Here is a 230,686-nt window from a genome sequence, read left to right on the forward strand (position 1 = left end):
CATCGTCGCCTTGGTGAGCCGTTACCTCACCAACTAGCTAATGCGCCGCAGGCCCATCCCCAAGTGACAGATTGCTCCGTCTTTCCAGTTCTCTTCAGGCGAAGAAAACAACTATTCGGTATTAGCTACCGTTTCCGGTAGTTGTCCCAAACTTGAGGGCAGGTTGCCTACGTGTTACTCACCCGTCCGCCGCTAACCATCAGAGAAGCAAGCTTCTCTTCAAGTCCGCTCGACTTGCATGTATTAGGCATGCCGCCAGCGTTCGTCCTGAGCCAGGATCAAACTCTCCAATAAAGTATTGAAAAGAGCGATAAGCTCATTTTGAATCTGACGATTCATTGTGAATCAAAAGTTACTATCCATTTGTTCAGTTTTCAAGGAACTTGTATGTCCGTTTATGTTGATGTTTGTCAACCGGACAAGGAATTTATCATATCATGTTAACCAACTTACTGTCAACAATTTGTTTTCGTCATCTTTCAAATGATTATGACAATCATTCGTTTGAGGCGACAAGAAATAATATATCACGTTGTGATTTATTTAGCAAGCATTTTTAATCAACCTTATGAAATCTTAAAAATCTTTATTAGTGGTGTGTTGTCTCCAACCTGTATTCGACAGATTAACACATTCTCTGAACCAATGATGGGCTACCCTTAAAGTGTATTACATATAATAGAAATAAATCTTTTCTATAATACTGCCTTCTATAGCCATAAGGAATTAAGGATCTAGATAAGGTTTAGCTAGAGTCCCGATCAGGATAACGATCCTTACCCTCCTCTTCGTTTGATGAAAGTGATCCAAAAACTCTATAATAAGGTATATAGCTATAGGGAAGGGATCAGCAATCGGATGTCTTCTTCATATGGTAAGACTATGAACAACCGTTAACCATCTCGTATGAACCTTTACTTCGCTAACACGCACTCCAATCACAGTTGGCTATTACATATCAAAGATTAGAATTAACTCATTATTCCTACTTGGGGTGATCGCGCTTGAAAGAATGGTTAAAGAATGTACGCAAAGGTTACGGCAAAAAATTGGTTTCCATCCACGCTTGGAATGCCTGGATCGTTGTGATCCTTGCAATCACGGGGCTTATGCTGGTTGGTGGCTTTTGGCGCGAGATACTCGGAATTGGACGTGTCTGGCTAAAATGGCTACATATCGTCGTTGGGCTAGCTATGCTTGCTCCCGTAATATATTACTTGATTTTGGCCGGAAAGCACTGGAAACAACTTCGTAACAGACCATGGCAGAGGGTAAATACTATAGTCGTTCTCGCCCTGTTGGTGGGATGGCTCCTCTCGGGTATTGTATTATGGCAGTTCAAGCTGGCTGGACCACGTTGGTCAAATGCTGCACTTCTGATCCATGACCTGCTAACTTGGGTAGGCTTGCCTTATATTATTTACCACTCCATCACTCGAACCAAATGGTTAAAGGATACTGCACGTCGTGCAGTGAAAACCAATACAACTTCAACACGAGCTCAAAATCAAGCCGATCCATCTGTCTCAACATCGGAAGAAAGCGAAACTACCGCTGCTATAACTTCTTCCCAGTTTGATCGCAATTCCGAGAGAGATTCCCTCAAACCAGAAGAGCGACCTCAACCGGTGTATACACGACGAGCTTTCATCCGCTCTGCTGTGGGGGTTGGTCTCGCCGTGACTCTTGGCCCTACTTTTATATCCTGGGTAGGACGAAATCTCAAAATCGATAATAGTATTGATAGCATGCTGGAGAACGATCCTAACCGTATGGTTCCTCTGCCACAACCGCTGTCTGCCTCTTCACCTCCCATCGGAGGCGGGGCTGAAGGTCATTTCCGCGTATATACAGTTACGCCTATACCATCCTTCTCCAATGCTAATTGGCTTTTCCGAATCGATGGGCTGGTTGAACGGGCACAGGTATGGAACTGGGAACAATTTGTGAAGCTGGCGCGTACCGTACAGGTTAGTGATTTCCACTGTGTTACGGGATGGTCTGTGTATAAAAATACGTGGGAGGGCATTTCTCTTGCACAGCTTTTGAAACATGCCGGAGTAAAGCCGGAAGCTCATAGTGTAAAATTTTATTCCGGTGATGGTGTGTATACGGATGCCATTACGATGGATCAAGCGCAGATGGAGGATATTATGGTCGCTGTCATGCATGATGGCAAACCTATCCCTGCTGATCTTGGTGGTCCGGTACGGCTCGTCATTCCTCAGATGTATGCCTATAAATCGGTAAAATGGTTAAATCGCATTGAACTCATCGACAGTGAACATATCGGTTACTGGGAAGAACGTGGATATGACAAGGATGCATGGCTTACAGGCGCATCTCAGCGCATCCCTAACAACATTAGTGGATCCTGATCAGTTAAGATTGGAGACTGTGCACTCGTTTTAAAAACAATCTAGATAAATAGCAAAAGCCCCCGATCACATATCGTGTCTTCGGGGGCTTTTTTCTTTTTCCTCATTATGAACTTTCTGATTACACTTTAACCCTAGGGATTCAAAAGACGTACCAGTTCGTCCTCATCCTCAATCGTAGGAATGCCAAGATCATGGGCTTTGGTTAGTTTACTACCTGCCTTCTCTCCGGCAATAACCAAATCTGTCTTTTTCGACACACTGCCAGTCACCTTCGCTCCGAGCGCTTCCAGTCTTTGCGTCGCCTCTTCCCGCGTCAATTGATGCAGCGTTCCGGTCAAGACGACCGTTTTACCACTGAAGAAGGAATCTTCCACAACAGCAACGGCTGGTGCCTCAGGTGCCTGAGCTTTCACACCCAAGTTGAGCATTTTCTCAATCGCAGCCTGTGTAAACGGATCTGCAAAAAAGTTTACGATGCTCTCAGCCACGATACCACCCACGTCGGGTAATTCAACCAGCTCTTCCACGGTTGCATTCATAATGGCGTGCAGATCTCGATAATGATCAGCGAGCATGCGCGTGGTGGACTTACCTGTGTTCGGAATACCAAGTGAGTATAAGAAGGAAGCCAGATCACGATCCTTACTGAGTTCCAGCGCAGCGATAAGGTTGTTCGCTTTCTTTTCCCCAAACCGCTCCAGCTTCACTAGATCATCAAACTGTAACGTATACAGGTCGGCAGGCTCACGTACGTTCAATTCATCATACAACTGAATCGCCGTTTTCTCACTGAACGTCTCGATGTCCATGGCATCACGGGAAGCAAAATGGGAAATTCGTGCCACCGTTTGCGGTTTACACGCAAGTCTATTGTTACAGAATAGATGCGCTCCGCGTTGCTCCAGCGGGAATCCACATGCCGGACACTGCTCAGGGAAGACGATCTCCCCGCCATCACTCTCCTCAGTCACTTTACCCAGAATCTCAGGAATGACGTCATTGGAGCGACGGATAAAGACCCGTGTGCCCAGAGCGAACTTCAGATTTTTGCGCTCAATATCGCCGACATTGTTAAGAGTACAGTTCTGCACCGTTACCCCGGCAAGTTCAACCGGTTCTACCCGTGCCAGCGGAGTCACTTTGCCGGTACGACCTACATTCCATACTACAGCGTTAAGAACCGTCGTGGTCTCTTCTGCCTCGAATTTATATGCCACCGCCCAGCGAGGGAACTTATCGGTATAACCCAGCACCTCGCGGGTGCGCATGTCCGTAATTTTGATAACAGCACCATCGATCAGATAGTCCAGTTGACCCCGGTTCTCCTGAATGGCGGCCAGTTGCTCCATTACATCATCAAACTCATGGAAATACGTGATGGATGGATTCACTTTGAAGCGGTTCTCACGCAGGAAATCCATCATCTGCTGATGATTGGCAAACTGAATGTCATCCGAATAACCTACATTATAAAAATAAGCATTCAACCGACGTTCAGCCGTCGCCTTCGGATTCAGGTTACGAAGCGCTCCTGCTGCAGCATTACGCGCATTCTTGAGCGGCTCTGCCGCCGTCTCATTGTATCGGTCCAGAACAGACAGATTCATGATGCCTTCACCCTGTACTTCAATTGTACCGCTAGTGTAAGGAATTTTGAGCGGAACGGATCGGATCGTTCTCACCTGTGCCAAGATCCCTTCGCCCACCGTACCGTTACCACGCGTAGAGGCTTGTACCAACTCACCGTTGGTGTAGGTCAGGTTCAACGTCAATCCATCAAACTTCAACTCAATGACATAACCTGGTTCCGGTAAAGGCGTATCGGGATTTTTACTGTTATAATCATTAATCAGTTTCAGTACACGGGTATTCCAGCTCCGAAGCTGCTCAATATTCTGTGCTTTGTCCAGACTCCATAAGGAAGATAAGTGGCGATGCGGGGTAAACCCCTTGAGCAGTTCGCCACCCACACGCTGTGTTGGAGAATCAGGCAGAACCATGCCGCTTTCCTGTTCCAGCGTAACCAGTTCGTCGTACAGAAGGTCATACTCCTTATCGCTGATCTGTGGCTGATCCATCGTGTAGTACTGATAATTATGCTGATTCAGCTCGGTAACGAGTTGCTCCATCCGGTGCATCGGGTCCATACAGGGCCATCCCTCCGTTAATTTGATCATATATGTAGAACGAACACTCCTATTGCACTTGAACTCGGAGAACAGAATAACTTTCCATCGTTGGTATCACTACATAATTTCAATGAATGAATATCCACACTAACACTCCGGTAACAGAATAACTTTCCGATCGCTGTTATCCCCAGATTTCTTTTAATTCATTTTAGAAGGTAGAAATCCGTGGATAAAGGCGAACGCTTTGCTTCTTCAAGTTATTTCTGTTCTCTCTGTTATCGTGCAAAAGGAAGTTTCGTCCAAAAATTATTCTACTTTGGTAATTGGGGCAAAACCGGCAAGCAGACGTTTCACGCCAACCGGAGCTGGGAATGCAATCTGCAGCTCGGTATCATTCCCTGTACCTTTGACCGCAACAATCGTGCCTGTTCCCCATTTGCCATGCTGCACTTTATCTCCTGCCTTAAACCCTGCTTCACCATTAGAAGCTACAGGCTTGGAAGCAGATGATGGCGTAGCATATGTTGGGCGGGAGACACTTGTAGTCACACGCGAAGTTGGCGTGGATGAAGTAGCAGATGAACCGCTCTTGCTTTGGTGATCGAACAGCTTGGTGCCACCACCAAAGTTACTCCCCCCACTGGAACCCAGTCCACGTCCACCATACGAGCCGCCTCCGCTACTGCCGCGGCGGTAACGATCACGAGCCATCGAGGTGTCTTCCTTCAGCTCATCCGGAATTTCATCCAAGAAGCGGGAAGGCGGGTTCGCCGTTGTACGTCCAAACAACGTCCGCATCTGGGCACAAGACAGGAAGAGTTGCTCTTCCGCACGGGTGATCCCTACATAAGCAAGTCGGCGTTCTTCTTCCAATTCTTCATTGTCCATAAAGGCACGGCTATGCGGGAAGACCCCTTCTTCCATACCCACGATAAAGACAACCGGGAACTCCAGACCTTTGGCGCTGTGCATGGTCATCAAGGTAACAGCGTCGCTCTGATCCTCTTCATCATCGTTCATACTATCGATGTCAGCAATCAATGCAAGATCGGTTAGGAACGATACGAGCGTTTTGTCTTCATTATTTTTCTCAAATTCCATGGTTACTGACAGGAACTCATCAATGTTCTCCAGCCGTGCACGAGATTCGAGTGTGTTTTCATTTTGCATCTCAAGACGGTATTGACTCATCTCAAGAATTTTCTCGGTCAGTTCAGTCACAGACAGATACTCTACCATCTGATGCAACGCAGCGATCATGTCATAGAACTCCACCAGCGCATTCCGCGTACGGCCTGCAAATCCAAGATCGTCCACAACCTGAAGTACTCGGTAAATGGAAATCCCACGCTCTCCTGCCGCAGCCGCGAGCTTCGCTACCGTTGTATCACCGATACTACGCTTAGGAACATTAATGATCCGGGTGAGACTGATGTCATCGTCTGGATTGGATAAGAGGCGCAGATACGCCAGAATGTCCTTGATCTCTTTACGATCATAGAACTTGATGCCGCCGACAATCTGATACGGAATATCAGACTTGATCAGAATTTCCTCTATAACCCGGGACTGGGCGTTGGTACGGTACAAAATAGCATGGTTCTGATAGGATTTGCCGTTCTTCACATTTTTACTAATCTCGGAAGTAACAAAATACCCCTCATCATGTTCGGAATCCGCACGGTACACCTTGATTTTCGAACCACCCTCTTTGTCCGTCCACAGTTTCTTCGGTTTACGCCCCGTATTCAGGCCGATCACTTCATTCGCTGCATTCAGGATATTGGAAGTAGAGCGATAGTTCTGCTCCAGCAAAATCGTATTTGCTTCAGGGTAATCTTTCTCAAAGTTCAGGATATTGCTGATATCCGCCCCGCGCCAGCGATAGATCGACTGGTCGCTATCCCCTACAACGCAGATACGGTGGTGACTGTCAGCAAGCATGCGGCACAGCATGTACTGTGCACGGTTCGTATCCTGGTATTCATCAACGTGAATGTACTGGAATTTCTTTTGGTAAAAGTCGAGGACCTCAGGCACTTCCTTGAACAGTTGAATGGTCTGCATAATGAGATCATCGAAATCAAGCGAGTTGTTGGCTCTTAACCGTTTCTGGTACATCTTATATACCTTCGCCACAATACCCTCGAAATAGTCTCCCGACTGCTTCTCATATTGTTCCGGACTGATTAGTTCATTCTTCGCCGTACTCATCATGGATTGAACTGCCTTAGGTTCAAACTTCTTCGTATCAATATTCTGGTCTTTCATACAGCTGCGAATAACAGATAGTTGGTCCGATGAGTCCAAAATGCTGAAGTTGGAGGTAAAACCAATACGTTCAATGTCACGGCGCAAAATACGTACGCACATGGAGTGGAACGTGGATACCCAAATGTCGCGGCCCTGAGATCCACCTACGAGTTGGGATACCCGGTCTTGCATCTCACGGGCGGCTTTGTTCGTAAATGTAATCGCTAAAATGCCCCACGGGGGTGCCTTCCTTGTTGCGATAAGGTAGGCAATCCGGTGTGTCAGCACCCGGGTCTTGCCGGAGCCCGCTCCGGCCATAATCAGCAGCGGGCCATCCGTCGCCTCGACGGCTTGCCGTTGAGGAGTGTTAAGTCGTGCAACGGCATCATGTATATTTACAGGTTGCATGCATGCATGCTCCTTTCGTTGGTTGGTTGGTCGGTATAACTGATCTATCCATTACACTTGGACTTCGATTGCAGCAACATCTTCCGATCGTCGTTATCCCCAGATTTTTTGATCCCCTTTATCAAAGGGAAAATCCGGTGATAAATACGAACACTTCGTTTCTTCAGATTGCTTCTGCTCTCTCCGTTTTTGTGTAAACATAGTTCCTGTATACGAACCTCTTAGTAAAAGGTGAAAATCCGGTAATAAAGGCGAACGCTCCGCTTCTCCAGCTTATTTCTGTCCTCTTCGTTCTCGTGTAAAAATTAGTTTAGCTTATATTTAAAGGTAGTAAAAATACAAGAGAGAACACTTCGTTTCTGTGTAAACCTAACTCTTGTATACGAATTGCTTAATTAATAAGGGCAAAGTTCTATTTTAACAGATCATAAGGGGAAAATGGGGGATTGGTAAACTAAACCGATTAAACGGTTCCTTTCACGGCCAACACCGTCTCAAGTGCCTTATTCAAATCGCTGTACACAATGTTACCTACCACGACGGTATCTGCCACCTGGGCAGCTTGCGAGGCTTTCTCCGGATCATCAATTCCGCCACCATAGATAAGATGTGCCCGATCCAGTTGTCTGTGCGTCTCACCAACAAGCTCCATATCTCCGAACGTTCCACTGTACTCCATATATACAATGGGAAGATTGAGCAAGCGTTCTGCAGCCTGGGCATATGCCACGGCAGCCCCTGTCGTCAGTTCGGTATCCGCACCAGTCAACCGCGCTACCGTGGAGTTCGCATTAAGCACAATATAACCCTCGGCAATAAGCAGATCCCATGGGATGAGATAACCGTAACGCTCTATGGCCTGCTGGTGGTGTCCAATCATCCATTTGCTATCCGTTGCATTCAGGACCATCGGGATCAGATATCCGTCGAACCCGGGCACCACGGCCTCCAGATCAGATACTTCAAGCACACAGGGCAACTCATAGCGACGCACGCGGGACATCAGGTCTACCGTGTTATCATAGGTAATTCCGGAAGATCCGCCGACGATAATCGCATCGGTCCCCGACATGCAGACCAGATCGAGTTCTTCATCCGTAATTTCCCGGTCCGGGTCAAGCTTAAATACATGTCTCCACTGCTTAATCATGTCTATCAACGAACATTCCTCCAGAGGTTCTTCTGCATCCTAGAAAGCTTGTAAACTAAGTCTAAGTCAGCAGACAGTGAGTGTCAATGTTCGTATAAAAAGGGGAACAGAAAAATATGAATTTTTACGGTTTCCAAGCAAAACGTGTATTCATCGCATCCAACTCCTGCTCCGTCAGCACGTCTGAGTATACCCCGTACACGCCCCACTTCTCATAGTTAGCCACTTGTTCAGTGTCATTAATGGTATGCACGTAGGTGACTGAGCCCGCACTATTCAGCTTGGCTACGAAATTCTGGTTTACTTTATATTCCGGCATGGTTACGGCATCAATATCATTTTTTTGCACAAAATCAACAACCTGAGCTTCTGTATCCTGTGTTGCATATAACGTATAGATAATGGAAGGGAATGCATAGACTTCTTTTACCGTATCAAGCATCGGTTCGTTATAGATCTGTACCACCACCCGATCCAGCACGGAGGGATCATGTTCTTTGGCTGCATCCACCAGGGACTGTAACACCTTCTGAATGTCCTCGTCCTTCTGTTCCTTGGTGTCGGTTACGATATACATATCCGGGTACTGAGCCAGTACATCTATAATGCCATCGGCATCCATAGGCTGATACATGCCCAAGATTGGCGTATCCATGAATTCATCATGTGTCAGCGCCCCGGCCTGTTTATCCTCCGGAAGCTCTTCGTCTTGTCCTAGCATTTTGCTCATATTAGCAGTCCATTCATGTCTGGCTACGGCTTTGCGATCCGAGGTCAGCATAAAGTCAATTTCAAATACACGTGTGCCTTTCTCATAATTGGCAATCATCGCTTCATAGGCGTTGGTATATGGTTGATCACGAATGCTGCCCATTGCATGGGCTATTAATCTATAAGCGGTAAATCCGTCCCGTTGTTCTTCACTCTGGCTTTCATAGGCAAAAAAGAGTGTACCTACGGTAACGATTAATAATGTTAAAGCGGCGGCAATGCGTTTCATATAGCATTCACATCCTCAGTACCTTTTTGATAGCTAACTACCCGAATTGAGGAGGTGCAAAACAAAATAGCCGCCCGGAGGCGGCTGTTAAATGGTGGGATGAAAGATTGTAAATCAATACCGTCAGGTAATCCTAATATGCATTCTTGAGACCATTTCGAATGGTTTCCCATATGATTTTGATATCGAATAATAAAGACCAGTTTTCAATATAAAAGATATCTTGTTCAATTCGATCCTCGATTGAGGTATCTCCTCGTAATCCCTTGCTCTGTGCCAATCCTGTGATTCCTGGGCGGACATGGTGTTTGATCATATATTTCGGTATTTCATCTCGGAATTGATTCACGTAGTAAGGACGTTCTGGCCTAGGGCCAACTACACTCATATGACCAAGTAAAACGTTGAAAAATTGAGGTAACTCATCTAGACTTGTGCGTCTAATAAAAGTGCCAAAAGCCGTTCGTCGCGGATCATTCTTGGTGGACCACCCTGTGTCCATTGTGCCCTCAGGAATGACTTTCATCGAGCGGAATTTGAACATCATGAAGTTGCGTCGGTTAAGTCCTACTCGCTCTTGTTTGAAGATGACAGGCCCAGAAGAAGTAAGTCGTACTCCTACCGCGACAACGAGCATTACCGGAGAAGTTAAGAGGATCGCAGTGAGAGAGAAAAGAATATCGAAAGTTCTCTTCATCAATCGGTTCACCGCAATATCCAGTGGAATGTCGCGAACGTTAATCATGGGCATACCCGCAAAGTTATCGAAATGTGGCCGTGCTGGCAAGTAATCAAAGAAATCAGGAATGATTAGAGTTCGAACTCCTGCCTTCTCACACACATTGATAATATGCGAATACTTATCGTGAGCATCCAGAGGTAATGCCAGAATGACTTCATCTACAAGGTGCGTAGACAAGAACTCTTCCAGTTCGTCGATTCGTCCAAGGATAGGTTTGTATCTTTTCTGTTCACTCTGATCCCAGTGGCGATAATCATCCAGGAATCCAGTCACTTCATATCCAAGTTCAGGATAATTTCTAAGGTTGTCATAGAAACGCTTGCCCAGTGATCCAGCACCAAGGATGAGCACAAACTGACGGTTGAAGCCTTTTTTGCGCAAGCGTTTCAGTTGCACTTTCACTATATAACGATAAAACAGTGTGAAAGATACATTGCCAATCATATACATGGCGAGATATGCACGTGAGATATTTACTTCCTTGAAAAAAAACATCAGGCTCAGCAGCATGAAGAAGGCTATGCCATGAGATTGGAGGATTCTCCAAAGTTCGTCTACAAATCGTTTTTTTCGCTTGGCTATATACAGAGAGGACATCAGTCCTGTAATGATAGCAAGAGCTGCGTAAACCAAGCTCCACATCATATATTTCTCTATAGGTAGTGGATTTTGGTTCGTTAACAGGTCACTCTCAAATTTCAGCCACCAGGCCAACAAAAATGAAAGCTGGATTACGCCAAAATCAGCCGCAATATACAATTGGGTTAGAAATCGTTGATTACGCCGAATCATGGGTTCACCTCGGAAGATGCTTCATTCTCCGCTCTCATGCGGGTTGCAGTCTGCCCTTGTCGAGAAGGAAGGGACAATTTGCTGCGCAGCAGGGACAAAGTAAATTTGAGCGAGATGCCCACCCACACAGCTGTATTCGTGAGTAGATTGTACTTCTTCGCGTAGTGTTTGCGGTGGAACACCCACATCGCTCTATGAAACTCATACGTTATTTTCAAAGGTTTACGACGAGCACTACCACCCTTGTAGTGCACAATATATGTACGCGGATAATAAAAAATGCCCCATCCCGCCTCTTTGATGCGATAACACCAGTCAATATCTTCTCCATACATAAAGAATGTTTCATCCAATCCGCCAACCTGGTCAATCGTCTCACGCCGCACTAGGATGAACGCACCGACAAGACAGTCCACTGGATATTCATCATCCGGGCTGAGATGTCCTAATTGGTACTGATTGAACTTCGGCCGATCCGGGAACATGCGAGAAATACCAAATGCATAATAAAATGATGCCGATGGCGTAGGGAATCCCCTTTTGCACGCTTTATCAAGCGAGCCATCAGGAAGGATTACCTTGCAGCCGGATGCGCCCATCTCAGGATGGCGGTCCATGAACGCGACCATGGTATGAAGGGTATCCGGCTGTACGACCGTGTCCGAATTGAGCAGCAAAATATAGCGCGCTTTGGTTGCCTTCATGCCTTGATTGTTCGCTTTAGCAAACCCTGTATTGTTACTGTTAGCAATAAGTTGGACTTGAGGATATGCCTCCCGGATCGCTTGCACAGAATCGTCTCGTGAAGCGTTATCTATTACAATAACTTCATAGCTGTAAGACGTAATGGAAGCATAGACAGATTCCAGGCAATCCAGCGTCAGCTGACGAGTATTATAGTTAACAATGATGATGCTGGCGTCGACCATTTGAGATGATTCTGTTGATTGTAAACCGTCCGTCTGGGCGGCTTCTGATACTTGGGTCATTTGTAAGACTCCTGACTTGTCGTGCTTTATAGGATAAATTCAGCCTGAATGAATAAAATGTATTTGATGTAATAAACTCAGCATACCATTTGGCGTGGGACATGGCTTCAACTATCTATCGTGAGTATAGCATATTCTGTCTGGCTGAGTGGGACGCGTAAGCAAGAATGAGCATAAAGAATTATTCGTGAGGATTACTCTTCAGACGGATCATATTCCTTTTATGTCGAAGTTCTCTTCTTTCGCTCCACAACGTCTTCCATGCACCTAATACCCTTGGCTCTCTCAATAAAAAATATGCATGACTTGCAAGTTCATAGGGAATCATCTTAAAAAAGCTTTTACAGATACCTTGAATAGAATCATTCTTAATGATCATTTTGTATCTGTTAATGTACGAAGCCCTCCGAATAAACAGCGGCTGCTGACTCCTTCCTCCTTTTTTCCAGCCACGTTCATGATAGGCTATTGCATCAGAATCATAGTGAGCTTTCCACCCCAACAACTGCCCCCTCCAAGCCACATCCACATCTTCTTTATAGGCAAAAAAACTGCTATCAAAAAACTCCTCTTCGATACTGATATGGTTAATGAATTTACGAGAATACAAAGCAGCCGCTCCGGAAACACCAAATACCTCACCCGAATTTCGCCATAACTCCGCTGGCTCTCCAGCACCACGATCGAATGCTCTTCTGGATGCGTTCAAAACAAGCCCCGTACTGTCACAGATCTTTGGGTCAGATTTTAACAATAGCTTTCCAGTAGCACTTCCGATACTATTCTTAGATTCCATCGTGAGTATAATCTGCTTAATGTAATTGGGGTCTAAAGTTACATCTGGATTTAATATCAGTGCGTAATTGCTCGTCGTATGTTGGATAGCAAGATTATGTGCTGGTGCGAATCCTATATTTTGTTCTTGAGTAATCAACTTAATGGGGACAGGAGATGTTTCCTGAAAACTTCTAATCTTGTCCAAAGTCCCATCGACAGATGCATTATCGACAATGACCACGGTCTCTATAGGATAGGTCTGCCTTTGAACGGCCCTCAAGCATTCTTCAATGTCCGTACTGCTGTTATATGTAACAATATGCACACTAACGGTCGGTTCATTCATCATTAATAAACTCCTTAATCCAGATCAAAATCAATTTATATATTTCATGTCATTTGGTAAGATTATTATATCGCACAATATCCTATCTTTGCTCATTATACTAAAAAATCCTCCATCCTGCGGTTCAGGATTAGAGGACTTAATAAAGTATTATAAGTTGAATCAAAACTCATTCATGTTCAGAGTGGCTCTCTACCAATTCCCTAATGAATGCACGCAGTCCTTCCCGCCAAGGCCTAAGGTCATTTAAACTATTGGTACGGATCGACGAATGCTCCATCACCGAGTTTCGTGGTCGCGGGGCAGGACGGGGAAACTGATCTGTAGCACAAGGATCAACTTCAGCTTGAATATGGAAACCGGGGAATAACCGAGACTCTTCAAAGATCGCTTGAGTGAATTCATACCATGTACATGCCCCACTGTTGGAAGCGTGGTAGATACCGTATTTTTCAGTACTCATTAATTCAAGCAAAAAATGGGCCAAATCAACCGTATACGTAGGCGATCCCTTCTGGTCGTGTACAACTTGAAGCTTGGGTTTCTCCTGACCAAGTTTCAACATGGTTTTGACAAAATTATTACCGTAAACGCCATACACCCACGAAGTACGGACAATAAACCATCGGGAGGATAATGATTGTACCAGCACCTCTCCCGCACGCTTGGACTTTCCGTAGACGCTCTGGGGGTTGGTGTTATCATATTCCTGGTAAGGTACGTCGGAGGTACCGTCGAATACATAATCCGTACTGATATAGATGAGCTTTGCTCCAGTCTGCTCAGCAGCTACCGCAATATTTCGGGTCCCTGTGGCATTGACTTGATATGCTCCGGCTACATCCGTCTCGGCGGCATCCACCGCGGTATAAGCCGCACAATGGATGACCACCTCTGGATGATATGTCGATACAACATTATTGCATTCAAGCTGATTCGTAATGTCCAATTCATCGCGGGCACAAGCCAGAACGGAATGCCCCTCTTTTTCCAAAAGAAGCACCACATCGCATCCCAGCTGTCCGTTGGCTCCAGTCACAAGGACCTTCATGCCTTGGTGTCTCCCAAACGAGAACCGTATTGCTTCTCATAGTAATCCTGATAGGCGCCCGATTGGATACGCGTCCACCATTCCTTATTATCGAGATACCACTGGATTGTTTCCTTGATTCCTGTTTCAAAGTTATGCTTGGGCTTCCAGCCGAGTTCTTTCATCGTTTTGGTTGGGTCGATACCATATCTGCGATCATGTCCAGGTCGATCCTGCACATACGTGATCAAAGAATCCGGCTTGGCGAGTTGCTCCAGAATGGTTCTCACGATGTGCACGTTAGTTCGCTCGTTATTGCCACCAATATTGTACACCTCGCCATTGCGTCCCTGATGAATAACAAGATCGATGGCACTGCAGTGATCCTCTACATACAGCCAATCCCGAATATTCAGCCCGTCTCCGTACACAGGCAGAGCCTCATCCGCCAGAGCACGCGAGATCATTAGTGGAATGAGTTTCTCCGGGAACTGGAAAGGTCCGTAGTTGTTGGAACAGCGCGTAATATTTACAGGAAGACCAAAGGTCTCGTGATAAGCACGTACCAATAAATCTCCTCCTGCCTTGGAGGCAGAGTACGGGCTATTAGGCTGAAGTGGCGTCTCTTCCGTAAATAACCCTATAGGTCCGAGAGAACCGTACACCTCATCAGTTGAGATTTGGACAAACTTAGTGATATTGTGTTTTTTGGCAGCATCCAGTAATACCTGAGTGCCATTGACGTTCGTTCTCACAAACACATCCGGTTCCAGGATACTCCGATCCACATGAGATTCTGCTGCAAAGTTAACTACCACATCCACACCTTGACCGATCAGGTGATCCATCTCCTTGGTATCAGTGATATCTGCTTTGACGAAGGTATGCCGCTTGTTGCCTACAAGTGATTTCAAATTTTCCAGATTACCCGCATATGTGAGTGCATCCACGTTGATGATCTCATAGTCCGGGTATTGCTCAAGCATATACATGACAAAGTTACTTCCAATAAATCCGGCGCCGCCGGTAACAAGCAGTTTCATATCGTCGGAACCTCCTAATTACTTCACTTCGAAATTGAAGTTAATCTCCGCATCTTGAAGCAAAGGATGCTTCTGATCTTTATCTGACAAGATCGGATTAGATGTAGGCCAATCAATTCCAAGTGCCGGGTCACTCCATAATATGCCACGGTCGTTCTCCGGGGAATAGTATTCGTCCACTTTGTACAAGACCTGGGTGTTTGGTACCAGCGTACAAAACCCATGAGCAAATCCTCTGGGGACCAGTAACTGACGGTGGTTATGTTCACTCAAGATAAAGCCCTCCCACTGTCCGAAGGTTGGTGAGCCTTGACGAATGTCCAAGATGACATCGTAGATTACGCCGGAAATAACACGGATCAACTTGGTCTGAGCTTTGGGATTAAGTTGATAGTGCAACCCGCGCAACACGCCGGGCTGGGCAGATAAGGATTGGTTATCTTGATTAAACTTGTAGTTTATTCCTTGTTGATTCATGAGTTGCTCGTTGTAACTTTCCATAAAAAAACCCCGAGGATCTCCATGAATTACCGGCTCGAGTAAACAGGCATCCTTCAGCTGTAAAGGAGTAATTATCATGTAATTGTCATCCTTTCCCCTCTATAACTTGAGCTGTCCAAATTCCCTGTCGAACAAAATCTCCCTGCTTAACTCATTGGCACGAGCCAACGAAGCATGAGTACCCGCATCTGTCCACCAGCCCTCAAGGATATCGTAAGTCAGCACTCCTTGTTTAATATATGCATTATTTACATCCGTGATTTCCAATTCGCCTCGATCTGACGGTCTCAAAGTTCTAATAATATCAAAAACATGATGATCGAACATATATATGCCTGTAACAGCGTAACTGCTCTTAGGGTGTTGTGGCTTTTCTTCAATGGAAATAATCTTTTCCCCTTCTAATTCGGGAACTCCAAAGCGTGAAGGATCAGGAACATACTGAATCAGAATTTTGGCGCCCGCCTGTTGTTCGCGGAAATTGTCTACAAAAGCTGTAATGTCATCGGCAAACACGTTGTCTCCCAAAATGACAACGAGCTGATCATCACCAACAAATTGCTCAGCTAATCCAAGAGCTTGAGCAATTCCACCAGCTTCATCTTGAACACGGTATGTGAATGAAACGCCCATCTCATTTCCACTCCCAAGCAGATTAACTACTTCGCCCATATGCTCCTTTCCTGTTATCACCATGATGTCAGTGAGACCAGCTAGCTTTAATTTATATATAGGATGAAAAATCATTGGATATTTGCCAACTGGAAGCAAATGTTTATTTGTTACCTTAGTTAAAGGAAAAAGGCGGGATCCTGTCCCGCCTGCAAGAATAATGCCTTTCATAAGAAAACTCCTTTATAATAAAGTACCCTTTCTAGTAGCAAAGCTATAATATAAAAATTATAAGAATGGAAGGAAATTTAGGTGGTTTCGTTTCTCTCCTTCATTTTTGATACCTATAAATAATAAAATTGAACTGCAGTTTTAAACTTTTTTCCGAATTATTTAAAATAATTCGGAAAAGGTTCTCGAATTTAAGGAAATATCATTTATCCCCTCTGCGATTGTGTAGCGAGGTTCCCAACCTAAACTTCTAATTTTATTGTTATCTAAATAACTATGGGCGACATCTCCAATTCTTAAACCGGAGTAATTTGGATATACATCCCAATTAAAATGTTCTCGTATAGCAGAAAAAAGTCCATTCACTGAAACCTCGTTACCAGTGCTAACATTGTATACTTCATTTTCTCCATTATGTAACATTAATAGGTTAGCAGTTACAATGTCTTTTATATATATGAAATCCCTTGTTTGATTTCCATCTCCATAGATCGTTGGACATTCTTTCTTGAAATACTTATCTAGAAAAATGGAAACGACCCCACCCTCGCCATTTGCATCTTGTCTATCACCATATACATTAGCATATCTTAATATTGAAAATGAAATATGTTTTTGACTACAAAAAACTCTAATATATTGTTCAGGAGTATACTTAGAAATCCCATAAAATGAAACCGGATTAATAGGATGCTCTTCATTGATAGGTAAAAATTCAGGATTCCCGTATACAGCAGCTGATGAAGGGTAAATTATTTTTTTCACGCCGGCGTTATAACAATATTCGAGTAGTTTAATAGTACCCATAATATTAGTTTCAGCATCAAAATAAGGTTCAGACATAGAATTAGCAACACTCACTTGTGCGGCATGGTGGTAGACAACATCCGGTTTAAAATTAATGATCAACTCTTCTGACTCTTTAGAACTGTAGTCCAGTTTGTAAAATTGAGCTTTATTGTTGAAATTCTTCATTTTTCCAGTGGATAAATTATCGATCACCATAACGTTATGCTCATTTTCAATTAATTTATCTACAATATGAGAGCCTATAAAACCACAACCACCGGTAACTATTATATTCAAAATGATCCACCATCTTTTTTAATGTTTTTTTCAATACGAGAAAGTAATAAGTAAAGCAAATTACTAGCAATTAAAAAGAAAACTACAATTACAAGTATATCAAAAAGAGTGTTGTTGCTATCTTCTAGTCTTTTAATATCATATTCTAAAGTATTGGAATTCTTAGTATATAAGTCTAGCACATGAACTTGCTCTCCACTATCCACTTTTACGGACCCAGACCACGCATGTTGACCAAAAATAAGAATAATATTATCTTTAAATTGGATCGAAATTTCTTGTATACTTTCTTGCTCTCCACTAAAAAACAATGCGTCGTCTTTTAGTACCCAGCCTTCATTAATATCAAGTTCTTTATTCATCATCCTCTGCCCGTCAATAATAATCTCATTAAGCCATATTTCATTTCCTCCAGATTGAGGATTACTTTTTACAGGACTTAGTACAATGTTAGAATTCTGGAACGGAGTAATCCAATGAGCTGGAATTGCTCCAAACAAGAAAATGCTCACTATCAAACATAAGGAAATCTTTATTATGAATAACTTCAGCTTATCTTTCTTTATGTTTAACAAAGTTTTACTCAACAAATAAGCATAGGCTACGAAACAAACTACAAATAAATAAACACTGATAAATAAAAGATCAATCTTATTCATATTATTAACTGGAATATATAAATTAGAATAAACATAAGCTATTATGACACTTATAAAGAGAGCTACTAGCCAAGTTATTAATTTCCCTTTCATTTCAAACCCCTTACTTAAATAGACGATTCATTTTTAATTTAAAAAACCACTTAATCATAAATCGACCTTTATTAGAATTCATCAATCTAAGTAGTTCATATTTAGTCTTATTATCTGTACTATAAGAATCCGGTGATCCGTGAGTAACATTAGGATAATCTATCGCAGGATTATTCCATAAATACCCGGGTCCATTGACATAAGTTAGATTAAATATTTCTTGTCCATATTGTTTATACAAGGATGAATGAAGATGACTTATTTTGATAAAAAGTTCATTTACAATTTCTCTATTGAACTGCCTTGACATAGAATCACTTCTGATCCGATAGAAGACCAAAGGTTCTGGAATACTAACCCCGATACATCCATTCTCTAGTAAACTTATCCATGATTCGTGATCTTCCATTCCTTTATCCATAATAGGCTTGTTTACTCCGTATTCCAGAAAATCACTTGTCCTTATAACTGGGAATGCACTGAGCATGTTAGTTAGTAAAAGTAATGGGAACTCGGCATCAAATGTAACCCATATACTGTTTTTCATTCCGAAAAATTGAACCCAGGAATAAACAAAAGAAACATTTTCGTAATTATCCAGTACTCGAATACACTTTTCATAATACAAGGGATCAACTAAATCATCCGCATCTAAAAATGAAATAAATCTCCCTTTTGCTACTCTTGCTCCAACATTTCGAGCATTAGACAGACCTTGATTTTCAATATTGATTATTGATATATCATTCATTGTATTTTTTATTAACTCTAGAGCACCTATACTTTCCTCATTGTCGCTTCCATCATTAACAATGATGATCTCAATATTACGATATGTGCTATTATTTATACTCTGAATTGTTTCTAACAGTAGGGATCCCATGTTATAAAAAGGGACTATAACCGACAAGAGATCCTCCTCTGTTACACTAGGTTCATAGTTGATCTGTTTTTGAATTTTATGGTCTGAAGGATATAAACTTTTATTCAAAGATAATTTTGTTTCCAGCCAATCCGTCATATAAGAAAAATTGATGCTATCTTCTTTTAGAAGAAGAACTTTCTGATGTTTATCAAGTAATTCATATATATTTTCATTCCAAGTTATTACTCCATGTCCAGAAATAACAGAAGATTCATTTCTTCTATAGATCCAGTAATCAGGAAATTTATAGTTAACGCCGACATGAATTGGTAAATTTTTCTCTTGGATTAAAACAATTAATACATTGCTTAAATGATCATTTTTACAAAGAGCGTTTTGAATAAGAAAATGACCAATAGCTAAGTTACCATTGTTTATCAACAAACATATCTTATTTCTCTTTTCAGTATCTAATTCACATTCTGAAATAACTCTATTTGCTAAATTCAATGCATTCGCAAAGGCATCATTTAAATTGATTCCTTCCACAGTCTCACTATTATATCTAATCACCTTAATAGTTTCCTGCCACTTCTTTAACTCCTGCATTTCAGGCAAAAAAACTTTAGTTACCTTTAACTTTAACCAATCATTGAAAATCTCTGGCAATTTAGGACTTAACTTATCTTCAACATACCACAACTCCACGTAGACACCACCAGTTTAAAATCGCTTTTTCAATTGTCTATGAAGGAGATTAAGAAGCAAGGACAAATACTTCCCCTTAACCCCTTTCATTTCATCAATTCTATGCTTTAGTTTATGATAGTTTTTTCTCATGAAGTAGTACTGCTGCTTTTGATGAACAGGCTTTGATTTTAATATGAAATCCTGTTTCAAGAGAAACGGATATAAAACATACGGATTCCACTCATATGATCCTGAATTACGATGAGTAGTAAAAATATAACTACCATCATGCACGCGAATATTAACATGCTTACCGATAGTAATATAATCTCTGGGCAATATATACCCCTTTTGTCCCAATATTTTTTTTTCTCCAAGTTCTCTGAATCTTATATCGTAAATGTCTCTAACTGTGTTCTTGTTCCCATCCATTTTAATTACAGCTCGGGTTAATACGGTATGATCCCAATAAGTATTAGGTTCCAACAGAGAATACTGATTGTAATGTTCTCTATTTGTGAACTGAGCACCTACATACTTTAATTCAGGAGTCATTGTTAAAACTTTAATTGATTCAGTTAAATATCTAGGATCAATCACATCATCTGAGTAACAAACAAGAACGAACTCTGATATCTCTAGCAAATTATCGGTAGTACCATCAATTTTACGTGCATACCTTATCTGTCCAAGAAAATGTATCGGAGTTCCAGGTGCCTCTGCAAATAAAATATAACTTTTGTTTTTGTGTATAATTGGTTCTTCAAGAAGTGTTTTGTGATTATGGTCTAGTTCTTGACCATCTGAAATGACTATTAAGGAACATAAAGAATGGCTAGTCTCTAACAATTTTGGCTGTTGAAAGCTACTTCCTTCTAATATATTATTGTTTACTATTTTAGAATAACTTTCGATAAAAATTCCGTTATCAATCACATCATAGGGATTGCTAATTTGTAATCTTAAATTTTCATTATCAAAAAGCTTCATCATTTCACTGAGCAGGCCACTGGAAGTCCCACTGTACACCAATGAATTTTTTTCATGTCTAAAATAGTCTTTAAAAGCAGGAATTTCATTACAAATGATAGGAACACCCAAATTATAAATTTCGTGAATACTATAACAAAACGACTCGACATAGTTAGGAAACACAGAAAATCTAACAGTCTTCAGTAGGCTTTCTAATTGTTCATGATCTAAATGACCCGGAAAAACAAATCGGTGTCTCAATTTTTCAGGTATTCTCTCAAGGAGTTCAGTTTTGTAAGGTAAATTATTTGAGTTCAAACCATCATAACCGACTAAATAGAAACGACTTTCTGACTCAGGCCTCAGACTCATAAAGGAAACGGCCGCATCAATAAACATATCTACGCCCTTCAATTGAAATATCCTTCCATAGAAAAGAACGTCATTTTGTTGTTCCGTTATTACATAAGATACATCATTCCATTTCTTCACTGGCGGGGGGGAAACTACAATCCTATTTCGATCAGCTCCATATCTTGTTGTGTATATATCTCCCCAAGCTTTAGATGGAACAAGTACAAAATCAGCATCCTGAATAGCCTCTTTTTCCATCTGATACATTTGCAACTTATTTATATCAAAACTATTTGGAACTTGCTCAATATCCATTAAATCAATCGTACAATGCGCTCTCACACCTAGTTGAACTTCAGAAAATTCATCTTCATACTTTTTTGCTTTTACAGTAAAGTAACCAATTCCAACATAATCAAAAAATTCCACATAGTTCAAACTTTCAAACTTGGCTAGTTTTTGAATCCCCTTATAAAACCTGTGACTTTTTTCTAAGAAAATATTAGAATAATTAATTAGCTTACAATCACTTATCCATTCTGACAGACAAATCACTCTCAAATTCCCGTGATTAGGTAGCTTGGGTTGATCCCTTTCTTTAAAAAGATCGCATTCATGATTTGGCATATCGAGTAATAAAATTACTTTATTTCTATAATTTTTAAGAATCTCTTCAATTGCATTATACAGAAAGACCCCACAGCCGCCTGCATTAATAGGATACAACTCGTAAGAAGTGAATACAAAGGTCTTTGACATGACTCATTTCCCTTCAAGAAAACTTAAAACACTTGTTTCTGAAACTAACTCATTTTCTTTTTTCCATTTGTTATAAAGTTCAATAATCAGTTTTCTATTTTCCAATGCAAGTATTGCTTTCTTAGAAATCTCTACGGGATCATCCGGTTTCATTACAACCAAAAATTCTTCCAGAGGGTTACCAGTAAAATAATGATGGTTAGGTCCCGTCAAACAAGGTACTCCTCGATTTAAACTTTCTAATGGCAGGAGAGGGGCACACTCGGAAAAAGTAACATAGAAGTTAATATCATTTGATTCAATTTTATCAAAAAGTTCTTCTCTAGAGAGTTGTTTTTCACTTCCTTCAAACTTTACTTTAAGTTGTTGGGCAAAATGTTTCATTCTGCTATTATAAGGCACCGCATTAACGGTTACTCTATCCAATAAACTCGCTGCGGCTATTTGTGTAAATGCATTTTTATTCCAAGTACTACCTGATGCATAAATACCAACTTTGATTTCATCTCCAAATTTATAAGATTTAGATACTACATTTGGAGACAAATCACCTTTCACATCGTTTTTAATAAAATAACTTGAATAACCTGCATTTTCATAGAGTATTTTCATACTTTCTTTGGCAAATCCCCATGAATCAATAATTCCATCATTACAAAGTTGGATGATCTCTTGATATCTGCTCCAGGAATAATCTTCATACATGTGAGTAGTATTACCATGCCAATAAATCTTTATAGAAATATCTGGTTCTATCTTTTTTATAACTTTAGCCAGATCAAAATATCCCACAGCGAATCCACTAAAAATAATCGCTTTGGGTTTACGGCTTGCTATAAGTTGCCCAATATTTAAGATATTACTGGGTTCATAAAGTTCCTTTAAAGGTATCACATATGAGAACAACTCTTTTGTCGAATTGGTGACCCCTAGCCATTCAGGCTGGTGTATGGCTACGCTAGATCCTTCTGGAATTTCCATTAACAAGTCGAAAAGCCATCCATTTTTTTTACTATCCTCTTTATCAAGGAAAACATTTCGAGCTTCATTATTTGAATAATCCACTTCTTTACTATTTAAATGCTTTCTATTTCGGTAAGATCGAATAGCATTAAGAATCTTTCTAGCAGGCTTAGCAAACGTATATAAATAATGCATTCCTCTTATTTTTGATATTACCCTCCACGCTAATGAAGATTCGATTTCATATATCTTAGTTTCTAAAAATATTTTATGCGACATAAGCTGATCAATTTCTTGTTGTTTAATTGCAAGAGTATTTTCTTGTAATTGACTAGCTTGAATTAGATTATGATATAAACTATTTAACTTGGAGTTTTCATACTTCTGTTCTTCTAATTGTTGGAGTCTATCCTGTATATCATTTCGTAGTCTTTCATTAATGTTTTCTTGTTCTTTTATTTGTTGCAATTTATCTATTATATTAAGTCGTAGACTTTCACTAATGCTTTCCTGTTCTTTTAATTTTTGTTCATTTATCGATTTCTCGCTCAGAAAACTAACTATTTGATCTTTCATAATTCTTTCATTTTCTATTCTTTCTGCTAATTCTTTAGTTCTCCAACCTATTTCTCCTTCAAATTCCGCAATAGTTGGTCTTACTTTGCTATCCATTAGATGGAGTCTCGAAAACATAACGCTGTTTTCAAAATCATCCTTACTCCATTCTCCAGAAATATTGGTATAATATACATCCTGCTCAGAGGCAACTTTTTCAAAAATATCGCAAGATAATCCTAGCTCTTTATAATCATTTATAATGGATTGCTGCCAACAACCGTTATGGTCCATAAATTTCAATTCAGAATGTTCCACAAAATTATTTTCGAAATGAATAATCCCATGTTTCGATACTCTGCTCAATTCTTTAAGTATATCTTTTAAGTCAGAAGGGTCTATGTGAATAAGTACAGAAACTGTGTATACAAAATCGAAAAAGCCATCTGGATAAGGTAATTTTGAACGCGGCTCAATAAGAGTGACGTTCTCGATCAACTTTGGTTTATGGGCTAATCTATCTTTCAAACTTTTTAGCATTGTGGAGCTCTGATCTACACCATAGACTTCCAATTCAGGTATATCACTCAAATACTCGATATGCCTTCCGAACCCAACACCAAATTCCATTACTTTACTTTTTTTAGGCAACTTCGAAAAAATATGAGATAGAATAACCTCCTGAATTCCATAAAGCGGCTGTAAAGATCTTCTTCGGTCCACCTCATCTCCCCAAGCCAAACCATTTTCTTGCCACCAAACCTCGTTCTCATGCACTTTATTTTCCATTGCTATCTCCTTCTAATTGTATCTTGATTGGTAGGTGCACCTTATAATGAACTGGCCGTTCGAGTTTCCTTATAACTTCAAAGGCAGCAGCTCCATCAATTTGCTCATATAAAAATACATCAGAGTAGTCAGGGTTTGTGACCTTGTTTACTGCAACCGATATTGAGTAACTTCCTTGGCGTAGCCAAACAGGAAACTTAAAATATATACTTTTCTTCACTCCTTTTCCCAACAAAACCAACGGTACCTTCTCATCAAACATGGTAGTTCCAAATAAGTCCACACCCGTAATGTCCCGTACTAAAAATGACACATTAATATTATCTAAATTTTCTTGTGAATGTATTTCACATAATAAAGTAGCCTCTTCACCAAATTCGTAAGCCTTAACTATTTTTTGTTTTGAATTGATCATTTGAACATTACTAAAAGAGACCAGACCTGAACCATACTTAAAACCTCCAGAAGTCGGTTTGCTTTCAAGCTCAGTACCTGTTTTTATTTCTTTAGATTCATAAGGAACATCTAAGGCATATTGATTCATTTCATCACGGATCATTGCCAGATAGTGATTAGTTATCAACTCCGATGTCCCCGTTGCAATTAGATTGCCCTGTGATAATAGTATTGCCGAATTACACATTGATTTGATCGCATCAACAGAGTGACTTACAAAGAGTAGACTAACACCTTTCTCTTTCAATTGACGCATCTTTGATACACACTTTGCTTGAAATGCAGCGTCCCCTACTGCTAAAATTTCATCGATAATAAGTATATCAGGTTCCATATTTATGGCTACAGAAAATGCCAGCCTAGCAAACATACCACTAGAATAGGTTTTTACCGGCTGATCAATATGTTCCCCAATATCGGCAAATTTCTCGATTTCGGAAAACTTCTTCTCAATAGATGCTCTGTTGATCCCAAACATCGATGCATTTAAATAGACATTTTCTCGCCCCGTAAATTCAGGATTAAATCCTGAACCTAGTTCAAGCAAAGCAACTACTTTCCCATAAATGTCTACATTTCCAAAGGTCGGAGTCACTGTACCGGCAATAATTTGTAGCAAAGTAGATTTACCAGAACCATTCTTGCCAACAATACCGACTGTGTCACCTTTCTTCACCTCAAGACTCACTTCTTTTAATGCTGAGAATGTTTGGTGCCTTCCTTCTGATGTGTTCTTTCTGAACAAGTCTTTCAATCGATCTGCTGGCGTAGCATACATCTTATATATTTTCGAAACACTATTTACTCTAATTGCTATGTTATCAGATGACATCTGCAAATCCCCTTCTCAAATAACGAAAAATGATGAGCCCTATTATGAAAAAAACAAACGCCCAAAAAACAGATATAAAATACTCATAAAGTGAGAACATCTGGCCATTTACAAATACATCCCTAAATTGCTCAATTATAGGGGCTATAGGGTTAAATAAGACAAAGAACTTAAAATTTTCAGGCAAATTATCTGTAGAATAAAAAATCGGTGACATATAAAAAAGAATATTCACTACCAGTCCTACGACATACACCAAATCCTTTAAGTAAATTCCAAAAGCAGAGACTAACAACGATATCCCTAGAGAAAAAAATGTAATGGGTATAATGAGTAGTGGAATTAAAACAAGTGTCCAATTAGGAGTGTCTAGAAAAAATACCTTGCCTAATGTAAGAAGGCAGACTGAAAAAAAACTATTAAAAACAGTTGAAAGCACTATACTAAAAGGTAGAATCTCAACAGGGATAACAACTTTTTTAATGTAATTAGCACTTTGATTCAGTATGCTGACAGAACGGTTTACAGATTCCGAAAATATTTGAAATGGTATTAGACCGGCAAATATCATCATAGTGTATAGCATCCTGCTATTATTAGTTTCTAGTGCCCCCCATTTTAATTTAAAAACTGCTACAAATATAAACGTATAGACTGCTAGCATCAGGAGTGGCGATAATAGTGCCCAAATAACTCCAAGTGTAGAGCCCTTATAACGTTGTTGGAAATCTCTCTTAGTAAGTTCAAGGAGTAAACCTCTACCTTTATATAAATTCAAGTAGTATTGTCTGATTTTATAATAATAATTCATAAATTAATATCGCCTTTCCTCATAAACTGTAGTTTTTCTTTTTTTTAAAAGTAAATAAATGATTTCTTTTAATTAAAGTATCTAAGTAGATGCAGCATTATAGGGTATGTTAATATATTAAAATGCATCTACAAACAAAGGAGACTCATATCTTGTCGAATCCAGTATACGGGAAACAAAAGAAGACGTCGAGTAAAGGACCTATCTACTCAGCTTCATCAATGCAATGGACCTTGACCATAGGACTTATCTTATTTTTACTCTGGTCCGCCTTTCAAGTTGCGTTATTTAACGGACAATTACTTCAATTTGAGGGACCCATTTATTGGGCAGTTACCATTACAACCCTCCTATTCATTATTTGGGCTGCTGTTTACTTCAAACAGATTAAGTTAGAAACTCAGCAAGACTGGCTAAAGATCGCAGTAACATTACTGCCACTTACCTACGTTCTATCACTTTTAAGTGCAGCATCTCATTACTTGGCAATCAACATGATCCTAATCCAGTGCATTTATGCCATGATTTTCGTCATGACTATGTACCTGCTCAAAAACAACAAAATCAATCATATCATACAATCTTCCTTAATAGGACTTGCATATGTAATTGTCGGATTTGGTTTGTTGAACTGGCTTGGGGCTTCCAATTTGGCAGGTAGGCTAGTTGGATGGTTCTCTTCAGGTGTTGTTAACGGGATATACAATCAAACGATTTGGAACGATGCCAATGGTCCACGGCTTGCATCTGTATTCCAGTACCCGAATACATACGCAGCATTCCTGATGGCATTTTTATTTATTGCTATTTTCAGCATGATCCGCTCCAAAAAAGTGTACACACAGCTATTGCATGGATTCATGCTTGTTCCCATCTTACTCTCCCTGTTGCTTACACTTTCGCGGACAGGTCTTGTGATGATGCCAATCGTTTTTGTAATAATCCTCTTGTTGCTTAAACCAGCAAAACAAATCTTATGGTTCATTTATCTTGTCATTTCAGGAATAGGAACAGTAGCTATCTTGAATCCGGTCAATACCGCCGGACTCGAATTGCAGCAACAGTTTTCCGGTGGAGTTGCAGCCAAAGGTTGGATTTATCTGAGTGCAGCATCCATCATTGTTGCAATCATCATCTGGGCTATTCAACGTTGGATCGCTCCCAAGCTGGAAACAAAGCTCCATACCTGGGGTAAACGTAAAGGTTCAAGCCTGTGGATCCCGCTCGGCTCAGCGCTGCTCGCCATTATCGCAGCAGTGTTGCTGTTAGGTACCAGCGTTCGCAACATTTTGCCTGATAGTATCAGTACGCGTCTGGAAAACATCAACTTCCAGCAGCACAGTGTTCTGGAACGAATCACCTTCTATAAAGATGCCGCAAAGGTCATTGCAGATTACCCATTGATTGGTGCAGGTGGCGGGGCTTGGACTGCGCTATACGAGAAGTATCAGAACAATCCATATGTTAGTGCACAGGCACATAACTTCTTCATGCAGTACCTGGTGGAAGTCGGATTTATCGGATTTATCATTTTCATGGCATTTATTTTGTATATTTTCTATCAATTCGTTCGAAGCTACTTGCGAAGAGACGAAAGCGAAAGAGAATCGCATTTTTTATTTTTCATATTGTCCATGACTATTCTGGTATTGAGTCTTCTCGATTTCAATATGAGTTACGTCTTCATCGGCATGCTGGTGTTTATCGGGTTTGGTGGTATGGCAGCAATGATCGAACCACGACCGGTTCAGCGCTTCAAAGTAAGCCCTTCTACATCACGAGGAATCTATATTACGATTGCAGGACTCTCTATAATACTACTCTTGATCGTATCAGTACGCTTTTTGCAAGCAAATCAATATGCGGAACTAGCCAAAGAGGTCGCTCAAAGTAGCCAAGATTTCCAAGAGATAAAAGCTCCATTAGAAAAAGATCTATCCATTCGCAGCACCCATACTGATTCATTGCTGACACTCTCTTCCTTGTATCAACAAGGCTATGAGCAAACCAAGGACGATCAGTTTTATAACACTTCTCTTGAATTACTTCAAAGAGGTAATGCAGCTGAACCTTATAACAAGAGCGTAGTAACCCAAATGGTACATCTCTATGATCTAAGAGCAGATTATGATGCAGCCTACGCTCTCCAAAAAGAGTACGCCGCTAACTACGTATGGGATATGGAATGGTATGAGCAGTTAATCACCCGTTCGTTCGATCTAGGATATCAAGCACTTGGACAAGGCGATACGGCTAAGAAGGAATCTTACTTCAATTCAGGTCTGGAGGCTTACCAGCACGTTGTTGATGGAGTGGAACATCTGAAGACTCTTCCGGAAGGACAACTTCAAGGACAGCCATTCGAGCTGACTCCAACAATGATTCTGAATGCGGGGAAAATAAAATACATGTTAAACGATTCAGCTGGAGCTGCTACTATCCTTAAGGGTGGAATTGCAGACGATCTGACCGATGCTACCAACCGTGAAATTGCTCGTTGGTACCTTGCGGCCCTAACTAAAGATGGGCAACAAGATCAAGCTATATATGATAAACTTATCGCTGTTGCACCTAATGAAGCAGACGAGATTAAACAGATAGCAGAACTGAATTTCTAACAACAAAATGCACTAGTGGTCCTCAATAATTCCACACACACAAAAAAGGTTTGCCTTCATCAAAGGGCAAACCTTTTTTGTGATCTAATTCATTAGGGATGTGTTAGTTCGATTCTGTTATCTTCTTTAAATACTTCAACAAATCCTCCCGCAGATCCGGGCGTTGCAATGCATAATGTATGGTCGTTTCAATGAAACCTAACTTCTCACCAACATCATGACGCAGTCCATCAAAGTGATATGCGAGAATCTGCCGTTGCTCATTCAACCGGGACAAGGCATCCGTAAGTTGAATTTCTCCTCCGACGCCAGCCGATTGCTGACCCAGGATCTCGAAGATATCCGGTGTAAGAATATAACGTCCCATAATGGCCAGGTTCGAGGGCGAATCTTCGGTCTTCGGTTTCTCGATTAGGCGGCGGGCGCGAAAGACACGTTTATCGGTACGGGTCAGTAACTCTCCGTCCACAATCCCGTAGCGGGACACCTCGCTCCAATCAACAGGCTGTACACCAACGATTGGAGACTGCAGCTCATCGTAGACTTCGATCATCTGCTTCAGGCAGGGATGGTCTGCTTCCACAATGTCATCCCCTAACAGGACCGCAAAAGGCTCATTACCGATAAACTTGCGTGCGCACCAGATGGCGTGACCAAGTCCCTTCGGTTCCTTTTGACGGATATAATGGATGTCTGCCATCTCGGAGGGTTTGCGGACTTCGTTCAGCAAGTCCCACTTCTGTTTATCCGCTAGATTCTGCTCCAGCTCAAATGAATAATCGAAGTGATCTTCAATGGCCCGCTTCCCTTTACCTGTCACAATAATGATATCTTCAATGCCAGAAGCTACGGCTTCTTCAATAATGTACTGGATCGTTGGCTTGTCCACGATGGGCAGCATTTCCTTAGGCATCGCCTTGGTCGCAGGCAAAAATCGGGTACCCAGCCCCGCTGCTGGAATTATCGCTTTGCGAATACGCATACGAACCCACTCCTTTTGCTAAACAAGTTGAACTAAAGATTATTTACACTGACACTACGATAACAGAACAACCTTCCAATCGCTGTTATCCCCAGATTTTTTGATTCCCTTTTCTAAAGGGGAAAATCCGGGGATAGCATATGCTTCCGATGCAGCTTTCTTTCAGAAAGCTTTTAGGCGAACGCTTCGCTTTTTCAGGTTATTTCTGTCCTCTCCGTTATCATGTAAATGATTAGTTCAACTTATATAGATACATATTTTCATATATTTAATGCTTCTGAGTGCTACGATGCTTGGACTCCATTATACCATCAACAATTCGCGGATATCCTGTTCGGACAAGGTCGTCGATCCCCCATCTCCCGGTTCGATCACTTCGGCAATCAAGTCCTTCTTCCGCTGCTGTAGCTCCAGAATCTTCTCTTCGATCGTACCTTCGGTAACCAGACGGATAACTTGCACGACTTGTTTCTGTCCCATGCGATGGGCTCGCCCAATGGCCTGTTCTTCCACCGCAGGATTCCACCACAGATCATATAATATAACGGTATCTGCACCTGTTAAGTTTAGTCCCGTTCCTCCAGCCTTCAGGGAAATCAGGAACAATTCTGCTTCGCCCTCATTAAATCTGCGGCACATCTCGACACGGCTCTGTGCAGGGGTCTGACCATCGAGGTAAAACAGGTTTCTTCCCTGTGCCGTGAGCGTCTGACGAATCAGGTTCAACATGCTCGCAAATTGGGAGAAAATAAGAATACGTTTGCCTGCGGCCAAACAATCCTCGACCGTTTCAAGCAACTGTTCCATTTTCCCAGAATCGCCTTGATAGCCTTCGACAAAGAGGGCCGGATGACAACACAACTGACGCAAGCGCGTGATGCCCGCCAGAATTTTGATACGATTCTTCTGGAATCCGTTATCCTCCATGTCCTTCGATGCTTCATCCTGAAGCTGGGAGAGGTATGCAGTGTACAATTTTTTCTGTTCAACCGTAAGCTCTGACCGCTGTACCGTTTCAATTCGATCAGGCAATTCTTCCAGCACATCCTTCTTCAGGCGGCGCAGAATAAACGGACGTACCATTCGCGAGATCCGTTCCGGGGGAAGGTCACGGAATCTTCTGTAACTTGGAAACAACCCAGGGAATACGGCTTCAAAAATGGACCACAATTCATCCAGCGAGTTCTCCACAGGTGTACCTGTGAGTGCAAAACGGCGCGGGGCTTGAATTTGTTTGACTGCCTGCGCAGTCTGGGAAGAAGCATTCTTAATCGCCTGAGCTTCATCCAGAATGAGAGTATGGAATGTTCGGCCTAGATAGGTGTCTAGATCCCGGCGCAACAAAGGATAAGACGTCACAATCACATCTGCCTCATCCATGCCTGAAAGCATGCTGGCTCGTTCTTCTTTCTGACCGGCAGCGATCAGGACTTTCAGATGCGGGGCGAACCGCGTAAACTCATTGGCCCAGTTATAGGTTAGCGAGGCAGGCGCCACGACAAGTACCGGAGGGTGAATGACCCTCGTTCGGATCGTCAGTCCATCCTGCTGCATCGTGGACCATAGGCCATCCGTATTCTCTGAGGCCATCCTATCCAATGGGAGACCAGTTTCGTGGTCGATGCCAGCAGTAGCCTCCGTTGTACCGCCCCATAGCGATCCGCTCTCCCGGTATTTATCAACGCCCGTATTGTCCATATTGTACTCGGGCTTTTCCTCAAGCACCGCTGTAATATAGGCGATGCTTTGCAATGTTTTGCCAAGTCCCATATCATCCGCCAGAATGCCGCCAAAACGATAATAGGCGAGGGTACGCAGCCACTGGTATCCACTGTTCTGATAATCCCGCAGGATGGGAGTGAGAGCTTCTGGCAATGCAAAATCCATCCGCTCGGGATCTCGGAGATCATCAAGGAAACGTTTCAGAGAACCTCCCCACTTCACATGACCTGAAACTTCATCTCTGCCTGGCAATTGTAACGCCCGAACAGCTGGCAGCCGGATATGGCTGCCTTTGATGTCATCTGCTCCAAGTCCCAGTGAATCGGCCATGTGAGCGAAACTGTCTGCACCTTCATTTTCAAGCGACAGAAAGACACCGCTCTTGAGACGGAAATACGGTTTCTTTTCCACAATGCGACGCATGAGTTCCTGAAGTTCCTGCTCGTCCACACCTTCCATCTCGAATGAGATCTCCAGCCAGTCCAGTCCTCTCCCCAAGTCTGCTCGGACTTTCGGTGGTGTCGGATAGGATTGCACCATCGCCTTCACGGCGTTCGGCATGTAGATGTCTACCTGTTTCTCAAGCTCAGGCAACAGATGATACATGACATCATAGATCGCATCTTCCCGTTCACTCGCCCAGACACTACCATCACGTTCCAGGAAAGAACGATCGAGCCGTTCAATCAGATTCCGCTCTTTGTATCGATCACGCACCAAAATAACCTTTTTCTCTTCTTCATCTATTAAATACTCTGCAAGCGGATTAATAACCATGACCTCATAGTCGAATTCCAGACGCGCTGTAATACGCTCACGATAGAAGTCGATGTAAAGCTTCGGTGAGAGTTCCGGTTCCGCGATCTGTTCACGCACCTGTGAATCAATAGACAGATGGCCGAGCGTACGCAGTTCTGGCACGACATGCTGTACGAACTCATCCACCTGCTGGGTCGAAATATCAATGCTTTCCTTGATCCCATATGAGGTAAGTGCTCCACTCAAGTCCTCCAGACTTCGCATCTGCATCGGCTCCAACATGTGCAACTGCCCTTCCACCACAGCGGCATCATAAGCAGGGAGAAGAATCAGCTCACGCAGTCCGGAAATTTCAAGCTGATATCCTTCATTCGCTCCCTGGGCGATCCGGTAGTATAAAGGAAGTACCCCCTCACCCAGTGTGAGTGGTCCATTGGCAAATCCCGTGCCCTCCATCCGGCTGTCTGCCTGTAGCAGCAATTCCAGCAATGGCTTCCATACGAGCGGAGCAATCAATATATCCCGTCCGTCCGAAGCTCCCAGATAACCGGAGATGGATTGGCGATAGGCCTCCTCACTCTGTCTCATTCGAATAAGCATCGAGAGAATGGCCTGATCCTGCGGAGTGAAAACATGCATTAATGGATCATAGTGGAACAGTTTGGTAAATGACATTGGCTCGCCCTTCTCGATGCAGTTCAGGAATTGCTTCACTTTCTGCACCACATACAGACGTTTGTTACCCACTTTCAATTCAAGAGCGAGTTTCCCACCACCCTTGTGAACCTGTGTCAGCTTACATATAAACTGAACCTGCAATTCTTCCCGCAGGGAGGAACGGCTGACAGGGGCCGTGTATTTTCGATCATTTCCATGCAGCGGTCTCCGATCCTTGGCAAACATGGACAGAATCTGATCCGCCGTACGGTATGAAGGCTTATCTGCCGAACGGCCCCAACCTGAAGCTGAGCTTGGGCGACCTGCCTTGGCAAAGTGAACGGGTAGATGTTCTGGTGCATCATTGAAGTGCTCTGGTTGTGAAGGAGACTGTGGTCGCTCCCACATGCTCTCTTCGACTAGCGTCCCAACTCTGGACTTGGAACCTGTGCTGGAGGTATTGGCTCCTTGGCCTGTAGAAGACGGAGAGGGCTTCCCAGAAGCAATAGCTGCATTGCGCTCCTGCTGCTCACCCCATTCGTGAATAGCCAAGAGGATGGCAGCCACATGTTTGCAATAGTCATAATGTCTGCCGTCACCCGGACAACTGCAGCCTGCCACAATCTCTCCCGCTCCATCCACATCCACCGTCACCTGGTAGCGTTCGGTTCCACGTACCTGTGCTTCATAATGAAGCTGATCCTCACTGACCACCAGATTAGTCACCCGGCCAGACTGGTTATAATCTTCTCCACGCTTGAATGCCGTGACTCCGCACAGCAATTTGATATCCATGATTGTGAATGGCGTCACGCTTCTTCGCCTCCTGTGCCATGATGTAAAAAAACCCCAAGAGCTCCTTAAAGCAGAGTTTGGGGTTGCTGTTTATTTCACCAATTGACCACGTGTAACGCCCAGTTGGTTCGTTGCTTTTAGGGTTTTCCACACTTGTGTGCCACTGATCTCGCCGCGCAATGCACGGTTGTACAGATCAATAACCTCACGTACCTGCTCCGGTGTCTCTTCCAGGAATTCCACACGGTAACGGGATACACCCAGATCCATAAAGTTGGTCAGATACTCGGCACCTGACTGCTCCACTGCATTGTATACCGTATTACGACAGCCTTCATCCACACGTACCGGGTGAGACATACCGATCCGGTCTTGCAATGATGCACGCTGTTCCTCACAAGGACGTCCACAGTTCGTAAAGTCTGTTCCTTCACTCATGAACGTACAGTATACACAGTGCTCGGTGTGGAACATCGGCAGATGCTGATGGATAACCACTTCGGTCTGACTTGTACGGGAGTGGCCCAGCAAATCAACCATTTGTTGAATGTTCAGGTCATAGGATGGCGTAATCCAGTCACAGCCTGCTTCCAGGAACAATTCAACTGCTTTGTGATTGGCGATATTCAATGAGAAGTCGCCGATCAGTTCAGGGTGCTTCGCATCCGGGTTTTCCATCCGGTGGCGAAGGTAGAAGTACAGTGCACCTGTATTACGTACCAATACCGCATCTGGCTTCAGACGCAGGATGTTGTTATGATATCCGTTCTCCCCAGGCATGTGAATACGCGGCGTTGCCAGCGCGATCTTGCGACCAGCGGCATGCACAGCTTCCACGGCTGCCGGGAACTGTTTGATAAACTCGAAGTCGGCATAGATCATGCCGATTCCCGCTTCAATCGCTGCCTCCACTTGTGGCAGGCTGCGGCAGAGTGCGGTCAGTTCTGCTTGACCGCGAGCGACTGGGGATGCCGGTTTAACCGAATCGCCGTACACATCTACCGCTCGTTTCACGTAGACGGGCGGTTTAGGACGCTCGCCCGCGAGTTGTTCTACCGCCTGACGGCGAATGTTATTCAACTCGCGCATCGGGATGATGACGTCACCGTGCAGGTTGACGTCCATTCCTTCCAACTGGAACACGGTGCCTCCCAGACGTCCGAACTGCTCTTCGAGCAATTCATGCGTCATTGGACGCTTCTGCGCGATGTCCAGTTCCATCTCGGAATCAATCCGGACGGTCGTGCCCTTCTGCACGTCTGTCCACCACGTGCTAAGCGGCTGCCCCGGGCTGCCGATGACTTTTACCTTCACCGGGAATACGCGGTATGGCTTCTCGGTCTCGAAGCTTTGACGCAGACGTTTGTCCAGCGCCGGGTCATTCGTTTTCCACACTTTGTCGCCAACCTTCACGCGGCGCAGATCCACGTCACTGCGGCCTGGCACGACATCAACGATCCAACCCTCTTCTGCTTCGCCTTCGAGTTTTACGCCTTTGCGACGTACATCGTATACACGTCCGCCCTCTTCCTTCTGAGTCGGGTCTCCGGCGTCAAATACAATCCCGTCTCCACGTTTCACGGGTGCGTCCAGCTTCAGAACCACACCATCGCGCAACACTTGATCTACACGACCGAGGTAGACACCACGGCTTTTCGGGAACGTTCCATCCACCAGTTCTTTGTTGTTTGTACCGCTCAAGAAACCATGCGTGAATCCACGGGAGAAGCTTTGCTGCAATTCGCGAACTTCTTCCTTGCTTGGCGGCGTGTTATCTCCATCAAAATAACGGTCAATCGCTTTGCGGTATTTGCTTACCACGTTCGCTACGTATTCCGGCGTTTTGAGACGTCCTTCAATTTTGAACGAAGTCACTCCTGCTTCGATCAGTTCCGGCATTAGGTCAATCGCTGCCAGATCCTTCGGAGACAACAGATAAGCTACATCACCCATCGGCTTGTGCACCCCATCCACCATCAGGTCGTATGGAAGACGACAAGCTTGTGCGCACTCCCCACGGTTCGCCGAACGTCCTCCCCACATTTCGGAAGTAAGACACTGCCCCGAGTAAGATACACACAGCGCACCATGAACGAATACTTCCATTGGAAGTTTCGCCTGCTCACCGATCTTCTGGATCTGCTTCAGATTGTTCTCCCGTCCCAGAACGACACGTTCCATATCAAACGGCTTCGTAAACTCGACCGCTTCCGGTGACGTAATCGTCATCTGTGTTGAACCGTGAATCGGGAAATCCGGCGAGATCTCACGGATCATCTTCACCAAACCCAAATCCTGAACAATTACAGCGTCCACACCTGCATCGACACAAGCGTCAATGAGTTCTTTGGCATCCGTCAATTCATTTTCAAAAATCAATATATTAAAGGTCAGAAACCCTTTTACGCCATAACTGTGCAAAAACGCCATAATCTCTGGCAGCTCGTCCATGCGGAAATTGTTCGCCCGTGCCCGTGCATTAAACTTTTCGACTCCGAAGAAAATTGCATCTGCGCCATTGGCTACCGCCGAACGCATACAATCCCAGTCACCAGCGGGTGCCAGAAGTTCAACGTCTTCTCTTCGTATTGTTGCTGTTTTCATGTAGATCCTCCCCATAACCGGCTATCCGCCGGATTTCATCCCTATATCCTTTAAAGCCTGAACACGTCAAGCTTAAGCCTGTACCTTATCCGGTACACCTGCATTGTCATTGAATTGCTATATCTATACATTATGTCTGTATTGCCTGAACTCCAAGCTTACAGTCATCCATATTCATCAGATCAGCAGTCATAACTCCTGAACTAGTATAGTGTACCACTTCTGCACCGACTCTTCTACGCTTTCCTGAAAAAACCGTTTACCATTTTCATTTCCTTTTAAGATTTACACTAGACACTCCGATTGCAGTACCATCTTCCGATCGCTCGATAAACGCGTAGCCTATGCTTCCGATGCAGCTTTCCTTCAGAAAGCTTGTAGCTTCGCTTCTTCAGATCGGTTCTGCACTCTTCGTACCAGTGGTAAATATTTAATTTATCTTATACATAAAACAAATAAACCGGAAGGTCCTTTGACCCTCCGGCAACAATCTCTTTTATTTAATAAAAGTAAATGAGTTCACTGCTTTTTCCAATGCCGCCGCCTGGATTTCTGTCTTATTGGCATCATTCAGACCACTTGTAATCGTATAGGTGGTACCGTCCTTTTCAAACACAATCTGACGACCCTCATACGGCACACCGTTGTCCAGTTCATGATACGTAAAGGAAAATGCAGGCACACCCGCAAACGTTAGCTCCTCACTGCCAAGCAGCTTGAAGTTCTTACGCGTTTTGGTAGCTTCGGCATAAGCCTCTCTCAGTTGACTGACTGTCATCTCGATGGACTTATCCTCGCTCGCCGCAATGGAGAACTCTCCGCCCGTGAAGGTGTACACCACAGGTGAGTATTCGAATTGATCACTATACGGCGTCCAGTACCGCGGAATATCCACACTGTAATGATAACGTTTGGACGTGCGTGTGATTGTCTTCGTTTTGTCTGTCAAATAGGGATCTTCGCCCAGCTGACCGAAGTTATCGGCAACCGTATCAAAATCAATCTCTACACTCTTCATGATCCGTTCAAACCATGCCCGATCTGCAGCCTGCTCTTCAGGGAACGTATACTCCGCATAATAGCGATACCCGTTCTTCTGCAAAAGAACATCAAACTCGGTCTGCCAGCCTCCGCCAAAGTTATAACGGAATTCATTCACCTCGGCAGTCTCTCCCGAGATATCCATCGTATATGAGCCAACCGGCTCGTAACTCTCTGGCGTAAATGTCTCACGCATCCACTTATCCAGTTGACCGCTCCAATCTTTTACCGTTGTACCGGCCTTCGCCGAAGTGATACGCCATTGCAGATACGCACCATCCTTGGCTTCATAGATCATCTGATTGTTGTCCATCGACCAGCCAGCAGGAATCTTCAATTCAATGCCATAGTCATCATTCCACGCGGAGAGCATGCCATTATCTACGGTGGACAGATCCTTAATCGTTCGATCCGACTCCGCATAGGTTGGCTGGAATGAATTGAGCAGCGCCGCACGTTTGCACAGATCTTTATAATTCAAGGCTTGATAATCAGCGAGGTATACATCATATTGACGACCTTCATTGAGATACTGGCGCATCTCCCACAACATGCCGTCTGCATCTTTTACAATAATCCGTGCATATGGCGTTTTGCCTTTCGACACCGCTTCACGATCCAGCACGGTATCTCCCGATTGTTTGGCTTCCTGCACGAGTTGTTGCAACAAATCATCCGAATCAAGAGCCACATCCTGGTCGCTGACGTACACTTCAAGATAATAACTGTTGTCCGCTGCACCAAAAGTCATCATGCGCTCCTGCTCACCGCTCTGGAAAACCATGAGATCCGCAGGATAGTTAATGGACCAGCCGTAAAAACTGTTGCCGATTCTTGTTTTTCCTTCATCCGGATGAAGGCCACCCTCATCGTCCACCGAATCATCGGTTTGCAATAGACGAATAACCATTTCACCGGAACTGCTTGGAGCAAGCGTCGCTCCGATACCAGCAGCAACCGGACGAAGTGGAACCATGAGTACGCCATTCACCATCTTGGGAGCGACACCCATCTCATGTTTCACACCATCCACCCAAGCAATCGAACTGCCAATCGTTAGAGTAACCGTGTGAGGACCTTCCTTGATTTTGACGACATCATTTTTCTCCAGCCGGATTTCACTGCCAAATGCTTTCTTGAATACGCCGACAGGCACCATCGTAACATCCTTGACCTTGTACGGTTTGGCTATGGCCTGCTTATCTCCGTTAATGTAGGCGCTCGTGCTACCTGCTTGGATTCGCAGTTCACTTGTCGTCAGATCAGATGCCCATGCAGGGATTGCCGCACCAATGGCTAGCATCCCAGTTAATACACCTGTGCTCAGCACACGTATGAAAGACTTTTTCATTCCGCTCTTTCGTCCTCTCTCCATCCGGGTTGATCGCCGGGCTTTATTGTTCTTCATCTGCAAGGAAGGCCTCTTCTTCAGCGTCCTGAATATCTGCTCGATCAGCAAGCACCAACGTACGAGTGACGATATCGCCATCCGTCTGCATCAACAGCTTTACCTTTTGCCCGGGCAGATACTTTTTGAGCAACTCATTGATATCCACGACAGAGGACACACGTGTGCCCGCCACACTATAGATGACATCGCCTTCTTTGATTTTGGCTTTTTTTGCTTCAGGAGACAGTACACCCGTGATCGTTAATGGATCATCCGTAGGCAGACCCACTATGGCAGACCAGCTTTCTTCCAGCTGTAACCCCAGACTCGCACGTTTTATTTTGCCATATTCAAAAAACTGATTGATGATATATTGAACGGTATCCACCGGAATCGAAAATCCCAAGCTTTCTATACCGACCGCAGAGAATTTCATGGAGTTAATACCAACCACCTCACCCTTCAGGTTGACCAGCGGTCCTCCGCTATTCCCTGGGTTAATGGCCGTATCGGTCTGAATCAACCGATAGGTCTCCTCTACACCACGATTCAAGCCGCTGATTACCCCTACCGTTGCCGAGTTGCGCAAGGAAAAAGAAATCGGCGTACCTATGGCAATCACCGTCTCGCCAACAGAGATGTTTGAAGCTTTGGCAAAGCTCGCAGGTTTGAGTGATTTGGCATTGATTTTGATTAGCGCGAGATCACTTAGTACATCACTGTATGTTTTCGTAATTTTGTATGTATTGCCATCCGTCGTTACGACCACCGGATCTGTTAATCCGTCAATCACGTGAGCATTCGTCACGATCCATCCATTGGACCGAATAATGACACCTGTACCATGTGCAAGATTATAACGGTCTGATGATGCACCTTCCTGCACTTCGGTAGATTTCCCAATAATACCTACGACCGAAGGAGACACCTTTTCGATCACTTTGGGAATGGCTTCATTTCCCTTGTACGAATACGTTCCGGATTTGGCATCATATTGCCCACTTCCACCAAATGCCTTAACCAGATCCTTGGTGCTCACGTAGACTTGACCATCTACCACTTTAGCTTGCATTCCCACTTTGGATTCAGCCGCACCAGCCGTTGCCACCACACTAATCGAGAGTACAGCAGCCATCAGTATGGCTATCCCCTTTTTACCCAACACACTCATATTCTCACCTGACCCTCTCTATACATCCTTCTTGCGCGACTCGACATCGGATTCATTGCTGAATCTATTCTCTTTTTCTCTCATCTGCAATTCAGGTATCCTTCAATGTATCATACAGAATCTGGATATACAATTGTTTTAAGTCCTATTTTAGTAGAGAAGATAGAATCCTATTCAATCGTTCAGTATAAATGAAAAAAACACCCTCCATGTCTCTCTGGAAAGTGTTCGTCTGTACCTCTTTTGGCTTAAATTCCATCCACTACAGCAGCATTCCTACTGAGCAAACCAACCGGTTATCATCGCATAGTCTGTCATCAGAAATACCAACAGGCTGACTATTGCAAATCCGATCGCAAACAGATTCTTCTTCGGTGCCCGAAGGAGTCGAACGACTCCGATGAAAATCAGGATCGTAAATAAGATGACAAAAATATCAAATGCATTAAAATTCGATGTACTCGCCGTGGCAGCTTCTGCAAACAGCATGGATAGACAGACCTCCTCACCATAGTTGAACAGCTAACGCATACCCTAATATCTTCCTCTATGTTATCTGTACCCTGCTAGTAATGCAAGCCCTATCATCCATAAAAATGAAAAAAATCCAATTTGGCTGGATATCCCTGCAATGCTTGCCCCTACATATATGTAAACACTTTCACGAAAACATTCTATATAAGTTGAATTAATCATTTATACCATAACGGAGAGGACAGAAAAAACCTGAAAAAGCGAAGCGTTCGCCTTTATCACCAGATTCCCCCTTGAAAAAGGGAATGAAAAAATCTGGGGATAACAGCGATTGGAAGGTTGTTCTGTCATCGTAGTGCCAGTGTGAATAACTTAAGTTCAATTTATATGGTTCTGAGGAAGCCTCTACATATCCCACAAAAATAAAACCCTTCTTTTCGCAAGCAGAGCACATCAGATCATAATCCAATGGCTCACACTTCTCGAAAAGAAGGGCTTGTTCACTATCGTTTTTCGTTCAATAATCTCTGACTACAGGGACTTAGTCCACCAATTGCAGCGCCTTACTCCGCTCGGTATCCCGCTCTAGAACTGGCTTCAAGTACTTGCCGGTATAGGAAGCTTCCACTTTAACGATATCCTCAGGTGTTCCAGTTGCAACAATGGTTCCTCCACCACTACCGCCTTCTGGACCCAGATCGACAATATAGTCAGCTGTTTTGATCACATCCAGATTATGCTCAATCACCAAGACTGATTCCCCGGAATCAACCAGACGGTGTAATACGTTCAGCAAACGGTCGATATCATCGACATGCAAACCCGTAGTCGGCTCATCGAGGATGTAGATGGTTTTCCCCGTACTCCGACGATACAGCTCGGAAGCGAGCTTCACGCGCTGGGCTTCACCACCAGACAATGTGGTTGCAGGTTGTCCCAGATTGATATAACCCAGCCCTACATCCATCAGCGTCTGCATTTTGCGATGGATTTTCGGAATGTTCTCGAAAAATTGGGTTGCATCTTCAACCGTCATTTCCAACACATCGGAAATATTTCTGTTTTTATATTTCACTTCAAGCGTTTCCCGATTATATCGTTTGCCTTTGCAGACTTCACAAGGGACATAAACGTCCGGCAAGAAGTGCATCTCGATCTTGATAATGCCGTCTCCACGGCAGGCTTCACAACGTCCGCCTTTAATGTTGAAGCTGAACCGGCCTTTCTTGTATCCACGTACTTTGGCTTCATTCGTCTGAGCGAACAGATCCCGAATATCATCAAAGACACCGGTGTACGTAGCCGGGTTGGAACGTGGTGTCCGCCCGATTGGCGATTGGTCTATATCGATGACTTTATCAATATGCTCCAGACCACGAATTTCTTTATGCTGACCCGGACGTACCCGTGCACGGTTCAGATCACGTGCCAGTGTTTTGTACAGGATCTCATTGATCAATGTGGATTTACCAGATCCAGACACGCCCGTTACCGCGGTAAATACACCTACAGGAATCTTCACATTCAGATTCTTCAGGTTATTTTCTTTGGCTCCGCGTACTTCCAACCAGCGGTCTCCTACACTTCTACGTTCTGTACGAATCGGAATGAATTTGCGCCCACTCAGATATTGTCCGGTTAATGAGTTCTCATCGTTCATGATCTCTTCCGGTGTACCCTGTGACATGATGGTACCTCCGTGGATACCTGCACCTGGGCCAATATCAATAATATAGTCGGCAGCCATCATCGTATCCTCATCATGTTCAACCACGATCAACGTGTTACCAATATCCCGCATATGCGCAAGCGTTGATATCAGACGGTCATTATCCCGTTGATGCAGACCGATACTCGGCTCATCCAGAATGTAGAGTACACCCATCAGGCTGGAACCAATCTGTGTAGCAAGTCTGATCCGCTGCGCTTCTCCACCGGATAATGTTCCGGCAGCACGGCTCAGCGTGAGGTAATCCAGACCGACATTCACCAGGAAGCCGAGACGGCTGTTGATTTCTTTCAAAATCAGTTTGGCAATCGTCTGCTCTTTCTCCGACAATTCCAATGTATCGAAGAATCGGCCAGCTTCACCAATGGACAGACTAGTCACATACGCCATGTTGTGATCATTGATCGTAACCGCGAGACTTTCCCGTTTCAGGCGCTGACCTTTACATGTACCACAAGGCTTCGCACTCATGTAACCCTCGATGAATTCACGGATTCCTTCAGATGCTGTATCCCGGTAACGACGCTCCAGATTATTCACGATACCTTCAAAGGTAACCAGTGCTTCCTTGCGTTGTCCAAAATCGTTCTCATACCGGAAACGGATTTTCTCCGTACCTGTACCCTGCAACAACTTATTCATCTGTTCAGCTGGCAGATCTTCGACAGGCACATTCTGCGGAATGTTGAAGTGTTCACATACCGACTTCAGGAACTGTGGATAATAGGTCGATGTTCCACCTGTCCATGCATCAAAAGCGCCATCTTCAATGGTCTTAGTCCGATCAGGTACGAGCAGATCCGGGTCAACGATCATTTTGACACCCAAACCATCACAATCCGGGCAAGCGCCGAAAGGACTGTTAAAAGAGAACATCCGCGGTGCAAGCTCTTCAATACTGAATCCGCACACCGGACAGGCAAAATTGGAGCTGAAACGTAGCTCTTCTTCACCCATAATGTCTACGAGGAGTTGCCCTCCGGATAGATTAAGTGCTGTTTCAATGGAGTCGGCCAGACGTGCTTGTACATCATCCTTAACGACGATCCGGTCAACGACCACTTCAATCGTATGCTTCTTGTTTTTCTCCAATTGAATATCTTCTGACAGGTCACGCAGCTCCCCGTTCACCCGTACACGGACGAAACCCTGCTTGGACACATCGGCAAATACACTCTTGTGCTCGCCCTTACGACCCGAGATAATGGGTGCCAAAATCTGCAAACGGGTACGCTCTGGGTATTGCATAATACGGTCAACCATTTGTTCTACGGTCTGAGAGCTGATCTCCACGCCGTGGTCTGGACAATGCGGATGACCCACACGTGCAAATAACAGACGCAGGTAATCATAGATTTCAGTCACTGTTCCCACTGTAGAACGCGGGTTACGACTTGTTGTTTTCTGATCTATTGAAATGGCAGGAGACAATCCTTCAATGGAATCCACATCTGGTTTCTCCATTTGACCCAGAAACTGTCTTGCATAGGCTGACAATGATTCTACATATCGCCGCTGTCCTTCGGCATAGATGGTGTCAAAAGCCAGCGAGGACTTACCTGAGCCACTCAGGCCAGTCAATACGACAAAGCGATCACGCGGGATGGTAATGTCGATGTTCTTCAGGTTATGCGCTCGTGCACCTTTAATGACAATGTTATCGCTCGCCAATAGTATTCATCCTCTCAGTGTGTTAATCCAAACCTTTTTAAAGGCTTTTCGATCCCTCCCAAACCCTCCCTTCCAAGGGAGGGCCCCAGAGGGCGCAGCCCTCTGGACACCCGAAACAAGCGGTGCAACGGTGAGGGGTCGGGTCTTGCTATGTGAAGGGTTGTCGTGTGCCCGCGGCTCCACATAAGGTTACGGCTCATTGCCGGAACCTTATGTGGCCGCTCTACTGCGAGGTGACGCTCCCGGCTTCGCCCTGGTCACGTCAGGTCGCCATTGCCTTCGGCTCGGCTCCAAGTTCAACACCGGGGACGCCCTCGGCTTCGCCCTGTTCGCGGCAAGGTCGCCATTGTCTTCGGCTCGGCTCCAAGTTCAACACCGGGGACGCTCTCGGCTTCGCCCTGGTCGCGGAGAGTCGCCATTGCCTTCGGCTCGGCTCCTAGTTCAACACCGTCGACGCTCTCGGCTTCGCCCTGGTCGCGGAGAGTCGCCATTGCCTTTGGCTGGGCTCCCAGTTCAGTACTGAGGCGTTCTGGACTCCCAGAGGGACACGACTCCCAAATGCTTTCTATAAACCTTTTAACCAATTTCAACTTTTCTATCAGTATAGACCTGATTTTAAGTTTTCAACATCTCTTATTATCGGTAGATATCAGCGATTTCCTTACTCAACAAGAGAACGGCCAATTGGCCGTTCTCTTGTTACCGATCTCTCTTTACTGGAGCATATGAATGAGCAGTGTCTTATTCAGCGCGAAGTTCCAGCAACGCATCGCGAAGCTCGGCAGCACGCTCAAACTGCAGGTTTTTGGCTGCATCTTTCATCTCTACCTCTAGGCGCTGAATAAGCGCCTGGCGATCTTTCTTCGACATCTTCTCGGCAGCGCCTGTGAGATAGTCTTTCTTGGATTCAGCAACTTTGGTTGCCTCAATAACATCACGCACTTTTTTGCGAATCGTCTGTGGTGTAATGCCATGTTTCTCGTTGTACTCGATCTGAATCGCACGACGACGTTCGGTTTCCTTTATCGCTTTATCCATCGAATCGGTCACTTTGTCACCGTATAGAATAACGCGACCCTCGCTGTTCCGTGCGGCACGGCCAATCGTTTGGATCAGTGAGCGTTCGGAACGCAGGAATCCTTCCTTATCGGCATCCAATATGGCTACCAAGGATACTTCGGGCAGATCGAGACCTTCCCGGAGCAAGTTAATGCCGATTAGGACATGGAAAACACCCAACCTTAGATCACGTAAAATTGCCATACGCTCTAGTGTCTTGATCTCGGAGTGCAGGTAACGTACCTTAATTCCAACCTCTTTCAGATAATCTGTAAGGTCCTCGGACATCTTCTTCGTTAATGTTGTAATCAACACACGCTCGTCTTTGGCAATCCGGTCGTTAATCTCACCGATCAAGTCATCGATCTGTCCCTTCGTTGGGCGCAATTCAATGATTGGATCAAGCAGACCGGTTGGACGAATAATCTGTTGTACCATCGTATCGGTATGCTCTATCTCATATGGACCTGGCGTTGCCGATACATAGATAATCTGATCCATCTTGCCTTCGAACTCTTCAAATTTGAGCGGACGATTATCCAATGCTGACGGCAGACGGAAACCATGCTCAACCAATACCGTCTTCCGCGCCTGGTCACCATTGTACATCGCACGGATCTGTGGCAGAGTCACATGAGACTCATCGACCACGATCAACATGTCATCCGGGAAGTAATCCATCAGTGTATATGGTGTATCGCCGCGTTCGCGGAAAGTCAGCGGGCCGGAATAGTTCTCAATCCCCGAACAGAAGCCGACTTCCTTCATCATCTCGATATCGTATCGTGTGCGCTGCTCCAGTCGCTGAGCCTCCAGCAACTTCCCTTGTTCACGCAACACTTCAAGACGTTCTTCCAGTTCACGCTCGATGTTCACCAGCGCAACCTTCATCGTCTCTTCTTGCGTTACGAAGTGAGACGCCGGGAAGATGGCAATATGTTCACGTTCGCCAATCAATTCACCGGTTAACACGTCAATCTCCGTAATCTTTTCGATCTCATCACCGAACAATTCAACCCGAATCGCATGTTCGCCCTTGGAGGCAGGGAAGATCTCTACGACATCCCCACGGACACGGAATGTCCCCCGTACAAAGTTAATATCATTCCGCTGATACTGAATCTCTACCAGTCGGGACAAAATCTGATTACGCGGTTTCTCCATACCTACCCGGAGTGACAGCAACATGCTGGAATACGAATGCGGTGAACCCAAACCATAAATACAGGATACACTCGCTACAATAATGACATCCCTGCGCTCAAACAACGAACTGGTCGCTGCGTGACGCAGTTTGTCGATCTCCTCATTAATACTTGAATCCTTCTCGATATACGTATCGGAGGACGGGATATATGCTTCTGGCTGAAAATAATCGTAATAACTGACGAAATACTCAACCATGTTGTTAGGAAAAAAATCTTTGAACTCACTTGCAAGCTGTGCTGCCAGCGTCTTGTTGTGCGCAATAATCAGCGTTGGCCGTTGCAGCTGAGCTATGGTCTGTGCAATGGTGAATGTCTTACCCGTACCCGTTGCACCTAGCAAAGTCTGATACCTTTTCCCCTCCTGAACACCCTTAACCAGTTCTTTAATGGCTGCAGGCTGATCACCTTGGGGAGAAAACTCTGATTCGATTTCGAACGTTTTGTCGCTCATTATAATATCGCTCATTGCCGTATCTCACCCTATCGTCTAAAATAATAGTCACTATATATTGTCGAAGTTCCCCGAATTTTCATATGGGAAAACTTATAGTAATAGGAATATTTGTTCCCGTTCAATTATACCTTGTTCGTTTTAGTGATGCAAACGTGAAATGAAGATAGGAGTGGATTAATTTATGGATATTGCGACACTTATCGGTATTATTGCCGGAATTGCCGCAGTCATCGGCGGTTTCTTGTGGGAAGGCGGTCAACCGTCCGGCCTCATGCAAGAAACGGCTGCTTTAATTGTGTTTGGTGGAACGATTGCTGCTGTGGTTGCCAGTTTCCCAGCGCACCGCCTGCGCACGATCCCGGCTGCCTTGCGTATGGCTTTTGGACGTAACAATAATGAATCCGGTATATGGGTTGAAGAGTTGGTCGAGATGTCTTCGATCGCACGCCGATCAGGTGTTCTTGCATTGGAACGCAAAGTTATGGATCATCCGCATCCATTTTTGCAAGACGGGATTCAGTTGGTTGTCGATGGTACGGATCAGGATGTGGTTCGCCAGATCCTGGAGATGGAGATCGATTCTATTGAACAAAAAAATGAGGGCTACGCCAAAATATTCGAATCTGCTGGGGGTTACGCCCCAACCATGGGCATCATCGGAACCGTGATGGGACTCATTCAGGTCCTTGGCAGTTTGACCGATCCAACCGGACTCGGACCTGCCATTGCTGTTGCTTTTACCGCAACCCTGTATGGGGTCGCCAGTGCCAACCTTATCTTTTTGCCCATTGCCTCCAAGATCAAATCCAGAGGTGCTGATGAAGTGCAGACCATGGAAATGCTTCTCGAAGGTGTACTTGCCATTCAGAACGGTGAGAATCCCCAGCTTGTACGCAAAAGACTGGAGTCCTTCACGCTCACGCATCGTCAGCATATACGCCCCTTAGCAAAGGAGGGATTGGATGAGTCGGCGCAGTAAACGGCGCGGAAAACGTGAAACTATCGATCATCGGGATCGCTGGATGATTACTTATGCCGATCTCATTACCCTGCTTTTGATCTTTTTTGTCATCATGTATGCCATGAGCAATCTGGATTCCGGTAAATATGACGTCGTTACTCAATCGTTACAGAATACATTCAACGCATCCGACTCTATACTTGAGCTTGGTGAGGGACTCGGTGAGAAGCCCGGACAGACGATTACAGAGAATCCACCATCCGGGGTGCAGGGTGAAGATCCTTCAAAAGGTGAAGGAACCCCTACCGATTCCGGGACAGCAACACCAGAAGATGAAAACAAGCCGCTCACAGAACGGGAAGAACAGTTCAGATCACAAGAGCAGGAATTGCAAAATCTGTTCAATGTGATTACCCAATATATCGAGGATAATAAACTGGAAAACCAGATTTTTGTTGCGGACAAGCCACAGGGCCTCTCCATTACCCTCAGTGACCGCTTCCTGTTTGATCAGGGGCAAGCTGCCCTCAAAGGGGATGCCGCACCCACACTGACCAAGCTGGCGAGTCTGTTTCGGGATCTGAATACCGTTGTCAGTATTGAAGGACATACGGACAATATTCCGGTCGGTGCCAACTCCACGTACAAAGACAACTGGGAACTTTCTGGTGAACGTGCACTGTCGGTATTGCGATTTTTTCTGGATACAGAAAATCTCAACCCTGACGGGTTCCAGTATGCCGGATATGCAGATACTCGCCCAACGGGTGACAACACCTCTTCAGCTGGAAGACAAAAGAACCGTAGAGTAGAAATTACTGTCTTGCGTCAATTACAGCCTTAGTATCTAGTTCGAACTGACTCGAATATTGCCTCCTAATTTAACACCAAAAAGCACGATCAGTTCATCATAACGAACGAGATCGTGCTTTTGTTTTGTTGTTCAAGAGGTTGCCTAGAAGAATGGTGATCTATAGCAAATCAAGATTCCAATCGACCTTATTATAGATGCTGCTGTAATCGATAATTAAACGACGTACAACGTTCAAATGTCTCTGGACTGTTTCCTCTTCGGATTTTCCCATCCATAATAACTTACCTGCGATAAAAGCAACGGTGTATTCCTTCCAAGAATTATATGCAGACTGAGCTTTCAGAGCGATTTTCAAAACAAGCTCATCAGACTCAGTTTCGGTTATAATACCAACATGGGCACACTTTCTGCATAAATCCGCATAACATCCCCAATCCCATGCGGCAATTCCTTCAGAGGGTAGCTTGTACATATAGGTTCTGACGATCAAATACTCGTGGTAATTCGCGTTTTTGGGATTCAGCGATTGGATAAACGCCCACTGTTCTTCATCACGCAATGGATCCAAAAAGGCCTTCATCTCTCCATATAAATAACTGCGTTGCCCACTCTTGATTCGATCGAGCCATAACATTAACGTGGCTCTATCATGAATGTCCCAATCTTCCATCAACCCGTTAAGTAGGCTTTTCCGACTTTCTTCGTCTGTCCCAAACTCATAGTCATTGTGAACACTTAAGTCATCTAGCTCATAAATGATTGCGCTCATTCCCCGAAACCAACGATCCCTGTCAGTCAACGATTGTACAACTTGGCCCAATAATTCCGTCTCCCTACCTCTCAATTTCAATGCCTCCTTATTCAAAATGCAGACTGATAGGCTCTTGGGGTACAAGATGCTGGAGTGAAACCATAGAAGGCCATTGTTCATAAGCCCTTTTTCGTCTCCCAAAGATATTACGGAATGACATCTTTCTAAGGACTACATGTGCTCCCATACCTTCAAGACGTCGCAAATAATCTGGATGTTTCGGTTGTTCCTGAATCGCCTTATTGGCATATATTAGCGCCCGCTCCATATTCCCCATATCATAATAAACCATGCTCAAATAGCTGCATGCTTCACCCTCAAGCCGTCCACGATAAGCCTTATCGAGCTCAAGCAGCGCTTGATCCAGATTACCCGTTCGATAAGCGACAATACCTGAATACAACCAAAAGCGAGGATCTATATTATCCGCTGGCTCGTCATCTAAGTAGCCTTTAACAAAAGAACGATACCGCTCCCAAGCTTGGGTCTCCACCAAATAACGCGCTACAAACAATAATAACCACGGATTAAGTAACTCCATATCAATCAATTTTTTGGCCATTACATTTAATTTGGCATCCTTCTCCTGAAACTCTAACTCCATAGTGCAAACAATGGTCATCCTCGCAAGCTCCTCCTCTCCGGGGAACTCCTCAAAACCATTTTTGTATACACTCATTGCCTGTTGAATAGATCCTTGCTCGCGGAAAATATCACCTTCAAGCAAGGGCCCTTTTGAATCATCGGGCTTTTCCCTGCGAAATTGGTGGATATATTCGAGCGCCTTGCTCGTTTTACCCAATCTTGCATATGCGATGGATAAGTAATAAGGGATTTCCAGAAGATCCTCTTCCGATTGATCATAATTTCGTGATGCTTCGAATGCCTGAATAGCTTCTTCATAACGTCCCAGTTTTAGAAGAGTAATGCTCTTTAATATCCAATCAAAAGGATAATCACCGTCACTGAGGTCCACATGTTCATAGTCAAGCAACGCTTCTTTATAAAACTCCTTATTATAATAAATATGAGCTCTTAGAGAACGATATTTATACATATCAGGGTCCAGTTCAACAGCTTTATCCGAGTATTGAATACACAACTCATTCTGCGCCTGAAGATGGCAAGCATAGGCAAGTGAATGCCAGGCTTCTGCATTGGTTTGGTTTAGCCGAATCGCTTTTTCGAGATCAGGTATGGCCTTAGCACTGTTCTCCATCTGGATATACAGTTTCCCTCGTTCGAAACATATCTCGAATTCACTATTCCCTGCTTCATTGACTGAATTTTCTGCAAGAAGAAGTAGGATCGCCATCGCTTCCTGATTTCTCTCTCTACGAATACATGCCTGTGCCCACAATACATAGAGGGTTTCGTTCAACTCATTCAAAATGTGAAGTTCGCTTATGTATTGGATAACTTGCTCGTCGCCGTAAAAATCCATATATTCCAGTGCAACCCGATGTTGGATTGTCTCCCGGACTCTTCTGTCTTCCTCAATCTCTGCTGCTTTATTCATCACTTCAGTAAGAGTTAGTCTGGATTCGATCAAAGTAATCTGTGTTTCCATATCATGAGGATAAAGAGAAACAAGCTTTTCCAGAATATGAATGGCTTCTTCTTCATTACTTTGACATTTATAGTACCGCACTAGCCCATTCAAGGCATCAGGGTGATCAGGATTGAGTTCCAGCACTCTATTGTACAAATGAAAGGCCTGTTCCAAATGTCCTCCAGCTTCAAGTAATCTGGCACTGTGGAGCCAGCCATCAATGGTTTCCGGCTCACACTCCGTAAGCCTTTCGAATAGCATGTGAGCACCCTTTTCATCCCGATTCCACAATCTGAATTTCCCAGCCAACCGGAGTAAATCGGAGTCGTCCCCGTATATCTCCATAGCCACATCGATATGAGCTCCTGCCTCAACCATACTTCCTTGTACCATCATTTGAAGCGCCTTATCCCGGATACGGATAAAACTTTCATAGTCCACATTCCGGTCGAAATCAAATAAGTCATAACGAAGTTCATGGATCCGTTCCAGCACAGTGACAGGATATCGTGCCGTTTCTTCAGGCAATAAACCTATCAACTTGTCCTGCTGCTCAGACCATGAAAAAAAATCATCCAACTGCGTCCAGATCACCTTGGGTAGGAACGGACGTTGAACGAGCATCTGAAGCAACTCCACCCCAATTTGAAATTTCACATCCAGCCGCCATAACTCTTCTGACTGTGTCCATACCTCCCACACCGCGGGGGTCGTACGTAATTTGATATCTTCCATAATACCCCGAGCTTGGGCCAGAACCAAAACCTCTTCGCTTATCTTCTTATATTCAGCATCCTCAACGATTGCTTCGATCAAAGGTTGATGATCAGATTGAAAAGTCGACTCGTTCGGTACCTGGTCCATAAAATTAGCATGGGAAGGACTAATCCAGCGATAAACGTTGGAATACGCGAGGGAATGGCCCTGCGATGACTCAGGTGCGTTCATTTGATAATCAATATCGTCAACATTCAGGCCGGAAGGCGCTATCCAGCGGTATGATTCGGAATAGGATAGAATTTCGCCCTCTACCGAGTTTGGAACTTCCTCCGTTTGCTCCATTAAAATTACAGGGTCAATCCAATGGTATGTTTCAGAATGAGGAGACAGGTCAACTGTTCCTCCTGTCCCTTCAGCGTTGATTTGTTCGCCTCTTATCTCTGTATCAGTTTGCTCGTCAACTCTGTGCCATTCAATCCAGTAGTCAGTATCTCCAGCAACCTGCAACGCTTCTTCATATGCTGCTCGCAGTCGTTGAAAGCCCTCTGGATCATCCTCCGGGTGCGTCTGACGTAGTTGCTGAGCATAGGCCTTCCTGATCATTTTTTTATCTTGCGTAGGTTCAATTAACAGTATTCTCCAAATATTCATATGCATTTCTCACCATAACCGGTGACTATTTTCAATTTGGTCCAACGTCTTTTTCAATTTTTCTGCTTCCTTCTTAATTTCACGATGGTCTTGCTGTTTTAACTTCTCTTCAAACTTCAACATGGCATTTAATATCACTGAACGGTGCTCGGCCAAAGTTTCTTCATACAAACGTTCTCCACGCGCCAAGAGATGCCGGTTCTCCATGCGTTCACGAGGATGCACTTTGATAGACTCCAACTCTTTGAACCGTTGGGCAATCTCTTCTTGGGACAGACCGCTTTCTTTCTCTTCTATGATAGCCACTTTCTTCTCACCCGTGTCCACTGAAGACACCTCCACTTCCAATATGCCGTTAATATCGTAGGTAAAGCGAACATCTATAGCCTGTTCGCCCTCCAGTGCAGATGGCACATTAATAGTCAGTTCACCAAGTTTAATATTGTTTTCAACTAGGCGACTTTCCCCTTGATAAACATCAACAGAAATTTCAGTTTGATGGTCCCTTGACGTGTAATAACGTTCAACCCTGCTTACCGGAACAATCGTATTCCGTTCAATGATTGGGTCAAAAATACCTGATTCATATCGGCCGTTGCCTAAGGATTTTAACACCGAAGTCCCCAACGTATATGGACATACATCCGTCAGAATAACCTCCTCCACGTCAGCATGGCGAGCTTTCATAGCAGCTTGAATTCCCACGCCAATAGCGATGGCTTCATCCGGATGCAAGTAATTTGCTGGTAGTCTGCTAAACAGTTTGCCCGTAAACGAATAGATTACAGGCATGCGCGTTGCTCCTCCGACAAGAATGACGGCATCCAATTCATTGAGTTGCACGACGGCATCACGCAGCGCACGTTCCACGGGCTTTTGCAACCTAGCAAGTAGCGGTTTTGCTAACTGTTCAAATTGTGCACGCTCAATGCTCATCTCTTTCACGCCATCTTCAAGTGTCAAGGTCATCATTCCTTCACGCCCTTCACTTAATGCCTGCTTGCATAATTCTGCTTGCTTCCAAAGCGCCATCTGTACCTTACGTGACAGATCATTCTGCTGAATTTGGTGATGATTCAAAAACAAGCTAGCAATCAGGCCGGTAAAATCCTCCCCTCCTAGAAAGTTATCACCGGCTACCGATTTCACTTCCATAATTCCGTCAAACAATTCCAAGATCGATACATCGAAGGTTCCTCCTCCAAGGTCAAAAATGAGGAATTTTGTCTCTGGTTTCTGCTGATGCAGGCCATACGCAATGGCTGCAGCCGTGGGTTCGCTAAGCAGTCGATCCACTTTAATTCCCGCCAGTTGTCCAGCACGTTTGGTGGACTTGCGCTGAATATCATTAAAATACGCCGGGACGCTAATGACGGCTTCCGTTACTTCAACACCTAAATAGGCTTCGGCATCAGCTTTCAAAGATTTCAAAACAAAAGCTGATAACTCTTCAGGCAAAAAACGATATGTACCCAAACTAAATGTTTTGCTTGTTCCCATGTACCTTTTAAATACGGATGCTGTCTTTCCTGGATGCGTGATCAAGCGCTCTTTGGCGACCTCACCTACTAATATTTCTCCGTTATCGTCCATACTCACCACCGAAGGTGTCAATCGATTCCCGAGAGCATTCGGGATAATAACGGATTCACCATTGACCCAGCAAGATACCAAACTATTCGTTGTCCCAAGATCTATACCAATAATTGTCATAAAGCTTTTACCTTCTTTCTGTTTAACATCTACACTTGCATAGAAGAACCTTCATGCCTTGTTATGCGCTGGATACAACTTATCAGACGTAAATCTTAACCTGTCTAGTTCAGTCCTATCCGATCAATCTATCATAGATCGCTAGCCAGAGGACATAGGTATAACTTCATAAATTCACCTAATAGCGTATACGCTTAATCCCCCTTTGCCTACTAAGCCCCTAATATTAAACAAAAAACCGAATGCACAATTGTGCATTCGGTTTTTTCAAAATTTAGCATTACCTTATGCATCTACCCCTGGCTGACTTGGACGCAGAATCGCAGAACCAACCGTCAACAAAATGATAGCCATACCAAACAAAATCAATAGCGGCAGGGTAATATCCGATAACGTACCGCCAGCGGAGATCGTTTCCACTGCCTGAATGGCCCATTTCTGCGGAACAACATTAGCGAGCTTCTGCATATAGTCCGGCATGAAACTGATCGGCCAAAAACAACCACCTATCATACATGTTGGCATAATGATAAGTGAATTTAACATATTCGCATTTTTGGAGTTCCGGATCAATCCTGCAACCGTACTTGCGATTCCCATGGAGACCAGCATGAATGCCGACAATATCATGAAATGAATTCCAAAAGGAATACCGGCATCATAATGCAGCAGCCATCTGCTGACTCCCAAAACCATCACAATCTGAATCATACCAATGACAAAGCTGCCCAGGAAATTGCCAAGCGCAATCTCATATGCGTGTACGGGTGCCGTAAATACTCTGGCCATCGTGCGTTTCCTGCGATCTTCCATAATCACAGCTACTGCACTGGTCAGCAGACCCATCATAAACATAATTGTAAATCCAGTCACATTGTTCAGGCCTGGCTTGGGATAGATCTGCAGATCGGTAACTTCACCAGCAACCTGTTGCTTGCCTATCTCCTGTAATAGCTGTTCTAACGGCTTCTGTGTGCTCTCCAGTACGTCCATCTCACTTGAGACTCGGCCTGCCGCCACCGTAACAGCTGAAGCAGATTGTTGCAGGCCGCTCGTCAAACCTTCAACTGCTGCTCGCAGTGTATAAGAACCTTCGCTTATACGCAGTTCCACCAGTTGAATTTCGGTTGCCTTACCTTGTAACAGATCCTCCGTATAATTTGCCGGAATGATGATGCCAGAACTTCCTTTTTGCTGAGCGATAGCTTCCTTCACTTCTGCTTCGTTGTTCATTGGCTTGAGCAAATATTCCTCTTTGCCAGTAAGTTCATGAATCATCCATGTCCCTGCCACCCCTGCATCTTCATTGACGTAGGGAATGACCGTGCGTGTACTCTGCTCACTTCCAAAAAGAGCTACCGCACCTGTAACCACCAGGCAAGGCAGAAGTAGAAACGTAATGAAGCCCATTTTACGGCCAAGTGTACGTTTGATCATCAACCAGGCTATGTGCAGACTATTCATATCGATATCCTGCCTTTCTATAGATCAATCCTGAGATAGCCAGTAAAACAGCGCATACCACGCCTAGCATCAGTATGTTATATACTATCTCTCCTACAGGTGCATCCAGCATCATTCTCAGAAAACTTTGGAGCGCCCAGTGATTAACTGTAAATTCGCTAAGACGTTGCACCAAATCAACCGGAATGGGCCTGAACCCACCACTGATGAATGTCATGACAATAATGATGCCTTGTAAGGTTGCACCGGCCGATGCCGTGCTTTTGCATACCAGGGATACAATAATGCCGAGGGTCATAGATGCCAAAGTGATGAGAACACAAGTTAGCACAATATACCCAGGATACGTTCCCCAATCTACACCGTAGAACCAATATGTCATAAGGATGATCGTCGTTGCCTGTAAAAAAGCGAGCAGACTATTGCCGGCAATTTTCCCGGCAAAGATCACTCCGTTACCTATCGGCGCAGCCTGAAGGCGGATCAGCGTTCGGTTATCCCGCTCTCCAAAAAGGCTGGTACTTGTTGTCATACCCGAATACAACATGAACATCGCCAGCATGGAAGCTGCATAGTATTGGGAGGCGCTGTAGGACGTACCTGTCTTTCCGGGATTAATGACAGTAATGGAAGTCGAGCTCGCTCCATTAGACTCCAAGCCAGAGGTCATGGCAGCAGTCACTTCCGGGCCTAACACTTTGCTAATCGCCATCTGTCGATTCCATTCATCCGTAAACCGTGTGAACAAGGTTTCGCCCAAGGTATTGAGCGTGCTGTCCTTTCCACGTATCCATTGCAACCTGGCCTCTTTCCCCATCATCACGTTCTGCTCAAAATCTGAAGGAATCATTACGGCAAAGTCGAGCTTGCCAGTACGCAGCGAATGGACAGCCTCTTCTTCTGTCGTAAAGTTCTGTACCTTAACCATCTCAGCTACCGCTGGAGCTTTTACAAATGAATCCAGCGCTTGACTAACCGTATCTGATCCTCCGCCTGATTCCGAATTCATATGGATTATCCCTACGCGTACTGAATCCGGAATGACATCTTCCGCCGTACCCATCGTACTGGAAAGGGCCGTACCCAATATAAAAATCAGTAACAACGGCAGGATGAACAGGTTCAATACCACAGATCGAATCTTAAGAATACGTCTTAACTCAAAGATGCAAATATGCCATATATTCATCTCTTGCTCCCCCTAGTCCCGAAGCGTACGCCCGGTCAGATTGAGGAACAATGTTTCCAGATCAGGCTCTTCAACCTTGAGTGACTGAATGGTTATTTCATGTTTGCTGCAAATAAAGAGCAGATCCTGTAGATCCTGCTGTGCCGAAGGCAGCGTAATGATCAGTGTATTATCTGAAACGTCTACCATTCGCACGCGAGGGTGAAGTTTCAGTTCTTCCACGACGTCGGGACCGATACCGGAAGTGGAGAGCACTACTTTTCCCTCCGATGCTACCCGTTCTCTCAGTTCTGCTTCAGTGCCACAGGCAATGATTCGCCCCTGATCCATAATTGCAACCCGGTGACTAATCGCAGCCACTTCCTCCATGTAATGACTTGTATATATGATCGTTGAACCCATCTTGTTAAGTGTGCGTACCGATTCAAGGATATGATTCCGAGATTGCGGATCAATGCCCACTGTCGGTTCATCCATAATAATTAGATCCGGGCGATGTGTAATCGCACATGCGATGTTTAACCTGCGTTTCATACCGCCAGAGAATGTCGAGGGGGCATCCTTTGCTTTATCTTGTAACCCTACAAATTCAAGGGACTCCTGCACTCTTTCCTTAAGCAATTTTCCACGCAGTCCATACAGTCGGGCAAAAAAGGTCACATTCTCCGCAGCAGACATGGTTTCGTATAAAGCCAGATCCTGTGGAACCAGTCCGATCTTGCGCTTCACTTCAAGCGGTCTCTCTTTGACCGATATACCATCTAATCTGATTTCACCCTGATCCATATTCAGGAGACCGGCGATCATGCTGATGGTGGTACTTTTCCCTGCTCCATTGGGACCGAGCAATCCAAAAATTTCGCCTTTGCCAACACTAAGATTCAAATGATCCACGGACAGCCTGCTGCCGTATCGTTTCACGACATGATCCACTTCAAGTATGCCCATCTCTTTTACGCCCCTTTTCCGTTTCGGCCTTCGCCGCTGGATTTCATAATTTTATTGTAACGGATCGCCGTCTATGGCGAAGGTACGAAAAGTCATGAATCGAAGGTGACTTAAGTCATCTGCTGATTCGAATGCTGCTTATGGTATAATCAAGGGCGCATTACCGAGAGATTTCTATTCCACTTTTTATATAAAGGATGTCACTTACATATGCCGATGCGGTTTCTGCAATACGGATTAATTATCGTTCCAGCAGTGCTGTACCTGTTGATGCTGCCCTTGGAAAATGAAGCCGTCTACACCCTGTATGTCATCATCGCGCTTGGACTCTCCGTGTGGAAAGATTTCAACCGTTCAAGTACACAGCAGTGGCTGTTGCTTCTGGCCGAAATACTCTGGAACTGCTGGCTGATTGCTTGCTATGGACCATTTATGGTATTCCTCTCTCTATCCGTGCTCTACGTGTATATGTACAGACTGGAGGGGAGTCCGCGGTGGTTGATGTTTGGAAGTCAGCTTGTGGCAAGCAATGTGGCATTGCATTGGCATTATTCTGACGCACAAGCATTGCAGCCAGGGTTAACCACACTGTATACAAACGCCGCTACTCTATTCTCCGCAGAGACAACAGCAATGGTTCTTGGCAACCTGCTTTTGCTCATCATAGCGGCTCTGTCCTGGCAGGGATCAAGAACGGCGAGCAGCCGCGGACAACTGGAACAAGTCTACGATGAGCTTCGCAGCAAACATTACGAGCTACAAGAAGCGCGTGCGCAGCTGCTACTATTCGCAAAGCAACTTGAAGGAGCGGCTCAGGCGGAGGAACGCACCCGTATCTCAAGTCAACTCCATGACGATATCGGGCATCGACTGATTCGCACCAAAATGATGTCGGAAGCCGCTCTGCTGACCCTCCCCCGAAATAGGGAACAAGGAACGGAAATGGTGAGACAGATTCGCGATCAATTGGCCGACAGTATGGATGATATGCGCAGCACCCTGCACAAACTGCAACCGGATTCCTATGTTTCTACTACCTACGCACTGGATCGTCTCCTTGAAGAAGTGGGCAGAGACACCGGCGTGAAGACAAATTATGAAGTTCATGGCCCATCTCATGTGCTGTATCCCAGCATACAGATTGTTTTGTACAAAAATGCCAAAGAAGCCCTGACCAATGCCCTGCGACATGGAAATGCTTCTTCGATCACTGTGGAGTTGGTATTCGGGGATCAGGAAGTGTGTATGAGTGTAAGTAATGATGGCAAAATCAATCCCCATTCTTCCAAGCGAAATGGCATAGGACAGGAAGGTATGCTTCTGCGCACACAAATGGTGGGAGGAGCTCTGGAGATTCAATCGGCTTATCCATATACGGTGATTACACGCATTCCTATAACCAACCAAATGCATATACTCTGAAAAAGGAAGTGAATGTTCTCATGCCCGAACAGAATGATGTGAACGTAAAGAATGATTCAGCCCAGCCCCCACTTATTCGGCTGATTCTCGCTGACGATGACTACTTCATTCGCGAGAGCCTTAAAGTTCTGCTCGGACTGGGCTCCGGCATTAGCGTTACAGGCACAGCCTCAAATGGACAGGAAGCGTTGGCATTGCTTGAGGCAGGTACGCCTGCGGACGTGGTCTTAATGGATATCCGGATGCCGGAATGTGACGGAGTCGAAGGTACACTTCGCATCAAGGCACGTTTTCCTGAAATCCAGGTGCTGATGCTGACTACGTTTGACGACGATGAGTATATTATTCAGGCATTGCAGAATGGCGCAAGTGGTTATCTACTCAAAAATGTGCCCCCTGAGCGCATCATTCAAGGAATCAAGACCGTACATAACGGTGATATGTTAATTCATCCAGATATTGCTCGCAAGCTCACAGGCCTTCTTCGTCCTTCTCCAACTTCCCAGACACATCGTCCAATCGAACCCTATGGACTGACACGTATGGAGCTGGCGGTTGCCGAGGCCATATCGGAAGGACTATCCAATAAAGAAATTGCAGCCAAACTGTTCCTCAGTGAAGGTACGGTCAAAAACTATGTCACGGATATTCTCGGTAAGCTGAGCTTGCGTGATCGGACCCAAATCGCCATTTTTATGTTAAGAAAATAACAAAAAGGTATTTCCCTTGCCTGCGACGGCGCTCGGAAATACCTTTTTCATTGTTTGATTTATGCAACAACTTCTCACGTATGCTTAGTTACATCTCTATGGACCCTTTATCACTGGCCACAGGGGCTGGCGGTAAAGCCAATGGAGCTTCGTCCCTTTGTGGTTTTTTCAGACGGGCAAACAACTTGAGATTAATGACATGGAACAGCGTCAGTGGACGTAAACGAATCGCCCAGACCTCGTGATTGTCCGGTGCCATAATGACCCCAAGCTGATGATGCTCCCCTTCATAGATCGCTCGTTGCATGAACTTGCTTTCTCCTTGGTGATTTCGCACCTCAAGTTTGCAAAAAGCCGGGTTCATCCGCAGAACACGATGCAACTCTTCCGGCGAATGAACCAACTTACCATTCACCTTGTACAACGTCTCTCCGGCTTCAATCCCCAAATCTGCAGCAGGACTCTCCGGAATAACAGCCAATACTTTCAACCCGTGCTGCGGATGAACAAATACCGGACTGCGATTTTGCTCTTCGAACGCGCTGTACCACACCAGAAATTCATGTCCAACAAATGCAATCAGTGCTGCAACCACCATGAGTGGAGACCACCATGCGGCAAGCAAACTGAACACGAGCAAGGTTGTCCCATATAGCATCAATCGTTTTGACGAGATCTGCACCTTCTGGCCTGGAAGCATACTCTGCGTTACCTCACCAAATCCGAGCATGATCGGCAGCGCAACCAGCATGTAACTATGTCCTGCATTCATAAGCGGATTCCATGCCAGCTCTGCGCCACCTCCTGTGACTGGAACAAGAATCAGTAGAGGAATAGCCCAGAATTGTTGTAATTGATATCCGCCAACCAGTTTCCCGCGTTTTCCCTCGAAGAGAAGCGGTGATGCCATCGATACCCCCTGCATGCGTACCAACAGGGCTTCACCCATATGTAGAAGGGCCGCCAGAACAAGCAGTGCAGGCATATCCAGGGTACGTAGCGTTTCCGTTATACTACCCAGCCAACCCGATGGTTGCCAGCCTGAAGCCAGATTCAAACCAAATTGCAGCACACCCAGTAACCCGGCCGCATAAGCAAAACACAGATACCGGATGCGGAACAAAGATAGAACTAACGTTGCAGCCCATATGCATATGAGACTTCCCAGTGTAAGATGTGCACCGAGAAATAGGGACACGATCGAGACAATGGTACCGATGAGTATGCCTCCGAGTACCGCACGAATCGTCTGTGTGATCGAGCTTTGCAAACGGACATGAAACAATTTACGCTCCTGCAGTAACTGACGATGATAGATCAGCGCAATCAGGATCACCGCAATATAATAAAACGGCTGAATAAACAACTGCAACAAAGCTTCCCCTAATGTAGTTAACCACGGCCATACCCATTCCATTGCGGCCCTTCACCCCTCTCCTTCAGCCGGTTCAGAAAAAAAGAAGGCTGAAAATCAGCCTTCTTTATGGCTTCGACACTGCGGACGAAATATCCTTTGAGACATTTTCGATCGCGCGTTTCAGCTGTGCATCATATTGAGGATTGGCAATACGTTCAATCAGAGCCGCTTCCAGTGATTCAGCGGTTTTCTCATCAATCTGGCCTGTAGCCTGAATGCCTTTTTGCTTCTGGAATGCCTTGACCGCTTCTTCTGTCTTCTGGTCGTAGTATCCGTCCACACGATCCGGTTTGAAATCGAGTCCTCTCAGCATCGTCTGCGCACTTTTCACATCCGTGCTATTGCTGTCATATTTAAGTGGTAACTTCTCTTTGTTAATCGGTGCCACCGAGAAGTAATCCGGTTGGTCTACCGCAATATCCGGTTTGATTCCTTTTTCATGAATCCAGTCCCCGTTCGGTGTGAGCCACTTGGCAATGGTAATTTTCAGCAAGCTGCCGTCACCCATTTGCTTGTCATAACTCGTCTGCACGGTTCCTTTACCAAAGGAGTTTTCACCGATCAACTTAGCGCCTGCTGACTGTTGTAATGCTCCGGCCAAAATCTCCGACGCACTCGCGCTACCTTTGTTCATCAGGACTGTGATTGGATAAGCTTTGGCTGATCCATTCGATTTACTTTGTTCCTTTTTGCCGTTCTTGTCTTCAACTTGCACAATAACCTTGCCTTTAGGAACGAACTGTTCAGCAATATCAATGACAACTTGCAATACACCGCCTGGGTCATTACGTACATCGATGACCAGACCTTTCATGTTCTGCTTCTCAAGCTTCGCCAATTCTTCCTTGAAGCGATCGCCTGTATTGAGAGAGAATTGGGTAATGGCAATAACGCCTATTCCACCGTCCTCCATGTGCGCATATACGGTCTCCAGATCAATGTCATCCCGTACAATAACAAATTCAATCAGTTCTGAAGATCCAGCACGTTTAACTTGTACCTTCGCTTCACTGCCCTTTGGACCTCTGATTTTGTTAACCGCCTTGTTCAGTTCCAAACCTTGCAGGGATTCTCCGTTCACAGACATAATCATGTCTTTCGCACGGATACCCGCTTTCTCGGCAGGTGACCCTTTGATCGGGGAAACCACAACGACGTTTCCATCCTGTGACGATACCTCTGCACCAATACCGGTAAATGAACCTTCGATCGACTCTTCAAACTGGGTAGCCGTTTCCTGCCCCATATAGTTGGAGTACGGATCACCAAGGGATTCCATCATGCCGTTGATCGCACCGTCAATCAATTTGGTCTGATCCACGTCTTTATAATAGTTGCTTGAGATCAAATCCATCGCGGTTTCAATCTTCTTCAAATCGCTCTTCTGCTGCGTATTGCCGGTTACACTGGCCAGCAAACCTTCGCCCGGTGTGGTCTGGCTCGCTATTCCCGGATAAGTCATCAATACCAGGGTTAGCAAACTACCGCCAAGGAGACCCACAATGACAAGCAGTAGCGCCGATCTTTTCTTCATCATCCGTTTGTCACCGCCTTTCGTTTTGAAGCGTGTCAGATTCCATTGTTGCCGGAATCCATTCCCTAAACATGCCAGCTTAGTATATGTCTAGCTTGTACGGAATATGTTTTTTCCATTCGGTCTGGGGACAAGGAATTTACAGATAATTCATTGGATTCACTGCTGTACCATTGTCTCGTACTTCAAAGTGCAAGTGAGGTCCTGTAGAGTTCCCTGTGTTTCCTGACTCAGCAATGGTATCACCCTTGCTCACGGTGTCCCCTTTGCTGACTTTAAATCCACCTTCGCGCAAGTGACCATATAACGTCCATAACCCGCCGCCATGGTCCACAATAACCGTATAGCCATAGCCGCTATACCATTCAGCCATAATTACAATTCCGCCAGAAGCAGCATAAACTGAGCTTCCCGTTGGAACAGCGAAATCAACACCAGCATGCATCTTACCCACTACACCCGTAATTGGATGGGTACGGGGACCGAATGGAGAAGAAATGCGTCCGCCAGATACCGGTCTTGAGAAAATACCATTACCTGATGAATACGTGACCTCACTGCTGCTATCCGAGCTGACTCTGGTTGGCGTCTTCGCTGCAGCTTTCGCCCGAGCAGCGGCTGCGGCTTTTGCTTTGGCTGCGGCGGCTGCCTGTTGTTCACGCAATTTATTTTTCTCTTGAAGAAGTGCTGAACGTTTGCTGGCAATCTGCATCAATACATCTTCCTGCTCTTGTGTCAGCTCTTCTGACTCTTCAATTTTAGCATCATATGAAGCGAGAAGCACTTGCTTTTCCGCTTCTTTTTCATTCAATTGGGACTTGCGCTGTTTCTTCTGTGCATACAGACTCTTGGCTTCTGCATATTGCACATCCAGTTCTGCCTTTTTGTCCACAACCAGTTGCTTGTCCGCTTTATGTTCATCCAGCAGATGCTGATCCTGATCCACGATCGTTTTGAGTGAATCCGCACGAGTCAGAAAGTCAGTGAAGCTGGTGGAGGACAACAATACATCCAGATACGATACAGCACCGTCCGTATACATCAAACGCACACGTGACTCCAAAAGTTTCTCCCTTGCAACAATACGTTCTTCTGCCGCTTGAAGGTCTTTCTTGGTTGTACGGAGATCTTCCTCCGTGTTCTCGATCTGCAAGGATACGCTGGCCAGTTCATCACTAACGACATTGATCTGTTCCATGACAACCTTCAGATAAGCATTGGTTTTGTTCTTGTAATGCTGAGCTTCCTTTTTGTTGGAAGCGGCTTTTTTCTGCTCCTGCTTGGCAGTAGCTGCCTTGTTCTCCAGTTGCTGAATCTGCTGGTCAATATCGCTGATGCTACTCTTGGCATATCCGTCAGAAGGTTGAAGCGTCATACCGGCCAATAACGTTAAGGCCAGCAGCGAAGCGGTTTTTTTCAAAATGATGATCCCCCATCCTATGATTTCACAAGAAAGCAACCTGCACAGGTGGTGAACAGCATGTTCTTTGCTTTCTTCAATCTTAAAAGACTCCGTCTTTCCTACATATCGTCAAACAGCGTCCATGAATGAACCTGCTTTACCATTCTTTTCGACATATTCTGCAATTCGATCGATGAAAACAAGATTAAACGTTGAGTGATTTCCGAATGGACAGTGTACTTCCCAAAATACCTACCAGCACACCGAGTCCGATCAACAGTGTTCCAAACAGCAACCAGATTTCGCCGAGCGGAATCAAGTTAAGCATCTGCATGAATACATCCTGACCAATCGTGGCCATCAACTGGCTGTATCCAACGAACAGCACCCCAACCGTAATGACCGAGCCAATAAATCCAATGAGTGCACCTTCAATAAAGAAAGGCCAACGAATAAAGGTGTTGGTTGCGCCAACCAGCTTCATAATGCCAATCTCCCGGCGACGAGCCAGAATCGTTACGCGAATCGTATTCGAGATCAGGAACATGGACATCAGACCCAGTCCCCCGACAAAAATAAATCCGATATTACGCACTAGTTTCGTAAATTTGAACAATACTTCCACCGTTTCCTTGCCGTAGTTCACTTTCATGATCGGCTTCTCCGGGTGTTTTTCGTTCAAGGCTTCGATTTTTTGCGCCACAAAAGTCACGGTTTCCGGCTCAATGACCTCTACTTCAATGGTCTCCGGCAGTGGATTGTTATCCACATCGAAACCGCTAAGCACGTTATCTGCACTCTCTCCAAGACGTTCACGGAACTCCTTAAGCCCTTCTTCCTTGGAAACAAAACGGATCTCACTTACTTCTGGCATCGCGCTGATTTCTTGCTCCAGTGTGGTACGCAGGTTCTCGTCCACATTCAGTTCGAGGAACGTACTGATCTCCACCTGGCTATCAACCTGGTTCGCCATGGAATTTACATTCAGCACCAGCAACATGAACACGCCAAGAATCAGCAGCGACACAATAATGGACATGATGGAGGCTACAGACATCCAGCCGTTGCGGAATACGTTTTTGAATCCCTCCCGCAGATGGCGCAAGAGAGTACTAAAATTCATAACCATATTCCCCTCTCATCTGATCCCGTACAATCTGTCCACGTTCAATCGCTATTACCCGTTTACGCATCGTATTCACGATATCTTTGTTGTGGGTCGCCATAACAATGGTTGTCCCCCGGAAATTAATCTCATCCAGCAGTTGCATAATGCCCCATGACGTCTCCGGATCGAGGTTCCCTGTAGGCTCATCCGCGATAATAACCGACGGGTTATTGACGATAGCCCGTGCAATGGCAATACGCTGCTGTTCTCCACCAGAGAGCTGTGAAGGTTCACGACCCGCCTTGCTGCGCAGTCCCACCAGATCAAGCACTTCCATCACTCGTTTCTTGATATGACGCTTCGGCGCTTCAATAACTTCCATCGCAAATGCTACATTCTCAAATGCTGTCATCCGTGGCAGCAGACGAAAATCCTGAAACACAACGCCGATGTTACGACGAACATAAGGAATCTTTCTTGGCTTCAACTTACCAATATTAAATCCGTTAATGGATATTTGTCCTTTGGTCGGAACTTCTTCTCTGTACATCAATTTCATAAATGTCGATTTGCCTGCGCCGGACGGACCGACGATATAGACAAATTCATTGCGGTCGATCTTCACCGACACCCCTTGTAATGCGTGGGTCCCATTGGCGTAGGTCTTCCACACGTCCTGCATTTCTATCACATCATCACTTCCTGCTCACATAGTTAGCCATTATCATTTCGACACAATCCCGGCATTTCCTTTAAAAAGACCTGAATTTCATCAGAAAAAATCCACGTCGTCCCTGTTTTGATGGTGAAGCATGGATTCATATGAAGTTTATTGTAACAAATTTGTTACCTATTGAGTACCCGAAAGTTTTCCTGCATTGGATCATATATATAGAAAGTGTTACAAAATCGGGGACAACTGAAGTATAAAGGAGCGTACGGTTATGAAAAAAATACATCTGACGGTCATTGTTCTATTCTCCATCCTCTTGATCGGCTCCGCGTCCTATGGATTGTTGTTTATGTACGTGAATCAGCCTGCCCTGCCCAAAGACGTCCATGTTGGGGGCTGGGCGGTAGAAGGGAAGAATCGTAAGGAAGTTTTGCATGCAATCGATGAACGGATCCAAAAGCTGGAGGACTGGCCTGTCACCCTTGAAGTGACTGAACCTGACCCCAAGACCATGACGCATACCGCAGCCCAGGTGGGAGTAAGCTACAACGTTAACAGCTTTGAGTCCGCAATACAGCAGCTTGAGGAAGGTAACCTGTGGGAACGCGCTTATGCACGTTATCATTTTCCGAAAGAGTTCTCACTGGATATGACCCACCACTTAGAACCACTCCAAGAACATCTCAGCCCTGCCTGGGAAAAAGAAACCTTCGGTACACCTGCGAACGCCGTTCGCCGCATTACCGCAAGTGACCAAGTCCAGTATATCCCGGAAAAGGGTGTCCGCCGGATTGATTGGGATACGCTCACAAGTCTCATTCAGACGAAGCTGCACCGGGATTTCAGTATACTGAACCCGGATGAGAAACCCGTCCCGCTGATAATCCAGGTACCACTGTATACGCTGAAACCTGAAGTAACCCTTGACTCGCTGCGCCAGGAAGGCATTGACCGGAAGATCATCCAGTTCTCCACGGGCCTTGGCAATAGCAGTGAAGGCCGGATACATAATGTTAGCGCAGCCGCGGAAGCGATTAACGGCATGATTTTGCCTCCGGATGCCGTGTTCGATTATGAGAAGGTCGTCCGTAAAGCTGAAAAGGATTATGGGTTTCGTGAGGCCCCAGTCATTGTGAACGGAAGACTGACCCCCGGGATTGGGGGTGGAATCTGCCAGGTATCCAGTACGGTGTATAACGCAGCACTGTTGACGGGTCTCGATATTATCGAGCGTCGCAATCACTCCCTGCCCGTCAAATACTTGCCGAAAGGATTGGATGCCACCTTTGCCTCGGGAGCCATCAACTTTCGCTTCAAAAACAATACAGGCAAGTCCTTGCTGATCCATGCCGAAGTCATAAACGGGAGTTTGGTCGTGAAATTTTTTGGGACATTCCCGGAAAACGTCAGCTATGCCCTTGAATCTCGTACCATTGAAACATTAAGTGTTCCTGTAAAGTACGTGTCCAGCACGGTATTGCCTGATGGTGCCCAGCAGGTGCTGCAAGACGGACAGCCTGGTTATATTGTCGAGACGGTAAGAACCAAGAGTGTAGACGGCAAAGTCGTCGAATCCAAAACGATCACACGGGATACGTACAAAGCTCAGAATCGTCTGATTGCCCGCTCTGGTCATAGCAGCCTGCCTGATCCACAAGGGCCTTCTGTGGTCGAGGACGGGGTTAGCGATACGAAACAGCCTTAGGCTCAATCCATAATTCAGGCATTCAAGGATCAGCTGATCCTACGAAAACAAAAAGACACACTTCACGTCCCTTTTGAGGATACGCCAGAAGTGTGTCTTTCCATGTTTTAAGATAGGTTTTCGAGTTGTAATAAACTACGATTAGCCGCTATACGTAACTTACCGTTTACTGCATAAAGGCTTAGTGACCGCCCGTGTATTCCCCTTGCTCTTCGCCTACGACCATCTTTTCTTTCCCCATGAAGAAGGAAGCGACCAACGCAAGTGCAGCTGGAATCACAGCCCAGGCGAATAACTGCACGATGGAAGAAGACAGAGCATGTGTGATGGTGTCAAGCACCTGAGGCGGAATCGCCTGTCTGAGTTCTGGTGACAGCAATGCATGTGGATCGGTCAGATTCACTCCCTGAGGCATACCACCCGCTGAGGCACCGCCTGCTTCTCCAGCTGAACCAGCGAGGGCATCGTTCATTTTACGCGTAAACACCTGGCTCTGTACGATACCAAAGATCGTAATGCCCATCGTCATACCGAGGGACCGCAAAAAGTTAAGTGTGGAGCTTGCTGCTCCGCGTCTTTGCGGTTCAAACGCATTCATGGCTGCATTGCTAAGTACGGAGAACGATGCACCGACACCTAGACCAACCATCACCATGTAGATACGTATCGTCCAAAGGGAAGAATTCTCATCCAGTGTAGTCAACAATCCAAGTCCAATGACTAGCAAAGCCAACGTAGGAATCATAATATTGCGATACTTGATTTTGGTCATCAACACCCCGCCCAAGGACGCCGTCAGAACGGACCCCAGCATCATGGGCAAAAGTACGAGACCGGAGTTGGTCGCTTTACCACCAAGTACTCCCTGTATGAAGATCGGAATGTACACGGATGCTGTAATGAACGCCGCACCACTGAACATACCAATGACGTTACTGGACCAGTAGACCCTGTTGCGGAACATGCCGAAGGAGATGATCGGTTCCTTGGCTCTCGTTTCTGCAAACAGGAAAAGCAGCGCTAGTGCTACGAATCCGGCAAAAAAGCCAAGAATCTGCCAGGAACCCCAGGCAAATGTTTTGCCGCCCAGTTCCAGACCGAAGATCAGGCAGACAACAGCACCGATCAGCGTTACCGCACCCAGCCAGTCGATCTGTTGGGATTGATGCTGATGGGATTCTTTATAGAAGAACGCAATAAAAACAAAAGCAATCAAGCCAAGTGGCAGGTTGATATAAAATACCCATTCCCATGTCGCATACTGGGTAATGTAAGCACCGAGCAGGGGTCCAAATACGCTGGACAGGCCGAAAACCGCTCCAAACAATCCACCCAATTTGCCGCGTGATTCTGGTGCAACAACATCGAACATAATCGTAAATGCAATCGGCACCAGGGCACCTGCACCAATACCTTGAATCGCTCTGTACATCGTCAATTCCACAATAGACGTCGCCGTTCCGCACAGTGCCGAGCCAAGCATAAACACAATAATACCAAATACAAAAAACTTCTTCCGGCCATACATATCTGATAGCTTACCGAAGATCGGCATTCCGGCCATCTCAGCCACCATGTACGCGGAGGTAACCCAGACGAACTTGTCGAGCCCACCCAGTTTCCCGACAATATCCCCCATAGCTGTTGCCACGATGGTATTATCCATCGAGGCCATTAGTATGCTGAGCAGTAACCCTGCCAGCACCAATCCAATACTGTTTTTACGTGCAACCATTGTACTCAATCTCTCCATTCACGCTCTATTCATATGACTGCATTAGTATATCCGAAAGGAAGTCTGCGTTAATCAGTCCAAAGACCGATTGCTTTGCGCTAAAACTTCCGATTGCGGATGAACTTGCAGAGATGAACGGTATTCCACTGTACCAATTCGGCAGCCTGGACCGATTTTTATTTGATCTCCACGGACAATCTCGGCCTCCGTATTCTCTAATTCAATATCATCACCTTTGATAATCTGTGCCTTAAGAATCGATTTACTCCCCGTAAACAAGTCATTCATCCGGCCACTCTTCACAGAGATGATGGAACCGCCCATTTCCTTGACCTCGGATGGCCCCATGATTTTGAGTGTCATGTGTTCAGCGCTGAGCATTCCCGCTATCGTCAATTGCCCGTTCAGCTTGATACTTTCCGCCTGACAATCGCCTGACAGATAAAGCTCACCGACCACCTTCATTTGCTCAGCTTTGGCATGCCATCAATAGATACACGGTGAAACTCCCCGCCTGCCGTTTGACTTATGCCCGCTACGTTCAGATCATTTCGCTTAATTCGCTCTACCATAGAAGACTCTCTCCTTATCCCAATTTGAGTTTTAATTCTTCCATAAATGTTCCCATGGGCTGCCTAAGAACCACCTTTACACCGTTGTCAAAATAAAACTCCGTTCCTGCTGTCACCAGCATGAATGATGGGACACCCATCTTACGGGTAAGCACCAGTTCGCTGGGTTTGCCTGTGAAACGATAATAATGTTCAGACATCACATCGATCAGCAACGCACCCTCTTGCCGTGTAATGTCCCCACTCATTAACAGCTTATCAAGGACGTAAAGCATCATGATCTGCTCCAAAGCATACAGCGGTTCTTCCCGACCTGCTTCTTGCAACAGATCCAGTGAGATTTGTGAAACAATGTTTCGCTCTAATAGTTGTGAAGCAGACATCTCCACTTCGCCCAATGTAGGTGAGAACACGTCTGCCAGCTCATCCAGTGATAATCCGTCTTTCATATTGAGAATCTTGTCAATGCGCAGTAAAATCTGTTGTTTGGGAAAAAAGGTCTCTTGTCCGGTGTAGGAAGACTTCCGAATGAACCATTCTTCCGGAATGAGATTTTTCCGCTTCCAGCGGTATAACTGGCCGTATGAGATTCCTGTCAGGTCCAACAATTCTTTCTTGGAGATCAAATCATCCGTCATATATGGTCCCCCTTTTTATTGAAACAAGTGTAACATAACATTGTTACGCTATAAACTGATCTTGTTATTGCAATGGGAGAGTAATGCGTATAACCTGTTACATATAAACATTTTGGAGGCTTATGCATCCGATTTCCATCCCATCGTCTCATGTCAGAACAGGTGGTTAATGAACTTATGAAAGGGGTTTCTTACACTTATGGCACTTATTAAATGTGATTTTTACTCGGATACGCTCGGACTGAGCACCAGCATGCATGTCATTCTGCCGCAACAAACCCACAATCAGATCGGCATGGAGAATGTGACCGGCAAAGGACTGCACCCAACCCTGTACCTGTTGCACGGTCTGTCTGATGATGATTCCATCTGGCTGCGCCGGACTTCCATCGAACGTTATGTGGCCAACCTCGGGATCGCTGTTGTTATGCCACAGGTACATCGTAGCTTCTATACAGATATGGTAGAAGGCGGACGTTACTGGAGCTTTATCAGTGAAGAACTGCCCGCACTTGCTCGTTCTTTCTTCCCGCTGTCAGATCGACGGGAGGACAATTTCGTTGCCGGATTATCCATGGGTGGCTATGGGGCGTTCAAGCTGGCCCTTCGTAAACCAGATCAATATGCTGCAGCTGCCAGTTTGTCTGGAGCACTCGATATGTCTGCACATATGGATAGAAACGCATCCTCAGCATTGCAACAGACGGAGTTACAACGGATTTTCGGACCGCAAGTGGCTGGCACTGAGAATGATCTGATTCATCTGTTAAAAGAAAGCCAAGGCCAGCGGCCTCTACTCTACCAATGTTGCGGAACGGAAGATTTCCTGTATGAGGATAATCAAACCTTCAGGCATGCCTGTGAACAAACGAACTTCGAATTGACATACGAGGAAGGGCCTGGTGAACATGAGTGGGGCTACTGGGATGCCAAGATTCAGGATGTATTGAAATGGTTGCCTTTGCCCAAGCGCGATTAGTGGAGCATTCGGAGCTACTGAGGATACAGAAGGCTGGTACTCCGATGACAGAACAACCTTCCTTCCGTTTGCGGTTGAGTTGAATATATCTAGAGCACACCACTGTAAAACACAAAAAGCAGGCCGTTGAGAACAAAGTTCTCTGGCCTGCTTCTTTGTTGTACATTTGTATCTGTAAGGGTACCTTATAGTAGCGGTGGTATTAACTGCGGTTCGTAATCCATTGCTCGGTGATCTCCAGTACCTTCTCACTGCGTCCGATGGCTTCAGCGACTTGACCAGAAGCTGTTCCGCCGTAAACATTACGAGCGTTCACTACCGCTTCCGGTTGAAGCACGTCATAGATCCGGTCATCGAACAGTGGTGAGAACTGACGGAATTCATCAATCGTCAGATCCAGCAAATACTTGCTGTTCTGGATGCAGTACAGCACTGTTTTACCAATCACTTCATGCGCCTGACGGAAAGGTAAGCCTTCGCCCACGAGGAAGTCAGCAATATCCGTAGCGTTGGAGAAATCCTGGTTGACCGCTTGACGCATCCGATCCTTGTTCACGGTCATTGTAGCGATCATTGGTGCAAATAGTTGCAGTGCACCCTCCAGCGTCGCTACTGTATCAAACATGCCTTCCTTGTCTTCCTGCATGTCTTTGTTGTATGCCAGTGGAAGAGATTTCAATACCGTCAGCAAGCCGATCAGGTTGCCGTACACACGTCCTGTTTTACCACGAACAAGTTCGGGAACGTCTGGGTTTTTCTTCTGAGGCATGATGCTGCTGCCTGTGCAGAACGCATCGTCCAGTTCAACGAAACCAAACTCCGTGCTGCTCCATAGTACCAACTCTTCGCTTAAACGGGACAAGTGAGTCATGATGAGGGAAGCGGCTGCCAGGAACTCAACGATGAAGTCACGGTCGCTTACTGCGTCCAGACTGTTCTCATACACACCATCGAAGCCCAGTTGTTCCGCCACAAAATGACGGTCAATCGGGAATGTTGTGCCCGCGAGCGCACCTGCGCCCAGTGGCAGGATATTAATGCGTTTATAGCTGTCCATCAGACGCTCCGCATCCCGTTGGAACATGGATACATAAGCCATCAGGTGATGGGCTAACAGAATGGGCTGTGCCCGTTGAAGATGCGTATAACCCGGTACAATCGTATCGAGGTTATTTTTCGCTTGTCCGATCAGTGCTTCCTGCAAGGAATGCAGCATGCCCACAAATCCAACCACGCGCTCGCGCAGGTACAAATGCATATCCGTTGCAACTTGGTCGTTCCGGCTGCGGCCTGTATGTAATTTGCCACCTACAGGGCCAATCGTCTCGATCAGGTTTTTCTCAATATTCATGTGGATGTCTTCGTCCGATACGGAGAATTCCACTTCACCCGCACGGATTTTATGCAAAACGGTGATCAGGCCTTCTTTGATGGTCTCTACATCTTCTGCCGGAAGAATGCCGCATTTGCCCAACATCGTCACATGGGCCAGACTGCCCTGAATGTCTTCCTCAGCCAAAGCTTTGTCAAAATTGATCGATGCCGTATATTCCTCAACCAAATGATTGGTTTGTTTCGTAAAACGTCCTCCCCACAACTTGCTCACGGTGAGTACTCCCCTTTCGCTCATGGACAAAGCCGTTCCTGCCAGATGTGCAAGAACGGCCTGCCTTGTCATTTATATTGATGTAGCTTTATTGTGCAGGTTGAAATTAGTTTTTGTTTTGCTCCACGCCGGAGTTTACTTTCAAACGCAGTGCATTCAGGCGGATAAAACCTGTTGCATCGCCTTGATCGTAGGCTTGCGTTGGATCAGCTTCCATCGTTGCGATGTCTGGATTATAGAGGCTGACAGGACTTTTCACACCTGCGCCAATGATGTTGCCTTTGTACAGTTTCACACGAACCGTACCTGTAACGTTCTTCTGGCTTTCGCTAACCAGCGCTTGCAATGCAAGACGCTCTGGTGCGAACCAGAAACCGTTGTATACCAGTGTGCTATAACGTGTGATCAGGCTATCACGCAGGTTCATCACTTCACGGTCCATCGTGATGGATTCCATTTTGCGATGTGCTGTGAACAAGATTGTTCCACCCGGTGTCTCGTATACGCCACGGCTCTTCATACCAACAAAACGGTTCTCGACCATATCTACACGACCGATACCATGTTTGCCACCCAACTCGTTCAGTTGCTCCATCACTTGCAGCGGGCTCAAGCGCTCACCGTTCAGCGCAACACAGTCACCTTTTTCGAATTCCAGTTCAACATATTCCGCTTGATCTGGTGCATCTTCAGGTGCACTGCTCAGCAGAAACATGTCTTTGTTCTCGTCCGCACTTGGATCGAACCAAGGATCTTCGAGCACACCGCTCTCATAGCTGATATGCAGCAGGTTACGGTCTGTCGAGTATGGTTTAGCCGCAGAAGCGGTTACCGGAATGCCATGTTTTTCAGCGTAAGCAATCATCTCGGCACGTCCCGGGAACTGGTTACGGAATTCTTCCAGACGCCAAGGTGCAATTACGTTAATGTCTGGTGTCAGTGCAGCCGCGTTCAACTCAAAGCGAACTTGGTCATTTCCTTTACCTGTAGCGCCGTGAGCGATGGCTGTAGCACCTTCTGCACGGGCGATATCCACCATGCGTTTAGCGATCAGTGGACGAGCGATACTTGTACCGAGCAGGTATTGTCCTTCATAGAGGGCGCCAGCCTGGAACATCGGATAGATAAAATCTTTTGCGAATTCATCGCGCAGATCGTCAATGTATACTTTGGAAGCGCCTGTTGCCAGTGCTTTTTCCTCCAAACCGTCCAATTCATCCTTTTGTCCAATATCCGCTGTGAATGCGATAATCTCTGCATCATACGTTTCTTTCAACCATTTCAAAATTACAGATGTGTCCAACCCGCCTGAATACGCGAGTACAATTTTTTCCTTAGCCATGTTCGATGGTCCTCCCCAAGATCAGTTGCTATAAACTTTTATCTATCATCGCGAAATCTGCGCCTAAAATCAACCCATAAAGACAAACAGCATCTATTCGCTCATTAATGCAGCCATTAAGGCTTTCTGTGCATGCAAGCGATTCTCCGCCTGATCAAAGATCAGAGAGTTTGGTCCGTCAATTACACCGGCACTCACTTCTTCGCCGCGGTGTGCTGGCAGACAGTGCAAGAACATGTAGTCCGGCTTCGCGCCTTTCATCAGTTCCTCGTCCACTTGATATGCCGCAAATGCCTGCTCACGAATCTTTTGCTCTTCCTCAAAGCCCATGCTCGCCCATACATCCGTATACACGATATCTGCATCTTTCGCAGCTTCCTGTGCACTGTACGTTACAGTCACTTCAGAACCGCTCTCCTGTGCGATAATGCGCGCCTGCTCCACAACTGCGCTATCCGGCTCATAGCCTTCTGGCGTTGCTACAGCAACATGCATACCCATCTTCGCTGCACCGAGCATCAATGAGTGCGCCATATTGTTGCCATCTCCGATGTAGGCCATTTTCAGACCTGCCAGCTTGCCTTTGTGCTCCAGCACCGTTTGGAAGTCCGCCAGCACCTGACAAGGATGCGCCGCATCGCTCAGGCCGTTAATGACCGGAACATCAGCATGCTCTGCCAGTTCAGTTACATTATGGTGTCCAAAGGTACGGATCATGATGCCGTCCAGGTAGCGTGACAATACTTTGGCTGTATCATGTGTTGTTTCCCCGCGACCCAGCTGGATATCATTTTTGCTCAGGAAAAGTGCGTGTCCACCCAATTGGAACATACCCACTTCAAAGGATACACGTGTACGTGTGGATGATTTTTCAAAAATAAGTCCGATCGTTTTGCCTTTCAATGGTTGAAAGGGCACACCGCTTTTTTGCTTGCCTTTAATCTCAATCGCGAGATCAAGCAGATAACGAATCTCCTCGGCTGTGTAGTCCGTGAATTCGATAAAATCCCGGCCTCTCAGATCAATCTTTTGAATCTTTTCCGTCTGTTGTGCTGTCATCTATAATGTCCTCCTTATTTCCGGTTCCCTGCACCCGCATGGGCAGAAGAGAGAGCAGTATTATCATCTTTTCTTAGTGCTTCTCAAGTTCACCTTCCGCAAGAACACCGCGCGGCTACAGGGATTCATCATCTCAATCTGCTTCGAGGCCGGTAATGGCCCCGAGACAGAAAGGTTCTCATTTTTATGTCAGGCTTTCGCCGCTACGTGCTCTTCGATCAATGTGGCTACCAAGGATACCGCCTCGTCGATCTCTTCTTTGCTCACATACAGGTTCGGAAGCAAACGAATCACATTCGGTCCTGCGGAGACAAACAAAATACCGCGTTTTTGCCCAGCAAGCACAATATCGCCTACCGGCTCAGCACATTCGATGCCGACCAACAATCCCAAGCCACGAACTTCCTTCACAAAGGAATTGCCCGCCAGACGATTCCGCAGGGAGCTCATCAGGTATTCACCCATCTCCGCTGCACGCTCTGGCAAACGATCTTCCAGCATCGTTTCAATTGTCGCAATGACAACGGAAGAAGCGAGCGGTGTTCCGCCAAATGTTGTCGCATGACTGCCTGGCGTGAACGCATCCCGCAAGAAGCCTTTACCCAGCATCGCTCCCACAGGGAAACCACTGCCGATACCTTTGGCAACAGTGAACACGTCTGGCTCAATGCCGTAGTGCTCGTGCGCAAACAGTTTGCCTGTACGTCCCATTCCAGTTTGTACTTCATCGACAATCAGAAGCAAACCGTGCTCGTCACACAATTTCCGTACATGTTTGACGAATTCAGGTTCGACCGGATATACACCACCCTCGGCTTGAACCATCTCCAGCATAATAGCTGCCGTATTAGGTCCAATTGCCGCTTCCAGTGCAGGAATATTGTGCAAAGGTACAGTTACAAATCCGGCTGGCAATGGCAAAAATCCTTCTTTCACCTTATCCTGTCCAGTTGCTGTCAGTGTTGCAAGCGTCCGTCCATGGAAGGATTGGGCAAAGGTAACCACTTCATAGCGATCTGTGCCTTTCACCTTCTGGTGATAACGACGTGCAACTTTGATAGCTGCTTCGTTCGCTTCAGCCCCACTGTTACAGAAAAACACCGCGTCAGCGCATGTATTGGCTGTCAACAATGCTGCTGCTTTCTCCTGGCCCGGAATCTGGAACAGGTTGGATACATGCCACAGCTCATCAATCTGAGCTTTCAGCTTGGCTCCAACTTTCTCCGGCGCATGGCCCAGGCTAGTTACAGCGAGTCCGCACATGAAATCGAGATAGCGATTGCCCTGGTCATCCCACAACCAGCTGCCTTTACCTTTAACCAGACTGATTGGATAACGCGCGTACGTTTGGAAAAGCGAGCTTTCCGTCTGTGACGCTGCACCTGTTGCTGTTGCGCCCGCTACCGCTGTGCCAGAACCTGGCTGTTCGTTGCCTTTTGCCATCACCATATCACTCCTTATTGGTTGGTGCAACGGCAATTATATAAGAGCTCTTATTTACACTAGACCACCCGATTGCAGAACTATCTTTCGAACGTATGCATACTCCACTTCGATGACAGAACAACCTTCCGATCGCTGTTATCCCTGGATTTTTTTTATTCCCCTTCAATGGGGAAAATCCTGTGATAAAGGCGCACGCTCCGCTTCTTCAGGTTATTTCTGTCCTCTCCGTTATGCATTTTTATTCTTCAGATTGGTTCTGCACCCTACGTTATTGTGAGTGTAATATTAGATTTCTTATATAAAAAAGCCGTGCACATATTTTTTTATTTAAATAAGACTATTAAGAACCTAGCGTATCGAGCAAATTATTGCATACGGATAATTCTTGTTCCGATGATTTCTCCGCCAAGTACGCGGCTCAGGATCTGAGGTTCGCTGCCGTCTACGATGACGACCTCACGGACTTGACCATGGATACATGCGATAGCTGCACGCACTTTGGGAATCATGCCGCCATAGATTTCTCCGGTCTGGATCATGTCCTCAATCTCTTGTACAGATACGGATGGCAGTACTTTTTTCTCGCCGCCTACGTTCTTCATGATGCCAGGAACATCGGTCACGACAATCATCCGACTCACGCCGAGATGAGACGCCACTGCACCCGCAGCTGTATCTGCGTTGATGTTGTAGCGCTGTCCGGTTGCATCCACACCAACTGGTGCAATAACTGGCATGTACCCCATGTTCACGATGCCTTGGATCATCTCTGCGTTCACACCAGTGACATCACCTACCCAACCGATCTCTGCGTGGTTCGATACGGGCTTCGCCTGAATCAGACCTCCATCGACGCCAGACAAGCCTAGTGCACGACCACCAACACGTTGGATCAAACGCACGATCTGCTTGTTGATGCTACCCGCCAGGACCATCTCTACTACGTCCAGCACTGGTTCAGTCGTCTTGCGTAGACCGTTAACGAATTCAGTTTCGATACCGAGCTTTGCCAGGTTATCCGAGATGGCAGGACCCCCACCATGCACGATAACTGGCTGCGTACCCTGAGACTGCAAATCACGCAGATCCGCAAAGAAAGATTCAGGCAACGCTGCGAGCGTACTTCCTCCACATTTCATGACAAACATCTGCTTCTCAGTACCCGATTCCGTTGCGGTACTATCATTTGGCAATGTTGAATTCATGAGGGCAAGCTCCTTTCATAGTAAAAATTACATTCAAAAAAATATAACACTTTTATAAGGTAACAAAGGCTGGTAGGAGTCCATTCCGAATTCGGATTGTTCTTTCGATCGCTGTTGTCTCCAGGTTTCTTGAATTATCCCTATATAGGGGAACACCCGGAGACAAAGGCGACCGCTCCGCTTCTGCAGAATCAATTCCGCCTTCTCCATTACTATCGCTATATGTCCAACACCAAACAACAAGTTTAAATTTCATTGATAATTTTTGAAACATCTCACGAAACAGCTTCACAATAGAAGATAGCTGTTTCGCAAAACCTTTATCCCAAAGGCTTATTACGTGCGGTATGCTGCGTTAATTCGGACGTAGTCATACGTCAGGTCACAGCCCCAGGCCGTTGCAGTTCCTTCGCCGTGGTGCAGATCCACCACAATGCGAACCGTATCAGTTTGTAAATACGCCAGTGCCGCTTCTTCGTCGAATACGACTGGGCGGGACTGCGCGAGTACCGAGATCTCTCCCAAACGGATATCCACGGTATCCGGGTTCACCGGCTGTCCTGCACGCCCTACGGCTGCAATAATCCGTCCCCAGTTGGCATCAGCGCCGAACATGGCGGATTTCACCAGACTGGAACCAATGACGGTTTTGGCGATCGCTTGCGCGGATTCATCACTCACTGCACCTGTAACTTCTACCTCAACCAGTTTGGTTGCTCCTTCACCATCACGAGCAATGGCTTTGGCCAACACTTGGCATACATAGGTGAATCCAGCTGCAAAAGCGTCCCAATCCGGGTGCTCCATCGTCAGCTCTTCATTGCCTGCATATCCACTGGACATGGTTACCAACATATCATTCGTACTTGTATCCCCATCTACAGTGATCATGTTGAATGTATGATTCGTTGCCTGGCGCAGCAGGCGCTGCAACGCTTCTGCACCAATGACCGCGTCAGAGGTCATGAAAGCGAGCATTGTCGCCATATTCGGATGAATCATACCCGAGCCTTTGGCGGCTCCCGCAATCGTAACCGTCTTGCCGTTAACCTTAACGGAGACACAGGCTTCCTTTTTCACCAAATCCGTTGTTAGAATCGCTTGTGAAAATTGTTCCGCCTCATTGGACTCCTTGCCCAGTTGCTCCGGAAGCGCCTTGATGCCTGAATGTACAGCATCCATCTTGAGCAATTCACCAATGACACCTGTGGAAGCCACAGCAACGTCCTCTTCTGCCACACCCAACTCACGCGCAGCGGCTGAACGCATCGCATAAGCATCTTCTTCCCCTTGTTGCCCTGTACATGCATTGGCGTTGCCGCTATTAACGATGACCGCCTGAAGGCGTCCATTGCTCAAGCTTTCGCGCGTTACTTTGAGTGGCGCCGCCTGAAACACGTTGGTCGTGTATACAGCAGCAGCTGTAGCCGGTACATCACAGCGGATCGCTCCAATGTCATTGCGAGATGTTTTTTTCAATCCGCAGTGAAGTCCACCCGCAGTGAACCCCCCAGGAGTTACAATTGTTCCGTTCTCAACCACGGTAAAAGTCTGTTGCTCCACATTCGTTCCCATATCATATCCCCCGTATGCGTTCAGCTATATGCTGATGATCGCCTGCTTAACCTGATCCGTTCTCCCTAAGTGGCCCCGAGAATGCACTTTTACAACGAATGTACTTATGCTCCTCTTGAATTCCATCTCTTATGGATATACCGGTGTCATGTTCAGCCCGAGGTTCTCCTCCCATCCCATCATCAGGTTCATATTTTGAATCGCTTGCCCGGAAGCACCCTTCACCAGGTTGTCGATGACCGAAATAATCGTCAAACGCCCTGTGCGAGGATCCACCGCAAATCCGATGTCACAATAGTTGGATCCGTACACTTCCTTGGTAGAAGGCCAGATGCCCGGTTCACGTACACGTACGAAAGGTTTATTTTCATAATATTTGCGGTACAAATCTACGATCTCCCGATCACTATGTTCCCCAATCAGGCTGGCATACATCGTACTCATGATTCCACGTGTCATTGGCACCAGATGTGTTGTAAAGGTAACCGTAACAGGCGTTCCCGTTATATTGCCGAGTACTTGCTCAATCTCAGGTATATGTTGATGTTTGTTGAGTTTATAGGCTTTGAAATTCTCGTTCATCTCTGCATAATGGTACGACAGATGGGTTCCCCGTCCTGCACCGGATACGCCCGATTTAGCATCAATGATAATGGTGGATGGATCAATCCATCCCGCTTCTACCGCAGGAATAAGTCCGAGAAGTGTAGCGGTCGGATAACAGCCTGGATTGGATATAAAATTCTGTCCCTTCACTTCTTCGCCATACACCTCAGCCATGCCATATACCGCCTGTTCCAACAAATCAGCTGGAGGCGCCGGATGTTTATACCACTCTTCGTACACTGCTCCATCTTTGAGTCTGAAATCACCAGACAGATCAATGACCTTAAGCCCTGCTGCCAGCAGGCTTGGTACGAGCTTCGCACTTACGCCGGACGGGGTCGCTGTGAATACCAGATCTGCACGACTTGCAATTTCAGCCGGATCGACGCCGTCGAGCGGCCTGTGAATCACGTCCGTCAAATGCGGAAACCCATCTGCGATGGATTCACCACTGCTCGATGATGAGATCACCGATGTGATTTCAACCAGCGGATGGTTCTGGAAAAAACGAATCAGTTCCACCCCGCCGTAGCCGGTGGAACCGACGATTGCCACTTTTAATTTGTTATTCACTCTCGCTCCCCCAATCTCGATGTATGCGCTACTTGTGCTATGCCGTCCCTTAATAAGGTCCGAATACAGCAATTCCGTCGCTTATATGCATATTTGTGTATTATTATACGACTCTAGTTATATAAATACAACACTCTATCATCAATTTCACATGGATTTCCATCCAATCCGAACATATCTTTTTTTAACATCCGGGACGAATAGGTATACATCTGTTAAAATACGTATTAGTAGGAAACATTACAATCAGGGTCTCATTCATAACTAACCTGCTAATCAAGGACATATGAATAGATTCATGATGGTCATTATGAGGACGTGGGGGACTATAGTGCATATCGAATCCATTTTACTTATTGTACTCCTGGGCCTGAATATTATTTTTGCCGCAGCAGTCGTTTTCTTCGAACGGAAGGATGCTAGCGCTTCTTGGGCTTGGCTGCTCGTCTTGAACTTTATTCCGGTGTTTGGGTTTGTACTTTATCTTCTAACCGGTCAGAACCTGACCCGATACCGGCTTTTCCAATGGAAAGAACGTAAGAAGCTCGGGCTAGAGGAACGTATTGAAGCCCAGCTCACGCAGTTGCACGATAACCGCACCCCTTTCCGCAACCATGCAACCGAGAGTAGCCAGGACATGATCTATATGAACCTGAAGCAAAACGGTGCTCTGTTAACAGAGGATAATGCGGTCGAGATCATTACGGATGGAACAGACAAATTCCAGCGGCTCTTGGACGACATCGAAGCGGCTCAGGATCACGTGCACGTACAATACTACATTTATAGAGGCGACCGGCTGGGCAAAAAAATCCGGGATGCACTTATCCGCAAAGCGCGGGAAGGCATCAAAGTCCGATTACTGTATGACGCGCTCGGATCACGGCGGGTATCCAAACGCTTTTTCAAAGAATTGCGCGAAGCAGGCGGTTTGGTTGAAGTCTTTTTCCCATCCAAATTCAGTCTGATCAACTTGCGGATGAACTACCGGAACCACCGGAAGATTGTCATCATCGATGGTAACCTTGGATACACAGGCGGGTTTAATGTCGGAGATGAGTATCTGGGCTTGAACTCGAAATTCGGTTACTGGCGTGACACACATCTGCGTATTCAAGGGAACGCCGTTCATGCGCTGCAGACCCGTTTTCTCCTGGATTGGAATGAAGCGTCTAAGCAACACGATACACCTTATGTTCCCGCGCATTTCCCTCATATCGAGGGCACAGGAAAGATTGCCATGCAGATTGTCTCCAGTGGACCGGATGCAGAGACCGAGCATATCAAGAACAGTTATCTTAAGATGATTAACGGGGCCAAACAATCGATTCTGATTCAAACGCCTTATTTTATCCCGGATGCCAGTGTATTCGAAGCTATTCGTCTCGCGTGTCTGTCCGGCATTGATGTTCGCATTATGATTCCAAATAAACCCGACCACGCCTTTGTGTATTGGGCTACGTTATCTTATATTGGTGAGTTGTTGAAGGTTGGGGCCAAAGTATTTATATACGACAATGGTTTCATTCATGCCAAAACACTTATCATTGACAGTTTGGTTGCATCTGTCGGAACCGCCAATATTGACTACCGCAGTTTCCGGTTGAACTTTGAGGTTAATGCTTTTATGTACGATGAGACGATTGCGACAGCACTTGTACATACCTTTGAGCATGACCTGCATGTATCGCGGGAGTTGACGCTTGAGGAATACAAGAAACGCAGTCTGATCATCCGCTTCAAAGAAGCGATTTCCCGTCTGCTGTCTCCGATTCTGTAATAGTAAAAAAACAGACACATCCTCTCCCGTCATTTCGGAGAAGGATGTGCCTGTTTTTTCTTGTCTTGAACTTCCAAACTAATGAGCCTACACGGCTCACTCGCTATTTTCTTACGTTGTCATACATGTTCTCCCCGCTTAAAGCCTTCGCCAAGCACTTCGTGCGCGTTACTGATAATGACAAAAGCTCCCGGGTCCACAGACCGGATCAACGCTTTGAGTCTAGGAACCTCATTTTGCCCAACCACGACCATCAGTACTGTTCGTTGATCATCGGTGTAACCACCTTTGGCTTCCAGTTTCGTCAATCCGCGATCCAAGTCATCCAGAATCACTTTGCTAATCGCTTCCGTCTTGTTGGAGATAATATATGCTACCTTGGAGAAGCCCAACCCCATCTCGACGGCATCGATTACTTTACCAGTAACGTACAACCCAATCAACGCATAGAGAGACTGTTCCAATGACAATACAAAAGCAGCCATAATAATGACAGTGGCATCCATAATGACTACACATAGAGAGTAACTGAGTCCACTGTATTTCTGCACGATTCTGGCAAGAATACTCATGCCGCCTGTTGATCCTCTACCCCGGTATACAATTCCGATCCCCAGGCCAACGCCAATTCCACCATACAGTGAACCAAGCAGCGGATTCGTTGTGGGAATGGCCCAATCCTTCGTAAGATAGACTAACAGTGGCAGGACAATACTTCCCAATACTGAGCGAACACCATACTGCTTGCCAATGAGCAGGAAACCCGCGATCAGGAGTGGAATGTTAATTGCCCATTGGGTGTATGCCGGCTCCAGATTAAGCCATTCCTTACCCAGGATCGATAACCCGGACACCCCACCCGAAGCGATCTGATTCGGTAATAAAAATAAATTAAAGGCCACTGCGATTAAAAACGAACCTACTATGATAGATACCGTATCCACCACGTTCCTCCATGGGCCATTGAGTGGAATAAGGCTAGTTATCCTCTTTTTGCGGTTATTGTGAAGTTGTGATCGTTGTTGCATGTCATCTTGCTCTCCTTTTGTCTGTAAACTCAAAAAAAGCTCCTGTACACACCAGCATACGCCTACACGTATGGGTCCATACAGGAACTTATATTAATCGGTTTCTACTTTAATCTGGCTACGCAAATAACCATCGATGAATGCATCGAGGTCGCCGTCCATTACTGCTCCTGTGTTTCCAGTCTCTACACTTGTACGGTGATCCTTTACCATACTATAGGGATGGAACACATAGGAGCGAATCTGGCTACCCCATGAAATATCCGATTGATCTCCTCGGATTTCATCCAGCTGTTGTTTTTGCTCTTCAATTTTACGCTCATACAATTTCGAACGCAGCATCGTCATCGCACGCTCACGGTTCTTGATCTGTGAACGCTCATTCTGACACGTTACAACCACACCTGTCGGAAGGTGAGTAATCCGTACGGCAGAGTCGGTGGTATTGATATGCTGTCCACCCGCGCCACTTGCCCGGTACGTGTCGATCTTGAGATCCTCTGTGCGGATGTCCAATTCAATCGTATCATCAATCTCCGGTACCACATCACAGGATACGAAGGACGTATGTCTACGGCCCGATGAGTCAAAAGGAGAGATCCTTACCAATCGGTGTACACCCTTCTCGGCTTTCAGATAGCCGTAAGCGTTATGTCCTTTGATCGACAACGTAACACTCTTGATCCCAGCCTCATCACCTGGTAGATAATCCAGTACCTCAACCTTGAATCCACGCTTCTCGGACCAACGTGTATACATCCGGAGCAGCATCTGTCCCCAGTCTTGAGACTCGGTACCACCTGCACCCGGGTGAAGCTCCAGAATCGCATTCATCTTGTCGTACGGCTGATTCAGGAGTAGTTGAAGTTCGAACTCTGCAACCTTGTTCACGATCGCTGTAATACTGTTGCCAATCTCGGATGCGAGGTCTTCGTCGCCTTCTTCGTCCGCCAGCTCAATCATCATCACCGCATCATCATAATCTTGTTGAAGTTTGGTGTATTGATCTACAGATCCCTTTACCGCGTTTAACTCAGCGATTACGGATTGTGCCTTGTCACTGTCGTCCCAGAAATCCGGGGCTGACATCTTCACTTCGAAGTTGCCGATCATCTCTTGCTTCAGATCTAAGTCAAAGAGACCCCCTAAGGTTTGTTAGTTTCTTGCCTATTTCACGCAGGTCATGCTTCACATTTGGATCGATCATGTGCAATTCCTCTTTTCATTAAGATAAGCTCCCCGCATCCAGGGCATTCCTCCAGATCAAGTATCCGATGCGCCACCTGGTGTTGAGATTACTGGTGTATCAGTATATCTCTTCTCCGTGATCATGGTCATATTATTATAACTATGCACCATTAACCGGTTTTGCATCCTTCACTTCATCCTATGGAATACCCGGCTGCGAGGAGCCGTTCATGTCATTCGTGTATAGAAAAACCTTTGACTACTCTTGACCGTGGCAGTGTTTGAACTTCTTGCCACTACCGCATGGACATGGATCGTTACGTCCGATTTGGTCAGAAACCTTCACTGGACGTTTCTCAGCAGGTTCACCGCTTGTCGAGATCTGACTTTCCTCAACAACCGCTTGACGCTCCTGATTGCTCTCGATCTGTGCTCTCATCACATATGTTGCTACTTCTTCCTGAATCGAAGCGATCATCTGATGGAACATCTCGAAGCCTTCAAACTGGTACTCACGCAGTGGATCTGTACCGCCGTAGGCACGAAGGTGGATACCTTGACGCAATTGATCCATCGCATCAATATGATCCATCCACTTGCTGTCTACTGCACGGAGCACAACCACTTTCTCGAACTCACGAACCATCTCTTCGCCAATTCGCTCTTCACGTGCATTGTACTTGTTCTGAACTTTCGTAAACAGGAACTCGATGATCTCTTCAGCTTCCTTACCCCACAGATCATCTTTTGTTATCGAACCATCATCCAGCAATTTGCTGTTCATGTAGTCGGCAACTTCCTGCAGCTCCCAGTTCTCCGGAATATCGTCACTGCAGTGTGCTTCAACGATGCGTTCAATGGATGGCTTGATCATATCCATAACGATCTGTTTGATATTCTCGGACTCCAGTACCTCGCGGCGCTGTTTATATATAATTTCACGTTGTTGGTTCATTACATCATCATATTGGAGAACGACTTTACGTACGTCAAAGTTGTTACCCTCAACACGCTTTTGCGCCGATTCTACTGCACGGGTAATCATCCGGCTCTCGATCGGTTGGTCTTCTTCAAAACCAAGGCGCTCCATCATGTTCAATACATTGTCTGCACCGAAACGTCTCATCAATTCATCACCGAGTGACAGGTAGAATTGTGTTGAGCCCGGGTCACCTTGACGTCCCGCACGACCACGCAGCTGATTATCAATCCGGCGTGATTCGTGACGCTCTGTACCGATGATATGAAGACCGCCTACTTCAGCTACACCTTCACCCAAGATAATATCCGTACCCCGTCCAGCCATGTTGGTTGCAATCGTTACTGCACCCGCTTGTCCAGCTCCTGTGATGATCTCTGCTTCTTCCGCGTGGTACTTGGCGTTCAGTACCTGGTGTTTTACACCACGGCGTTTGAGCATGTCAGACAGGCGTTCCGAGTTCTCGATAGATACTGTACCTACCAGAACCGGCTGGTTCTTACTGTGGCGTGCAACGATCTCTTCTACAACGGCATTGAACTTGCCATCGATGCTCTTGTACACAACATCTGCCATGTCATCCCGTTTGTTCGGACGGTTGGTTGGAATTTGCAGTACTTCGAGACCGTAGATTTTTTTGAACTCTTCTTCCTCGGTTTTCGCTGTACCCGTCATGCCCGCAAGTTTACGGTACATCCGGAAATAGTTCTGGAATGTAATCGTAGCAAGCGTCATGCTCTCATTTTGTACTTCAATGCCCTCTTTGGCTTCAATCGCTTGGTGCAATCCATCACTGTAACGACGTCCAGACATCAGACGACCTGTGAATTCATCGACGATCATAACTTCCTCATCACTGACAACATAATCCACGTCACGACGCATAATTACGTTGGCTTTCAAGCCCTGTACGATGTGATGGTTAAGTGTAACGTTGGCATGATCATATAAGTTCTCAATACCAAACGCTTTCTCTGCTTTTGCCACGCCCGCCTCAGTCAACGCTACGGATTTCACCTTGATGTCTACCGTAAAGTCTTCTTCAGGAATCAGACGCTTCACAAAACGATCTGCTGAATAGTACATGTCCGTCGATTTCTGAGCTTGTCCAGAGATAATGAGTGGCGTACGCGCCTCATCGACCAAGATCGAGTCCACTTCATCAATGATACAGAAGAACAATGGACGTTGTACCATTTGCTCTTTGTACAGCACCATGTTGTCACGCAGATAGTCAAAACCAAATTCGTTGTTCGTTCCGTACGTAATATCACATGCATAAGCATGTTGTTTCAAAGCATGGTCCATACCGCTCAGGTTAACCCCTACCGTCATGCCCATGAATTCGTAGATTTGTCCCATTTCCTGGCTATCCCGCTGTGCCAAATAGTCATTGACCGTAACCACGTGTACACCTTTGGACATCAATGCGTTCAGATATACCGGAAGTGTTCCTACCAGTGTTTTACCTTCACCCGTTTTCATCTCGGAAATACGGCCTTCATGCAGAGCGATACCACCCAGCATCTGTACATCGTAGTGACGTTTGCCCAGTACACGGCGTGATGCCTCACGCACGGTTGCAAATGCCTCTGGAAGAAGTTCATCTGTCGTTTCTCCCTTTTCAATACGAGCACGGTATTCGTCCGTTTTACCTTTCAGTTGTTCATCAGACAACGCCTGAAATTGTGGTTCCAGTTTATTGATCACATCGACCGTCTTCATCAGACGTTTAACATCACGTTCGTTCATGTCGCCGAAGATCTTTTTGACAAGTCCTAGCATGGTATACCCCTTTCGTGCAAAACAGAATAGACCCCCTGTTGCCGCCACGCGACACCATCGGATGGATGTTGCATCCACTTGCCCGGGGGTGACAAACAATATAATTTGAGCTTAATGAGGGTTACACTTCATCAACTCAGTTGCCAGAATGTCCTTTCGATCGCTGTTATCCCCTGATTTCTTTTAAACTCTCTTCTCAGAGGGTTAAATCCGGGGATAAAGCGTATGCTTCCGATGTAGCTTTCTTTCAGAAAGCTTTCAGGCGAACGCTTCGCTTCTACAGGTCATTTCTGCCCTCTTCGTCATCGGTGTAAAAATCAAATTCAAATCATATGCTAATAAGTAATATGATGAATCAACTTCAGGCTTGCCAAGGGTTCCTCATGAAGCTGATTCGATAATCAAACGGATTCGGTTATTAAAAACTAGCCGAAGCCCGAGCCTTGCGAATCATGTTCATGGTGCTGTGCCTGTCATTGATTATGATTAGCGATCATTCGTTGACAATTCTCCATCAGGACAATGATTCTCTTTGCATAAATTGTAACAGTTTGTAAGGGTCGCCGCAACACGCCACGGCACACTTCTTTGAACTTCTGAGACATATCAAATCGAGTTTAAGTGCAAAAAATCATAGTCGTTAGCGGAAGCCATCGATTGCCATGTTTGATTTTGCACGGTAGACCGCCCTGTCAACGAATTTTGATGGTAAATTTGGATGTAAATCTCAATATCCAGTTCTCGAATGCATGTGTACGAATATTTTCGTAACCATTTGAATCTGGTCGTATAATTGCACAGTCTGTGCTTCTTCTTACTATCTATTAGACGCAGCAGCATAGGGAATAGTTTCACCATTTTATTTCCAAAGGTCATTTCCCAGCCCCTTTATGCACAAAAGAGCCCCATCCCCTAAGGGATGGAAGCTCTTGTTAAGTCTAATCCAGGAAACTACAGTTCCTGGATTCATTATTATTAGATATTCATACGCAAGTCCGATCCAATGATCCTGTACGTTAAGATTAACCTTGTTCGATCAACCCGTACTTACCATCGTTCCGTTTGTAAACAACGCTAACTTCTTCACTGTCAATGTTGGAGAATACGAAGAAATTGTGGCCAACCATGTTCATTTGGAGGATTGCCTCTTCCACGTCCATTGGTTTCAACATAAAGCGTTTCGTCCGTACAACTTCCAGATCATCGTCATCCGTGTCCACATCCAGTTCAGCTGTAGCTACAGTGCCTGTTGGATCTTCAACGAAGAGTGTTTTCAGGCTGCCTTCCTGGCGGAACTTACGGTTAATTTTTGTTTTATGTTTGCGGATCTGACGTTCCAGCTTGTCTACCACGGAGTCAATGGATGCGTACATATCGTCGCTCTCATCCTCAGCACGGAGCACAATGCCTTTCAAAGGGATCGTCACCTCTACCGTATGCAAGCCTCTCGTCGTGCTCAATGTAACAGCACCGTCAGAGTTAAGGGGTGCATCGAAATACTTCTCGAGTCTACTCAACTTTTTGTCGACATAATCCTTCAAAGCATCAGTAACCTCGATTTGTTGACCTCGAATACTTAAATTCATAGGGCACTCCTCCTTTTTCCTTTGCCACTTCATTATAGCACGAATGTAAGCGCCATGTAAAAACTCCAGGTGACCGAATAATGACATCTGTTCAAGCCACATCTGCCAACGTAGGCATAACGCCATATTTCGCGATATTCCATCATATTCAGCCATAATCGCAAATTTACATGCTATGTCTTATTAGGCGCTTGATGATGTAATTAACCTATTTTGAGCTTGCTCAATCTATTATGTAAAATGAACTTTAATCAATCGCTTGAATCTATTAGATTCTTAAGAATAATGTTTCCTGGATGATTCTCAAATCTGCAATCTAGTAGAACAAAAAAAGACCCCGGAACGTACCGGAGTCTGATGCTAGCGATAATTCAATTTGGTAACCATCTAACCATATATGTAGGTCGGATTGTCCGGATGATTATAATTTGATTACGTTAGCTGCTTGCGGTCCACGCGCGCCTTCGACGATGTCGAATTCTACGGATTGACCTTCTTCCAAAGTTTTGAATCCTTCGGATTGAATTGCGGAGAAATGTACGAATACGTCGCCGCCGTCTTCAGTTTCAATGAAACCGTAACCTTTTTCTGCGTTGAACCATTTTACTTTACCTTGCATGCACTAACATTCCCTTCGTCATCAAATGAAGTGAAGCTTTCGGCCTTAACCTCTGCCCACAATTCAGATAATACCACCCAAAGTTATCCATTGTCAATTGGAAACGTAAATGTTTTCTTGGAATATTTTGTAGATTAATTGGGGATTATGTTGAACGCTGGGATATCTTGAATATATCAGGTAATTGGCGGGTTGGTAATTATATTTTTGATGTATTAATGATAACACGAGAAACCCCCTACTAAGTATTTGTCAGTACGGGGTTTCGTAGTAATTATAGGATAGATTGGTACTACTTTCGTTTATCCATAAGATAACTCTCGGAAGCATACTTGGATTCATATACTGTACGCTGCGTTTTCGCTGTATTTCGTTGGAGCAACCATTCCTGCGCTTCATTTTTAAGTGAAGACATACGTTGCTCAATTATCGTGTCATATGCCAAAACTTGCTTCAACGCTTCTTTTTGTAGATCACTCATCACTTGAACGTCCAAAACATCATGTAATTGCTGCACTAGAAGTTGGCGCTCTTCAACAAATTGTTCTACATGATCAGAATCTTGAAGCTCTAAATCTTTGATAAAATTCTGCGTAAGCTCATTAAGTTGGCTGAGAACAATGTTTATCAAAGTATTGTTACTACTACTCATTGAGCTGGAGCTCCCATTGCTTGTTTGCTTGCTTCAACCCAGGTTTCACGCAGTTCCTGAAAATATCCCAGAGCTTCTTCCCCATGCTCGATGTCTTTTTTGATATTAGCTTGAATCAATAAATGGTTCATGTACTCATATAGCGAGAACAAATCTTTAGAGACAGGATAAGATAGATTCAACGTAGACATTAGCTCACTGATAATCGTTTGGGCTTTGCCAAGGTTTATATTGGCTTTAGAATAATCCTTGCTTTTAATTCCTTCCAGGCCCATTTTCGTAAATCGAATTGCACCATCATACAACATAATAACCAATTGGCCTGGAGTAGATGTTTGAACTGAAGACTGCTTATACTTGTCATAAGGAGATGTAATCATGCCAAAGTATTCCCCCTTTTATTTTATTGAAAATAACCTGATAAACTGGAGGACTGAGACTGGAACTGACTCATTGCTTTTTCCATAGCGGCAAACTGTTTATAATATCGAGTTTCCCAAGTAATCATTTTTCTATCCAAGTCTGAAATCCTATTATTGTAATTTTTCAATTGTTGGCCCATACTACTTTCCGTTTTCAAAGTCATACTGGCGTCAGCATCCGACTTTGAGGTACCTACTTTTTTGACCAGCATATCCAAGGTTGAATTCAATTCTTTTCTCAACCCACTAAATATAGCAGGATTATTAGCGTCGGTAGAAGGGCCCCTAAAAGCACTTAGGATTCTATCGGGATTACTGTCCAACGCGTTTTTAAGTTTAACTTCATCAATCTGTAGCTTACCCTTTTCATAATATTGTCCTGTTGTTATTCCTGCCTCACTTAGCACTTTCAAGTTCCCTGTAATGACAGACCTCATTGAGGCAACGGCTGTGCTTAGAATAGTATCATTCCTTAAAAGCCCACTTTTGGCTCGCTCTTCCCAGTTTTTAATGTCATCTTCCTTCATATCTTTCTTTTGCTCTGCAGTCAAAGGGGCGTAATCCCGATACTTTTCTTCTGATAATCTTGTGTTCATTAATCCCAATAATTCATTGTAGGTATCAACAAAAGACTTGATCGTCTCCATTGCTTTTGTAGGATCGGACTGCGTTGAGACCTTGCTGGGTGAGCCTACGTTCGTTTCTAACAGGGTCAAATTCACACCATTGACTAACAACGTATCTCCGGTAGTTTCATATTTCCGGGTACCTGAAGAAGTGGTAATGTTTACGTCCCCTTTTTCAGCAGCATTCGCTGACAAACCTAGCATAACCGATAAGGAACTCGTTTGAGGCTGACCATTACTTCCCGTCCCCATAATTTCTTTCCCATTTTCTCTCGAGGTGATCGTCAGCTTGCCACTGATTTCATCATAACTTGCGTTAGCTGTTGGGATTTCGGAATTAATACGAGATATTACGGTAGATAAAGAATCTGTATTATTGAATTCCAACGATTTATTATTAATATGAAGTTCATATTTTTCTGGCGGTGATCCTGTTTTATCAAGCTGTTCTAAGGTAGTGCTTAGGCTTGCTTTTACACTAGGTGTTCCCGTGGTTAGTTCCGTTGCATTTTGTAAATTGGCCTTTTTGGCAAGCGTCTTCACTTCAACACTCATCGTTACAGAAATCGCATCTGCGTTCGCCTCGGCTCTAACCGCTGTTGTATTTCCACTGACCGTTGATTTTTGTGTGTTTGTTGCTGCGGACAAATCCATTTGTTGCAATTTATTACTTAACTGCACAATTTTACTGTTCAACTGTCTATAGCTATCTCTGGTCCAATCCAGAATCTGTTTCTGTTGATTTAACTTATCAAGTGGGACTCTCTTCACGCTCATAAGAGATTTGACCATACTGTCAATATCCATACCTGAGAAGCCGTTAATTCGCATGTTCATTTATAGTAACCTCCTATACCTTTTCATCAATCAGGATACCGGCAATTTCCATCATCTTAGCTACCAAATCCAATGTTTTTTCAGGTGGAATCTCGCGAATCAATTCACCGGTTTCTTTATTCAAAACCTTAACTAGGATTTGATGAGTCTTCTCATGAACGCTCATCTCCAGAGTTGTTGTAGGTCCCTGAAGAGCTTTGACAGCCTTGTCAATTGCTTTAATGAGATGCTCGTCACCAGAAGGAACGCTAACCCCTTGTCGTTCCAACTTAGACAAATCGATGCCGTTTCTCACCGCTTGAATGAGTTTTGTGTTCGGATTTACTGATGCTTCACTTAATTGACTCAAAGAACTTGAAGTACTGTTCACTGTATTCGTTGAAAGTGAGAACTGTAGATTCATCGTTCATCCCCCGATGGAATTATTTATTATATATATCGGTTAATGAGGTGTGAGATTGAATAACAGAACTGATTTAAAATTTCTCTTCCTCATAAATTATTATTACAGGCAAGCATTCCAGGTATATAATTTCCCACCTTGTTAGGATTCAAATCTACTAGACAATCAATATACTTCAACTCTGGATCAATTAAGTTCAAGAATGTTACTCCCTTAGCCCCTGCGCTCCAAATAGCAGTTTCCCAATTTCAGAATACTTTAAACCGATCTATTGCTCTACGCTTCCATTCAAATTCATTTTTTTGAAAACCCAATGCTACATGAGTCAGCATATTGTGCAATTGACCTGTTATTCAAAGCTCCATTATCTTCTGCTGGTCTTGCTTCCAACCAAATATATTGACCATTAAATATACGATCTGTACTTACAACCTCAAACCCTGCGAGCTCAAATGCCGTGAAAATCGATTTCTCATTAAACTATGAACAATGCTCGTAGAAAAAATCAAACTTAACTTTATTCTCTAAAATCCATTCAACACAAGGCGTCTCGAAAAACACTCTGGCTTGGGGAGGAGTGGACTAATGCTTCCATATAGGACAATGATTATTTTTCAATATTACTTGCCTCCAAATAGACTGGACTTCCACCACTGAACAGTTTCATATAATCCATCTTCCATTTTTGTAGAAGGACTCCAACCAGTACTTTCTCTCAGCTTAGTTATATCGGCTAGAACAATTTTAGGTTCTTCCACTGAGGTTGGAATTGCCCCTAACTGGATTAATTCTCTATGATTAAGGATATCAGCTATTGTATATATAATTTCAGACAAGCTTATCTGCTTGCCAGAACCAATATTAATGGGGCCATTACTTTCACTACTTATTAATTTCACTAATGCCTGGGCTGCATCTTTAACGTACATATAATCACGGATCTGCTGCCCATGGGAACATTTTGCTTCTTTACCATTCAGTAAAGATAAAATCACGGAAGGAACTAAACGCAATTGATGTTCACGGGGGCCATATAGATAGAAAAGCCGTGCCCATGCACTGGAAATTTCATAGTGCTGTGAATATGTCATTAGCATATGATGTAGTGAGTTTTTACTCGATCCATAGACAGTATTATAACTCAGGAGAGTTTCGGACTCTTTGCATAATCCTTGACTTAAATCATACTCTGCGCAAGATCCGACTCCTACAATTCTTTTACCTCCAGCTACACGAAACCGATCAAATAGAGAAAGACTTGCACTAACCCATTTGAAGTTTGAAGATGAGTTCCAATATTGACTCGGTGTGGTGTCCCATGCCAAATGTAGGAGATGCGTGGGGGAACCAATATTAGATAACATTTCCTCCACTTGATTATCATCAAGCAAATCAGCTTTCAGCCATTTAACATTACTAGTACTTATTTTGTGTCCAACTTTTGAGGAAATAGCATACACTTCATCCCCAGTAATACTCAATTCATCTATTACATGGCTCCCGATAAATCCATTCGCTCCCGTCACAATTATTTTTTTTTTCATTGGCGATACCCGTTATAATTCTGATCTTTTTCTGACATAATTCTCTTGTCTTCTTCAGGCCATTCTATATTAAAGACAGGGTCGTCCCACCTGATTCCACGTGCATACTCTGCTTTATAAACCTGGCTCATCTGATAAAAAACTTCTGTATGATCAGACAATGTTTGAAAACCATGTGCGAAACCTTTGGGGATGTAAAGCATTTTATAATTTTTATCCGACAATTCAAAAGAAAGCGACTGTCTATAACTGGGAGAACCCGGTCTCAGATCAACGATAACATCATAAATAGCCCCCTTCGTGCAACGAACTATTTTCACTTCTTCGTAGGGAGATGCTTGATAATGTAATCCTCGCAGAGTTCCTTTTTTCTCGTTATATGAGATATTACACTGAACAAAAGATGTCTCTAGTCCATGTAACTTAAACTCATCTTGGCACCAAGCCCTAGCAAAATGCCCCCGCACATCTGTCAGTAGCTCAACTTCTATAAGATAAGCCCCTGATAAAGCCGTTTCTATAAACCGCATCCCATATTCCTCCGTTGAATGTTCGCTAGTCAGCTATACATATTTACCTACATCCCTTTTCAGTCATTCAACAATGTGTATATCCGGTATAGGTAAAATCCATTTACCTCCCCATTCACGAATGAATGAAGTTTGTTCCATAATTTCGTCTTTTAAATTCCACGGCAAGATAAATACATAATCAGGTTGAGCCAATTTTAGTTTCTCAGGTGAGTACACTGGGATTCGTGATCCAGGCAGTAAAGTACCTTGTTTATACTCACTTCGATCCACTGTAAAATCAATAATATCGCAGTCAATACCACAGTAGTTGATCAGAGTGTTCCCTTTAGCCGGGGCACCATAACCCGCTATAACCTTCCCTTCGTCTTTCAATTCGATAAGGAACTTTGTAATTCGACGCTTTAATTGTACAATTCTCGCTTGAAACCCTCTGTACATCTCAATATTTGTCATCCCAAGCTTAACTTCATTAGCAAGCAATTCATGAACAGAGGGTTGAATAAGTAAGTCCGGATTTCCTGAATGAGTTGCGTAGATACGAATAGATCCACCATGAGTACTCAATTGCTCGACATCATAAACAGTTAGATGGTGTTGCTTAAAAAGTCGAATAACTGTGGTGAGTGAAAAATATGAATAATGCTCATGGTATATCGTATCAAATTGATTATGTTCTATAAGTTGAAGTAGATGAGGAAATTCCATTGTAATAGTGCCTTGAGGCTTTAACAGTATACTCATACCTGCAACAAAATCATTCAAATTAGGGACATGCGCAAGTACATTATTTCCCAGAAGTAAATCTGCTACCTTTCCCTCTTTCTTTAATTCTTTTGCTACTGAAGTTCCAAAAAAATTCACCGAAGTCTCGATCCCCTTGCTCACAGCGAATTTCGCTACGTTTTCTGCGGGCTCGATGCCTAGTACCGCTACCCCCTTTTCTTTAAAGTATTGGAGTAAATACCCGTCATTACTTGCAATTTCAATCACTTGTGTTTCACTTGTATATTGGAATTTATCCATCATGTGTTGAACATAATTCTTTGAGTGGCTTAGCCAAGTATCTGAATAGCTACTAAAATATGCATAATCACTAAATATATGCTCAGGTGACTCATACTCCTGCACTTGAACAAGAAAACATTCTTCGCAAACATATGTTCTCAACGGGTACATATTCTCCATTTGATTTTCTGACTTCACATATGAATTAGCTAGGGGTGAAATTCCCAAATCTAGGAAAATATTATTTAATGTTGCTCCACAACAACGGCAATCCTCAGTTGACATCAAATCATTCTCCTTAAGCTAAGGCAATTTTGCTGCTTTTTATTTTTTCAAAATCCTTTATTTGTTGCAACGTCCTGTGTTCGAAACTATTGTTCATATAACCCAAATACCAGTCCATAGTCCATTCTATTGTCTTGTTTATGTTTAACTGAGGCTCCCACTGTAACAAATTAGTTGCCTTGTCAACATTAAGAACCAAACGGGAAGCTTCATACAAATGTTTCTCAGATTCACAGTTCCATTTAATTCTGTTTCCTAAATGTCTGTTACATTGTTCAATTAGTTTCTCCACTGACAAAATTGAAGACTCCCCCGGGCCAAAATTCCAGGCACCTGTGAATTTATTACCAGACCTCCACATGTTTTGAGCAAGCAATAGATACCCATCCAAGCAATCCAACACATGTTGCCAAGGCCGAACAGCATGAGGATATCTAATTTTCATGACTTCCCCATTTATTACAGAGCGAATAATATCCGGTATGATACGATCAACAGCCCAGTCACCGCCGCCGATCACATTCCCCGCTCTAACAGAGGATAATAATTTCCCATTGATAGAATAAAAGGATTGCTCAAATGCAGAAGTAACAAGTTCTGAACAAGCTTTACTAGCGCTGTATGGATCCTGTCCTCCCAAATGGTCGTTTTCCGTAAAACCCTGTAGTAATTCCCCATTATTCTGGTAACATTTATCAGTTGTTACATTGATAACAACTCGTACTGAATCGACGTGCCTTGCAATCTCTAATAAATTCACCGTCCCCATGACATTCGTAGAAAATGTTCCAACTGGATCAGCATAGGACTCACGCACCAAGGGCTGCGCTGCCAGGTGGAAAATGATATCTGGCTGAATTCTACGAATAAAAGATTGCATTTTCCCAAAATCCAAAATATCACCATACATAGAATTCATGCTCTTGGACACTTGTGCAATTTCATACAAATTAGGCTCGCTAGTCGGTAGAGGGCTACTATAACCATATACATCAGCCCCTAAATGTTGTAACCATAACGCCAGCCAACTGCCTTTAAAGCCTGTATGACCTGTTAAAAATATGCGTTTCCCCTGCCAGAACCTTTGATCAATAAGCATGTTCGGATTCTCACTTTCATATTTCTAAGTGGATTTAAGTTTCATTTGAAATAGTCTATAAGAGCAACTAAGCAGTGTATTCAGATAATTGATTTCATCTTGCGCCCCACTAGACAACGAGTGAGATAATTTATTGATAATTGCTATACTCTCAGAACTGCGTGGTATAGCATAATCTTTAATTGAAATAAGTTCAAATCCAGATTTTTCGGCCTCTTTACATACAACATCTGTAACATATATTTTTTTATTGTGTACTGAATTAGCGTTATTCAACATACTGTACAATGATTCTACGCTAATTCCGTTGCTAATTGTAAATATCAATTTCCCTTCTTGATTCACCGCTTCAGCTAAGTAGTTAAAGAGATCAGGGAGATCAATATTATAAGAGTCTAGTGGCTCTTCGATAAATATCATATCAACTTTATTATCTATTTCTTGCTTTAAGTTCGAAAAATCGTTAAAGATGGATACCTTATCTGAGATCGTCAGTAAATCTTCCTTATATTTATCATTAGAAATCAAGGTATGCAATTCAGACTTTACATGTTGCTCAGACCATATCCGGTTTTTTATTTGAAGTAAAGTTGCTCCACACTTAGAATCAATACCCAAAACAGAATACACATCTGATAATAGTTCTGGTTCAATATCTAGGTAGAAACCCTGCATTCGTGCATCTTCCCAAGCATCAAGCTTATACTTTTCAAAGAAAGTCTGCCTACCTTCTTCAAGCGAATTTGTAAGATGATCCGCTGCAGTTGTCAAGCTCCCATAATGGTGTGTCACCGTATCTGCACAATAAATGAGCTTATACCCTGCTCGCCTGATTTTGAAGCTAATGTCATCATCTACAAATTCACCACGGAAAAAACGTGTGTCATAATAACCAAGCCGATCCAATAAAGCAGTAGGACAACACAAAACATTAGGTAACAACACTACACGTTCTTCCCACTTTGAAGGGTCACTAACATTATATTTCCTAGCTTTTTCCTGAAAATCCTCTTTAGAAATAAACGGAATTGGAATTTGCTGCATATTAGAAATGAAATTAGATGCTGGAGATACGTATCCGATCTTACTATCTGATTCAATACATTCAATTAAGTTCCCTAACCAATTTGGAGTGAAAATGAAATCATTACATACAGCAGCTGAGTACTTACCTTCTGCAGCCATCAAACCTATATTGAATCCTTTTGTAACGTGCAGATTATACTTCAAATGAATTACTTTCGCTCCTGAAATCGAATCAAAATACTCCTTTGTTCCATCCGTTGAACCGTTATCTACCAAAATCAATTCGTACTCTACGTCATTCGTATTCGCTAAAATGCTTTCTACACAATCTCGTGTGTAATCGAGATTGTTGTAAGCAACTAAAACGATACTAACTTTAATACTAGCATCTTCTCCTTGTGACGCAATCCGAACATGATCAACGGTTCCCACTTCTGGATAAAGATAAGGATAATCATTTTTATTAATGTAATTCTCTAAAATGTAAGCAAATTCAAACTCCAAAATCCGAAACAATGAACACAAGTGAAAGCGAAAGTCGTATATGAACGCATTCACATTATCATTGACACTTTGTTCAAGCTGTTCAATGTAGTATCTAATGTTAGCAATAATCTCATTAATCCGATTTGGAGTAGATACATCTAAAGTAGTGTTTTCAAGTGCCGATAGTAGATCAAGTATGTTATTCAATATTCTAATATCGGACAGACTTAGTTCCCCACGCTGAATGCAATCATCCAGATAACGGATTCCCTCATTTCCGACATGTAAAGTTTCAAGTATCTGAGTTGCTACATAGTTATTCATGTTCCACCCCTTCAAACAAATTCATTAAGTCGACAGTACTCATCCTTCGAAAAACGTTAAGGTTATCGTTAAGAAACTTCCCACCCCAAAAGTCAGAAATTTGTATGATATCTTGTTCATAAAGTTTCTTGTACCTTTTCTAGATCATGCTCTTAACATTTCTTTCACAAAATCATAGATCATTCCACTGGAGATGCACTCTATGAACATATACACTATTAAAATAAAAAAGGAAAAAATCGTTTGTTTATATATTGTGATCTGTACAGAGATTTGAAATTTTTCTACCTTTAAGAATCTCCAAGTCACAGTATAGGTACGTTATAATATGATTGAGCCCACGGTGTCTCACTAAATTTAATTGAATGTTTACCTGAATCTATATCGCGGTAATAAAGCGATTGATCAGTAACATCTCTATTTCTAAGAAAAGCCTGATTCCCTACGGTTACCAAATTTCCAACATTACATTTCCCTATAATTGAAGAGTTAGGTGCCAAAGTAACGCCTGTTCCCAAGATTGGGTAATGACCGTCTACAGCCCCGACAGTAGTTCCCTGAAAACAAACCAAATAATTCCCATATGTCGCTCTACCTAGTACAATGCCATTTCCATGCACAACTAAAAAAATATCAGGTAGCTCTGCATTATACATACAATGAAATCCATTTAAAACTTTATTAAGCCCAAATATTTTTGAGGATATCTCCTCATCTTCAAACGCCTTCCAAATTTCGTTAGATAAAAACCATAAAAACACCGTGTACTGATCAGCATGAAGATGAGAGAAGTAGGTTTTTTTATCACGATGATACGTAGGTAGTGAAACATGTTGAAAACAATACTCTGTACGTTCCAGTGCCCTGTTTATAGTCAATTCAAATCGCTTTTCTTTATCCAATAACCGATTATCAGGATAGAAATTATTTAGTTGTTGAACAACATATTGCTGAAGTTCATTTAAATCTAATGAAATCTCAAGCATATATTCACCGGCCTTTACCAATTACTCACAGATAAAACGACTCTACTTATCCCAGATTTTCCATGGTGCTCTCTGGCTACTCCATAGATCATCCAACATAATTTTTTCTCGAAGAGTATCCATGGGCTGCCAAAACCCTTCATGTTTGTATACATTAAGCTGTCCATCCCGAGCCAATTCCTGTAATGGTGATTGTTCTAATATTGTGCTATCAAAATTATCAATATATTTAAACACTTCGGGTTGGCAAACCATGTATCCACCATTAATCCAGCCCCCATCACCTCTAACCTTTTCGGCAAATCCAGTTACTGCATCCCCTTCTAGTTCAAGCCGTCCAAATCTGCCATCAGGTTGTACACCAGTAATTGTTGCCAACTTACCACTTTGATAATGATTTTTTATTAATTGCTCTATATCTATATCAGCCAATCCGTCACCATAAGTTAACATAAACGGTTCTTGTCCAACATAAGGCTCAATTCGTTTGATCCTGCTACCGGTCATTGTATTTAACCCAGTGTCCACCAAAGTGACTTTCCATGGTTCAACAGAATTCCGATGCACATGCACACTATTATCTAAACCAGAAGAAAAGTCGTAGGTGATCGCTTCAGACATGTGCCGATAATAATTAGCAAAATACTCTTTGATGATGTATCCTTTATATCCCAAACATATAATAAATTCATGGAAGCCGTAATAGGAGTAACTTTTCATGATATGCCATAATATTGGAGCATCACCAATTTCAATCATTGGTTTAGGCTTCAGATGAGATTCTTCACTAATCCGAGTACCTCTTCCACCCGCTAAAATCACTACTTTCATTTGCTAAAATCCCCCTTTGGCAGCAACTTGATCATAATATACTTTGTGTTTATAAATTATTTAAATCCTAAGATGAATTTATTGTTAATAGGGCTGACTATATCAGATTATTCTTAAGGTTTAAGTAATTCTTATGAGTACGAAATTTGAGGTTGTACGTTATTTTAATATCTTCAACTCTTATAATAGATATTATTTTGTGACCTCACATCTGTTCTTCATTTGTTTTCTTCACGTGCGACGCATAAGGATACCGCTTTTCCATCTCCCTCTTTATCTTCATAGTCCCTTCAACGTCTATTACTTTCTCATAGTAATTCAAGCTTCTTTCATACGAATTGTATTTAGGATCAAGTGCAAGAAGCTTAGTATAGAATAAATGCGCATCCTCGAAGTAATTATTTCTAAAACATAGATCCCCTAAAAGCCTTACAACCTCCACATTATTAGGTTGATCTTTGAAAGTAGATATAAGTAGGTCTATTGCAAGTTCATCAAAACCATAGTCGCTTATAAGCTTACTGAGTCGAAATTTTATCTCTTGTCGAGATTCAATCATTAACTCTGCCACCCATTGAAACTTATCAAAATCTTCCAAAATAATTAGATACATACATACATCAAGCAATATATTTTCTAGTTTTGTAGTTAATACGACCTTACCCGTTCGAGAAGAAACTAGGTGCTTTACGGTTACCATCTCTTTATTACTTAAATTTACTAATGAACGTATATCTTCAAGAAAGTATTCTTCCTGTAACAAAACAGACAACAACAGCAAATCTTTTCCATTTTCCTCTTCCTTATGATTAATTTGAGACCATAACAATTTGGCTTCAACATACTTTTTGCTATATATTTTGGCTGTGGCTACTACATTAGGCTGGGCGTTTATTTTGTATCTGGTCAAATAATACTCGAGTATAGGATTCCGTGCCCCATACAAATTGTTGAGTAACAACTGCAAATCATTTACATTTTCAATTACATAGATTTTTGTTAAAACATCATCAAAATCTTTAAATTTTGTTTTTAATTTAGGAAAAAGTCTCAGATATTGCTGAACACCAGGAATAAAATTATTTTTTAATTCTAATACTCTTACGACTTCTGCCAAGCTATCTTCTAAACGTCCAAGCTGCTCATAGAGTTCTGATAATCTAAGATGAGACATATAACCGCCGCTGCCTTCTGTAACGTAATATCCCTGATCTCCAAGCTCAATACATTTACGATAACAAATCTCGGAATCTCGATAATATCCGGCATTTTGATAAATAAGACCTAAAATATAGATCATCTCTGTTTCTTGTGGGAACAGATTTATAGAGTCTGTCAAAATAGAAAGAGCTTCCTCAGTTTGCTTTAACTCTGCCATGGCATATGCCAGTTTAGTTAAGAGATCTGGAAGAAATACTCTGTCCTTACTTAGAGGATATGCCTTCTTAAAATATTCTACTGATGCTTTATACTTACCAATCCCAAAATACGTTTGACCCATGTTGTATAGGTTGTAAGCATTAGGGTTTTCTTGTACTTCCAGCTCCATCAAAGGTAAATTCCTGTTGATTTTTTTCTCTTCGAGAAATACTCCATCAGCATATCCTACATGATTAATTACATTGCTGGATTTCCCACTTAAATATTTCCAATTATCTTCTATTATATTGAGGTGCTCATGCAACCTATTCTCATAAATTAAACCCAAGGATCTTTTAAAAAGCCTCACTGCTGTATGATTAAATGACATTCCTAAGCCCATTTGATTGCTTATATTGAAAGAATAATAATCACAAGAATGAAGTAAATCCTTCTCAAAATCAGCATTTTCGTCCAAATATTCATCAGCATCCAGTATAAGGATATAATCTGAAGTAGCATGTTTTATGGACTCATTTCTTGCTGCAGAAAAATCGTTTACCCATTCAAAAAAGTAAATTTTATCCGTATAATTACGAGCTATATCAAGAGTTGAATCGGTTGAACCTGTATCCACAATTATGATCTCATTAACGATATTTTGAACGCTTTCCAAGCAGCGTTCTAAAACTTTTTCTTCATTTTTAACTATCATACACAGTGCAATTGTAGGGGTCATATTATTCCTCTCATCTCTCAAAGTCTTACTATATATGTCGGTGTAAATCACACATTTTATTAGTCGTTTAGTAAATTACAAACTTGAAAATAAATACAATGTATTTAATCATAAAAAAGAGCCCCCCAGGAATTCCTGGGGGGCTCTTTCTGTAAAAATATAAGATTAACGAAGCAATTGAAGAACAGCTTGTGGCTGTTGGTTTGCTTGTGCCAACATAGCTTGGGAAGCTTGAGCCAAGATGTTGTTTTTCGTTTGGTTCATCATTTCTTTCGCCATGTCTACGTCACGAATACGGGATTCAGCAGCAGACAAGTTCTCGGAAGTAGTTCCCAAGTTGTTGATTGTGTGCTCCAAACGGTTTTGGTAAGCACCCAGTTTAGCACGCTCAGCAGATACTGTTTCAATTGCTGTGTTGATCGTTGTAATGGCAGCATCAGCAGATACTTGAGTCGAGATAGCAATACCTGAAGCAGCTGTTGCAGCTGTTGTTCCTTGTGTAGACGCACCACCACCAGCTACTCCCAAACTGAAAGCATCCATTGCCGTGATCGACAAAGTAATGTTTTGGCCTGCGTTTGCACCAATGTGGAAAGTAAGGTCAGATGCGCTTTGTACACCAGAACCAGTCTTAGCAGCACCATCCAACAATTTCTTCGTGTTGAACTCAGTTGTATTGGAGATACGAGTGATCTCTTTAGCCAACTCATCAACTTCGTTTTGAAGAGCTTCACGGTCTTTATCTGTGTTCGTATCATTGGAGGATTGAACTGCCAATTCACGCATACGTTGCAGGATGGAGTGAGTTTCGTTCAATGCACCCTCAGCTGTTTGGATCAAGGAAATGCTGTCTTGACCGTTTTTAGTAGCCATATCCAAACCGCGGATTTGACCGCGCATTTTTTCGGAGATTGCGAGACCTGCAGCATCGTCACCAGCGCGGTTAATACGCAGACCGGAAGACAACTTTTCGATAGCCTTGTTTGTGTTAGCTGTGTTTGCACCCAATTGACGGTGAGTATTCATTGCAGCAATATTGTGGTTGATAATCATTAGAAATTTCCTCCCTGAAAATAAGTTAGTTCCACATCCTTGTGGTAAACGCCGCGACATTAAGGTCGGCCGCCCTGCCGAAGCAGCGTCTAAACTATATATCGACAGGAAGTGAGAAACTGTTAATAGTAAATTGGAATATTTTTATTTTTATTTTTTTTCAATGCCCTGGAGCAACTCCATAAAAGCAGCGACACTAGGCGCATCAGGTTTTGCAGACTCTCGATTAGCCTCCTGAATAGATGCATATACCTCTTTCCGGAAGATATCAATGTGCTTGGGGGCAGAGATACCGATCCGCACTGTATCACCTTCCACTGCCAATACAGTTACCTCAATGTTATCTTGAATGATAATAGATTCTCCCTTTTTACGAGACAATACTAACATTTCAGACCCCCTCCTTCGCCGAAGTCGCTTCTTCTGTCCATATGAGATGTTTAGTCACATAACCTGATTGTTGAAGAACAACTTGTTTGCCTACCCGATGTGCAGGATTAATTATAACAGGGGCCAAGAGATTCATCGTTGATTTTGTCACATCTGAATGTATAGTGACTATGGAATAAACGGCTACATCTTCTTCGATTTTGAGTTCTTCTTTATCTTCTTCACTCAGTTCAAAACTATAATCCTGTTTAAACTCAAATGGACTGACTACCAAGAAAGACAACTCTTTCTCCGTTAATGATTGCAAGTAACTAAATGGCGTGTCTTCCCAAGGGATCAGGGCAAAACTAGTTTCGTTTTCAAAACCAGGTAGACCTCTTGGAAATTGATATGTGCTGTTTTCATCTACTTCAATTTTTCCCCATGTACTTGTCTCAATAAAAATAATAAACGCCTCCTTGGCGATGATTTTATAGAAAAAAGCTATAGCGGGTATTATAACCGTCTATAGCTCTACATTATATCTTATAATCCCATATCAATCGTAGGCGGAGTGTATTGTATAGAAGCATATTGCTGCACATAAATATCCAACTTACCACGTTGATATTCAATCTCTGGCTTGTTCACAATTACATTCATCTCGGATTCCGCTGCTTCAAAGCGAATGTCTGGTGCTTGCGTAAACACACGTACATCCACATTATCAGAGGAAGCTGCCGTGCGTGTCTCCGGGAACGGCTTAGCTTGCCAATTCATTCCTACAATAGTGGCAATGGTATTGCCTGGTTTGTGGATGGCTGCCAGATCATTCCCTTGTTGCACACGTTCAGCCATATTCTGCATGAATAATTGCTGAATACCCGAATATATGCGGGCATTCATATCGATCATATTCCCACCATGATAGGCAGAAAACGCCTTGGACTGATCCACATTCAACTCTATTGCGTGGCTTTGCACCGTTAACTTACCAGGCTTCGTATGGAGCTGCACCTCTGCCTTCGGCTGGCGAATCGACTGCTGACCAATGTCAGCATCGATATGTAATAGCGTGGGCGTTGTGTGGATTTGTACTACTGGAAGAGTACTCATTAGATGATCTCTCCTTTGTTATCTAAGAAAATCAACTAATGACTGGGATATAATTTTAGCACCAGCGGAAAGTGAAGCATTATATATATTTTCTTGAATCTTAGACTTAATTGATAGTTCTGCGTAATCTGCATCCTCCACCTTGGCTTGCAGATCCGTTAAGTTCACTTCAAGATCACTTAATCGACCTTGCATGAGTTCGACACGATTGGTTTTCGCCCCAATCTCTGCACGGATCGCAAGGATCTTGTTTGTTCGAGTATCAATGTTTGCAAGCTGATTTGACACTTCCTTTTGATCCCCACTGGCGAGAGCTTGACTAATCGTATTAAAGATTACAAATAAATTGTCAGCTTCCGTAGAATCACCAAATACTTCATTACCGGTCACGTTAATGGGTAATTGGATACTTTCACCCACGATAAAATTAATTTTACCCGTATCTGTAACAACGGAAGCAGCATTGGTTGTATCAAACGAACCGTCAGCACTGACAGGGAAATCATACGGTTTCACATCGTAGGTTTCACCATTGAATACATACTTCCCATTCAACGTGCTGTTTGAAATATCAACAAGCTGTGCTTTTAATTGCTTTACTTCTTCATTAATACTATCAAGTGCAGATTGCGGGTTAGTCCCCGTGGCTGCCTGCACTGTCAGTTCTCTCAACCGTTGAACCACGCTGCCTGCTTGATCCATAACTGTATCATTAAAATCCAACCATGATACCGCGCTATCCACATTCTTTTGATACTGTTCATTGGATGAAAGTTCTGCACGATAGCGAAGGGAGTACGTAATCCCTACCGGATCGTCAGAAGGTTTGTTGATCTTCCGTCCCGTTGCCAGTTGAGTTTGTGTACTATTCATCTGTTGTGCATTCCGGTTCAGGTTAAGAATCAATTGCGAGCTCAACATATTATTCGTAATTCTCATCGTCTTCTATGTCATTCCCCTCTTATTATCTGCCAACCATACCGGTAGAATTAATCAATTTATCAAGCAATTGGTCATATGTGGTCATAAAACGTGCAGAGGCACTATATGCATGCTGGAATTTGATCATGTTTCCCATCTCTTCATCCAAAGAAACACCACTAACCGATTGACGGCGAGTATCTACTTGTTCTACAAGGAACTCCGAATTTGATGTCTGACGTGCTGCCTCCTGAGATTGGACCCCGAGTTGTCCCACAATGGCACTAAACTGAGCACCAACCGTTGCATTACGTAAACCATCAGCAGACTTCATCGGCGTATCTTTCAGATTGGCAAGCAGATTAGCAAGTGTATTATTCCCCTTGATTACGGTCTCGGCTCCTGAGGCATCAGTAGTTGTTCTTAGAGATGTTGCAATCTTATTTGGATCTGCTAGAATCGCTGCATTCAAAGAAATATTTCCAGCTGTGATTGCTGTCCCACCACCGGATGCTGTGAAGAACGGTAGGCCTGGTGACGCAGTTCCGTCCATGCTGTATCCGAGCTGGTGCAGACCGTTCAGACCTTTAACCGTAACTTTCAGATCAGTTGCCAGTGTCCGTGCTGCACCTGTGTATGTAACACCACCCAGTACGGTATTATCTGGCAATACAGAACCTGCTGGGAGGGTAATCTCAATATCACCGTTGGCAAGCGTATTAGCTAAGTCATCCATTTGTTTCTGATAATCACTTACCAACGTGTCTCTGGACTTGATCATCCCATGGACCTCGCCGTTGGTAAGCGTGCCTGCGGTATACGCAGCATTCAGAAAAGCAGGATCTACCGCAACTTGTACCGCCCCGCCTGTGACGAGTGCCTGTCCATTCATCTGAATCTGGTATCCTTGCGGAGAATCAGTGACAGTAACATTTATAATTTTGGACAATTTGTCCGTCATCAGGTCCCGTTGGTCACGTAAATCGTTGGCATTGTCGCCAAGAGACTCGACTTTCACAATAGCACTATTAAGGTTTGCAATGTTGCCCAGATAGCCCTGAATTTCATTACCTTTCACTGCAATGTTACTATCCAAATCCTGACTGAGTGCATCCAGCTGGCGGCTGATCTGGTTCATGGCATCTGTTAGCGCCAGAGTCGTTTCTTTCACGATCCGACGTGCTGTAACGTCCTCTGGGTTTTTACTTAGATCTGACCATGATTTGTAGAAGTTATCCATAACAGTTCGAAAACCAGTGTTTGATGGTTCGTTTACAATAGCTTCAAGTTTCTCAAGTGTATCTCTCTGAATGGACCAACTCCCAAAGTTGGTGTTTTCATTGCGATACTGGTCATCCAGAAATTTCTCACGCACACGGGTAATGGAGTCGAACTCTACCCCTGTACCGAGCTGTCCTGGTGTTGTGCTATGCAGAAATGCGAACGGCTCCATTGGAATAGATGCCTGCATGTTTACCTTTTGGCGTGAGTAGCCTTCCGTGTTGGCATTGGCTATGTTATGGCCTGTTGTGCTAAGAGCTGTCGTCTGTGTGAACAAACTGCGTTTAGCCGTTTCGATTGAATGAAATGTAGATGTCACCTGGTTTCCCCCTAATTAATCAGGCACGCGTGTCAAACAGACCGATTCGCCCTGGATTACCGTTCTTATCAGCAGGATGCTGATATGTGGCATCCTGTTCTGGCCGAGAAGCAAAGATGTCCATGGATAGGTCAATAAACATCAGCGATTGCTCGATCAGCTTTTGATTCAGTTGATTAATTTCTTTTAATTCCTGCAGTGTTCCCGCCAGCTTCTTCTGGACTTCAAGCAATCGCAGTTTGTCAGCCGGATCAAAAATCAGCTTCGAGATCTCGGTGATATTCAGGTTCAGCATGGACTTGATGCCTCGCTCCTGTAGCAGTTCGTGAACTGCGCTCTGCCGCTCGATCTCCAATGGCTCCTGTTGTTTCATGAATCGAGATTCTTTGTTGAGGAGGGCAATGAGCTCATCCACATCGTTTTTGACAATGACCTGTCTCTTGACCTCGCTGAGTGCCAGCATATCGCGGTGACTTTGTTCCATTTGCTGCAAAACTGCAATCAATCTGTCCAGTGCTGCCATTACGTGATCACCTATTCCTTATCAAAAGACTTAAAATACGGCAGCAGCTTGTCAGCAAGCTTGCTACTATCTACCTGATACGTTCCCGAACTAACCTGTTCTTTCAGTTCCTGTATCCGTTGTATGCGTCCTGCATCCTGTGTACGACTTTGTTCCTCAAGCATCTTCATCGCCTCCGGAGAAATGGATACTTCGTCCTTACGGCGGCTCTTCTTGGCATCAGCCTGCTGATTGGATTCAACGTTCCTCTGATATGAATTGATGGCGCCAATCCTACTCGGTTCATTGATTTTCATTTAAACTGCACTTCCTTCCACATTAGGTTTTTACGACGATATACGTTTTTCTTACTTTATCTTTATGTTATCAAAATGATTAGGATAATAAAAAAAACCGATAATCTTTAATAAGTTTATCGGTACGTTTCAAAACATTTGTTATAGCAAAACATGTATTTGAGCCCTCGCTCCTATTAATCGCGTAGTTTGTCGACAGCATTGTAGGTTCGTCCGCCTACATTGTTGTTATCCTTCTGACCTACTTCACGAGCTGCTCCTGCCAAGTCTTTCGTCAAACGATTACGGCAAGAATCACACATATGACCTTCACGAATCAATGTACCGCATACTTCACAAGGATACATCATATTCGGGGCATTCTCGATGGAAATTCGTCCCTCACGAATGAATTTGGTAATGTTTTTAATTGAAACTTCTGTTGCATCGGATAGTTCCTGTATGTTGGTGCCCTTGTTTTCGCGCAAATAATCTACACAGATCTGATATTCCAGCTCTATTTCCTTAATACAGTTTGAACATACATCTCTAAAATTTAACGCATATAATTTACCACAGCGAGGACAATTACCTAGATTCATCGCTAAAACGCCCCTCTCAAACTTCCATTTCCGAATAGATAATAACTATACATTACCTTATTTTCTCTGATGAAGCCATAGTCTATTTGCAAAACAAAAGAGGGAACAGAATGCATATATACGAAAGCCTACTCATGGCTACTTTAGTTAAAATATCACTTCTATCTCCTCCCGTTGAACATATTACTCGTGTATCAAGAAGTGAAGCATTCCGCAAATAGACAATAAGTCCATTTGTTAATTAGGATCTCGCCAGTGTCAGTGTGTAAACCTCGACCGGAATCTCCATTGAGAAGCATCTATTTAGGATAACTCGCCCGCAAGCGTCCAAGGTGCTACCTGTTGTATATATATCATCAATCAGCAGTAACTGTATGGGTTTGGCATGTGACATGCCCATCTGTGTTGGCAGATAAGATTCCCTGCATAATTCTTCAATTAACTGCATGCCTTCCGGGTTGATGGAAAAAGCATTCTTCATCGTTTCGATACGCTCACCGCGTGATTTGAAGCTTTGTTTGGTGGTGTTGATCTGACGCTGCAACAGATCAACGATGGGTAGGCGGCAGGCGGCGGCAAGTCCTGCGGCCAGCCGCTCTGCCTGATTGAAGCCGCGCTCGGCCAGGCGCTCGCTGCTCACGGGGACATAGGTGACCGCGTCAGGCCGCCATTGCGGCTTCTTTTGTTGAGCAGGTGTGGCGGGACGAGCCACGGGGGCTGGGAGTTCTTTTGCCAAAGCAGAATTTCGTTCATCACTCATCGCTTGAAAAGCTTGAATCAACAGCGCGGTTAAGAGCTGCGCGTATCGTTCATGGCCTCTGAATTTGTACATGCCAATCCATTCTTTCATAAGAACGTTGTACTGTACGGCGCTGCGGTTGAGGATAAAAGAACGGTTTTGCAAGTGTGGACGAGCACAGTCCGGGCAACCGACTCCCCGACCACAACGCAGGCAGCGGATGGAACGAATCCATGGAATCTGCTTCACACAACGTGGGCATATGCCTGGATAGGTAGAAGACAGAATCGCTCGAGTCCCACATGTCAGACAAGTCGCTCCCGGCGGGGCGAGCAGGTGATGAAGACGCTGGGTCAGGTGTTGCGCGTGATCGGTTATGTTGCTGAGCCAGTTGAACATTAGGATGCAAACCTCCAGTCTTGGGAATGTAATGTGAAATTAGGATATAAACCTTGGTAGATGGCGATTATCTTTGGGATGTCGAATGCAGATAGCCTTTGCGACGAGCGATAGCGTTCATTTTCCGAATCTGTGCAACGGCCTTCACCTGGGAACGTGTCCGACGAGACGATGCAAAAATCACTCTACCCGCCGGATCATCCATGGAACGCCCTGCTCTACCCGCCATCTGAACCAGCGATGCCTCATCAAAGAGACTATTGTCTGCATCCAATATAAAGACATCGCTTCGCGGAATGGTCACGCCACGCTCCAGAATTGTGGTGGTTACGAGCAGACGAATCATACGTTCACGAAAGGCTGTAACTTTGCTAGCGCGATCGGGGTCCTGAGATGAAGTTCCTTCGATATGGATTGCGGGAAAGGTACGACGCATCAGGTTCACAAACGCCTCAATCTGGGCAATGCGTGTTACAAACACAAATACCTGGGCGTCACGCTGCAATGAAATTTGGATGTTAGTCTTCAAGGCAGAAGGAAGACTTCGTTTCTTAATACATTCAGCAACGGTAACCATCTTGATTAAGCGCGGGACAGGCAAAGGATGACGGTGGAAACGTACTGGAACTTTGGCATGAGTGAGTTTCCCCTGTGCTGCTTCCTTCTGGAGCCGAGCAGGCGGTGTGGCAGATAGATAAACAAAATTCCCGTCCGGTTTACAGGAGGATGCCGCCGCGTAAGCGAGCATGGGATCGTTGTGATAGGGAAAAGCATCTAGTTCGTCGATAATGACGAGATCAAATCCCTGATAAAAACGCATCAGTTGATGTGTGGTCGCGAGTGTGAGCCGAGCGTCTTTCCAGCGTTCTTCACTGCCTCCGTAAAGGGTAGCGAGTGAGGTGTCCGGGAAAGCCTTCGCCAGACGCGGAGCCAGTTCCAGCACCACGTCTCTGCGCGGCGTAGCGACCAGAGCTCGTCCGCCACGATCCAATGTATGTTGGAGCAGTGGGAAAATCATCTCGGTCTTGCCGGCCCCGGTCACGGCCCACAGCAAAAACCGCCCCGGCCCATCCCCTGCGGGTGGCCGGGCCAAAAACGCGAGCGCCGCGGCTGCTGCCGCGCTCTGCGCTGCGCTAAGCCCCCACCGGGCGAGCCCGCCACCGGTGGGGGCCAAGGCCGTGCCACGCGGTGCTTCGCCGCGTCGTGGCACGGCTCCTTGCGCTGCACTGCGTAGCAGCAGCGCACAGGCACGGCTGCGCCCCAGCGCGAGGCAAGCCTCGCAGTAGGCGCACGCCGCCAGGCCGCAGGCAGCGCAGGGCACGCGCTGCCTGGCTTCGCTGCCACAACGGTGGCAGCGGGGCGCGCTCCGCGCGCGTCCAAGCCACGCGTGCCGACGGCGCGGGGCAGACCCTTCAAGGGCGGCTGTGATGCTCAGCCGCCCGTGCAAGCGCGCGAGCTGTGCAGCCGCGCGCCACTCCCCTGGCGGATGGGCGGTATCCGCCAGCAACGCCTCCGCCTCGGCCGCCAGTAATTGGCGGCCGCTGATCTGCTCAGCCAGCAGGGCCGCGTCCCGCTCCAGCTGAGCCCAATGCCCGGCGGGATACGGCTCGGCCATCCCGCCTAACTGAATGCCACGCACAGCAGCACTCCCCGCTTTGCCCGCTGTAGCTTTCCTAGCCTCTGTTTCACCCGAGGCCAGTTCATAAACATCCAGCTTCCGCGCAAGATAACTCTGCCATTCGCGCTCGCCCCACTGATCCATGCCCCGCTCCAGCTCAAAATGTTCAACCAACCAAGATGCCTGACTTAACGGCAACGCTGTATCCAACAACAACCAGCGCAGCACATGTCGCCCACTTCCCCCTTCTAGCCACCAAGCCACATCCACTCGAACATCGAGAGACAAGATCATCCTCCACCCTTCCCGTACACGGCATACATATAAGGCAACTTTCATTTACTCTCCTCCCCCATCGCACATTTTCCGAACGCAAAAAAGCACATGCCAACCCGGCTGTTCGCCGGAGCATGTGCTTCATGTCCATATTCAATCTTCATATGATCAATCTACTTATCACTATACCAATTGATTCTCTACATCACAAGATTAGTCATGCATCATATAAATTCTTCTAATAACCAGAATCTTTCTTTAAAATTGCGAAACTTTTTCCAGTCTGCTTCGTCTATACTTTTAAATTAAGAGTTCTGACTTCGAAAATTTTTATAACCATAGATTGCATAAAAACCCATTTTTAATTTAAAAGCAGACTTGGCTACAATTACAAAAAAAGACTACAGCTTCTGCTGTAATCTTTTCACTGTAGATCTGAGAAATACTCATCCGATTTTCGTTCACACCCTGATTTATTGCTTTGGCTCACGCAAATCAATCAAGCGAAACGTGTGATCGGTCTGTGCTACCCGTTCAATATCAGCAGGGACAGCAGGCAGATAAGATGTCTCCATTCCTTGCCTTTGCATAAGCTTTTCAATAATCGTAATCGTTTCCGCTTCTGTACGATCAGCGACAACTGTTAATCTGAAGCTCTTTCCACGGTATAACAATTCCCGGCAAAGTGCTCTAACAGTGCCTTCGATCCGTCCTGCCTGATTGGAAGGGATGAGCAGGATCTGCTCGAAGCCTTCAGATTCCGGACGGGAAAGATGGCGCTGGTGCATGGCATGAACGGCCATTGCCGCCAGGAAGTATATGAGCAGAATCATAGTCAGATGAGCAACCATGGCAACTGCACCTCCTCGGAAGGTCATGCTCACCCATGGCGAACATCCCTGTATACAGCAGTATATGCTGTACTTTCTGAAGGGTTACACTTGCAACTCCTATCACTCATATTCCATTCTGATCGACACCGGACGAAGAAAGACAGGCCAGGTCATTCATTCACGCCTAAGCTTGAACATATGTTCCGCACAACTTCACACTTTGCTCATTCGCAGCGATAAAGTCCATTAACCCGCAGACCAATCCAACATTCTGGAAAGGGCGCGAGTGTACACCAATCTATACTTCATCAGGTTGAATCAACCAATGGACTGACTTCCGATAAGAATATTACTTTAAGAAAAAATAAGGTGTTAGAGCGTAACCCAACCATATTTAATCGAATTGATTACAGCTTGTGTACGATCGTCCACTTCCATCTTCTGCAGAATACTGCTGACATGGTTTTTTACCGTTTTTTCACTGATGAACAGGAATTCACCAATCATTTTGTTGCTCTTACCTTCTGCCATCAAGCGAAGTACTTCAGCCTCACGACGTGTGAGCGGGTTATTGTCGCCAGCGACAAATTTAACGCCTGCTTCCTTCGAAGCTCCTTCACTCATTGCCCCTGTTTCATTAAGATACGTCATACGACGCAGCTGCATGATCAGTTTGCCGGTTACTTTGGGATGAATAAACGCATGTCCTTCATGCACGGAACGAATCGCATTGATCAGAGACTCGGCCTCCATATCCTTCAGCAAGTACCCGTTAGCCCCTTTACGAAGCGTCTCAAATACATAACTTTCATCATCATGAATGGACAAGATAATCACTTTGACATCAGGGAACAGCTCACGCAATTTCTCCGTTGCCTCAACCCCGTTTTCGATCGGCATGTTAATATCCATCAATACGATATCAGGTTTATCCTGATTGCAGAATTCGAGCACTTGGATACCATCGCCGCACTCGCCGATGACCTCAATGTCGTCCTCCATATTTAAAATGCGTTTCAGTCCCTCACGGAACAGCTGATGATCATCAGCCAAAAGAACTTTAATTGATGCTTTACCAGTATCACGGTTTTCCATCATCCTGCTACTCCTTCCCCTTATCCACGTTTGTCGGGATATGAATTACTATTTTGGTTCCTTGATTTTCTCCGGATTCAATCTCTATTCTTCCTTCTAACAGTTCAACCCGTTCTCTCATCCCAATCAGACCGAAGTGGGTATGATCCTTGCTTTTCTTCGCAAGAAGCTCCGGTTTGAACCCAAGCCCATTGTCCTGAACGACAATTTTGACGAGCTGAGCCTGATATGTAATTTCCACTACTACATATGTGGGATAAGCATGCTTTGCAGCATTCGACAGACCTTCCTGCACGAGGCGGTAGATTGCAGCCTCCATGGCTGAAGATAAACGATGTTCCTTGCCTCTTGTTTCAAAAAGCGACCGGATTTTCGTTTTTACTTCAAAATCCTGCACGTACTTCCGAAGCGTTGGAATCAGTCCCAGATCATCCAGTGCCATAGGACGCAGATTGAAAATTACTTTTCTCATTTCTTCAAGACTGGAACGAACCTGGCCTTTCAAATCTACTATTTCGGCCTGGACCATCTTAAAATCCTGCTTAATGAGCATTCTTTCTACAATTTCCGTCCTAAGCACTAGATTGGCGAGCATCTGCGCAGGCCCGTCATGAATCTCACGAGCAATGCGTTTCCGCTCTTCTTCCTGGGCCAAAATTATTTTCAAACCAATCATTTGTCGATTTTTGGCATTTTCAATAATCCGGGTCACTTGACCCAGTTCACCCGAAAGGTACTCGAGTACAACGCCCATTTGCGAACCGATGGTCTCGGCACGCTCCACAGAAGCTTCCACATTTTTGGCACGCTTCTGCAGATCATCCCGACGGGCCTTCAGATACATTTCCTTCTCACGATAAATCATCAAATCCAGCTGCAGCTGTGTTGCTTTCTCATACGCCTGCTTGATATCATGCTCAGAATAGCGGACAAAGTCACGGCTAACCTCCGTCAGCCGGATCCGGGAACGGCGGTAGTTCAGCTCCAATTGATCTACTTTCTCGATCGTTTCCGCCGTCTCCTTCAGCACCGACTTTAACTCCTCGTTGAGTGTTTTCAGCTCATCACGAGTCGCGTCCATAATTTCGAACATTTGATATTTGCTGTTTTCCATGACTTGTATGGCGTTTTTAATGACGCGGTCTATGGCATCGGCTTGTAAATCCACGTTTGTTCGACTCCATTTCTATCGTTTCCGGTATATATCATACCATATCACGATGAGATGGTAACGGTCTTCGTTTTCTGTTCCCATTTTACAGTCAGACCAAGTTGCTCGGAAACGAGTCTAAGTGGGACCAAAGTCCTACCACCCGTTACGTATGGTGCAACAGTTGCGCTCTGTCTTTTACCATTCAGAATGAATTCTTTCTGCCCTACCACCAGATCAATCAGCTTGCCACCACGTAATACCGTGATCCGCTGATTTTTGCTATCCCAGCTTGCCTGACCACCAAAAGCATCCAAAACATGTTTGATTGGCACATACGTGGTACCATTTTTCAGGACCGGTGCTGCATCAATGGCTTTTTTCGTTCCATTCACCGTCATTGATTTCTGTCCAAGCACAAGCGAAGCTGTACCCGTAGGTAATCCGACTTCACTGGACTTGGAAGGCATCGTGAAGGCGATGTTGTCAAAAGCAACCGTACCTGATTTCGCACGCTCATCCTGACCTTCTTCCACATTCACCACATAGACCCGCTTCAGCTTCGCCGGATAGGCGATGTTCAGTCCGTTCAGGTCCACGCTCAGCTTCTTCCACCCGTTCCAGTCAATCGCCTTGGCGAGATCGGCATATACCGTTTTGCCATTGGCATCCGTGAATTCGGCACGCAGCCAGTTCAGGCTCTTATCTCCCATAACATCCATCGACATCGATGTAGCTGCAGCAGATACCTCTCTACCGGTAGAGCCATTCAGTTGTGCATAAGCATACATTTTGCCTGTTCCAGCAGTCATATCATAACCGAGTTGCAGTACATTGGAGCCGGCTTTCTCATCTGTTCCTGCTGTAACGGTTGCCGTACCCGTTACACCCGCTGCGTTCGTCGTGAAGTTGATCGGATAATTCACATTCTCGAAGTTCTCCCAGATCGTTTCGCTGGCAGATGCCGAGAGTACTACGACTGTGCTGTAACCATCATAACGTCCAATCGCATATCCCACTTGTGCACCGGAATTGACGGAAGATACCGTTAATTGGTCAGCAGTCACTTTACCTTTGAAGCCGATAAATTCCCATGTCAGCGAGTCCGCCGGAACCGTAACACTTTGTCCGCTCTTCGTCGTAGCCGTTACCGGAATGGACATCGTTGCGGCCGCTTTGAGCGAACCGAGGCCCGATCCTGCTGTCAGGGAAGCCAATTCACTTCCACCCAGTACCGATACTTTAATGGAGGATGAAGCTCCATTGCTCGTTGCCGTCAGGGTTGCTGTACCCGGCTTCACGCCTTTAATCGTGCCGTTGCTGACACTCACAATGCCGTTGTTGCTGGACTTCCAGGACATGCTGATATCGCCTGTTGCGATTGGGTTATAGTAGGTGTCATATCCTTTGGCTGTGTACTTGCCCTCTTGTCCCACCAGCAACGTTTGGCTGCCGCTCACGGCAAAGCCCTTCAGTTTACCTGCCGGAGCCGTAGAGAACACACCCAGCGTGTTTACAACCTGACGTTGCTCGGTGCCATACTCTGTGTTGAACGTCAGACCCGCGGTCTGCTCACCTAACGGACGTGTTACCATCGTTGTGGAGCCGCCTCCGTCCAGGTTCATGCCTTTCCAGACACCCACACTGGTCATAAAGGATTGCAGTTCCGTCAGCGACATCCCGCTGCTGTTACTGTTTTTCTCCGCTGCAATGATGTAGACATACCGACCATCCTGGGAGTATCCTACTGCCGTTCTTGCACGAATGCCACCGATGCCGGAAGATGCGATATCACGGGAAAAGGATGCTGCCTTTCCACCGTTCACAAGAATCGTATGACCACCAATCATCATCTCCAGGTTACTTGGATCAACCGATTGCCCGGTTGTTTTAGCTTTCAGTTTGTAATCCGCATCCAAGGTTTGCCCAACAGATAAATGGCTCATGATCCATGTCGCCGCTGTTCCATGCGCACGCAAAATGTACCCATCCTTCGGCACCGTCATGTTTAACGCTTTTTTATCCGAGATTTGGGTAATTACTCCGTTCTGCACGAGAACCTCTGTCGGCGTTGTGGAAGGGTCATTTGGGCGTTTGGTGGACGTCCATTCCGGTGTATAAATATACATCGAATTGGCATGGCTATATTTTACCGCCCCCGACTCTACCGTATAATCCTCTTTATTTATCCCACGCAAAGCGAAGGTTGAACCATCCTGCGCCTTCACAGTTCCGTCAAAGGAATACTCATCGATCATCGGTTTGCCATCCTTGGTCACCGTGAGGGCATACATGCCCGACAGTTCGGAAGGTGTGGAGACCAGTACGCCATCTGAGACCTGTCCACCAATGGGGGCGAGCTCCCCGGAAACATTGAAGTAATCCCCATTCACAGCAGCTACTGCACCATTTTCCTTAGCCATGGCACCTGTGCTCTGTTTGCTGTTCAGATTACCGCCCTTGCCTGTCATCACATCCAGCTTCACATAGGGGTTCTGCAGATCCACCTGGATTACATCCGCCAGTACGTTGACCTTGGAACCGGAACGTGTTGTTGTATATCTGTATTTCATGAGCTTCGCACCCGAAGTCAGAATTTCTTCACTCAACTTGCTTGTATTCGTAGATGCTGCTGCGGCCACCGATTGCCACGAAGTACCTGACCACATCTGCCCGCCTGCACTCATCACCGGCGCAATCCAGATAACACCCGCCAGCGTCACAATCGCCCATTTCTTCACCTTACTGCCCTTAACGTCTTCCAGCTGTTTCCCATGTTTCCCCAGCATGTTTGAAACGTCTCTCCCATCTTGTATATCAATCTTAGACATCACGAACACTGCCAAGTAGGCAGCAGATAGCGAGATCTCTAGTATACTCTTCTATTAATAGACTGCTTTTTGTGGAAAAAGTTACGTTTGTCCCCTATATTAGCACGCATAGATTATGAAAATAGCACACTTTCATATCTCGGATGTCATTTTCCATTCATTCATATGATGTTCATATAAAAAGAAGCACATCAGCTTGAGTAATTGGGCTGATGTGCTTCTAAGTTGGAATATATCTACATGTACTGGAGAATACGTTACCTCAAAAGTTGAACAAATTATTTTTACAGATAACCGATTTGATTCAGCATACGTTTCAACATCACTGCTGCCTGTTCTCTGGTCGCTCTATCCAAAGGCTTGAATTCCTTATTATCCGTCCCTTGAATAAGGCCTGTCTGTACTGCTTTGGCAACAAGATCCGGGGATTTAATCTTTTTATGGTCCTTGAATTTGGCCAAGATATTCTCGACTGACAATTGAAGAGTTGGTGATTGCCCCGCGTAGTTCATTGCTTTAACTAACATAATCGCCATTTGTTCACGGGTAATCAGATTGTTGGGCTGGAACTTCCCTTTACCAACGCCCTGAATAATCCCCGCCTCGACTGCAGCACCGATATACCCATTCGTTGTGCTGTTCTTGCCTAGATCACTGAATTGTGCAGCAGCCGCGTTTCTTTTCAGTCCTAGCCCTTTCGCAACAAGTTCAGCAAACTCCGCACGGGTGATTTTACTTTTCGTATTGTATTTCGCAAGATTATCCGCTGTAATAATCCATTTCGAAGCTAATTCCGTTACAGCATCACGTGCCCAATCGGGTGTGCTCGGGAAGCTAACCAGATGTGTAATTGGCGCGACAACCTGATTACCATTGAGCATTCCTCGTGCAACAATCCCTGTTGACGTGGTTCTATACGCAGTAGGGATGTACGATAATGACTGTGAATTGGGATCAACCGCTGTCAAGCTTGTTAGTGTAGTAGACGTATTGCCAGGAAGTTTGATTGAATACTGGCTTCTAATATTTTGTTCCACACTTTTCCCTGTATTCCCGTTGAAGAGTGTAATGTAAGCCTCTGTTGCATCCCCCAGACTCTGAGCATTGGTTCTGGATAACATGTAATCCATAGCACCTGAAGATAGTCTCGGAACAGTTTCCATCTGTACATATAGTGTCGCTGTACCTGGAGCCGTTGTGATTCCTGCACTTTGTCCCATAGACACCAGTTTCAAATCAGCGAGAGGCACACTCCATATACTGTCTTTATATTTGACCCCAATCGTACCCGTGCGATACCTGGAAGCGATTTGGGATAGCTTATGGAATGGAATTCCAACGTATGCCGTCTCATTACTTGCCGGTACCTCGAACAATATAGGTTGATTTAATTTATAATTTGCAGAAGCGTATTCGAATGCTTGAACAAGCTTTGTCTCATCGATCGTATACTGCTGCGTTGTACGATTATTATGTGAGGGCGTACTCTTGGCAGAAGCTACATCCGTGCTCATGACCAGAAGTGCTTGACCAAATCCAGAATCAACCGCACTCCACTCGGTCAGCCACGCTGGGCGCCCTACTGCTGTAGTATCTGTGGGATTAGTGATTGTGCTCTCCTGAAGTGTCAACGGACCAAATGCCCCTACCTCAGTATTCAGCGCATCTCTAAGCGACACTAATCCAGGTGTGTAGGTAATCGTACCTGTCTGTCCAGCCGGCACAGATTCGGACAGTTTCAAGGTAACCACTGGTCCTGTCACCGAGGCGGAATTCACCGGAATGGTCTTGCTACCAATCAATACTTTGAACTGAGCAGGTGTTAATAACGGCTCAGTTTTTAAAGCGTTTCGGAAGTTAACCTGTATTGTGTCCCCTTGTAAAATACCTGACAAGATCGTTCCGTTGCCATAAGTATGTGTCACAGGAACAAGATCCAGCAGAGCTGCTTGATTACCAGCTAAGTCTGTCAGACGATAAGCCCCTGGAACATAAGAAAGGGTTACGATCTGTGCACTTGTTACGGGTGAAGCAAGCGTCAGTGTCACAAGATCGTCCTCGATGTCTACATTGTTAACAAATACGGCTTTGCCATCTACCAATACGGAATACTGATTGTTCAAAGGTTTGTTCAATCGACTTAATTGCTCATTATAGTAGATCCATAATTTATTGCTGTTAATCTCAGCCTTCTGGAATTCAGGTGGCTTCGTATCATTGCTATTGCGCACATAAAACCCACTGAAACCAGCAAGTGTCTGACCACGACTATCTTTAATAGGCTGTTCACCCGGTTGATAGGATACACGGACAACTTCACCATTAGATATCGAACGACTGAGATTCAATGTAACAAGTGAACTGTTATTGGTCGACATGCTGCTGACACCCACAGCCGATCCATCTGCAGTAACACTGAATTGTTTATATGCATCACTTGAGTTAATATACACCGTCTCAGGATAATAGAGATTAATTGTATTTGTATACGCTATACCTTCACGCGGCTTGGACATGATGGAATCCAGACCATTCTCCACGTCTCTCGCAGAGAATGCCGGAGCTGCATTAAGTGACAAGTCCTGAATTTTGCGTATCCCGGTTGCTGGTGTATAAGCGATTCTCACTACCTGTCCTACCGCTACTCCCGTATCGAGTACAACATACACACTATCCCCTGACACGTAGGATGAGCTGACATTCCGATTCTCGCCATTAACCGTAACTGCGAAACTTGACGTTAACGGATCAAGGGTTGAAAGTAACTCGTCATACGTCAGTCGGATGATCGTATTACTGTACATTTTTACTGTCTTAAGTACAGGCGCGGTTGTATCAACCGACAACGTTCTGAACGTCCATGCCGTAGCTCCATTCAATCCAGTGAACAGATTTCCGGATCTATCACGAAATACATTAGCAGGAATATCAATAGTATACGTTGTGTTACTCGTCAGACTTGTTTGCGGAATGATGCGCAACTGACGGTTGTTGGAACTGTTTATGATTGTTGTAGCATTAACCGTTCCACCATTGATATTTTCCAGCGTGGCTTGAGCCGTGTAATTGGTATCCAGTTCTTTGTTGAACGTTAGGGTCAACTCACCTGACAGCCCCACACCTGTTGCCCCATTCGTTGGAGACAAGGAGGTCACAGTTAATGCTGTAGGGTCGGAGAGCACAGTGAATCCCCAGTCTATTCGTTGTATTGCGGACGTGTCGTTCCCATTTGCATCACGTAAGAAACCTGCTGGTACAGCTATGTATATCGTGCTGTTATTTGGCCAATTTCTAGCCGGATCAATCGTAACCGTTGTTTGGGAAGTATTAAAGCTGATCTGTGTTGAATTGGCATCAATCTCCTCATATAAAGTACTTCCCTGATAGATCTGCAGCTTGCCATTACCTCTGGACATCGCTCGATCGTAGGTAAGCACGATATTAGCAGACGGTGACACGCCTGTAGCAGCCGTTTGCGGTGACCGGTTTAACAGTCTGGCTGGATTAGCTGCAGCAACATGGAATACCCATTCCCTATTTAATCCTGCAAAAGGTTGATTATTCTCATAGGCAAAAGATTGACTGCCAATAGAAACATAGAAGCTACCGCCTGGCAGAGCTGAGGCTGGTCTAATTTCTACCAATTTCCCTAGACTCGCATCAGCATCGATATTGTCTGGTTTGACGCTTACTGCCGGACTATTCACTTCAATCTCTGTAACGATGGAGCTATCGGAGATTCGATGGATGGTGATTTTATCTGTAGTACCCTCAACCTTCTTTACTGGGTTATCGAATTCAATCTTGAGTGGCACAGAACCGTCCACCTGAGTAGCATTTAACAAAGGAAGCGTCGCACTAATTCCTTTCCCAGCCAATTCGTCTGCTGCATATGCAGGCTCCATACCTACCCATCCGGTCAACCAGCCTTGTGCAACTAACATCACAACCATAAGACTAACCAATCCCTTACGGGCCATTTTTTTCACAAACACCCAACCTTCCCCCTTATCTCAATTTCCTAATTGTCTGATATACAGACCTCTATATTTATGTCGGTCAGAGAGTGATTTTCAATTAATAAAATGGAAATGTATGGTTTTTTATTTTGTAAAAAGATGCAAAAAACCCCTGATTCCATATCGGAATCAAGGGCTTCAAGAGAAGATCAATATACCGTTAGCTAATTACAAACCTGCTTGAGTTTTCAAAAGGTCTACTTTGTCCACTTGCTCCCAAGGTACATCCAGGTCTGTACGGCCGAAGTGACCGTAAGCAGCGGTTTGTTTGTAGATTGGGCGACGCAGATCCAGCATACGGATGATGCCAGCCGGACGAAGATCGAAGTTGTTGCGCACAAGCTCAACCAATTTCTCTTCGCTGACTTTGCCAGTTCCGTATGTATCCACGTTGATCGATACCGGGTTGGCTACACCAATCGCGTAAGCGAGCTGGATTTCCACTTTGTCTGCAAGACCTGCAGCTACAAGGTTTTTCGCTACGTAACGAGCGGCATATGCTGCGGAGCGGTCTACTTTTGTCGGATCTTTACCAGAGAACGCGCCACCGCCGTGACGTGCATAACCGCCGTAGGTATCTACGATGATTTTACGTCCAGTAAGGCCTGCATCTCCCTGAGGTCCGCCAATAACGAAACGTCCTGTTGGGTTGATGAAATATTTAGTCTGCTCATCCAGCAAGTCAGCTGGAACGACGGGCAGAATTACATGTTCTTTGATGTCTTTTTGAATCTGCGCAAGTAGAGTCTCTTCAGCGTGCTGAGTAGACACAACAATTGTATCCACGCGTACCGGCTTGTCACCGTCGTATTCAATCGTTACTTGCGTTTTACCATCTGGACGAAGATATTCCAATGTACCGTTCTTACGCACTTCCGCCAGACGGCGTGCGATACGGTGGGATAATGCAATTGGCAAAGGCATAAGTTCAGGTGTTTCGTTCGTTGCAAAACCGAACATCAGACCTTGGTCACCTGCACCAATGTTTTCTGTTTCACGAGCGACTTGTTCCGGGTCACGGTTCTCAAGCGCTGCGTTAACGCCTTGGGCAATATCAGCAGACTGCTCATTCAGAGAAGTCAGAACTGCACAAGTGTTATAATCAAAACCGAACTTGGCACGTGTGTAGCCAATATCCTTAATTGTATTACGAACGATGGACGGAATGTCCACGTATTCAGAAGCTGAACTGATTTCACCGATGACAAGCACTAAGCCTGTGGCTACGGAAACTTCGCAAGCTACGCGAGCATTGGGGTCGTTTGCAAGAAACGCGTCCAATACGGCGTCTGAGATCTGATCGCAGATTTTATCCGGATGTCCTTCGGTTACAGACTCCGATGTAAATAGATGCCGGCCTTTAACAGACATGAAGTTTCAACCTCCCATAACTAGTAGTATGGCGATTGCCCGAACAAAACATGACAGCGATTCGTTCACTGTACCCTCGAAGCTTTCCAAAATGGAATAAGGACGCAGGGTCCGCAGTTGCGAAGATAAGGATTTTTCAGGTAATTGCCTCAAACGAAAATCAACCTTTCCCTAGTGGAAAAGGTTGCATACCTCAAATGCCATCTTAACGTATTTGTCAAGACGTGTCAAACGGATTGGGGTAAGGAAAATGCCCTATAAGTGCTGCTCTGCCTGGCGAATCAGCCTTTTGGTGATCTCTCCACCAACGGATCCATTCTCGCGGGAAGTCAGATGCCCCCACCCTTTGTATTGCCCATAGGAGTGATCACTCACTTCACCCAGTTCAGATCCAAATTCTGTATCCGCACCAGCCAACCCTCTGCCACCATAACCCACATTGAGGCCAAACTCTGCAGCAATCTCATACTTCATCTGATCCAGCATTTGACGACTTTCGGGTACAACTTTGCGATTGCTTCTAGCCATGGTTCCTGCACCTCCATTAATTGATTATCAACAGTTATAGAGTGAGCAGGAACAAGGTTGGCTAGCCGTATTAATGTTTGTTAGAACTGGGTAATCTGAGCAAATGAAATGTATGACTAATGAATAATTCCTTTAACAGCTACAAATCCTATTTCAGAGTATATCCACCACGAACCATTACGGTTAGGCTATATTTGTTTCCTTCCAATACCGTGATCCCCCGTCCATCCCTTGGAAAAGAGAGCAGGTGATTGGTCGGCGCTGCCTGTCCATTCATCAGGTCAATCCCGTCCGTCAGATCAGCTACACCATTCGTGCCTTCACTGACGATCACAGCTTTACCGCTACGTACAATGAACTCCGCGCCAGACTTCCCGATCAGCTGTTGACCCGGCTTCACCGTTACAATCTCAACGGCATCAGATGCGCCTGAGACCAGTGGAGGAAGGGAAGTGTCTCCGCCTGTGCTACCTGAGTTTCCGGTTCCAGTAGAGCCGTTATTGCTGCCAGATGAATTGCCAGAACCCGTACTAGCACCTCCACCAAGTGCTTTTTGAATCTGCTGATCTACATAACTCTTCGTTACAACCGGATCGTCTGCTGTTCCTGGCTGGCTCGTACCTGCACCGGTGGCTGTATTGCTGTATACCGACCCAACCCATACGCCAACACCAATCGCGAGCGCAGCGAGGGATACTTTCATATAAGGTTTCATGTGAATCAATTTCCTCCTCTGGTAATCTATTAACTTTAACTATAGAGAAAAAATAGGGATGCCACAAGCAAAACCTCGTTTCCATTGGGATGGAAACGAGGTTTTGTGAACAATTCTAACGATTACTCGTATCTATGGATTTATCTCAAATCGAGGGGTTCTTCTTTTGGAAGTTTGGTCACGTCATATCCATAACCCTGCTCTGCAAGACGAATACGTTGCCCCTGGAATTGATCATCTACACTTAAGCGATATGAACCGCCACGCATTTTCTCGAAGAAACTGTCCTCAATGCTCCAGCTTAGCGTCTGGTTGGTTCCCACTTTCAGATCGGTGCCCAAAGTCAGTTCTTTCTCATATGATTTACCGGCTTGATCCGTCAGTGTGAGAATTAACTTGTGCTCGTTCTCACCCATCTCGATCTCTTCATTGCGAGTCAAGCTATAGTTCATCTCTACTTGTACAGACGTACTGCCTGCAAGATATGCCCGTACACTATTAGCTGTCCAAGAGTATGGATAGAGATCAATATTGGTTAGCGAACCTTGAACACTAATGGAAGTTGGCGGCACTTCGAATGCCAGAGCATTCACATAAGCAGTTGCTTCCCCTTCACCGGTTACAAACTTGCTGTCTGCAATGCCTTCACCCACAATTAGGCGCAGGTCTGAGAAGGTAACGGACTTCGGAATCTTAGCCCAGAACGTAACAATCGACTTTTGGCCCGGTCCAGGCAGACGCTCTGCTTGCTTCGCAGTTGCTCTATAATACTGGCCATCTGATGTTTTGAAGTAACCTACCAGTTTGCCAAGACCACTTTGACGCAGTGATTTGTTCGTCATTTCGAATTCGGTATATACGATGTCCGATGACGTTCCCGGATAACGAATCGTTCTCCGCACACCCATTTCGGTCTCTTTATCAGCAGTACCCGATGTGTATGTCTTACCACTTCCAACATAAGATACAGGCGGAATTAATCCAGACGTATTTAAAGTAATCCACTCATTCGTCTCTTCTTCACTAACTTTCTCGTTCAGACTAAGTTCCAGACGAGATATACGTATTTCAGAAGGAATCTTGGTCAACAGGTAAGCTTCGGTTGTCATGCCGGCTCCAAGTAGCTTGCCACTTTGTGTGTAGATTAGCTTCTTGTCACCTTCAATCTGAGCAGAATCAATCATAAACATTGCTTCAAGCTCAGGAAGTTGAACCGTTTTGTTACCTGCATTACGAATGGTCACTTTTGCGGCAATAATATCACTATCAAGCCACGGCAACCGCTGTAACGATCCAAAAGACACACCAAATGTACCTTTGTTATTCTTAATGACCGTTTCGGTCATCAATCCATCTCCACTGGATACCGATTCAGGAATCCCATAGACACCTACAGGATAGGAGAAGACAAATCCATTCGTTGGAGAAGGTGTTGTGGATTCTGTGCTTTCATTTTTGTCTACCGGACTCATCACATACAGCTTGATCTTGCTTGTATCACCCTCACCCTGAAGGGTTGCACTGAACTTAATTGTCTTGATATCGCCTGGGTTCAACTTCAGTGTATCCAATGCTTTGGTTTCAATCGGATAGACTGTTCCATCTGTATTCCGTACCTCGAAGTTATACGTCGGCACCTTAATGGCTTTCTTGCCTTCATTCTTGAGCTTCATTTGAAGGTTAAGACTATACTCACCATCATCGATTCGGACTTTAGCGGATTCAAGTAATGTGGACAGTCGTTGTCCTTCAACTGAAATAATATTCGGTTGATTGGCAACTACTTCTACATTCGTCTTGCTAGCCTCCGGCAATTGCAATGCAGCAACAGGCAGAACACTTTTTTCTTCACCCTGTTCCTCTACAAGCAACAACTCAGACTTTTGCAGCTTCACTGACGTAGGGAGAGATGTCATCAGACTGAGGGCCTTATTAGCTTGAGCCTGGATACTGACACTCGTGCTGTCTTTATCCGGAGTTAAAGGATAGTTCGTACCACTTGGCGTACGCAAAATCCATTTGATATTCGGATTTTCAAGCAATTTATAACTGATATTGTTTAAATTCACACCAATTTTCACATACTGATTCTTATCTTCACCTGGAAACACTTTAATGCCAGATACTTTCACCTTCACCGCAGAGTCGCTTAGACGAACCGTCTTTGGTTTCCCTACAGGTGTGGTGATGCTATAGGATGCGGGCACGTTAAACTTACCCAACGTACGTTCATAGTTAGCTTGACTGAAATCCCATTTCACGATGAGGAAGTTCAGATCACTGAGTTTCACCTCGCGACCCACTTTCATGACATAGGTCAACTCAACTGTTGATCCAGGCGCGACTGTTTTCTTTTCCTGATCTTTTGCGATCAGTTTGGGCGAGAACGATGTTCCACCCTTGGTTTTCACTTTGCTCCAGTAATCGAGCATCATCATTGGGGTGTTGTCATTGTTCTTGTAAGATAATGTATACGTAATCACATTGCCATCGTCCTGCGCCAAGATATTTACATCTGTTAACCTTACGGAACTTCGTGCAGTCACTTTAACAGCCGATAGGTTACCGAGTGTATGTACAACCTTCTTCGTTGTTGTTGTCGTTTTCTTCGATGTACTACTATTTGAACTGGTGGCAGACGTTTTATTGGTTGTGCTCGCTGCCATGGCAATGCCAGCTGTTGAACTGATCAACAAGACACTCGCGAGCAAGCTAACAAACATTTTCTTTTGATTCACTTCCAAACCTCCCATAAGTTGCTTGTTGCTATTATAGTATAAACGTTTGAGAAGAGGAGAAAGTTACGATGTTGTTGGTATTTTATCTTCTTAAGTGAACCAATATATATAATAAAATGATTCACAATATATTTTCATGAAAATAAAAAAACTATCCCAACATTATATGTTGGGATAGTTTGAAAAAATTTAAGATTAGTTCGCTCTTACACTTGCATAGAAGTTTTCAGCAGCATTATTAGCTTCGTCAGTTACGAACGAACCAGTGCTGTTGTTAACCAGTTCAACTTCTACCAATTGACCAGCATTAACTGCTTTATCAAGTGTCAAAGTCAGAGTGCTAGCACTTGCAGCAACAGCTGTTACATTTACTTCAGTTCCATCTACATTTACAACGTAAGCAGCTGGTGTAAAGTTAGATTTCACATTTTCAGTAAATTTCAATGTAACTGTGTTACCAGTTGCATTGATTGCATTTGCTTCATCTTTATTGAATACTGGTTTGATACCATCTTGTACAGCCGTAGCAGGCAAAAATGCCAGTTTGCGGCCAACAGAATCAGTAGAAGTGATATCCTCTTTAGCTACAGTTCCCAAAGTCAAAGCAGGCTTATGATTAATCGCTTTGTCGTCCACGAACGTGAACTCAATAACTGATTTACCGTCTACTACTGATTGGTTCGTGATATTGAACTGAGAGTTGTTGAATCCACTAAATACGAAGTCAGCTTTGTTCACGAAAGTCAATTCGCCGTCAAATTTCACTTCAACTTTGTTTTGAGCTTTTGCGTATACATCTTTTGTAACTACTGCAACGTTAGATTCAGTTTGACTACCGAATTTTACAGTGTTTCCGTTTACGAAGTTACCATTCGCATCAGCTACGTTAACTACACGCAAAGCTGTAGCAGTAGTCAAATCTTTCACATCGTCTTTAGATACAGTCAACAATACTGTGTTAGCATTGAACAATTGAGCTGTAGTAGAAGATGTAGGGAATGGTTTGTAAACTGAACCAGTCACAACATAGTCATACTTGTTAACATCGAGTGCATTACCGTTGCCGGAAGTTGCTACTGGTCTGTTAAATTGTACAAATACTTGGTACTCGTTATTTGCTGCATCATCATTGAACCATGCAGCGTTTGCTTCCAATGCACCAGCTTGCGTAAGAACAAACGGTACGGATTGAGGAATAATTGTGTTACCTACAGCTGCTTGGTCACGAACACCGGAAACTTCCAGTGTGTAGTTACCAGCTGGCAATGTACCACCAACAGATGTCAGCACGACTTTGCTTTCTACAATTTTTCCATCTTTATCTTTACCATATTGAGGTGCAACAGAAGGATTACCTTTAGTAGTGAAACCTTTGCCAGTGTAGATCTTACCAGCAGAATCTTTCAATACATAATTTTCTGTTTTGTTGTAATCAGCAGTACTGATTTTTTCAGAGAATTCAACAGTCAATTCTGTTTTTCCATCAACTGTTTTAGATGTAACAGCTGATACTGTTGGACGAACTGTGTCCAGCTCAGGAGTTACTGTGGAGCTACGATCAGCAGTATTGTTGCTGTAGTCTGTAACACCTTGCAAGTATACTGTGGACTCACCCAGACCCAGACGGTTAGGTTCAGAGAAGTTCAGAGTTACTTCGTTATCCTTGATGGATACCGTTGCACTCTTGTTGCTGGAAGTTTGGTAAGCACTGGATACCGATTTCACTGGCTCGTTGAATGTTACAACTACTTTTCTGAGGTCAGAAGTTGTTACTTTAGTGATCTCAGGAGCAGCTTTATCTTCAGCGATTGTGAATTTAGATTCAGCAGTTGATGCGCTAAATCCAGCGAAGTCTTTCACTCCGGATACTGTCAAAGTGTGCTCTCCAACTGGAAGATCAGTTGTGATGAAAGCAATGTTAGGGTAAGTGTATTTAACAAACCCGGAAATTACTTTACCGTTCACTTTGTAGTTAGCCAGGTTTCCAGCAGTTGCACTTGTTACTGGCTCAGAGAACTCAACGCGCAATGCTTTTGTTCCCAGACCTTGAACAGATTTCACTTCTGGCAATTGTGTATCTACTGCAGTGAATTTAACTGTCTCATCGAAAGTTTTAGTCGCTGTAGCGTTTTTAACACCTTTAACTACCAAGTTTGTATCTCTTTGTTGTGGCAGGTTACCTGTATTTTCGCTTACAAGAAGTGTTACTGTTTTCTTGTCAGCAGACAATTTTGCAGATTCAAACGTACGGCCGCTAACAGTGTAGTTTGCAGTGTTTTCAGCTGTAGTGGAATCTACTTCGCCATCGAATTTCACAACGAGTTCTTTGTAGTTTGTAGCTGTAGCACCTTCGATTTTAGTTGCTGCAGTTACTACATAAGTAACTTTCTCAGTGAATTCTTTATCTTTGTAAGTGAATTTCACTTCAGTTTCTTTGTTAGCTTCAAGAGCTTTGTCCAAAGTTACTTTTACAGTTTCGCCGTCGCTGATTTTGAACTCAACTACTTTACCAGCTTCGGATACTGTGTAAGATTCAACTTTAATGCTTTGAGCTTGATCGATGGAGTAAGCTGCACCTACCAACAATTCACGGGAAGCATTTCCGCTGAAGTTAGCGTTAGCGTCGATCAGACCTGCGTTGATCGCTGCTTGAACATAACCTTTAGCCCATGCTGCTGCATTGTTGTTAGTTTCAGTTGGGATTTCAAGATCAAGTGCACGAGTCAAGATTGTAGCCATTTCAGCCACTGTCACTTTACCGTTGAAGTCAAAGATTTTTTTCTCTACGTTTTTACCTTCCATGATACCCGCAGCAGTTACTGCTTCGATGTAAGGTACAGCCCAGTTTTTAGCTGTGTAGTTTTTGTCAGTGTAAGAAAGAGTTCCAGTGATCTCTTTCAGACCGAGCAATTTAGTGATAACTTTTGCGAACTCAGCGCGAGTCATCTCTTTGTCCAGACCAGCTGTGCCATCTGGGTAACCATTGAAGATACCTTTTGCTTTCAATGCATCAAACTGTTGTTGTGGTGTTACTGCTGTGTCACCGAATGCTACAGATGCAAACATTGAGAATGCCATTGCTGTAGACAGTGCTACGGATAAAATTTTCTTCATAACCTTTTTGTCTCCTCCTTGGGCGTTCATAACATTGGAATTTTCTTTAATAGGGTCGCTCGTATTCCTCATTCTATTGTCGCACCCCCTTTCCAGAGTTATGAGCAAGTTAATATAAATGATGTCTGTGAGCATATCACAGAAACTTGTAAACAAGAATAAATGATAGAATCATACGTAAATAGAGTAGTTTCCTAATCCTACCTTACGTATTATACAATGGGTCTCTCGTGCCGTAAAGCAATTTTTTCTAATAAATAGACAAAATTCTTCACGAGGTCATTCTTGGTAAGTTCCCCAATGTTTTTGACTCTACATCTTAAACGCAGCAGATTTCAAAAAGTTGCGGATTCCTTAAAAAAAGTTTTGAACTTATTTATGTATTGATGCAGTGCGGGTATTTAACGGTTCAAAACCTTTAATGCAGCTGTATTTATGACGCCCCCTTTGAAATCACCCTGTGTAGGAAATGATGTGAACGTTTATTTATACCCGTTATTTTCCACGATGAAGCGACAAATTCTACAATAAAGAAAATAAAAAAGAGGGCCCTTTAGGGCACCTCTTCTTGGATCAGTAACTATAACTTAGCGAATCTTCATTGCCAGCTCAATAATCTGAGCACGCATATTCGGATCACTGTTCAATCTCAGATACATATCGTCAATTGGCTGTCTGTTCTCCCGGTATGTCTTCTCATGCTTCATCGTGGTGTGAGACCATTCAATCAATTCATTCTCGGCCAGAACCAGACTGTTATACGCATCATGGAAACCAGTGGACTGTACAAGTCCTTCCATCACTTCCTGAGAGATCTCCTCAGTCTTACGTGTATCTTCCAACTTTTTCTCAAGAATGACTGCCTGCTTCTCGAACTGTGTCTTTGCCTTCATGTAACCCAATTGGGCTCTCGAATAAATCGGTTTCATTAGCTTACTTCACCCTCTAGATCATTGTGTATTTACCGCTATTGTATCTTAATCTCTAGCAAATTACAAAAATAGTTATTGGTAAAAAACAGATTCCTTCTATTATAAATGAATTCTATACAAGCTGGTTTACAGTCATAAAAAGAACCTGTCCCAGTTAGTAAAAGGGACAGGTCCTTCCTAAAATTATCTCAACTATGCTAGATTAGCTCAATGTTTTAGGGAATAACTTCGTGCTCTTCTTAAGCAGTTCTACAGCAATTTTGGCCGCTTCAGCACGAGTCAAGTTTCCTTTTGGATTAAACTGGTACATCGTTTTGGTAGATCCTGTGACCTGCACAGGGCTACCTTCCATGATTTTCGCTTTGGTTACAGCCTGTACTGATGGACGAGCATAGTACTCAATGGAAGTGGAATCCTGGAACGATTTCGCTAAAGCTGCAGATAATTTGCTGTCGTTGGCCGCAAGCTTGCTACTCAATGCCCGTGCAATCATCACAGCTGCCTGTTCACGTGTAATTGAATCTTCTACTCCAAAATACCCGTCGCTCAAACCTGTTACAATACCTGCTCTCGCTGCTGTCTCAATGGAAGCATAATCCCACGTATCGCTCTTGGTCGTAGGAGACACGTCGGTAAAGGTTTGTATATTGGTATAGTTTAACGGGATATCCAGACCTTTAACTAACAGTGTTGCAAATTCTCCGCGTGTCGTCTGGTCATCTGCACCAAACGCGTTGAACCGCAGATTGTTCATGATCCCTTTGGAGTACAATGCATTGAGCAGATTTCTTGCCCATGGGTGATTCGTGATGTCCTGATAGCTTTTACTTTGCTTCATGACTTTGTAATAACCAAATTCGTCAAAGGAAACCGTAACCGTATGTTTCTTCGTATCTACTACTCCACCAACCGGAACCCATTCACCAATGTTGGTTTTGTCTGTATAACGGAATACCGTAATCGTTGAACCCACTTCATCAACTATGGTGGGATCATACGCAAGCGTTAACGTTCCCCGGTTAGAAGGAACCAAGACACGTTCTGTTGGATATTGCGTAAAGCTTCCTTCCAGCGAGTATGGTGTCACACCATCTGTTCCAGGCTTGTATCCACTCGATCCTTTATCTCCAAGCTCACCAATTCCGCCGTTGATCCAGTACGTCTCCGAGATCGGCACAAAGTTACTTGTAGTCAGATTCGAGTTAAACAACTCTGTCAAAATGGTTGGCACCGTGATTGGTGTCAATCCTCCCGTACTGCGAGGATCAGCCTGTCCGATATTAAAGCCATAGTCATTTTTCCGTTCAAGTACGCCATCCTTCGGATCGGCAATACCAAACAGAATTTTATTGTCTGGATAAAACTTGATTACCCCACTGCTCGATTTGGCAGCGGACTGTAATATGGTTCCTTTAGGGAACGCCAATTCAAGTTTCTTGTTAAACACCGAGTATTTATTGACAATCTTAGGTGCCATGTACTGCGCATCTGTCGCTACTGTACCTGTGTAGAATACATTGACAGTATCATTGATGGCACCGCCATCCCTAACAATCTGAATTTTAATAGCATTGCTCTTATCCTGTTTCAGTCCTACATAATCCAGAACAAAGCGATCATTCATGTCCGGACGTTTAACGGCAGGTTCTTTATTGATCAGAACTTGCGTTGCTCCTTCAGCTTCAATATCAAAGTGCACATAGTTTTTGGTAACTACGATCTGTTCTCCTACAGTTGCTACAGGAGACAGGATTCGATAGGAAGAAGGCTCTCTTACAATCTCCAGCCGTTGTGTCGTTCTTGCGCCTGTTCCGTTAATTAACTCCAACGTGTAGACGTGGCTGCCAGGTGCATCAAATACATAGTTACGAATACGAATCATAAATTCATCTTGATTTCCTGCAAAATCAAAGGTATGTCCATCCGAAGTTTGCTTATTAATATCCTGTAAGTCCGTACCTGGGATCGGATTATAACTAAAAATCAACTTTGATCCAGAGTATAAGTTGGCAATTTGCGCTCCGCCACCTTTGAATACAAGGTCATATCTCTCTTCACTCGTTACGTATTTGCCATCCCGAATCACAAAGTCTGGCGTGACTTTGAAGATTTTGTCCATTTCCTCCGTTGTGTACTTGCTCACGTCTGCATCGTAAAATTCCTGACGAGTATCTGTCGGAACAAGGGTTGGCATGAATTTATCAATATTGGATACGTTACTATCCGAGATGTAAATTCTCAATTTTTTCTCAATAATTTTGGCTTTACCAGCACCATCCTGATCAGTACCAATAATCGTGATCGTGTTCTCCCCGTATACTAGCGGTCCCTCTTTCTTAATGTCTAATGAGAATGAGAACTTGCCGTTAGTTCCTGGAAAACCAGTAACCTTGCTTTGATCGACCCCATTCACTAGCAACTGGGAAACAAATTGGTTTGAGCTCAATGTGCTGAATCCGATAAACTCGCCATCTACCTTTAAAGTATTCGTTATTCTTGAGTTAAAGTTATAGGTCTGTCCATCGTACAAGTTGGCTACATAGATATAGCTTTTAGAAGCGTAAGATACAGTAACGTCGTAATATGGATCTGGCGTTGTGTAGTAAAAGCGAATTTTCTGAGTACCATTGGCCAGATTTTTGACCAAATATACTACTTGTTTGCTTGTAAGGCCAGTAGCGGCCTTATCCGTTGCCGAAATATTAACCTTATTGGTACCTGTAGGCATGTATTGACCAATTGGTAATTCAGTACCAATGTCTTGACTCGATTCAACTAGGATATAGAAGCTATCTTTATCAATCTGTGCATTATTTAATGCGACTTTGTTCGTTACCGCTCCTCCAGCATAATCTGGAAGGTAGTACATATTCGTAATTGCCTTCACGTCAGGCGCGTAAGTAAATTTACCTTTGTAACCGGCACTGAAATTGCCATAAACGACTGCAACATCGACTGTCTGATTCTTGGCAGGTTTTGTTGGATCGGTTGTCCCGGGTTGCAATGCATATTCATTGTCTGTCTTGAATGTTACCAAACGATACTCGGGTGTAGTTCCGTCTGGACCCGGAATGATGACCTCCTTAACACCCGTCAGTATCATTGGTGTTCCATTAGCCGAAAATGTTCCCACATCCTCGAATGCACTGTTGCTGGCAGTGTAGGGCAATATTAATTGCACATCAAGCTTAACTCCGCTAGCAACCGTAGAGAACGTAGGTGTAACATCCAGTACTGATTTGCTGTCAGTATTATTCAAAATTACATTGAGCGCTGAGAACGGCTGATTTTTATCATAATAATAAACGGAACGCTCTGTAATCACAGAATCGGAACCATTCGCTATCGTGAACTTCAAATTATTCAATCCTGCATTCAACTTAAGCTGGGGTGTGAAAAACGTCCCGTTTGGTAGCAAAGGGGTATCCAGCTCTTCCCCGCCATTAAGGGAAACCGTAACTTTGGATGAATTCTGAACTTTACCTTGTACCGATACGAGCTGTGTATTTACAACAGTCTGCGATCCTTCATTCAGACCATAAGACGTGTTGGACCCAGTACTCGGATCGGTAAAAATCTTGAAGTCCTGAATAAAAGGAACCTGATCATAAAGAACATAGAACGTGTCTGAGCGTTCCACTGCACCCTGATTACCGTAAAAGGTAATTCGGTTGAAGCCCGGGAACAGTGTCAGATTGTTAGCAGAGAATTTATTGTTACCACTTGTGCTTGCAGTAACTGCAGTCGTATTCGCACGAGTAGCATCTGCTTCCCACTTCATCTTGGTGCTTCCTGCTGTCACAGGAACGGAGTTGAGCTGTTCAACCTTTACCCGCATCGTATCTTTGGATACAAACGCGTAAGCACCTGTTATCGTAAGCGTCCCTGAAGTCGTTTGGTAAGCCAAAGCCCGAGACAAAAATCTTGCATTATCTGAGTCATCCAAATTAAGATCGGCTGTATTGCTGATGGTGGTATTATCTGGTGTAAAATAAGTAGTCTGTGCGTTGGCAGCCGAAGCAACGGACCCACCGAATAGACCTTGTGGGAACAATGAGAACACCATGGTGATCAACATGATCCAGACCAACGGCCGTTTCTTTTGTTGCATTACGTATCATCTCTCCTCTTTTTAAGTCAGTTACCTTTATATATCGGCAAAAGGTTCCAATTATTTAGTAAAAGTCTCAAAATAAACAAAAAACCTTATCCACAAGGGATAAGGTTGGGTCTGGAATAATATTCAAGAATAGCTGTAACCATTACATTTATCTATTTATGATTTCGAACGGGTCTCCGGATTCAGCTTGACGCGCATGCGCATCAGGAAGTTGATAACCGGTCTTCTCGTTTTGCTGACAAGTCCGATGACTTCTGCTCCCACTTGGAGGAAGAACATCATGATACAGATGACCACGAACGTTACCCAGTTCGCTTCGAACATGGCAGCGGAAGATTGGATAATTGCCAGAACTCCGAAGAATGCGGCAATACCATAAATGATCAGTACCGTCTGACGGTGACTGAATCCAAGTTCACGCAAGCAGTGATGCAGGTGACCTTTATCCGGTGCGAAAATCGGTTTCCGCTGTACCGCACGACGGATAATCGCGAAGAAGGTATCCGAGAGCGGCACACCGATAATGATCAGCGGGGTAATGAAGGACACGATAGCAATTTGTTTGAATCCCAGCATGGACAGCATCGCCAGAGAGAAACCAAGAAATAGTGATCCGGTATCCCCCATGAAGATCTTGGCGGGGTGGAAGTTGAAGAACAGGAATCCGATAATACTACCCAGCAATACAAGACACATCAAGGCAATCATCATGTTACCCATCAGGAATGACATCACGGCAATGGTACCAATTGCAATACCAGATACACCGGCAGCCAGACCATCCAGACCATCAATCAGGTTAATCGCATTCGTTACACCAACGATCCAGAAGATCGTCAGCGGAATGGATACCCAAGCTTCGAGTGAAGAATAGGAATCCTGAAACGGAATGTTAACGAAATCTACCCGGATATTAAATCCGAATACAACGACAGAAGCAGCTACGATCTGACCAAGCAGCTTCACTTTGGCAGACAGTTCAAACCGATCATCAAGTGCTCCGATCAGTACGATAATCGATCCACCGATCAAGAACGCACTAACAAAACTCATATCCCGAGTCGTGAACCATGCCGATACAAACGGAAGCAATGCAGCAACTGTAATAATAAAGGCCAGGAATATCCCCAGACCGCCAAGACGCGGCATGATCCGTGTGTGTACTTTACGTGCATTCGGCGTATCCATGGCGCCAATGCGGACTGCGAACTTTTTGACAAGCGGTGTCAGGGCAAGAGCCAGTCCCATTGACACGATAAATCCAATGATAAAGATCGCTACCATTTGAACATTCGACCCCCAATTATAATACCTGTACGAAATTATAAATCCCCTGATCTCTTTTTATATATAAAAAAATGTTTGTTAGTCACTTTTGATGGAAAATGCCATTTGCACCAGAACGGAGAGGGCAGAAATAACCTGTAGAAGCGAAGCGTTCGCCTTTATCGCGGGATTTCAACCTTAGAAAGGTAGATAAAGAAATCCAGAGATAACAGCGATCAAAAGGTTATTCTGACATCGAAGTGGCCGTGTGCAACAACTTCCGTTTTTCATGGAGTGGCACACATCTAATCCGGAATGAATTATACGCTCATCACACCCGAAAAGCCATCCTCAATTTCTAGCAAAAACACGCATTTATCTCGCAATTACCTGTTTTTAACGGACTTTCGTCACGTTTTCTTTGTCCCGCATCACCTTAACAGCGAATTTCGGAAGCGCAAGCATCCGGCCAGCCCGGCTTGGTTCACGCAATAAGCGATAGAACCACTCCAGTCTTAGCTTTTGGAACAGGATAGGCGCACGTTTGGTTTTGCCCGAAATCACATCAAAGCTGCCGCCAACGCCCATCGTTACGGGAACCTGTAATGCATCTTTGTGCTTGTGAATCCACGGTTCTTGTGTGTCAGCCCCACGTGCTACAAACAACAGATCAGGTGACGCTTCCCGAATGGAAGCGATGACCTGTTCATCCTCAGCCGGACCAAAATAACCGTCGCGATAACCCACAATTCGAATCGCCGGATATTGCTGTTGTAACCGAACTGCCGTTTCTTGAATCACCTCAGGGGTGGAACCAAGCAGATATACGCCCCATCGATAGTTTTCTCCAACACGCAGCAATTCATGTAGAAGCTCAAATCCCGGCACTCGCTCAGCTACAGGATCTCCACAATAGTTCGCAGCCCATACGACACCTGTTCCATCAGGAACGATCAATTCCGCAGCTTGCATGACTTCCATGATTGCGGGATTTTCCAATGCAGCCATAACCATAATCGGGTTGGCTGTAATGACCTGGTGCGGCTGCTTGGACAGCACAGCTTCCTGGAGAACCTTTACCGTTTCTTTCATCGTCAGTTTGGAAAAAGGAATGCCGTAGATTGAAACGGTAGGTATTGATCCGGTCTGACTCATCTTTATCTCATCCTTTGCGGCCTAAATAGTTAATAATCTGCTGTGCAGGCACTCTGGCTTCCTGCTTCAGTTGGGTGATGCCTTCTTCATGTTCCTTCAACCACTGTGAACGTTGATCCAGCAGTCCAACGACAGTCTTGGCGAGTTTATCTCCATCGAGTGTATCCGTACTGCCTGCTGGTTCACTATCCAGACGAAGCAGGAATTGATCAATTTTCGGATCATACGAGATGCCTACAGGTGGAACATACTGAGATGCCGCATAGATCAGACTGTGCAGACGCATACCGATCACGAGATCACACTTGCTGACTTCCTCCAGCATAAGCTGAGGATCAGTCATATCCGGTGTGATGCTAATCTCACTGCCTTTGCTCGTGACATCACCGAGCATTTCCATAAGGAATCGTGATGCCTGTTCATCATTCGGCAAATGAAATGGTAGAAAACGCAAGTGCACGGCTCTTTTGGAGCACAACTTTTTCAATCCGGCAGCAATAGCCGTAAGCTCCTTGCGGTCTGACTCCCAGAATCGTACCGATATGCCGATCACAGGAAGCTTGGTATGTCCTCCAGATGAAGGTTCCACTTGATTAGCTTGAGTAGCAGCATCTGCTGAGACAGCACCTGCACCACTCTCCACTTTCGCTTCAGGTAATGGCAAGCCCATTACTGGGTCGGGTACGACATGGATCTGATTCCACTGTAACCCGAGCCCACGCAGGTAGTCTGCAGATTGTTCATCCCGAACGGATACATAGGTGCAGGCCTTGAAGACCGATTTGATCATTGGATTGAAAATTTTACGATTCACAGGGCCAATGCCCTGTGCATAGATAAACGTTGGTTTTTTCAACCACTGGGCCAGCTTGATTACACCCAGATAATAAGGAATGGATTTCAGTCCAGTTGCATCCTGCAGTAGACTTCCTCCACCACTAATTAATCCGTCACTCTCCTTGAGAGCTTCACGGACTTCCTTCAGTTTCATACGATGCACGGAGCGCACACCATACATGGAGGTGGTCCACTCGGGATCACCCGAGAGTACAATTGGTTCAATGGTGACGTTCGACCTTTGACTTTCCTCTTCCAGCGCTGTCAAAATCGACTTCAGCACCGCTTCGTCTCCGCTGTTGCGGAATCCGTAATACCCCGAGATGACTAACTTTTGAGAAGTGGTGACCATTTTTCCCAACATCCTTCCGCTACTTGCCACACACCCACAGCAATGATACCGAAGATTAAGCCAAGTCCCAATCCCATCACTCCACGAATGAGTGACAATACAGCCGGCGTATGGATATGCGCGAACGTATCCACCATGGACAACTGTCCAATCGCTGCAATAATGAGCACAAAGACGACTTTACGATATTTTAAAGCGGCGAACACGCCAACGATAAACAGCGGGTGTCCCAGCATAAATTCTTTGAATCTCGGCCGTACACCGAACGTATCTTCCAGCGTGGTACGTAGGAACATCTCGAACGGGGTAACCGATCCTGCATTACCTGTACGGGTTAAATAATAATAACCAACCGCGGCAGCAAATACACCTAACACAACCATTAATACATTAATCGGTGTACGCAGCAGATCCTTGACTTGCTTGATAGAGAAGGAACCCGAACCACGATAAAACACAATGTAGATCGCTACCAGTGCCATAGGTGCAAAGTGCAACAGACTGACGCCGCGGAACTGGTTAATCACCAGACTGTACGTAATACTGTTAAGCAACGCGATGACAAAAGGTACCGCCAGGAACGACAGAATTGACGTTCTTACATATAAAACTAAAGTCTGCTTCAATCGACGACCCGCAGATGCGTCGGGTTGACGCTGCTGCTGATAGTTCACTGTACGAACAGCCAGCACCATCGCTATGGTCGGCGCAGCTATCGCCACAAGCAAGGCAATTCCTTGCTCCAGCAGCGTTGGTTTCAAAAGGAACAATCCAGCACTGCCTACCAAAGCAACTACAAATGCGATCAATGTCAGTAGTGGGACAAAATATGAAACCATAAGTGCAATCATGGCAATCGCACCAACGAGAGCAACCAGCTTGGCATAACGCTGAATCGAAGAATCCTTAACTGTGAATGCTTCAGCCTGTCCAAGTTCAAATCCATGCTTTGCCATGCGTTCTACCGCATGCCCCGGTTCACCCAGGCTGTTGATCAGATTCTCAATTGGATCTGTAATCATGGCCTTGGCTGTATTCCGGCTAGGGGAAGCATTCATATAGAGCATACGAATGTTACGATCCTTGGTTGCCAGAACAAAACGGTCAGCTATGACATCGACGTCCAAGTTGGCATCGCCGTCACTAAGCGAGTACAGACGCGTAACGTTGTAATCCGTTTTATACGCAAGGGTCTGGAATCCAGACTGTGGTTTCTTCAAGTTCTCGATGGCTGCAAGACCAATATCGTGCTTGTTCAGCAACTGTGCGAACTGGTCGAGACTTTTCATCTCTTCATTATCATTGTACCCTTTCACAGCATCACCATCAAACAAGATGCGCTTCACACCATTCTCCTCGAAGAAAGTAAGCAAGCGCTCCATCGATTCTTGGCTGTAAGGCACACTGTCTGAAATCCGCGGCAAAATGTAGAAACCTTTATCACGCAGCATCTTCACGGCAACCGGATCGGGCTGCAAAGGCTGCATGTTGGCATTCTCCGGAGGAGTCTGCAATATTAAGCCGCTACGACCTTCATATTCCCATGGAACTACTGGGATCTGCCGATCAGCGAACGTCTGTTCAATAATAGGGGTATACGTCTGTGCGTTTTCCTCTGATGTAAATAACACATACGTGTAATTTGCGTTAGAAGGAATCACATCTTTGGTCAGGTTCGCGAGATCCTGGCCGTTATATACCATCAGTCGGCGTGTCTTTCTGAGCTCATCCAATGTACTTTCGAACACAGCCATCGTTGTTACGCCTGCGTCTTTTAGACGAGTCAATTGTTCATTCATGAAATCTTGCGGATGAGCCTGATAGGCGGAAATATCCAGCAGTCCTCGATAGTTGAAGACAAGCTCTACCTTTTTGGCAGAAGATTCTGTCTGCACCCGATCACTGATTACAGGGATGGACGCAACCAGACCGATAATAACGACGAGCCACAACCACTTCCGAGAAGCGTTATTCCAATAAAGCCATTTTTGACGCACTACATGTACCTCCTCAAGTGTTGGAACCAAATGCACGTTCAGCTCAAGTAATTCGTTCATTTAACATTCATACAATAATAGGATACAAACAGCTTGTGTCAACAAGCCCTCTTATATGCTAGATCCATCTACACTTTTATTTCAAAGAAAAACCCCTCCGCCAACCAACCTTACGGTGCGGAGAGGCCTTCTCATGTCCTTACTCGATGCTACATTCGTATTATTGTGCGTCTACACGCGACATCACTGTAGTTACCAGACGCTCGATCCGGCTTTCGGCATCTTCCAGGTTTTCGCCACGTACGGCGAAGTATACTTTAATCTTCGGTTCTGTTCCTGAAGGACGCAAGCAGAACCATGAACCGTCTGCCAAAATGAACTTCAGTACGTTCTCCTTCGGAAGACCGTCCAGACCAAGAGAATAATCTAGTACATCTTGTACAGCAGTTCCCGCTACTTCTTGGGGTGGATTGGAACGCCAGTCCGTCATTTTCGCCTGAATCTGAGCTACGCCGTCTTTGCCTTTCAGCGTACGGGACTCCAGCTTCTCCAGGAAGTATCCGAATTGGTTGTACAGCTCTTGCAAGACATCATAGAGCGTCTTGCCTTGACTCTTATAGTACGCAGCGGCTTCAGCAATCAGCATCGAGGCAAGGACAGCATCCTTGTCACGGGCATAGTTGCCTGAAAGGTAGCCATAGCTCTCTTCATAGCCGAACAAGAATGTATGACTGCCTGTTGCTTCGAACTGGTTCATTTTTTCACCAATATATTTGAAGCCTGTCAGGGTGTTCATCACTTCTGCACCGTAATGTTCAGCAATGACAGCACCCATCTCACTTGTTACGATCGTTTTGACAACCGCGCCGTTGCTTGGCAGTGTACCCGTCTCTTGCAGGCGGCTCAACAGGTAATGTACCATAATGGCACCAGACTGGTTACCGGACAAGACGAAATATTTTCCATCGTTGTCTTTCACAACAGCACCCATACGGTCTGCATCCGGATCAGTTCCGATCAGAATGTCAGCGCCCACGGATTCTCCCAGCTTCATTGCGAGCGTAAACGCTTCGCGTTCTTCCGGGTTAGGCGATTTCACGGTAGAGAACTCAGCATCCGGCTGTTCTTGTTCAGCCACAATGTGTACTTGCTCGAATCCGATCTGCTCCAGCACGCGACGTACAGGGATGTTGCCTGTTCCGTGCAGCGGTGTGTATACGATTTTGAAATCACGACCTATGCCGGATTGGATCAGTTCACGACTCAGGCTACGGCTTGCTACGGTGTCCACGAACGCTTGGTCTTGCTCTTCACCCAACCAGATCAGAAGGCCTTGAGCCTCTGCTTCTTCTTGCGTCAGCTTCTTCACGTCAGCAAGAGAAGGTACTTCCTGGATGTACTGAATGACTTTTTCCGCTTCATTCGGTACCAATTGACCGCCCTCATGATTGTATACTTTGTAGCCGTTATATTCCGGTGGGTTATGACTCGCTGTTACGACGATTCCGCCAGTGGCCTTCTGATGACGCACTGCAAATGACAACTCAGGAGTTGAACGCAGGGATGGGAACAGCTTGGCTACAATGCCGTTTCCAGCCAGTACAAGCGCAGCATCCAGTGTGAATTCAGGTGAGAAATGACGGGAATCATGAGCAATGACAACAGAAGGTTTGCCTTCTTGGTCACCATGCTGCTCAAGCAAATAACGCGCAAATCCTTGCGTTGCCCGACCTACGGTGTAACGGTTCATCCGGTTGCTTCCGGCACCAATGACTCCGCGCAATCCCCCTGTACCAAACTCCAGGTTTCTGTAAAAACGTTCCTCCAGCTCTTTCGGCTGATCCTGCAAGTCACGAAGCTCCTGTTTCGTTGCTTCATCAATCGAAGTATCCTCCAACCATTGCTGCAACGTCTCTGCTGCTGTTGTGCTTAACTGTTCCATTCCGATAAACCCCTTCCGTCTATATAAATTCAGGTGTGCTGAGATACTTCAGCATCTTGCATCATTCGGCCCGACTACGTTCCTGCATGATGTAAATGCTCATGTATGTAATCAGCTTGGGTCAGACAGTGCAAACATGATCTCGCCTTCAGCGACCACTTTGTCGTCCACTCGGGCGGTTGCTTTACCTTTACCAATCGAACCCTTCAGGCGTGTAATCTCCACTTCCAGAATCAACGTATCTCCGGGCACAACTTGTCCACGGAATCGGAAGTTGTCCAGTCCCGCCAAAAAGCCAATTTTGCCTTTATTAGCTTCCAGGTTCAACATAGCCGCGGCACCAACCTGAGCCAATGCTTCGGTGATCAAAACACCCGGCATTACCGGATACTCAGGGAAATGACCGATAAAGAATGGTTCATTAATCGTTACATTTTTTAAACCAACCGCACGTTTGCCATCCTCCATCTCCAAAATTCTGTCCACCAGCAGGAACGGCGGACGATGCGGGATAATTTCTTGAATCTGTTTGATATCGAGCACAGTGTAATCTCCTCTCGGGATGTTTATATGAGCATTCTTCATCATAAAGTTCTCATGTGCGCAGGTGGCCGTTGCGGTTACGGATCGTTCTTTCGATCGCTGTTGTTTCCTAATGTTTCTGAACTATTTTCAGATGGATAACATTCGGAAACAAAGGCGAGCGCTTCGCTTCTTTCGAACGATTCCGTTCCCTCCACTGACTTTAGTGCGGACATGGAAAACCTGATTATGATCAAATCGAACCTCATATAAAAGGTTTTTAATTTTAATGTTGTATGAAAAGCATTTTTCTGGTTAACACTAGTTATATCCTTCATGACTGCAGTAGTGAAGGTTAAGATAAGGGGTCTCTCTTCGCGATGACGAATGTCTTTCGCAGGGGAGGCCTCTTTTGCTATGAAACGTCATCCATCATTATACTGTTTTCAACGTCAAAAAGAAAACTCCTGCCTGCGCAGGAGTTTTCGCTGAACTCGTTACATTATGGAGCGAACACCAGATTATATACATGTTCCCATGTACTCCATTGCCATACGGAACCGATATCCTGTTTGCCCAGTACCACATATCCAGCTACCATTCCGCCAGCGAGGGCAAGAACAAGCAGGACCGGAACCAGAAACCATCTTGCGATGCGCCATCCACTCTTCTTCTTCTTGACTTCCTTCTTCTCCGGCTTACTGTTCTGCTGCTGTGTTTCTGTCATCACATTCACCTTTTACGCTCTCATATTGTTGGCAAGACCCAACATGGAATCACTCGAAGTCAGCGCTCTTGCTGCCAGCTGGTATGTCCGCTGTCCTTGCATAAGCAAAGACATCTCCTGTGTCAGATCTACATTGGATTGCTCCAGATAACCTGGACGGATCATGGCAACCGCTTGACGTGTAGCCGCGTTGGCGCCAAATACATCATCCTCAGTCAATCCCGCATCCAGACCGAATAGGTTATCCGCATACTGTACCAGTCCCTCAGGGCGTTCAATGTCTACCACTTGCAGCTGTGCTCCAATGGTTGCGTTCGCCTCATTACCACGTCGGACTAACAGGTTGCCATTTTCATCAAAAGCAACTTTGCTATTCGTCGGTGCCGTAATACGGTTGCCTAGACGATCCAGGGCAAAGTGACCTTCGCCGTTGACCATGACCATCATATCTGGTGCATTCGGAGTAGGCTTCGGTCTTGTATCCGGTACAAAATGAAATGCACCCTGACGTGTCCACATTTTCTCCCCATTTGCTTCAACCGCAAACATCGCATTTCCCTCGATGGCCAGATCTGTGGGAAGACCAGTCTCGTTTAAGGTACCTTGAGACATATCCTTCGTCACATCTGCCAAACGAGCACCAAAACCGAGGTTATATCCCATTGGTGTAGAGCGTCCATCCAGCTTGTACTTATCCGGTTGTTGTTGAACCCGGGTCAGCACGTCCTCGAAGGCCGCTTGCTTGCTCTTATAGCCTGCCGTATTCACGTTGGCAATATTATCGGAAATGACATCCAGACGCTGCTGTATCGCAGTCATGGAAACCTTGGCACTAATCATGGAATTATTCATCGGTGGTATACCCTCCCTGTGTCCTGTCCACCCTCCCAAACCCTCCCTAGTAGGGAGGGCCCCAGATGGCGCTGCCCTCTGGACTCCCGAAACAGGCGGATTAGGTAAGTGGGGTACGATCTTGCTAAGTGACGATGGTGTGTGTGCGCCGCGACTGCCCGACTATGATTCACGCCATATCTTCACACGGCTGAATCATAGTCGGGCACGCTCTTTATGCGGCGTGGTAGCTCCGCGTGGTCTCTTCCCTGCTTTGCTTCGCAAAGGACTGTCGAGACCGTCGCTGCGCTCAGGTACTGCTGCGCATTCCTCGCATAGGCTCGGATGTGTCTAGGCTCTTGTGCTCCGCGTGGTCTCTTCCTTGCTTTGCTTCGCAAAGGACTGTCGAGACCGTCGCTACGCTCAGATACTGCTGCGCATTCCTCGCATAACCTCGGATGCGTTTGGTTTGCGCTCCGCGTGAGCCTCTCTGCTTTGCTACGCAAAGAACGTTTGGCTCTCCGCTGCGCGGTTATATTTAAACGTCGGCGTTATACACGCCCGACTTCATTGACGGCTTTATCCAGACTGCGATCGTAGAATTGCACGATCTTCTGGTTTGCTTCATACGCGCGGAATGCGGCATTCATATCAACCGTTGCCTGTGAAGCATCGACATTCGAACCTTCTAGGTAACCCTGACGGATCTGCACATTATCTCCTGCAGCCATCATCCGGGCCGTTGCCCCGTTTGCATCACTGAGACTGAAGTTGCCATCACCTTGACGAACCAGCTGATTCGGTTGGTCAATGACACTGATCCCGAGTGTTACGCCTGTCGGTGCACCTGTTGCTGCATCCACAAGACGACCTTGCTCATCCACTTTAAATTGCTCTACAGAACCTGTCAACACTACAGGTTGTCCATTATTATCCAACACTTGTGAACCTGTTGAACTCAGCAATTGCCCTGTTCCTGTAATATCAAAGTGACCATCGCGTGTATATCTCGTGTTACCTTCCGCATCCTGAACTGTAAAATACGCCTGAGGCTGGTAAGTCACCGTGCCGTCGGCCCGTACAAATTTGCCTGAAGCGTCAAACGGAACAGGTTGTCCAGTCTGCGGATCATTGACCGTCATATTGGATGAGATGGAAAAATCATTTTTCTGTCCCGTCTCCATAATAGTCCCCTGCAAATTCATGGACAAACTCTCTTCCGCGAACACTCCCGTGTTCAGCTTGCCCAGCCGCTTTGTTGGAAGATTTGCATCTCCGCCTACCAAAGTAATGAGCATTTCCGGGAAGGAACGGCTTACGCTGTTCACCTGTTTGTATCCCGTGGTGTTCATATTTACGATATTCTGTGTTGCTGTGTCATGGCGGCGTTGTTGCGTAATCATTCCCGCAGTAGCGGTGTACAGACCTCTTAACATGAATTAACCCCTCTCCTCAAGCGCTTGTCCTGCATCGCAGGTTGGCTGCTTGTCCGTTCTGCTTCCCGAGCATGGCGAACCTTTGCTATTTATATCGGCAGATTAGAACTTTTTCTTAACCACCTGATCCAAATTATTAAGCATAATGCCTGTCCCCTTCACGACACAATGCATTGGATCTTCCGCAACCCATACGGGTACATGCAATTCATTGGACAAAAGCTCGTCCAGTCCTTTGAGCAATGCGCCTCCACCAGTCAACACTACACCACGGTCGATAATGTCCGCTGACAATTCCGGCGGTGTACGTTCCAATACCGACTTCGCTGCAACGATGATGGATTGCACAGAATCCCAGAGTGCTTCCTGTACTTCTTTTCCCGATACCGTTACGGTAACTGGCAGACCGGATACCATATCGCGTCCGCGAATATCCATCTCGGACTGATGTCCACCTGGTGTCACGGAACCAATCGCAATCTTGATATCCTCCGCGGTCCGTTCGCCGATCATGAGCTTGTACTTGGCTTTGATAAACTTGATAATGGCTTCGTCGAACTTGTCCCCTGCGACTTTAATAGAAGAGGCGGTGACCACGTCGCCCATAGAAAGGACTGCAACGTCAGTCGTGCCGCCGCCGATATCCACGACCATATTGCCGCTCGGCTGAAAAATATCCATTCCCGCACCGATCGCTGCCGCTTTCGGCTCTTCTTCCAGAAACACTTCTTTGGCACCGCTGCGCTCCGCCGCCTCGCGGATGGCCTTCTGCTCCACGGAAGTAATGTTCGTTGGTGCACAGATCAGAATTCGAGGGTGGCTGTACCAGCTTCTTGCACCTACACGATTAATGAAATGTCTGAGCATCGCTTCTGTAATCTCGAAGTCCGCAATAACGCCGTCGCGCAACGGTCTAATGGCAACAATGTTACCTGGAGTACGCCCCACCATACGACGCGCTTCTTCCCCAACAGCAAGGACACGCTTCGTATCTCTTTCAATGGTCACGACGGAAGGTTCATCGAGGACAACCCCACTTCCTTTCACGTGAATAAGCACGTTCGCCGTGCCAAGATCAATACCGATATCCTTGCTAAACATAAAAGAGCCCCCAAAGTGATATTATTTGGTCAGCGTATCCTGTGAAAAAGAGTCCCTTATCACGTCACCGCTCGTTCGACAAAGTGCAACATATATATGTAAAAATCGGGCTGATAAGATGTCATAATTCGATCCTGTACCAGCTTTTAACATATCATACTTCAGGGGAGGGATTCAATGCATGTGTGAGCTTTTTGGCCTACGTCTTTAAGAAGATGCTTACGATTTGGCGGAAGCCAACACCTCACGTTTCTTGCCACTCGTTTTTTTGTATTTGATTTTGGTCGCTTCACCGCCCCGCAAATGGCGGATCGACTTGTGGTACTCCAAAATGTGTTTCACCTGGTCAGCAAGATCAGGGTTGATTTCCGGCAGACGCTCCGTCAGATCCTTATGCACAGTACTCTTTGACACGCCGAATTCCTTGGCTATGGTACGGACCGTATTCCTCGTCTCAACAATGCAGCGACCAATTTTGATGGTCCGTTCCTTGATGTAATCGTGCACGCTCCCGCCTCCCTACTGTGTGGATAGTTTGGTACATTATATGAGGAGCATGCCTATATATTCGCGGTTTAGAGGTGTGACAAGCTTCGAAGGTCCCATTATTTTCTGAAAAGCACAAAAAGAGCAGAGGTTTAACCCTCTGCCCGTCATGTTGCTGCGGTAAAAATCATTTATTTTTCCGGAAGATATCCTTGCGGGTTAACCGGCTGTCCGTCTTCGTACACTTCAAAGTGAAGGTGGTTGCCAAGCGTTTTACCCAATTCATTGACGCCAGCAGATGCAATTGCATCTCCCTGTTTCACTTCGTCGTCCTGTTTCACTTTGACATCTGCCAAGCTTTGGTATACCGTCTTCAGGTTATCGCTGTGAGTGATTTCCACAACTTGACCTGTGAGCGGATTTTGCTCCACCCGTGTAACTTTACCGGCAAGTGCTGCTTTTACCTCAAACGTTTTGTTATCCCCACGCGCCAGATCGACACCAGTGTTCGGGATAAATGTATCATTGTACTGTACCATCGCCGCTTCATGTTCCTCGGTTGAAGCTTCGTTGTCATAGAAAGGTTTTACGACTGAAATTTCGGACGGTACCGCTACCGGCCATACAAAATTCTCCGACTTTGCAACAACTTCCACACTTTCCTGTTCTCCGCCTACTGCTGTTTCTTCTGTACCCGCCGTTGCGCCTGTTTCTACTACCCCGCTAGCAGGGTCCGAGTTCAGCGTTTTGTCGCCTGTGCCCTGATAGACCCACACTAAGGTTAGTATAATGCCTGCTGCTGCGATGTAGGCTGCCGGGAAGACCCAGCGTTTGGACATTGCTCTTTTCCATGAAGAGGGCTGGCTAGCCGGTACTCCTTGAGTTGTTTTAGGAGTTTCTTCTTGGATTGTTTTTTTGTTTTGTTCATTCATCTTAATCACCTCAGTAACAAGTGTTACCGGGTGCAACTCTTTTATACACGTGCGACTCTAATTATTTTCACAGAGGTTTCAGAGAGTGCTATATATGGAGTGTGTGTAGCTAGTTGGTACGCCGCTTCGGGGCCAGAAAACCTTTCGACCGCTGGTTACTACCAGATTTCTTCTATCACCTTCTTCAAAGGTGAAATCCGGTAGTAAAGGCGGCCACTTCGTTTCTACAGGTCTTTTCTGTCCCCTGCGCTACTCGTACGCTCGCACTCTCCGCATATATAGCCGAATCTCGAAAGCTCCGGAATGGGTGTTGGTAGACTGGTCTGGATTGGCTGTAGTCGCCAATCCTTCTATGAAGTGCATTTATCGGTGAGAGCGAAATGATATAGAATGTGACTGAGATACTGACCGACTAAGGCTTTCCTGACGTCCTCATGCGTCAAAGCATTTATCTATCCATCCCTGTTCATCTCTCCTACTTCGATGCCAGCATCTTGGATGCCTGTCCGAATGAGATACCTGTATAGTAATGTTTGAGAATCTGAGTCGCGGTGTGTCCCTCCTGCGCCATGCCGTTTGCTCCCCATTGGCTCATACCCACACCATGCCCATATCCGTACGTTGTAATCTGGACCTCATCTCCCACGGCCTTCCAACTGAACTGACTGGACCTTAACCCAAGCAGCTTGCGAACCTCAGGACCGTTGAATGTTTCACCTGCGATCTGCATTTCCTTAATTCGATGCCCTTTGGTTGTAGATAATACTTCCATCCACGATCCATCCTTCTGAGCAGTAACCGGAATGGCATCCAGATTCAGTTTCTGCAGAATCTCGCTACGTTTCATCTTAACGGTCTGTTTGAAGCCTGGAGCCAGACTTTTATCCCATGGACTGTCTACACTTTGCAGATATGGCACAGCGTTCCCCCACACATCTTCTGCATTCTCCGTATATCCATTGCTTGTAGAGAAAAAGGAAGCTGTGATCGCTTTGCCTTGATATGTCATGACCGCATCTCGGCTTTCGCGTACAGCCTGTTGCAGCTTCTCCCATTCCTTCGCCTTCCCCAGACGAGTCCATTCCGATTTCACCTGATCTGGCGGGATAAACACCTGATGGCTGACCGTATCCGTCACATCCGCCGCACCCGATGGAACACCGCTTGTATCACTCGCAGCGAGTCTTCGTACGATAAATGTGCGCGCTGCGATCGCCTGCGCCTTTAACGCCTCCAGTCTGAATTCCGCCGGCATCTCTGCTGCCACTACCCCTGTAACATAGTCTTCCAATGGCAGATTCATCGTTGTCCCTGTTGCAGACAGGTATACGCGTACTTTGGGTTCGGGGTAGGTAACAGGGACTGCTGGCGTAGGAGCTGGGGTTCGTGTAATGTTGGCATCTGCTCGAACAGGGGTTGGCTTAACCGATTCGCTCTCCCGCGGCCATACCAGAATCACCGGGATCAGTAATGCCATCGCCAATAATGCAGATACAGCGGCAGCCGGTTGCCATTTTGTGGGGTTGCGCCCCCATCGACGTTTTCGTCCGAATGTCCGCATTCGACGACGCTTTACCCGGCGGAACCGGTCCAACTCAATAACAGGTATATGGATGTGCTCGGCTGCCTGTCGGTCTAGTTTATCTGTCGACTTCCCTTCTGGACTTGAACATTTTGCAGGCTGTGATGGGACAGCCCTCAGGTTCACTGGGGCAAGCTTGTCTTTTTCTACTCCAGTTACGATATTCTCCTCCGGCTCTTGCATACCCGGACGGGGGACAAGGGGTACCTTTACCTGTACACGAGCTTCTTTCATTCGAATATAACCCTCCGTTGTCTATGGCCGGTTAAGTGCCGGTCGTGTTGTTCAAATCCATAGTTTAGGGTATGAGCTAGCTCGATCTGATAGAACCTGATTTAAGAGAAACGGGTCCCTTTTCGTTCCGTTAACTTTCCAGCTTTCTTTTACCATGTACACCTTAAGAAGGTTGATCTGTCGCTGAATACCGGTGTTTATCTGGATATGACACCCTATATAAAGTCTGCTCTTTCATTTGGTTCAGAATCGATACAGAATACGATGTTATGATATATAAGTTAGGACCAGCTATTAATAGAATCAGGTATCAAACATCACGTTCGCATTCTTGAAAATAAACACAAAAAAAGCCAAGCCGGATGGCTTAGCTTTATCATCTTTTACAACATATGTTCCATTGCATTTCCACACAACCGTGTGCCTCAATACTACAGAACAGTATTCTTTTCGTTCAATCCAGTGTTAAGCCAAAGTTGGTTGTACCTTAAACATCGGTACTTCTTTCTCCACTTTTTCACTAGGTGCTTTGGTTGCTTCCAGCTTAGGCTCATCAACCGAGATCCGATAGATGTCAGCGCCAAGACCGTTAAGCTTCTCAGCGAGATGTACATAACCACGGTCGATGTGATGAACACCGCCCACTTCCGTTGTACCTTCAGCAACAAGACCTGCAATAATGAGTGCGGCACCCGCACGCAAATCGGTAGCCGTTACTTTGGCACCCTTCAGCTTGGCATTACCTGTGATGATGGACGAACGTCCTTCAACTTTGATCTCCGCATTCATCAATTGGAACTCATCCACATGCATGAATCGGTTTTCAAAAACAGTCTCTGTCACGACACTTGTTCCTTCAGATGCCAGCAAGAGTGCCATCATCTGAGATTGCATATCTGTCGGGAATCCTGGGTATGGTAATGTTTTCACATCCACAGCCTTAAGAGGACGATCTGCGATTACACGCACGCCATTCTCATCCGGTTGGACCGTTACACCCATCTCTTCAAGCTTCGCAATAACGGAGCCCAAGTGATCAGAGATTGCACCTTCAATGTACACGTCACCACCAGAGATTGCAGCAGCAGCCATATACGTACCAGCTTCTACCCGATCCGGAATAACCGTGTGTGTTACGCCTGTCAGTTTCTCCACACCTTCAATGCGGATTACTCCAGTACCAGCACCACGTACTATGGCGCCCATTCCATTCAGGAAGTTGGCAAGATCCACAATTTCAGGTTCTTTTGCCGCGTTCTCCAGAACAGTTACACCTTCAGCCAATGTTGCAGCCATCATAATATTTTGAGTGGCACCTACGGAAGCCACATCCAGATAAATTTTCGCGCCACGCAACCGACCTTGGCTACGAGCTTCGATATAACCTTGGCCCAAGCTGATCTCTGCGCCCATGGCTTCAAAACCTTTCAAATGCTGATCAATAGGCCGTGTACCGATGGCACATCCACCAGGAAGTGAGATTCTTGTATGACCCATTCGGGTCAACAAAGGCCCCATGACCAGGAAAGACGCCCGCATTTTACTTACCCATTCATACGGGGCTTCGCAGGAAGTAAGTTTCTCCGCATTTACGGTAATCACTTCGTCCCGGTATGTAACTCCCGCTCCCAGCGATTCCAACACCTTGTTAATCGTCATCACATCGTCTAGAGGAGGCGCGTCAATAATAACGCTTTGTCCTTCTTCCCCTAAGAGAGAGGCAGCGATGATCGGAAGAACAGAATTTTTAGCGCCGCTAACTTTGACACTTCCGGTCAACCTTTTGCCACCGCGGACGATAAATTTGCTCATCATGGTTCCCTCCGCGCTTTTATTCCCTTTTCTTCATTCCGGAATACGTAAGCCCCACTATGTGTAGAAAGGACTGTTGCTGTGTGTGGAATTTCGACATATTCTGGCATATTGCCGCAGATGTCTGTTCAGAAAAGAATTGGTTTTTATAATCCATATCAATAATACCATGTGCAGTGCATTCTGCTATTCAGCATGTAAAATTAGTGTCTTACAAGCAAGCAGAGCATCAGAACAGACAGAGTGGGATGGTTATTAGCCGGCATCAACCGGATATCCCGTTTATAACTACAAAATAAGTGAACAATTGTGAATTCCCTAACTTCCATCATAACATTTTTGAATTGTACGATACAAGCATTTTTACATAAAACATCTCAAATCCATCCAATTTTACGTCACATTTTTTTCTTAATTTCTTTGCCGACAACTCATACTCTAATTGTTAACACAATTAATCGATGTTATTCGACAATGAGCAGCTTGAAGAACCTAACAGATGATTAACCAACCATCTCAACATTAAAACAAATTCTTCAACATTTGGGTCCAAGACAAGTAGTCAATGACAAAGCCAGCAACGGCGTGCCCCAAAATGATAGCGAGCAACAAATGTAACAGTCTTCCCTGAGCACCTCGTGGCTGTCTGATGATTAAATCCAGTTTGAGGTTTTGCAAAGCCCACCAAGACAATGCTATACATAACAGGGAGACGATAATTGAGACCAAGCCATTGGTGCTTAGCGCTTGGTTCACCTGATTCGTCAGATCAGTATCCATATATTCATTACCTCCACATTTGTTGCAGCGATCAGCATATCATATGCCCAACACCCATAACTTGTTAGCATAGAATGTATTGAGGATAACATGCTGAGCGTACTGTCAGATTTACTCCTGCCATGCAGGAATCTCCTGATGCCCAAAGGGCGAGCAGCAACAATCCGGCTGTGCATGACTATGGAATCTACTACGCAGCTTCCTGCTTCTGCTGACTCTATGGAATATAGGCTCTTTCATCATACATTGTCAATTACATTGATTTCCACTTCTAAAATATTTTAATTTTAAAATGCCGGGATTTTGTGACTAAAACGACATAAAAGAGCGTTATTTCGATATCGATTCTGTCATTTCCTCGGAAATAATTTATAATCCTTCATATAAAAAATGGTTCTCATAGTGGTAAATACGCCCACTACTTTAGTCCTACATCCTATTCAAATTCTCATAAACGGTGAACAATTGATTTGAGAAACTTCTCTATAATGAAGAATCTCCTGGATGCTCAAACAAATAATTTTGCTATATTTGATAAAATAATTCTATCAAAAAAACTCAAAAAAGCCCGGCAGACTAGGCCGCCGGGCCTTTAAGAATCGTTTATTTGCCGAATACATTAATCCGGTTAACCGCTTTTTGCAGTGCGATCTCTGCACGTCGGTGATCAAAGTGGTCCTGGTTGCTTTGGCTTGCAAGCCGACGTTCTGCCCGCTCTTTCGCCGCACGCGCACGATCCACATCAATGTTTTCCGGGAATTCAGCACTCTCTGCGAGTACAACTACCTTATCTTTACGAACTTCGATAAACCCGCCACCGATAGCAACTTGTTTATTTTCTTTTCCGTTATGGATATGGATTGGTGCGATCTGCAAAGGTGTAACCATAGGAATATGACCTGGCAGAATGCCCAGTTCCCCTTCAATACCACGAGCAGTAATACTATTCACCTGTTCTGAATATACCAAACGCTCGGGTGTTACGATTTCCAACAAAAAGGTGCTCAATTCCATCCCTCCTGAAATATCCGAAGGATAGCCCGCTTCATAAGGACAATCCTGGATTCAGACTAAACCAGTGTTTTGGCTTTCTCCACTGCCTCTTCAATTGTACCAACAAAGAGGAAAGCTGCTTCCGGAAGATCATCATACTTACCTTCGAGAATCTCTTTAAAGCTGCGCACCGTTTCTTTAACCGGAACGTATTTACCCGGAATACCGTTAAATGCTTCAGCAACGTGGAATGGCTGGGACAAGAAACGTTGGATTTTACGAGCACGGTATACAAGCGCTCTGTCTTCTTCACTCAACTCGTCCATACCCAGGATTGCAATGATATCTTGCAATTCATTGTAACGTGCCAAGATACGTTTAACGCCTTGAGCAACGCTGTAGTGTTCTTCACCTACAACTTCAGGGGACAAGATCCGGGAGCTGGAAGCCAGTGGATCTACCGCAGGGTAGATACCCATCTCGGAAATTTTACGCTCCAGGTTCGTCGTTGCATCCAAGTGGGCAAACGTCGTTGCAGGAGCCGGGTCAGTGTAGTCATCCGCAGGCACGTAGATGGCCTGAATGGATGTTACAGAACCTTTTTTCGTTGATGTGATACGCTCTTGCAGTTGACCCATTTCTGTTGCCAACGTAGGTTGGTAACCTACCGCGGAAGGCATACGTCCAAGCAAGGCAGATACTTCTGAACCCGCTTGGGTGAAACGGAAGATGTTATCGATAAAGAGCAACACGTCACGGCCTTCTTCATCACGGAAATATTCCGCCATTGTCAGACCTGTGAGGGCTACACGAAGACGTGCACCTGGAGGCTCGTTCATTTGTCCGAAGACCATTGCTGTTTTGTTGATAACGCCGGAATCACTCATCTCGTGATACAAGTCATTACCTTCACGTGTACGCTCACCAACACCCGCGAATACGGAAATACCGCCGTGCTCTTGTGCGATGTTGTTGATCAATTCCTGAATGGTTACCGTCTTACCTACACCCGCACCACCGAAGAGGCCGATTTTACCACCTTTGGCGTAAGGAGCGAGCAAGTCGATAACTTTGATTCCTGTCTCCAGCATCTCTGCTTGGGTAGTCAGTTCATCAAATGCAGGTGCTGAACGGTGAATCGGGTTCTTGTGCTCAGCAGCTACGGCACCGCCAGTATCAATTGCTTCGCCGAGTACGTTAAATACACGACCCAGTGTTGCTTCTCCGACAGGTACAGAGATTGGAGCTCCTGTATCTAATGCTTCCATACCACGAACAAGTCCATCCGTGGAGGACATCGCAATACAACGTACACGGTTGTCACCCAGATGTTTCGAAGCTTCGAGTGTAAGGTTTACACTAACGCCGCTCTCACTTACTGTAGTGATCGTAATGGCATTGAGGATTTCCGGCAGACCGCCGCGATCAAACTCGACGTCAACAACCGGACCCATGATGCTCACAACGCGTCCTTTGTTCATCTTAACGTTCCCCTCCTACAAGCCTGCTACTTTTGCAAAAATAATGTACCGTTCGTTTATCTTTGCTCTGCAAGCCTTCATTAATAAAAAACGGTTAGCCTTGTGCTGCGTTGGCACCTGCCACAATTTCCGTAATCTCCTGCGTAATCGCCGCTTGACGGGCACGGTTATAGGTCAATGACAAGTCGTTAATGAGTTTGGATGCATTTTTGGTTGCATTACCCATTGCCGTCATTTTCGCGCCCAGCTCACTTGCCTTACCGTTCAGAAGCGCACCATAGATCAGCGTTTCCGCGTAACGCGGAAGCAAAACCTCCAGTACAGCCTCAGCAGACGGCTCGTATTCGTAGCTTGCCGTTGGTCCTTCCGCAGCAGTTACCTCAGGTGTTTCCATCGGAAGAAGTTTTTCTACCGTAGGAATCTGGGTCAACGCATTCACAAAGCGGTTATAACAAATGTACAATTCATCAAATTCAGCCAGTTCAAACCCATGAACCGCTTCGTGTGCGATGGATTTGATATCTGCAAATGAAGGCGAATCCGACAGATCCGTTGTTGTGGATGCCATCGCAATTTCACGACGTCTGAAGTAATCGCGTCCTTTACGTCCAATGACGAACAATTCGTAGTCATCCTGGGAGTTGTGGCGCTCTTTAAGCGTCTGATTAACCTGACGCAAAACGTTCGCATTGTATCCACCTGCAAGACCACGGTCCGATGTAATGATCAGGTAAGCAGTCTTTTTGACCGGACGGCTCTCCAGCATCGGGTGTTGTATGCCTTGGGTGCTTGATGCAATACTCGCTACAACTTCTTTCAGTTTCTCCGAATAAGGACGGGCTGCTTCCGCTTTTTCCTGCGCTTTACGCAGTTTTGCAGCAGCTACCATCTCCATTGCTTTGGTGATCTGCTTGGTGCTTTGTACGCTTTTAATTTGCCGCTTAATTTCGCGCATGCCTTTTGCCATGATTTCACCACCTTAAAGTTTTGACAAAGTCAAAACTACATCGTAAGCATCATCTTTTTTGACAGAGTCAAAGTATTACATGCAGACATGCGGAATCGGTTAGACAACTCCGCACCTGCAATCATTTATTTAGACAGAGACAGCAAAGCTCTTTCTGAACTTTTCAATTGCGCCTTTCAGCGCGTTTTCGTTGTCTGCAGTCAATTCTTTAGTATCACGGATCGATGCAAGAATTTCCGGATGGCTGCTCTCCATGAACGCGAGGAACTCACGCTCAAAACGAGTAACATCACCTGTTGGAATTTCATCCAGGAATCCTTTAACTGCAGTGTACAAGCTGACTACCTGTTGTTCTACAGGCAAAGGCTGGTTAACACCTTGCTTCAGGATTTCCATCATGCGTGCACCACGATTCAGGCGGGCCTGAGTCGCTTTATCCAGATCGGAACCGAACTGGGAGAACGCTTGAAGCTCACGATATTGAGCGAGGTCGAGACGCAGGGAACCTGCAACCTTTTTCATCGCTTTAATCTGAGCAGAACCACCGACACGGGATACGGAAATACCTACGTTGATCGCCGGGCGTTGTCCAGCATTGAACAAGTCAGCTTCCAAGAAGATTTGTCCGTCTGTGATGGAGATTACGTTCGTTGGAATGTATGCAGATACGTCGGAAGCTTGTGTTTCAATAAACGGAAGTGCGGTTAAAGAACCACCACCAAGTTCATCATTCAGCTTCGCAGCACGCTCCAGCAAACGGGAGTGCAGGTAGAAGACGTCACCCGGATAAGCCTCACGGCCCGGTGGACGACGAAGCAACAAGGAAAGCTCACGATATGCAGAGGCTTGTTTGGTCAAGTCATCATAGATAACCAGAACGTGCTCGCCTTTGTACATGAAGTACTCACCCATTGAGCAACCGGAATACGGTGCGATGTACAAGAGTGGTGATGGATCGGAAGCTGCTGCAGTTACAACAATTGTGTACTCCATTGCGCCTTTACGACGAAGAGTTTCCACAACTTGAGCAACCGTAGACTGTTTCTGACCAATAGCCACATAGATACACTTCATGCCGCTACCTTTTTGGTTCAGGATCGCATCAATTGCGATGGATGTTTTACCTGTTTGACGGTCACCGATGATCAACTCACGTTGTCCACGGCCGATTGGAACCATTGCATCGATGGCTTTGATCCCTGTTTGCATTGGCTCATGAACCGATTTACGATCCATTACACCTGGTGCTTTACCTTCAACTGGACGGAATTCCGTTGTAGCGATTGGCCCTTTGCCATCTACTGGAATACCGAGCGGGTTCACAACGCGTCCAATCAATGCTTCGCCTACAGGCACTTGCATGATTTGACCAGTACGTTTCACTTGGTCGCCTTCACGAATATCGTAGTAAGGTCCCAGGATAACGACACCGACATTGCTTTCTTCTACGTTCATGGCGAGTCCCATAACACCGCTTGGGAATTCAACCAACTCGTTGGACATGACGTTCTCAAGTCCGTAAACACGAGCGATACCATCACCAACCTCGATTACCGTTCCGACTTCGACTACATCGATATCGGTCTTGTATTGTTCGATTTGGCTCTTAATTAATGTACTGATTTCTTCTGGTTTGATACTCAAGTGTCCTCACCCCAATCTACTGTACTCGTCTGTTAAAAGACTGCTCAAGACGTTCGAGCTTGCCAGCCAAGCTGCCGTCATAGATCGTATCGCCAATGGCGACTTTCAATCCGCCCAGCAGAGTCGGATCAACAATGTTCTCGATACGAATCTTTTTATTCACACGGCCACCGAATTCACGGGCTACCGCTTCTTTTTCTTCATCATTCAATGCATAAGTCGAGTAGACACGTGCATCAGCGATGCCGAGCGACTCACCTTGGATCTTCCGATAATCAATCAGCAAGTCTTCCAGCAATTCAACGCGTCCGCGTTCAATCAACAACAAGACTGTACGAAGGACTGATTCGGATACCTTACCATCAAGACTTGAGTGAAGCACCTGCTGCTTAGCTTCATCAGAGATGTTAGGAGATACGATGAATTTCTCGATATCAGCATCTCCGGTCAATGCACTAACTACTGCAACCAGTTCCTGTTCAACCTCAAGCACCTGCTGCTGCTGAAGAGCAACTTCGAACAATGCTTTCGCATAACGCTTGGCAACAATCGTATCGCGGCTCATTGTCGGCCTCCTACCTCATTGAGGTATTGGTTCACAAGTTCTTCTTGTGCAGGACCGTTCTCAACTTCTTTTTTGATCAACTTGGATGCAATCTGAACGGAAGCTGTACCCAGTTCGTTGCGAAGCGCTGCGACTGCTTTGTTCTTCTCGCTCTCGATTTCGCGTACTGCATCGTCTTTCAGACGATTAGCTTCTGCTTTCGCATCAGCCAAAATCGATTCAGCTTGTTTGCCACCCGTTTGTTTGGATTGTTCAATGATGTCGTAAGCATCTTGGCGTGCTTGCTCAAGAGCTTGTTTTTGTTCCTCCACATAGGCGATGGCCTGTTCTCTAGTCTGTGCAGCCTCATTCATCTGCGTCAACACGAGTTCACGACGTTTTTCCATAATGGAGAACAAAGGACCGAAAGCATAACGGCTAAGCAGCCAATATAAAATTGCGAATGCAACAATCGCAAGAAGCGTATTTTCCCATATGAAACTCAATCTGTTCACTCCTTCCTGGAGGTATCCTTGGAACATTCATCTGCAGGTAGCAGACATTACCTAAAAAGAAGGCGCGGATGGCTATGGCCTTCCCCGCCAAACCTTTAAAATTTAATTAAGCCATACCGTAGAACATGAACGCGAGTACCACACCGATGATCGGCAATACCTCGATCAAACCTACACCGATAAACATTGTTGTTTGAAGAGTGGATTTTGCTTCCGGTTGACGGGCAATACCTTCCACCGTTTTGCTGATTACCATACCGTTACCAATACCTGCGCCAAACGCGCCCAGTCCTGCAACAATTGCTGCTGCGATTAATGCCATTGCTCCCATTTGTATATCCTCCTTAAAATGATAAATCGAATTTTTTATTGTTCAGCCTGGTGAAGAAATCTTCGTAGGGCTTGAAACTTAATGCTCGTCGTGCGTCTCGATGCTCTGTGAAATGTACACCATCATCAAGATAACAAACACAAATGCCTGGATCGCGCCGATAAAGATACTAAAGCCTTGCCACACCATTAGTAGCGGAATCGCTGCAATAGCACCAAACACTTTGAATGTGGTCAGTTTCAGGATCGTTGCGATCAGTACTTCACCCGCGAAGATATTCGCGAATAGACGCATACCGTGTGTCAATAGCTTGGATGCCGTCTCAATCAAGTTGATTGGCAAGAACAAGGCGAATGGCTTGAGGTAATGCTGGAGATAGCCTTTCGTGTTGCGGAACAATCCGAGTCCATGAGATACAAGGAACGCTACCAGAGCAAGTCCCATTGTTACAGACAGATCGGCTGTCGGTGATTTCCACCATGCCAGTTCAACGTGCGGGTGTGCTTCAGGGTCTTTGGCATGCGCTTCTTCAAACGCTTCCACCGCTGTAACAATCGGCTGACCGAATACCTGTGCCTGATTAACATCTGTTACTTCAGATACAGCCACGATCGGAAGACCGAGCATATTCCCTACAAAAATGAACATAATCATGGAAAGAGCGAGAGAGATAAAATGTTTACCTTTCTTCATATCCATTGTACTGGAAATCAGATTGCGGACGAATTCTACTGCCCACTCCATAAAATTTTGCAGCTTGCCGGGGTTTTCAACGGATAATCTTCTTGTTGCCAATACAGCAAAAATAAAAACAATTGCACCTGTTACAACCAGCATCAACAGAACCGATAGATCCAGTCGAAATCCGCCAAGCATAATAATTGGAGCTTCATGCATATTTTTCTCACCCCTTTCTCGACTTGAAAGCTGCAGCACCTAACATCATTTTGCTCTGCGGGAATGGACAATCCCTATAATCAGTAAGGAATATTGTGCAATGACGAGACCGCCTGCAACCGCATATGTATTGAAGTACTGCGGAAAGCGCATCGATATGAATATACCGAGCACAGCGAGTGCCGCTCTTGTCAAAAATCCCAGGTTCACACGCTTCAAGTTACCTTCTGCCGCATCATCAGACATTTTCCTTACTTTGTAGCCCAAGTAAAATGCATTGATCCAGCTAACTCCTGTACCCAGGGCCAGTCCCAAAGCAATTGTCTCCACACGTGGCATAAAGGCCGCTGCGAGAAAACAAATCATAAGAAAGTACATGATGAAAACAGTCATCGATCTGCGGTATCTGGTTAGTTCACTCATCACTTTCCCCCATGACTTTTTTCGCGATAAAGTAGATGCTTACACCGCCTGCCGCAAGAAAAAAGAGAACGCTTACGGCGATCCATATTCCGTTACCTCCGATGGTCTTGTCCAACCAGGAGCCAGCGTAATATCCGGCAACAGCGAGAATGGCAATCTCGATCCCAAATGCTGTCACGAGTCCCATTGCTTTCCACACGTTATCGTCATGGTTACGGGATGAATTTGGTTTGTTCGAATCGGCCATTTTCCACGCCACCCTTGCAATCCCAGTTAATTTTACTGAATGATGAGAGCCTTTGTCAATTGAATGATTTTAGCGTTTTAAAGGGTAAAACGACGGGAATATAGACCCTCAAAGCCCATAAACCCGCGTAAACCGTACAGTTTAACTGTATGCTATGCCCTTTATAAATCCGTCAGAAAAAAAGTATTATTTTTTGAATTTTCTGTGAAATGATTCCGGACGCTCACTATTTACACCAAAATGGTGCAAAATCGCATTGACAATTCTTTCCGAAGCATGTCCATCACCGTATGGATTGGCAGCCTGACTCATGCTTGCATACAGTGTTTCGTCTGTAAGCAGAGCTTTGGTCCGTTCATATACACGTTCCTCTTCGGTACCTACCAATTCCAGCGTTCCAGCTTCAATACCTTCCGGGCGTTCTGTTGTATCGCGCAATACGAGCACAGGCACACCAAACGAAGGCGCTTCTTCCTGCAAACCGCCTGAATCGGTCAAAATCAAGTGAGTATGCGGGTAAAAGTTATGCAAATCCACCACGTCTAGTGGATCAATTAATTGAATACGGGGATGATTCCCCAAAATCGCGTGAGCCGGCTCCTTCACAGCAGGACTTGGATGCACCGGGTACACGATGGCAATATCTTCGAATTCGTCGGCAATCCGTTTGACGGCCTGGAAAATGTTGCGGTGAGGCTCGCCTTGAGATTCACGGCGATGAGCTGTCATCAGCACAAGGCGTTTGCCTTGGGCCCAATCAAGTACCGGGTGTGTGTAGTCCTCCCGTACTGTATATTGAAACACATCGGTTACCGTGTTGCCTGTGACATACGTACTAGACTCTGATTTATTTTCTTTGGCAAGATTGGAAGAAGACCAATCCGTAGGCGCAAAGTGTAGATCAGCCAGCACTCCCGTCAACTGACGGTTCATCTCTTCCGGATATGGAGATAGCTTGTTCCACGTCCGAAGCCCCGCTTCCACATGCCCTACCTGAATCTGTTGCAGGAATGCTGCGTAGCTCGCTACAAAGGTAGTCAATGTATCCCCGTGAACCAGTACAATATCCGGCTTAGCTTCAGCTAATACCGGCTCCAGACCACCAAGTACACGAATCGTAATTTCGTTCAATGTCTGGCGGTCTTTCATTACATCCAGATCATAATCGGGATGAATGTCGAAAACTTCAAGTACCTGATCCAACATTTGGCGATGCTGCGCAGTTACGCAAACAATGGATTCAATAGACTCGGGATGTTTTTGCAATTCCAAAATAAGCGGAGCCATCTTGATGGCTTCCGGACGCACCCCGAAGATCGTCATGACTTTAATTTTGTTGGACATTCGAGCAAAGCCCCTTTTCTATAAGTTCCGAACCTCTTACAAGCATGAAAATATGCTTATTTAGTGCCGTATAGACGGTCTCCTGCATCTCCAAGTCCTGGAACGATATAACCATGATCATCCAGACGGTCGTCCAATGCTGCTACATAGATATCCACATCGGGATGTGCATCCTGTACAGCTTTTACGCCTTCCGGTGCTGCTACCAGGTTCATCATTTTAATTTGAGTACAGCCGCGTTTTTTGAGCACGTCAATGGCTGCAATTGCCGAACCGCCAGTCGCAAGCATCGGATCAATTACGATCAATTGACGCTCTGTCACGTCTGTAGGCAGTTTGGTGTAGTATTCTACCGGTTGCAGTGTTTCCGGATCACGGAACAGACCAACATGTCCAACCTTTGCCGCTGGCAACAATTTCACAACGCCATCCAGCATTCCGAGTCCTGCACGCAGAATCGGCACCAGCCCAAGCATACGTCCAGAGATGACTTTACCTTGTGTTGCAGCTACAGGTGTCTGTACATCAATCGTTTCCAGTTCAACATCTCTTGTAATCTCATAAGCCATCAACGTTGCTACTTCATCCACCAATTCACGAAAATCTTTCGTATTCGTACGCATGTCGCGTATAAACGTCAGTTTGTGTTGAATCAAAGGGTGATCACATACTACTAATTTTCCCATCTAATTTGTCCCTCCGGTAAGTTCTTCATGTTCAGCATTTCCAAATATACCTAGCCACCATTCATGGGCTCGATAAATCCTGTATATTATATCATCACCAACAACGAATTACACCATCAAAGGGCACCCAATCATTACAGAATACCGAATCCTATAAAAAACAGGACCGGAAAATGATCCATCCGGTCCTGTTTTGCTCATGGTGTTATGTCATTGAGTGGGAAAAATATGAATACAAGTGATGCTCCGCAAACAGATTGCACCTTCGATCACTGTTATCCCCTGATTTTTTTAATCCTCCTATTAAAGGAGAAAATCAGGGCATAAAGGCGAGCGCTTCGCTTCTCCGGTTGCATTCTGCCAGCTTCGTCTTTTGTATTCCAATTTATCAAAACTCAAAAGAAAGCAGCATGAGCAACGTTTTTTAGTATTTAAGGTCGGTATAGAGCGGGAATTGGTCTGTCAGTGCAGTCACTTCTGCACGAGCTTCATCCAGCTTCGCCGTATCTTTTGGATTTTTCAGTGTTTTGGCAATGATCTTACCGATCGCTACCATCGCTTCTTCGTTCATGCCACGGGAAGTTGCAGCAGGTGTACCAATTCGAATACCGCTCGTTACAAACGGGCTAGTAGGATCGAATGGTATTGCATTTTTGTTCACGGTAATACCGATGGAATCAAGCACATGCTCAGCTTCCTTACCTGTGATGTTCACACTGCGTGTGTCGATCAGCATCAAGTGGTTATCTGTACCACCGGATACGATGTTCAATCCTTCAGCGATCAGTGTTTCAGCCAAAACCTGTGCGTTTTTTACGACATTCTGTGCATATGTTTTGAACGAAGGTTGAAGTGCTTCACCAAATGCTACGGCTTTGGAAGCAATCACGTGCATCAGAGGTCCACCTTGGGAACCTGGGAATACAGCTTTATCAATCGCTGCTGCCCATGCTTTGCGGCACAGAATCATACCACCACGAGGTCCGCGCAGCGTTTTGTGTGTTGTTGTTGTAACGAAATGCGCATGTGGAACCGGGTTTGGATGCAAACCAGCAGCAACCAGTCCGGCGATGTGAGCCATATCTACCATGAACAAAGCACCTACATCATTGGCGATGGAAGCCAGCTTTTCAAAATCAATGGTACGCGGATATGCACTTGCACCTGCAACGATCAGACGAGGGCGGTGTTTGAAAGCCGCTTTGCGTACTTCATCATAATCAATCAGGAATGTATCTTCCTGTACGCCGTATGCTACGAAATTATACAGCAAACCGGATGCGTTAACCGGGCTACCGTGTGTGAGGTGTCCACCATGGGCAAGGTTCATACCAAGTACAGTATCACCTGGTTTCAATGCTGCAAGATATACTGCCATGTTCGCTTGTGCGCCGGAGTGAGGCTGAACATTCACGTGTTCTGCTCCGAACAATTCTTTTGCACGATCACGTGCGATGTCTTCAACGATGTCCACATGCTCACAACCGCCATAGTAACGTTTGCCAGGATATCCTTCAGCGTACTTGTTGGTCAGAACAGATCCCAGTGCTTCAATTACTGCTTCACTTACGATGTTCTCGGATGCAATCAGCTCAATGTTGTTCTGTTGACGTTTTAGTTCAAGATTCATCGCTTCCAGTACTGCCGGGTCATTCTTGCGCAATTGTTCCATGATTAAATTCCTCCCAGGTATAAGTGAAGTTATAAAGCGAAACTAAGTGGTTACACTCCTGACTTCGATTGCATCACCATCTTCCGATCGCTGTTATCCCCGGATTTTTCTGAACTCCCTTATAATAAGGGGATAATCCGGGGATAGCGTATGCTTCCGATGTAGCTTTCCTTCGGAAAGCTTTCAGGCGAACGCTTTGCTTCTTCAGATTGGTGTTGCACTCTCCGTTTTCGTGTAAAGTCTAATTTAGCTTTATATTGGTTGAAGATATCAGTCACAAAATGTCGAATCTGGTTGTTCTTCCATACGATACACCGCGCGTTCGCCGCCAATTAACTTCGGACGGGTTAACGCTGTGGTAACACGAGCATCTCCAACATAGCGGAGCGCTGTACGATAGGGTACGGCTACATGCCGGAGATGCATTCCAATCATCGTCTCCCCAATATCCAGGCCAGCATGGGCCTGCACATGTTCAGCCAGGCATGGATCGGTCAGCGAACGATATGCTGCGGATGCCATGGAACCTCCGGCCTTCGGCACGGGTACTGCACCAACCTCAGTCAATCCAAGACGAGTTAGCACAGAACGTTCCATTACCAGCGCACGGTTCAGATGCTCACAACATTGGAATACCGTGTCAAAACCGAACTCCTCCTGCACCTCGCGTATACCCGCAAGAAGCTGCTGCGCCACTTCAATGGCACCACTTGTACCAATTCGCTCGCCTGCGACTTCACTTGTGCTTGTACCGATCACAACGATCTGTCCAGGTCCAAGCTGTCCGGCTAGCGCCAGTTCATGCAGAATGGATGCGGTCTGTTCTTGCAATCCGGGTTGTTCCGAATCTAACTCTATAGTCATCCTATCATCGCCTCCCGATAAAATCATGCCCGCTTTTTCTTGGCTGTCTTCGTATTCTTGCACGGCATCTCAGGTACTATTATAGCGAATAATCAGATGAAAGACGAAAAAAAGAGCAGTCTGCGGGTAACGCAGAATTGCTCTTTTGCCCAGGCGACCGGCCGTTTGTTCCGGTGCTCCATCGTGGTTATGCCCACTTCGTCGCCAGTTACACCGGATCCCTGTTTTCCCCTTCATCATAAATCAACCCGCAGCTAAAATCAACGGTTAATTTACATCACGTGTCCTGTTTCTATAACCTGCCCCGCAGGATCAGAATTATCCCAGCTTATCCAAAAGCCGATCCAATGCAGTCCGAATCTCAGCCGCAGCTATATTGTAATCATCACGACTTCCCCCAAACGGATCGGAGATGTCGAAACTTGGAATTCGTTGTCTGATCTCAATGGCTCGCTCACGCTCCGATGCCAGGATCTCTTGCCCAAGGGCACGTTTCATCTCCAGCGTAGCAAACAGGCTGTCCAACTCCTGGACATCATTTAATACCTGTTCATCATCCTCCACATACTCTTTCAATGTATAGGTTTTGTGGACGGAGTCGGGAAAAACCTGCATGACATGTTGCTTGTGACTCCGTGTTAACGTAAGAACCAAGTCAGCCCAACCTACTAGATTGGAGCTAAGTTGTGTGGAATGAGGTGGTCCTTCCACGTTATGATCTCTCAACACCGCTTCCGCATGACGGGAGATCGGCATACCCGATGTTGCTGCCACACCTGCGGAACGAACTTCTACCTGAATGCCGCGCTCCGATGCCAATTTTCGCAAAAGCCCCTCTGCCATGGGGCTGCGGCACGTATTTCCTGTACATACGAATAAAATATGTTTCATTGTGTTAGCCTCCCCATTTTACATATGATGCGAATGATATGATTACTCACGTTTTATTCTAGAATATAAACAAAAGTCCGAACGCAAGCAAGATTGCGCCACCAATAGCTTCGCCGTAATCACCGAGATTCTGACTCACCCGGCGGCCTAATAGCAGCCCCATTACCGACATCACCCCGCCACACACACCAAAGGCAAGGACCGTCAAAATCAGATTACTACTAAACATTCCCAGTGAAACGCCAACGGAAAATGAATCCACACTTACACTGAGTGAAAACAAAACAACGCCGAGCAGGGAACGGTGGTTCACCAGCTTGGTATCACCTTCGCGGAATGCATTCAGAATCATATGACCACCCAGTAGAACAAGCAATCCCCCCGCAGCATAAGTCGTAATGTCACCGAGCAGCGAGCTGACGTATTTGCCCATATACATGCCGATGAGCGGCATGATGATATGAAACAGCGCTGTTACTGTACTGATCCGCAATACATCCCTCAGTCGAATGCCCTTCATGCCAATTCCGATTCCGAGCGAGAACGCATCAAGGCCCAGCGCAACAGCCATGATCAAAATGGTTACCAACTGCCCTACATGGGCAGACACATCCCACATCCCCATACCCCCAAGTCACGTAAAGGTTCTTGTACACGATATGCGGACAAGGACCTAAACATGACCGATGAAAGGTAAACGGTGACGGATCTATGGAATTCGATGCTGGCTTTATAGATATTTTGAAATTGTTTTGAAAAAAGGGTGATTAGCTCTCCCTGACTGTATGATCAGGAGAGGTTAGGAGGGTTGCTGGTCGCCAACTTGTATGAGTTGGTTACCTGCAGCCTTGAGCAGCCGATTCATGACGGCTGCACCCAGCCCTTCGCGTGAGCAGGCTTCAGCCACAATATAAGTGGCGCCTTGCTCATCGCAGCTGCGCAGCGCGGCGTATAGCCGGCGCGCTGCTTCTTCCAGCTCGCTGGCGTCACCCAGCGAGAACACGGCATCGGCGCGGTACTGCTCCGCGTGCTCGGCGAACGCCAGCACCGCGGTGCGCTCTCCGCGCTGCGCCGCCTCTGCGATGGCGGCGCTGATCCAGGCCGCCACCGCTGCGGGCGGCCCCTCCACCACGCACAGCGCCCCTGCGGGTGCGTAGTGCGTGTACTTCATGCCCGGCGAGCGCGGCGCCGGGCTGCCCACGCCATCGGACCCCTCCGCGAGTAGCGCGGGGTCCGTGGCGACACGGGCGGCAACGGCGGACAGCTGTTCCGCTGTAATGCCGCCAGGGCGCAGGATGGTGACGGTACCGTCGTCACCGACCTGCACAACCGTGGACTCGACGCCCACCCCAGTGGGGCCGCCGTCCACGATGCCGCCGATGCGGCCATCCAGATCCTCGCGCACATGAGACGCGAGTGTTGGGCTTGGCCGCCCGGAGCGGTTGGCGCTTGGTGCAGCCACAGGGCATGCCGCCGCCGCGATCAACTGCAAGGCCACCGGGTGGTCCGGCATGCGCACGGCCACCGTGTCCAGACCGGCGGTGACCCGCGGGGACACCGCACCCGGCCTAACCGGCAACACGAGCGTCAATGGTCCCGGCCAGAAGGCCGCCATCAGCGCTTCCGCCGTTTCATTCACTTCCGTGACCAGCGCATCCAACTGGTCACGGTGCGCGATATGCACAATCAGTGGATTGTCAGATGGTCGGCCTTTGGCGACAAATACAGCCTCCACGGCTGCTGTGCTACGCGCATCAGCACCCAGGCCATAGACCGTCTCGGTCGGAAAGGCCACCGTCTGACCTTGACGAATGCAGGCTGCGGCAGCCTGCAAGTCGGCGAGCGCCTGTTGATCGGCGCTCCCCTTTTTCACATCCAACCCATTAATATTACCCATTCCATGATCATTCTCAGCGCTCACCAAGACGCGTACATCCCACATCTCGGTGAACAGTTCTCCCGGAGCTTTCGTATTACGTATTTCTCTACCATCCCTCATCTCAGAGGTGTGTTGCCAAGGTTCGTTTTCTCTGCTCATATATTATCATTCCTAAACTTCAAGTAGGTTAGTTCACATACGTCTTCAATATAAGAGGTTGTTCAAAAAGTACGCTTTTGATTACAATAGATGCCTAGCAGCATCATCAACGTCGAATATGAAATTCAGCCGAAATAAGCGGGAGGCTTACGAAGTATGTTTCCGAAGGAAACATTTTGGTTGCTCACGTAGTTTGCCTACGCTCCGCTACTCCATTTCTAGCTTCATTCCATCTTCTTGGTACTGAAAACCAGACTTTTTGAACACGCACTATAAGTAATTATAACATACCTGTCCCAACTCGGATGCCCTTCACACTTCGCTCCACGTATGAGTCTCACTATAACTTCTCCACCAATTCATATGTAAAGGGCAGCTTCCTGAATCGAAGTCGCCCTTATTGATATCACTAATACATTGTTATGCGAATATTCCAGTAACCCAACTCCATAATTTCACAGCCATGTCCCACAGAAAGAATCTCGCCTCCGGTGTATCACCCTGCACAGATGCCTCTGCATCTCCAGGTTCAGCCGCTGCGGCCGATACCGTTGAAGGTTTCGCCAGTGCATCCCCGGTCCCTGCATCAATGAAGCACAGCGGCGGGAACAACACACACCACCAGTTCTGACCTTTGCCTTCGCCCAGCGTGATCCGAACAGCTTCATAATCTCCCGCAGGATACACGGTGCCACCATATAGTTTGGTTGGGAACGGAACAGAACCCAATTTCACCTGATACTCATAATTCAAACCGCGACTGGCCAGCTCTTCTCCTACCCGATCCTCAATCTGGGACAGATGTTCACGGATTACCTTGCGCGCTTCATCCAGACTTTGCGGATTCTCCAGCTCGGCTACCCACTCACCCATCTGTGCAACGACGGCATCTCGAATCTCGCGTTTCACCAATTGATCTCCCGGTGCATCCGAGTTTGCGAGAATCCGCAAGCGAATCGATTGTTCCGGAATCGCTGTGGCCGCCACAGCTGCATCCGTCTTCTGACCTTCCCACATCATGATAATCATCATAAGACATACAATAATAAGTCCAATTTGCTTTACAATTCGTCTGTTCATTCCGTTCTCCCCCTCGGCTCTCTGATCACATTGCCTGCAACTCTCTCATGTCTATCAGTATGCCCCGAAGAACCGGAAGTAAACCTAGCATTTGCAATAAATCTACTACATCAATTCTCTCATTTACATTCGCTCACCAGTCATGTTAAAAAAGGCTGATCTGCGCCTGATTACAGGGCAAATCAACCTCTCCATTTCTAATTACAATCTCGTTATACGTCCCACCGCTTTACTTTTCACCTACACCGACTCAACAATTACACAGCACTTTTCTCTTTCTTGAGCATATTCCATACACGTTCGGACAACCGGGGTTGCTGCTCCCCCATCAGAAGCTCATCCTCCTCTTCTTGCCCGTATAACTTAATGCTCATGACCACCCCGATACAAGCCATGTTAATGAGCAAAGAGGTTCCCCCGTAACTGATGAACGGTAACGTAATGCCTGTAAGCGGCATCAGCCCAAGGAACGCCCCCACGTTCTCGAACACCTGATACAACAGCATACCAATAATGCCTACAATGATGACGGGTCCAGCGCGATCTTTGCATGCCAGAGCAATCAGCACCATGCGGTGGATCAGGACAAAGTACAGCAGAATCAGAATGGATGCACCGACAAAACCAAACTCCTCGGCGATCACGACAAAAATGGAATCAGAATACGTGTAGGGGACTCGTCCACTCTGAACGGATGTTCCTTGCAAATAACCTTTGCCGATAATACCCCCGGATCCGATGGCTAAGCCTGCATTTTTCGTATGCCAGGAAGCCTTGGAGGTAGCCTTTTCCGGTACAAGCCAAGGATCAATCCGCTCCGCCCAATGCTCCCGCTTTACCTTTTCAAGAAAGGTGAACACTTCATCATGATAGAAAGTATAGGCTTTAACGAAGCCAAGAAACGCCACTCCCACAATTGCCAGCCCGATCAATGCGTGCTTCAGCCTCATGTTCCCAATCCAAAACACTGCAGCCAGAATCACCACATATCCCAGCGCATTACCCAAATCATTCTGAGCCATAACCAGGGCAAATGGAATAAACGCCCAGCAGCCAATGGGCACAATATCTCTCCAGAACTCCAGCGTACTTCGTTGCCTCTTCACAATTAAATGGGCGAGAAACAGAATCAGAATCATCTTGAACAGCTCTGCCGGTTGAAAAGAAAAATTGTCGCCCAGCTTCAGCCAGCCGTTGGCATTATTGATCGAGCTGCCCATAACATTGGCCAGGATTAGCAGTATGATGCCCAAGCCATACAAATAAAACGCATATTTCACGTATAACTTGTAATTCACAAGCCCGATCACGAGCACTGCAATGAACCCGGCAACATAGAAATACAGCGTTTTGACATGGTGATTCGCCAGATTGGCATCTGTCTGCGTCCCGCTATAAATCGCAAATACACTAATAATCATGAGCAACAGCATTACAAAAAGAATCACACCATCCATCTTCTTCAGCATTCTCAACATGACGCCGTCCATCCCCCTGAAATCTAGCAATCTATGATTTCCAATTAAACTCAATATTACCATTGTATATAATTGGATAATAAAATGGAAATCTGGATTGCTTCAGGTTAAAAAGCAAACTATTCAATGGCGTCAATCCCACCCCAAAAAAAACAACAAAACCCCAAAACATCCATCCCTATGTGACTTGGGCTGATCTGTTCCAGGGTTCTATAGTTATCTAGCTTATATACATAAATCTGACGTACTATTTCACGGTTTGATTCAAGAACGTTATTGCTCCTGCTGGGATGGCTTGCGTCTTAGCATTTTCATCACCAAGTCTGTAATACTCGGTTGTTCCGCAGAGCCAAGAATATCCTCGTTCTCTTCCGTGTGAACCTTAATACTCATTACAATACCCATGCTGATCATGTTGATCATAATTGAGGTACCCCCCGAACTTATAAACGGCAGCGTAATCCCTGTCAACGGCATCAGACCTATGAATGGACCAATATTAACAAAGATCTGGTAGAGCAGCATCGCTATAATACCTACAATCAGATAAGGCCCCGCGCGATCCTTACACTCCAGTGCAATCAACACCAGCCTGTGAATAAGGATAAAGTACAGGAGAAGCAATACCGAGGCACCGATGAAGCCAAATTCCTCTCCGATCTGTACAAAGATCGAGTCGGCATAAGCCAGCGGCACCCGATTCGACTGAATCGTCGTGCCCTCCATATAACCTTTGCCCGTAATACCGCCTGAACCAATCGCAAGCTTCGCATTATACGTCTGCCAGAGCACATCTCTTGAGGTCAGCTCTGGCACTAGCCAAGGGTCAAAGCGATCCGCCCAGTGCGAACGTCCAATGTCATTCAGGAATTTAACAATCTCATCATGATAATGAATGTACGCCTGTGTACCGCCGATAAAAGCAGCCACAGCAATCATAAAGCCAATGAGGGCATGCGTAAATTTGATGTTGCCGATCCATAATAGACCCACAAGAATGATCACATAACTTAACGCATTTCCCAAGTCATTTTGAAGCAATACGAGTAGTAATGGTGGCAGAACACAGAGTGAGATCGGAATAACGTCACGTCCGAAATAGAGCGGACGATTCTTCTTTCGGGCCAAAAAAGCCGATAAAAACACAATCAGGCATAGCTTGAACAACTCAGCAGGCTGCAAACTGACCCCGAAGATGGACAGCCAACCTTTTGCACCGTAATACTCTTTACCAAAGAACATAACGAAAATGAGCAGCAGCATACCCACGCCATAGATATATAAATAATTTTTGATTATGAATTTATAATTGATCATCGCCATCCCAAAAAAGACTACGAATCCCAAAATATAAAAGATCACTGCACTTTTCGGGAGTCCCTCCAGCTTCGGACGACCAAACGTTGTACTGTAAATCGACAAAATACTGATAACCATCAGAATAACCAGTATAAACACAATAGAATAGTCTATCTTTTTAAATTTGTGCAGCATGTAATTATGTTCCCCCAAGCATTCAGAAATCTCCGGTATATCTCATTGTAGAGGATTTCACGGCAAAAAGAAAACCCGCAGAACCTTACATTTTCGTCACCTGTTCCGAAGTACGAACACCCAGGACATGCCGCTCGATTCCGGCAAGGTCCGGTACAATGATAATTTCCGGCCAATGTCCCGCCGTTTCAAGCAGAGCCGCGATGTCGCGAGCCTGTCCCTGGCCCAGCTCAAAACCAATGATCTGCGGCGGTGCGGGCAACAGCGCCAACTGCTCAAGCATGATACGGTACGGTGCAAGCCCGTCTGGACCGCCGTCCAGTGCCATGCGCGGCTCATGATCGCGCACCTCCTGCTGCAACCCGGCGATATCCGCCGCCGGGATGTATGGCGGGTTGGACACCAGGATGTCCACCCGTGCCCCTGCGAACGGGGCCAGCAGATCGCCTTCACGGAAGTCGATCTGTACGCCGTTCGCGGCCGCGTTCCGCGCGGCCACTTGCAGGGCAGCCGCCGAGAGATCTCCGGCGCCAACCTGCCAGCGCGGGCGCATTGAAGCCATCGTCACCGCGATGGCACCACTGCCCGTGCCGATATCGACGGCGAGCGGAGCGCCGTCAGGAAACACGCGGTCGGCTTCGCGTAGCACAGCCTCGACCAACAGCTCGGTCTCCGGCCGCGGAATCAGTACAGCCGGCGTGACCTCGAACGGCAGCCCGTAGAATTCCTGGCTGCCGATAATGTATTGCGCCGGCTCACCCGCAGCCTTGCGCGTGACGGCGTCCTCCCAGCGGTTGCGATGCTCGCTGGGAAAAGGCTCCGGCTGCATCATGTAGTACTGGGCGCCATAGACGCCGAGTACATGTTCCAGCAGCAGCCGAGCATTGTTTTGCGGCTCGTACACGCCGCACTTCTCCAAAAAAGAGGAAGCCTCCACAAAGGCTTCCCGACAGCTCTGTTCCGGCGTCATGACGAACTGCGCGCGGGTCACAGATTATTCTCCTCTATCCATCAACTCGGTCTGCTGAGCAATCGTCAGTGCAGACAAGATATCTTCAATCTCCCCGTTCATGATCTGATCCAGCTTGTGCATCGTCAGACCGATACGGTGATCCGTCACACGGCTTTGCGGGAAGTTGTACGTACGAATACGCTCACTGCGGTCGCCCGTTCCCACTTTGCTCTTCCGCTCAACAGAGATCTTCGCTTCCTCTTCCATACGTTTCATATCAAAGATACGTGTACGAAGAACTTGCAACGCTTTTTCCTTATTAGAGTTCTGGGATTTTCCATCCTGACACGTAGCCACGATTCCGGTTGGAACGTGCGTTACCCGTACTGCGGATTTCGTGGTATTAACCGATTGTCCACCGGCACCACTGGAACAGAACGTATCGACACGAATGTCTTTATCATGAATTTCGATATCGAAATCTTCGGCTTCAGGCATAACCGCAACCGTTGAAGTTGACGTATGAATACGTCCGCCGGATTCGGTTGTTGGAATACGCTGCACACGGTGTGCGCCGCTTTCGTATTTCATTTTGCTGTATGCGCCGCGTCCGTTAATCAGGAAAACAACCTCTTTGAATCCACCGAGATCATTTGTGTTAACGTCCATCAGCTCTACACGCCAGCCTTGTGCATCCGCATAACGTGTGTACATCCGGTACAGATCTGCTGCAAACAATGCAGCTTCATCTCCACCAGCTGCTCCGCGAATCTCAACAATAACGTTTTTGTCGTCATTCGGATCTTTTGGCAGCATGAGCACACGAATCAATTCGTCCAGTTCCTTCTGGCGAGTGCTTAGTTCGTCAATTTCCATTTTGACCATTTCACGCATCTCATCGTCCAGCTTTTCGCCCTGCATTTCCTTGGCTGCTTCAAGATCCTCACTTACCTGTTTGTACTCATTGTACGCTTCATAAGTTGGTTGCAGATCCGATTGTTCTTTGGAATATTCCCGAAGCTTTTTGTTGTCACTTGCCACATCCGGGTCACACAACAACTCGCTCAACTTGTCATAACGGTCGGCTAACGCCTGTAATTTATCCAACATATATAGTCACCTCACGCTTTATTTTGTCTATGCACATATTGTTTTCAATAATTATTTCGGTTTCATTATTTATAACATCTATAATCTATATTCTACAACGCACAGGATTCTCACCGAATCCCCTGACCGCAGCATGTATTCACATTCACGTATGATCGACGTATAACATCGCTACAACGTCATCAAATCCTTTACTTTTAAAGTAAGATCAAGAAATCGTGTACCCTGTGTGAAGTCCGCTTCAGCTCATCTGTTCAAGCGCGAAATTCAACGTGGTATACGACTCTTAATTATAGCATATTCTTATGGTTCTGAATAGTAACCGATCGACGGGTAATGCAACAATATTTCTATTTTGCATATCTCGGATTGTGCTTTTCCTTTTATTATATCCACTACGTGTGAACAATCCAGTACATGTATACGCTAGATAGCGATCAAAAAAATAAAAAACCCCATCATCTTCCAGAGAAGATAACAGGGCTGCAATAACTATTATTTAAACGTAGTGAACTATATAGGAATTATACGTTGAAACGGAAGTGCATAACGTCGCCGTCATTTACAACGTACTCTTTTCCTTCAAGACGAAGTTGTCCGCGCTCTTTAGCACCGTTCATGGAACCCGCTGCAACCAGATCGTCGTAGGAAACAACCTCTGCACGGATGAATCCGCGTTCGAAGTCGGTGTGAATGACACCCGCTGCGCCAGGCGCTTTTGTTCCTTTACGGATTGTCCATGCACGAACTTCCTGTACACCTGCAGTAAAGTATGTGTACAGACCGAGCAATTTGTAAGCTGCTTTGATCAACAAGTTCAGACCGGAATCCTCGATACCGAGTTCTTCCAGGAACATTTGTTTATCTTCGCCTTCCAGCTCGGAGATTTCTTCTTCAACCTTCGCACTGATTGGCACCACTTCTGCGTTCTCAGCAGCAGCGAATTCTCTTACTTTTTGCACGTAAGCATTGTTCGCCACGTCGCCGATTTCGTCCTCAGCTACATTGGCTGCGTACAGAACAGGCTTCAGGGTCAGCAAGTGCAGATCGCGTACAATCAGACGCTCATCATCGGTAAGTTCCATGCTGCGTGCTGGCTTGTCTTCGTACAGAACCGCCTTCACTTTCTCCAATACTTCAACTTCTTGAGAGGCTGCCTTGTTGCCGCCCTTCATGTTTTTCTTGGAGCGATCGATTTTTTTCTCAACACTCTCGATATCGGCCAGAATCAGCTCCAGATTGATTGTCTGGATGTCGCTTACCGGGTCAATTTTGCCATCGACGTGTGTAATGTTCTCATCTACAAAGCAACGTACCACGTGTACAATTGCATCTACTTCACGAATGTGGGCAAGGAACTTGTTACCAAGACCTTCGCCTTTGCTCGCACCGCGAACAAGACCTGCGATATCTACAAACTCAAACGCCGTTGGTACTGTTTTCTTAGGTACAACGAGTTCTGTCAGTTTGTCCAAACGCTCATCGGGTACTTCAACGATCCCCACGTTAGGGTCAATCGTACAGAACGGATAGTTTGCCGATTCGGCACCTGCTTGTGTAATTGCATTAAACAATGTAGATTTACCAACGTTAGGCAAACCCACGATTCCAGCTTTCAAAGCCATGTATATGACAACTCCTCATTGATTACTTGTTCGGTATGGATAATCCTATACATTATATATGACAAACCCCAAGGCATCAAGGAACTTCGCCAATTCGACTAGAGTCCCATCCGCTTTAAGTTTACCTTTTGATTTCCTTGTACATCGTCAGATCCGTTACCTCATATCCCATCTTGCGATACAGGCTGCTCGCCCGCACATTATGTCCAAAGACATGCAACCCAATGCGATCCACCCCAAGACTCAAAGCCGTCTGTTCGAGCGCCTGCATTGTCTCTGTTCCGTATCCCTTACCACGGTGTGCTTCTTCAACCACAATATCCAGCAAAAAGGCATCTTTCCCGCGACGATTATCCGTAATATTAAACCAGATATACCCCACATTGCCGTCAACAGGATGCACCAGATTGTAGAGATACGCTCCGGGTGTGTTCAAGCCTTCTGGCAGATAACGTTCATAAGATTCCTCCGCCAGTTGCTGTGCCTCTTCCTCAGCCCAGGTGCCCGCTTCTACTTTTTCCTGTGCAAAATCCTTAATCGATCGAATGCGAAAACTCGCATAATCTTCCTGATTCATTGGAGAAAGTTCCAACTTGTTTCCCTCCTCATTTAAGTGTTCTATGTATGATCTCTGTGCACTCTTCTATGCACTACTATATCGTATTGTATCTCGTTATCCAGCTTAGTGCTTGAAGTTATTCTGACGATTTAAATTTGAGTTTCATATTATTCATTTTGTTTATAACTATTGATCTCTTCCCAGCGTTTATTAATTCATAAAGGAAAGGAGTGGATCATACCTGAGAACACGTCGCCCTCTCTCCAAAAATAAAATTATTATCTTGTCCGCCATCATACTCGGAATCGGCATCATCGCTTTTATGAGCTTTCTGAATACAGTCGATCCCTTCCGCCACTTGCGAATCACAATCCACAACCAGTCCGACTATGAACTCACCAATATTCAGACGAGCCTGACTACAGGTGGCAACTCGTTCAACACGAATGAGAAGGGTTCCCTACATTTATTGGAGGAGAATATCCCCAGCGGTGAGAATCTGAAATTCGCTCCACAGCTGCAAGTTTCAGGAGAATCGTCTGTTTACCTTACGTTTACGGACAGTCGTGGAGAAACATATACCGAGATGGTATGTGGTTATACGGAATACTTATCCGGCAATTCATACGTTACTGTAACCAATGAGAATGTCAATGTGAAAGAGGAATGTATGTAGATCAAAGGGGGCCTTTCCAGTCAAGTTCGTTCCTTGGTTCTATAGTATTTAAGTAATCTGCATACTTCCAAAGAGAGGCGATTAATCAGCTACAATGTACCTCATACCAATAAATAAGTTTACACACCAAAAGTAGCTTCATAATTCAGAAGCTACTTTTGGTGTTCTAGATGTATAAGATATCATTTCTCCCCAAAGGTTACGGGCTTTTTTTAAAAATTTTCCCCAATAAAACACCCACAATACTACTCACATAAACTATCACAATACTCACTAAGGCAAAAACAAGATTAGCTGGTAGCTCTAAGAAATACCTTATTCCGTAAACCGGGCCTGCCCAAATAATAGTCGCAGGAATAAATATAATTGCCGAATTCGCAAAATATCCTATAGTAAGTAAAATTACACCTGCTAACCAATACAAAGTGGAGAGCAACGCATATTCTTTGTATTTGTCACTTTGCATTATGCCATAAACAAACCATACAAGGATAAAGAGTATCGATGCTGCCGCTTGAAAGATACTCGGAGTATGCCCTTTCAAATATGAACTAAAATTAATAATTGTGAAAGGAACAACGATCAGAAGCATTAGAAGTAAATGTTTATATTTTCCCATTATATCGCTGTCAGGTAGTTCACTTGTTTTTCAGCTGTAGCAACAATTCTCGATTTCACTTGTGCATCGATACCATCTTGAAGAAGAATTTGTTTTAGTTCCCCACCATCTTTATTTTGTTCATGTTTAAGCACATACAAATCCACTAGCGCTTCACGTGTAATGACTGTCTTTGTATTATCGGCAACGATCTTAAGAATATCTTCATCTTTCAACTGCTCCTTTCTTTCGAAAAGCGCCGATACAAAAGGAATGAGGGTATTAATATCATTTTGACCAACACTATTGTTCTTAGCCAGTGTTGAAGGTTGACCCACTGTAGCAGCCAAGTTATCAATTTCATCAATTAATTGTTCATTACTCATATTGTTGATATTATTTTGCAGAACCGCCTCATCCTCCACTAAATGCTTCTGTAAGACATTTCCTAAATTCGCACCAGCAACACTTACGGATAAGAATAGTGCGAGACAAGCAGAAGATCCAATTAACAGTAACTTCTTCTTATTCATGTTAAAATCACTCCTCCATTATTGATATTCCAAAAAAATTTCTACCATAAAAAAACAGTTAATTCTTGTAATGAATGTTCTTCCTTCTTTCAATAAAGCTAATCTCATTGTTGTTACTAATATAGAGACTCCAGTTTATCTCCTCATCTAACGTTTTTTCATCAAAAAAAATCCATAATTTTGTATTTTATGAATTAATCCGCTTATATTATCCTTATATATGCTATAACATTAAGAATGACCTTTGTTTTCTTTCATTAACTAAAATATGTAAGAAAGGATTGGGGTATCTTGGATTTGAATTATCTTTTCCACCAAAGTTATTACGACCTTCCCCCTCCGTTACAAAAATCAGTCTATCGTTCATTTTATAATTTGGTGCATCAAGATATTACATATTTGTTAGGCAGAGACCATGTTTTAACGGAGGATATCATTCAAGAAAGCTTCCTGAAAGTCATTTCCAATGTCAATAAGTATAAAATTGATAACTCCAAAGCTTGGTTAAGACAAGTTACTCGTAACTGCGCTATGGATTACTTAAGAAAAACAAAATTAGACCGTCAGTCAACAGACATAGCTAGCTTATTTGAAGATAATAAGACGCTTGTAGTACAGCAAATTAGTGTTGCTCTTGAAGTCGAAGAAAAGCTGCGAGACGAAGCGCTACGAACTGCCATTACAGAGTTAAAACAGGACTATCAAACCATTATCACCCTTTTTTATATTGAAGAAATGTCTTACAAAGAGATCGCAAAAATGCTTGGTCATTCGGAGCAAGCCATAAGTCAGAAGTTGGCGCGAGCACGAAAAAAGTTACTTCATCAATTTTTAAAAAAATGGGTTGAAAATTAAAAAAAACACTCCATAAGGAGTGTGTAATGATCTGCAACCTGATTATGATAATAGCCATTAATTCATTCACGCATGTGCACAACGGGGAATTAAGTGTTCCTTATATAAGACGAAACATTACACCTTTTCATAATTCAAATCTTTATGTTAGCGCCGTTCCACCAGACGTGTCGTCTGCTTCAGATCCTCAATCCGCCCAGCACCAATGCCAAACATCACGGTACGAAGTTCAAACTCAACCTGTTCCAACCGCTCATTCAGTGCATCATCGGAAGCGACCGCGGATTCGAGCAGAGATCGGCCAAAACCAGCCAGGTCCGCACCGAGCGCGAGGGCTTTGGCCGCATCCACGCCTGTGTACAGTCCACCGCTGCCAATCAGGGCACTAGTAGGATTCAGCGCTCTTACTTCCTGAATACACTCCGCCGTGGGAATGCCCCAGTCTGCAAAAGCTTCCGCTGCCGCCCGGCGTACCGGGTTATTGTTGCGGTACTTCTCTACCTGTACCCAGCTTGTACCACCTGCACCGGCTACATCGATAAACGCGATACCCGCCTCATATAAGCGTTGAGCCGTCACGCCATCGATGCCAAAACCTACTTCTTTTACGCCAACAGGCACGTCTAGCTCACGACACAAGTTCTCAATCCGCTGAAATAATCCACTAAAGTTGGTGTTACCTTCCGGCTGAAAAACCTCCTGCAACGTGTTCAGATGAAGCACGAGCATGTCCGCTCCCGCAATATCTACGGCACGTTGAAAATCAGCTGTGGTGAAACCATAGTTCAGCTGCACCGCGCCCAGGTTGGCAATGACCGGGATGTCCGGTGCCCAGCGCCGCACATCGAAAGTACTTGCGAGTTCCGGCTGTTCCACGGCAGCCCGGATCGAACCTACGCCGAGCGCCCAGCCTCTGGCGTTTGCTACTCGAGCGAGACGCTCATTGATGGCGCCCGTTGTTTTGCTTCCACCCGTCATCGAACTGATGAGCAAGGGTGTACGTACTTTTTTGCCAATAAACGAAGTCTCCAGATGCACCTCTTCAAAATCCAGTTCCGGCAGTGGGTGATGGCGAAACGCATACCGCTCCATACCGCTGGTTACCCCTTCTCCTGCCACATTCTCCTCAAGACAGAGGCGCACGTGCTCCAGCTTCCGTTCTCCCGTAGCCACTTCGGGAAGCAGCCGTTCGCCGGCTCGCTCTTGTTCATTCATGATGAGACCTCCTATGTGAGAATCGTGCGGATCGACAGGATAACCTGCCTGTTCCTAGCTTCTATGTATATAAGTCTTTTGCAAAAGACAAAACATTTATTAAATAAGCATTACAGCTCAACTCTATCCAGTATAACGTTCCAATCCACCTATTGAAAGGATGCCCCGACACCAAATGTCTCCCTTAAATCTCAGGGCACCACTATTTTACGCTTCTCAAAAGCACGAATCTTCCGTCTCAACTTCAAAGCTGGTTAACACGGACGATGAACACGCACTTGGATTAACAGAACACATTTCACTCCATCATCCTGCACAACAAACTTATCTCAAAATTTCCGATGCCAATTGCTCACCAACAAGCTGCCCGGACAACGTTACAATCGGGGTTCCGCCGCCTGGATGTGTCGTTCCGCCGACGTACCAGAGTCCTTGTACATCTTTGCTTCGGTTGCCGGGCCGCATAAAGGTCTGCTTCACGGAGTTGGACGAGATGCCGTAGATCGACCCTTGATGCGCCAAGGTATCCCGTTCGATATCTCGCGGCGTGTAACGGATCAGCACATCGGATTGTTTCAAACCGGTAATTCCCCGCGTCGCTAATTGTTCAAGCACAAACTCCCCGTAACGTTTCGTCTGCTGCTCCCAATCCCACGAATCCGACAAGTACGGGGCATTGACCAGAATGAACAGATTGCTGGCTCCCGCCGGGGCCATGCCTGCTTCCGAATAACCGGAGTAACAGATGTAGATCGTGGGATCGGCGGGCATTTTACGTTCACGGAAAATATGGTCGAACTCCGGTTCATACCGTTCCGGGAAGAAGACCGTATGGTGCAACAGTGCATCATATTTTCTTCGCACACCCGCCAGCGTCACAAATCCCGAAATAGATGGCTCATACTTCCGTATGCGTGCATCGCTCATTTCTTTCCGGTGTTCCGGTGCAAGCAGTAGTCGATTCACACTAAGCACATCTCCATTGGCAACCACCTGATCAGCTTCCCGGAAGCCTTGATCCGTATCCACGCCTGCCACTTTGCCATTCCGAACAACAATCTGCCGGACCTCTATGCCGGTAATGATCTGTACTCCTTTTTCCTGTGCCAGCCGGGTCATTCCTTCGATCAGTTGATAGGTTCCACCCTTGACCCCGTAGATGCCGACTTCTGCTTCCACATGACCCATCATGGCAAAGATGGAAGGCGACTGATACGGCGATGATCCCACATAGGTCGCGTACCGGCCGAACATAGCCAGCGTATGCGTATGCTGGAAATACGAATGCAGCAGCTTATCCAGCTTCACCGTTGGCCGCACGCGGAGCAGGCTGCGGAGCATTTGGAGATTGTATTTGTCAGAAGGAGACAGCAGCAACTTACCCAGAAAATGACGATTGGCTTCCGCATATAGTGCAGCAGATTCATCCATAAACGCATCATAACGAGACGCATCCTCTGGACTGTACGCCGCGATCTGCTCCTTCATCCACCCGCGATTGCCTGACAAATCTACCACTGTGCCATCTGCGAATACATTACGCGTTCGCGGTTCTAGCTCATATAGCTGTACGTAATCTTCCATCGCTACACCCGCATGGTCGAAGACTGAACGAAAGGTGGATGGCATCGTGATCGTACTTGGTCCCCTGTCAAAATGATACCCGTCCCGCTCAATCTGCTGCAGCTTGCCACCTACGTGTTCCTGCCGTTCCAGCATGGTCACCCGCACACCTTGTGAAGCCAGTCGTATCGCACACGACAGACCTCCGAATCCTGCACCGATAATCATGACGTTACCTCTCAACTGTACCGCCTACCTTTCCATACATACCCCTTGCCGGAGCGGCCTGCCTGCCAGGAAGCGAGTCCGATGGCAATGACACAGGCCATGCTGACCGGTTGCAGAAGGGCAAGCCACCACGGTTGTCCGCCAGCATGATCCGCTACTCTTTTCACAGCCATACCCAGTAATGTTCCTAACAATCCATACAGAATGGACATCGAACTGCCCGTCATGAGTCCAATAATCAAGCCCAGCGGAGGCACAATATACATCAGCGTATACATCAACATCGTGCCAAGCAGCAGTACGTCTTTGCGTCCCATACCTTCGTACATGTTTTTCTTGTATCCGTTCCATACTTCTGCACCGTTCTGATACATGCGGGTATTCGTTACGTCATGCACGTCTGTCAGCATCACCGGATGACCTGCACGCTTGACTGCTTTGGCGAGACTCATGTCATCCACCAGATGCGCCTGAATGGCAGCATGACCACCGGAAGCTTCGTAACTGGAGCGATGAATTAGCAAAAAAGCCCCCGTAGCGGCCACAAACATCGGACTGGATGATCTGCGTATCATGAAAATGGGCAGATGACTGATGATGGTGAAGACCATCATCGGTACGACAAGTTTTTCCATCCACGTCTTCGTTACCTGATAAGGAAACCCGGTTACCAGACCCCCGCTCTGCTCACAGCCTGCCGCAAGAGTCTGCCGAATGGCACTTGGCTCCAGACGCACATCCGCATCCACGAACATATACCATTCTCCCTTGGCCTCCTGAACCAGCATGTGACACGCATGAGATTTCCCCATCCAGCCCTTGGGAAGATCGACACCATGCAGTAGACGCACACGTGCATCACGATCCGCAATCGCTTGTACCATGGCGGCTGTCTCATCTTCGGAGCGATCATCCAGCACCAACACTTCCATCCGGAATCCCGATGTATCGCTCGCAAGCACACTCTCCAGACATCCTTCGATATGTAGTCGTTCATTTCTCGCCGGAATCATTACCGAGACCAGCAGGTCCGGTGGTTGTATCCTGTCCGGACGGAATGAACGTACTTTGGGTAGACAGGAGACGTTCCATAGAGCGAACAGCAACTGTATGCCCAATATGCATGTAACCACAATCCAGAAGATTTCAGATGCATTCATGCTAACGGTTCACCCGCTTTCGTGCAGCATCGTATTTCTCACTTGTCGAACGTACATGACGAATCAGCGGAAGCGCATCGGGTAAACTCCCCTGTCCCATCCGTACAAGCTCTGATCTGTGATCGTCTAACTGCTGTTCCAGCAGATGACCGAGTCTGGAGGCAATCTCTTCACTCTTCAACGCCTTCCAGTCTTCCATCACAGGAGGGCCTGCCAGCATCGATATTTCCGGTAGATCATGCTGAACCATCCCATGGCACAAGGTTACCGGTACGACGATGGCATTCGGGGAGCGACGAAGCAACAATCCAATTCCTGGACGGAACCGAATCGGTCTCGCCTCCTGATGAAGAATTTCTCCTTGAGGGAAAATCCAGACCCTTTTGCCCGAATCCAGCAGTTCAGTAGTGTACTGTAGAGAGGTCCGAATACCGGACGCACTCTCCTTATTAATAGAATACGCACCCAATTTCCGAAAAAAAGCATATTGCTGAAGCTGCTGCTCCTCCATCATCACATAATGATCTCCTCGCGACGTCTGCCTGGCCGCATGATAGAGCAGCAGACCATCCCACCAGGAGCTGTGGTTCATGAAGTAAATCACCGGGCGATTTGGCTTAATCGGGGAGTTGTCCCTGCTATCCACCTGCGGGTCCAGTGACCCCGAGAGAGTGAATGAGCGGAAGCGCCGACGCAGCAGATAATAGTGATTGTATAAGGAAAAAATCCGATTAAACGGTTTTGATTTTACGGCGCGAATCATACAGCCAGCTCCCCTCGGCAAGAAGCACACCAGCAATGGCGATGATAAAGCTGCCTGTAATCCCTTCCTTGAGGGCAAGTAGGCCGAACAGAAGAATAAACAGCTGATACAGCCATTTCGCACGCAGCAATGAACTTCGGTCATTAGGCATGGCCGGAAGGAAGAGGGATAAGAATGCGCCCATGATAAACCAGCTTATGTAATTGGTCCACGGAACACCGTAGAAACCACCCGGGGCCTGCCACTCCCAGAATCCTCTCGCATGTGCAACAGGATCGAGTACCAGATCGAGTACAATCGCCCAGAACCCGGTCTTCACTGCTCGAAGCAGTCTGCCAGTCCAGGTTGAACCGCCACCACTTAACAGCGCCGAGTTACCAACTACTGCGATCCAGGCAAACCCCAGTGTAACAGGCACACTGAATAGATGTACCCCGAAAAAGTCAGAATAGGCATACTCACCAAAGGGCCAATGGGTATGAACCCCTACCCACTCCACGCCCATACCTCCCAGCCAGATGATCACAGAGGATATCCAGAGTCCGGGTTTCAGCCAGATGACTGACTGGTCGGACAGATCTGTCCGATTGCGCTCCTGATAGATTAGATCCAGAACATACAACGCGTAGAAGATTAGAAATAAACCATTCGAAAAAGATAATACGTCAGGCACACCGATCGTTAGCATCAAGGTTGCTCCAATGACATACCACGCCCAGTAAAGCCACTGGATCATCAGGATACCGCCGTTCGGGAGGCTTGATAGGCCAGCATCGGGTAACGTTTCACAATCGCACCCAGCATCTCCAGTTTCAATTCATCGCTAACGTATGCCCGTTTGGTATATACGTCATAGTCGTTGCGTTCAACCGCGTGCAGAATGGTAGAGTAGAAGGCTGCTGCCAGCTCGATGGAAAACGCACTTTCCGTTGGGTACGTATCCAGACGATCCATGCCAATACGGAACCAGTTCAATGCTGCAGCTTTTAATTCATGAACAATGGCAATAAAGCGTTGGTCCACGACTCCGTCTTCAAAGTCCTGCTCGGTGTAACCATGCTTCTCCATGATCTCCAGCGGAACATACCGGCGCACTCTGGCCCGATCTTCACCAACATCCCGAATTATATTGACGATCTGCATTCCTTTACCCAAAGCAATCCCGTTCATGGCCACTTCCACGCCGTTATCATCCCGCAATACAGGTAATAACATCTCGCCTACGGTTCCGGCTACCAGATAACAATAATGCTCCAGTTCCTCCAGCGTTGTATAATGCGTTACTTTAAGATCCGTGAGCTGTCCTTCCATCTGACGGAAGAATGGTCCCTTATCCAGATGAGGGAAACTGCTGAACAACCATCTCAGTGCCGGCCAGATAAAGTGTCCTTCCGCATCGTCCAACTGATCAAACAATTCATGGATTTCGTGAATCGTGTAGGGAGAGTGTTCCGGCTCGTCTACACTGTCATCAATCATGCGGCAGAAGGCATAAATGACATATACCGCTTCCCGACGTGGACTAGGCAGCCCTCTAAAGGCCTGATAAAAAGAGGAAGAACCCTTTTGCATCAACTCTTCACACCTGTTCAAAATCGCTTCATTCATGTTCCCATCTCCTTCATGAGTTGATTGACGGCCATACGTGCACTCTGCATCACAATCGGCACCCCGCCTCCAGGATGTACGGATGCTCCTGCGGCATATAATCCCTGTATATTGGGGAATGGTTTGGGTTGTGGTCGATATACACCGGACTGGAACAACACTGGCGCAATACCGAAGCTTCCGCCCCCATAGAGCCCGTCTCGCTCTGCGTCGGCAGGTGTACGCACCTTTTTCCACTTGATCGCTGCACGAAGTCCCGGGAATCCACGTTGCTCCGCTTCTTCCAGTACCCGTTCTGCCAGGGCTCCGCTTTCCTGATCCCAATCGATACCTTCGGCATCTGGCACGGGAATAAGGAAATACAATACACTCTGTCCCGAAGGTGCTGCAGTTTCATCCAATGCGACCGGATTAAATACGTAGAATGAGGACTTGGCCGGAATGCGTCGCTGATTGAAGACTTCCTGTAGACTGCCTTCAAGACTCGGGGGTAGGAAGAACTGGTGCGTCGTTGCATCTTCCCAGGTTTTGTCCACACCAACATAGAGCAAGACACATCCGGAAGAGGGGCGATACGGTTTTCTATTCCGCGCTATCTCTGGTGACTGACCAAGCAAGCCCGAGAGATGGGGGAAATCACCATTATAGATAACTGCATCCACATGTTCTGCGCCTGCTGCCGTTTCTATCCCTTTACACACACCATTTTCAATCGTGAGTCCGGTCACTTCCGAATTCAGCACGACACGCCCACCACGTGATATGAGTTCTTGTACCAGAATGGCCGGCAATGCTGCATATCCGCCTTTGACCATCCAAATGCCATATTCATGCTCTGCGTAAGGTAAAAGGGAATAGATGCCTGGCGTCCCAAACGGTGATCCACCGATGTATAGACTTTGCAGAGAGTAAGCGTCAAGCAATTCCTCATGGTGAAAATAATCGCCTACCGCTTTCCGGACACTTTTGTGCGCGCGCAATCTGCCCATGAGAGACATGAGGGAAGGTGTGAAGAAATCCCTTTTACGTGGAAAAGCCCGTTCTAGAAAAGCCGCTCGTCCTGCCGGGAACAATGTATCCATATCCATCATGAATCGTACGAATCCCTGACTCTCTCCGGGAAACAAGCGTTCAATCTCCGCTGTCTGCTCTTCGCGTGAAGTCATCTTGGTCATGACACGACCACTGTGGTAGTGCACTCTGTATAACGGGTCACAGCGGAGCAGCTCAATCTTCGAACGATCTACGCCTGCTTCCTCCAGTATGCCAAGTAACATCTCCGGCAGAAGCACAATCGTTGGCCCCTGATCGATCCGGTACTCCCCTTCCTGCTCATATCCAATGCGTCCGCCAACACGAGAACCCCGCTCATACACGGTGACATCCCATCCCTGACGGTTTAACAACAGTGCCGAAGTGAGTCCACCAATCCCTGCCCCTACTATAGCGGCCCGCTTCATGAATGCCCTCCGGCTTCCGCGGTCTTCACGTAGGAGGATGGCTTGGAACTTGTTCTGGCGTCCTCTTCCTGAATCAGTCTGACACTGATCCGTGCCGATTCGAAGATTGTTGGCAACCCACTGCCTGGATGCGTTCCACCGCCCACCAGCCATACACTTTTCAATTCTTCAAACTGGTTATGGGGACGCAGGTACATCATCTGACCCAAATTATGTGCCATATTAAACGTTGCTCCGCGATACACATCCAGTTCATTCTCCCAATCGAGCGGGGTAAACAGCATGGATTCTTCAATGCGGCTGCGAATGTCTGCCAGCTCAGGAATGCCTTCCATGCGTCTCATCATCGCCTCCTGTACATTCTCCCGTTCTGCCTCCCAGTCAATGTCTGCGGTAAGGTTGGGCGTAGGCATGAGAACATATACAGCAGATTTCCCTTCCGGTGCCAGCGTCGAATCGAGTCTGGAAGGGTTATGAATATATAGAGATGGATCGGCTGACAATATTTTGTGCTTCGTAATCTCGTCGACGTTCAACCGATAGTCCTCGGGAAAATAGATCGAGTGATGCGGCAGATCCACTTCACCATCCACGCCCAGATACAGCATCGCTGTAGAGCAGGAATACTTTTTGCGTTTCATTTTCTCGGGGGTATATTTCTTAAGCACGCCCGGTTCGAACAGATGATTCACCGCATGTGCGAAGTCGGCGTTCACAACCACATGGTCGGCTTCAATACGTTCACCACTCTCAAGCAATACGCCTTCTGCACGGCCATTGCGAACGATGACCTGTTTCACCGGAGTGGAAGTATGTATGCGTCCTCCATCTTCTTCCACAACATCAGCCATGGCCTGGAAAATCCGATTCACACCGCCAATCGGGTGAAACAACCCGTAGTGATGCTCAATAAACGACAGTATGGTAAAGGTACCTGGACAATCCCAGGCAGACATGCCTAGATATTTGGATTGGAATGTAAATGCCCAGCGTAGACGCTCATCTGTAAAATAGCGGGATAAGATTCCATAGACTGTATTGTGGACATCAAGCTTGGGTAGAGCTGTTACCGCATCTTTGCGCAAATAGTCAGTCAGCTTGCCAAAAGGTCGACGGAGCAAAGGCATGACTTTGCCAAATTTCACTTCTTCTTCTTGCATGAACCGAAGGTAATTGTCTTCATTGCCCGGAAAAAGTTCCTTAATCTGTGCAGCTGTATCCTCACGATTACGAGAAGGCTTGAATACCTTGTCACCAAAGTTCAATGCATACAACGGGGTTAGCTCTTTCATATCCACATAATCGGATAATTTGCGTCCAACCACGTCGAACATCTCTTCAATCAGCTGTGGCATCATCAAGAACGTTGCACCCCGGTCGAACCGGTATTCGCCCAGCTGCAATCTAGCAGAACGTCCCCCAATGACTGGCTGTTTCTCATATACATCTACTTCGTACCCCTGACCGGATAATAGCATGGCTGCTGCAAGTCCACCTGGACCCGCGCCAATGACAGCTGCACGTTTGCGTTGTTGATTCGGTATCATGCCACTCACCTTTCTATGTAGGGAATTCTATAGTTCTCTAGCCCTAACCTATTATTAAACCGCCCAAGAACACTTTAAGCGGGTAACTAGCAAAAACATTATACAAATATAATACAAATATTATACGAGCTTGTAAACTATAAAATGACCCACTGGTCAAAATGTTGAAATACATCTTTGATTAAACACAAAAAACACCCCTTGAGCACTAGCATCAAAGGATGTCCTGTATACACTAACCTATTCATATCATTTGAGATTATGTTTAATGCTTGGCCTGTCCGAACCTTGTACCAGGCGGCCGCTCTGCGAGATATTCCCGTTCCATCCATGACTGCCAATCCGCAGAACTCTCAGGCATAATCCATTGCGGGTAACGAGCATGCTCCGCACGCTCATAGCCTTTGCCTCCAAGTACAAAGCGCATATGTGGGAACTCGTTCATAATCCGCTCGATGAGCTGATCACACCGTTCAAGAAGTCCAGAACTTGTGATCGAAAGGCAGACCAACTTGATCTTTTGCTCTCGGATAATCGGAAAGAGCCCTTCCTCTGGTGTGTTGGCACCGAGGTACAGTACTTCCGCTCCATTTTTGCGCATAAACAAAGAGAACAAAAGTAACCCGACCTGATGATGCTCCCCTTCCGGGCACAACGCCAGAACTTTGGGCAGATGCGGATAGATCGGGAACAGATGGAAAAACTGATAAAACCGCTGTGAAATCAGCTGTGTCATGAAGTGTTCCTGCGCTACCGAGGCCCTGCCTTGCTCCCACGCATCCCCAACCCGAACCAGAATGGGGACCAGCACATGATAGAACATCGAGTCGTAACCGTACATGGTAAAACCAAAATCAATCAGACCATTGGCACGTTCGCCCTGAAAGTTGTAGAGCGAGTCATAGATCTGATCTGCCATGTGTGCATAGGCTTCTTCCATCGTAGGCACTGGAGCCATGATCGGCGTGGGCACAGCCGCTTCGGGCGGACTTAATTTGTTCACTTTCAACATGCGTACCGCTTCCGAAATATTGGTCTGATGCAGTTCTACCTGCTCTTTCAACCAGCGCAGATCCGCAACATTCTCTTCGGTGTACATTCGATAACCCGATTCCGTCCGCTCAGGGGTGACCGCACTATACCGATTCTCCCAAGCCCGGATTGTTACCGCCCTGATACCGAGCATGGCAGCGACTTGTTTGATGGAATACAATTTATTACCCACTTTCTTTCCTAAATGTCCAGATTTCACAGGTTACATGAATGGTTCTCCGTCCTTGTCAGGCATATGAAACCCCCAACATTCTACAAAAATAATACACCCATTATACACAACGGTCATACACCTGTCGATTGCATCCTGCCAATTTTGTAATCTGCATTTTACAGATCCATTTGCTCTACGATCCGGCTCTCCTGCGTCAACGTTATCATCCGTGTGGTAATAGAAGTCAGCAAGTACAGAAGGGGGAGTCCACCGTTGGTCTCATTACGCCGCCATACATCAGACCGCAAGTCTTCACGCGGCAAATTTCCATACATACGAACGGGACTCGTCCTATTGATCCTATGGCTTATCGCCGTCATGCTCTATCAAACCTACAAACCATTACCAGCGGGCATTTCCTATGAAAGTCCAGAATACCGTGTGGATCAAGTCGAGTTCCTGCACGACCTCACTTATCCTTCCTCTGACGGACAAATGCAGCATGAACAACAGATCTTCCAGCGCATGATGCAAATTGTGGAGGAAGCAGAGCAGTTTGTCCTGGTGGATATGTTCTTGTTCAACAACTATCAACACAAAGGACAGAACTTCCCACCTGTGAGTGCAGAATTCACCGATGCTCTGGTCGCCAAAAAAAATCAGCACCCGGACATGGATATCTGGTTCATTACAGATGAAGTAAACACCAACTATAACTCTGCACCCAATCCGTTGCTGGAACAAATGACACAAGCAGGCATTCACGTGGTCATCACCGATGTGGACCCTTTGCGTGATTCAACTCCCGTATACTCTGCGGTCTGGCGAACCTTCTTTCAATGGTTTGGGCAATCCGGGGACGGATGGATCAAGAACCTGATGGCCACGGATGGTCCGGATGTAACCGTGCGTTCCTATCTGAAACTGCTTAATGTGAAGGCAAACCACCGCAAAGTTGTTGTTAGTGAAAAGACGGCGATTGTCTCTTCAGGCAATATCCATGATGCGAGTGCCTATCACTCGAACGTCGCATTTGAAGTAACAGGCCCAATTATTGGAGACATTCTTCAGTCAGAGCAAGCTGTACTCGATATCTCAGGCGGAGGGAAGGTTCCATCCTACACCGCGCCTTCCACGGATTCGAACACGGGAGATTTGAGAATTCGCTATTTGACTGAAAGCAAAGTGAATGACGCTGTACTCCATGAGATCAATCAAGCGAATGAAGGGGATATTTTATGGATGGGCATGTTCTATGTCGCTTCTCCAAAAGTATTGGAAGCCCTGCTTGAAGCGGCAAAGCGCGGAACCGAGATCCGTCTTGTGCTTGATCCAAATGAAAATGCCTTTGGTCAGGAAAAGATCGGCATCCCGAACCGTCCTGTCGCCGCCGAATTGCATGATAAATCCGATGGAAAAATACAGATTCGCTGGTATAACACCACCAAGGAGCAATACCATACCAAGATGATCTATCTTGCCAAAGCAACCGGCGATCATATTGTTCTGGGGGGTTCAACCAATTTCACCCCCCGAAACATGAATGACTACAATCTGGAGAATGATCTATGGGTTGCTGCACCTCCAGACAATAAGTTCACGCTAGATATCGCGAATTATTTCGAGCGTATTTGGAATAATAATGATGCCGAGTTCACGTTAGAACTGGATGAATTTCAGGAGAAGACAACGTTTTTGAAGGGCATCCTATATAAGCTGCAACTGATTCTCGGTTTTACGACCTTTTGATCAGAAACTAAACTCCTACCTGTCATATCCGTCTGTACGCTAATGTGCAGGCGGATATTTTCATCTTGACAGGCGATGTGATGTGTGAAAATATAATTACCTAACGACCGTTAGGAAGGTGATCGAATGACTGCACAATCCATTCGGGATGCAGCCCTGTTCCATTTTGCCAGAGATGGCTATGAGGGAGCTTCTCTGAGAGCTATTGCTGATGAAGTCGGGATTAAAAAACCCTCCATATATGCACATTTCAGCTGCAAGGATGACTTGTTTTTACACACACTGGCGTTTGCATTTCACGAGGTAAAACGGCACACACTGGAATATTTCCGCGATCATGCGGATCTCCCATTGGAGCAGAGGCTGAAAGGCTTGTTGATCTGGTTCGAACAAGAATACAATGCCCATGCTTCGGCTCGTTTAATGCTGCGTAATTGTTTTTACCCACCCCTTTCTCTATATGGCGAAGTGATGGATCAGGTGTATCCGTTTATCGATGGCATGGAACGTGCACTGACTCGTCTGCTGCAACGGGCAATGCGTAATGGTGATATTCCAGCCATTCCAGCAGAACAAGCCGCTATTGCATTTATGACGTTCCTCGACGGGATTACCGTGGAGATTATCTATGGAAGTTCCCGTCGCTACAAGAGACGGTTGGAAGCATCCTGGCCTGTCTTCTGGCATGGCATTCATCATTTGAACGAAGAGGCACAAAGCGTTGTGCCGGAAGGAGATTCAACATCATGAACCGCAATTGGTTATATGTATTTATCGGTGGAATTATTGAGATTGTCTGGGTGAGCGGGCTGAAACATGCCTCGAATGCCTGGGAATGGTCTTTGACGGGGATTGCCATCGTGATCAGCTTTGGACTGATCATTGCCGCTTCCAAAAGACTGCCTGTGGGTACGGTGTATGCCGTCTTTACGGGAATTGGTACGGCGGGTACTGTCCTTACGGAAATGGTACTGTTCGGTGAGCCGTTCCGCTTGGCCAAAGTATTGCTCATCGGGCTGCTGCTCTGCGGCGTAATCGGACTGAAGCTGGTTACGGATCAGCAAGAAGCCAAAGGAGGTGCAGTATAATGGCTTGGATGGCAATTGTAGGTGCAGGGATATGTGAAATTTTCGGCGTAATCGGTATTAATGGTGCTTCCACCAAGAAAGGATGGCCTTATATCGTACTTATGCTGGTGTCGTTTGTGTTCAGCTTCTCGTTGTTGTCCTACGCCATGACGTCCATTCCCATGGGCACAGCGTATGCCGTGTGGACGGGGATCGGGACGGTCGGCAGTACGTTAACAGGCATGTTCCTGTTCGGTGAGCGAAAAGAAGCGAAGCGTATCCTGTTTATTGCGATGATTTTGGTGGCAGCCGTTGGTCTGAAACTGATCACTTAACGGAACGAAATGAAGTTACACTTTATAACTCCGGTGATAGCATATGCTTCCGAAGAAGCTTTCTTCCAGAAAGCTTTAAGGCGCACACTTCGTTTCTTCAAGCTGGTTCTGCAATCTCCGTTATCGTGTAATTCTTAGCTTCCATTATGATATCTATTGAATTTTGTAATATAAAAAAGACGACTTCGATCAGGAAGTCGTCTTTTTTGGGGAATGATATAAATAGGGAACCTCTTTATACTTTGCTACGTAAGAAAGGATGTTGTCATCATGAGAAAGAGAACGCTACTTGCCCTATATGCCTTCAGTGAAGAAAATTAGCTTACCCGTTCATGGGATTACGATCTTACATACAGACTGCAACTTCTCACTTGTTATGCCTACTTCCTTGATTCACCCTCATATCACTATACCGATATCACTTCTTAACTCACTCTCTTTTTCCAATTCACTCCCATTTGAATTCTTTCAACCAGATCGTTTATACTTGGTTTGACCTTAAAGTCAATTCAAGAACTCACAAGTTCCCTGATGAGGTGAATGTATCGTTAATGAACCCTATACATGAGATGAATGAGAAGAAAAAACTCATCATTACTACAGCACTCAAGCTATTCTCATCCAAAGGCAGTGCTGCAACATCCATGCAAGAAATTGCAGAATTATGCGGGATGTCCAAGGGCAGTCTCTACATCATGTTCAAATCCAAAGAGGAATTAGAAGCCAGTACTCTGGAGTACTGCATGTACACGCTCATGGACGAGATGACGCAGATTGAGCATGAAACCAGCCTTACCTCACGTGAACGTCTGCACAAGCAGATCGAGACACTGCTCATCCATGTTGCCGAACTGAAGGAGTTTTTGCGAGTACAGATGCGTAGCATGATGATGGATGATGAACAGCAACGCAAGGAACAATGCCATCCGCTGCAAAGAGATCTGGAGGTACGTACCTTACATTGGTTTAAGGATAAGCTGGAGGAGCAGTACGGATCGGAGATTGAACCTTACACGATTGACCTTATTTTGCTGACACAGGGGCTGTTCCTCTCCTACGTCAAGATCTGGTTTACGGAGATGCCGTCCCTTACTGTTACCAAAATGGCAACAAATTTGCTGCAAATGATGGACTATGCAGCACACGGTTTTCTTAAGCAGCGACCTTTGCCTTTGATTCCTTTGGAGGACTGGCCTGCCTGGATTACCGAACCCCATCCAGACTCTACGGTGATGCGGCATCCTATTCATATTATCAAACAAATGCAGGACATCGCTGCTTCCGAATTGCCTGCTGGACAACCGAAGAATGATGCACTTGAAACCATTGCCATTCTCAGGCAGGAGATGATGGAATTCACGCCACGGCGTGCCATTATTCTGGGCATGATGCACAATCTGGAGAACGTAACTGCCATTCAATCTTTGCACTCCGAGCTTCAGCATATTCTGGATGCCATGTATAGCCGGTTCATCCAGGCTGACTCGTCACACACATAAACAGGAGAAACAGAGAGGAGAAGAAACCATCGTATGAAAGGTATTATTAATTTTTCACTGAACAACAAGTTTGCGATTTGGATTCTGACGATTATCATCTCTTTCGCAGGTTTGTACAGCGGATTGACGATGAAACAAGAGACGATCCCGAACATCAACGTACCGTTTCTGAATGTCACTGCCATTGATCCGGGGGCTGCACCGGAGGGAATTGTTGAAGATGTCACGAAGCCACTGGAAGTAAAACTGCGCAATGTGGATGGCGTGAAGACCGTTACCTCCACTTCCATGGAGAATGCAGCATCGATCACACTCGAATTTGATTATGGTACAGATCTGACCAACGCGACGGCAACCGTTCGTGAGGCACTCAATGAAGTACAATTGCCTGACAGCGTGCAGAAGCCGACCATTTCCAAGTTCAGTATTAACTCTTTCCCGGTTGTATCTCTGAGCCTGTCCGACAAGGACGGTGGTGACCTGGAACAATTGACACGACTGGTTGAATCGGATATTCAACCTGCACTCGAAGATATTGACGGTGTAGCTCAGGTTCAGGTGTCCGGTCAATATGTGAAAGAAGTTCAATTGAAGTTTGACCAAGCCAAAATGGCCGAGCTGGGCCTGACCGAAGATACGGTAAACGGTATCGTTCAAGGTTCATCCATTCGTGTGCCCCTTGGACTGTTCGAACTGGATAAATCCCAGAAAGCCGTTGTCGTAGATGGAAACATCATCGACATCGATGATCTGAAAAACCTTGCCATTCCAGTCGTACCCGGCGGTGCAGGAGCTTCCACAGGCAATGGTGCAAGTGCAGCCCCACAAGGCTCTGGAGCGCCAACTGGTGAAGCTGGTCAAGGTACCGCTCCTGGCTCTGCACAAGGAACAGACCAGGCTGCAGGGCAAGCTGCTGGCGGCAATGCCAGTGCAGGTAGTCCATCGGGCGCTGCCAACGCACCTGGCATTCCAACTGTAAAACTAAGTGAAATTGCCAAGATCGAAGTCATCGGTCAAGCGGAATCCATTTCCCGGACAGACGGCAAGGAATCGATCGGTATTTCCGTTGTAAAATCCAACGATGCCAACACGGTTGATGTCGTTAACGCAGTCAAAGACAAAGCGGAAGAATTGCAGAAGCAGTTCAAAAATGCTGATTTGACTGTACTGCTTGACCAAGGTAAACCGATTCAGGACTCTGTGAACACGATGCTGGGCAAAGCCGTATTTGGCGCCTTGTTTGCCATCCTGATCATCCTGCTGTTCCTGCGTAATATTCGTTCAACCATTATCTCCATTATCTCGATCCCGCTCTCCTTGCTCATGGCATTGACTGCGCTCAATATGATGGATATTACTTTGAACATGATGACGCTGGGTGCCATGACGGTTGCCATCGGACGGGTTGTCGATGACTCCATCGTTGTTATCGAGAATATCTACCGCAGATTAACACTCAAAGGTGAGAAACTGAAAGGCCGTGAACTTGTTCGCGAAGCAACTCGCGAGATGTTTGTTCCTATCCTTTCTTCCACAATCGTAACGATTGCGGTATTCTTGCCACTGGCATTGGTAAGCGGCATGGTGGGCGAGCTGTTCCTGCCATTTGCACTGACCATGGTATTCGCCTTGCTGGCATCCCTGATCGTTGCCATTACCATCGTACCGATGCTCGCGCATACCCTGTTCCGTAAAGGGTTGAAGAACAAGCAGAATCACGAAGAAAAACCAGGCAAGATGGCAGAAGGTTACAAACGCCTGCTGAACTGGACATTATCACACAAACTCATCACGGTAAGTATTGCAGTGATTCTGCTGGTCGGCAGTTTATTCCTGTACCCGTTCATCGGTGCAAGCTTCTTGCCGGAACAACAGGATAAATACGTGACTATTACGTACAGCCCACAAACCGGAGCTTTGCGTGAAGATGTGGAGAAAGAAGCACTCGTTGCCGAGAAGTGGTTGCTGGAACAACCGGGTCTGGAGAAAATGCAATATTCCATCGGCGGCACGAACCCACTGAGCAGTATGGGTGGCGGTGGCGGAAACTCAGCACTCTTCTATATCGAATATAACGAAGATACAAAAGACTTTGCTCAAGTGAAAGAACAGCTTGTCGAAGGTCTGAAGAAGGAAGTTACCGTAGGAACCTGGAATGAGCTCGACATGTCCGGCGGTCTGGGTGGCAGCGGCCTGAGCCTCTCCATCTATGGCGATAATGTAGAGCAACTCAAACCTGTATCGGATGAAATTCTGAAACTGGTTGAAGCGGATACGGATAATTTTGAAAAAGCAGATACTACACTCGCTGACACCTACGGGCAGTATACGCTCGTGGCAGATCAAGAGAAATTAAGCTCCCTGGGTCTGACTGCAGGCCAATTGGCTATGACGCTGAGCCCGGCACGGGAACGTCCTGTGCTCACGGAAGTCGATATTGATAACAAAACGTATAAAGTATATGTAGAGACAGACAACAAAACATTCAGCAGTATTGATGAGATTGAGGATGAAACCGTCACTTCACCGCTTGGCATCGAAGTACCAATCAAAGATGTTGCCAAAGTCGAAGAAGGTACATCCCCGAACTCCATCATGCAAATTGATGGTAAGGTTGTTGTACAAGTAACAGCCAACATCCTGGCTTCCGATGTACAGAAAGCTTCGAGCAATTTACAGGCTGAGATCGACAAGCTGGATCTGCCTGATGGCGTTGAAGTGAAATTCGGTGGTACAACCGAACAGATTAATGATACCTTTACTCAACTGGGTCTCGCCATGCTGGCAGCCATCGCCATTGTATACTTCGTGCTCGTTGTTACATTCGGCGGCGGATTGGCACCATTCGCAATCCTGTTCTCCCTGCCATTTACCGTTATTGGTATTATGGTCGGCTTGTTCATCGCTGGTGGTACGCTTGACGTCTCCGCCATGATGGGTGGACTGATGCTCATCGGCATCGTGGTCACCAACGCCATCGTGTTGATCGACCGTGTTATTCACAAGGAAAAAGAGGGTCTGCCTACCCGTGAAGCCTTGCTGGAAGCCGGTGCAACTCGTCTGCGTCCAATTCTGATGACCGCTCTCGCGACCATCGGTGCCCTGTTGCCACTGGTAACGGGTCTCGAAGAGAGTGCGGGTATCATCTCAAAAGGATTGGGAATCACCGTAATCGGCGGTCTGATCAGCTCCACGCTGCTCACACTGGTTATCGTACCGATTGTGTATGAGTTCCTGATGAAATTTAAAAAGAAAAGAATCGAAGATTAAGAAGTAGAGAGTCGTGCTCATGTAACGGGTTGAGTACAGCCTAAATGCAGACTATACTCTCCAACCTCTCGCCCCTTAGCACTATTGGAATAATTAAATTCCGATAGATGTTAAGGGGCTTTTTTTTTATGTAAATTCACACGAGACATAGACTGACATAGAAAAGCTTCATTTTAATCAAAATCACAAAAAGTGCAGACTCGTTTGTCATTTGGAACAAATGAACGTGAGATTTCTGCCCACCTGCTGTAAATAGAATTATAATATGGATTAATTATGTAAGTTGACGGATTCCAGACTCCAGATAGATCACATGTAATTGGGGAAGGACGGTGGTTGTGTGGGGGAGACAATGCTTCATATTCAGATCAGAGACATGTTAAAACGTCCCGTATTTCGCAAGGCAGAAGTCTTGGCCAGTGAACGCGCATTGGAGCGATATGTTCGCTGGGTTCATATCATGGAAGTTCCTGAGGTCGGGGACTTGCTCAATGGCGGGGAATTGGTGCTGACGACAGGCATTGGCTGGCAGGAAGGTGAGCAGCATGGCCTGTCTTTTCTACGTCAGTTAATTGCACGTGGGGCTGCTGGACTCTGTATGGAACTGGGGGATCACACCAAGTCGCAGCTCGGTGCGATGAAAGAAATTGCAGTCGCAGCGGATTTCCCGCTGATCTGGTTCCGTGAACAAGTCCGTTATATTGATATTACGCAAGATCTGCATTTTACCCTGATTCGCAGTCATCAGCGGATGATTGCCGAACTCGACAGTCTCACCACCTCGTTTAACCAACTTCTTCTGAATGGAGACGGGGTACAACCCCTGCTTCGATTATTGTCACGTACAACCGGATATGCCGTGGCGTTATATCCACTTGAAGGAGAAGCAAGTGCAATTCCCTATTGCCCTCCAGAGCAGCTGGAGACTCGTCGGCAGGATTGGTTTTTGCAACGAGGACATTCGGAAGGAGAGGATACCTCAGCGTTAAAAGCATACACGGATAACACATTGCATGCACTCAGCATGCCTGTTCAGGCGTTGGATTACACCTTTGCCGATCTTGTGCTCATGCATCAAAAACTGCCGGATCACGATTCAAGCATACCGATTACACCCTCGGATGAATTCGTCATTCAGGCACTGGAACGTTGCGCAGCAGCGATTGCCCAGGACTGGATGCGAACCAAGTACATGGAAGAGAAACGTCGCTACAAAGAAGATATGTGGGTCATTGACTGGCTTAACGGACATCACTCCACGAAGGAAATCCATGAATATGTATCTACCGTTAATCCCCTTCTCGCAAAAGGCAAAGCCACCATTATCTTATTCGACAGCAGCCCCGCCTACACAGACAGCCTCAGACTACAGAAGTTATTGATACAACGCAACATCGTCGCCCGGTCGGTTTTTGCACGGGAGAACTTCACCCTCTACAGCACAGTTCTGAACCATCAGATCATTCTTATCATTCTCGACCCACTACCCGGATCTCAGCGTAAAAGCAATCTATGGCGTTGCATCGAACAGCTGCAGCAGCACGAGCAGGAACAGACCCATCGCCTCTTCTCAGGCCTATTCGGTATCGGTCATAGCTGCGCGGATCTCTCCCGTCTCAAGGACAGCCTCGAATCCGCTAAGGAGACACTGCGAATTCAGAAGGACATCGGTGTGATGCAGCAGCCCTTTTACAGTAACCTTCATTGTTATCGCATCATCGCCAGTATGAAGCAAAGTGGCAATTTGGATGATTTTATTGAAGAATATCTGGGGCCGCTCATCCGTTACGATGTAGAGAAAGGAGGTCAGCTACTGCGCACACTCAAGCAATATTTGGTCCTGTGCTGCTCCAAGCAAGAGACGGCCACCGCGCTATATATCGTTAGACAGACGCTGTATCACCGTTTGGACAAAATCGAAGCCCTTTTGGGAGAAGACTATATCCTCCCCGAGAAAAGGGTTGCCATCGAACTTGCCATCTACGCCTATGAGTACGTTCATGGGCCAATCGCATGAAGAACTCCAGCATGGTCTATGCTCCCCGCTGCTCCTGAAGCTGGCGAATCAGGATGTGACTGAACCACTTCCGTCCAGACGCCGTACCCACGTATTGCTCTTGTTTCTCTTCGGGAAGATCCGGGTGCCCCCATATGACGTGTGCACCCTCCAGATGTTCCCGTACCGCGTAGATCCGATACCCCTGTGCAACCATTCGCTCTATAGCGATCCTCTCCGCTTCAAACACATCATGATCCGACATCAGCTTCTCCCTCCATTCACTGCCGTCACGGGCTGTTTCATCGGCATGGGTGCACCTGCATCATACTTGTTGCGCTTCACATATTGGCCTGCCCCTGCTGTTCCGGCATACTGCCGATCTCGAATGACATACTCCCCGCGGCACAGCACCGTCACAGGACATCCCTCTACCTGCAAGCCTTCAAATGCACTGTAATCCACGTTCATATGATGCGTATCTGCCGAGATCACCCTGTTGACAGATGGGTCAAATATAACGATATCCGCATCTGTTCCTACAGCCAGAGTGCCTTTCTGCGGAAATAATCCAAATAACTTGCTCGCTCTTGTCGAACATAGATCGACCCACTGATTGAGCGTAATCCGCCCCTTGACTACACCTTCCGAATACAGAATGCTGAGGCGATCTTCAATGACAGGCCCCCCGTTCGGAATTTTACTGAAATCATCTTTGCCCAAGTCCTTCTGCCCTTTGAAATTAAACGAGCAATGATCAGAGCCAATCGTCTGCAACTGACCGCTTTTCAATGCATTCCACAGCACTTCCTGATGCGCTACTTCCCGCAGCGGAGGTGACCAAACATACTTTGCACCCTCGAAGTTTGGCTGATCCATAATCGACTGATCCAAAGTCAAATACTGAGGACAGGTCTCCCCCCAGATTCGGTAGCCCATTTCACGCATACGTGCGATCTGCTCCACCGCTTCCGCACAGGTCACATGCACGACATACAGCTGTGAATCCGCAAGTGCAGCCAGACGCGCCGCACGCCCTGTTGCTTCTCCCTCCAGCATGGATGGACGAGTCAGCGCATGATGAATCGGCTCGGTGCGCCCTTCAGCGAGCGCCTGTCGAACCAGCAGGTCAATGACATCCCCGTTCTCGGCATGCACCATCACGAGTGCGCCGTACTCTTTGGCCTTTTGCAGCGTCTGGAAGAGAATCCCGTCATCGGCCTGAAACTGGTTTTTATACGCCATGAACACCTTGAAGGATGATACACCCTCTTCTTCAATGATCTGCGGCAGCTCTTCCAGCACCTGATCATTCATCTCGCCAATCATGAGATGAAAACCGTAGTCGATGGCGGCTTTACCCTCAGCTTTGGCATGCCACTCCTGAAGGGATTCGATTAATGGACGGCCTTTTTGTGTCAGACAGAAATCAATGATCGTCGTTGTACCACCAAAGGCTGCTGCTGCCGTTCCTGTCGCAAAATCATCTGCGGTAACCGTTCCACCGAATGGCATATCCAGATGCGTATGCGGATCGATCCCGCCCGGAATGACGTAACAGCCGGAAGCGTCCACGACTTCCGTTTGTTCGTCTGGGATAAGCCCGATGCCAATCTGTGTGATTTTACCCTTTTCGATCAACATATCTGCCTCAAAGGTATCCGACGCTGTGACCAAAACACCGTTACGAATCAATTTGCGAGTACTCATGATATCGCCTCCTTGGTTGATTGATCTCTGACCGATTGCAGCAGGGCAATCGCAGACTGACGTTCATTCCAGGTTACAGGTTCCTGCTCAGGTGCAAGTTCAACCATCTCAATCGCCCCATCCACTGGGCAGACGATCGAACACAGATTACAGCCAACACAGTCCTCTTCCACCACTTCCAGATAGGAACCGGATGGGTCAGTTAACATATCAATACACTGATGCGAGGTGTCCTCACACGCAATATGGCATTTGTTGCAGTTGATGCAAACATCGCGGTTGATGCGGGCGACCACTTTGTAGTTCAGATCGAGATTGCCCCAATCCGAATAACGCGGAACCGTCTGACCTACGAGTTCTGCTACGCTGCTCAGACCCTTTTCATCCAAATAATCGTTCAGACCATCAATCATGTCCTCCACAATGCGGAATCCGTGATGCATCGCTGCGGTACATATCTGAACCCCTGTAGCACCCATGAGCAGAAACTCTGCTGTGTCCCGCCAGTCGGATATGCCGCCAATTCCTGAGATCGGTACACCCACCTCAGGATTACGCGCACATTCAGCAACCATGTTCAGTGCAATTGGCTTCACCGCTGGACCACAATACCCGCCATGTGCTCCTTTGCCGCCCACATGCGGCACGGTATTCCACGAATCCAGATCCACACCTGCAAGAGAGTTAATCGTATTGATCAGGGAGATCGCATCCGCCCCACCTCTTACGGCTGCCCGGGCAGTCGCTGTAATATCCGTGATATTCGGCGTGAGCTTCACGATCACTGGTGTGGTCGCCACTTCCTTCACCCACATCGTCTGTAGTTCGACCAGGTCAGGTTGCTGACCCGAGGCAGCTCCCATACCACGTTCGGCCATGCCATGCGGGCAGCCAAAGTTCAGCTCCAAGCCATCCACACCGACGGCTTCCACCTTTTTCACAATCTCATGCCACTTCTCCCGCGTAGGCTCTACCATCAGTGAAGCGACAACCGCACGATCCGGGAAACGCTTCTTGGTCTCGGCAATCTCCCGCAGATTCACTTCCAGTGGACGATCGGATATCAATTCAATATTGTTAAACCCCGCCACCCGCTGTCCGCCAAAATGCACCGCCGCGAAACGGGAGGATGTATTGATTATCGGCTCACCCAGTGTCTTCCACACCGCACCGCCCCAACCCGCTTCGAATGCACGCTGAACCTGATACCCCGTATTGGTCGGTGGTGCAGAAGCCAGCCAGAATGGATTGGGTGATCGAATACCTGCCAGATTAATGGATAAGTCAGCCATAACGATCCCTCCTTGGTGTTGTTTGAACTCACTAGTTACACTGGACACTCCGATGACAGAACAACCTTCCGATCGCTGTTATCCCCAGATTTTTTTGATTCCTTTTATAAAGGGTAAATCCGGGGATAAAGGCGAGCTTATGCTTCCGATGCAGCTTTCCTTCAGAAAGCTTTTAACTCCGTTTCTTCAGGTTCTTTCTGTCCTCTTCGTTTCGTGTAATGTTTAGTTCAATTTATATCGTTGTACTGCATATTTGGTCGTTCACAGGCTCTATGCGTAGTAATGGTGTTTCTGGATAGCACCTAAATTCTAACGAACCGTACAGCTCTTATTCGGCCCCTATGCGGTGAATTGAAAATCTAACGAATCGTAGTAGCCTTATTTTGCTGTACTCGCTCATATCGGCTTCATTTCAACGGTTTTCAACAAAATAAGACGTATGAGATTCGTTAGATTTTTCAATTCTCCATAATTGCCACTATAAGGTGTGTAGGGTTCGTTAGCGCGTCAGGGGAACGAGGATTCGATGAACTGCTCATGCCGTCTCTTCCACCTGTCCAGGTAACGCCTTCATGACTGCGGCGGCAGCCAGCTTACCCTGCTGTGCGGCCGATACAACCATCGCCTCACCCTGGCCCTGACCAAAAATAACATCGCCTGCCGCATAGATCTGAGGATGCGAGGTACGGTACGTATGCGGCTCGATCTCGACAACACCCCAGTGGTGACGAAGCCCAAACGCTTCAATTAATGGTAATAGACGATGCTGCCCAATCGCCCGGATGACCGTATCACATTCAATCATGAACTCCGATCCCTCCACAGGCACAGGCAATGCACGCCCACCGCCAGGCGGGGTAACCAGCTCCATTTTCACGCATTCCACAGCTTGAACCCGACCGTTCTCGTCTCCAATGATACGCTGCGGCATCGTAAACCAGCGAAACTCCACACCCTCCTGCTTGGCAAACGTATATTCAAACGCATACGCCGTCATCTGGCTTTCCCCGCGCCGATATAACATCTGCACCCGCTCGGCACCAAGACGTACCGAACAGGTCGCTGCATCTACCGCCGTATTGCCCGCGCCAATAACGGCGACCTTCAGACCATTCAACGCGGGTGGAACACCTTGCTTTGTAGACTCCACCAATTCAATGGCATCATAGACGCCTTCCAGTGTCTCTCCTTCAATGCCCAGCATGGGTACTGAACCCATGCCACATGCCAGAATGACCGCTTCATGTTGCTCCAGCAACTGCGTAGCAGGGATATCCACACCGATGCGCACCCCATAACGGATCTGCACACCCAGCGCTTCCACCTGCTCCACTTCCCATAGCGCAACCGATTCGGGCAAACGGAAGGATACGATGCCGTACGTATTCAGCCCGCCGCCTTTGGGTTTGGCTTCGTAGATCGTCACCTCATATCCTGCCCGCCCCAGTTCACGTGCCGCCGACAGTCCCGCAGGACCCGCTCCCACAACAGCAACGTTTCTCCCATTGGCGGGTGCTGCCTGGAATAACGGCTCGTTCTTCGCTCGTGCCCAATCAGTGGCGTAACGCTGCAAGTCACCTATTCGAATCGGCTTCGACGATTCGTTCAGCACACATGCGCCTTCACACAGTTCCTCTGTGGGACAGACGCGTGCGCAGCTGGCTCCAACCGGATTCGCATCCATGATGGTGCGGGCCGATCCTTTCAGATGCCCTGTTGATATTTTGCTAATAAACGAAGGGATATTAATGTCGGTTGGACAAGCCTTGATACAAGGTGCATCGTAACAGTACAGACAGCGGTTCGACTCCTCCATCGCTTCCTTTCCTGTCATGGCGGGTTTCATCTCGGCAAAACGACTCTCCCACCCATAATCGGATAACGTTGTTCCTGAGCTGTTCATCAATGTCATGCACCTCCTGAAGTTTGTTCTGGACTAGCTTCCAGCTACTTCACAGACGAACCAGATGTTCGTACGTTTCCGGCCTGCGATCCCGGTAGAATTGCCACACATTGCGCACCTCACGAATCATCTCCGTATCCATCTCGCCAATAACGACCTCATCCTGATCCCGGCTACCTATCGCTACCATTCTGCCTCGCGGGTCGACCAGGTACGACTGTCCATAAAATTCACCCATATTCCACGGCGTTTCCACGCCAACCCGGTTGATGGCCGCTACATAATAGCCGTTAGCTACCGCGTGAGCGGGCTGTTCCAGTTTCCACAGATATTCCGATGTACCCGCAACCGTAGCGGACGGATTGAACACAATTTCTGCCCCCGCCAGCCCGAGCAATCGTGCCCCTTCCGGAAAATGACGATCATAACAGATGTACACGCCGACTCTGGCGTAGGCTGTATCAAATACCGGATAACCGAGGTTGCCTGGTTTGAAATAATACTTTTCCCAGAACCCATTCGTGCCCTCACCCGCTTCCACATGCGGGATATGATGTTTGCGATATTTCCCCAGATATGAACCATCCGCATCAATGACGGCTGCCGTATTGTAATACGAAGCAATGCCCTCCACCTCGTACACGGGTAAAATAATCACCACCGCAAGCTCCTTTGCCAGCTCCTGAAAACGTCTGGTCGTTGGTCCTTCCGGTACCGGTTCAGCAGATGCATACCATTTGGGATTTTGCTCTGTGCAAAAATACGGGCCATAGAATACTTCCTGCAACCCGATGATCTTGGCCCCTCTTGCAGCAGCTTCACGGACCAGCGCAATGTGCTTCTGAACCGCAGCTTCTTTGTGCACCTCCACGGGAGCCGAACCCTCAATTCCATGTGAAGCCTGGATTAATCCGATGCTGATTTTGCCCATAACGTCACAACGCCTCCTCAGGTAAAATGATTGGTTGGTTCATTCCACTGCACATCCTCCGAATGGTGCGATACAACACTTCCGTGCCCAGTCCAATATCCTCAGGGGAGGAATATTCGCTGGGATGATGACTGATGCCGTCCTTGCTGCGGACAAAGATCATGCCATAATCACACACAAGCGAAAGGGCCAACGCATCATGGAACGGACCACTCATCAGTTCTGGGAGAGCAACCCCGATCTCTTCCGCGGATGAACGAATCACCGACATGATCGGCTCAGCACAATATCGCGGTTCACTGTTCGTATCCTCTGTCAGCGAGTAAGTTAGACCATATCGGGAACTTACGTCATCCAAAATGTTCATCAATCGGGCTTCAAACCGGTTCCTGCGCTCCATCTCCATATCTCTTAAGTCCACCGTGAAGCTAACTTCCTCCGGGATGATATTCCGTGAGTCTGGAAATACCCTCAGACTTCCCACCGTACCTACGGTTGGAGCTTCCGGGTCTTCTCTCACCATATCGTCAAACGCCGCAATGACTTTGGCGCTGCCTACCAAAGCATCTTGCCGCATCCCCATCGGAACAGAGCCAGCATGACCCGCCATGCCTCTCATCGTCACCGTAAGCCAGAGTGGGCCCGAGATGCCTGTCACCAGACCTACTGGAGCATCCAGAGCCTCAAGCACTGGTCCCTGCTCAATGTGCAGCTCCAGATAACTGCCAATGGAACCTGGCGGGTAGATCGCTTCTTCAAAATCCGAAGGAGAACAGCCGAAGGCTTCCAGCGCCTCCCGGCGGGTCACTCCGTTTTTATCCTGCCGCTCCAGTTCACCCTCTTCCAACTGACCCGTTATACCACGTGAGCCGAACAGGCCTTTGTTAAAACGGGAACCTTCTTCATCGCAAAAGGCAATCACCTCAATTGGCATACGGGGTTGAATGCCACTTTCGACCAGGCATTGCACGGCTTCCAGTGCACCGAGCACACCGATCGCTCCATCATATCGACCGCCGTAAGGCTGAGAGTCGATATGGGAACCAATCATGAGGATCGGCAACGCCTGATCCGCACCTTCGAGACGACCAATCAGATTGCCGAAGGCATCAAGTCGTGTCGTCAGACCGGCCTTTTCCATCCAAAGACGAACCTGAATGATGCCATCCATATCTTCCGGGGTCAGGGCAAGTCGGCAGACACCCGTCTCCGCGATTCGGCCAATCTGTGACAACTGCTCAATTCGCTCATTCAAGCGAAGCTGATTAATGAGTTTGCCTGTTGTGGTCTGCATCCTCCCTCGCCTCCTTGTGTGTTATCCATCTATCGCAACTAACCTGCATCCAGACTACGAAGTGCAACGAGCAAACTTCCAGCAATCAGATCCAACTCATCCTCGGTGGTAACAAACGGCGGGGAGATCGTCAAAATGTTTGCAAACCCCGGCACGGTATCGCCGTTCTTGCCAATCAGGATGCCGTCCCTTTTACAACTGGCAAGTACCTTCATTACCTTATCCGCCTCCGCAGGAGAACCGTCTGCTTCAATCAATTCAATGCCACAGGCGAATCCGAATGAACGGATATCCCCCACAACAGGCAGTTCGAGCAATGGCTCCAGCTTCTCACGAAGCAAATATCCCAGTTCTTCCGCCCGGCTGACCAGATTCTCTCGTTCCAGAATCTCCAGATTCGCCAGTGCCACCCGGCAGGACACGGGATTCCCGCCAAATGTATTCACATGGCGAAAATGGGCATCCGGTCCGGGCTCGCGGAACGTGTCATACAGATCGGCTCGCATTGCCGTTGCCGATAGCGGTGAATACGCACTGGTCATGCCTTTTGCCATCGTCACAATATCTGGCTGCACACCATAGTTCTGATGACCAAACTTCTGCCCAGAGCGGCCAAAACCGCAGATTACCTCATCTACAATGAGCAGCACGCCATAGCGCTGACAGATCTCTTGCACAGTACGCATATAATCCGGCGGTGGGACAATCATGCCGCCCCCTGTGATCACCGGCTCCATAATTACTGCGGCAACTGTCTCAGGACCTTCCCAACGAATCACCTCTTCATAGATGGTTGCACATTCGAGTCCGCATCCATCCTTGTTTCGTCCAAACGGGCAGCGGTAACAATACGGTGGTGGAACATGAGAGAAACCCACGCCGAGCGGCTCGTATTTAATCTTGCGGGCGGCTTGCCCGGTGGCGCCCAGCGCTCCCATAGAGTTACCGTGATACGCACGGTGACGGGAGATGAATTTGTGACGAGTAGGCTCACCATTCTGATGGTGGTACTGGCGGGCTATTTTGAAAGCCACCTCATTCGCATCTGAACCTGAGTTGGAGAAGAATATTCGATACTCCCCCTCCAGCCAGTCATTCAGCTTCTCCGCCAGCAAAATCGCCGGTTCGTGACTCTGCGTCATCGGTACATAAGCGAGTGCTTTCATCTGTTCATAGGCACTTCTCGCAATCTCCTCACGGCCATGCCCCACATTCACACACCACAGTCCGGACATCGCATCCAGATAACGCGTACCATCCTGATCGGTGATCCAGCTACCCTCCCCGCTTACTGCAATCATCGGATGATCGTTATGAGGTGAGATGTGATGCCATACGTATTTGCGATCTTTCTCCAGCCATTCTTCCTTCGTACCGCCAAGCGGCTGAGGCTGCTGATCCACAGAACTCATTCGTCATCCTCCTCCACACGCTTATTTCACCGCTTCTTCATAAATGCTTTTCTCCAGTGCTTCATCCAGGTTGGCGGCTTTTTTGATCAGGCCATAGTTCAGTGCAATATCCGCAGTCCGGGTAAATGACTCATCCACAAAACTGCCGACTTGCTGCTCCGTAAATCCTTCCGGTCGAATCAGCTTCGCAATCTCTTCCAGCATCGTTACCTGATGTTCACGAGTGGTGCTGCCATCCGTCACATTACTCATCACGATATCCACTGTCTCATCCTGTTCATCAATGGCATAGTTCCAGCCTTTCAGAATGGCACGGGTCACTTTGACCGCAAGCTCACGGTTGCTGTCTACCCAATCCTTCTTCGCAATCAGCGTATCCTCAAGCATGCCAACACCGGCATCTTCAATGTTGAACACATCCAGATCCGACTCTTTCGTTCCACTTTCCAGCACCACGTGATATTCGTTATAGATCGTTGCCGTAGCTACATCTACCTGATCGTTGAAAAACTGATCCATTGTGAAACCCTGCTTCACCAGTTCAATGTCTTTCTTCGGGTCCAGGCCATTCTTCTCCATGAACGCGAGCACCTGAAACTGCTGACTGCCAAACCAAGTACTGACCTTCTTTCCCTTCATCTGAGCCGGATCGGTAATGCCCAGGGACTTCTTCGCAATCAAACGATAGCTGCTCTTCTGTGAGATCTGGGCGAGCGAGACGAGCGGCAGGCCGTTATCCCGGCTGACCAGCAGACTGTCTACACCCGTGATCCCCACATCGGCCGCACCATTGACCACCTGCTGCTCAATCACGATATCCGGACCACCCGGAATAATCTCGGCATCAATGCCTTCATCTGCAAAAAATCCTTTTTCCTTCGCTGCATAGATCCCGGCAAACTGCGCCTGCGGCACCCATTTCAGCTGAATTTTCACTTTGGTTAACGGTTGATCTGCTTCTCCCGCCCCTCCTGAACTCGCAGCGACAGGCTCAGCCGCCGGCTCGGACTTCGTAGAACATGCGCCCAGCATCGTAACAACCAACAAGACCAATACCAGCAAACCCGGCTTCAACGTTTTGTACATGTACAGAACAACCCCCTGTTTATATACGATTTTTCAATCAGGTATTACGATCTATCTATGGTGGGTACCCTGATGAACGTTATTGATCTGTGCGTGCACGATTCCACGGAATGAGTCGCTTTTCTGCCAGGACAACCGCTTCATACAACACAATACCGAGCGCGGCGGCGATGACAATGCAGGACCAGGCCAAGGGCATGTTCGCCAGTCGAATTTGATCCGAGAGCAAGTACCCGAGCCCTTGGGAGGCGATGAAAAATTCACCCACAATGGCCCCGATAATACTGGTCGACATATTGATCTTTAGACCGGCAAAGAGGGAAGGCATGGCGTGAGGCAGTCTCAGCTTCCAAAAAAACTGCATCCTGCTCGCAGCAAGGCCACTCAGCAGATCACTGTACTGCGGTTGAATTGAAGTCAGCCCTTTGAACAGGCTGACAGCCATGGCTGCCATCGTAATCACCGTGACAACAGCAATACGAGACCAGATCCCGTCACCGAACCAATTGTTCATAATCGGGGCAAGGGCCACGATGGGGACCGCGTTCAGCGCAGACAAAACCGTAACCGCCGCCCTGCCGCTTGTGGGAAAGAACGATGCACCTGCTGCCGCCATAGCGCCCAGCAGGGAACCGAGCAGGAAGCCAACCAGCATTTCGGTTCCGCTGTACATCGCGTAACGAAAGAGCATATTGGCATTTTCCTGTATGGATGCCGCAATCGCGGAAGGCACAGGCAGCTGGTAGCTTTCAAGCGAGAATATCCAATGAAACAACCTGAGCTGCCAGAGGGCGAGAAACAACACACCCGCAACCCAAGGTAGCATACTCAGTGCAACCGATCGTCCGCGAACGCCAGAGCCCGATCTGGCCTTTCCGGCTTGTCCCCGTTGTCCATGAATTTCCGATCCTGGGACAGCTGCCGTCTGTGAACCATTGAGGGTCGTAGCCGCGCCAGTTACAGCAGCAATCGCCACACCTTCATCACTTTTCCGGCTCAACACGCTACCTTCACTCATGTGGCCTGACCTCCTTTGGCCCTGAATTCAGGCTGCCAGGGAGTCAACCAACGTTCAGCCAGACTGATGGCCAGATACGAGATCAGGCCAATGCCGATGCTAAGTATAATGGTTGCCCAGAACATGCCAACTTGGGCATGGCCGTAATATAACGAACTGACCATCAGGACGCCGAGTCCATCGGGAGCCCCCATCAATTCCACAACGATGGAGGAGGTTACCGCCAGCGGAGCAGCTATTTTCAACCCAGAAAATAGTCCCGGCAGTGCTGAGGGCAGCAGACATTTGATATAACGCGCGGTCAGTGAAGCTCCACAGGAACGCATCAGTTCCAGGTGCTCTGGTGCTGCACTTTTCAATCCTTTCAAGGTATGGATGATGATCGGAAAGAAGGTGACATACGCCGCCATAACAATCCGTGCCCACTCCGCGTTGTGGATGATGCCGTACACGATCGGAGCGAGTCCAATGACCGGAACCATCTGTGAGGAGACTACATATGGCGATAACGTGCGCTCCAGCCAGACAGCCGCGCTCATGAGCAACGCCAGACCCAGACCCAGCAGCGTTCCCCCTGCGAAACCAATGGCTGCATTGCCAAACGTGACAGCCCCCTGCTCTGCGAGTGTACCCGAGTAACGAAACAGGGCTGCAAGGACATCGTGCAGATAAGGAAGGCGAGACACCGCCTGCTGAGGTGACAGGAACAGTTGGAGCATCCAGGCGATTGCTTCCCACAGCACCAATACGGCCACAATCCAGATGACGACCCAGGAGCGATAGCCTGGTTTAAAGAATCGCAGGGACATGAGAGTCATCACGCTCCTCGTAGAAGCAATTGCGAATGGTCGTGATCATGCGATAGAAAGCTTCTGTTTCTCTCAGTTCACTATGACGTTCGGAAGGCAGGTTGACGGAATGAATGGAATGTACTTGACCCGGATGTGCCGAGAGCACGATGATTCGGTCGGATAGAAATACGGCTTCGGGGATGCTGTGTGTGACAAAGAGGAAGGTCTTGCCTGTCGAGCGTTTGATCTCAAGCAGCTCCAATTGAAGCTTTTCTTTGGTGAATTCGTCCAGGGCGGAAAAGGGTTCATCCATGAGCAGCAATGGCGGATCAAGTGCAAGGGCACGTGCAATAGATACACGTTGCTGCATCCCGCCACTGAGCTGCCATGGATAATGGTCGGCGAAGCGGGATAGCCCTACCATTTCAAGCAGTTCACCGCTAATGCGGCGGCACTCCTTTCGGCGAGTACCGAGCAGCTCCAAGGGCAATTCCACATTGTGACGAACGGTGCGCCAATCGAACAAGGCTGGTGTCTGAAAGACGATGCCGAACTGTCGCTGTAGCCGGGCCCGTTCAGGCTCCTGACCTGCAATGCGAACAGTGCCTGAGGTGGGCTGAAGTAGATCACCCACCAGCCGGAGCAAGGTTGACTTGCCACAACCAGAAGGGCCCAGCAGGGAGACAAACTCATTGGACTGAATCTGGAATGTAACATCCGACAAGGCAGTGACTTGTTGTGTCCCTGTGCCGAAGACAACGGACACATGATCAACATCAATATGGCAGGCTTCGGGGACTGTAGCTGAGGTTATGGAGGACATGGGCATTCTCCTTTGTGAGAAGTTGTTTGCATTGCACACCAAGGCTGAATGGGAGGTTTATATACACGAACGTAACAGGTTTTGCTTGTTAGATAATACTATATCGCTTTGGGCGGGGATTACATTATACAGTGTGTTTTGAGTATGGGCCCGTTCATGTTACACAATGTAAAATGAGATCCATTCTCAGATGCATTCATGTGAGTTTCCTTGGTAGAAAGCTAACATATGTTTCACCTAACAATAAGCGTACGATCATTTGTATTTATTGAATGAATATTCGGAAAATATGACATATCCCCTCGTATTCTTGTTCGTTTTCTTGTATAAAGATTGAATAGAACGATAAGGACTTCCACCTGAGAGTGGGCAGGCTGCGGAATGATGAATGCGGTATCATGATTCCGGTTCAACCACTACACAGGAGTGTCCATAGATCAATAGAACGAAGCTTGCAAATCCAGAAATCGGGGTGGTCATGATGTTTGATTGGCTGGGATGGAGAAAAGGTTTGCCGCTATGGCGATCGTATCGGTTGAACGCACATATGAAGGAAGATGTGGAACAGATTTTTGAGGGGATTGCCGAAACGAGGCGCCAGCTGATGATGGACTGGGCAGAGGAACAATGGAATCACCTGGATCGATTGCTTCATCAAATACAGTCAGTTCGCCCCCAAGATGTGCTGCCAGATTCATCTCATATAAGCAAATTGGATGCATGGTTTCAATCCAGCTATAATCGAGCCGTCGATAGTACAGAGCTATTTATGCTGAACGAACAGAATCAGGTGGTATTCTCTACATATAAGAAACATATTGGACAGATCTATGAAGATCAAGAAGCATTAATTGGACCAGGATTGAAGTATTCCAGAGCAGATCATCATGGGAAAAAGTGTTTGTATGGCCCTTATTCCGACCCACTGACGTTGGATATTGGTCCGCGCTCGTCCGCTTTTCACGATGATGTCACCTTGCTGTTTATCACCCCAATTCTGCAGGAAGGTCGATACGTCGGTTCATTATGCAGCCGTGTTCCTGGAGATGTCCTGGGTGACCTGATTCAACGAGAATCAGGCCATATCTATCCCGATTCCGGTGACAACTATCTCTTTATGGCTGAGTCGAGATTACGGCCTCATCTGCAGCCCGGTACTGCCTTGTCTCGAAGCCGCTTCGAGGATCGTACCTTTACACATGGGGAAAATCTGAAAGATGGTGTCACCACAGATTGGGGCATCGTTTCCGTGAAGGAGCATACCGAGCTGGAACTCATGTTCACTGATCCATCGACCGGAGAACTACACCCCGGAGTAGCAAACACCATTCAGAATGGTTCCAATCTGTTCGTAGCTTTTCCCGGCTACTCGGATTATCGCCATATTTCTGTGATCGGCAAAGGCATCACCTTCCAGCTGCCACACTGTCCTGATCGCTGGGGCATGATGTGTGAAGGGGATCTGGAGGAAGTGTATCGGATACGAAGCATCGGCTGGCGCCAGTTCAAGCAGCACAGTCTCTTCACACTTTTGTCAGGCGTTGCAGGAGCAGCTCTTGTCTACGCCCTCACTGGTAGTGGGTGGAGCGCAGCAGCAATGGCCGCTGTTAATGTGTTATTCGGATTCTTCACTGCATTACGGCTGCATCGCAGCCAATATCGACGGGTTCATGACGACTTGCGCCGCATCAGCCGATTTATTCGAATCAATGCCGAAGGCAGAGGTGATCTAACACAGCGCCTGAATACGTCTGACTTTGCCCAAGACGAATCGGGTGAACTCGCGAAGTGGATCAACAACATGATTGACTCTCTGGAAGGCATTATGCTGAAGGTACAACTTGCCACGGTAGACGTTATGGACAACCAGTATCAGATGCGAACCTCAACAGAGACAACCCAGGGTACAACTGAGCGTGTGAACTACAAGCTTGGTTCGATGATTCAGGCCATTCGCACCCAACTGGAAGATCTCGATCAGGCCAAGATCGCTGCAGATCACATGCGCCTAACGCTGCAGCAACTAGAGACATCTGCAACCAAACAGATCGGCGTAGCCCAACAGGAAGTGGAACGAATCGGTGACAAAATGACCCAAATCTCCGGAGCGGTATCCGATACCAACCGTACCATCCTGTCCTTCATGGACACCATGAAAGAGATTTACCGTGCACTGGCTGTCATTGATGAAATTTCAGCTCAGACCAACCTGCTCGCGCTGAATGCTACCATTGAAGCTGCACGCGTGGGCGAACATGGCCAAGGGTTCTCGGTTGTGGCGGGGGAAATCCGTAAGCTGGCCGATGTATCCCGCTCTTCTACTGAAGATATCCATCAGATTCTGGACCGAATCTCAACTGCAGCAGGAGCTGCATCCCAATTAATCACAGAGGGAGATCAGGTGCTGGCTGAAGGATCGACATTGGTTCAGGCCGCTTCGCAACTTCTGCAAAATGCTACCGCTGAAGAACCTGAACGCACACAAGTCGTGGATCAAGTGGTCATGCTAATGGAGAATATTGCTGCGATCAGCCATCAAAATCGGGCGACTTCCGCTGAGGTAGAAGCAGAGATGATGGAGTTGATCCATGATATGTTGCAGGTTCAGCATTCTTCGAATAATGTGGAGGCCATTACGGTCTTCCTGCAACAACTCGTGGGACAATTCCATCTGAACCACCCCGCCAAAAATGCTGTCATCTGACGTCATCGTTGACGCGGATTGGAGAAATAGCTAAAATTTGATGCAACTGTTCCTTTTGAAATTGTCATATCATTTATAATAGAAGATCTCCAATCTGAACCGATGAAAGGGTGGTCTGCATGGAATTGCTTCAGGATTCATTTGGCCGGATACATGACTACATCCGTATTTCTGTTACGGACCGCTGTAATTTACGCTGTGTGTACTGCATGCCTGCAGAGGGCATGGAGTTTGCTCCACATGATGAGATTATGAGCTACGAAGAAATAGCACAGGTGCTGAAAGTGCTTGCCCCGATGGGTATGCGCAAAGTACGACTCACCGGGGGCGAGCCGCTGGTGCGTAAGGACCTGCACAAGCTCGTCAGCATGATCTCGGCGATTGACGGGATTGACGATATTGCACTGACTACCAACGCTCTTCTGCTGGACAAACAAGCTCAAGCGTTGAAAGACGCTGGGTTGAACCGGATTAACATCAGTCTGGACTCCCTGCGCGCTGATCGCTTCTCCATGATTACCCGCGGCGGAGATGTGAACAAGGTGCTGAAAGGCATTGAAGCTGCAACTGCCGCTGGCCTTGCTCCGATCAAGCTGAATGTTGTGCTGATGAAGGGTATTAACGATGATGAGATCAAGGATTTTATTGCAATGACGATTGATCAACCTCTTCATGTGCGTTTTATTGAATATATGCCGATTGGACAGGCTTCGGATTCATGGCGCAAATCTTATTTGCCGCTGGAAGCCGTGACAGATGTATGTGCTGAAGCAGGCTGGACGGTAGAAAATACAACAGGCCCTGCGGGCAATGGCCCATCACGCAATATGAAAATTGTGGGCTCCGAAGGCACATTCGGATTGATTCATCCCGTGAGCGATCACTTCTGCGACAATTGCAACCGACTTCGGCTGACAGCTGACGGACATATCAAAGCCTGCCTTTACTGGTCAGATGAGTATAATGTTCGCCGCTTCGTGGATGATCCGGATGCCATGGCGGCGCTCTTCCTCAAAGCGCTGGGTACGAAACCCAAGAATCACGAGATGGCCCTGGCTCTGGAACAAAAAATGCAATCGCACACGCCGACGGTACGGCGCATGTCCCAGATTGGCGGATAACACGTAATATAACGATAGCGTGTGTATAGCACAAATGTATATCCATAACGTCACGACGACCTCTGCATAACCGACGCTATTATACGAAAGCAGACCAGAACTCAAAGTTCTCGTCTGCTTTTTCGTCGTGTTTTCATAGATTAATGATAAATTTACTTTCCCTGATAGCAACTAACAAGTCGAGCTCGTAACCGAGTTCAGCAAGTTCATTGATCAGTTGAACAGCGTAAGCCAGGATCTGAAAGTGTTATCGAATCCATGTTGCTGAAGGCAGAATAGATCCGATTCCAATCATTCAAATGAAATGAAGCAACATATTTAACTCCCCGCGCGCAATGTTAACGTCACGGGGAGTTTTTTTATTTTATACAATAGGAGCCATATCACGGTCCTTCTATGAATAGATGAGCTTCCATAGCATCATGCATGCCAGACCGACCATGACTAGAGCAGACAATCGATTGAACACCAGACTGATGCGTCCAGTACGATCCGTTCTGCCAATCACCCTGCCTGCGCCTGCAAGTCCCATGAACCATATCCAAGATACAGCCGCGGCTGTCAGGGCAAAATAAATGCGCTCCACCCCTTCATACTGAAGTGAACTGGTGCCAATCACGGCAACCGTGTCCAGCAGAGCATGCGGATTGAGTAAAGATACCGATGCGGCGAACGCAATTTGTCGTCCTGCTGACATGACCGTCTGCGAACCTTGCACAGATTCGGACGACCGCCAAATACTCCATGCCATATAAAGCAGAAACAAGCTTCCTACTGCATACAACCCATTCGCCAGTAATGGCCACTGCAGCAAAATGAGCGACACCCCTCCGACGGCTGCCCCGATCAACAGCGTATCACTGACCCCTGCCGTTATTACCGCAGGCAGGGCATGTATATAACGCTTTTGCCTCATGCCTTGGTTAAAAATAAATACATTCTGCACACCCAGTGGCAAAATCAGGCCAAATGCCAGAACTACTGCGTGAATAACAACCTCCATCGTTCTTCCCCCTTATCTCTGTCCTCCATATTAGGGGAGATCATTCATAACGTAACCAACCACTTGGATGGCACCAGACCCAACCAAATGATATAGTGTTTGTTACAAATTCAAACGGAGGTGATTCTGCCGTCATGGAACGTTCCGATTCCCGGCTAAGCATGGGTTGGAAGCCGAACCCCTCTCTCGATTTGCCCTTATATCGTCAGATTGAAGCCTATATCCGCCAGAAAATCATAACGGGCGAATGGTCAGCAGGATATCGTCTCCCCTCACAGCGAATATGGGCTGAGTCCATGGGGGTGAACCGCAGTACATTGGTCACTGCCCTGGATAATCTGGCCGCCGCAGGTCTGATTGAAGGCAGGCATGGCGGGGGAACCTATATTTCTGGCTCCGGCTGGCATGGTATGGCTCACGGAGCCATGCCCAACTGGAACGAAGCCATCGAGGAGGGCTGGTATTATCCCAACCTGCCCGAGATCCAGCAGATTAATCAGGCTGAATTCCGGCCTGGCATCATACGACTCGGTACAGGGGAGCTTGCCCCGGAGCTGATGCCTCAGGATGCTTTTAACGACATTCTACACTCCCTGTCCCGGCGTTCTCGTACACTCAACTACCTGGAACCTCAAGGAAGCCTGGAGCTTCGTGAGGCTTTATCCGCCCATTTGCAGACGACTGGCATTCAGGCCTCTCCAGATTCCATACTGATCGTATCCGGCTCTCTTCAGGCACTGCACTTGATTTCGGTCGGCCTGCTCCCTCGCGGATCAGCGGTTCTGCTGGAAAAACCGTCGTATCTCTATTCCATTCACGCCTTTCAATCGGCAGGGTTGAAAATGAGTGGTATCCCGATGGATGACGAAGGATTGCACATTGCACGTTTGGAGGATGCTGCGCAGCATGTAAAAGATCAAGACCACATCTCGCTTCTCTACACGATCCCGAGCTTTCACAATCCCACCGGCTCTGTCATGAGTGATCACCGCCGGGAAGAACTGATGACCACGGCTCGAACACTAGGCATCTCCATACTGGAGGATGCCGCCTACAGTGATCTGTGGCTGGATACACCTCCTCCGTCATCGCTGAAGGCGCGTGACCAGGAAGGACGGGTGCTGCATATGGGTACTCTGTCAAAGGCAGTCAGTCCTGGACTGCGCCTCGGATGGCTGGTTGGGCCAGAGCCGGTCATTCGCCGTCTGGCAGATATCAAGATGCAGACCGATTATGGCACCAGTTCACTCGCACAAGAAGCTGCTGCCCTATGGTTCGCAGAAGGACATCACGCTGGACACATGGAACGCCTTCGCCCCGAACTACGCAGACGCAGAGATATCATGCTGGATCTGTTGCAACATCACTTTCATGACATTGCGGAGTGGGAAATACCCGCTGGCGGGTTTTACATCTGGCTGCAATTCACTGTCTCTCCGCTCTCTATCCACCAATTGTTCCATACCTGTCTGGAGCAAAATGTACTTATCCACCCGGGTTATCTGTATGACCGGCTGGATGCGAGTCACATTCGGCTCTCTTACGCGTATGCTTCACCTGATGAGATGGAGCTTGGGCTACAATGCCTTGCAGAAGCTGTCCAGAGGCTTATGGATTCTGGCTCCTGACTTCGACGAATGCAGTTCCCTGATTTCACAACCAAAAAACAGCCTTGACCTGGAAGGACCATGTCCTTCAGATCAAGGCTATTCGCGTAAATTTCGTAAGTTTAGCCGAATACCAGTACGGGCAAATACCAGCTGCGCTCCGGGATTCCTTTGAATGTTCTACCCTTTGACCGCACCCTCCGCAATACCCTCCATAATGAACTTCTGGAAAAACGCATAGATTAGAATAACCGGAATCACAGTCAGTACCAGGGAGGACAGAATCAACGGCCATTCCTTGTTATATTCACCAAACAGCATGTTCGTGGACAGAATCAGCGTATAACGATTCACATCGGTCAGCATGAGCAGTGGCAGCAAGAAGTCATTCCAGATCCACAGGAAGTCCAGAATCGCGATGGTGACTGTGATCGGAAGCAAGAGCGGGAAGATAATCTGGAAGAACGTCTGGAACTCATTACATCCATCCATCTGAGCCGACTCCTCCAATTCACGCGGAATAGACTTCACAAACCCGTGATAGAGGAAGATTGCCATGTTCACACCAAGCCCGATATAGATCAAGGCCAACCCGTACGTGCTTCCTTGCACCCCCATGCCTTTGGCTACCCGTGTCAGCGGAATCATGATTGAGTGGAACGGTACTAACATGGACGCAACAAACAGGAAGAAGATCAGGTTGCTCAAACGTCCGGAGGTACGTGACAGCTTGTATCCCGCAAGTGAGGCACAGAAGACAATTCCCCCGATCCCCAGAAAGGATACAATCGCCGAGTTCATCGAACTGCCCAGCAGATTGATTTTGTTAAACGCGTCCGAATAATTCTCCCAGTGAAGCGTTGTTGGCAGCGCGAGAAAGGATTGGAACATCTCACCCTGTGTTTTGAAAGAGTTCACCACCGCCATGTAGATCGGCAGCATAGCGACGAGAGAGCCCAGAATCAGCAGCAGTCGAATCAGATAACTGTTCAGTCGTTGCATCCTCATGCTTCCACCTCTTTCTTCTTCATGACGGTGATCTGGATGAGTGTAAAGATGAGTACGATGATGAACAGCACAACCGATTTGGCACTCGCATAGCCGTATCTGAAGTTATTGGAGAACGCTTCTTCATAGATGTTCATCGTGATAACCTGCGTGGCTCTGCCCGGTCCACCACCTGTCAGTCCATACACCACTTCAAACACTTTGAATGCTCCGTTCAGTGTCAGGAAGAAACAGATGGTCACAGCATGAGTAATCATCGGCAACACCACATTGCGCAGCACCTGGAATGCGTTGGCCCCATCAATAACAGCCGCTTCCTTGAGACTTTTTGGCACACCCTGGAGAGCAGCCAGATAGATGATCATCATATACCCAACACCGTTCCAGAGCGATACGATCAGAATGGAGTAAAATGAAAACTTCGGATCACCCAGCCATTGCTGGTCCAGGAACGAAAAGGCCAGTTTCTGTGCGAGTTGTGGCAGCACCTGAGTAAAGATAAATGTCCACATGAAAGCACTGATGATCGTACTAATCATGTTAGGCATGAAGAACAGGGTCCGGAAAAGCCCTTTGCTGCGCGTCCGTGACTCAATCAACACGGCGAGCAGCAAGGCAATTCCATTTTGCAGAATCAGCATAAATATTACATATTTCATCGTGAACCACAGGGAGTTCAGAAAGTCAGGATCTTCTTTGAACAATTCCACAAAGTTGCCCAGACCGATAAAACTGTAATCCCGATTAAGTCCGTTCCAATCTGTCAGACTATAGAACATGCCACTAAACGTAGGGTACAGCAGGAAAATTGCATAGATGACAAAGGCAGGCGCAGTGAACGCGAGCAGTGACAGATACTTCTTGAACACATTCGTAGCCATTGGTTCTCCCCCTTTTCACTCGAAGCGGATGATCGTAAACGAGGGAACGAAGAACGTTCTGCCTGCCATATCATCTGCTTGGAGACTGTAACGAAATAAAGTACCGCTCATTTGTTGATTAAACTCCCAAACCCATTGAGATTTTGTCAACAAAACAAAAGCAGGTACTCCATTCCTTACAGCTCCTTACTTGTTGACTTTGTTGTAGGATTTCCACGCCTTGTCGAGCGCATCGATAACCTGCTGTTGATTTAATTGCCCAGAGTAGTAGCCTTGCAACGCTTTGCCTGACTCGTCTTTCACCGCTTGAGGGAGGGATGGGTCCTCATATGCTTTACCTTCACTCACATATTTCTGAGCATCGTCTACCCACGGGAAGCTCTTGAAGTCATGGATCTTGGCAATCGGATTGAACTTGAGTGCTTCGAAGAATGCACTTGAATCCTTGTCATCGAGAATATAGTTCACGAAATCGAGTGCCACTTCTTTGTTTTTGCTAGATGACGATACTGCCAGTGAAGTGGAGGTGCTCAGATTGATTTTGGTATCATCCGGATTGTCATTGATCGGCATGGGTGCTACACCAAAGTTCAAGTCCGGGTTGGACTTCAGAATGGTTTCGGCAAACCATGGTCCCTGAATCCACATTGCGGCGCTTCCTGATGCGAAGGCTGCTGAACCATCATCTCCGCCCACTTCCAGCGCTTTGTCCGTTCCATTGGCATTGACGAGATCGAAGATATCAAACAATGCTTTCATATCGGAGAAGGAGCCCTGATCCTGATTCATCTTCTCCACGAAGTCTTTGTGCTCAGACTGAGTTAATGCACCCACGGTAAGTGGCAGGAATAATTGCGGAATCCAGGCTTCTTTGTAGGATAGTTCAAACGGTGTAATGTTGGCTGCTTTGAGTTTCTCCACGACCGCTTTCATTTCCGTTAACGTCGTTGGCACTTCCAGCCCTTGCTCTTCGAAAATATCTTTATTGTACAGATAGCCCCATGATACTGTTTCCAATGGAACAGCTACGATTTTGCCCTCCGCATCCGTTATGGAAGGTTTAACCGAATCCAGCAGCTTATCGACAAAAGGTTGGCCCGACAGGTCTTCCAGATAACCCGCTTTGCTGAATGGTGGAATCTCATTGACTGCATGCAGGGCGAACACATCCGGTGCATCATTGGAGGCGAGACGAGTCTTCAGAATCTGAGGGGCATTGTCCGCTGGCGGCATCTCCAGTTGCACGTTCACCTCAATGTTTTTCTCTGCTTTCTCCTTGGCTTTGAACTGTTCTATATATTTATCGTAGTGTTCTTTCAGCCGAGGTTGTGCAACGAATACTTTGAGTGATACCGTGCTGCCTGATGCCGATTCCTCCCGCCCATTGTCCGTTCCTGCATTGGAACCGCAACCTGCGAGCAGAACACTGACCAGTACCGCACTTGCTACGCTTTTCCATACTTTCATCTCTTATGACCTCCCGGTGTGTAACTGGTTTGTCTTTCATAGGCTCATTATATATCAGAGAATGAAAGCGCTCCATTGGACAAAATTAGACTTGTGTATTGGATTATTTTAAACCTTAATCCTGCCGCAAATGCTCTCTCGAACGACTCATTCCGTGCTGTTGCTTGAATTGCCTGACATACGAGGTTGTCCCTTCCGCATCTCCCCAGGAGATACTCCGAAATGCTTTTTGAAAACCCGATAGAAGTAGGACACATCTTCATAACCCGCCATCTCGGCAACATGCTTGAACGGAATCTGTTCGTCCATCACCCACTCTTTCGCTCTCGTCATACGTAATTGGACAACATAGTCGGTCACGTTCACCTCATACTCTTTCTTAAATACCTTGCTGAGATATTCCTTGCTGACAAAAAAGATCTGGGCGAGCTGCTCCAGGGTAATCATCTCCATACAGTGCTGCTCCATGTATTGCTTCACCTCGTCCAGGTTCAGCTTGTTCTTAAATTTGCGCTGCGCAATCAGCTGCTCCAAAGCCTGATAGTATGGAGTCGAAATCCATGTGATCGTGGATTCGATGGAAGCCAGCGCTGTTGAAGGAGGTAGCGCCGTTGCTTCGGGCCGCTCGTACAAGCCATTGGAGACGCATAGTTCATCCAACAAAGCCTGTAATTCATAGGCTACCCTTCCAAGCTGCCGAGGTCTGTTAATCTCGCATCGTTCCAGCTTCTGCTGCAATTGCTGGAACCACTCACGCAGACTCTGAACGTTCAGGTCATTAAACCGCAGGCGAGCCTGCTGCTGAAACAAAGAAAAATCACCAGCAAACGCAGAGGGATACGACTCCCATGATTCAGGCGTAGATTCAGCCTTTTCCAAATCTCTTGCACATTTGGCCAGTACACCATTGAGTTCATCCGGATTCACCGGTTTAAGCAGATAATCAGCAGCCCGATGGCGGATTGCGTGTTTGGCATAATTGAAGTCGTCATATCCACTCACCACGATCACCTTGATCTGTGGGTATTGTCCGCTCAACGTCTGTAACAGCTCCACACCGTCTGTGCCGGGCATGCGCATGTCCGTAATGATAATGTGAGGCTGATGCTGCTTGACCAGTTGTATGGCCTGCTCACCATCCTCTGCTTCACCTGCAACGGTCATGCCGAGCTCACTCCAATCTCCAAGGTTGCGCAGAATCTCCCGGTTCCACGGTTCATCATCTACCAGCAGCACTCTGTACAGTTCTTTGTTCACAAGGCTTCGCCTCCTGTATTGCAGGGGATTCGTACCGTAACGCTTGTCCCCTGTCCGTATTCACTTTCCATGTTCATCCCGTATTCAGGTCCAAAATGCATCACCATTCGTGAAGCTGCATTGACCAGTCCAATACTCGTGCCTGAACTCCACACCCGATCTGCCTCCCAGGTAAGCCGCTCCAGTCGGGACTGCATCTCCGCTAGTTTCTCAGCATCCATACCCACGCCATTATCACGAATTCGAATGGTTACATCTTTGGATTCGCAGACGACCTCAATGCCCAGTTTCCACTCACCCTGCTTCTTCTCCAGACCATGTAAAAATGCGTTCTCCACCATCGGTTGCAGAGACAACTTGGGAATATAACACGCCCGAAGTTCCCCAGTAATCTCCAGGGTATATTCAAGCCTGCCGGCAAAACGCTGCTTCTGAATCAGCATATAATGCTCCAGCTGGTCCAGTTCAGACTGCAGGGGCACAAGCCCATCAGGCGCTCGCACAATATAACGAAACATCTCGCTCAAGGCTCGAATGACCTTGTAACTGTCTGCCGGTTTTTGCGAGTAGACCATGCCACCAATCATCTGCAACGTATTTTGCAAGAAATGCGGATGGATCTGGGATTGCAGTGCTTTGAGTTCGGCCGTCTGCTTCTCCAGATTCATCAGGTAGTTGTCGCGAATATGTTCCCGAATACGATTAGCCATGCCGTGCAGATTTTTCTCCAACAGACCAATCTCATCTACCCGGCCGCTTCGTACCACTTCCCTGTCCTTGATCAGTTGAATACCCTTCATGGAATTCGCCAGTCTGACAATGGGCTTTGATGTACGCCAGGCCACCAGCGCAGCTAGTCCCACAGATATGACGGTGGCCAGGCCACCCACAACCAATCCGTATTTCATCGTTTCCAAGGCACTTTCGTTAACGACATGGGCAGGTACAATCTTGATCACACGCAGTCCTGACGGCTCAATGGAATGAAAGAATACGTATTCCTTGGACGTACGGATGAAGCCCGAACTTTCTTTCGTGCCTGCCAATTTCTCCAGCGCTTCCGCAGACGGCTGAATCTCTTGGTTTGGCTGATAGACCGGACTGCCCGCGCTGTCAGCAATGTATACCGCATAGTCTCCACGGCTATCCAGCAGCTCCAGCGTCTGATTGAACTCAGCCCACTTGACCTCCAGACTGATGGCACCGATCTGTGCCTGATCTTCAAAGCGGTTCATGCTGCGGGTCATGTGAAACTTTTGTGGATCGTCCGGATCATTGATAATCGTAAAATCTTTATGTTGTGCAAAAAGCTCATGATACCCTTCCGGAATTTCCGATACTGCCTTGATGCGAGAATCCATGGAGTTGAAGGTGAACAGGGTGTCCAATTCTTTCAGGTACAGTTCAACGCCAAATACATAATTGCCAGCGGAATAGTATACACTGTTCAACATGTTGAACACAGCCTTCTGTTCATCAAATCGACTGGCTGCCGGCGCTTCCTGGTTCAACGCCAGATATTGATGCAATTCGTCACTGATCTGAATCGAATAGATAATATTGTTCATGCGGGCGAACTGTTCACCCAGATAGATGGAGGCCCAGTTCATATTCGCCCGGTTGGTCTCCATAATCTCCTCTTCCATGGAAGAGCGGGTATTCTCGGCTGCCATGGCGGTCATGGCTATGACAGGCAGAACGGCCAGCAGCGTCATGGTAAGGATCAATTTATTGCGAATGCTGCGTTTGAAAGGATCTGTCAGCTTCCGATAACATTCGGTAAACACAGCGCATCCACTCCTGAGCTAAAATAAGACAAACGCCCCAGCATGGAAGCCGAGGGCGCTTTGGTCTTTATATTCGTTTGGAAATGTTAAAATATCACGTTATACAATAGAATGAATGGTTACACGAGATCACTACGTGGTCAGAACAACCCTCTGATCGCTGTTATCACCGGATTTTTTTGATTCCCTTATCTAAGGGGAAAATCCGTTGATAAAAGCGAACGCTCCGCTTCCTCAGGTTATTTCTGCCCTCTCCGTTAACGTGTACATATTAAATTCAACTTATATACCTAAATTTATTATTTCCTATTATTGTTCAATGATCCGTATGCCCCATGGTTCCAGTTCGATCATCTCTCCTGCAGCAATCGGGGTTCCTGCCAGAAGTTCAGTCCCTTCCCCATAAGCATTCACGAAGGATGTTGCCTCATCTGCATAATTGAAATAGTAGCGAATCGTATTCCCCTGATCGTTCACACCTGTCTTCACAATGATGGGAAAAGCCAGCTCCTGATCATCTCCCCATACACCCGCTTCCTTCATGACACGTTCCAACACCTTACGGATCACCGCAGAACTGGTGTAACAGCCTACATAGGTGGCTTTGCCTTTTCCATAGGCATTCTGGGTAATTGCTGCATATTCACCCCAATGTGCATGATCATACCAAGCGAGTACTTCAGCCGTTGTCGGCGTAATCAGTTCCATCCAGGTGTGAACCTGGTTTTGCTCCTCACCAACCCCGAACGGATCATCGCGCAGCGAGACATGTTTTGGTTCTACAAATAGGTTATAGCTGATCCCGCATGCCTCACTGATCAGGCCGGGCTGGCGGGTAGAGCGTACCTTGATATGCTCATTTGTGAATCCGCTTTTGAACGAGTAGACGATATGTCCGCCATCCTGTACGAATTGATTTAATTTTTCCAACAGTGCATCCGAAGCTGCATACAGAGCAGGTACAACGAGCACATCATATTCCGCATAACTCTCAACCGATGGATCGATGAGGTCACAGCCCATGTTCATCTTGTACAATTCATCGTACATCCAGCGCACCACGTCATTGTAGTTCTTGTCACTGGTGAAGTTAAAACCAAACCACTTGATTGATGTCAGGGCCTCATTGCTGAACAGCACCGCCACCCGATTTTTTTTCTTCAGATTCACGAGCTTCGGACTCAGTCTTGCAAAATCCCTGCCAATCGTCTTGGCCTCGTTGTACACCGGATTCGGTTCAAAGTCATGACTGAGTAGTCCTTTCCAATAGGTCTCAAAGGAGTTGTGCAACGAATGCCAGTGCCAGTAGGCGACCATGTTCGCTCCCGATGCCAGATGACTGAATGCCTGTAGACGTAACTGGCCCGGGTAAGGAACCCAATGCCAGAACGCCTGCGCTTCGGTCTCCAGTACCAGATAGTTCGATTGTTTGGTCGAACGCGCCACATCCCCACCGAATGAAATTTCAATGCCGGTCAGATCATCCTGGGAAGGATGGTAGATGTCCACACTGGTGATGTCAAAAGGTTTTGATGCGGCAAAATGATCCACATCCCCTTGAATGCCGTAGGAAAATCCACGCCAATCGAAGTCAAAGTTCTGGGTAACAAACTGTCCTGCCTGTTTGTATTCATTCACGATCCCCACTTGCCAAGCCAAAAAGTTAGTTACCAGCTGTCGCTGGAACTTGGCAAATTCAGCCCCTAGACTACCGTTGATCGTTCCTACAACAGACGGGAAGTCCTCCCAGCTATTGATTCGATTGCTCCAGTAGTCGAGACCAAATTCCTTGTTAAGCTCATCCAGAGAACTGAACTTGTTCCGCATATATTTGACGAATTGCAGTTGCACATTATCTCCGGCCGTATTGTAATGCTTCGTCTCGTTATCTGTCTGATAACCGATAACCGCTGGATGTGTGCTTACCCGAGAGATTAGCTTGCGAATGATCCGTTCGGCATAGAATAGATAGGTTGGGTGTGTAATATCCATAATCTGTCTTGCGCCGTATTTACCAGGTCCCTGAGAGGTGGTAGCCAGCACGTCCGGATGTTCCTTGACCATCCACGTTGGAACAGCATACGTTGGTGTGCCAACGATGACCTGAATCCCCGCCTCATGTATGGCATCCAGCACACGATCTACAGAAGAAAAGTCAAATACACCATTCTGCGGTTCATGAGTACTCCAGGTTGATTCTGCAATGCGGACCACGTTGATGCCTGCATCTTTCATCATCTGAATGTCCTTGTCCAATCTTTCGTAAGGCATATATTCATCATAGTAGGCTACGCCATACAATAATTTATCCATCATTTAATCTCCTTTTTGTCGAGAAATGTGGTTTTCTTGCGTTGCATATGAGTTGACATATTCCAACCCATAATGGTAGCGTTTACATTATTATCGGTTGAAGAACTTGGATTGTTCAGTAACCACTACGCTGATGTGTCCCATGGATTATCCATGCTCGCGTTAAACTGATTATAATGAAGTATACTACGGGTGCCGATTGTACAAGGCGAGTTGTTTTTACCCTTTTCCGAGGTGAATATGATGGATATTCGATCACAGCTCCGAGAAATGCCTCACCATACACTGGCCCACTGGCTGCCTATTATCGACTGTAACATCAAATTCTATGGTGCGCACAGCCAACAAGTTCCATATGGATGGACGATGCCGGAGGAATCACATCCGGGCTTTGAGATCATGTTGATTATTGAAGGCACCCAGGAAAGTGTGATTCATGGTTATACCTATACCGTGGAGGAAGGTTCCATTCTCCTCATTCCGCCCGGATTCAAACATACGAATCAATGTGTATCCACGGACGGCATGACTTATTTCAGTGCTCATTTTAATGTGGATGATCCTGTCTTTACCCTGAAGTTGATATCACAGCATAGCCGAATCTACGCTGCAGGTACGGCCGATAATAGGAAGATGCGTGTAGTGCTGGAGAGCTGGATGGGCATGATTAACGTATCTGAAGCCTACACGTCCACCGATAAAATGATCATGCAGGCACGCATGTTTGAACTGTTCGCCCTGTTGTCCCAAGCCGCTGACAATGAGCCGGAGGCCGCCAATTCTGTTGCTGCTTCACACACACCAGCCCCAACGGCCATGCATTATGCTGGAGCTATTGCGGAAGCAATCAAGCAGGCATTCCATGCCCAGCTTCGAATCAAGGAAGACAGTGTGTCCACGGTCAAAGTCGAGCAGATTATATCCTCGTTTGGCATCAGCCCGGGATATGGTCTACAGGTCTTTCGCAAGGTGTACGGGCGATCACCCAGGGCCTACCTGTCCAGCCTGAAGTTGCAGGAAGCCAAAGTACTGATCGAACAGCCAGAGCTGTCGCTCGGTGAAATTGCGTGGAAGCTGGGTTACACCCATCTGTCCCATTTCAGCAGACAATTCAAGCGCTGGACAGGCCAAAGTCCGCTGCAATATCGCAATCATCATGCAGACGCATCAGGCGATCCTGTATCCTACGGATCGGAATCGAGTCCAGAATCTTGATTACGGATACGCTCGTATTCTTCCGGCGTGTTCATATTACTCATTTGCATCGCTAGTTGATGAACGCCTGCTCTCTCAAGCTCTTCCGCTTCGACATAAAAGCAACCGATCTCTTCAAGCCATCGCATAACTCGAAGATGATCCTGTATCAGGCGCTGCTCCAGATCAGGGAGCACTCGCTTGTGATAAGCCCCTGCAAGAGGGTGGACATGTCCATCCACGCGTGGAACAATAGCAGAATAAGAGTTATGCGATTCGACCAGTTTTTTTATTCCATCAAAGAAAGACGTTTGCAGGAGCGGCATATCGCAGGCACAGACCAGATTCCATTCTGTATCAGAAGCTTCCAGTGCCGCGTGGAGACCCGCGAGTGGTCCCTTCCCCGGATAGCGATCCTGAACGCATTCGTAGCCCATTTCACTGTAAGTTGTCACGTTGGGTCCGGCAGCTACGATGATACGCGATACGGCGGGTCTCATGGCCTTCGTCACATGTTGCAGTACAACAGAACCGTTCAGTTCGAGCATGGCCTTGTTGGCCCCCATGCGGCTGGATAACCCTCCTGCCAATATAATGCCTGTCCATTCACGCGTGTTCATGTTGTTATCCTCCCTCCGATCACAATATGTGTTTGGCTGCATCAATTTCAAAACGTTCGCTATGCATTGAATCCCCTTTCAACAAATGATACATTGAACAATATGCATTTGAAAGGAATGGCTTAATTGGACAGACCTGTACCTTCGAGAGGCAATCCCTCATTGGTTTCTCTGAAACTATATAACTTTTTCATATATGGAGCCATCTCGATCTTTGCCGGATTCCTGCAGCTTTACCTGCAAGAGATTGGCATGACCAAACTGGAGATTGGCAGTCTGATGGCGATTGGACCCTTTGTATCTTTGTTCGCCAACCCGTTCTGGGGTTTCTGGAGCGATAAATCCCGCAATATTCGCATCATTCTGATGGTTATGATGGGAGGCACATTTGTGCTCGCCCAAGGTGTGTTCTATGCGCCCAGTTATACATGGATCTATGTAGCCATGATTTTCTTTTATTTTTTCCAAAGTCCATTATTCGCCCAAACGAACAGCCTGATTCTCGGATATATCG

General features: G+C 46.2%; 183 protein-coding genes, 1 rRNA gene and 1 riboswitch (1 of these 185 cut by a window edge). Of the genes, 25 read left to right on the top strand and 159 right to left on the bottom strand.

Features of this window, described 5'->3' with window-relative positions:
- A 16S ribosomal RNA gene (locus tag WFI24_RS15865) occupies window positions 1–294 on the bottom strand; the annotation flags it as partial.
- A 710-nt stretch (window positions 295–1,004) separates the two neighbouring features.
- Here WFI24_RS15865 and WFI24_RS15870 point away from each other — a divergent pair.
- Complete coding sequence (locus WFI24_RS15870; RefSeq protein ID WP_336762266.1) at window positions 1,005–2,378, top strand: molybdopterin-dependent oxidoreductase; 1,374 nt, start codon at window positions 1,005–1,007, stop codon at window positions 2,376–2,378.
- Window positions 2,379–2,512: 134 nt separating this feature from the next.
- On the opposite strand, the gene ligA is transcribed toward WFI24_RS15870, so the two are convergent.
- The 18 genes from ligA to WFI24_RS15960 all read right to left on the bottom strand — a co-directional run bounded on the left by ligA (window position 2,513) and on the right by WFI24_RS15960 (window position 26,271).
- Window positions 2,513–4,528 (bottom strand): NAD-dependent DNA ligase LigA, encoded by a 2,016-nt coding sequence (ligA, locus tag WFI24_RS15875; RefSeq protein WP_336762268.1) that lies wholly within the window; start codon window positions 4,526–4,528, stop codon window positions 2,513–2,515.
- Window positions 4,529–4,819: 291 nt separating this feature from the next.
- Window positions 4,820–7,174: a DNA helicase PcrA gene (gene pcrA / locus WFI24_RS15880; protein ID WP_336762271.1), complete on the bottom strand. Its 2,355-nt coding sequence runs from the start codon at window positions 7,172–7,174 to the stop codon at window positions 4,820–4,822.
- 463 nt (window positions 7,175–7,637) lie between these two features.
- Window positions 7,638–8,333 carry a heptaprenylglyceryl phosphate synthase gene (locus WFI24_RS15885; RefSeq protein WP_336762273.1) on the bottom strand — a complete coding sequence of 232 codons (696 nt, stop codon included), beginning with the start codon at window positions 8,331–8,333 and terminating at the stop codon, window positions 7,638–7,640.
- Between the two features lie 115 nt (window positions 8,334–8,448).
- Window positions 8,449–9,324, bottom strand: coding sequence for a phosphatidylinositol-specific phospholipase C/glycerophosphodiester phosphodiesterase family protein (locus tag WFI24_RS15890; protein ID WP_336762275.1), 876 nt, complete (start codon window positions 9,322–9,324; stop codon window positions 8,449–8,451).
- A gap of 133 nt (window positions 9,325–9,457) precedes the next feature.
- Window positions 9,458–10,858: an undecaprenyl-phosphate glucose phosphotransferase gene (locus WFI24_RS15895; protein ID WP_145324263.1), complete on the bottom strand. Its 1,401-nt coding sequence runs from the start codon at window positions 10,856–10,858 to the stop codon at window positions 9,458–9,460.
- The gene (locus WFI24_RS15900) at window positions 10,855–11,787 is read right to left on the bottom strand and encodes a glycosyltransferase family 2 protein (protein WP_336762907.1); all 933 of its coding nucleotides are present in this window, start codon (window positions 11,785–11,787) and stop codon (window positions 10,855–10,857) included. Before WFI24_RS15900 ends, WFI24_RS15895 begins: the two co-directional genes overlap by 4 nt.
- Window positions 11,788–12,028: 241 nt before the next feature.
- Window positions 12,029–12,973, bottom strand: coding sequence for a glycosyltransferase family 2 protein (locus tag WFI24_RS15905; RefSeq protein ID WP_336762277.1), 945 nt, complete (start codon window positions 12,971–12,973; stop codon window positions 12,029–12,031).
- A gap of 166 nt (window positions 12,974–13,139) precedes the next feature.
- Window positions 13,140–14,021, bottom strand: coding sequence for a dTDP-4-dehydrorhamnose reductase (gene rfbD, locus WFI24_RS15910; protein WP_336762278.1), 882 nt, complete (start codon window positions 14,019–14,021; stop codon window positions 13,140–13,142).
- Window positions 14,018–15,043: a dTDP-glucose 4,6-dehydratase gene (rfbB, locus tag WFI24_RS15915; RefSeq protein ID WP_336762280.1), complete on the bottom strand. Its 1,026-nt coding sequence runs from the start codon at window positions 15,041–15,043 to the stop codon at window positions 14,018–14,020. The genes rfbD and rfbB overlap by 4 nt, the downstream gene beginning before the upstream one ends.
- An 18-nt stretch (window positions 15,044–15,061) precedes the next feature.
- Entirely contained in the window at window positions 15,062–15,622 is a 561-nt protein-coding gene (gene rfbC, locus WFI24_RS15920; RefSeq protein WP_336762282.1) for a dTDP-4-dehydrorhamnose 3,5-epimerase, read from the bottom strand.
- 21 nt (window positions 15,623–15,643) lie between these two features.
- Entirely contained in the window at window positions 15,644–16,387 is a 744-nt protein-coding gene (locus tag WFI24_RS15925) for a sugar phosphate nucleotidyltransferase (RefSeq protein WP_336762284.1), read from the bottom strand.
- Between the two features lie 162 nt (window positions 16,388–16,549).
- Window positions 16,550–17,473, bottom strand: coding sequence for an NAD-dependent epimerase/dehydratase family protein (locus tag WFI24_RS15930; RefSeq protein WP_336762286.1), 924 nt, complete (start codon window positions 17,471–17,473; stop codon window positions 16,550–16,552).
- Window positions 17,470–18,225, bottom strand: coding sequence for a hypothetical protein (locus WFI24_RS15935; protein ID WP_336762287.1), 756 nt, complete (start codon window positions 18,223–18,225; stop codon window positions 17,470–17,472). Before WFI24_RS15935 ends, WFI24_RS15930 begins: the two co-directional genes overlap by 4 nt.
- Before the next feature lie 10 nt (window positions 18,226–18,235).
- Window positions 18,236–19,798, bottom strand: coding sequence for a glycosyltransferase family A protein (locus tag WFI24_RS15940; protein ID WP_336762289.1), 1,563 nt, complete (start codon window positions 19,796–19,798; stop codon window positions 18,236–18,238).
- Between the two features lie 15 nt (window positions 19,799–19,813).
- Window positions 19,814–21,865 carry a glycosyltransferase family 4 protein gene (locus WFI24_RS15945; RefSeq protein ID WP_336762291.1) on the bottom strand — a complete coding sequence of 684 codons (2,052 nt, stop codon included), beginning with the start codon at window positions 21,863–21,865 and terminating at the stop codon, window positions 19,814–19,816.
- Between the two features lie 3 nt (window positions 21,866–21,868).
- The gene (locus tag WFI24_RS15950) at window positions 21,869–24,172 is read right to left on the bottom strand and encodes a class I SAM-dependent methyltransferase (RefSeq protein WP_336762293.1); all 2,304 of its coding nucleotides are present in this window, start codon (window positions 24,170–24,172) and stop codon (window positions 21,869–21,871) included.
- Window positions 24,162–25,460: an ABC transporter ATP-binding protein gene (locus tag WFI24_RS15955; RefSeq protein WP_336762295.1), complete on the bottom strand. Its 1,299-nt coding sequence runs from the start codon at window positions 25,458–25,460 to the stop codon at window positions 24,162–24,164. The genes WFI24_RS15950 and WFI24_RS15955 overlap by 11 nt, the downstream gene beginning before the upstream one ends.
- A complete protein-coding gene (locus WFI24_RS15960) occupies window positions 25,450–26,271 on the bottom strand; it encodes an ABC transporter permease (RefSeq protein ID WP_336762297.1) in 822 nt (273 codons plus the stop codon). The genes WFI24_RS15955 and WFI24_RS15960 overlap by 11 nt, the downstream gene beginning before the upstream one ends.
- Before the next feature lie 152 nt (window positions 26,272–26,423).
- Here WFI24_RS15960 and WFI24_RS15965 point away from each other — a divergent pair, with 152 nt between their 5' ends.
- On the top strand, window positions 26,424–28,889 hold the full coding sequence (locus tag WFI24_RS15965; protein ID WP_336762298.1) for an O-antigen ligase family protein: 2,466 nt from the start codon (window positions 26,424–26,426) through the stop codon (window positions 28,887–28,889).
- A gap of 103 nt (window positions 28,890–28,992) precedes the next feature.
- Here WFI24_RS15965 and galU read toward each other — a convergent pair whose 3' ends face one another.
- The 8 genes from galU to uvrB form a co-directional block, all read right to left on the bottom strand.
- Window positions 28,993–29,871: a UTP--glucose-1-phosphate uridylyltransferase GalU gene (gene galU / locus WFI24_RS15970; RefSeq protein WP_336762300.1), complete on the bottom strand. Its 879-nt coding sequence runs from the start codon at window positions 29,869–29,871 to the stop codon at window positions 28,993–28,995.
- Window positions 29,872–30,174: 303 nt separating this feature from the next.
- Complete coding sequence (locus tag WFI24_RS15975; protein WP_336762301.1) at window positions 30,175–33,822, bottom strand: DEAD/DEAH box helicase; 3,648 nt, start codon at window positions 33,820–33,822, stop codon at window positions 30,175–30,177.
- A 72-nt stretch (window positions 33,823–33,894) separates the two neighbouring features.
- On the bottom strand, window positions 33,895–36,408 hold the full coding sequence (locus tag WFI24_RS15980; protein WP_017692029.1) for a U32 family peptidase: 2,514 nt from the start codon (window positions 36,406–36,408) through the stop codon (window positions 33,895–33,897).
- A 496-nt stretch (window positions 36,409–36,904) separates the two neighbouring features.
- The gene (locus WFI24_RS15985) at window positions 36,905–38,857 is read right to left on the bottom strand and encodes a stalk domain-containing protein (RefSeq protein ID WP_336762307.1); all 1,953 of its coding nucleotides are present in this window, start codon (window positions 38,855–38,857) and stop codon (window positions 36,905–36,907) included.
- Window positions 38,844–40,010 carry a S1C family serine protease gene (locus WFI24_RS15990; RefSeq protein ID WP_336762309.1) on the bottom strand — a complete coding sequence of 389 codons (1,167 nt, stop codon included), beginning with the start codon at window positions 40,008–40,010 and terminating at the stop codon, window positions 38,844–38,846. The genes WFI24_RS15985 and WFI24_RS15990 overlap by 14 nt, the downstream gene beginning before the upstream one ends.
- A gap of 276 nt (window positions 40,011–40,286) precedes the next feature.
- On the bottom strand, window positions 40,287–40,499 hold the full coding sequence (locus WFI24_RS15995; RefSeq protein ID WP_062837045.1) for a hypothetical protein: 213 nt from the start codon (window positions 40,497–40,499) through the stop codon (window positions 40,287–40,289).
- A 526-nt stretch (window positions 40,500–41,025) separates the two neighbouring features.
- Entirely contained in the window at window positions 41,026–43,884 is a 2,859-nt protein-coding gene (gene uvrA / locus WFI24_RS16000) for an excinuclease ABC subunit UvrA (protein ID WP_336762313.1), read from the bottom strand.
- Between the two features lie 741 nt (window positions 43,885–44,625).
- On the bottom strand, window positions 44,626–46,617 hold the full coding sequence (gene uvrB, locus WFI24_RS16005; RefSeq protein ID WP_091013102.1) for an excinuclease ABC subunit UvrB: 1,992 nt from the start codon (window positions 46,615–46,617) through the stop codon (window positions 44,626–44,628).
- A gap of 169 nt (window positions 46,618–46,786) precedes the next feature.
- On the opposite strand from uvrB, the gene WFI24_RS16010 reads away from it, so the two are divergent.
- The gene (locus WFI24_RS16010; protein WP_336762319.1) at window positions 46,787–47,584 is read left to right on the top strand and encodes a flagellar motor protein; all 798 of its coding nucleotides are present in this window, start codon (window positions 46,787–46,789) and stop codon (window positions 47,582–47,584) included.
- Window positions 47,568–48,410 (top strand): flagellar motor protein MotB, encoded by an 843-nt coding sequence (locus WFI24_RS16015; RefSeq protein WP_336762322.1) that lies wholly within the window; start codon window positions 47,568–47,570, stop codon window positions 48,408–48,410. The genes WFI24_RS16010 and WFI24_RS16015 overlap by 17 nt, the downstream gene beginning before the upstream one ends.
- Window positions 48,411–48,537: 127 nt before the next feature.
- On the opposite strand, the gene WFI24_RS16020 is transcribed toward WFI24_RS16015, so the two are convergent.
- The 6 genes from WFI24_RS16020 to WFI24_RS16045 all read right to left on the bottom strand — a co-directional run bounded on the left by WFI24_RS16020 (window position 48,538) and on the right by WFI24_RS16045 (window position 57,428).
- Entirely contained in the window at window positions 48,538–49,200 is a 663-nt protein-coding gene (locus WFI24_RS16020; protein WP_336762324.1) for a DUF1266 domain-containing protein, read from the bottom strand.
- Window positions 49,201–49,237: 37 nt separating this feature from the next.
- Window positions 49,238–52,114, bottom strand: a complete 2,877-nt coding sequence (locus WFI24_RS16025; RefSeq protein WP_336762325.1) for a tetratricopeptide repeat protein — start codon at window positions 52,112–52,114, stop codon at window positions 49,238–49,240.
- 9 nt (window positions 52,115–52,123) lie between these two features.
- Window positions 52,124–53,827 carry a molecular chaperone HscC gene (locus WFI24_RS16030; protein ID WP_336762326.1) on the bottom strand — a complete coding sequence of 568 codons (1,704 nt, stop codon included), beginning with the start codon at window positions 53,825–53,827 and terminating at the stop codon, window positions 52,124–52,126.
- Between the two features lie 285 nt (window positions 53,828–54,112).
- Window positions 54,113–55,291 (bottom strand): ABC transporter permease, encoded by a 1,179-nt coding sequence (locus tag WFI24_RS16035; RefSeq protein WP_336762328.1) that lies wholly within the window; start codon window positions 55,289–55,291, stop codon window positions 54,113–54,115.
- The gene (locus WFI24_RS16040; RefSeq protein WP_336762330.1) at window positions 55,284–56,480 is read right to left on the bottom strand and encodes an ABC transporter permease; all 1,197 of its coding nucleotides are present in this window, start codon (window positions 56,478–56,480) and stop codon (window positions 55,284–55,286) included. The genes WFI24_RS16035 and WFI24_RS16040 overlap by 8 nt, the downstream gene beginning before the upstream one ends.
- A 12-nt stretch (window positions 56,481–56,492) precedes the next feature.
- Window positions 56,493–57,428, bottom strand: coding sequence for an ABC transporter ATP-binding protein (locus WFI24_RS16045; RefSeq protein WP_336762331.1), 936 nt, complete (start codon window positions 57,426–57,428; stop codon window positions 56,493–56,495).
- Between the two features lie 210 nt (window positions 57,429–57,638).
- Here WFI24_RS16045 and WFI24_RS16050 point away from each other — a divergent pair, with 210 nt between their 5' ends.
- Both WFI24_RS16050 and WFI24_RS16055 read left to right on the top strand, forming a co-directional pair.
- On the top strand, window positions 57,639–58,850 hold the full coding sequence (locus WFI24_RS16050; RefSeq protein WP_336762333.1) for a sensor histidine kinase: 1,212 nt from the start codon (window positions 57,639–57,641) through the stop codon (window positions 58,848–58,850).
- 20 nt (window positions 58,851–58,870) lie between these two features.
- Window positions 58,871–59,560, top strand: coding sequence for a response regulator transcription factor (locus tag WFI24_RS16055; RefSeq protein ID WP_336762335.1), 690 nt, complete (start codon window positions 58,871–58,873; stop codon window positions 59,558–59,560).
- 88 nt (window positions 59,561–59,648) lie between these two features.
- Here the strand turns inward: WFI24_RS16055 and WFI24_RS16060 are convergent, their stop codons facing one another.
- The 5 genes from WFI24_RS16060 to ftsE form a co-directional block, all read right to left on the bottom strand.
- Window positions 59,649–60,977: a PDZ domain-containing protein gene (locus WFI24_RS16060; protein ID WP_336762337.1), complete on the bottom strand. Its 1,329-nt coding sequence runs from the start codon at window positions 60,975–60,977 to the stop codon at window positions 59,649–59,651.
- A 64-nt stretch (window positions 60,978–61,041) separates the two neighbouring features.
- Window positions 61,042–62,514 carry a S41 family peptidase gene (locus WFI24_RS16065; RefSeq protein ID WP_336762339.1) on the bottom strand — a complete coding sequence of 491 codons (1,473 nt, stop codon included), beginning with the start codon at window positions 62,512–62,514 and terminating at the stop codon, window positions 61,042–61,044.
- Window positions 62,515–62,650: 136 nt separating this feature from the next.
- Window positions 62,651–63,931, bottom strand: coding sequence for a murein hydrolase activator EnvC family protein (locus WFI24_RS16070; protein ID WP_145324318.1), 1,281 nt, complete (start codon window positions 63,929–63,931; stop codon window positions 62,651–62,653).
- A 187-nt stretch (window positions 63,932–64,118) separates the two neighbouring features.
- Entirely contained in the window at window positions 64,119–65,036 is a 918-nt protein-coding gene (ftsX, locus tag WFI24_RS16075) for a permease-like cell division protein FtsX (RefSeq protein ID WP_336762342.1), read from the bottom strand.
- A complete protein-coding gene (gene ftsE, locus WFI24_RS16080) occupies window positions 65,026–65,712 on the bottom strand; it encodes a cell division ATP-binding protein FtsE (RefSeq protein WP_076209894.1) in 687 nt (228 codons plus the stop codon). The genes ftsX and ftsE overlap by 11 nt, the downstream gene beginning before the upstream one ends.
- Window positions 65,713–65,965: 253 nt before the next feature.
- Between ftsE and WFI24_RS16085 the strand changes: the two genes are divergently transcribed.
- The gene (locus tag WFI24_RS16085) at window positions 65,966–67,399 is read left to right on the top strand and encodes a VanW family protein (protein WP_336762345.1); all 1,434 of its coding nucleotides are present in this window, start codon (window positions 65,966–65,968) and stop codon (window positions 67,397–67,399) included.
- A gap of 181 nt (window positions 67,400–67,580) precedes the next feature.
- Here the strand turns inward: WFI24_RS16085 and WFI24_RS16090 are convergent, their stop codons facing one another.
- The 3 genes from WFI24_RS16090 to WFI24_RS16100 all read right to left on the bottom strand — a co-directional run bounded on the left by WFI24_RS16090 (window position 67,581) and on the right by WFI24_RS16100 (window position 70,344).
- The gene (locus WFI24_RS16090; protein WP_336762347.1) at window positions 67,581–69,134 is read right to left on the bottom strand and encodes an MDR family MFS transporter; all 1,554 of its coding nucleotides are present in this window, start codon (window positions 69,132–69,134) and stop codon (window positions 67,581–67,583) included.
- Window positions 69,135–69,206: 72 nt separating this feature from the next.
- The gene (locus WFI24_RS16095; protein ID WP_336762348.1) at window positions 69,207–69,593 is read right to left on the bottom strand and encodes a hypothetical protein; all 387 of its coding nucleotides are present in this window, start codon (window positions 69,591–69,593) and stop codon (window positions 69,207–69,209) included.
- 127 nt (window positions 69,594–69,720) lie between these two features.
- Window positions 69,721–70,344: a YhbD family protein gene (locus WFI24_RS16100; protein WP_336762350.1), complete on the bottom strand. Its 624-nt coding sequence runs from the start codon at window positions 70,342–70,344 to the stop codon at window positions 69,721–69,723.
- A 199-nt stretch (window positions 70,345–70,543) separates the two neighbouring features.
- Here WFI24_RS16100 and WFI24_RS16105 point away from each other — a divergent pair, with 199 nt between their 5' ends.
- Complete coding sequence (locus tag WFI24_RS16105) at window positions 70,544–71,323, top strand: alpha/beta hydrolase (RefSeq protein WP_336762352.1); 780 nt, start codon at window positions 70,544–70,546, stop codon at window positions 71,321–71,323.
- A gap of 202 nt (window positions 71,324–71,525) precedes the next feature.
- Here the strand turns inward: WFI24_RS16105 and argH are convergent, their stop codons facing one another.
- The 7 genes from argH to argC form a co-directional block, all read right to left on the bottom strand.
- Entirely contained in the window at window positions 71,526–72,929 is a 1,404-nt protein-coding gene (argH, locus tag WFI24_RS16110; RefSeq protein ID WP_336762354.1) for an argininosuccinate lyase, read from the bottom strand.
- Between the two features lie 106 nt (window positions 72,930–73,035).
- Window positions 73,036–74,271 carry an argininosuccinate synthase gene (locus WFI24_RS16115; RefSeq protein WP_253441252.1) on the bottom strand — a complete coding sequence of 412 codons (1,236 nt, stop codon included), beginning with the start codon at window positions 74,269–74,271 and terminating at the stop codon, window positions 73,036–73,038.
- 93 nt (window positions 74,272–74,364) lie between these two features.
- Window positions 74,365–75,330: an ornithine carbamoyltransferase gene (gene argF, locus WFI24_RS16120; protein ID WP_047840650.1), complete on the bottom strand. Its 966-nt coding sequence runs from the start codon at window positions 75,328–75,330 to the stop codon at window positions 74,365–74,367.
- A 189-nt stretch (window positions 75,331–75,519) separates the two neighbouring features.
- Window positions 75,520–76,773 (bottom strand): aspartate aminotransferase family protein, encoded by a 1,254-nt coding sequence (locus tag WFI24_RS16125; protein WP_336762358.1) that lies wholly within the window; start codon window positions 76,771–76,773, stop codon window positions 75,520–75,522.
- 368 nt (window positions 76,774–77,141) lie between these two features.
- Window positions 77,142–77,981: an acetylglutamate kinase gene (argB, locus tag WFI24_RS16130; RefSeq protein WP_336762359.1), complete on the bottom strand. Its 840-nt coding sequence runs from the start codon at window positions 77,979–77,981 to the stop codon at window positions 77,142–77,144.
- Window positions 77,982–78,317: 336 nt separating this feature from the next.
- Complete coding sequence (gene argJ, locus WFI24_RS16135; RefSeq protein ID WP_336762361.1) at window positions 78,318–79,556, bottom strand: bifunctional glutamate N-acetyltransferase/amino-acid acetyltransferase ArgJ; 1,239 nt, start codon at window positions 79,554–79,556, stop codon at window positions 78,318–78,320.
- A gap of 129 nt (window positions 79,557–79,685) precedes the next feature.
- Window positions 79,686–80,735: an N-acetyl-gamma-glutamyl-phosphate reductase gene (argC, locus tag WFI24_RS16140; RefSeq protein WP_336762363.1), complete on the bottom strand. Its 1,050-nt coding sequence runs from the start codon at window positions 80,733–80,735 to the stop codon at window positions 79,686–79,688.
- 331 nt (window positions 80,736–81,066) lie between these two features.
- Here argC and cls point away from each other — a divergent pair, with 331 nt between their 5' ends.
- Entirely contained in the window at window positions 81,067–82,515 is a 1,449-nt protein-coding gene (gene cls, locus WFI24_RS16145; protein ID WP_336762365.1) for a cardiolipin synthase, read from the top strand.
- Window positions 82,516–82,634: 119 nt separating this feature from the next.
- Here cls and WFI24_RS16150 read toward each other — a convergent pair whose 3' ends face one another.
- From WFI24_RS16150 to WFI24_RS16280, 28 genes are all read right to left on the bottom strand, one after another.
- Window positions 82,635–83,543: a YitT family protein gene (locus WFI24_RS16150; RefSeq protein ID WP_336762367.1), complete on the bottom strand. Its 909-nt coding sequence runs from the start codon at window positions 83,541–83,543 to the stop codon at window positions 82,635–82,637.
- Window positions 83,544–83,636: 93 nt separating this feature from the next.
- A protein-coding gene (gene prfB / locus WFI24_RS16155) for a peptide chain release factor 2 (protein WP_145324346.1) occupies window positions 83,637–84,750 on the bottom strand; the annotation gives its coding sequence in 2 pieces (ribosomal slippage) (window positions 83,637–84,677 and window positions 84,679–84,750; 1,113 coding nt in all).
- 240 nt (window positions 84,751–84,990) lie between these two features.
- Window positions 84,991–87,495: a preprotein translocase subunit SecA gene (gene secA / locus WFI24_RS16160; protein WP_336762370.1), complete on the bottom strand. Its 2,505-nt coding sequence runs from the start codon at window positions 87,493–87,495 to the stop codon at window positions 84,991–84,993.
- 1,022 nt (window positions 87,496–88,517) lie between these two features.
- Entirely contained in the window at window positions 88,518–89,081 is a 564-nt protein-coding gene (gene hpf / locus WFI24_RS16165) for a ribosome hibernation-promoting factor, HPF/YfiA family (protein WP_336762372.1), read from the bottom strand.
- A gap of 421 nt (window positions 89,082–89,502) precedes the next feature.
- Window positions 89,503–89,700 (bottom strand): cold shock domain-containing protein, encoded by a 198-nt coding sequence (locus tag WFI24_RS16170; RefSeq protein ID WP_024631599.1) that lies wholly within the window; start codon window positions 89,698–89,700, stop codon window positions 89,503–89,505.
- A gap of 292 nt (window positions 89,701–89,992) precedes the next feature.
- Window positions 89,993–90,352: a hypothetical protein gene (locus WFI24_RS16175; protein WP_336762383.1), complete on the bottom strand. Its 360-nt coding sequence runs from the start codon at window positions 90,350–90,352 to the stop codon at window positions 89,993–89,995.
- A complete protein-coding gene (gene fliS, locus WFI24_RS16180) occupies window positions 90,349–90,732 on the bottom strand; it encodes a flagellar export chaperone FliS (RefSeq protein ID WP_336762385.1) in 384 nt (127 codons plus the stop codon). The genes WFI24_RS16175 and fliS overlap by 4 nt, the downstream gene beginning before the upstream one ends.
- 23 nt (window positions 90,733–90,755) lie before the next feature.
- A complete protein-coding gene (gene fliD, locus WFI24_RS16185; RefSeq protein WP_336762386.1) occupies window positions 90,756–92,237 on the bottom strand; it encodes a flagellar filament capping protein FliD in 1,482 nt (493 codons plus the stop codon).
- 13 nt (window positions 92,238–92,250) lie between these two features.
- Entirely contained in the window at window positions 92,251–92,640 is a 390-nt protein-coding gene (locus WFI24_RS16190) for a flagellar protein FlaG (protein ID WP_336762387.1), read from the bottom strand.
- 89 nt (window positions 92,641–92,729) lie between these two features.
- Complete coding sequence (locus tag WFI24_RS34520) at window positions 92,730–92,840, bottom strand: hypothetical protein (RefSeq protein WP_442956230.1); 111 nt, start codon at window positions 92,838–92,840, stop codon at window positions 92,730–92,732.
- A 420-nt stretch (window positions 92,841–93,260) separates the two neighbouring features.
- Window positions 93,261–94,184: an NAD-dependent epimerase/dehydratase family protein gene (locus WFI24_RS16195; protein WP_336762388.1), complete on the bottom strand. Its 924-nt coding sequence runs from the start codon at window positions 94,182–94,184 to the stop codon at window positions 93,261–93,263.
- A complete protein-coding gene (gene rfbC, locus WFI24_RS16200) occupies window positions 94,181–94,714 on the bottom strand; it encodes a dTDP-4-dehydrorhamnose 3,5-epimerase (protein ID WP_336762390.1) in 534 nt (177 codons plus the stop codon). Before rfbC (WFI24_RS16200) ends, WFI24_RS16195 begins: the two co-directional genes overlap by 4 nt.
- A 63-nt stretch (window positions 94,715–94,777) precedes the next feature.
- Complete coding sequence (locus WFI24_RS16205) at window positions 94,778–96,007, bottom strand: class I SAM-dependent methyltransferase (RefSeq protein ID WP_336762391.1); 1,230 nt, start codon at window positions 96,005–96,007, stop codon at window positions 94,778–94,780.
- Between the two features lie 13 nt (window positions 96,008–96,020).
- Window positions 96,021–97,106: a CDP-glucose 4,6-dehydratase gene (gene rfbG, locus WFI24_RS16210; protein ID WP_336762392.1), complete on the bottom strand. Its 1,086-nt coding sequence runs from the start codon at window positions 97,104–97,106 to the stop codon at window positions 96,021–96,023.
- A 24-nt stretch (window positions 97,107–97,130) separates the two neighbouring features.
- Window positions 97,131–98,942 carry a glycosyltransferase family 2 protein gene (locus WFI24_RS16215; protein ID WP_336762394.1) on the bottom strand — a complete coding sequence of 604 codons (1,812 nt, stop codon included), beginning with the start codon at window positions 98,940–98,942 and terminating at the stop codon, window positions 97,131–97,133.
- A 305-nt stretch (window positions 98,943–99,247) separates the two neighbouring features.
- Window positions 99,248–99,928 carry a hypothetical protein gene (locus tag WFI24_RS16220; protein ID WP_336762396.1) on the bottom strand — a complete coding sequence of 227 codons (681 nt, stop codon included), beginning with the start codon at window positions 99,926–99,928 and terminating at the stop codon, window positions 99,248–99,250.
- Between the two features lie 42 nt (window positions 99,929–99,970).
- Window positions 99,971–100,759 carry a glucose-1-phosphate cytidylyltransferase gene (gene rfbF, locus WFI24_RS16225; protein ID WP_336762398.1) on the bottom strand — a complete coding sequence of 263 codons (789 nt, stop codon included), beginning with the start codon at window positions 100,757–100,759 and terminating at the stop codon, window positions 99,971–99,973.
- 205 nt (window positions 100,760–100,964) lie between these two features.
- The gene (locus WFI24_RS16230; protein ID WP_336762400.1) at window positions 100,965–102,857 is read right to left on the bottom strand and encodes a glycosyltransferase; all 1,893 of its coding nucleotides are present in this window, start codon (window positions 102,855–102,857) and stop codon (window positions 100,965–100,967) included.
- A gap of 165 nt (window positions 102,858–103,022) precedes the next feature.
- Window positions 103,023–103,910 (bottom strand): flagellin Hag, encoded by an 888-nt coding sequence (hag, locus tag WFI24_RS16235; RefSeq protein WP_336762402.1) that lies wholly within the window; start codon window positions 103,908–103,910, stop codon window positions 103,023–103,025.
- Between the two features lie 150 nt (window positions 103,911–104,060).
- On the bottom strand, window positions 104,061–104,300 hold the full coding sequence (csrA, locus tag WFI24_RS16240) for a carbon storage regulator CsrA (RefSeq protein WP_336762404.1): 240 nt from the start codon (window positions 104,298–104,300) through the stop codon (window positions 104,061–104,063).
- Window position 104,301: 1 nt separating this feature from the next.
- A complete protein-coding gene (gene fliW, locus WFI24_RS16245; protein WP_336762909.1) occupies window positions 104,302–104,799 on the bottom strand; it encodes a flagellar assembly protein FliW in 498 nt (165 codons plus the stop codon).
- Window positions 104,800–104,825: 26 nt separating this feature from the next.
- Complete coding sequence (locus WFI24_RS16250; RefSeq protein WP_336762406.1) at window positions 104,826–105,395, bottom strand: DUF6470 family protein; 570 nt, start codon at window positions 105,393–105,395, stop codon at window positions 104,826–104,828.
- An 18-nt stretch (window positions 105,396–105,413) separates the two neighbouring features.
- Window positions 105,414–106,334 (bottom strand): flagellar hook-associated protein FlgL, encoded by a 921-nt coding sequence (gene flgL, locus WFI24_RS16255; protein ID WP_336762408.1) that lies wholly within the window; start codon window positions 106,332–106,334, stop codon window positions 105,414–105,416.
- Window positions 106,335–106,359: 25 nt separating this feature from the next.
- A complete protein-coding gene (gene flgK / locus WFI24_RS16260; RefSeq protein ID WP_336762410.1) occupies window positions 106,360–107,916 on the bottom strand; it encodes a flagellar hook-associated protein FlgK in 1,557 nt (518 codons plus the stop codon).
- A gap of 19 nt (window positions 107,917–107,935) precedes the next feature.
- Window positions 107,936–108,439 (bottom strand): flagellar protein FlgN, encoded by a 504-nt coding sequence (locus WFI24_RS16265; protein WP_289390496.1) that lies wholly within the window; start codon window positions 108,437–108,439, stop codon window positions 107,936–107,938.
- Between the two features lie 11 nt (window positions 108,440–108,450).
- Complete coding sequence (gene flgM / locus WFI24_RS16270) at window positions 108,451–108,735, bottom strand: flagellar biosynthesis anti-sigma factor FlgM (RefSeq protein ID WP_047840678.1); 285 nt, start codon at window positions 108,733–108,735, stop codon at window positions 108,451–108,453.
- Window positions 108,736–108,911: 176 nt separating this feature from the next.
- The gene (locus WFI24_RS16275) at window positions 108,912–109,316 is read right to left on the bottom strand and encodes a TIGR03826 family flagellar region protein (protein ID WP_336762415.1); all 405 of its coding nucleotides are present in this window, start codon (window positions 109,314–109,316) and stop codon (window positions 108,912–108,914) included.
- A 241-nt stretch (window positions 109,317–109,557) separates the two neighbouring features.
- On the bottom strand, window positions 109,558–110,148 hold the full coding sequence (locus tag WFI24_RS16280; RefSeq protein ID WP_336762417.1) for a ComF family protein: 591 nt from the start codon (window positions 110,146–110,148) through the stop codon (window positions 109,558–109,560).
- On the opposite strand from WFI24_RS16280, the gene WFI24_RS16285 reads away from it, so the two are divergent.
- Complete coding sequence (locus WFI24_RS16285) at window positions 110,128–110,457, top strand: hypothetical protein (RefSeq protein ID WP_336762419.1); 330 nt, start codon at window positions 110,128–110,130, stop codon at window positions 110,455–110,457. The two genes, WFI24_RS16280 and WFI24_RS16285, sit on opposite strands and share 21 nt — an antisense overlap.
- A 64-nt stretch (window positions 110,458–110,521) precedes the next feature.
- Here the strand turns inward: WFI24_RS16285 and WFI24_RS16290 are convergent, their stop codons facing one another.
- The 21 genes from WFI24_RS16290 to WFI24_RS16390 form a co-directional block, all read right to left on the bottom strand.
- On the bottom strand, window positions 110,522–112,411 hold the full coding sequence (locus tag WFI24_RS16290; protein ID WP_442956231.1) for a helicase-related protein: 1,890 nt from the start codon (window positions 112,409–112,411) through the stop codon (window positions 110,522–110,524).
- A 410-nt stretch (window positions 112,412–112,821) separates the two neighbouring features.
- A complete protein-coding gene (locus tag WFI24_RS16295; protein WP_336762423.1) occupies window positions 112,822–113,199 on the bottom strand; it encodes a hypothetical protein in 378 nt (125 codons plus the stop codon).
- A 354-nt stretch (window positions 113,200–113,553) separates the two neighbouring features.
- On the bottom strand, window positions 113,554–114,276 hold the full coding sequence (locus tag WFI24_RS16300) for a response regulator transcription factor (RefSeq protein WP_026081439.1): 723 nt from the start codon (window positions 114,274–114,276) through the stop codon (window positions 113,554–113,556).
- A 7-nt stretch (window positions 114,277–114,283) separates the two neighbouring features.
- Window positions 114,284–115,444: a sensor histidine kinase gene (locus tag WFI24_RS16305; RefSeq protein ID WP_017691966.1), complete on the bottom strand. Its 1,161-nt coding sequence runs from the start codon at window positions 115,442–115,444 to the stop codon at window positions 114,284–114,286.
- Window positions 115,445–115,491: 47 nt separating this feature from the next.
- Window positions 115,492–118,215 (bottom strand): stalk domain-containing protein, encoded by a 2,724-nt coding sequence (locus WFI24_RS16310; protein ID WP_336762425.1) that lies wholly within the window; start codon window positions 118,213–118,215, stop codon window positions 115,492–115,494.
- A 326-nt stretch (window positions 118,216–118,541) separates the two neighbouring features.
- Window positions 118,542–122,252 (bottom strand): SwmB domain-containing protein, encoded by a 3,711-nt coding sequence (locus WFI24_RS16315; protein WP_336762427.1) that lies wholly within the window; start codon window positions 122,250–122,252, stop codon window positions 118,542–118,544.
- A gap of 192 nt (window positions 122,253–122,444) precedes the next feature.
- Complete coding sequence (metK, locus tag WFI24_RS16320) at window positions 122,445–123,647, bottom strand: methionine adenosyltransferase (protein ID WP_336762429.1); 1,203 nt, start codon at window positions 123,645–123,647, stop codon at window positions 122,445–122,447.
- 255 nt (window positions 123,648–123,902) lie between these two features.
- Window positions 123,903–124,175: an alpha/beta-type small acid-soluble spore protein gene (locus tag WFI24_RS16325; protein WP_017691962.1), complete on the bottom strand. Its 273-nt coding sequence runs from the start codon at window positions 124,173–124,175 to the stop codon at window positions 123,903–123,905.
- Between the two features lie 148 nt (window positions 124,176–124,323).
- Window positions 124,324–124,890, bottom strand: coding sequence for a hypothetical protein (locus WFI24_RS16330; protein ID WP_336762432.1), 567 nt, complete (start codon window positions 124,888–124,890; stop codon window positions 124,324–124,326).
- Between the two features lie 140 nt (window positions 124,891–125,030).
- Window positions 125,031–127,628 carry a hypothetical protein gene (locus tag WFI24_RS16335; protein WP_336762434.1) on the bottom strand — a complete coding sequence of 866 codons (2,598 nt, stop codon included), beginning with the start codon at window positions 127,626–127,628 and terminating at the stop codon, window positions 125,031–125,033.
- Between the two features lie 195 nt (window positions 127,629–127,823).
- A complete protein-coding gene (locus WFI24_RS16340; protein ID WP_336762436.1) occupies window positions 127,824–130,742 on the bottom strand; it encodes an S-layer homology domain-containing protein in 2,919 nt (972 codons plus the stop codon).
- A 587-nt stretch (window positions 130,743–131,329) separates the two neighbouring features.
- A complete protein-coding gene (locus WFI24_RS16345) occupies window positions 131,330–131,671 on the bottom strand; it encodes a hypothetical protein (protein ID WP_076332560.1) in 342 nt (113 codons plus the stop codon).
- 205 nt (window positions 131,672–131,876) lie between these two features.
- On the bottom strand, window positions 131,877–135,785 hold the full coding sequence (locus WFI24_RS16350; protein ID WP_336762439.1) for an S-layer homology domain-containing protein: 3,909 nt from the start codon (window positions 135,783–135,785) through the stop codon (window positions 131,877–131,879).
- Window positions 135,786–135,950: 165 nt separating this feature from the next.
- Window positions 135,951–137,078 carry a glycosyltransferase family 4 protein gene (locus tag WFI24_RS16355; protein ID WP_336762441.1) on the bottom strand — a complete coding sequence of 376 codons (1,128 nt, stop codon included), beginning with the start codon at window positions 137,076–137,078 and terminating at the stop codon, window positions 135,951–135,953.
- A gap of 378 nt (window positions 137,079–137,456) precedes the next feature.
- Complete coding sequence (locus tag WFI24_RS16360) at window positions 137,457–138,215, bottom strand: WecB/TagA/CpsF family glycosyltransferase (protein WP_336762443.1); 759 nt, start codon at window positions 138,213–138,215, stop codon at window positions 137,457–137,459.
- 7 nt (window positions 138,216–138,222) lie between these two features.
- A complete protein-coding gene (csaB, locus tag WFI24_RS16365; protein ID WP_336762445.1) occupies window positions 138,223–139,404 on the bottom strand; it encodes a polysaccharide pyruvyl transferase CsaB in 1,182 nt (393 codons plus the stop codon).
- Window positions 139,380–141,401 (bottom strand): DUF5693 family protein, encoded by a 2,022-nt coding sequence (locus WFI24_RS16370; RefSeq protein ID WP_336762446.1) that lies wholly within the window; start codon window positions 141,399–141,401, stop codon window positions 139,380–139,382. The genes csaB and WFI24_RS16370 overlap by 25 nt, the downstream gene beginning before the upstream one ends.
- A 220-nt stretch (window positions 141,402–141,621) precedes the next feature.
- The gene (locus WFI24_RS16375) at window positions 141,622–143,343 is read right to left on the bottom strand and encodes a phospho-sugar mutase (RefSeq protein WP_336762448.1); all 1,722 of its coding nucleotides are present in this window, start codon (window positions 143,341–143,343) and stop codon (window positions 141,622–141,624) included.
- A gap of 111 nt (window positions 143,344–143,454) precedes the next feature.
- Window positions 143,455–143,886: a 3-hydroxyacyl-ACP dehydratase FabZ gene (fabZ, locus tag WFI24_RS16380; RefSeq protein WP_105406857.1), complete on the bottom strand. Its 432-nt coding sequence runs from the start codon at window positions 143,884–143,886 to the stop codon at window positions 143,455–143,457.
- A gap of 481 nt (window positions 143,887–144,367) precedes the next feature.
- Entirely contained in the window at window positions 144,368–144,592 is a 225-nt protein-coding gene (locus WFI24_RS16385; RefSeq protein ID WP_017691949.1) for a DNA-directed RNA polymerase subunit beta, read from the bottom strand.
- Between the two features lie 12 nt (window positions 144,593–144,604).
- Complete coding sequence (locus tag WFI24_RS16390; protein WP_336762454.1) at window positions 144,605–145,444, bottom strand: flagellar hook-basal body protein; 840 nt, start codon at window positions 145,442–145,444, stop codon at window positions 144,605–144,607.
- 121 nt (window positions 145,445–145,565) lie between these two features.
- Here WFI24_RS16390 and WFI24_RS16395 point away from each other — a divergent pair, with 121 nt between their 5' ends.
- Complete coding sequence (locus tag WFI24_RS16395; RefSeq protein ID WP_336762456.1) at window positions 145,566–145,778, top strand: hypothetical protein; 213 nt, start codon at window positions 145,566–145,568, stop codon at window positions 145,776–145,778.
- A 196-nt stretch (window positions 145,779–145,974) separates the two neighbouring features.
- Here the strand turns inward: WFI24_RS16395 and WFI24_RS16400 are convergent, their stop codons facing one another.
- The 31 genes from WFI24_RS16400 to WFI24_RS16550 all read right to left on the bottom strand — a co-directional run bounded on the left by WFI24_RS16400 (window position 145,975) and on the right by WFI24_RS16550 (window position 177,654).
- Complete coding sequence (locus tag WFI24_RS16400) at window positions 145,975–146,859, bottom strand: flagellar hook-basal body protein (RefSeq protein ID WP_336762457.1); 885 nt, start codon at window positions 146,857–146,859, stop codon at window positions 145,975–145,977.
- 102 nt (window positions 146,860–146,961) lie between these two features.
- The gene (locus WFI24_RS16405; protein ID WP_145324412.1) at window positions 146,962–147,960 is read right to left on the bottom strand and encodes a rod shape-determining protein; all 999 of its coding nucleotides are present in this window, start codon (window positions 147,958–147,960) and stop codon (window positions 146,962–146,964) included.
- A gap of 219 nt (window positions 147,961–148,179) precedes the next feature.
- A complete protein-coding gene (spoIIID, locus tag WFI24_RS16410) occupies window positions 148,180–148,467 on the bottom strand; it encodes a sporulation transcriptional regulator SpoIIID (RefSeq protein ID WP_024632710.1) in 288 nt (95 codons plus the stop codon).
- A gap of 170 nt (window positions 148,468–148,637) precedes the next feature.
- Window positions 148,638–149,378: a M23 family metallopeptidase gene (locus WFI24_RS16415; RefSeq protein ID WP_145324414.1), complete on the bottom strand. Its 741-nt coding sequence runs from the start codon at window positions 149,376–149,378 to the stop codon at window positions 148,638–148,640.
- Window positions 149,379–149,853: 475 nt separating this feature from the next.
- Entirely contained in the window at window positions 149,854–151,194 is a 1,341-nt protein-coding gene (spoIID, locus tag WFI24_RS16420; RefSeq protein ID WP_336762463.1) for a stage II sporulation protein D, read from the bottom strand.
- Window positions 151,195–151,659: 465 nt separating this feature from the next.
- Complete coding sequence (murA, locus tag WFI24_RS16425; RefSeq protein ID WP_186327875.1) at window positions 151,660–153,006, bottom strand: UDP-N-acetylglucosamine 1-carboxyvinyltransferase; 1,347 nt, start codon at window positions 153,004–153,006, stop codon at window positions 151,660–151,662.
- Window positions 153,007–153,528: 522 nt separating this feature from the next.
- The gene (locus tag WFI24_RS16430) at window positions 153,529–153,786 is read right to left on the bottom strand and encodes a DUF1146 family protein (protein ID WP_076332551.1); all 258 of its coding nucleotides are present in this window, start codon (window positions 153,784–153,786) and stop codon (window positions 153,529–153,531) included.
- 603 nt (window positions 153,787–154,389) lie between these two features.
- Window positions 154,390–154,794, bottom strand: coding sequence for a F0F1 ATP synthase subunit epsilon (locus WFI24_RS16435; RefSeq protein ID WP_145324420.1), 405 nt, complete (start codon window positions 154,792–154,794; stop codon window positions 154,390–154,392).
- Window positions 154,795–154,856: 62 nt separating this feature from the next.
- The gene (atpD, locus tag WFI24_RS16440; protein ID WP_047840699.1) at window positions 154,857–156,260 is read right to left on the bottom strand and encodes a F0F1 ATP synthase subunit beta; all 1,404 of its coding nucleotides are present in this window, start codon (window positions 156,258–156,260) and stop codon (window positions 154,857–154,859) included.
- A gap of 94 nt (window positions 156,261–156,354) precedes the next feature.
- Entirely contained in the window at window positions 156,355–157,227 is an 873-nt protein-coding gene (gene atpG, locus WFI24_RS16445; RefSeq protein WP_036612560.1) for an ATP synthase F1 subunit gamma, read from the bottom strand.
- Window positions 157,228–157,356: 129 nt separating this feature from the next.
- The gene (gene atpA / locus WFI24_RS16450; protein ID WP_047840700.1) at window positions 157,357–158,871 is read right to left on the bottom strand and encodes a F0F1 ATP synthase subunit alpha; all 1,515 of its coding nucleotides are present in this window, start codon (window positions 158,869–158,871) and stop codon (window positions 157,357–157,359) included.
- A 16-nt stretch (window positions 158,872–158,887) separates the two neighbouring features.
- Window positions 158,888–159,436 carry a F0F1 ATP synthase subunit delta gene (locus WFI24_RS16455; RefSeq protein ID WP_145324422.1) on the bottom strand — a complete coding sequence of 183 codons (549 nt, stop codon included), beginning with the start codon at window positions 159,434–159,436 and terminating at the stop codon, window positions 158,888–158,890.
- Window positions 159,433–159,921 carry a F0F1 ATP synthase subunit B gene (gene atpF, locus WFI24_RS16460; protein WP_336762472.1) on the bottom strand — a complete coding sequence of 163 codons (489 nt, stop codon included), beginning with the start codon at window positions 159,919–159,921 and terminating at the stop codon, window positions 159,433–159,435. The genes WFI24_RS16455 and atpF overlap by 4 nt, the downstream gene beginning before the upstream one ends.
- 115 nt (window positions 159,922–160,036) lie before the next feature.
- On the bottom strand, window positions 160,037–160,261 hold the full coding sequence (atpE, locus tag WFI24_RS16465) for a F0F1 ATP synthase subunit C (RefSeq protein ID WP_017691934.1): 225 nt from the start codon (window positions 160,259–160,261) through the stop codon (window positions 160,037–160,039).
- Window positions 160,262–160,339: 78 nt separating this feature from the next.
- Window positions 160,340–161,158 (bottom strand): F0F1 ATP synthase subunit A, encoded by an 819-nt coding sequence (gene atpB / locus WFI24_RS16470; RefSeq protein WP_145324426.1) that lies wholly within the window; start codon window positions 161,156–161,158, stop codon window positions 160,340–160,342.
- Window positions 161,159–161,203: 45 nt separating this feature from the next.
- On the bottom strand, window positions 161,204–161,581 hold the full coding sequence (locus WFI24_RS16475) for an ATP synthase subunit I (RefSeq protein WP_145324428.1): 378 nt from the start codon (window positions 161,579–161,581) through the stop codon (window positions 161,204–161,206).
- A complete protein-coding gene (locus WFI24_RS16480) occupies window positions 161,574–161,828 on the bottom strand; it encodes an AtpZ/AtpI family protein (RefSeq protein ID WP_145324430.1) in 255 nt (84 codons plus the stop codon). Before WFI24_RS16480 ends, WFI24_RS16475 begins: the two co-directional genes overlap by 8 nt.
- Before the next feature lie 186 nt (window positions 161,829–162,014).
- Window positions 162,015–163,172: a non-hydrolyzing UDP-N-acetylglucosamine 2-epimerase gene (gene wecB, locus WFI24_RS16485; RefSeq protein WP_145324431.1), complete on the bottom strand. Its 1,158-nt coding sequence runs from the start codon at window positions 163,170–163,172 to the stop codon at window positions 162,015–162,017.
- A gap of 56 nt (window positions 163,173–163,228) precedes the next feature.
- Window positions 163,229–163,858: a uracil phosphoribosyltransferase gene (gene upp, locus WFI24_RS16490; RefSeq protein ID WP_336762477.1), complete on the bottom strand. Its 630-nt coding sequence runs from the start codon at window positions 163,856–163,858 to the stop codon at window positions 163,229–163,231.
- Between the two features lie 424 nt (window positions 163,859–164,282).
- Window positions 164,283–165,530, bottom strand: coding sequence for a serine hydroxymethyltransferase (glyA, locus tag WFI24_RS16495; RefSeq protein WP_165980299.1), 1,248 nt, complete (start codon window positions 165,528–165,530; stop codon window positions 164,283–164,285).
- 270 nt (window positions 165,531–165,800) lie between these two features.
- Entirely contained in the window at window positions 165,801–166,394 is a 594-nt protein-coding gene (locus WFI24_RS16500) for a TIGR01440 family protein (protein ID WP_145324433.1), read from the bottom strand.
- A 140-nt stretch (window positions 166,395–166,534) separates the two neighbouring features.
- A riboswitch (ZMP/ZTP riboswitch) is annotated at window positions 166,535–166,616 on the bottom strand.
- A gap of 96 nt (window positions 166,617–166,712) precedes the next feature.
- Complete coding sequence (locus WFI24_RS16505) at window positions 166,713–167,285, bottom strand: low molecular weight protein arginine phosphatase (protein ID WP_062836957.1); 573 nt, start codon at window positions 167,283–167,285, stop codon at window positions 166,713–166,715.
- 58 nt (window positions 167,286–167,343) lie between these two features.
- On the bottom strand, window positions 167,344–167,904 hold the full coding sequence (locus WFI24_RS16510; RefSeq protein WP_150365846.1) for a manganese efflux pump MntP: 561 nt from the start codon (window positions 167,902–167,904) through the stop codon (window positions 167,344–167,346).
- 180 nt (window positions 167,905–168,084) lie between these two features.
- Window positions 168,085–169,284 carry an L-threonylcarbamoyladenylate synthase gene (locus WFI24_RS16515; RefSeq protein WP_442956234.1) on the bottom strand — a complete coding sequence of 400 codons (1,200 nt, stop codon included), beginning with the start codon at window positions 169,282–169,284 and terminating at the stop codon, window positions 168,085–168,087.
- 459 nt (window positions 169,285–169,743) lie between these two features.
- A complete protein-coding gene (gene spoIIR / locus WFI24_RS16520; RefSeq protein WP_336762487.1) occupies window positions 169,744–170,403 on the bottom strand; it encodes a stage II sporulation protein R in 660 nt (219 codons plus the stop codon).
- Between the two features lie 257 nt (window positions 170,404–170,660).
- Entirely contained in the window at window positions 170,661–171,881 is a 1,221-nt protein-coding gene (locus WFI24_RS16525; RefSeq protein ID WP_336762489.1) for an FtsW/RodA/SpoVE family cell cycle protein, read from the bottom strand.
- Between the two features lie 273 nt (window positions 171,882–172,154).
- Window positions 172,155–173,375: an FtsW/RodA/SpoVE family cell cycle protein gene (locus WFI24_RS16530; protein WP_336762491.1), complete on the bottom strand. Its 1,221-nt coding sequence runs from the start codon at window positions 173,373–173,375 to the stop codon at window positions 172,155–172,157.
- 85 nt (window positions 173,376–173,460) lie between these two features.
- On the bottom strand, window positions 173,461–174,345 hold the full coding sequence (prmC, locus tag WFI24_RS16535; RefSeq protein WP_336762914.1) for a peptide chain release factor N(5)-glutamine methyltransferase: 885 nt from the start codon (window positions 174,343–174,345) through the stop codon (window positions 173,461–173,463).
- A gap of 24 nt (window positions 174,346–174,369) precedes the next feature.
- Window positions 174,370–175,437: a peptide chain release factor 1 gene (gene prfA, locus WFI24_RS16540; protein ID WP_062836950.1), complete on the bottom strand. Its 1,068-nt coding sequence runs from the start codon at window positions 175,435–175,437 to the stop codon at window positions 174,370–174,372.
- 524 nt (window positions 175,438–175,961) lie between these two features.
- The gene (gene ychF, locus WFI24_RS16545; protein WP_145324445.1) at window positions 175,962–177,062 is read right to left on the bottom strand and encodes a redox-regulated ATPase YchF; all 1,101 of its coding nucleotides are present in this window, start codon (window positions 177,060–177,062) and stop codon (window positions 175,962–175,964) included.
- A 121-nt stretch (window positions 177,063–177,183) separates the two neighbouring features.
- Window positions 177,184–177,654, bottom strand: coding sequence for a GNAT family N-acetyltransferase (locus WFI24_RS16550; protein ID WP_336762494.1), 471 nt, complete (start codon window positions 177,652–177,654; stop codon window positions 177,184–177,186).
- Window positions 177,655–177,904: 250 nt separating this feature from the next.
- Here WFI24_RS16550 and WFI24_RS16555 point away from each other — a divergent pair, with 250 nt between their 5' ends.
- Window positions 177,905–178,297, top strand: a complete 393-nt coding sequence (locus WFI24_RS16555; protein ID WP_336762496.1) for a hypothetical protein — start codon at window positions 177,905–177,907, stop codon at window positions 178,295–178,297.
- Window positions 178,298–178,496: 199 nt separating this feature from the next.
- Here WFI24_RS16555 and WFI24_RS16560 read toward each other — a convergent pair whose 3' ends face one another.
- Together WFI24_RS16560 and WFI24_RS16565 are read right to left on the bottom strand one after the other, a co-directional pair.
- Window positions 178,497–178,916, bottom strand: a complete 420-nt coding sequence (locus WFI24_RS16560) for a hypothetical protein (protein ID WP_336762498.1) — start codon at window positions 178,914–178,916, stop codon at window positions 178,497–178,499.
- Window positions 178,916–179,428 (bottom strand): hypothetical protein, encoded by a 513-nt coding sequence (locus tag WFI24_RS16565; RefSeq protein ID WP_336762499.1) that lies wholly within the window; start codon window positions 179,426–179,428, stop codon window positions 178,916–178,918. Before WFI24_RS16565 ends, WFI24_RS16560 begins: the two co-directional genes overlap by 1 nt.
- Window positions 179,429–179,719: 291 nt before the next feature.
- On the opposite strand from WFI24_RS16565, the gene WFI24_RS16570 reads away from it, so the two are divergent.
- Window positions 179,720–180,283 (top strand): RNA polymerase sigma factor, encoded by a 564-nt coding sequence (locus tag WFI24_RS16570; protein WP_336762501.1) that lies wholly within the window; start codon window positions 179,720–179,722, stop codon window positions 180,281–180,283.
- Between the two features lie 147 nt (window positions 180,284–180,430).
- Here the strand turns inward: WFI24_RS16570 and fni are convergent, their stop codons facing one another.
- From fni to WFI24_RS16620, 10 genes are all read right to left on the bottom strand, one after another.
- Window positions 180,431–181,498, bottom strand: a complete 1,068-nt coding sequence (fni, locus tag WFI24_RS16575) for a type 2 isopentenyl-diphosphate Delta-isomerase (protein ID WP_336762503.1) — start codon at window positions 181,496–181,498, stop codon at window positions 180,431–180,433.
- 324 nt (window positions 181,499–181,822) lie between these two features.
- Window positions 181,823–183,289, bottom strand: a complete 1,467-nt coding sequence (locus tag WFI24_RS16580) for a phytoene desaturase family protein (RefSeq protein WP_336762505.1) — start codon at window positions 183,287–183,289, stop codon at window positions 181,823–181,825.
- Window positions 183,290–183,300: 11 nt separating this feature from the next.
- On the bottom strand, window positions 183,301–184,449 hold the full coding sequence (locus tag WFI24_RS16585) for a glycosyltransferase (RefSeq protein ID WP_336762507.1): 1,149 nt from the start codon (window positions 184,447–184,449) through the stop codon (window positions 183,301–183,303).
- Window position 184,450: 1 nt separating this feature from the next.
- Entirely contained in the window at window positions 184,451–185,212 is a 762-nt protein-coding gene (locus WFI24_RS16590; RefSeq protein WP_336762509.1) for a lysophospholipid acyltransferase family protein, read from the bottom strand.
- Window positions 185,181–185,948 (bottom strand): carotenoid biosynthesis protein, encoded by a 768-nt coding sequence (locus tag WFI24_RS16595; protein ID WP_336762510.1) that lies wholly within the window; start codon window positions 185,946–185,948, stop codon window positions 185,181–185,183. Before WFI24_RS16595 ends, WFI24_RS16590 begins: the two co-directional genes overlap by 32 nt.
- Window positions 185,948–186,820: a phytoene/squalene synthase family protein gene (locus tag WFI24_RS16600; protein ID WP_336762512.1), complete on the bottom strand. Its 873-nt coding sequence runs from the start codon at window positions 186,818–186,820 to the stop codon at window positions 185,948–185,950. The genes WFI24_RS16595 and WFI24_RS16600 overlap by 1 nt, the downstream gene beginning before the upstream one ends.
- Window positions 186,817–188,280 (bottom strand): phytoene desaturase family protein, encoded by a 1,464-nt coding sequence (locus WFI24_RS16605; RefSeq protein WP_336762514.1) that lies wholly within the window; start codon window positions 188,278–188,280, stop codon window positions 186,817–186,819. The genes WFI24_RS16600 and WFI24_RS16605 overlap by 4 nt, the downstream gene beginning before the upstream one ends.
- On the bottom strand, window positions 188,277–189,827 hold the full coding sequence (locus WFI24_RS16610) for a phytoene desaturase family protein (protein ID WP_336762516.1): 1,551 nt from the start codon (window positions 189,825–189,827) through the stop codon (window positions 188,277–188,279). Before WFI24_RS16610 ends, WFI24_RS16605 begins: the two co-directional genes overlap by 4 nt.
- Before the next feature lie 265 nt (window positions 189,828–190,092).
- A complete protein-coding gene (locus tag WFI24_RS16615) occupies window positions 190,093–191,052 on the bottom strand; it encodes a MerR family transcriptional regulator (RefSeq protein WP_336762518.1) in 960 nt (319 codons plus the stop codon).
- Between the two features lie 158 nt (window positions 191,053–191,210).
- Complete coding sequence (locus tag WFI24_RS16620; RefSeq protein WP_336762933.1) at window positions 191,211–191,369, bottom strand: hypothetical protein; 159 nt, start codon at window positions 191,367–191,369, stop codon at window positions 191,211–191,213.
- Here WFI24_RS16620 and WFI24_RS16625 point away from each other — a divergent pair.
- The 7 genes from WFI24_RS16625 (at window position 191,308) to WFI24_RS16655 (ending at window position 200,971) form a co-directional block, all read left to right on the top strand.
- Window positions 191,308–192,783, top strand: coding sequence for a phospholipase D family protein (locus tag WFI24_RS16625; protein ID WP_336762519.1), 1,476 nt, complete (start codon window positions 191,308–191,310; stop codon window positions 192,781–192,783). The genes WFI24_RS16620 and WFI24_RS16625 overlap by 62 nt on opposite strands.
- 126 nt (window positions 192,784–192,909) lie before the next feature.
- Window positions 192,910–193,533, top strand: coding sequence for a TetR/AcrR family transcriptional regulator (locus WFI24_RS16630; protein WP_336762521.1), 624 nt, complete (start codon window positions 192,910–192,912; stop codon window positions 193,531–193,533).
- Window positions 193,530–193,871, top strand: coding sequence for a DMT family transporter (locus WFI24_RS16635; protein WP_221825442.1), 342 nt, complete (start codon window positions 193,530–193,532; stop codon window positions 193,869–193,871). The genes WFI24_RS16630 and WFI24_RS16635 overlap by 4 nt, the downstream gene beginning before the upstream one ends.
- Window positions 193,871–194,185, top strand: coding sequence for a DMT family transporter (locus WFI24_RS16640; RefSeq protein ID WP_017691901.1), 315 nt, complete (start codon window positions 193,871–193,873; stop codon window positions 194,183–194,185). Before WFI24_RS16635 ends, WFI24_RS16640 begins: the two co-directional genes overlap by 1 nt.
- A gap of 551 nt (window positions 194,186–194,736) precedes the next feature.
- The gene (locus WFI24_RS16645) at window positions 194,737–195,684 is read left to right on the top strand and encodes a TetR/AcrR family transcriptional regulator (RefSeq protein ID WP_336762526.1); all 948 of its coding nucleotides are present in this window, start codon (window positions 194,737–194,739) and stop codon (window positions 195,682–195,684) included.
- A gap of 33 nt (window positions 195,685–195,717) precedes the next feature.
- Window positions 195,718–198,954 carry an efflux RND transporter permease subunit gene (locus WFI24_RS16650; RefSeq protein WP_336762528.1) on the top strand — a complete coding sequence of 1,079 codons (3,237 nt, stop codon included), beginning with the start codon at window positions 195,718–195,720 and terminating at the stop codon, window positions 198,952–198,954.
- Between the two features lie 340 nt (window positions 198,955–199,294).
- The gene (locus tag WFI24_RS16655) at window positions 199,295–200,971 is read left to right on the top strand and encodes a PucR family transcriptional regulator (protein ID WP_336762529.1); all 1,677 of its coding nucleotides are present in this window, start codon (window positions 199,295–199,297) and stop codon (window positions 200,969–200,971) included.
- Window positions 200,972–200,987: 16 nt separating this feature from the next.
- Here the strand turns inward: WFI24_RS16655 and WFI24_RS16660 are convergent, their stop codons facing one another.
- The 11 genes from WFI24_RS16660 to WFI24_RS16710 form a co-directional block, all read right to left on the bottom strand.
- Window positions 200,988–201,215, bottom strand: a complete 228-nt coding sequence (locus tag WFI24_RS16660) for a hypothetical protein (protein WP_062836929.1) — start codon at window positions 201,213–201,215, stop codon at window positions 200,988–200,990.
- Entirely contained in the window at window positions 201,215–202,660 is a 1,446-nt protein-coding gene (hydA, locus tag WFI24_RS16665; protein WP_336762531.1) for a dihydropyrimidinase, read from the bottom strand. Before hydA ends, WFI24_RS16660 begins: the two co-directional genes overlap by 1 nt.
- Window positions 202,657–203,952, bottom strand: a complete 1,296-nt coding sequence (gene preA, locus WFI24_RS16670; RefSeq protein ID WP_336762533.1) for an NAD-dependent dihydropyrimidine dehydrogenase subunit PreA — start codon at window positions 203,950–203,952, stop codon at window positions 202,657–202,659. The genes hydA and preA overlap by 4 nt, the downstream gene beginning before the upstream one ends.
- A gap of 535 nt (window positions 203,953–204,487) precedes the next feature.
- Window positions 204,488–205,855, bottom strand: a complete 1,368-nt coding sequence (locus WFI24_RS16675; RefSeq protein WP_336762915.1) for an NAD(P)-dependent oxidoreductase — start codon at window positions 205,853–205,855, stop codon at window positions 204,488–204,490.
- A 49-nt stretch (window positions 205,856–205,904) separates the two neighbouring features.
- Window positions 205,905–206,786: a nitrilase-related carbon-nitrogen hydrolase gene (locus WFI24_RS16680; protein ID WP_336762535.1), complete on the bottom strand. Its 882-nt coding sequence runs from the start codon at window positions 206,784–206,786 to the stop codon at window positions 205,905–205,907.
- 4 nt (window positions 206,787–206,790) lie between these two features.
- Complete coding sequence (locus WFI24_RS16685) at window positions 206,791–208,080, bottom strand: M20 family metallo-hydrolase (protein ID WP_336762537.1); 1,290 nt, start codon at window positions 208,078–208,080, stop codon at window positions 206,791–206,793.
- A gap of 38 nt (window positions 208,081–208,118) precedes the next feature.
- Complete coding sequence (locus tag WFI24_RS16690) at window positions 208,119–209,492, bottom strand: aspartate aminotransferase family protein (protein ID WP_336762539.1); 1,374 nt, start codon at window positions 209,490–209,492, stop codon at window positions 208,119–208,121.
- A 21-nt stretch (window positions 209,493–209,513) separates the two neighbouring features.
- Window positions 209,514–210,578: an ABC transporter substrate-binding protein gene (locus WFI24_RS16695; protein ID WP_336762541.1), complete on the bottom strand. Its 1,065-nt coding sequence runs from the start codon at window positions 210,576–210,578 to the stop codon at window positions 209,514–209,516.
- A gap of 79 nt (window positions 210,579–210,657) precedes the next feature.
- Window positions 210,658–211,596, bottom strand: a complete 939-nt coding sequence (locus WFI24_RS16700) for an ABC transporter permease (protein WP_336762543.1) — start codon at window positions 211,594–211,596, stop codon at window positions 210,658–210,660.
- Window positions 211,593–212,405 carry an ABC transporter permease gene (locus WFI24_RS16705; RefSeq protein WP_336762545.1) on the bottom strand — a complete coding sequence of 271 codons (813 nt, stop codon included), beginning with the start codon at window positions 212,403–212,405 and terminating at the stop codon, window positions 211,593–211,595. Before WFI24_RS16705 ends, WFI24_RS16700 begins: the two co-directional genes overlap by 4 nt.
- Window positions 212,386–213,210: an ABC transporter ATP-binding protein gene (locus tag WFI24_RS16710; RefSeq protein ID WP_336762547.1), complete on the bottom strand. Its 825-nt coding sequence runs from the start codon at window positions 213,208–213,210 to the stop codon at window positions 212,386–212,388. The genes WFI24_RS16705 and WFI24_RS16710 overlap by 20 nt, the downstream gene beginning before the upstream one ends.
- 478 nt (window positions 213,211–213,688) lie before the next feature.
- Between WFI24_RS16710 and WFI24_RS16715 the strand changes: the two genes are divergently transcribed.
- Entirely contained in the window at window positions 213,689–215,914 is a 2,226-nt protein-coding gene (locus WFI24_RS16715) for a methyl-accepting chemotaxis protein (RefSeq protein WP_336762549.1), read from the top strand.
- 119 nt (window positions 215,915–216,033) lie between these two features.
- Entirely contained in the window at window positions 216,034–217,035 is a 1,002-nt protein-coding gene (gene moaA / locus WFI24_RS16720) for a GTP 3',8-cyclase MoaA (RefSeq protein ID WP_076209757.1), read from the top strand.
- Between the two features lie 394 nt (window positions 217,036–217,429).
- Here moaA and WFI24_RS16725 read toward each other — a convergent pair whose 3' ends face one another.
- Window positions 217,430–218,038, bottom strand: a complete 609-nt coding sequence (locus WFI24_RS16725; protein WP_336762552.1) for a LysE/ArgO family amino acid transporter — start codon at window positions 218,036–218,038, stop codon at window positions 217,430–217,432.
- A gap of 134 nt (window positions 218,039–218,172) precedes the next feature.
- Between WFI24_RS16725 and WFI24_RS16730 the strand changes: the two genes are divergently transcribed.
- Entirely contained in the window at window positions 218,173–219,666 is a 1,494-nt protein-coding gene (locus WFI24_RS16730) for an aminotransferase-like domain-containing protein (RefSeq protein ID WP_336762554.1), read from the top strand.
- A gap of 159 nt (window positions 219,667–219,825) precedes the next feature.
- On the opposite strand, the gene WFI24_RS16735 is transcribed toward WFI24_RS16730, so the two are convergent.
- From WFI24_RS16735 to WFI24_RS16760, 6 genes are all read right to left on the bottom strand, one after another.
- On the bottom strand, window positions 219,826–220,653 hold the full coding sequence (locus WFI24_RS16735; protein WP_336762556.1) for a carbohydrate ABC transporter permease: 828 nt from the start codon (window positions 220,651–220,653) through the stop codon (window positions 219,826–219,828).
- Entirely contained in the window at window positions 220,650–221,534 is an 885-nt protein-coding gene (locus tag WFI24_RS16740; protein ID WP_336762558.1) for a carbohydrate ABC transporter permease, read from the bottom strand. Before WFI24_RS16740 ends, WFI24_RS16735 begins: the two co-directional genes overlap by 4 nt.
- A 186-nt stretch (window positions 221,535–221,720) precedes the next feature.
- The gene (locus WFI24_RS16745; protein ID WP_336762560.1) at window positions 221,721–223,001 is read right to left on the bottom strand and encodes an ABC transporter substrate-binding protein; all 1,281 of its coding nucleotides are present in this window, start codon (window positions 222,999–223,001) and stop codon (window positions 221,721–221,723) included.
- A 147-nt stretch (window positions 223,002–223,148) separates the two neighbouring features.
- Window positions 223,149–224,258: a response regulator transcription factor gene (locus WFI24_RS16750; RefSeq protein ID WP_336762562.1), complete on the bottom strand. Its 1,110-nt coding sequence runs from the start codon at window positions 224,256–224,258 to the stop codon at window positions 223,149–223,151.
- A complete protein-coding gene (locus WFI24_RS16755) occupies window positions 224,255–226,045 on the bottom strand; it encodes a sensor histidine kinase (protein ID WP_336762563.1) in 1,791 nt (596 codons plus the stop codon). The genes WFI24_RS16750 and WFI24_RS16755 overlap by 4 nt, the downstream gene beginning before the upstream one ends.
- A gap of 309 nt (window positions 226,046–226,354) precedes the next feature.
- The gene (locus tag WFI24_RS16760) at window positions 226,355–228,358 is read right to left on the bottom strand and encodes a beta-galactosidase (RefSeq protein WP_336762917.1); all 2,004 of its coding nucleotides are present in this window, start codon (window positions 228,356–228,358) and stop codon (window positions 226,355–226,357) included.
- A gap of 192 nt (window positions 228,359–228,550) precedes the next feature.
- Here WFI24_RS16760 and WFI24_RS16765 point away from each other — a divergent pair, with 192 nt between their 5' ends.
- A complete protein-coding gene (locus tag WFI24_RS16765; protein ID WP_336762564.1) occupies window positions 228,551–229,573 on the top strand; it encodes an AraC family transcriptional regulator in 1,023 nt (340 codons plus the stop codon).
- On the opposite strand, the gene mobA is transcribed toward WFI24_RS16765, so the two are convergent.
- The gene (gene mobA / locus WFI24_RS16770) at window positions 229,543–230,172 is read right to left on the bottom strand and encodes a molybdenum cofactor guanylyltransferase (protein ID WP_336762566.1); all 630 of its coding nucleotides are present in this window, start codon (window positions 230,170–230,172) and stop codon (window positions 229,543–229,545) included. The genes WFI24_RS16765 and mobA overlap by 31 nt on opposite strands.
- Window positions 230,173–230,298: 126 nt before the next feature.
- On the opposite strand from mobA, the gene WFI24_RS16775 reads away from it, so the two are divergent.
- Window positions 230,299–230,686, top strand: partial view of an MFS transporter gene (locus tag WFI24_RS16775; RefSeq protein WP_336762569.1) — the 5' end (the start) only. It continues 842 nt past the right edge of the window; only the first 388 of its 1,230 coding nucleotides appear in the window; its start codon is at window positions 230,299–230,301; its stop codon lies beyond the right edge, outside the window.

Origin of the sequence: Paenibacillus sp. USHLN196, from assembly GCF_037144955.1 — a bacterium.
GTDB classification, from domain to species: Bacteria; Bacillota; Bacilli; order Paenibacillales; family Paenibacillaceae; genus Paenibacillus; species Paenibacillus xylanexedens_C.

Bases quoted from the DNA above. Each gene is read 5' to 3' on its own strand.
- WFI24_RS16645 (WP_336762526.1), top strand. From the start codon at position 194,737: ATGAACCCTATACATGAGATGAATGAGAAGAAAAAACTCATCATTACT.
- WFI24_RS16565 (WP_336762499.1), bottom strand. From the start codon at position 179,428: ATGAATAAGAAGAAGTTACTGTTAATTGGATCTTCTGCTTGTCTCGCA.
- WFI24_RS16325 (WP_017691962.1), bottom strand. From the start codon at position 124,175: ATGGCTAGAAGCAATCGCAAAGTTGTACCCGAAAGTCGTCAAATGCTG.
- fliS (WP_336762385.1), bottom strand. From the start codon at position 90,732: ATGATTACATCTCCTTATGACAAGTATAAGCAGTCTTCAGTTCAAACA.
- WFI24_RS16300 (WP_026081439.1), bottom strand. From the start codon at position 114,276: ATGGAAAACCGTGATACTGGTAAAGCATCAATTAAAGTTCTTTTGGCT.
- WFI24_RS15905 (WP_336762277.1), bottom strand. From the start codon at position 12,973: ATGATGAATGAACCGACCGTTAGTGTGCATATTGTTACATATAACAGC.
- atpB (WP_145324426.1), bottom strand. From the start codon at position 161,158: ATGCATGAAGCTCCAATTATTATGCTTGGCGGATTTCGACTGGATCTA.
- WFI24_RS15895 (WP_145324263.1), bottom strand. From the start codon at position 10,858: ATGATTCGGCGTAATCAACGATTTCTAACCCAATTGTATATTGCGGCT.
- WFI24_RS16230 (WP_336762400.1), bottom strand. From the start codon at position 102,857: ATGACCCCTACAATTGCACTGTGTATGATAGTTAAAAATGAAGAAAAA.
- WFI24_RS16285 (WP_336762419.1), top strand. From the start codon at position 110,128: ATGGCCTCTGAATTTGTACATGCCAATCCATTCTTTCATAAGAACGTT.
- WFI24_RS16650 (WP_336762528.1), top strand. From the start codon at position 195,718: ATGAAAGGTATTATTAATTTTTCACTGAACAACAAGTTTGCGATTTGG.
- galU (WP_336762300.1), bottom strand. From the start codon at position 29,871: ATGCGTATTCGCAAAGCGATAATTCCAGCAGCGGGGCTGGGTACCCGA.
- WFI24_RS16480 (WP_145324430.1), bottom strand. From the start codon at position 161,828: ATGGCCGATTCGAACAAACCAAATTCATCCCGTAACCATGACGATAAC.
- WFI24_RS16205 (WP_336762391.1), bottom strand. From the start codon at position 96,007: ATGTCAACTGAGGATTGCCGTTGTTGTGGAGCAACATTAAATAATATT.
- prfA (WP_062836950.1), bottom strand. From the start codon at position 175,437: ATGTTGGATAAATTACAGGCGTTAGCCGACCGTTATGACAAGTTGAGC.
- flgL (WP_336762408.1), bottom strand. From the start codon at position 106,334: ATGAGAATTACGAATAATATGTTGAGCTCGCAATTGATTCTTAACCTG.
- WFI24_RS16045 (WP_336762331.1), bottom strand. From the start codon at position 57,428: ATGGGCATACTTGAAGTGGATCATGTCGTGAAACGATACGGCAGCAGG.
- WFI24_RS16560 (WP_336762498.1), bottom strand. From the start codon at position 178,916: ATGGGAAAATATAAACATTTACTTCTAATGCTTCTGATCGTTGTTCCT.
- ychF (WP_145324445.1), bottom strand. From the start codon at position 177,062: ATGGCTTTGAAAGCTGGAATCGTGGGTTTGCCTAACGTTGGTAAATCT.
- hpf (WP_336762372.1), bottom strand. From the start codon at position 89,081: ATGAATTTAAGTATTCGAGGTCAACAAATCGAGGTTACTGATGCTTTG.
- WFI24_RS16685 (WP_336762537.1), bottom strand. From the start codon at position 208,080: ATGCAGACCACAACAGGCAAACTCATTAATCAGCTTCGCTTGAATGAG.
- WFI24_RS16695 (WP_336762541.1), bottom strand. From the start codon at position 210,578: ATGTACAAAACGTTGAAGCCGGGTTTGCTGGTATTGGTCTTGTTGGTT.
- WFI24_RS16355 (WP_336762441.1), bottom strand. From the start codon at position 137,078: ATGGTAGCGATCTTTATCATTGGATTTATCGTGTCAATGGGACTGGCT.
- upp (WP_336762477.1), bottom strand. From the start codon at position 163,858: ATGGGAAAATTAGTAGTATGTGATCACCCTTTGATTCAACACAAACTG.
- WFI24_RS16455 (WP_145324422.1), bottom strand. From the start codon at position 159,436: ATGAGCCGCGATACGATTGTTGCCAAGCGTTATGCGAAAGCATTGTTC.
- WFI24_RS16350 (WP_336762439.1), bottom strand. From the start codon at position 135,785: ATGCAACAAAAGAAACGGCCGTTGGTCTGGATCATGTTGATCACCATG.
- WFI24_RS15980 (WP_017692029.1), bottom strand. From the start codon at position 36,408: ATGAAAACAGCAACAATACGAAGAGAAGACGTTGAACTTCTGGCACCC.
- WFI24_RS16715 (WP_336762549.1), top strand. From the start codon at position 213,689: ATGATGTTTGATTGGCTGGGATGGAGAAAAGGTTTGCCGCTATGGCGA.
- WFI24_RS16610 (WP_336762516.1), bottom strand. From the start codon at position 189,827: ATGATACCGAATCAACAACGCAAACGTGCAGCTGTCATTGGCGCGGGT.
- WFI24_RS16505 (WP_062836957.1), bottom strand. From the start codon at position 167,285: ATGAAACATATTTTATTCGTATGTACAGGAAATACGTGCCGCAGCCCC.
- WFI24_RS16705 (WP_336762545.1), bottom strand. From the start codon at position 212,405: ATGTCCCTGCGATTCTTTAAACCAGGCTATCGCTCCTGGGTCGTCATC.
- WFI24_RS16385 (WP_017691949.1), bottom strand. From the start codon at position 144,592: ATGACAGAAACACAGCAGCAGAACAGTAAGCCGGAGAAGAAGGAAGTC.
- rfbF (WP_336762398.1), bottom strand. From the start codon at position 100,759: ATGAAAGTAGTGATTTTAGCGGGTGGAAGAGGTACTCGGATTAGTGAA.
- glyA (WP_165980299.1), bottom strand. From the start codon at position 165,530: ATGGAACAATTGCGCAAGAATGACCCGGCAGTACTGGAAGCGATGAAT.
- WFI24_RS16510 (WP_150365846.1), bottom strand. From the start codon at position 167,904: ATGTGGGATGTGTCTGCCCATGTAGGGCAGTTGGTAACCATTTTGATC.
- WFI24_RS15935 (WP_336762287.1), bottom strand. From the start codon at position 18,225: ATGAAAGGGAAATTAATAACTTGGCTAGTAGCTCTCTTTATAAGTGTC.
- WFI24_RS15890 (WP_336762275.1), bottom strand. From the start codon at position 9,324: ATGAAACGCATTGCCGCCGCTTTAACATTATTAATCGTTACCGTAGGT.
- WFI24_RS16405 (WP_145324412.1), bottom strand. From the start codon at position 147,960: ATGTTTAGCAAGGATATCGGTATTGATCTTGGCACGGCGAACGTGCTT.
- WFI24_RS16430 (WP_076332551.1), bottom strand. From the start codon at position 153,786: ATGGATACTGATCTGACGAATCAGGTGAACCAAGCGCTAAGCACCAAT.
- rfbD (WP_336762278.1), bottom strand. From the start codon at position 14,021: ATGAAGGTCCTTGTGACTGGAGCCAACGGACAGCTGGGATGCGATGTG.
- atpG (WP_036612560.1), bottom strand. From the start codon at position 157,227: ATGGCAAAAGGCATGCGCGAAATTAAGCGGCAAATTAAAAGCGTACAA.
- argJ (WP_336762361.1), bottom strand. From the start codon at position 79,556: ATGGGAACGAATGTGGAGCAACAGACTTTTACCGTGGTTGAGAACGGA.
- fni (WP_336762503.1), bottom strand. From the start codon at position 181,498: ATGAATGAACAAGAGCGAGCCGGCGAACGGCTGCTTCCCGAAGTGGCT.
- WFI24_RS16265 (WP_289390496.1), bottom strand. From the start codon at position 108,439: ATGGCAGCACTGGACAGATTGATTGCAGTTTTGCAGCAAATGGAACAA.
- WFI24_RS16175 (WP_336762383.1), bottom strand. From the start codon at position 90,352: ATGAGTAGTAGTAACAATACTTTGATAAACATTGTTCTCAGCCAACTT.
- WFI24_RS15945 (WP_336762291.1), bottom strand. From the start codon at position 21,865: ATGTCAAAGACCTTTGTATTCACTTCTTACGAGTTGTATCCTATTAAT.
- pcrA (WP_336762271.1), bottom strand. From the start codon at position 7,174: ATGCAACCTGTAAATATACATGATGCCGTTGCACGACTTAACACTCCT.
- WFI24_RS16190 (WP_336762387.1), bottom strand. From the start codon at position 92,640: ATGAATCTACAGTTCTCACTTTCAACGAATACAGTGAACAGTACTTCA.
- WFI24_RS15950 (WP_336762293.1), bottom strand. From the start codon at position 24,172: ATGGAAAATAAAGTGCATGAGAACGAGGTTTGGTGGCAAGAAAATGGT.
- WFI24_RS16220 (WP_336762396.1), bottom strand. From the start codon at position 99,928: ATGCTTGAGATTTCATTAGATTTAAATGAACTTCAGCAATATGTTGTT.
- WFI24_RS16730 (WP_336762554.1), top strand. From the start codon at position 218,173: ATGGAACGTTCCGATTCCCGGCTAAGCATGGGTTGGAAGCCGAACCCC.
- WFI24_RS16215 (WP_336762394.1), bottom strand. From the start codon at position 98,942: ATGAATAACTATGTAGCAACTCAGATACTTGAAACTTTACATGTCGGA.
- WFI24_RS16085 (WP_336762345.1), top strand. From the start codon at position 65,966: ATGAAAAAAATACATCTGACGGTCATTGTTCTATTCTCCATCCTCTTG.
- WFI24_RS16050 (WP_336762333.1), top strand. From the start codon at position 57,639: ATGCCGATGCGGTTTCTGCAATACGGATTAATTATCGTTCCAGCAGTG.
- WFI24_RS16340 (WP_336762436.1), bottom strand. From the start codon at position 130,742: ATGAAGAAAATTTTATCCGTAGCACTGTCTACAGCAATGGCATTCTCA.
- rfbG (WP_336762392.1), bottom strand. From the start codon at position 97,106: ATGCTTATTGATCAAAGGTTCTGGCAGGGGAAACGCATATTTTTAACA.
- WFI24_RS16640 (WP_017691901.1), top strand. From the start codon at position 193,871: ATGGCTTGGATGGCAATTGTAGGTGCAGGGATATGTGAAATTTTCGGC.
- WFI24_RS16015 (WP_336762322.1), top strand. From the start codon at position 47,568: ATGAGTCGGCGCAGTAAACGGCGCGGAAAACGTGAAACTATCGATCAT.
- WFI24_RS16040 (WP_336762330.1), bottom strand. From the start codon at position 56,480: ATGAATATATGGCATATTTGCATCTTTGAGTTAAGACGTATTCTTAAG.
- WFI24_RS16725 (WP_336762552.1), bottom strand. From the start codon at position 218,038: ATGGAGGTTGTTATTCACGCAGTAGTTCTGGCATTTGGCCTGATTTTG.
- WFI24_RS16675 (WP_336762915.1), bottom strand. From the start codon at position 205,855: ATGAACAGCTCAGGAACAACGTTATCCGATTATGGGTGGGAGAGTCGT.
- hag (WP_336762402.1), bottom strand. From the start codon at position 103,910: ATGATTATCAACCACAATATTGCTGCAATGAATACTCACCGTCAATTG.
- WFI24_RS15955 (WP_336762295.1), bottom strand. From the start codon at position 25,460: ATGTCATCTGATAACATAGCAATTAGAGTAAATAGTGTTTCGAAAATA.
- WFI24_RS16150 (WP_336762367.1), bottom strand. From the start codon at position 83,543: ATGCAACAACGATCACAACTTCACAATAACCGCAAAAAGAGGATAACT.
- WFI24_RS16105 (WP_336762352.1), top strand. From the start codon at position 70,544: ATGGCACTTATTAAATGTGATTTTTACTCGGATACGCTCGGACTGAGC.
- WFI24_RS16525 (WP_336762489.1), bottom strand. From the start codon at position 171,881: ATGTTGAGAATGCTGAAGAAGATGGATGGTGTGATTCTTTTTGTAATG.
- WFI24_RS16115 (WP_253441252.1), bottom strand. From the start codon at position 74,271: ATGGCTAAGGAAAAAATTGTACTCGCGTATTCAGGCGGGTTGGACACA.
- WFI24_RS16065 (WP_336762339.1), bottom strand. From the start codon at position 62,514: ATGATGAAGAAAAGATCGGCGCTACTGCTTGTCATTGTGGGTCTCCTT.
- WFI24_RS16620 (WP_336762933.1), bottom strand. From the start codon at position 191,369: ATGTATGGAAATTTGCCGCGTGAAGACTTGCGGTCTGATGTATGGCGG.
- WFI24_RS16195 (WP_336762388.1), bottom strand. From the start codon at position 94,184: ATGAAAAAAAAAATAATTGTGACGGGAGCGAATGGATTTATCGGGAGC.
- WFI24_RS16390 (WP_336762454.1), bottom strand. From the start codon at position 145,444: ATGAATAATTCCATGATTAGTGCCAAGGTTTCCATGACTGCGATACAG.
- spoIID (WP_336762463.1), bottom strand. From the start codon at position 151,194: ATGAAAGAAGCTCGTGTACAGGTAAAGGTACCCCTTGTCCCCCGTCCG.
- WFI24_RS16580 (WP_336762505.1), bottom strand. From the start codon at position 183,289: ATGATTATCGGTGCAGGATTCGGAGGTCTGTCGTGTGCGATACGACTG.
- WFI24_RS16700 (WP_336762543.1), bottom strand. From the start codon at position 211,596: ATGAGTGAAGGTAGCGTGTTGAGCCGGAAAAGTGATGAAGGTGTGGCG.
- WFI24_RS16585 (WP_336762507.1), bottom strand. From the start codon at position 184,449: ATGAATGCATCTGAAATCTTCTGGATTGTGGTTACATGCATATTGGGC.
- WFI24_RS16025 (WP_336762325.1), bottom strand. From the start codon at position 52,114: ATGAATATTTGGAGAATACTGTTAATTGAACCTACGCAAGATAAAAAA.
- WFI24_RS15960 (WP_336762297.1), bottom strand. From the start codon at position 26,271: ATGAATTATTATTATAAAATCAGACAATACTACTTGAATTTATATAAA.
- WFI24_RS16010 (WP_336762319.1), top strand. From the start codon at position 46,787: ATGGATATTGCGACACTTATCGGTATTATTGCCGGAATTGCCGCAGTC.
- atpD (WP_047840699.1), bottom strand. From the start codon at position 156,260: ATGAACAAAGGACGCGTTGTGAGCATCATGGGTCCGGTTGTTGACGTC.
- WFI24_RS16345 (WP_076332560.1), bottom strand. From the start codon at position 131,671: ATGAAACCGATTTATTCGAGAGCCCAATTGGGTTACATGAAGGCAAAG.
- WFI24_RS16630 (WP_336762521.1), top strand. From the start codon at position 192,910: ATGACTGCACAATCCATTCGGGATGCAGCCCTGTTCCATTTTGCCAGA.
- WFI24_RS16330 (WP_336762432.1), bottom strand. From the start codon at position 124,890: ATGAAACCTTATATGAAAGTATCCCTCGCTGCGCTCGCGATTGGTGTT.
- WFI24_RS16280 (WP_336762417.1), bottom strand. From the start codon at position 110,148: ATGTACAAATTCAGAGGCCATGAACGATACGCGCAGCTCTTAACCGCG.
- WFI24_RS16605 (WP_336762514.1), bottom strand. From the start codon at position 188,280: ATGAAGCGGGCCGCTATAGTAGGGGCAGGGATTGGTGGACTCACTTCG.
- WFI24_RS16590 (WP_336762509.1), bottom strand. From the start codon at position 185,212: ATGATTCGCGCCGTAAAATCAAAACCGTTTAATCGGATTTTTTCCTTA.
- moaA (WP_076209757.1), top strand. From the start codon at position 216,034: ATGGAATTGCTTCAGGATTCATTTGGCCGGATACATGACTACATCCGT.
- WFI24_RS16055 (WP_336762335.1), top strand. From the start codon at position 58,871: ATGCCCGAACAGAATGATGTGAACGTAAAGAATGATTCAGCCCAGCCC.
- rfbC (WP_336762282.1), bottom strand. From the start codon at position 15,622: ATGATAATTACTCCTTTACAGCTGAAGGATGCCTGTTTACTCGAGCCG.
- WFI24_RS16060 (WP_336762337.1), bottom strand. From the start codon at position 60,977: ATGGAATGGGTATGGCCGTGGTTAACTACATTAGGGGAAGCTTTGTTG.
- WFI24_RS16375 (WP_336762448.1), bottom strand. From the start codon at position 143,343: ATGGAACAGTTAAGCACAACAGCAGCAGAGACGTTGCAGCAATGGTTG.
- secA (WP_336762370.1), bottom strand. From the start codon at position 87,495: ATGCTAGGACTTGTCAAAAAGATCTTCGGCGACATGAACGAACGTGAT.
- spoIIR (WP_336762487.1), bottom strand. From the start codon at position 170,403: ATGAACAGACGAATTGTAAAGCAAATTGGACTTATTATTGTATGTCTT.
- WFI24_RS16530 (WP_336762491.1), bottom strand. From the start codon at position 173,375: ATGCTGCACAAATTTAAAAAGATAGACTATTCTATTGTGTTTATACTG.
- WFI24_RS16035 (WP_336762328.1), bottom strand. From the start codon at position 55,291: ATGAATAGTCTGCACATAGCCTGGTTGATGATCAAACGTACACTTGGC.
- WFI24_RS16500 (WP_145324433.1), bottom strand. From the start codon at position 166,394: ATGACTATAGAGTTAGATTCGGAACAACCCGGATTGCAAGAACAGACC.
- WFI24_RS16100 (WP_336762350.1), bottom strand. From the start codon at position 70,344: ATGACGGATGATTTGATCTCCAAGAAAGAATTGTTGGACCTGACAGGA.
- WFI24_RS16400 (WP_336762457.1), bottom strand. From the start codon at position 146,859: ATGTTAAGAGGTCTGTACACCGCTACTGCGGGAATGATTACGCAACAA.
- WFI24_RS16745 (WP_336762560.1), bottom strand. From the start codon at position 223,001: ATGAAAGTATGGAAAAGCGTAGCAAGTGCGGTACTGGTCAGTGTTCTG.
- WFI24_RS15995 (WP_062837045.1), bottom strand. From the start codon at position 40,499: ATGCTGTTTGCAGAAGCTGCCACGGCGAGTACATCGAATTTTAATGCA.
- WFI24_RS16360 (WP_336762443.1), bottom strand. From the start codon at position 138,215: ATGAGTCAGACCGGATCAATACCTACCGTTTCAATCTACGGCATTCCT.
- WFI24_RS16125 (WP_336762358.1), bottom strand. From the start codon at position 76,773: ATGGCAAAAGGCAACGAACAGCCAGGTTCTGGCACAGCGGTAGCGGGC.
- WFI24_RS16415 (WP_145324414.1), bottom strand. From the start codon at position 149,378: ATGAATGAACAAAACAAAAAAACAATCCAAGAAGAAACTCCTAAAACA.
- fliD (WP_336762386.1), bottom strand. From the start codon at position 92,237: ATGAACATGCGAATTAACGGCTTCTCAGGTATGGATATTGACAGTATG.
- WFI24_RS16595 (WP_336762510.1), bottom strand. From the start codon at position 185,948: ATGATCCAGTGGCTTTACTGGGCGTGGTATGTCATTGGAGCAACCTTG.
- argB (WP_336762359.1), bottom strand. From the start codon at position 77,981: ATGAATTCAACATTGCCAAATGATAGTACCGCAACGGAATCGGGTACT.
- metK (WP_336762429.1), bottom strand. From the start codon at position 123,647: ATGTCTGTTAAAGGCCGGCATCTATTTACATCGGAGTCTGTAACCGAA.
- wecB (WP_145324431.1), bottom strand. From the start codon at position 163,172: ATGTCCAACAAAATTAAAGTCATGACGATCTTCGGGGTGCGTCCGGAA.
- argF (WP_047840650.1), bottom strand. From the start codon at position 75,330: ATGACAGCACAACAGACGGAAAAGATTCAAAAGATTGATCTGAGAGGC.
- murA (WP_186327875.1), bottom strand. From the start codon at position 153,006: ATGAGCAAATTTATCGTCCGCGGTGGCAAAAGGTTGACCGGAAGTGTC.
- WFI24_RS16635 (WP_221825442.1), top strand. From the start codon at position 193,530: ATGAACCGCAATTGGTTATATGTATTTATCGGTGGAATTATTGAGATT.
- preA (WP_336762533.1), bottom strand. From the start codon at position 203,952: ATGGCTGACTTATCCATTAATCTGGCAGGTATTCGATCACCCAATCCA.
- WFI24_RS16090 (WP_336762347.1), bottom strand. From the start codon at position 69,134: ATGGTTGCACGTAAAAACAGTATTGGATTGGTGCTGGCAGGGTTACTG.
- atpE (WP_017691934.1), bottom strand. From the start codon at position 160,261: ATGGGAGCAATGGCATTAATCGCAGCAGCAATTGTTGCAGGACTGGGC.
- uvrB (WP_091013102.1), bottom strand. From the start codon at position 46,617: ATGAGCGATATTATAATGAGCGACAAAACGTTCGAAATCGAATCAGAG.
- WFI24_RS16760 (WP_336762917.1), bottom strand. From the start codon at position 228,358: ATGGATAAATTATTGTATGGCGTAGCCTACTATGATGAATATATGCCT.
- WFI24_RS16295 (WP_336762423.1), bottom strand. From the start codon at position 113,199: ATGGTTGCTCATCTGACTATGATTCTGCTCATATACTTCCTGGCGGCA.
- WFI24_RS16515 (WP_442956234.1), bottom strand. From the start codon at position 169,284: ATGAGGGATGGTAGAGAAATACGTAATACGAAAGCTCCGGGAGAACTG.
- mobA (WP_336762566.1), bottom strand. From the start codon at position 230,172: ATGAACACGCGTGAATGGACAGGCATTATATTGGCAGGAGGGTTATCC.
- WFI24_RS16600 (WP_336762512.1), bottom strand. From the start codon at position 186,820: ATGAATGAAGCGATTTTGAACAGGTGTGAAGAGTTGATGCAAAAGGGT.
- WFI24_RS16170 (WP_024631599.1), bottom strand. From the start codon at position 89,700: ATGCAAGGTAAAGTAAAATGGTTCAACGCAGAAAAAGGTTACGGTTTC.
- WFI24_RS16660 (WP_062836929.1), bottom strand. From the start codon at position 201,215: ATGTCGGATCATGATGTGTTTGAAGCGGAGAGGATCGCTATAGAGCGA.
- WFI24_RS16680 (WP_336762535.1), bottom strand. From the start codon at position 206,786: ATGGGCAAAATCAGCATCGGATTAATCCAGGCTTCACATGGAATTGAG.
- WFI24_RS16690 (WP_336762539.1), bottom strand. From the start codon at position 209,492: ATGAGTTCTGTGGATCAGCAGCCTCAGCCGCTTGGCGGTACGAAGGAA.
- flgM (WP_047840678.1), bottom strand. From the start codon at position 108,735: ATGAAAATCAATGAACCGAGTAGGATTGGCGCCATCAATTCATATCAG.
- csrA (WP_336762404.1), bottom strand. From the start codon at position 104,300: ATGTTAGTATTGTCTCGTAAAAAGGGAGAATCTATTATCATTCAAGAT.
- WFI24_RS16290 (WP_442956231.1), bottom strand. From the start codon at position 112,411: ATGAAAGTTGCCTTATATGTATGCCGTGTACGGGAAGGGTGGAGGATG.
- WFI24_RS16710 (WP_336762547.1), bottom strand. From the start codon at position 213,210: ATGTCCTCCATAACCTCAGCTACAGTCCCCGAAGCCTGCCATATTGAT.
- WFI24_RS16275 (WP_336762415.1), bottom strand. From the start codon at position 109,316: ATGAATCTAGGTAATTGTCCTCGCTGTGGTAAATTATATGCGTTAAAT.
- rfbB (WP_336762280.1), bottom strand. From the start codon at position 15,043: ATGAAACTGCTTGTTACCGGCGGCGCCGGATTTATTGGAAGTAACTTT.
- WFI24_RS15990 (WP_336762309.1), bottom strand. From the start codon at position 40,010: ATGAGTGTGTTGGGTAAAAAGGGGATAGCCATACTGATGGCTGCTGTA.
- prmC (WP_336762914.1), bottom strand. From the start codon at position 174,345: ATGACGCCGGAACAGAGCTGTCGGGAAGCCTTTGTGGAGGCTTCCTCT.
- WFI24_RS15900 (WP_336762907.1), bottom strand. From the start codon at position 11,787: ATGGTCGACGCCAGCATCATCATTGTTAACTATAATACTCGTCAGCTG.
- WFI24_RS16475 (WP_145324428.1), bottom strand. From the start codon at position 161,581: ATGAGTGAACTAACCAGATACCGCAGATCGATGACTGTTTTCATCATG.
- csaB (WP_336762445.1), bottom strand. From the start codon at position 139,404: ATGGTCACCACTTCTCAAAAGTTAGTCATCTCGGGGTATTACGGATTC.
- hydA (WP_336762531.1), bottom strand. From the start codon at position 202,660: ATGAGTACTCGCAAATTGATTCGTAACGGTGTTTTGGTCACAGCGTCG.
- WFI24_RS16250 (WP_336762406.1), bottom strand. From the start codon at position 105,395: ATGAGTACTCTTCCAGTAGTACAAATCCACACAACGCCCACGCTATTA.
- WFI24_RS16740 (WP_336762558.1), bottom strand. From the start codon at position 221,534: ATGGCTACGAATGTGTTCAAGAAGTATCTGTCACTGCTCGCGTTCACT.
- WFI24_RS16310 (WP_336762425.1), bottom strand. From the start codon at position 118,215: ATGCTGGGGAAACATGGGAAACAGCTGGAAGACGTTAAGGGCAGTAAG.
- WFI24_RS16030 (WP_336762326.1), bottom strand. From the start codon at position 53,827: ATGACAATTATTGGTATAGATCTTGGGACAACGAATAGTTTGGTATCT.
- WFI24_RS15925 (WP_336762284.1), bottom strand. From the start codon at position 16,387: ATGAAAGGCATTATTCTTGCAGGCGGGACAGGATCCCGCCTTTTTCCT.
- ligA (WP_336762268.1), bottom strand. From the start codon at position 4,528: ATGGACCCGATGCACCGGATGGAGCAACTCGTTACCGAGCTGAATCAG.
- rfbC (WP_336762390.1), bottom strand. From the start codon at position 94,714: ATGCGGTTTATAGAAACGGCTTTATCAGGGGCTTATCTTATAGAAGTT.
- ftsX (WP_336762342.1), bottom strand. From the start codon at position 65,036: ATGAATTTTAGTACTCTCTTGCGCCATCTGCGGGAGGGATTCAAAAAC.
- WFI24_RS16735 (WP_336762556.1), bottom strand. From the start codon at position 220,653: ATGAGGATGCAACGACTGAACAGTTATCTGATTCGACTGCTGCTGATT.
- WFI24_RS15985 (WP_336762307.1), bottom strand. From the start codon at position 38,857: ATGAAGAACAATAAAGCCCGGCGATCAACCCGGATGGAGAGAGGACGA.